Source organism: Pseudopontixanthobacter vadosimaris, from assembly GCF_012979275.1.
GTDB classification, from domain to species: domain Bacteria; phylum Pseudomonadota; class Alphaproteobacteria; order Sphingomonadales; family Sphingomonadaceae; genus Pseudopontixanthobacter; species Pseudopontixanthobacter vadosimaris.
Window position 1 is genome coordinate 54,634 of sequence record NZ_JABASZ010000025.1, and the last position, 230,686, is coordinate 285,319.

Here is a 230,686-nt window from a genome sequence, read left to right on the forward strand (position 1 = left end):
CCAGCCCGCTGTCGCGCAGAATACGGCGGATGTCCCCGGCCGCGCCAGCCCCGTGTTCCGAAATCCAGAACACATCCACGCCTTGCGCCCGCAAGGAGGCAAGCGTCTGCGGCAGTCCCCGAACGGCAGTGTCAGCCGTGAGGTTCAGCACTCCGCCATCGGGGTCGAGATCGATCAGGACCGCCGGTGAACCTTCGGTACAGGGTGCGGTCCTTGCCGACATTCCGCCCGGTTCCGCCAGCAGCGCCGAATCGCGCGGCGCATCGGGTCCCGCGCGCAAATAGGCCATGGCGGCGTCGTGGAATGCCGCATGGCTTCCGAAGCCTTCATCCGTGGCGGCAGATTCAGGTGCGGGAAGAACGGCCGTTGGAAGAAACTCCACCGCGGTGCCATGGCCGGCCACATCAGCTTCGGGCGATGAATGTGGCATTCGCGATGCCACCGCTGTTGGCGATGGTGCAGTGGCTACCGGCGCTCTTTCGTCATCGCTATTGGCCCGTTCCGAAGCCGCCAAAGCACCGCCCGCAGCAAGCGGGACGAGCGCAGCGACACAGCCGCTCAGGCATGTGGTCGCGGCAACTAGCAGGGCGAGATGGAACGGGCGGCCAGGGCGCATTGTAGATCAGTCGATCATCAGCTCAGTTCTGCGATGAACCTGCGGGAGAAGGCATGAGGCCGCAGAAAATGCGGCCGTCTTGTGCAGCCTTCATGATTTCGGCCTGTCTTGCAGCCTGATCGACCTGTTTCAGATCCGTATCCGGCGTGACCTCCGACAGTGTCGCGAGAAGATCTACGCCTGTAGACTTCAATAGCGGTGCGGCTTCAGCCTGCATTTGCCCGCCAACGATCTCGGCATAAGGCGCCAGCGTCAGGGCAGCGGCCTGCGGATCCTGGTTCATGGCCTGAGCCAACACATCGTTAGGCACATTGTCACGATATGCTGCTCGCAGCTTCGCGGACCATTCCGGCAGGTTGTTGCTGACTGTCGTCTCGAAGATTGGGACAAAACGTTCGCAATGGGCGGAAACACCGCTGACGGCTAAAGACTGTCCAACCGTGTTGGTCCGCAAAGCGACCATCAGCAGCATGCCCTCGAGCTGTTCCCGGGGCAGGGTGATTGCGTCCAGCGCCTCGTCGGTGACGACAGAAGCTGCCTCTTGAGCGAGAGCAGCAGTTTGTCCGGCCATTCCCCCAGCGACCAGGGCGAGCGCTGCAGCGATCCGTGTCGCGCGCATCATGCCGCTTCCCCTTGACGTGTCGTGACGAACTCGATCTGCTTGTCGTAAGGCGCGCCGACGATCATTCGCTGCACATAGACGCCGGGCAGGTGGATGCAGTCGGGGTCAAGATCGCCATTCGCGACTACTTCTTCCACTTCCACCACGCAGACCTTGCCGCAGGTCGCGGCGGGCATGTTGAAATTGCGCGCCGTCTTGCGAAACACCAGGTTCCCGCTTTCATCCGCTTTCCAGGCCTTGACGATGGCGAGATCGGCGAAGATGCCCTGCTCCAGCAGGTAATCCTCGCCGCCGAAATTCTTGATTTCCTTGCCCTCTGCAACGCTCGTTCCGACGCCGGTTTTGGTGTAGAAGCCCGGAATACCCGCGCCGCCGGCGCGCATCCGTTCCGCCAGGGTGCCCTGCGGGCAGAATTCGACCTCCAGCTCTCCGGCGAGATATTGCCTTTCGAATTCCTTGTTCTCGCCGACATAGGACGAGATCATCTTCCCGACCTGCCGGGTCCGCAGCAGCTTGCCGATACCTTCATTGTCGATCCCGGCATTGTTGCTGGCGAACGTCAGATTCTTCACGCCGCTGTCGCGGATCGCGTCCAGCAGGCGTTCGGGGATACCGCAAAGGCCGAAGCCCCCCGCAGCGATCAGCATGTCGTCGGTAAGCAGGCCGTCCAGCGCGGCGGCGGCATCGGGATAGAGCTTGTTCATCGCAGTCTCCGCAGGAATTTGCCGCATCCTCTAAGCGGTGCTGACGCCGCTGTCACCCTTGGCGGCACGGGAGGGATGCACGGCGTCCGGACCGCTGAATGCTGCGCCGCATCATTCCTGCTTGCAAGCAGAGGCGCGTCCCTGTCAATCGCGCTCGCACACGAGCGTAAATCAAGGGAAAATCTGCGCCTTGCGTCTTTTGCAACCTGGCGTGAGTATTTCGCACTTGCGAGATAGAGGCGGTGGCTGCATATGGGACGGGCCTTTTCAGGCATCCTCTCCCAAGACTTACAAGGCCCGGCCGGTTTGACCTGCCGGGCTTTTTTTCGCCTCTACCCCGTCCGGCTTCTGCCGAAAAAGCGCGGTCCGCACGAGCCATTCCCAGGCACTATATGCCGGTTGCGCCTTCATTAATCGCCCCTGTTGCTGTCGGGCCGGGCACTCCCCCCGCTCTCGACCATTTGCAACTAGACGCAGCGCTTACTAGCTAGGCCTGTGCGATCGAACACTCACGACGATGAAGGGCTTGCGGATGGCTGATGCGGATATAGGGGCGGACAGGAAGACGGCACGGCTGCAGGTGGCAGCCGCCCGGCAGGAGGAAAGCGGGCAGGGCATCGCCCGCATGCCGCGATCGGCATTCCAGTCGCTAGGCATCACCGAAGGCGACGTGGTCGAAATCACCGGCAAGCGGACCACGGCCGCCATCGCCATGTCCGCCTATGACGAGGATCAGGCGCTGGATGTCATCCGCCTCGACGGGTTGCAGCGCGGCAATGCGGAAACCGGGTCGGGCGAGCATGTCCACGTGGCCGTGGCCGAATCGCGTCCCGCAACGCGCGTCGTCTTCGCGCCCGCACAGCGCGAGATGCGCCTGCAGGGTCCGACCCAGGCGCTGAAGCGCAATTTTTTCCGCAAGCCGCTGGTGGCGGGCGACCTGGTAGCGACGACCGGTCAGCAGCCGGTGCAGAACATGCCGCCCGAAGTGCGCCGCATGTTCAACACGCCGGCCTATTCGCTCACCCAGATTCGCCTGACGGTGGTTTCCACCAGTCCCAAGGGCATCGTCCATATAGACGAGAATACCGAGGTGGAACTGCGCGCGGAATTCGAGGAGCCGCAGGGCGGCCGTGCGATCGTCAATTACGACGATGTCGGCGGCATGTCCGACACCATCCAGCAATTGCGAGAAATGGTGGAATTGCCGCTGCGCTATCCCGAACTGTTCACCCGCCTCGGGGTCGACCCGCCCAAGGGCGTGTTGCTGCACGGCCCGCCAGGAACCGGCAAGACGCGGCTGGCGCAGGCGGTCGCCAATGAAAGCGATGCCGCCTTCTTCATCATCAACGGCCCGGAGATCATGGGATCGGGCTATGGCGAAAGTGAGAAGCGTCTGCGCGAGGTTTTCGAGGAAGCGGCAAAATCCTCGCCCGCCATCGTCTTCATCGACGAGATCGATTCCATCGCGCCCAAGCGCAACCAGGTTCCGGGCGAAGCCGAGAAGCGCCTCGTCGCGCAATTGCTAACCCTGATGGACGGGCTGGAGGCGCGCTCCAACCTGGTGGTCATCGCCGCCACCAACCGTCCCGATGCCATCGACGAGGCCCTGCGCCGGCCGGGCCGCTTTGACCGGGAAATCGTGATCGGCGTGCCGGACGAGACCGGAAGGCGTGAAATTCTGGCGATCCACACCCGCGGCATGCCGCTGGGCGACAAGGTCGATCTGAAGGAGCTATCGCGCACCACGCACGGCTTCGTCGGCGCCGATCTCGCCGCTCTGGCGCGTGAGGCGGCGATCGATGCCGTGCGCCGTATCATGCCGCGCCTCGACCTCGATGAACGGACCATCCCGCCCGAGGTGCTGGAGGATCTGCAGGTGACGCGCGAGGATTTCCTCAGCGCATTGAGGCGGGTGCAGCCATCCGCCATGCGCGAGGTCATGGTGCAGGTGCCCAACGTCGGCTGGGACGATGTCGGCGGGCTGGCAGAGGCAACGGAAAAGCTGAAGGAAGGCATAGAACTGCCTCTGAAGCATCCCGATGCCTTCGAACGGCTGGGCATCCGCCCGGCCAAGGGCTTTCTGCTCTACGGCCCGCCGGGTACCGGCAAGACCCTGCTGGCGAAAGCGGTGGCCAAGGAGGCCGAAGCCAATTTCATTTCGATGAAGAGCAGCGATCTCTTGTCGAAATGGTATGGCGAGAGCGAACAACAGATCGCCCGCATGTTCGCCCGCGCCCGATCGGTCAGCCCCTGCGTCGTCTTTATCGACGAAATCGACAGCCTGGTGCCTGCCCGCGGCTCCGGTGCGGGCGATTCGCAGGTCACGGGCCGCGTGGTGAACACCATCCTTGCCGAAATGGACGGGCTGGAGGAATTGCAGTCGGTCATCGTCATCGGCGCCACCAACCGCCCCACGCTGGTCGATCCTGCGCTGCTGCGTCCGGGCCGCTTCGATGAACTGATCTATGTCGGAACGCCCGATCGCGGCGGCCGTGAGCGTATCCTGAAGATTCATGCGGCGAACATGCCGCTGGCGGATGATGTCGACCTGTCGCGGATCGCCGGAGAAACCGAGCGGTTCACGGGCGCCGATCTGGAGGATGTGGTCCGCCGCGCCGGCCTGAACGCCCTGCGCCGTGCGGGGAACGAGGTGCAGCAGGTGACCGACGCCGACTTTACCGAGGCGCTTGGCGATTCGCGTGCGACCGTTACCGAAAGGATGGAGCAGGAATACAAGAAGATGCGCGGCGAGCTGAAGAAGCGCGCTGCCGAGGCGATGCCCATCGGCTTCCTGCACGAAGGCATGGTCGAATCGACACGTGACCGTAAGCACGGCGGTTCATGACGCTATCTGATTGGAGGGCGGGGCTGCGGCTCCGCCCTTCTCTCCGGCCTGCTCAATCCGCCAGCGGGAAAATGATCGTGACCCTGACGCCCTCTTTCGTGAACTGACGATCGATGGTCCCGCGCAGCTGCCGCGCGGCACTGGTCATCAGCATGCTGCCAAAACCCTGCCTTGCGGGTTCCTCATCCTCACCGGCGCAGTATTCCCGCCATTCGAGGACGAGATCCTGCCCCTGACCCGACCAGAGCACCTCCAGATGGCCGCCACGAGACCAACAGCCATATTTGACGGCGTTGGTCGTCAATTCATGCAGCACGAGTCCAAGCGGTGTCACCTGCTGAGCAGCCAGGGTGATTTCCGGCCCTTCAAGGCGGGCGGGATGCCGGGTAGAACGATACGGGGCCAGCGTCGTTTCGATCAGCGCCTCCAGCGACGCCACGGGCCTTTCAAGCGTTCCCTGCGTCACCTCATGCGCTTTGAGCAGGGCACGAACGCGTTCGCCGATCCGTTCGACGACCTCCTTCGCTTCGGGCCGGTCGCGACCGCTCATCTGCACGATGGCCAGGATCACCGCGAACAGGTTCTTGACCCGGTGATTCAGTTCCTTCGCCAGCAAATCCGCCCGATCGCGCGCCTGGCCCAGCGCGGCGGCCTGCGCGGCCTCCGTTTCGGCGCGTATGTTGCGGGTGATGAGCATATAGCCGAAAGCAATGGCGACGACCATCACGACCAGCAGCGCAGCCAGCATCTGCAGTACGCGGCCCTCGAAGCGGGCAGTTTCGGTGATCGCCTCCGCCAGGAGGTAGTTCTCGATATCCTCGATTTCGCGGAACGAGCTGCGAAGGCGGCTCATCGCCTCCTGCCCTTCATCCGAAAGAACGCGTCTCCGAGCCTCCATCAGGTCTCGCTGCTTCAGTAGCTGAACCACGTCCTCCAGTTCAGCGAAACGGGTTTCGGAAAGGCTTTCTATCTCGTCCATCAGCGCCATCTGGCGCGGCGTTGCATCCGTGCTGATCCTGGCCCGCAGGCGTTCGAGCGATGGCCGATACCGCTCCCGTCCGGAATAATAGGGCTGAAGGTAACGTTCATCGAGCGTGATCATATATCCGCGCTGCCCGGTTTCGGCGTTCAGGACAGCCCGGTTGAGGATGTTGAGCTCGGTCAGGACGCTTGCCGTATCGCGCACCTGCTGCCGTTCCCTGCGTTCGGCATCGATGGTCTGGAAAACGAAATAAAGGCTGACAAGCAGGGATGCCGCAATGATGGCAAACAGCGCGATATTGACGGTGCGCGCCCGGTTCAGCAGCCGTCCCGTCGCCGGGGGCGTATCGGCGATCGCGCCGTCACCGGAGGCGCCGGCTGCGGCCCGCTCTGCGCTCAGTGTGCCTCCCCCCAGCTCGTGCCCGTACCGATGTCGATGCCGAGCGGCACGTCGAGTGTAATGGCGGGCAGGGCGGCTTCGGCCATCACTCGTTCGATGACCGGCCGCGCTGCTTCGGCGTCGCCTTCCGGCACCTCGAACACCAGTTCGTCGTGAACCTGCAACAGCATCCTGATGCCGCCATCCTTCCGCGCCAGCCCGGCATCGCGCAAGGCGGGCATCATCCGCACCATCGCGCGCTTGATGATATCGGCACTGGTGCCCTGGATCGGGGCATTGACTGCGGCCCGTTCCGACCCGGCACGCTCGTTCGGATTCTTGGACGAGATGCGCGGAAACCACGTCTTCCGGCCGAACAGCGTTTCGGAATAGCCTGTCTCGCGCACCTGTTCGAGCGTGCGGACGATATAGCGCTGTATTCCCGGAAAGCGTTCGAAATAGCGGTCGATCATCGCCTGCGCCTCGTCCGGCTCCACCTCCAGCCGGCCCGCCAGCCCCCACCTTGAAATGCCGTAAAGTATGGCGAAATTGATCGTCTTCGCCTGTGCCCTTGTGTCGCGGGTGACTTCGCCGAACATCTCTTCGGCCGTGCGGGCATGGATGTCCTGCCCGCTGGCGAAGGCTTCCTTCAGTGCGGGAACATCGGCCATATGCGCCGCGAGCCGCAGTTCGATCTGCGAATAATCCGCCGCCAGCAGGATATGCCCGGGTTCGGCGACGAAGGCATCGCGGATCTGCCGTCCGATTTCGGTGCGGATAGGAATGTTCTGCAAATTGGGGTCCGTCGAGGACAGGCGGCCGGTCTGCGCGCCGACCAGCGAATACGAGGTATGGACACGCCCCGTCTGCGGGTTGATCGCGGCCTGCAGCGCATCGGTATAAGTTGATTTCAACTTTGCGAGCTGCCGCCATTCGAGCACCTTTCCCGGCATTTCGGCGCCCTGCGCCGCCAGCTTTTCCAGCATCGCCTGATCGGTGGAATACTGGCCGCTCTTGCCTTTCCGCCCGCCCTTGTAGCCCAATTTGTCGAACAGGATCTCGCCCAGTTGCTTGGGGCTGCCGATGGTGAATTCCTGGCCTGCGATCTCGTGGATCTGCTTCTCCAGCTTCGCCAGTTCGGCTGCAAATTCTTCGGACAGCCCGGCCAGCCGCGCGCGATCGACCTTGATGCCCTCGCGCTCCATCCCGGCGACCACGGGGATCAGCGGGCGGTCGATTCTTTCATAGATGCGCGTTCCGCCCTCGGTCGCCAGACGCGGTTTCAGGGTGCGATACAGGCGTAGCGTGACATCGGCATCCTCCGCGGCATATTCGGTGGCCTTGTCCAGCGGCACTTCGCCGAAGGGGATCGCTTTCTTGCCGCTGCCGCAGATATCCTTGAAGGTAAGCGTTGTATGGCCAAGGTGGCGCTGCGCCAGTTCGTCCATGCCGTGCCCGCCGCCGATCCCGTCGAGCGAGCGACCGGCATCGAGAGCAAAACTTGCGATCATCGTATCCTCGACCGGACCAATGACAATGCCGTTCCGGGCAAGGATGTTGATGTCATATTTGATGTTCTGGCCGATCTTCAGCACCGCATCGCCGGTCAGCAGCGGTTCGAGCGCAGCCAGCGCCGCGGCCTTGTCGATCTGCTGCGGACGGTCGGACAGGAGATCCGTGCCGCCATGGCCGAGCGGTATGTAGCAGGCATCGTTCGGCCCCAGCGCCATGCTGATTCCGGTAAGTTCGGCCTCCATCGCATTCAGCGCACTGGTTTCGGTATCGATCGCCACTTCCCGAGCGGCGAAGGCGCGCGCAATCCAGTCTTGCAGCGCCTCCATATCCTGCACGCAGACATAGGCAGACCGGTCGACCGCCGGCATTTCCGGCATTGGCTGGCTGGCACCTGCCTCGCTACCTTTGATTTTCGTGGTGCGTTTCGCCGGATCGAGATCGGTTCGCCTGCCGGGGCTGCCCGACCCTGCATCGAGGCGTTTCAGCAGGCTGAAGAAGCCGTGCGTTTCGAGGAATTCCGCCAGCGGACCGCGCGGAACGCCATCGAGCGCAAATTCCTCCAGCGGGACGGGCAGGTCGCAATCTTCCTTCAGCGTGACGAGAACCCGGCTCAATTCCGCCATGTCGCGGCCTTCCAGCAGGCGCTCCTTCAGCTTCGAAGGCTTCATGCCCGGTGCGGCATCGAGCGCGCCTGTCAGATTGCCATGTTCCTGAATCAGCCTGGTCGCCGTTTTCGGGCCGATCCCGAAAATGCCGGGTACGTTGTCGACCGAATCGCCCATCAGAGCGAGCACGTCGCCGACCAGTTCGGGCACGACACCGAATTTTTCCTCGACCTCTTCCGGGCCGATGCGCTGGTTCTTCATCGTGTCGAGCATGTCGATGCAACCGCCGCCACTGCCGCATTTGCCGACCAACTGCATCAGGTCCTTGTCCGAGGACACGATGGTAACGTCCCATCCCTGCCGCGTCGCTTCGCGAGCGTAGGAGGCGATGATATCGTCGGCTTCGAGGCCGTCTTCCTCGATACAGGCGAGGCTGAAGGCGCGGGTCGCATCGCGGATCGCCGGAAATTGCGGCACCAGATCTTCCGGCGGCGGCGGCCGGTGCGCCTTGTAATCGGGATAGATGTCGTTGCGGAACGACGTGCTGCCCTTGTCGAGGATAACCGCCAGATGGGTCGGTCCCGAAGCCTTGTCGAGATCTTCGGCCAGCTTCCACAGCATCGTGGTGTAGCCATATACCGCACCGACGGGCGTGCCATGCGGATTGGTCAGCGGCGGCAGCCGGTGATATGCGCGAAAGATATAGGCCGACCCGTCGACCAGATAGAGATGCTGCTTGTCCGCCATTCCAGCACTTCTAGCAGGGGCAGGGCCGCAATCCAGCGGCATTTGCGCGGTTCACGTGGGGCGTCACGGAGCTTGAAACGCAAATTAAGGCGAAATGTGACAGGATACAAGATTTGCCCTTGCGCTGCCACAAACTCGCCATTATTTGAACATTACGAGGCCTGCTTTCGGGTTTCGCCAGCGCCGCTCCAGTGAGTGGCTCTTGCTATCAAGGACTTTTTCTATGCGTAAGATCATCCTCGCCGCTGCTGCTGCCGGTGCCGCTCTGTCGCTCTCCGCTTGTTCGGAAGGCACGGAAGAATCCGCTGAACTGACAGCTGAAAATGCAATGGCCGACACTGAAGCCAATGTCGAAGCTCTGGGCAATGAAACCGAAGCTCTCGGCAATGAAGCTGTCATGGAAACCGAAGACGCTGCTGCGGACCTCGACACCGCCGCTGCTGAAGTCGAAGGCGACCTGCAGAACGAAACCACTGCCGAAGCGCAGATGGACTGATCGTTCGAACTCGTCTGAAAATACGAAGGGGCGGTGCCATCAGCACCGCCCCTTTTATTATGCCCCGCATTCGCCGCGCCTGCGCGCGCGGCGAAAGACATAATTGATTCTCAATATGTTGCGCTTGCCCAGTTCCGCCCGTCCGAGGTGGCATAGCCGTCGTAAAGCGCCCGCGCGATCTGTGCAATCTTGCTTTCGCGTGCAGGACGCGATCCCTGGCCGGTAACATAGATGGCAAGTGCGATGGCCCGCCCGTCAGGCGTGTGGATGATGCCGATATCGCTGGACGTGTTGTTCAGCGATCCGGTCTTGTGCTTTACCTGCGCCGAAGCCGGGAGCAGTGCCGGAATGCGGCGCTTGCCCGTGCGGCAACGCTCCATCGCACCCAGAATGACGCGGCGGCTGGATGCGTTGAGCCAGCGGCCCTGATATAGTCCCGCCAGCAATCTGGTCATCGTCGCCGGTGTCGCGCTGTCGCGAATGTCGACAGCCTTGGCCGGATCGATTTCGCCATCGTCACGCACCAGCGTGGCAATATCACGGGTAAGGTTGAAGCCTTCGAGCCCGGCCCTGCGCGCCCAGTCGTTGACCTTTTCCGGCCCGCCAACCGCCGCCAGAAGGGCATCGGTTGCCGGATTGCTGCTGCGCGTAATCATGATCTCGATCAATTCCGAAGCCGCCATGCTTTGCCCGCGAGTCACCGGGGCGACGCGGCTGGAGAATGCAGGCGAGCGCACCGGTATCATCAGCGGGAAGCGGCTGCTTAAAGACCAGCGGCCTTGCTCCACCCCTTCCATGAAGGTGGCCGCAATCGCGATCTTGCTGGTGCTGGCCATCGGAAAGCTCTGATCGCCCAGGATCGAGATCTGCTGGCCCGACGCCAGATCGAGAGCGGCCACGCCGATTCGGCCGTTTTGCCCATCGGCGATCGTCGCGATTCGCCGCGCAAAGGGCGAATCATACCCCGCCGTGAAATCCTGCGGGGCGCGCTGTTCCGTGCCCAGCGTGTTATCGAACATCGCCTCCAGGTTCATCGAGGCGGCGCGTTCCTGCGCATGTGCCGCCGAAACCCCGGTCAGGGAGGCAGCGCCCAGGGCCACCGCGCCGAGAATGTTGCTGAATATGTTCATTTTCATGTGCTTGCCCTAACGCCCTCATGCTTTGCATTTCCTTAACAGCTGCAAATGCTACCCCGGCAATGTGGCACGCACAGGGCTGGCGCGGCAGAATGTTCCCTCCTCGGGATGAAATTTCTGCCTGCGCCAGCCAGCCGCGATCCTGCGGTTGCAGAACGATTATTCGGCGCTGATCGCCTTCTCGATACGATCCGTGGTTTCACCGGTCATGGTCTTGGCGATTTCTCCGCGCAGCCGGTTCTTCAGTTCGACATGATAATGCCGGCGCATTTCACCCAGGGTCTTGGGGTCCGCAATCACGAGAAGATCGTCGATATCGCCGGCGATTGCCCTGGCATTCAGCCATTCGGCTGCTGCCGCACCATGCGCCAGCTCGTTCAGATCGGTTGCTCCGGTCTGCTGGCTCGATTCGTCCTGATGTTTGACGCCGGCGCTGAAATTGGTGACTTCGAGCGAGGGTTTGGCTTCCTGCTGCAATTTGGGTTCGAAGGGTTGTCCGTGATTGCGCATCACGATGAAACGTTCGCCATCGACGATTGCGACATGGGCCTTGTGCGGCAATTTCATAAATTCGGATCTCCGTTTCGATTGATGTTGCGATTCTAACAAACGGCCCGGCAATAGGTGCCGGAACGGCGGCGGGTCAGGCGGCGCCCCTGGCGAATTGGGGGAGGGCGGTTTCGGGTGGCGGGCGGGTCAGGTCGGTACCTGCGACTTCGTCGGTATGCACCTCGAAGCGGACGAGCCGGGCCGAGCCGAATGCCGTCGTCAGGGCAGTGTCCGTGGCGTCCCGCCCCCGCGCCATGACGATCCGTGCGATGCGCGGCGTATTGTGCCGCGCATCGAAAGTGTACCAGCGGCCATCCAGCCACGCTTCGAACCAGGCGGAGAAATCCATCGGCGCATCGATGGGGTCGATACCGATATCGCCCAGATAGCCGGTGCAGTAGCGCGCCGGGATATTCGCCGCGCGGCACAGAGTGATCGCCAGATGCGCGAAATCGCGGCAGACTCCGAAGCCTTCGTCATAGGCCGACCGGGCGGTATGATCGGTGCTGGCTTTTAAATAGTCGAACTGGATGCGCTCGTGCGCCGCGTCCACCAGGGCCTGGACGCGGGCCCAGCCGGGTTCGGCCTGCCCTGCTATGGCCCATGCCTCGTCCGCCAGCTTCGTGACTTCGCAATAGCGGCTTGCCAGCAGGAACGGCAGAACCGCGTCCGGGAGATCCTCGATATTCTGCTGCTTCGCTGCGGGGTTGACGATGTCGGGTGTGCCGGGATCCTCTATCACGAAATCGCTGCGCAGGGTCACACCGCCCTGGGGTACGACGAGGCGCGTGGCGACATTGCCGAAATGGTCGATGAAATTGCGGTGCGGAACCGGCGGGTCGGTCTGAAGCACTTCGGGCGTGCGCAGATCCTTCTGCCGTTCGGGCCGGACATGCAGCAGGGCAAGCATCGGTACAGGAGAATCGGTTTCAAACCGGATGTCGAAGCCGGTGCGTATCAGCATGGAGCGGTCTTTCTGGCAGTCTGGCCTCCGATTTCGGCGGCAGGGTCGTTTTGCGATGCCGCGGGAAGGTGCTGGATCTCCACCTCGACATCCATGTCGATCTGGCTGCCGCGAACGCCGCGCCAGGTGCCCGACAGGGGCGTGGCCTGCACGGGGTCGCGCGCCACGGCAACGCGGACCAGCCCCTGGTTGCCGACGATGCCGTTGGTCGGATCGAATTCGATCCAGCCGGAGCCGGGCAGGAAGACGCGCAGCCATGCATGGGTGGAATGGCCGCCGATCCGCGCGTCCGCCTTGCTCGGTTGGTAGAGGTAACCTGACACGAAACGCGCGGCAAAGCCCAGCGCCCGCACTGCCTCCATCATCAGGACGGCGTAGTCGCGGCAGGTCCCGCTGCGTGTCTTGAGAGTGGTCAGCGGCGGCTGAATGCCCTTGTCCTCCCGCCGGTTATAATCGAAATCGGCCCTGATGCTGCGGGTCATACGCGTCAGCAGGTCCAGCGTATCGGCCCCGAGATCTGCCGAGATGAACGACCGTGCCCAACTGTCGAGCACGCGGTCCTGATCGGGATATTTGCGTTCGATGGACCGCAGCAGATCGGGCATGTCCTCCGCAGAATAGGTGAAGGGATAATGCGCGGCATAGGGTTCCACCGCAATGGCGGCAGGAGCGGTCGGCCGGTGATCGACCTCCGCATGACCGCGTATCTCCAGCGCGGCGGCGCGCCGGTCGAAACAAGCGATCGCCACGGCATTGCCGAAGACGTCCTGCAGCCAGCGCAGGGAAGAAGGGGCCGGGTCGATATCCAGCGAAGCGCTGAGCAATCGCTGGTCGTAACTTTCGCGCGGGCGCACCAGGATCCGGTGTTCGCCGAAAGCGACATCGCGGCGATAGCGATAGCGGGTCACATGGTCGATCGAGACGGTCGGCATCGGCTGGGCAAGGTCCTCCGCCCAATCAACCCCTGCGGAGGGTAAAAGGTCCGAAGATGCCAATTCATTGCTGCAGCACGAAAAGGGCCCGGTGGATCGCTCCACCGGGCCCATATTGCTGGTCGTGATCGGAAGGGTCGAGCTTAGAAGCCCATTCCTCCGCCCATGCCGCCCATGCCGCCCATGTCGGGCATGCCGCCGCCGCCGCCGGAATTCTTGTCTTCCGGTGCATCGCTGATGGCTGCTTCGGTGGTGATCAGCAGGCCAGCGACCGAGGCCGCGTCCTGCAGGGCGGTGCGAACGACCTTCGTGGGGTCGATCACGCCGGCCTTGACCAGGTTTTCATAGGTGTCGGTCGCGGCGTTGAAGCCCTGCGTCTCGTCATTTTCGCGCAGGAGATTGCCCGAAATGACGGCACCGTCGTGACCCGCATTTTCCGCGATCTGGCGGATCGGCGACAGGATCGCACGGCGAACGATATCGATACCGCGGGTCTGGTCGTCATTGTCGCCCTTCATGCCGTCCAGAACCTTGGAGGCATATAGCAGCGCGGTACCGCCGCCGGGGACGATGCCTTCCTCGACTGCGGCGCGGGTTGCGTGGAGCGCATCGTCGACGCGGTCCTTGCGTTCCTTGACCTCGACTTCGGAAGCACCGCCGACCTTGATGACGGCGACGCCGCCGGCAAGCTTCGCCAGGCGTTCCTGCAGCTTTTCCTTGTCGTAATCGCTGCTGGTCGCATCGATCTGGGCACGGATTTCATTCACGCGCGACTTGATGTCGTCGGCCGGACCGGCGCCATCCACGATCGTGGTGTTGTCCTTGTCGATGGTGACGCGCTTGGCTTCGCCGAGCATGCCGAGCGTGACGTTTTCGAGCTTGATGCCGAGATCTTCGGAAATCATCTCGCCCTGCGTCAGGATCGCGATGTCCTGCAGCATGGCCTTGCGGCGATCGCCGAAACCGGGCGCCTTGACGGCCGCGACCTTCAGGCCGCCGCGCAGCTTGTTGACGACCAGGGTCGCCAGCGCTTCGCCTTCGATGTCTTCGGCAATGATCAGCAGCGGACGGCCGCTCTGCACGGCTGCTTCCAGCACGGGCAGCATGGCCTGCAGGTTCGACAGCTTCTTCTCGTGGATCAGGATGTAGGGATTTTCCAGTTCCACCGTCATCTTGTCGGGATTGGTGATGAAGTAAGGCGACAGATAGCCGCGGTCGAACTGCATGCCCTCGACGACATCGAGTTCGAATTCGAGACCCTTGGCCTCTTCCACGGTGATGACGCCTTCCTTGCCGACCTTTTCCATGGCTTCGGCGATCTTTTCGCCGACTTCACGATCGCCATTGGCGGAAATGACGCCGACCTGCGAAATCTCGCTGGAACCGGCAACATCCTTGGAGCGGTTCTTGAGGTCTTCGACGACGCGGGTCACCGCCTGGTCGATGCCGCGCTTCAGATCCATCGGGTTCATGCCGGCGGCGACCGACTTCATGCCTTCGCGCACGATGGCCTGAGCCAGAACCGTGGCGGTGGTGGTGCCGTCACCTGCAAGATCGTTGGTCTTGCTGGCGACTTCGCGCAGCATCTGCGCGCCCATGTTCTCGAACTTGTCCTTCAGTTCGATTTCCTTGGCGACGGTGACGCCGTCCTTGGTGATGCGGGGTGCGCCGAAGCTCTTGTCGATGACGACATTACGCCCCTTGGGGCCGAGCGTTACCTTGACGGCATTGGCGAGCGTGTCGACGCCCTTGAGGATGCCCTCGCGCGCTTCGCGCGAGAATTTCACGTCCTTGGCAGCCATGATTGTTTCTCCTGAAATTGAATAAGTCTGGGGAAGTGCAGTCAGCGGATGATGAGCTTCAGCCCATGATCCCCATGATGTCGCTTTCCTTCATGATCAGCAGGTCTTCGCCGTCCAGCTTGACCTCGGTGCCCGACCATTTGCCGAACAGGACACGGTCGCCCGCCTTCACGTCCAGCGGCGTGACCGTGCCGTCTTCGGCCTTCGCGCCCGAACCGACGGAGACGATTTCGCCTTCGCTGGGCTTTTCCTTGGCGCTGTCGGGGATGATGATGCCACCGGCGGTCTTTTCGTCAGCTTCGATGCGACGGACCAGAACCCGGTCGTGCAGAGGGCGAAATGCCATATCGTTGACCTTCCTTGCTTGATTGGATGATAAGGGACTTTGGCACTCCCGCATGGAGAGTGCCAACAGGGCGCATATGGTTGCGACCTACATGGGCGTCAACAGGGCAGGGCCAAGATTTTTAGCGCCGGGCCATTTCAGTCCTGCGGCAGCAGCCCCAGTGCCTTGCGGCGGCTCCACCGCAGGGTCAGGAACACGGCCGCGATGGCCAGGCCGGTGGCCAGGCCGATCCAGACGCCGGTGCCCTCCAGCGGGGTGGACAGGCCCAGCCAGATCGCGACCGAATAGCCCGCCGCCCAATAGCTGAGCACGGCGATGACCATCGGCACCCGGGTATCCTGCAAACCGCGCAGATTGCCCGCTGCCACCGCCTGCGCCGCGTCGACCAGCTGGAAAATCGCCGCCCACAGCAGATATTGCACCGCGAAACCCACCAGCGCGGCGTTCCTGGGCAACCCGGGATCGACATAGAGCGACAGGACGAAATGGGGCGCGAACAGCATGATCGAGGCGGTCACGCCGCTGAACACGACGGCGATACCCATCGCCACCCATCCGGCCCGGCGGATACCGCCGGCATCACGCGCGCCGAAATGATAACCGACGCGAATGGTCGCGGCCTGGCCGATGCCAAAGGGTATCTGGAAGGCCAGGCTGGCGATCTGCAGTGCGATCGTGTGGCCTGCCAGTTCCGATGGACCGATCCGCCCCATCAGGAAGGCAGCGCCGGAAAACAGCCCGGCTTCCGCCAGAATGGTGAGCGCGATGGGTGTGCCGATCCGCGCAATCTCGCGCAGGCGGCTCCATTCGTGGCGCCACCAGTTTCCGAAGATCCGGTACCGGGATAGGCGCCGGTCCATGTGGATCGCCATGATATAGGACAGCAGGATGAAGACCGAGGTCACCACGCTGGCGAGGGCGGAACCCTCCAGCCCCAGCGCGGGTGCGCCCAGATTGCCGAAGACGAAAGCGTAATTGGCGATGACGCTGACGCCGATGGCGACCGCGATGATGAGCGTGGCAAAGATCGGCCGGTCGAGCGTGGAGACGAAAATCCGCAGCACGTTGGACACGATCATCGGCAGCATGGCCCACATGATGATGTCCATGAACGATCCTGCCATTGCCGAGATCACGGGATCCTGCCCCGTCCACAGCATCAGCCGTTCGGCCTGCGAACACGCCGCCATGCCGAGCAGGCCCGCACCCATCGCCAGCCACAGTCCCATGCGCACGCTGCGGCGGACCTCGCGCACGGCATGGCGGCGCCGCCCCAGTTCCGCGGCGATCAGCGGCGCGACGGCGCCCGTCAGGCCGGACAATGCCCAGAGCAGAAGACCGAAGATGGCGATGGCGAGGCTGCTTGCGGCGAGTGCCTGTTCGCCGAGCCGCGCGACGAAGATGACATCCACGGCATGGACCAGCACCTGCAGCAGGTTCGCGGCGGCAAGCGGCCACGCCAGCCGCAAGGTCGCGCGAAATTCGCGGCGCCACGGGCCGGGCGCCGGTCTGGTCGCACGGGTGGGTGTCATGAATGCGGTTTCGTTCATCGCCAGCGCGCGATAGGGTGACTGCCGCGCGGGGGCAATCGCCTCGGCTTGCGGTGACCTGCACCGCGTTTCATAAGGCATTGCCATAAACGCCTGCCATTCTCCGGAGTATCTGCCGTGTTGCGACCTATCCGAACCTCCGGCCTGCGCTCTTTCGCGGTGATCGCGATTTCTGGATCGTTCATCCCTGCGGTGCCCGCTGCTGCCGGCGAGGTCTACGGCGGGGTCTATGCCCATGCTGTCGAAACGCCGTTCACCTTCGATACGGAGGAAGGAGGCGTCGATCTTCAGGCCGGATACCGCTTCGACAGGCTGGAGACCCTGCATTTCATCGGCAGGCCGCAGCCCTATGTCTTCGCTTCGCTGAACAGCGACGGCGACACGAATTTCGCAGGTGGCGGCCTCAGCTGGAAGATCGCGGCTGGCCCGGTCTATGTCCGGCCGGGCATCGGCGTCGTCATCCACGATGCGCCCGGCTTCCGTGTCGATCGCAACAATGAATTCCGCACGGATCTCGGCAGCCGCATCCTGTTCGAGCCCGAGATTGCCGTGGGAACGGCCCTGTCCGGTCGCTGGAGCGTGGAGGCGAGCTGGGTGCATATCAGCAACGCGCAATTGTTCAATTCGCAGCAGAATCCCGGCATCGACACTATCGGTATCCGCCTGAACTACGCGCTCTGAATATGGCAGTAGCTTTCCTGCCTATGCTCCGGCGTGCGGCGGTTCTATCGGTCACCCCTGCAATGCCAATGAAAAGGGACCGGCGCGATGGAACATGAAGGCGCCGGATTCCTGCGGGACGGAGTATTGATGCTCGGTTTCGCGCTGGGCTTCGTGCTCGTTTTCCGCCGCTTGGGGCTCGGAGCCACGCTGGGCTACCTGCTGGCCGGCGCAGTAGTGGGGCCGCATGGGCTCGGCCTGGTCGGCAATGCCGAATCCATGATCGGGTTTGCCGAGATCGGGATCATCCTGCTGCTGTTCATCGTCGGGCTGGAACTTGACCCGGCGCGACTGTGGCGGATGAGGACGGCGATCTTCGGCATCGGGTTTGCACAGGTCGCGGCCTGCGGCCTTGCGGTGACCGCCTTCATATATCTGGCGACGGATTTCCCCCTGTTCGCCGCGCTGGCGCTCGGCCTGCCGCTGGGCCTGTCCTCCACGGCACAGGTTCTGCCGATGCTGCAATCGTCCGGACGGTTGCGAACGCCATTCGGCGAACGCGCCTTTGCCATCCTGCTGTTCCAGGATCTTTCCATCATCGTGCTTATTACGATCGTCGCCGCGCTCAGCCTGAATCCGGCCGATGCGGATGCGGCGCCCGGCTGGCAGCTTGCGCTGATGTCGCTGGTCGCGGTGGGTGCGCTGATCGCCGCCGGGCGTTTCCTGCTGCGGCCGCTGTTCCGCCTGATCGGCAATCTGGGCGAGCGCGAGATGTTCGTGGTGGCGGGATTGTTCACCGTGATCGCCGCAGCCGCACTGATGGAATGGCTCGGCCTGTCGACTGCCTTGGGAGCCTTCGTCGCCGGCGTGATGCTGGCCAACACGCCATACCGCTTGGAACTGGAAGCGGATATCGAGCCCTTCCGCTCAATCCTTCTGGGCCTGTTCTTCCTCGCCGTCGGCATGATGCTGGACCTTGGCGCCATTGCCGAAAATCCGCTGTTCGTTATCGGTATGGCTGTCGGGCTGATTGCCATAAAAGCAGCGATCATTTTCGTGATTGGACGTCTGGCGGGAATGGAATGGCGGCCCGCACTGGCACTTGGCCTGCTGCTCAGCCAGGGCGGCGAATTCGCCTTCGTCCTGTTCGCTCAGGCGCAGCAGGGATTGCTGATCGCCCCGGAAATCGCCAGCCTGTTCGGGGCCATCGTCACACTCTCGATGGCGACGACGCCGTTCCTGATGATGGCAACCGCCTTTATCCGCAAGCCGCGCCAGGGCAGCGAACAACGCGATGCACCGGACGGAAGCTCCGCCAGGGCCATCGTGGTCGGCTACGGCCGCTTCGGCCAGACCGTCGCGCAGATGCTGCAGGGGCATGGCGCCACGATCACGCTTGTGGATCGCGACGTACCCCAGATCGATCTTGCGGATGATTTCGGATCGAAGGTTTTCTTCGGCGATGGCACCCGCATCGATTTCTTACGCCAGGCGGGCGCGGGCGAGGCGGACCTGATCCTGTTCTGCATGGACGGCGACCAGGTGGACGCGGCGATGCTGCACGCCGTCCGTGCCGCCTTCCCGCAGGCCAGCATCATGGTGCGGACTTTCGACCGCCGTTCGATGCTGCGGATCAAGACTGCACCGGTGCAATTCATCGTGCGCGAGGTGCGGGAATCGGCCATCGCCATGGGCCGTGCGGCGCTCAGCGAACTGGGCCTTGGAACCGGCGCAGTCACTGCGGTGGAGACCCGTTTCAGGGCAATCGACATGGAACGGCTGGAGCGGCAGCATATGACCGGCGATCTGAAGGCGGGCAGCGATCTGCCACATGACATGAAGGCCGAAGGCCCTGCATCGACTGATCCGGGGTGACGTCGGCCACACCGTGCAGCAGGCGCCCGTAACAAAAGGGCGGCGCCTTCCGGCACCACCCTCCTGGTGATCGCATCATGCGCAATCGAAAGTTAAGCGCGGTGGCACCCGTCGCCGGGGCCGCCAAGCTTACTTCAGTTCGACGGTACCGCCGGCTGCTTCGATCTTGGCCTTGATCTCTTCGGCTTCCGCCTTGTTCACGCCTTCCTTGACGGGCTTGGGCGCGCCTTCGACGAGGCCCTTGGCTTCAGTCAGGCCGAGACCCGTGATCGCACGGACTTCCTTGATGACCTGGATCTTCTTGCCACCGTCGCCGGTCAGGATGACGTCGAATTCGTCCTTTTCTTCGGCTGCGGCTTCACCGCCGCCGGCGGCGGGGCCGGCAACGGCGACCGCAGCAGCGGCGGAAACGCCCCACTCTTCTTCCAGTGCCTTGGCGAGTTCTGCCGCCTCGAGGACGGTCAGCTTCGAAAGTTCTTCAACAAGCTTGGCTACATCGGCCATGATATTGTGCTCCAATTAAATGACTGGCCGGGCAAGGTGCATCAGCGCGCCCCGTCCGGTATTCGCGAAAGAAAAACCGCTTACGCCGCTTCCTTGGCACCATAGGCGCCGAAGACGCGGGCGAGCTTTGCTGCCGGTTCGTTGACCACGCGCGCGATCTTGGTCGCGGGCGCGTTGATGAGACCGATAAGCGTACCCCGCAGCTCGTCGAGCGAGGGCAAGGACGCGAGCGCCCGTACCCTGTCCACGTCGAGCATCTCGCCGCCCATGGAACCGCCGACGATTTCGAGTGCGTCGTTGGTCTTGGCGAAGTCCACCACGGCTTTCGCGGCTGCGACCGGATCTGCGCTATAGGCAAGAGCGGTCGGGCCGGTGAGGAAAGCCCCCATGCCGGAATAGTCGGTGTCTTCGATGGCGAGCCTGGCGAGGCGGTTCTTCGCAACCTTGTAAGTCGCGCCAACGTCGCGCATCTTCTGCCGCAGGTCGGTGGATTGCGCCACCGAAAGGCCGAGATTGCGGGTGACGACCACCACGCCTGCCTCGTTGAAGATTGCGTTCAGTTCGGCGACCGATTCGGATTTCTGCGAACGATCCATGCCGTACTCCTTCACATATGATCGCTGCGTGCCGCGCCTTCACGAAAGGCGGACGCACCGCGACCGGCTTCATTGTCCGCACCGCTGCTGCGGCACGGGCGAGTCCGTTTTTGGGGAAGGAGGTGCGCTGCCATCCGGATGATCGGTTCGGCAGGCGCGATGCGGAGCCTTGCGAGCCGCGCGAAAGAAACTCGTTTCCCCGCCTAGGCCGGCAATTAAGGAAACGGCTGTTTCCACCGGCTGTCTCGGACGGATGACCGACCGCCCCTTGCGGTGGATGCCGGTACGCCCCGCGCTCTAGCTCATTATCCGCTGCCGTCAAGCCGTATGCACGCCCAAGGGCTGTCATGCATGCAAAAGGGGTCCACCATCGCTGGCGAACCCCTCATCATCCTGATTGCACCGCGAAAGGTGCAGGAGGAATGCTTATTCCACGACCACGGTGTCGTCGGCGACAACGGCATCGTCGGCCATCATGGCATCGTCGGCCATCATGGCGTTGTCACCGAGTTCATCGGCGCGCTCGTCCATCATTTCGCCCATTTCTTCGGCCGGGCCTTCGGTCAGGATGCCGTCGGCATTGTTGATATCGTCGATGTCTTCGCCGGCTTCTTCGCGCGGGCCGTCGCAGGCCGTAAGCGCGAATGCGGCGGTGAGGGCGACGAGAGCAATTTTCTTCATAATGACTATTCCCTGATTACCTTGGAATTCATGCACCCCCGAGGATACATCGGCGGCTTCTAGCGCGGCTGGTGACGCTTGTAACCTATTTTCGCCACAATTCGCCAAAGTGCAGGGAATCGCTATGCAAATCGTGTTCCCTTGGGCCAGCAGGAGCTTCCCTCCCGGTTCCGCCGCCCAAGGCACCGTCTGTGCTGCAGGGCGGGTAATTGACAGCGGCGGGCCGGATGCCTATAGATGATCTCTGTCGCAAGGCTTCGAGCAAGGCATCCCATGCGCGGGGATGGCCCGGGAAGGAAGCAGCGACTTACCATCGCCGCAACGCCAGCGCCGCAGCAGCGCCCTTCAGCAGGGCGTTAAAAGCTGCGGCTTTCCTGCGTTTGCTGCCATGGCACCCAAGGCGTGCATTGCGAATTCTATCGCCGGCGGCGCTTCGTGGCCGGCCCTATCTGACAGGCGAATCACCTCATGGCGACCAAGGCGAAAGCTCCCCGCTCCTCCGGCAAGTTTGCGAAAACCGCGCATGGCAGCGCGAAGAAGCGCATCCGCAAGATTTTCGGCGATGTTCACGAAGTGGTGGAGATGCCGAACCTGATCGAGGTGCAGCGCGAAAGCTACGAGCAATTCCTGCGCTCCGACCCGTCGATCAATTATGTGTCCGGCCTCGAAAAGACGCTCCGCTCGGTCTTTCCCATCCGCGATTTCGCCGGCACCGCCGAGCTGGACTTCGTTCATTACGAACTGGAGCCTCCCAAGTTCGACACGACCGAATGCCGCCAGCGCGGGATAACCTATGCGGCCCCGATGAAGGTGACGCTGCGCCTGATCGTGTTCGAAGTCGACCAGGAAACCGAAACCCGCTCCGTTCTCGATATCAAGGAGCAGGACGTCTATATGGGCGACATGCCCCTGATGACGGGCAACGGCACCTTCATCATCAACGGAACCGAGCGCGTCATCGTCAGCCAGATGCACCGTTCGCCGGGCGTTCTGTTCGACCATGACCGCGGGAAAACGCATGCCTCGGGCAAGCTGTTGTTCGCTGCCCGCGTCATTCCCTATCGCGGGTCGTGGCTCGATTTCGAATTCGATGCCAAGGACATCGTCAACGTGCGTATCGACCGCAAGCGCAAGCTGCCGGTCACCTCGCTGCTGTTCGGCCTGGGTCTCGATGCCGAGGAAATCCTGAACACCTTTTACGACAAGGTGACATGGGAGCGCGTATCGGGGTCTGCTGGCGAAGGCTGGAAGATGCCCTATGTTCCCGAGCAATGGCGCGGCCAGAAGCCGGGCTTCGCTCTCGTCGATGCCAAGACGGGCGAGGAAGTGTTTCCCGCCGGCCAGAAGATCAGCCCCCGCGCCGCCAACAAGGCTGCCAAGGACGGACTGGACACGCTGCTGATCCCAACTGAGGAAATCTTTGCGCGCTATGCCGCGCGGGACATGATCGACGAAAGCACGGGCCGCATCCATATCGAGGCGGGCGACGAGGTATCGCCCGACAACCTGGAAGCATTGGACAAGGCCGGCGTGGAGCGGATCGAACTGCTCGACATCGACGAGGTCAACACCGGCCCCTGGATTCGCAATACGCTGCAGGCCGACAAGGCCGAGAACCGCGACGAGGGCCTGGAGGCGATCTACAAGGTCATGCGCCCCGGCGAACCGCCGACGAAGGAAACCGCCGAAGCCCTGTTCGAAGGCCTGTTCTTCGACGCCGACCGCTATGACCTTTCTGCCGTGGGCCGGGTGAAGCTGAACATGCGTCTCGGCCTCGATGCCGAGGATACCGTGACCACCCTGCGGAAGGAAGACATCCTCGCCGTGGTCAAGGAAATGGTCGATCTGAAGGACGGCAAGGGCGAGGTCGACGATATCGACAATCTCGGCAACCGCCGTGTCCGTTCAGTCGGTGAATTGCTGGAGAACCAGTACCGCGTCGGCCTGCTCCGCATGGAGCGTGCGGTGAAGGAGCGGATGAGCAGCGTGGACGTGTCCACGGTCATGCCCAACGACCTTATCAATGCGAAACCGGCCGTTGCCGCCGTGCGCGAGTTCTTCGGTTCCTCGCAGCTGTCGCAATTCATGGATCAGACCAACCCGCTTTCGGAAGTGACGCACAAACGCCGCGTTTCGGCGCTCGGGCCGGGCGGTCTCACGCGTGAACGAGCCGGTTTCGAAGTTCGCGACGTGCACCCGACCCATTATGGCCGGATCTGCCCGATCGAAACGCCGGAAGGTCCGAACATCGGCCTGATCAACAGCCTCGCCAGCTTCAGCCGGGTGAACAAATATGGCTTCATCGAAACGCCCTACCGCAAGGTCGAAGGCGGCAAGGTGACCAGCGACGTCGTCTATCTCTCGGCGATGGAAGAACAGAAGCACGCGGTTGCGCAGGCTTCTGCGGCCCTCAATGAAGACGGAACCTTCGTGGAAGAGTTCGTCTCGGCGCGCGAAAGCGGCGAATTCGTCATGCTGCCCAATGAGCAGATCACGCTGATGGACGTTTCGCCCAAGCAGCTGGTTTCGGTCGCCGCATCGCTCATCCCCTTCCTGGAAAACGATGACGCCAACCGTGCGCTGATGGGTTCCAACATGCAGCGCCAGGCCGTGCCGCTGGTGAAGGCGGAAGCGCCTTTCGTCGGCACCGGCATGGAAGAAACCGTGGCCCGCGATTCGGGCGCCGCGATTTCCGCCACGCGCGGCGGTATCGTCGACCAGGTGGATGCGACCCGTATTGTCATCCGCGCGCAGGGCGATGTGGAGGCCGGCCAGTCCGGCGTCGATATTTACACCCTGCAGAAGTTCCAGCGGTCGAACCAGGATACCTGCATCAACCAGCGCCCGCTGGTGAAAGTGGGCGACGTGGTCGAGCAGGGCGACATCCTTGCCGATGGTCCCTCGACCGATCTCGGCGAACTGGCTCTGGGGCGTAACAGCCTCGTCGCTTTCATGCCCTGGAACGGCTATAATTACGAAGATTCCATCCTGATCAGCGAACGTATCGTGAAGGACGATGTCTTCACCTCGATCCATATCGAGGAATTCGAGGTCATGGCCCGCGATACCAAGCTCGGGCCGGAAGACATCACCCGCGATATCCCCAATGTGGGCGAGGAAGCGCTGCGCAACCTCGACGAAGCGGGCATCGTCTATATCGGTGCGGAGGTGCATCCGGGCGACATTCTGGCGGGCAAGATCACGCCCAAGGGCGAAAGCCCGATGACGCCGGAGGAAAAGCTGCTGCGGGCGATCTTCGGTGAAAAGGCCAGCGATGTGCGCGACACTTCGCTCCGCCTGCCGCCCGGCGTTGCCGGTACCGTGGTCGAGGTGCGTGTCTTCAACCGTCACGGTATCGAGATCGACGACCGTACCCGCGCTATCCAGAACGAGGAAATCGAACGCCTGCGCAAGGACAGCCAGGACGAACGCGCCATCCTCAACCGGGCGACCTACAACCGCCTGCGGGACATGCTCGTCGGCCAGACCGCTTCCGCTGCGCCCAAGGGCGTGAAGAAGGGTTCGGAAATCACCGGCGACATGCTCGACAATATCGAACGGCACGAATGGTTCAAATTCGCCGTCGCCGATGATGGCAAGCAGAGCCAGATCGAAGCCGTGAAGACGCAATATGACGAAGCGGTGAAGCGCATCGACGACAAGTTCGAGGATCGCCGCGAGAAGCTGGAGCGCGGGGACGAACTCGCGCCCGGCGTGCTCAAGATGGTCAAGGTCTTCGTCGCGGTGAAGCGCAAGCTGCAGCCCGGCGACAAGATGGCCGGCCGTCACGGCAACAAGGGTGTCATCAGCCGCATTCTGCCCGCGGAAGACATGCCGTTCCTGGAAGATGGCACGCCTGTCGATGTCGTGCTCAACCCGCTCGGCGTGCCGAGCCGCATGAACGTGGGTCAGATCTTCGAGACCCATCTCGGCATGGCGGCGCGCGGTCTGGGCCAGCAGGTCACGGCGGCGCTGGAGGAATGGCGTGAAGCCAATCCGAATGCCGAGGCGGATATGGCGAATGCCAGGCCGCCGCAGGTGGTGATCGACAAGCTGAAGGACATCTATGGCGAACAGTATCACGAGGATATCGACAGCCGTACGCCGCAGGATGTGATCGAACTGGCCGGCAACCTCGTCAACGGTGTTCCCATGGGCACGCCGGTGTTCGATGGCGCGCGTGAGAGCGACGTTACCGCCATGCTGGAGAAGGCAGGCCTGCCGGGGTCCGGCCAGGTCACCCTGTTCGACGGGCGCACGGGCGATGCTTTCGACCGCAAGGTCACGGTCGGCTACATCTACATGCTGAAGCTGCATCACCTTGTGGACGACAAGATCCACGCCCGTTCCATCGGCCCCTACAGCCTCGTCACCCAGCAGCCGCTGGGCGGCAAGGCCCAGTTCGGCGGCCAGCGCTTCGGCGAGATGGAGGTGTGGGCGCTGCAGGCCTATGGCGCGGCCTACACGCTGCAGGAGATGCTGACGGTCAAGTCCGATGACGTGATTGGGCGCACCAAGGTCTATGAGGCGATCGTCAAGGGTGACGACACCTTCGAGGCCGGCGTGCCGGAAAGCTTCAACGTGCTGGTCAAGGAAATGCGCAGCCTGGGCCTCAACATCGAACTGTCCTCGCTCGACGATGGCGAGGATGACGACGGGCTCGCCATCGCGGCTGAATAAGGGAACGGGGCGGCTGCAAACAGCAGCCGCCCATTCCATTCGCCTGCACCGGATTTTCCCCCGAGGGATTTGAAAAATGAACGAACTTACCAAATTCACCAACCAGATTTCCAAGCCGGAAACCTTCGACCAGATCCAGATCGGCATCGCGTCGCCCGAACGCATCCGTTCGTGGTCCTTCGGCGAGATCAAGAAGCCGGAAACCATCAATTACCGTACGTTCAAGCCTGAACGTGACGGGTTGTTCTGCGCCCGCATCTTCGGTCCGGTGAAGGATTACGAATGCCTGTGCGGCAAGTACAAGCGCATGAAATACAAGGGCGTCGTCTGCGAAAAATGCGGCGTCGAAGTCACGGTGACCAAGGTCCGCCGCGAGCGGATGGGCCATATCGAACTGGCCGCTCCGGTCGCGCATATCTGGTTCCTGAAATCGCTGCCCAGCCGTATCGGCCTCCTGCTCGACATGCAGCTGAAGCAGCTCGAGCGCGTGCTGTATTTCGAAAGCTACATCGTCACCGAACCCGGCCTGACGCCGATGGAGAAGTTCCAGCTGCTGACCGAGGATGAACTCCTCGAGGCGCAGGACGAATATGGCGAAGACGCCTTCACCGCCGACATCGGTGCCGCCGCGGTCAAGACCATGCTCATGGATCTCGATCTTGAGCAGGAGCGCGACGATCTGATGGAGGAGCTGGCGACGACCAAGTCGAAGCTGAAGCCCGCCAAGATCATCAAGCGCCTGAAGGTGGTCGAAAGCTTCATCGATTCCGGCAACCGTCCGGAATGGATGATCCTCGAAGTCGTGCCGGTCATTCCGCCCGAACTGCGCCCGCTGGTGCCGCTCGACGGTGGCCGCTTTGCAACGTCCGACCTCAACGACCTCTATCGCCGCGTCATCAACCGCAACAACCGGTTGAAGCGCCTGATCGAATTGCGCGCACCGGACATCATCGTCCGCAATGAAAAGCGCATGCTGCAGGAAGCTGTCGACGCCCTGTTCGATAACGGCCGCCGCGGCCGCGTCATCACGGGTGCCAACAAGCGTCCGCTGAAGTCGCTGTCCGACATGCTGAAGGGCAAGCAGGGCCGCTTCCGCCAGAATTTGCTCGGCAAGCGCGTCGATTATTCGGGCCGTTCGGTCATCGTGACCGGCCCCGAACTCAAGCTGCACCAATGCGGCCTGCCCAAGAAGATGGCGCTCGAACTGTTCAAGCCGTTCATCTATGCGCGCCTCGACGCCAAGGGTCTGTCCATGACGCTGAAGCAGGCGAAGAAATGGGTGGAGAAGGAACGCAAGGAAGTCTGGGACATCCTGGATGAAGTCATCCGCGAACATCCGGTCCTGCTGAACCGCGCGCCGACGCTTCACCGCCTCGGCATCCAGGCGTTCGAACCCGTGCTGATCGAAGGCAAGGCGATCCAGCTTCACCCGCTCGTCTGCTCTGCCTTCAACGCCGATTTCGACGGCGACCAGATGGCCGTGCACGTCCCGCTGAGCCTCGAGGCACAGCTGGAAGCGCGCGTGCTGATGATGTCGACCAACAACATCCTCAGCCCCGCCAATGGCAAGCCCATCATCGTGCCCTCGCAGGACATGGTCCTGGGCATCTATTACCTGTCCATGGAACGGCAGGAAAAGACGCCCGAATATCTCGACGGCGAAAATGGCGAAAAGATCGAGAAGCTGCCCCGCTTCGGCGACATGGCCGAGGTGCATCAGGCCCTGCATGTCGGCGCGGTTTCGCTGCACAGCAAGATCATCACCCGCGTTCCGCAGGCGGATGAGAACGGCAAGATCGAACTCAAGCGCTTCATCACGACGCCGGGCCGGATGCTGATCGGCGAATGCCTGCCGACCAATCACAAGGTGCCCTTCGACATCGTCAACCGCCTTCTGACCAAGAAGGATATCGGCGACGTCATCGACGAAGTCTATCGCCACACCGGCCAGAAGGACACGGTGCTGTTTGCCGACGCCATCATGACGCTGGGCTTCCGCCACGCGTTCAAGGCCGGCATTTCCTTCGGCAAGGATGACATGATCATCCCCGACAGCAAGGAAGGCATGATCGAGAAGGCCAAGGGCCTGGTCGCCGATTACGAACAGCAATACCAGGACGGCCTGATCACCCAGCAGGAAAAGTACAACAAGGTGATCGACGCCTGGAGCCGGACCGGCGACCAGGTTGCCGATGCCATGATGGACGAGATCAAGTCGCGCCCGATCGATGCCGATGGCAAGGAAGCGCAGATCAATTCGATCTACATGATGAGCCATTCCGGCGCGCGTGGTTCGCCGGCACAGATGAAGCAGCTGGCGGGTATGCGCGGGCTGATGGCCAAGCCTTCCGGCGAGATCATCGAGACTCCGATCATCTCGAACTTCAAGGAAGGCCTGACCGTTCTTGAATATTTCAACTCCACTCACGGCGCGCGTAAGGGTCTTGCCGATACGGCACTGAAGACGGCGAACTCGGGCTATCTGACCCGCCGCCTGGTCGACGTGTCGCAGGATTGCGTCATCGTTTCGGAAGATTGCAAGACCGACAACATGCTGGAAATGCGTGCCATCGTGCAGGGCGGCAGCGTGATTGCCTCGCTGGGTGAGCGTATCCTTGGCCGCACCACGGCCGAGGATATCAAGAACGCGGCCACGGACGAGGTGATCGTGAAGGCCGGCACCCTGGTCGACGAACCGATGGTCAAGGCGATCGAGGAAGCCGAAGTGCAGTCCGCCAAGATTCGTTCGCCGCTCGTCTGCGAAGCGGAGCAGGGCGTTTGCGGCAAATGCTACGGGCGCGATCTCGCCCGCGGTACGCCGGTGAACATCGGTGAAGCTGTCGGCGTGATCGCCGCACAGTCCATCGGTGAGCCGGGCACTCAGCTGACGATGCGGACCTTCCACATCGGCGGCGCGGCACAGCTGAACGAAACCAGCCATCTCGAATCCATTTCGGACGGCAAGATCCTGTACCGGGACATGCCGACCATCGTGGACAAGAAGGGTCGCATCCTGTCCATGGCGCGGAACGGCGAACTCGCCGTCATCGACGCCCAGGGTCGTGAGCGCGAGATCCACAAGGTGCCCTACGGTACGGTTCTCATGTTCAAGGATGGCGACAAGGTTTCCGAAGGCGACCGCCTGGCCGAATGGGATCCGTTCACCCTGCCGATCATCACCGAACAGTCGGGTACGGTCCGCTTCCAGGACCTGATCGACGGCAAGACCATGGAAGAGCGCGTTGACGATGCAACGGGCATCGCCCAGCGCGTCGTCACCGAAAACCGTTCGACCGGCCGTGCCAAGAAGGAGGAACTGCGCCCTCGCCTGACCCTGCTCGGCGAAGGCGAGAAGCTGTCGGATGATGGCGAGACGGATGCCCAGCGATACATGCTGGCACCGGGCACCTCGCTTTCCGTCGATGACGGTCAGCAGGTGGAAGCGGGCGACATCCTCGCCCGTGCCAGCCGCGAAGCTGCCAAGACGCGCGACATCACCGGCGGTCTGCCGCGTGTTGCCGAATTGTTCGAGGCCCGCATTCCCAAGGACAATGCGATCATCGCCAAGATTTCCGGCAAGATTGAATTCGTCCGCGAATACAAGGCCAAGCGCAAGATCGCCATCGTGCCCGAAGAAGGGGAAGCGGTGGAATATCTGGTCCCCAAGACCAAGGTCATCGACGTGCAGGAAGGCGATTTCGTCAAGAAGGGTGACACGCTGATTTCGGGCAGCCCGAATCCGCATGACATCCTCGACGTGATGGGCGTGGAAGCGCTGGCCGAATATCTGGTCAACGAAATCCAGGAAGTCTACCGTCTGCAAGGCGTGAAGATCAACGACAAGCACATCGAGACGATCGTTCGCCAGATGCTGCAGAAGGTCGAGATCACCGATGGCGGGGACACAACCCTGCTGCCGGGCGAACAGGTCGACCGGACCGAGATGGACGAGGTGAACGGCAAGCTCGGCCGCAACAAGAAGCATGCCGAGGGCAAGCCGGTCCTGCTCGGCATCACCAAGGCAAGCTTGCAGACCCGCAGCTTCATCTCGGCGGCATCCTTCCAGGAAACGACTCGCGTGCTCACGCAGGCGTCGGTCGAAGGAAAGAAGGATTCGCTGATCGGGCTGAAGGAAAACGTGATCGTCGGCCGCCTTATCCCGGCCGGTACGGGCGCGGGCATGAACCGGATGCGGATCGCGGCAAGCGGGCGCGACGCGGCCATTAAGGCGCAGTGGAAGAAGGCCCAGGAAGCCATCATCGCGGCGCAGGATGCCGAGGCGGAGCACGAAGCGGAACTGGCGCAGGGCGCGGAGGCGGCAACCGGAGACGCCAGCTTCGCCGCCATGGAAGGGGAAACCCACGGCACCGATGCCGATGCGGGCGATTACCTGCGCGAAGATCAGTCCGAACGGCCCGATCCGATCGAAAAAGAGGAAGCGGATGAGGGCACGTCGCACGCCTGATCGGCTGATCTGACGGAGCCGTTGCGGCTTACGGAAAAGGCCCCGCCGGATGCGATGTCCGGCGGGGCTTTTTCATGGCATCAGGCATATATTCTGCAAAAGAAGGAGGCGTGTCCGTGAAACTTGCCGCCGCGATTCTGGCCCTTACACTGCTGGCCGCAGGAGCATGCGAACGGCGCAATAATCCTGTGACGGACGAGCGCCGCGAAGCCGCCGCAGACCCCGACGCAGACGATCGCACGACCATCACGGCGGAGAGTCCCACAAAGGATCAATCGCCTTTGCCGCCTGGCGAATATCGGCTGGCGGGTGTCGATGGCACGAGTGTGGACCTGCCGCATGCGATCACAGTCTCCATCAGCGAGGACACAATCGCGCTTGCCTCCCAATGCATCAGCCCCCGCTGGACCTACGCCTATGCGGGCCAGCGCCTGACCACGCGCTCGATCCCGGGCCCGATCTGCGAACGCGGGCGCTATCCGGCGGAGGAAGCGGCCATCGCCGTCTTGGATTCGCCGGACACGATCAGACAGACGCCCGCAAACGGCTGGCATCTGACCGGCGGCGGCCACGGCATCACGCTGTTCTCGCAATAGGCCCTGCGCTGGGCTATCGGCGGCGGCATGAATATCACCCGCTTCGCCCCTTCGCCGACCGGCCATCTGCATGTCGGCAACATCCGCACCGCCCTGCATAATTTCCTGCTGGCCCGAAAGGCGGGCGGGCGCTTCCTGCTGCGAATCGACGATACGGACGCTGCCCGCAGCGAGGAACGCTTCGTCGAGGGCATTCGCCGCGATCTCGAATGGCTGGGCATGGTTCCCGACGGAGAGGAACGGCAATCCGCGCGTCAGGATCTGTACGAGCAGGCTTTCGCCCGGCTTGTTGCGGATGGCCGCATCTATCGGGCCTACGAAACCGCGCAGGAGCTTGAACTCAAGCGCAAGATACAGCTCGGCCGCGGGCGCCCGCCGATTTACGACCGGGCAGCGCTCGCCCTGACCGAGGCCGATCATGCTGCCCGGCTTGCCGAGGGGGTGCATCCGCATTGGCGCTTCCGCCTGGATCATGAAACCCCGATCGAATGGAACGACGCCATCCGCGGCCCGGTGCGCTTCGATCCGGCGCTGCTGTCCGATCCGGTCGTCAGAAGGGCGGACGACAGCTGGCTCTATATGCTTCCCAGCGCGGTGGACGATATCGAGATGGGCATCACCGACGTCCTGCGGGGCGAGGATCACGTCTCCAACACGGCCGTCCAGATCCAGATGTTCGAGGCCTTGGGCGCGGGCCCGCCTGCGTTCGCGCATGAGGCCCTGCTGGTCGGCAGCGAAGGCAAGCTGTCCAAGCGGCTCGGCTCGCTGGGGGTCGAGGAACTGCGCGCCTCTGGCATAGAACCGATGGCCGTGCTGTCGCTGCTGGCGCGGCTCGGTTCGTCGCAGCCGGTCGAACCGGTTGGATCGCAGCAGGTGCTGATCGACAGCTTCGATCTTGCCAGCTTCGGCCGGGCGCCGGCGCGTTTCGACGAAGCCGATCTGGCCCGGCTGAACGCACAGATCCTGCACGCACAGGATTATGCAGCGGTGCAGGATCGGCTGCCCGAAGGGATGGACGAAGCCGGATGGCTCGCGATCCGTCCGAATGTCGAAAAGCTCACCGATGCCGCCGAATGGTGGCAGATCGTGACGGGGCCGGTCGCCAGCCCCGTTTTCGAGGCGGACGACCGGGTGTATCTGACAGAGGCGCTGGGGCTGCTCGAATGGTCGGAAGACCCCTGGCGCGACTGGACTGGCCGCGTGAAGGAAGCGACGGGCCGCAAGGGCAAGACCCTCTTCCTGCCGCTGCGCCTGGCGCTGACCGGGCGCACATCGGGGCCGGACATGGCGCAGATCCTGCCGCTGATCGGTGAGGAAGCCGCTCGCGAACGGCTGGAACGCGCCGCCGCGGCCTAGCTTGTGTGACGCTTCAACTCGTCCCCGATCAGGGTGACGACATGCAGCAGATTGGTCGCGCCCGGGGTTCCGAAAGGCACCCCCGCCAGCGCGACCAGCTTGCTGCCGGCCTTGCCGAAACCGTGGCGCAGCGCCATTCGCTTGCCCTTGGCGATCATCTCCTCGAAACTGCCGATATCGCGCGTGGTCACCGCGTGGGCACCCCATAGCAGCGCTACGCGGCGGGCGGTCTTGATCGACGGCGTCAGTACCAGCATGGGCACGCTGGGCCGTTCGCGCGCCACGCGGCGGGCGGTCGAACCTGACCCGGTGAACACGACGATGGCGGCGATCGGTACCGTATCGGCGATGGTCATGCAGCTATGCGCCAGCGCATCCGCCGTCGTCGCATCGGGCGGCGTGTCGAGAAAGCGGACGCGCGACAGATAGGCATCGTCATGCTCCACCTGGGCGGCGATGCGGTGCATGATGCTGACCGCTTCTTCGGGCCATTCACCGGCGGCGGTTTCCGCCGACAGCATCACCGCATCCGCACCGTCATAGACGGCATTCGCCACGTCGGACACTTCGGCGCGAGTCGGGGTGGGGCTTTCGATCATGCTTTCCAGCATCTGTGTCGCCACGATGACCGGCTTGCCCGCCTTGCGCGTTTCATTGACGATGCGCTTCTGCAGCGGCGGCACCTCTTCGGGGTGCAGTTCCACGCCCAAATCGCCGCGCGCCACCATCACCGCATCGGACAAGAGGATGATCTCGGACAGGCGGCGCACCGCCATCGGCTTCTCGATCTTCGCGCAGAGCGACCCGTGCCCGCCCATCAGGCGGCGAGCCTCGGCCAGATCCTCGCCGCGCTGGACGAAGCTGAGGCCGATCCAGTCCGCGCCATGCTGCATGGCGAAGGCCAGATCCTTCCGGTCCTTTTCGGTCAGGGCGGGAATGGGAATCTCGGCATCGGGCACATTCACGCCCTTGCGGTCGGAAATGACGCCGCCGACTTCGGCCGAGCAGAGGATCTCGTCCTCACCGGCGCGGATCACGCGAAGCCGGATCTTGCCATCGTTGATCAGCAGGCGCTGGCCTTTTTCCAGCAGGCCGAACAATTCGGGATGCGGCAGTTCGACGCGGGTTTCGTCGCCCGGTTCCGGGTTGCGGTCGAGCGTGAAATGGCCCGAATGCCGAATCACCGCCTTGCCGCCCGCGAAGCTGCCGACCCGCAGTTTCGGTCCCTGCAAATCGCAGAATATGGCGATGGGGTGGTGGCATTCCGCCTCGATCTCGCGAATTGCGTGGATCGTTTCGGCATGGGTCTGGTGATCGCCGTGGCTCATGTTCACCCGGAAGGCATCGGCGCCTGCCCGCACCAGTTTCCGCAGCATGTCGGGTGATCGGCTGGCCGGCCCCACCGTCGTGAGGATCTTGACCTTGCGGCCGCGGGGTTGAAAGCGTTTCGCTGCGGGCTTTTCCATTCCCCGCGCCTATGCCAATGCGGCGTGTCAAAACAAGGATGAAACCGCTATGGAAGCCATGAACAGCAACGCGGCAGACCCGCTCGACACCCTCGACGATGCCGTGGCGGCGGCGGCATTCCGCCGGCTGGTGCGCCACCTGCGCCATCGCAGCGATGCCCAGAATATCGATCTGATGGGGCTGTCGGGCTTCTGCCGCAATTGCCTGGCGGACTGGATCCGCGATGCAGGGTTTGACGGTGACAAGGCCGCCGCGCGCCAGGTGATCCACGGCATGCCGATGGCGGAATGGAAGGAGCGGCACCAGCAGCCCGCCACGCCCGAACAGCTGGCCCGCATGGAGGCAAGCGTGGCGAAGAACGCCTGATCGCTGCAGCGGACGGGCGGCGGGGCGAATTATCCCGCATCGCGCGGCCACGCGGCCTTCACCCCGGCGGGGCGGCACGCTAAGGCTCGCCGCCAACCGATTCTGACCCCATCATCCGGAGATACAAGATGGCCGAAGCCACCGATGACCGCCTGCGCCTGCTGATCGAACGCATCGAGCGGCTGGAAGAGGAAAAGAAGGGTATTTCCGACGACATTCGCGATGTCTATGCCGAATCCAAGGCGGTGGGTTACGACCCCAAGATCATGCGCCAGATCGTGCGCCTGCGGAAGATGAAGCCTGACGACCGCAGCGAGATGGAAACCATTCTCGATACCTACAAGGCCGCGCTCGGCCTGGGTTGAGCGGGCGAACCGTCAAGTGGTGAAAGGCGGCGGCTGCGGCTGCCGTCCTTTTTGCTCCGGCGATCCCGATAAGAGGGATTACCCGCCAAAAATCAGGATGAGGCCGATGGCGGTGCCATTGTGCAGCACATGCAGCAGGATGGCGGACCACAGACCGTAAGTGACGCGTGCATAGCCAAAGATCATCCCGGCGATGAATTGCGGTATCACCAGCGGCAGCGCGTAGGCGAGGCTGGTACCTTCGTAATTGAACAGATGCACCAGCGCGAAGCTGAGGCTGGCAATGGCGAAGAACACCGGAAACGCTGCGCGGAACCAGGGATAAGGCGGCCGGCCCTGCTGCATGGCGGACAGCACCGTCGCCGCGATCAGCACCGCAAAGACGATGCCGAATCCGGCAAGGTGGGGCGGGACCATTCCGCCGGCCAGCGCACCATAGGAGGCCGCAACCAGCAGGAACGGCACGAGATGCGCGGGCCTGCCCGAAAGCCATCCGCGGAACACCGCTTCTTCCAGTGCCGGCACCAGCAGCACCACGAACAGGATTTCCAGCGGCCCGAAATCCAGATCTTCCAGCGCATTGTCGGGAAAGGTCAGCCCCAGCGTCTCGGCGGCGAAGGCGATGAGAATGAGCGGCACCATCAGCGCCAGATCGAGCAGATAGAGCATACCTGTTCGCCGCAGGGTCTCCGCATTCATGCCTGTCGCTGCATCGGGCAATTCCGGGCGGCGGAGGAAAGCGGTAAAGCGCTGGAAGGTGGCGGGCAGACCGAAATCGCCCGCAGGTCTTGAGACTTGGTCGCTCATGCGGCTAATGCAGGCCCCTGAATCTGATTGCAGATACGCTTTTCAATCCGGACACTGGACGATTACCGACATGGCAGGCCATTCCAAATTCAAGAACATCATGCATCGCAAGGGCGCGCAGGACAAGAAGCGCTCGGCGATGTTCTCCAAGCTCAGCCGCGAAATCACCGTCGCGGCCAAGATGGGCATGCCCGACCCGGACATGAACCCGCGCCTGAGGCTGGCGGTGAACGCAGCCAAGAGCCAGTCGATGCCCAAGGACAATATCCAGCGCGCCATCGACAAGGCCAGTGCCAATGAAGGCGACGATTACGAGGAAATCCGCTATGAAGGCTATGGCCCCGGCGGGTCGGCCATCATCGTCGAGGCGCTGACCGACAATCGCAATCGTACCGCCACCAACATCCGCACCGCGTTTTCGAAGAATGGCGGCAATCTGGGCGCTTCGGGATCGGTCGCGCATGGTTTCGAACGGCTCGGCCTGATCGTCTATCCCGCCAGCATCGGCGGCGAGGACAAGGTGCTGGAAGCCGCGCTGGAAGCCGGCGCGCAGGATATCCAGTCGGGCGCTGAGGAGCATGAGATATGGACCGCCGCCGACGATCTGCATGAAGTTGCGAATGCGCTGGAAAAGGCGCTGGGCGAGGCCGAAACCGTCAAGCTGGCGTGGAAGCCCAATCTGACCGTCGACATGGATGAAAAGGACGCGGGCACCCTGTTCAAGCTGGTCGACGCGCTGGACGATGATGACGACGTGCAGACGGTGTGGGGCAATTACGAGGTCAGCGACGAGATCATGGAGCGGCTGGAGGCCGAATGAGCCTGCCCGCCAGGGGCGCGCCGGTTCGCATCCTGGGTCTCGACCCGTCGCTTTCCTGCACCGGCTGGGGCATCGTCGAATCGCAGGGTGCGCGGCTGGTGCATGTTGCCAACGGCCAGCTCCCCAGCGATGCGAAACTTTCGATGGCTTTGCGCCTCGCGACGCTACAGACGGAGCTGGCGCAGATTATCGCGGAATTCCGGCCTGACCGCGCCGCGGCGGAGGAAGTCTTCGTCAACAAGAACCCGCAGTCGACGCTGAAGCTGGCGCAGGCGCGGGGCGCGATCCTCGCCGCATGCGGGGCGGCCGGACTTGCCGTCAACGAACACGCCACAAGGCTGGTGAAGAAGGCCGTGACCGGCACCGGCGCCGCCGAGAAGCGTCAGGTGCAGGCGATGATAAAGATATTGCTGCCCGCAGCGCAAGTCGCCGGTCCCGATGCCGCCGACGCGCTCGCGGTCGCGATCGCCGATGCTCACCTGGGTTCAGGCGTGCAGGGGAGGATCTGACCGCAGCGGACCTAAGCCGGGCTTGTCGCTCGCCCGCGCTGTTCGGCCAGGATCGTCCAGCCTGCGAGGAACAGCCCCGCGACCACCGGGCCGATGACGATACCGCTGAGGCCGAATACCGCGATTCCGCCAAGGGTGGTCACCAGCACGATCCAGTCAGGGATGCCGGTGTCGCGCCCGACCAGGATGGGCCGCAGCAGATTGTCGGCCAGGCCGATGACCAGAACGCCCGATGCGATCACCACCGCGCCCTGCCAGATCGCGCCCGTCACCAGCAGATAGATCGCGACGGGCAGCCAGACGATGGCGGGGCCGAGCGCAGGCAGCAGTGAAAAGATCGCCATGAGCAGTCCGAACAGCAGCGCGGCGGGCACGCCGACGATCCAGAAGGTGATGGCACCCAGGGCGCCCTGCACCAGCCCCACGACGACCGATCCCTTGATGGTCGCGCGAACGATTGTGACAAAGGCAATCGCCAGCCGGTCAGCGACGCCATGGTCCAGCGGCAGCCCGTCGGTGATCGTCCGACCCAACCGTTTGCCGTCCCGCAGCAGGAAATAGGTGACGTAAAGGCCGACTGCGAAGGACAGGAAGAAGGAAAAGGCACCGCCCCCGATGGCGAGCGCCTGCGCGGCAATTGCGCCGACGCTTGCCTGGATCAGTTCCGAAATCCTTGCCTGCGTCGCGCTGAAATCGCCGTAGCCGGAATCGTCCAGCATGATCCGCAGGCGTTCGGGCAGGGCGTCGTAATAGCGGGCGAAATATTCCGCGGCGTCGATCTGCTGCGCCTCGATGGCGTAATAGACCGCCGTGGCCTGATCGACGATAAGGCTGCCGATCACCACCGCCGGTATGACCACCGCGACAAGGATGGTGAGCAAGGCGAGCAGCGCGGCGCGGTTTTCATGGCCGCGCAACTGGTGCAGGACGCGCTGGTAAAGCGGCTGGAACATGATGGCAGCGATGGTCGCCCACAGGATAGCGGACATGAAGGGCCAGGCCACCGCGCCCAGGAACAGGGTAATGGCGGCAAGGAACAGGACCAGCCCGCCCTGCTCGAGTCGCGTGCGTCCTGACTGATCGAAACTGTTCACCGACTGGCCCTTTATCCCGCTTTCATGGTGCCTCTAGCGGATGAGGGGCGGTGGCGAAACGAAGATTGCGGATGCGCTTGCATTCCGGCCCTTGATCGGCTGGCCCACCGGGGGCAGAGTGGCCCTGCCCCGATCATCCTGAGCGCAACCATCGCACGGAGCTGGGGCATCGCATGTAGAAGCTGGCCCTCGGCCGCAACCATTTTGGCGCAGCAAGGATCATCAGGCATGGCCGAACACAAGGATCTTCCCCATTCCAGCGGCCCTGCCGGCGGCTGGGGGTCGATGAAGGGCATCACCCGCATCTTCGGCGAAACCTGGGCGGAGGCAGGCGCGCTCGACACCCTCGGGCGGCAGAACAAGACCAAGGGGCACATGTGTTCGTCCTGCGCCTGGCCGAAGCCTGCCAATTACAAGCCCTTCGAGTTCTGCGAGAATGGCGCCAAGGCGACCTTGTGGGAAAGCACCAGCGCTCGCTGCACGCCGGAATTCTTTGCGCAGGCAGGCCACAAGGTGACCGAACTGCGCGACTGGCGCGACCATGACCTCGAGATGCAGGGACGGTTGACTCACCCGCTGCGTTATGACGCGCAAAGCGATCGCTATGTCGCCGTGTCGTGGGACGAAGCCTTCGCCGCGATCGGCGAACGGCTGCGCGAACTTCCCGTGGAAAGCGTTGTCTTCTACGCTTCGGGCCATGCCGGGCTGGAAGCCTCCTATCTTTATGCGCTGCTCGCCCGCGCCTATGGCAACAACAATCTGCCGCAGAGCAGCAACATGTGCCACGAGACGACCTCGGTGGGCCTGAAGAAAGTTCTCGGCACGCCGGTCGGCACCGTCACCTGGGACGATCTGGACAAGACCGATGCCTATTTCTTCTTCGGCCAGAATCCCGGAACCAACAGCCCGCGATTCCTGCATCCGCTGAAGGAGGCGAAGGATCGCGGCGCGAAGATCGTCACTTTCAATCCGGTGATCGAACAGGGGCTGGTCAGCTTCGTCGATCCGCAGAACCCGGTTGATATGGTCACCGGGCGCGAAACGAAGATTTCCGACCAGTATCACCAGCTTCGCGCCGGGGGCGACGTCGCCGCCATTCTGGGCATGTGCAAAATCGTGGTCGAAGCCGACGATGCGGCACGAGCAAAGGGCGAGGCCGAAGTGATCGACCATGCCTTCATCGCCGAACACACGGTCGGCTTCGATGAATATGTCGATTACTGCCGCGCCGCCGATTGGGCGGAGATCGAGCGGGAGAGCGGATTGACCGAAAGTGCGCTGCGCGATGCCGCTGGCATCTACATGCGGGCCGAAAAGGTCATCGGCGTCTATGGCATGGGCCTGACGCAGCACCGCCATGGAGCGCTGAACCTGGCCATGTTCGCCAATTTCCTGCTGCTGCGCGGCAATATCGGCCGCGAAGGTGCAGGCGCCTGTCCGGTGCGCGGGCACAGCAATGTGCAGGGGCAGCGGACCGTGGGCATTGCCGAGAAGGCGAAACTGATCCCGATGGACCGCCTGAAGGCGCTGTTCGGCTTCGACCCGCCGACGAAGGACGGGATGCATATCGTCGATGCGGTGAACGGGTTGATCGAAGGTGAGGTGAAAGGCTTCATCTCTCTGGGCGGCAATCTGCTGCGCGCGGTGCCGGATCAGGAACGGATGGAGGAAGGCTGGGCGAAGCAGGATCTCACCGTGATGATCTCCACCAAGCTCAACCGCAGCCACCTGTTTCCCGGCAAACACGCCTATATCTTACCCTGCCTCGCCCGTAGCGAGATCGACATGCAGGCGAGCGGCAACCAGGCCATCACCATCGAGGACAGCTTCTCGATGATCCACGGTTCGCTCGGCCGCCGTCAGCCGGCAGCCGATACGCTGAAGAGCGAAATGGATATCGTCTGTTCCATCGCGGAGGCGGCGCTTGCCCCCAATCCGCAGCTGAAATGGCGCGACTGGGTGGGCGATTACGCGCTTGTCCGCGATCTGATCGCGCAGACCTATCCCGACGATTTTCACGATTTCAACGCGCGGATGTGGGAGCCGGGCGGCTTCTATCGCGGCAATCCGGCCCGCGAGCGCATCTGGAAGACGGAGGTGGGCAAGGCGATCATCACCACGCCCGAACGGCTGAACGTGACCGGTTTCAAGGACAGGCCGGGCCGCTACCGGCTGCTGACGATGCGGTCGAACGATCAGTTCAACACGACGATCTATGGCTATAGCGACCGGTTTCGCGGGATCGAGGGCACGCGCGACGTGGTGCTGATGAACCCCGACGACATTGCCGACGCAGGGCTGCGCGACGGGCAGTCGGTGCGGCTGGTGGGCGATGCGGATGATGGGGTGGACCGGAACCTGGGGGGGCTGAAACTGGTGGCTTATGCCCTGCCGCGAGGGACGATCGCGTCTTATTACCCGGAATGCAACGTGCTGATCTCGATCGACAATCACGATGAATTATCGAAAACGCCGGGTTCCAAATCGATACCAGTGCGGATCGAGGCAGCCTGAGCGCTTCCATGCCACAGGTGCCGGACGGCACGGGCGACCTGCTGGGAGTCGTGCTCGCCGGTGGCGCGTCGCGCCGGTTTGGCACCGACAAGGCACAGGCTTTCCTCGAAGGGCGGACGCTCCTCGCCCATGCGATCCGCAGCCTTGGCCGCATGGTCCCCGCCGTGATTGTCGCAGGCGAGGGGCGGGGCGTGGCAGACTCGCTGCCGCGCAGCGGGGTTCCGCAGGGCGTGACGACGGTACCGGATTGGCCGCAGCCCGGCATGGGGCCGCTGGGCGGTATGGCAGGAGCGCTCCTGCACGCGCGGGAACGCAATTACGCTGCCATTCTGACCATAGGTGTGGACACGCCCGGTCTTCCGGACGACCTGCCTCGCCGGCTGTCGCCCGGCCCGGCCTGTTTCGCGGCCCAGCCCATCGTCGGCCTCTGGCCCGTTGTTACTCTCGCTGCGCTTCAGGCGCTGCTGCGATCCAGCGCCAGTCATGCGGTGCGGGCCTTTGCCGATGCCGTGGATGCGCGCCGTATTCCGGGCGGCGAGGCCTTCGCCAATATCAACACGCCGCAGGATCTTGCCCGGCTGCTGAACGAAGATCCGGGCAGCGATGGTTGAACCTCCGCTACAGATTTCGGCCGATGGACAGGTCCAGCCCATGCCTCGGCAATGGGTGCCGGAGGTGCCCGTGGCGATGGAATATAACGGTCTCTCCTATGCCGTGATGATGGCCACTCCGGCGGATTTGCAGGATTTCGCCCTGGGCTTCGCCGTGGCGGAAGGGCTGGCGAAAGGCGCATCGGACCTCACGCATTTTTCAGCAGCGGAAGTCGAGGCAGGCTGGATATTGCGCGCCACCCTGGCCGGAGTGGAGCCGGCGAAATTGCAGGAGCGGGTGCGTAACCGCGTGGCTGAATCGAGTTGCGGCCTTTGCGGCATCGAAAATCTCGCCGCTCTTGCCGTGCCGCTGCCGCACGTTCGGCCGCATGCCGCCATCGCGCCTGACGCAATCTTTCGTGCCCTTGCCGACCTGCGCGGATTGCAACCCCTCGGCAGTGCCACCCGCGCCGCCCATGCCGCCGCGCTCGCCGCATCCGACGGACGAATAGGGATCGTGCGTGAGGATGTGGGCCGCCACAATGCGATGGACAAGCTGGTCGGCGGAGCGCTGGTTGCAGGTGCCGATCCTTGCGACGGCTTTATCCTGTCCACGGCGCGATGTTCCTACGAAATCGTCGAAAAGGCGGTGCGGGCGGGCGCGACCACGCTGGTGACCATATCCCTGCCCACCACCATGGCGATCAGCCGCGCGCATGATGCCGGGCTGACGCTCTATTGTCTGGCGCGCGATGACAGCGTGCTGCTGGTGAGCAGGGGGCAGTCATCCTGATACCGGTTTCCGCGCTTTCGCCGCATGCAAGCATCCTGCACATGGGCGATCTCGAAAAAGTGGGTGCGAAACAGGGGCATTGGGGTCTAAGGCGTAATTGCTATGAACGGGTCGATCCATGAATTCACGCGTATCCCGGCACCGGGCAGTGACATGCCGCATGGCAGGGCGCTTGCCAGGGGCGATGTTCGCAACAGGATGCGGGCGACGAGCGACCCCTGTATCGGAGTGATCTTCAATCCTCGCAGCCACCGCAATCGTGGTGGCGGACGGGCCGAATTGCCGGGCGTGATGATCGCCGAACCCGCGGATCGGGACAGGTTGCCGGCAGTGCTTGCCGATTTCGCGGCAAGGGGCGTCGACTACCTCATCATCGATGGGGGCGATGGCACGGTGCGCGACATTCTCACCAGCGGGCAGGCGGTGTTCGGCGATGACTGGCCCGCCCTTGCCGTGCTGCCCAAGGGCAAGACCAACGCCCTGAACATCGATCTGGGCGCGCCTGGCGACTGGTCTTTGGCCGATGCCATCGCCGCTCATCACAGCGGCAGGCGCGTCCTTCGCAGGCCCTTGCAGATAATCGCCGACGAACCGGGCCTTGATAGGGGTCATGGCGCAGATGAGGGCGGAACGGGCATCCTGCAGGGCTTCATTCTGGGGGCAGGAGCCTTTACCACCGGCATCCAGGCGGGGCAGGATGCCCACCGGATGGGCGCCTTCAACAGCCTGGCGGTGGGCGTGACAGTCATCTGGGCGGTGATACAGGCCCTGTTCGGATCGCCGACGAACAAGTGGCGGCGCGGTGTGCCCATGGACATTCGCCTGGGGCCGGAGCGCCGGTCCATGCGGCACAGCGGATATGGAGCGTCCGATCGCCGCGACGTGCTGGTGGCGACGACGCTGGAACGGCTGCCGGCCGGTATCAAGCTGTTCGGCAAACGGCAGCGCGGCCTGAAGTTGTTCGTGATGGACAAGATGCGGCGCACCTTGATGGCGAGTCTGCCGGCGACCCTGTTCGGCTACGATCCGCCATGGCTTTCCGGTGCGGGCTTCCACCGGATCGAGGCGGCGGAGTTCGCCATCGCGCTCGGCGGTCAGTTCATCCTGGATGGAGAGGCTTTCCCGGCGGGCCAGTATATCGTCAGGGAAGGGCCGGAACTGTCCTTCGTGGTGCCATGACCACGTCACCGGAGGCTGGATCGCAGGAGGTCGGGCCGCTGGAAACGCGCGTGGCACAGCGGCTGGCGCGGGTTGTCGATCCGGCTGTCTCACGCTTCGCAGAACGTCTGGCGCATGAGGCGGGGGCGCTGGCGGTGATCTTCTACGGGTCGAATCTGCGGACCGGCGACCTGGAAGGGGTACTCGATTTCTACGTCCTGATGCCGGGGGCGGAACAGGGGCGGATATGGCCCCGCATCAGCTATCGCGAATGCGCGGAAGGTGGCGATCTGTTGCGGGCGAAGATCGCGACCATGGCGCTCTCCACCTTCGAGCGCGCGGCAGCGGGCCGGTCACGCGACACGACAATCTGGACGCGGTTCGTGCAGCCTGCGGCACTCGTCTGGAGTCGGGATGACGATGCGGGCGCCAGGGTCAGGGCCGCCGTGGCCGATGCGGCGAAAACCGCCGCTCTGGTCGCGGTCGCGCTCGGACCTGCGACCGGAACCGCGCGGGATTACTGGCGAGGCCTGTTCCGGGCCACTTACAGGGCCGAGCTGCGGGTCGAAAAACCGGGGCGGGAGGAAAGCATCCTCGCAAAGGATCCTGCCCATTTCGAAGGGTTGCTGCGCGCTGCGTTGACGGCTCGCCGCATCGGTTTCACGCAAGACGGCGAAAGGATCACGCCTGGCCTGCCCCCGGACCTGCGCCGGCGGGTCAGGCGATGGTGGGCCGTCCGGCAGTCGCTGGGCAAGCCCTTCAACATTGCCCGCCTGATGAAGGCGACGACCACTTTCGACGGCGCGGCACGCTATGGTGCATGGAAGGTCGAACGCCATACAGGCGTCAGCGTCAGGCTGACTCCGTGGCGCGAGAAGCACCCCATTCTTGCCGCGCCGGGAGTGCTGTGGAACGTCTGGCGCGAAAGGAGGCGCTAGGCCGCCTTCACATGTAGCGCATCTTTACCCTGATCGACGTGACGCCCGGCCCCGCACCGAAGGCCACCTTGCGGTAGCTCGGTTTGCCGAGGTTGAAGATGTTGATGGTAGGATTGTTCGACATCGCGCCGCCATCTTCCGAAAGGTCGGTCTTGCCATTGCCATTCGCATCATGCCGCACGGCCACGCCGTAAGTGCCGGCGGCAGACACCGGCAGGCAGAACTGCATGGTACCGGCTTTTGCCGCAGTTTCCGTGCGCGTCAGCCAGCGCCCGGAGGACAGCCAGTCACTCGCAGTGGCGTTGTAGACTTCCGCGCGCATTCTGCCGCGCGACGATTCGATGCCGTCCACCGTCACCAATATGGCAGGCCCGGCACCGCGATGGCATTTGGAGATGTCGTTGCTGACGTTACGCCCATAGCGGGACTGGGCCTGGGCCGGTACGAAGGCGGACAAGGCGAGGCCCGCGGCGGCCAGCGCCGCCGCCAGATTGCGGCTGTTCTTCATTTCAATCATGCTTCCTCGTCGCCCTGCGGCAACGGTTCGAGAATCCTGCACAAGGAGGGCCAGCGACCGTTCTCCCGATGTATCTTGAGGTGCAGCATGGCGGCGAAGCTCTGAATTGGCGCTGAATTGCGCTGCAGATGCCGGAGCAGCGGGATAGCGAGGTTCAGGCGCCGCCCCCCTGGCGGGCGATATATTGCGATCATGGCTGCGTTGCCCGAACCGGAGAGGTGGTTGTCGCATAATGGGACCGTTCGGCAGATCTGCGATGCGTCATGTGGAAAAAGACGCCCGCCCGGCTTGAGACTGGCGGCTGGCAGGGGTAATCGTCACGCGCCCGGCTTTCCTGCCGGCCAGATCCCATGCCCGGCCGCGGCTTTTCGCCCGATCGACGGCCCGGCCAACAGCAAAGCGCATGCGCATGGCTTCCCCGCTGATTTCCCCCTCGATCCTTTCGGCGGATTTCGCGCGCCTTGGCGAGGAAATTCGCGCCATCGATGCAGCGGGTGCGGACTGGATCCATGTCGATGTGATGGATGGGCATTTCGTCCCCAACATCACTATCGGCGCCGCCGTGGTCAAGGCCCTGCGCCCGCACACGGACAAGCCCTTCGACGTTCATCTGATGGTGGCGCCGGTGGATGCCTATCTCGCCGAATTTGCCGAAGCCGGGGCGGATATCATCACTGTCCATCCCGAGGCCGGCCCCCATGTCCATCGCACGGTGCAGGCGATCAAGGGTCTGGGCAAGCAGGCGGGGATATCGCTGAACCCGGCAACGCCTGCCAAGATGCTGGATTACCTGATCGACGATATCGATCTCGTCCTGGTGATGAGCGTCAATCCCGGTTTCGGCGGGCAGAGCTTTATCCATTCGCAATTGAAGAAGGTGGAGGCCGTGCGCCGGATGATCGACAAGTCCGGGCGCGACATCCGCCTGGAAGTCGATGGCGGCGTGAATGCCGAGACGGCGCGGCTCTCTGTCGATGCGGGGGCCGACGTGCTGGTCGCAGGGTCCGCCACCTTCAAGGGCGGGCCGGATTGCTATGCCGCCAACATCGCCGCGCTCAGACAGGCCGGGAATGCAGCTTGAACGATGGTCCGGCAGCAGCGGAATCGAAAGCGGGCCGATCAGCGGGGCGCTGTGCTCCGGACGCGGCCGAGGCGGCTGAGATGGCGCTTCCCCTGAAATCGGGCGACCCGGCAGAGGCCGGGCTGGCCGAGACTGCACCTCCTGCCTTGGAAGAGGGCCGGACGGCGGAGGCGGCAGGGAAGGACCGGGATCGTCAGGCCTCCCGCGGCGGACCCGCCGGCGAGGTGCTGGAGCCCGGCCGGTCGCTGGTCCATGCCGATTATCGTGCGCCGCCGCTGGGCGCGGCAGACCGGCTGGTGCGTCTTGCCTATCGGCTGGGCGTGCCCGGACAGACCCTTTCCGCGCCGTTTCGCAAGCCGTCCCGCCCCCGGCTGCTGGCAACGGTCGACAGCCCGCTTGCGGGGGAGCGCGCTGCAGGCGTCGCGCTGCGGGCGGGGCATTTCCTCGTCCATGGCGTCAAGGCGCCGATCGCGCAGGTCGATTTTGCGCCCGCAGCGCGGCTGACTCCGGTATTCGAACGGGTCGTGCATGGCTTCACCTGGCTGCGCGATCTTGCCTCCTGCGCCCCGCGCGAACAATGCACATCGGCGGCGGAACGCGTGCTGGCGGCATGGCTGGCCGCCAATCCGAAACCACACAAAGGCCCGGCCTGGCAGGTCGACAATACCGGGCACCGCCTGCTCAACTGGCTGGTACATGCCCCGCTGGCCATGGGCGGCCAGAACGGCGCTCTGCGCGGCCAGGTGCTTGCTGCTGCGGCGGATACCGCGCGCTGGCTCGACCGTCATGTAACCCGCGCACCCGACCGGCTGGGCGCAATTGCCGGATGGAGTGCGATCACCGCCGCCGGTCTGCTGCTGCCTGACGGGCGTCCGCGCCGCCTGTTCGGCGAGGCGGGGCTGATCCGCGCACTGGGCGAACTGGTCGCCGATGACGGCGGCGTGCTGTCGCGCAGCCCCATCGACCAGATGGAAGCGATTGCCCTGCTGGTGGAATTGCGCGCCTGTTACCGGGCGGTCGATCAGGAGCAGCCCGCCGCGTTGGACGCGCTGCTGGCGCTGCTGGTGCCGCCGCTTCTCGCCCTGGTGCATTCGGACGGGGCGCTGGGCAGCTGGCAGGGAGCGGGCGCCGTTTCGCACGATCGCATCGCCGGTCTGGTGGAGGCGAGCGGCATCCGCACGCGGCCGCTGAAGGATGTGCGCCAATGGGGCTATCAGCGCGTCGCGGCAGGGCGATCCGTGCTGCTGTTCGACGCCGCACCGCCGCCGCTCAGTCGCCATGCGCGCCACGGCTGCGCGTCGACCCTGGCCTTCGAATTGTCGTCGGGTGCCCATCGCCTGATCGTCAATTGCGGCGGGGCGGCTTTTGCGGGTGGGCAGGTTCCGGTGCGGATCGAGCAGGGATTGCGCGCCACGGCGGCTCATTCGACGCTGGTGCTCGACGATGCGAATTCCACTGCCGTCCTCATCAATGGCAAGCTGGGCGGCGGCGTGGGCGAGGTCGAGGTCGATCGCCGCACGCTTAAGACGAACCAGGGCACTGCCACGAAGATCGAGGCGAGCCATGACGGATATGCCGCGCGATATGGTCTGCTGCATCGCCGCATCCTGATCCTGCGCGACGATGGGACCGAACTGCGCGGCGAAGATTTGCTGATCCCCGCAGGCAAGCCCGGCAAACGCGGCAAGATCGGTTTCGCCCTGCGTTTCCACGTCGGCCCCGGCGCCGATTTGCGGCTGTCCGACGACAGGCGCGGCGCCAGCCTCGGCCTCCCGGACGGTTCGACCTGGCAGTTCCGCACCGGCACCAATAATGAATCGGACGATCTCGGCGGCGAAGTGTCCGTCGAGGAAAGCCTGTGGGTCGATGCGCTCGGCAGGCCGCAGCCGGTGCAGCAGATGGTGATCCAGGGCCTTACCTCGCGCGGGGGCGGCAGTTTCACCTGGCTCCTGAAGAAAATGGGATAGAACATTGAACGACGTGACGATCAGGCGGGCGCTGCTGTCCGTTTCCGACAAGACCGGCCTTGCGGACCTTGGCAGGGAACTGGCGCAGCGCGGGGTGGAACTGGTGTCGACCGGCGGCACGGCGAAAGCCTTGCGCGAGGCGGGCCTGGAGGTCCGCGACGTGGCGGATGTGACCGGCTTTCCCGAAATGATGGACGGACGGGTCAAGACGTTGCACCCCATGGTGCATGGCGGATTGCTGGCGGTGCGCGACGATGCCGATCATGCCGCCGCGATGCAGCAGCACGGGATCGGCGCGATCGATCTCGTGATCGTCAATCTCTATCCGTTCCAGGAAACCGTCGCCAGCGGCGCGGAGCGGAACGCGATCATCGAGAACATCGACATCGGCGGCCCAAGCATGGTGCGCTCTGCGGCCAAGAATCATCGCTATGTCACCATCGTCACCGATCCTGCCGATTACCCGATGCTGATCGCGGAACTGGATGCGGCGGACGGGGCGACGACCCGGTCGCTGAGAACCCGAATGGCCGCCAAGGCCTTTGCCGCCACCGCCGCCTATGATTCCGCGATTGCCGGCTGGTTCGCGAGCGAGGAGGGGCAAGATGCGGAAGGCGCTGCTTCGGCAGGCGGCCAGTTCCCCGCTGAACTGTCGCTGCGCTATCGGCGCGCGGACATCCTGCGTTACGGCGAAAACCCGCATCAGGACGCGGCGCTCTATCTCGATGCTTCGGAAATGGCGAGCGGCGTAGGCGCAGCCGAGCAGGTGCAGGGCAAGGCGCTCAGCTACAACAATTACAACGATGCCGATGCGGCGCTTGAGCTGGTGGCCGAATTCGCCGGCGGGCCGCCAACGGTGGTCATCGTCAAGCATGCCAATCCGTGCGGGGTCGCATCGGGTGACACGCTCCTCGAGGCCTATGAAGCAGCTCTGCGCTGCGACAGCGTTTCGGCATTCGGCGGCATCATCGCCTGCAACCGCCCGCTGGACGGGGCGACCGCCGAAGCGATCACCGACATCTTCACCGAAGTCGTCATCGCGCCCGGTGCCGATGAAGCCGCACGCGCGGCATTTGCGACCAAGAAGAACCTGCGCCTGCTCCTCACCTGCGATATGCTGGATGCGAAACGCGCAGGGCATACTGTGAAGACCATTGCCGGCGGGCTGCTGATGCAGAGCCGCGACAGCGCCAGCATCGCGCCTGCCGATCTCAAGGTCGTGACGAAGCGCCAGCCGACGGAGCGTGAACTGGCCGACTGCATGATGGCCTGGACCGTGGCGAAACATGTGAAGTCCAACGCCATCGTCTATGTAAAGGACGGGGTGACTGCCGGCATTGGTGCCGGCCAGATGAACCGCCGCGACAGCGCGCGCATCGCCGCGATGAAAGCGGCCGAGGCGGCGGAGCGATATAATTGGGCCGAGCCCCGCACCGCCGGCAGTGCGGTGGCATCCGACGCTTTCTTTCCCTTTGCCGACGGGCTTGTCGCCGCGGCCGAAGCCGGCGCGACCGCCATCATCCAGCCCGGCGGGTCGATCCGCGATGACGAGGTGATTGCAGCCGCCGACAAGGTGGGGCTGGCGATGGTGTGCACCGGAATTCGTCACTTCCGGCACTGATCGCGTCAGAACCCCGTGTCGCCAGATTCGCGCCGGCTTGAAGCTGGCGCGCGTGTTCCCACGTATGAACCACAGGCAATTTGCATATTCAGGGCGAGGTCAGCGACAGTGCCTTATCGCGATGCCAACAAGAACAAAAACAGCGGAAATTCCCATGCGTATCTTCAAATCCGACCTTTACCGCAATTTCGCCATCGGCTTCGTCGGCGGTGCGCTGGCGCTTTCGGTGCAGGCGGGTGGAGCGCTCTGGGACACCGTGCCGCATACGCTGGCAGCGATTTTCTGATTGGCGGGTTACGGACTGGAACCGAACATATGATGAAATCCTTTCTCCCCCTGCTTGCCGCAGCCGGACTCGCCGTGGCCGGATGCAATCAGGTGGCCAGCGCCGCGGAACCTGTCGTGGCGGCGCCTGCCGCTTTGAAAAAGAGCAAGGAATCCGGCCTCAAGACAGCGATTTTCGCAGGCGGCTGTTTCTGGGGCGTGGAGGGCGTCTTTTCACGGGTCAAAGGCGTGAGAAGCGCAGTGTCCGGCTATCATGGCGGGAACGAGGCCACGGCCACTTACGACCGGGTCAACAGCGGCGTGACCGGCCATGCCGAAGCGGTGCGCGTCACTTACGATCCGTCGCAGATCCGCTACGATCAATTGCTGCGCATCTTCTTTTCCGTCGTTGCCGACCCGACGCTGAAGAACCGCCAGGGTCCGGACCGCGGCAGCCAGTACCGCGCCGCGCTCGTCCCGATGAGTGACGACCAGCGCGCCGTCGCTGCCGCTTATCTGAAACAGATGGGAAGATCGGGCAAATGGAATGCGCCGATCGTGACGCAGCTGGAAACGTACAAGAAGTTTTACCCCGCCGAAGCCTATCATCAGGATTTCATGGAGAAGAATCCACGCCATTCCTACATCACCCGCTGGGATGCCCCCAAGGTGCGCGCATTGGCGCAGATGTATCCTGCGGTCCACCGCGCGACATTCGTCAAGGATTGACCGCCACTTTCACGCCCGGTGGTGGTGAAAGATCGTCAATCGCGATATAGTCGGCCCATGATCGAAACAGCCGCACCCACACTTTCCTCCGTTTCTGCCGAATCCGGCAGATCGATGCACGGACACCGGGAACATTCGGGCGAGAAGCTGATTGCGGCGGCGCGCGATGCGCTGACCGCATCCGGCGAGCAATGGACCGCCATGCGGGCCGACATCTTCAACGAACTCGCCTGCCAGGACAGGCCGGCCAGCGCCTATGACATTGCCGACAGCCTCTCCGCCCGGCGGGGCAAGCGTGTCGCGCCGAACAGCGTGTACCGTATTCTCGACCTGTTCGTGGCGAATAATCTGGCCAACCGGATCGAGAGCGCGAATGCCTATCTGGTGAACACCCATCCCGGCTGCCGCCACGATTGCATCTTCGTCATCTGCGACGATTGCGGTTCCGCCCGCCACCTCGACGATGACCGGGTGACCGGGGCGCTGCGGCAGGCGGGGCAGGGCGCGGGTTTCGCCAATATCCGACCGGTCGTCGAACTGCGCGGCTTATGCGGCGATTGCGCCGCCTGAACCGGCATCCGAAGCACTGGCGGGTGCCAGACGCCGGGGGCGGCCTGAGGGCCTTCGTCCGGCAAGCACCGGTCGACAGGGCGCGCGCTTGCGGCTAATCCCGGCGGAACACAGGAAAAGATGATGCCGCAGACCCCCCTTCTCGATAAAACGCCCACGCCGCACGATCTGCGCAAGCTCGACCCGAAGCAATTACGGCAATTGTCGGATGAATTGCGCGACGAGATGATCGATACGGTCGGACAGACCGGCGGCCACCTGGGCAGCGGGTTGGGCGTGGTCGAACTGACCGTGGCGATCCACTATGTGTTCAACACGCCGGAAGACCGTCTGATCTGGGATGTCGGGCACCAGGCCTATCCGCACAAGATCCTGACCGGTCGGCGCGACCGCATCCGTACCCTGCGCCAGGGCGGCGGCCTGTCCGGCTTCACCAAGCGCAGCGAAAGCGAATACGATCCCTTCGGTGCGGCGCATTCCAGCACGTCGATTTCGGCAGGGCTCGGCTTCGCCGTGGCGAACAAGCTGGCCGGAAAACCCGGCAAGGCCATAGCCGTGATCGGCGATGGTGCGATGAGCGCGGGCATGGCCTATGAGGCGATGAACAATGCCGAACAGGCGGGCAACCGGCTGATCGTGATCCTGAACGACAATGACATGTCGATCGCGCCGCCCGTGGGCGGGTTGTCCGGCTATCTGGCGCGCATGGTGTCGAGCAGCGAATATCTGGGCCTGCGCAGCCTGGCCTCGCGCATGGCGAACAAATTGTCGCGCCGGGTCCACCGTTCGCTGGGCAAGGCGGAGGAATTCACCCGTGGCATGGTGACGGGCGGCACCCTGTTCGAGGAACTGGGCTTCTATTACGTCGGCCCCATCGACGGGCATAATCTCGACCATCTCGTTCCCGTGCTGGAAAATGTGCGCGATGCGGAGGAGGGACCGGTCCTGATCCATGTCGTGACGCAGAAGGGCAAGGGCTATGCCCCTGCCGAGGATGCGTCGGACAAATATCACGGTGTCGCCAAATTCGACGTCGTCACCGGTAAGCAGGCGAAATCGAGCGGCGGACCGCCCAGCTATCAGAACGTGTTCGGCGAAACGCTGGCGCAGCTTGCCGAGACGGACGAGCGGATCTGCGCCATCACCGCCGCCATGCCGAGCGGCACCGGCGTCGACAAATTCGCCGCGGCCCACCCGACGCGCAGCTTCGATGTAGGCATCGCCGAACAGCACGGCGTGACCTTCGCCGCCGGCCTTGCGGCGCAGGGCATGAAGCCGTTCTGCGCCATCTATTCCACCTTCCTGCAACGCGCCTTCGATCAGGTCGTGCATGATGTGGCGATCCAGAACCTGCCCGTCCGCTTCGCCATCGACCGCGCCGGTCTGGTAGGCGCCGATGGGGCGACCCATGCCGGCAGTTTTGACGTGACCTATCTTTCCACCCTGCCTAATTTCGTGGTGATGGCCGCGGCGGATGAAGCGGAACTGGTCCACATGACTTACACTGCCGCCTGCCATGACAGCGGACCGATCGCCTTCCGCTATCCGCGCGGCGCGGGCACGGGTGTGGCGCTGCCCGCCACGCCCGAACGCCTGCCCATCGGCAAGGGAAGGGTGGTGAAGGAGGGTACGAAGGTCGCGCTGCTGAGCCTCGGCACGCGGCTGGCCGAAGCCATGAAGGCGGCGGAGCAGCTGGAGGCGAAGGGCCTGTCTACGACGGTGGCCGATCTGCGCTTTGCCAAACCGCTCGACACCGAACTGATCGAACGGCTGATGCGCAGCCACGAGGTGGTGGTGACGGTGGAAGAAGCCGCCATCGGCGGCCTTGGCGCGCATGTCCTGACTTTCGCCAGCGACAATGGCCTGACCGATGGCGGCCTGACCGATAGCGGTCTGAAAATCCGCACGATGCGGCTGCCCGACATCTTCCAGGATCATGACGCGCCGGAAAAGCAATATGACGAAGCGGGGCTGAATGCTCCGCAGATCGTCGACACGGTGCTGAAGGCGCTGCGACACAACAGCGCAGGCGTGGAAGAGGCGCGCGCCTGACCTCAAGCAACCCGGAGCGCCCGGCACCGGATAGTTGCCGGTCATCAGGCGCACCAGCCTGTGGTCCTGCGAGCGGGCACTCACGGAGCGAAACCCCATACCATGGTGATGGGTAAGGCAGGACAAGCCTGCCGGTCGGCATCCCGTGAACAGCACGGCACCGGCAGCATGCTGGCGACCGCCGGCTCGTGTGGTAGAAGCCCGGCTCGAAAAGGGTTATCTGTTCCCAGATCTGTCCCGATTACCCTTCGCCGGGGGGAAGAATGAATCGCGCCTATTCGATGCCGAGTAATTGTATCGTGAAGAGCAGCGTTGCGCCGCCGGGAATCGGCCCCTTGTCGCGAGGGCCGTAGGCAGTTACGGAGGGCGCGGCGATCTCTATCGTATCGCCGATGCCCATCTGCGGTATTGCAGCCTGCCATGCGGGAATCAGCCGTCCAAGCGGGAAAGTCGCCGGTTCACCTCTATCGAAGGAACTGTCGAATGTCGTCCCGTCGACCAGCGTGCCGGCATAATGCACCGTCACGCCGTCGCTGACCCGGGGATGCCCGCCGCTGCCATCGCCTGCGATCCGCCGCCATAGCAAGCCGTCTTCCAGCGACTGCCATTCGCCGCTGGCGGCACGGCTGGCAAGCGCCGCCTGCTGTCTGTTGTGCCATGCGGCATCCTGCGAAAGATCTGCGGCGGCAGGGCTGCTGCCCTGCGCCAGCGCCGTCAGCGTCACGGCGAAGCAGGCGCCAAGCGCCAGGGCCGCGCTGCCCATCGGGGTAAACAGGTGTTTCACCAGTCATAAGCCTTCGGAAGATCGCTCTCATCGAGATCGCGGTAGCGGTCCCGCAGCCGTGTCTGGTGATTTTCCAGCGGCTGCGGCACCCCGTCGATATAGACGGCGACAGGGGCGGAGGTAACTTCCAGCGGATCACCATCCCAGATCACCACGTCGCCTGCCGCCCCGGCGGTGAGAGTGCCGTAGCGTCCGGCCATCCCGCTGATCTCGGCAGGAACCGAGGTGATTGCGGCAAAGGCCTGGCCCCAGTTCAGCCCGGCGGCGCCCGGCATACGCGACAGGGCGACCAGATTACCGGCATATTGCGGCAGGTAGCGGGGCTGTTCCATGGAGGCGGCATTGATCGCGACCTTGACGCCTGCGCGCACCATGCGGCCGATGTTGCTCTGCGTCGCGGCCAATTGCTCGAACCGTTCGGGCAGATCGTCCAGACCATCCGCAATCACCGGCACGCCGGCAGCGGCAATGGCATCGGCAACCAGCCAGCCCTCGCTTGCGCCCACCAGCACGAGGTCGAGGCGCGGGAATTCTTCACGCAGGGCGAGAACGGCCCGGATATCGGCTGCGCGCTCCACCTCGACATACAGCGGCTGGCTGCCGTTCACCACCGGGGCCAGCGCCGCAGCATCGAAGCGGGAGAGCAACACGTCATCGCCGCGCTCGGTCCGATTGTCCGCAAGGCGCGGATCGACCGGCAGATCGTCGCCGGTGCGCCGCTCGGCGGGGCGCGAGGCGGTGCCGCTGATCGCCGCGCCGCCTTGTGCGAAATTGCGGGCTTCGAGCAGCGCATTGCGGAACAGGGCATGCGCCGATACGCGGCTGCCGCCGGACAGCCTGCCGCCGCCTTCGCCCAGCGAAACCAACTGGAACGCGCGCGGGCGAGTCACCGCATCCGCATCCGCGCCGAGGTCGATCAGTGCGCCTTGCCCACCGAAGATCGAACTGCTCGGCCGCGAGACGGTTGCCGCGCGGGTGATTCCGGCTGCGCGGCTGACCAGCACATGCTGGGACGACGGGTTGATGGCAGGCGCGACGTCCAGTGCGGCGCTGAAGGGCGAATTGCCCGAACGGATGTCATTGCTTTCCTGCACCGCGCCGACATCCCACAGGCCGAGGTCGGTAACGGTGGCGACGATCCCCGGCGTGACCCAGCGGCCGCTGCCGTCCACGATTTGCATGCCAGCGGGCGCGGCGATACCGCTGCCCGCGGCGACGATCCTCCCGCCGCGCACCACCACGGTGGCGTTCTGCACGGGATCGCTGCCGTCGCCGGTCGCCACCGTAGCATTGGTGATGGCGAAATCCTGCGCCATGGCAGGCGCCGAAAAGGCCAGTGCGGCACCGATCATCAATCTGTTCAGCGCCTTCATTTCACGTCTCCTTCGCCGGGCTGGCCAAGTTCGAAATCGCTGACCGGCCTGCGTTTCGGGTCCATCGCGTCGAACATCATGGCACCGTCGATCCAGACCTTTTCGGGGCGGGAATAGACGCTGAGCGGATTGCCGTTCCACAGCACCAGATCGGCCATCTTGCCCTGCCGCAAACTGCCGGTCACATCGGCGATGCCCATGGCGCGGGCGGCGTTCAGCGTGAACCAGCTCACCACCTGCTCGTCGGGAATGTCGATGCCCATGCGGCGCCCGTCGGCCTGCGCCTTGGCAGCCTCCTGGTTCAGCCGCTGGATACCATTCTCGTCATCGGAATGAATGATGACGCAGGCACCCGCATTCTGGACGAGCGCGGCGTTTTCGGGGATGCCGTCATAGGCTTCCATCTTGAAGCCGTACCAATCGGCCCAGATGGCGGAACAGGTGCCTGCCTCCCGCAGCAGGTCGGCAATCTTGTAGCTTTCCACGGCATGGTGGAACGCGGTGACCTTGTAGCCGAATTCCTTCGCCATATCGAGCACCAGCGCCATCTCGTCCGCGCGGTAGCAATGGTTGTGGATCAGGATGTCGCCATCCAGCACACCGGCAAGCGTTTCCTTTGCCAGATCGCGATCCTTGCGGTCGCCATCGGCATATTCCTGGGCATCGAGCCACATCTGCCGGTTGACCGCGAAATTGCCCATGCGGGTGGAAGGCGCGCGGCCCCTGCCGCCATAGACCCGCTTGGGATTTTCGCCGCAGGCCATCTTCATGCCGTAAGGCGCGCCGGGAAATTTCATGCCCTGCACGGTGCGGCTGGGGACATTCTTGAGCGTGACGGAACGTCCGCCTGTCAGATTGGCGCTGCCCGGCAGGATCTGCAGCGCGGTGACGCCGCCGTTAGCGAGCGCGCGGCTAAAGCCGGGATCCTGCGGCCAGACCGAATGTTCCGCCCAGACTTCGGGCGTGGTGGGGTCGGTCGCTTCATTGCCGTCGGAATGGGCATCGACGGACGGCGTCGGATAATCCCCGAGATGCGAATGGATGTCGATGACGCCCGGCGTAACGAATTTGCCTGTCCCGTCGATGCGGGTGTACCCTGCCGGAATGGCGAGGCCTGCCGGGACTGTGCCCACGATCCTGCCATCCGCGAACAGCACCGTGCCATTGTCGATTCGTCCGCCTTCGCCGTCGAAGATCGTCGCGCCGACCAGGGCGGTCGGCTGACCCGGATAGGCACTATAGGTGGAGGCATAGGGCACCGTGCTCGCCACGCGCGTGCTGCGCGCCTGTTCGTCAGTGCTGGAGGCGCAGGCACCGAGCAAAGTCACGGCTAGCGCCGCCGTTATGCTGCCCGCGAGCGGACTGCGGAAGAAGGATTGGTTCATGAAAGCCCCGTGGAAGGATATCGAAAGATGAAAGGGGCGCGAATTTTGCCGCGCCCCCTTTTTTGCTCTGTCTGCCTATTGCGGGCGGGTCGCCGGGTGCATGCCGGCTTCCTGCGCCTCGATCCCGGCTTGCGCCTGACCGTCGAGATCGTCGCCGACATCGTCGTCCTTCAGCGTGTCGAGATGCATCAGCTTCTTCACCAGCGGGCTGACTACCATCACGCCGACGCCCACCGCAACGGCGGTCCAGCCCACGGTCGAATAGACATCGAGCACGGTGGATTTGGTGGCCGCTTCGCCCTCCAGGCTTTCCGCACCCGTGGCTGCCGCGATAAGGCCGGCGGCGAAATTGCCGGTGGCCGAAGCGAAGAACCAGGTGCCCATGATCAGCGATGCCATGTGCGCCGGCGCAAGCCGGTTCATCGCCGACAGGCCGACCGGCGACAGGCAAAGCTCGCCCGTGGTGTGCAGCAGGTAGATCAGGAAGATGAAGATCACCGGCGTCGGAACATCCACCCCGACCGAATTCGCGCCCCAGACCAGCACCAGGAAACCGAGGCCCACTTGCACGATGCCGAGGCCGAATTTCAGCGGCGTGGATGGTTCCGCACGGCGTTTGCCGAGAAACTGCCACATCGCCGCGAAGACCGGTGCCAGCAGGATGATGTAGATGGCGTTCACCGACTGGAACATGGATGCCTCCACGCCCTGCCGGTCGACATGGCGATCGGTGAAGAGGTTGAGGCTGGAACCGGCCTGCTCGAACAGTGCCCAGAAGATGATGGACGTGAGGATCAGGAACAGCGCTGCAAAGATGCGGTCGCGTTCTTCCGAAGGCAGCTTCGCCACTGCGATGTAGAGCACGTAGAGCACGAGCGCGCCGCCGAAGAGGCCAAGCACGCCGCCGACCAGTTCTTGATACTGCACCGCCAGCCAGCACAGGGCAACCATCAGCAGGCCAAGGCCATAAATGCTCCATTCGCGCGGCAGGCCGGCGAATTTTTCCTTTAGAACAGCCGGGTTCTTCGGCTCACCCCGGCCGCGCAGCAGCGGCTTACCCAGCACGAAGAAGATGAGGCCGATCAGCATTCCGAAACCGGCGAGCCCGAAACCGTACTGCCAGCCATAGGTCTGGCCGAGATAGCCGCAGATGATCGAAGCGGTGGCCGCGCCGACGTTGATGCCCATGTAGAAGATGGTGTAACCGGCATCGCGGCGAATGTCGGTGCGGGGGTAAAGTTGCCCGACGATGACCGATATATTGGCCTTCAGGAAGCCGGAGCCGACGATGATCAGCGCCAGCGCCATCCAGAAGATGTTGATGACCGGGTCGGCCTGTCCACCATCGCCTTCGAACGCCATGAAGAAGTGGCCCAGCGTCAGCAGGATCGCCCCGAACAGCACGGCCTTGCGCTGACCCAGATATTTATCTGCCAGATAGCCGCCGACGACCGGCGTGATATAGACCAGCGCGGTATAGGCGCCGTAGATGACGGATGCCTCGGCATCGGAAAACAGCCAGTGCTGCACCAGGTAGAAGATCAGGAGGGCGCGCATGCCGTAATAGGAGAACCGCTCCCACATCTCGGCGAGGAAGAGGACGAAAAGCCCCTTGGGATGGCCGAAGGCTTCTTCGCCCTTGGTGGTGGTGATGACGACTCCGCCGAGCAGGAACGCGCCAAGCACGATCACAGCCCCCCAGAACAGAATGAGTTCGAACGTCATGGGGCTATGGCCCTCCCTCGTATCAAGATAATCCTGCGCGGGTTCTCGGCCCGCGTTCAAGGGGGCGACACTAACGCCAAAATCTTTCGTGTGAAGCGCTAGTTTCAACTGACACGATCCGGCTTCCCGATCCTCGGCAAGAAGGCACCGGGCTTGACGCGATGCGCTGTATTATGGCAGTGAGGCACCTTGCTTGCGGGTGCGCGCTGTCGATGCGGCGGCATTGACACCGCCGGACAGGCCTCCTGCGGCAGGTCCGAAGTTGGAGACAAGCGCCAAGCCGGAGTCTGGATGCCCAACCGCCCCGTATATCTGAAACTGCGCGATATCATCGCCGCCGCCATTATCGATGGCGATTATGCGGAAGGGGCCATGCTGCCGTCGGTGCGTGCCTTTGCCGCGGAACAGGGTGCCAACCCGCTGACGGTCGCAAAGGCCTATCAGCAGTTCCAGGCCGACGGTATCGTAAGGGTGCAGCGCGGCGTCGGGATGTTCGTCGCGCCCGGTGCGGCGGAAGCGCTGCTTTCCATGATGCGCGCAGATTTTCTCGACAGGGAATGGCCGGAAATCCAGGCCCGGATCAATTGCCTGGGGTTGAGCGCCCGGTGCCTGCTCGACGAACAGGATTCTACGGTTGCGCCGGCCTAGGTATTTAACTTATGTCTAGCTTTGGAACCAACTGCCTGATCGTATCCTGCAACATTGCATTTTCGCGCGGTCGGAACATCACAAGTTTCAGAGCCGCCGGTCGTTCTGCGGCCAACCGCAGGTGAAACAATCCCCGGCCCGTCTCAAGGTTTGGGGAGACGAGCAGCAAAAGCGCATCGCGACAGGAGCCATGAATGATCAGGTCCGAACTCTTGCAGGCAATGGCCGGGGACAATCCCGACCTGAATGCAGAAGAAATCGAGCAGGTCGTGGACATTTTCTTCGAAGAGATTGCCGGCCGGCTTGCTGCCGGCGGCCGCGTGGAACTCCGCGGCTTCGGCGCGTTTTCGACGCGCGAGCGCCAGGCGCGGACCGGCCGCAATCCGCGAACCGGCGAATCGGTGGAGGTGCCGGCCAAGCGGGTGCCCTATTTCAAACCGGGCAAGGAGATGCGCGAGCGGCTCAAGGTCAAGTGACGTTCCGGCGTCGGGCCGCGCAGAACGATTGAACGGTTCGTTCGATTCCGCTACTCGCCGGCGCCGATGCGGGTGTGGTGAAACTGGTAGACGCGCGGGACTTAAAATCCCGTATCCTTTGGATGTGCGGGTTCGATTCCCGCCACCCGCACCATTTTCGTCCCGCCCCGCCGCACCATCTTACAATATCGGCCTGACCACATCGGGCCGACAACATCGGGCTGGCAACATCGGGCTGGCCACATCGAGCGGTGCCCGAGGTAAGATATTCTGCCTAGGCTGATCCTCACCCAGGATTGACGCTGTTAGCGCCATCTCGGCGGCAGCGGATCAGGCGGGTCGACTGCTTACCCGCTGCGATAAAAGCATGGGGGGGGCGGCGGGGCTATGGGTTTCGGTGGGATGGGCAGCGATGGATTGCAACTGATCGCTAACGGGATCGCAGGATCAGGTTGTGAACAGAACGTTTTGCGCGATGCAGCACTTGCCGTGATGGGCCAAACCCATCGGCAGGGCGATCCGGCAATCAGCGCGCTGCCTCGAGTTCAGTCGAATGCGCCGCACGACAAGCGCGCCGCGCCGCGTTATTCCCTGCTCATCCGCCCGGCGAAGCTGATCTTTTCGCGCGGCGAGTTCCTGTGCGTGCTGCGCGACATTTCGGAAACAGGGGTGAGCCTGCGATGTTTTCATCGCCTGCCTTCGGGAAGCCGCATGGAACTCGAGATGCAGAATGGTGACCGCCACCCCGTTGCGCGCATCTGGCAGGAGGGCAATCATGCCGGGTTCCGCTTTCTGGACCCGCTGGACGTGGATCGCGCCATTGCGGGGCAGGGCGACTTTCCCAAGCGTCCGCTGCGAATCGGCATCCACTTGCCCGTCGAGGTGGTGTCGCCGCTCGCATCGGGCGAAGGACTCATCGGAAACCTGTCCCAGCAGGGTGCCCGCATGCAGACAACCCTGCCCCTGGCGATCGACCAGCCGGTCAGATTACGGGCACGTCACCTGCCCGATATTCGCGCGAAGGTCCGCTGGCGCAAGGGCGAGGAGCACGGGCTGGTATTCGAGACCACTTTCGCGCTGCCCGAATTCGCATTGCTGGCGGCGACGCTGCAATGCCCTGCCCTGATCGCTTGCTGATGCTGGCATGTCGGCCCGATCGTCAGCCGGGATCAACGCCAGCCCCGGGCCAGCCACCCCGATCAGGCAGCCCCGATCAGCCGGGCCGAAAATGCATGGCTGCGCCGTTCATGCAGTAACGCTTGCCCGTGGGTTGCGGCCCGTCGTCGAAGACATGGCCGAGATGCCCGCCGCAATCGGCGCAGAGCACTTCGGTGCGCGGATAGCCGATCTTGTAATCGGTGGCAGTCACGATAGCGCCGGGCAGCGGTTTCCAGAAACTCGGCCATCCGGTGCCGCTCTCGAACTTGGTCCTGAAAGCGTATAGCGCATTGTCGCAACCGGCACAGATGTAGGTTCCCGCGCGCTTTTCCTTGTTCAGCGGGCTGGAATAGGGCCGTTCCGTGCCCGCCTTGCGCAGAATCGCGAATTCCTGTTTCGTCAGCTTGCTGCGCCACTGCGCCTCGGTGAGAGAAACACGGTAGCTGCGCGCTTCGGCGCGGCTCCCGCAAGCACCGAGCATGGGCACCGCGGCACCGATGCCGAGCCACGACAGCGCCTTCCGGCGGGAGAGTTGATCTGTTGTCATATCAGGCTGTTAGCAGGGCCTGCCACAACCTTTGCTGAACGCGTCAGAACCGGCTCATCCGAACGGGCATCTTGCGGAAGCCATGCACGAAATTGGCGCGCACCCGTTCCACTTCCCCGACGACATCGATCCGCATCCGGCGCTCGTGCATTTCCTCCAGCAGGATACGCAGCTGCAATTCGGCCAGGCGCGCGCCGACGCAGCGATGGATGCCATAGCCGAAGGCGATGTGCCGGCGGGCATTCTCGCGCGTGATGTCGAGCCTGTCCGGATTTTCGAACACCGTCTCGTCGCGATTGGCGGAAAGATACCAGAGGACGATCTTGTCGCCCTTCTTCACCTGCTCGCCGAACAGTTCCGCATCCTCGCTGGCCGTGCGCCGCATGTGTGCGAGCGGGGTCTGATACCGCAGGCATTCCTGCACTGCGTTGGGGATGAGCGAAGGATCGCTTTCGAACAACTCCCGCTGGTCGGGGAAGCTGTGCAGGGCGTGGATGATGCCCGACATCGTGTTACGGGTCGTGTCGTTGCCGCCGACGATCAGCAGGACCAGATTGCCCATGAATTCCCTGGGGCTCATATTGTTCATGGCGTCCGAATGGATCATCATCGAAATCAGGTCGGGGCGCGGTTCCTGCCCCGCGCGTTCTGCCCACAGCGCCTGGAAATACTGGCCCATCTCCAGCAATATGCCCTGCCGATATTCGTCGAGGTCGCGGACCAGGGCGATCTCGGTATCGCCCGCCCAATCCGACCAGAAGGTCAGCAGGCGGCGGTCGTCCCACGGAAAATCGAACAGGATCGCCAGCATCTGCGTGGTCAGTTCGATCGACACCTTGTCGACCCAGTCGAAGGTTTCGCCTTCGGGGATGCGGTCGAGCACCTCGCCCGTCCGCTGGCGGATATCGGCTTCCATCCGCTTCATCTCGGCAGGCGTGAAGGCAGGCGCCACGGTGCGGCGCTGACCGGTGTGCTGCGGCCGGTCCATGGCGATGAACATCGGCAGTTCGAAACGTTCCTCGGGAGGAATGTCGTCGCGCCGGCTCAGGATGGTGATGCCGCCATGCTCCCACGAACTGGAATAAAGCTCGGGCAGCGATTCGACATGCTGGATCGCCTTGTGTTGCACCACGTTCCAGTGCGGGCCGAACGGGCTGTCATCCACGTAATGAATCGGCCCGCGCGCGCGCAGATCGGCGAAAATCGGCTGCCAGCGGTCTTCGGCATAGATGTCGCTGCGGCTGACATCGCCGGGATGCGGATGATGCCACTTCTGCTGCGGGTTCTCGCGCAGATGTTTTTCCAGCGCATCGACCGCAGTGGGCGCGGTGCGGTAGGTGGGTGGGCTTGCGAGTTGCGTGGCCATGACTGTCTCTCCGTCGGTGCTGCCTCGTTCGCCGGGCAGCTTTCTGATGCGGAGTGTGAACCTGCTGACACAAGTGTCAATAGGCTGCGTGCCTCAGCCTGCCGGTTTGCCCCGCAAACGCGCCAGCAGGCCGCCGCGGCCGTTCTGCGGCCCCGATTTCATCACCCGGCTGCGGAACAGGCGCGCACCCGTTTTCACGAAAATGACGACCCAGAACGCCTGCCAGGCCAGCATCAGCAGATGCGGCCACAGAACCGGCACCTGCGCCCCCCGTGCCACCATGGCATAGGGCGAGCTGAGCGGGAACAGCACGGCGAAAAGCTCTACCGGCGAACCCACGTCGGTCATCGCATAGGTGGCGAGGAAGAATACGCCCAGTTGCAGAATGGTCGCGGGCATCGAGATCGTCTGCACGTCGCGCACCGTCGGCGCCATGGACCCCACGGCCAGAAAGATCGACCCGATCAGCAGATAGGCCATGGCGAAATAGACGAGGAACAGCGCCATGAACAGCGGCCAGCCGACCGCCGGTTCGGGCAGGGGAGGAATGGCGGCACCGCCCAGCATGAGCACTGCCGCGGCAACGCTGCCCCATACCGCGATGCCGACGAAACTGATGCCGAGCATGGCGAATAATTTGCCCATGAACAGGGCATCCATGGGGATCGAGGCGGCAAGGATCTCGATGATCTTGTTACCCTTTTCCTCCACCAAATTCGACAGCACCATGCCCGCCAGCAGCATGGTGAGCAGGAACAGCAGCGTCAGCGCCGCCGTGGCGGTCGCGGCATTGGCGGTGCGCTGGCTGGCAGCGCTGCTCTGGGTGGGCGCCAGGGTGATGTCCGGCACCGCCCCGCCTGCGCCCGCTGCATCGCGGGCCACCAGCGCGATCTCGCCTCGCCAGCGTTCCAGCCGGTCGGCCGTGCCGGTCAAGGTGGGCTGCGCCAGTGACCCGGTGAGCACCGCCGCCACATTGGCATCGTCATCGGCCAGCAGTGCCTGCATGTCGGCTGCGCGTTCCGGCGCAACTACCTCCATGCGGGGAAGCGTCACGAGTTCCGCCAGCCGTTCCCATGATTCGGCAAAGCGGGTGCTGTCATCCGTGTTCAAGGCAACGGCCAGGCGCGGCTCGTCGGCGCTGTCAGCTGCCTTCGCACCGAGGAAGCCTGCACCGACGCTGATGGCGATGAAAAACAGCGGTCCGATCAGGAAGAACAGGAACGCCTTGCTGAAAAGGATGGCGGTGAAGTCGCGGCGCGCTATCACATAGGCCGCCTGCCAGGTCGACAGGCGTTCTATGTGACCGTGCGCGATGTGTTCGCGGGGTGCTGCTGTCTTGCGCCCGGTCATCGGCCGTTCTCCGCTGCGTTGCGGTCCAGTTCGGCGGCGGCCGCTTCGCCTGCAATATGCACGAAGGCGTCGTGAAGCCCGGCCCTCTCAATGGAGAGGGAAAGTATACCGGCCTCGCCCTCGATCAGCGCGCGGAGCAGCGGTTCGATTCCCGTTTCCGGCAGGGAAAAGAACCAGAAGTCGCCTTCCTGCCGGGCGTCGGAGGGCAGAGCTGCGCGCCATGTGCCGCCCTGCGCCTTGGTTTCCAGCCTGACCTGTGCGGGGATGCGGTCGCGCGCTTCGTCGACCAGCCCGGTGAACGGCACCTTGCCACCCGCGATGATGGCGATGCCTTCGCACAATCGTTCGGCATGGGCGATGACGTGGGTGGAAAAGATTACCGTGGTGCCTTCGTCGGCCAGGCCGCGGATCAGGCGCTCCAGCTTGCCCTGGTTGATCGCGTCGAGGCCGGAAAAGGGTTCGTCCAGCACGACGAGGCGCGGGCGGTGGACCAGCGTGCCGAGCAATTGCACCGTCTGCGCCATGCCCTTGGACAATTGCCTGATCTGCTTGTCGATGGCGTGGCCCAGCCCGTGTTCTTCCATCAGGGCGCGGCCCCTTTCGCGGCCTTCGGGCAGGGGGAGGCCGCGCAAAGCGCCCATGAAAGCGATGGCATCCTGTGCTTTCATCGAGGGATAGAGCCCGCGCTCCTCGGGCAGATAGCCGATCAGCCGCGCGATATCGTGCGGCCGGTCATGGCCCAGCACCCGGCGTACGCCTTCGTCGGGGTCGATGATGCCCAGCAGCATCCGCAGCGTCGTCGTCTTGCCCGCGCCGTTAGGGCCCAGAATGCCGTAGATTGCGCCCTGCGGCACTTCGATATCGACGCCGTCGACGGCCAGAACGCCGTCGAACCGCTTGACCAGCCCGCGCGCTTCCAGCGCCAGCGGGCGATCGCCCTGTTCGCCAGCGGCACCCCTTGCCGCAGCATCCTCAAGACCGAAGCCGTGCCGATCTGCGTTGCCCGTCACCGGCCGATCCCCTACCATTGTCATGCCGGGCAGATACAGCGCGCCAGTCGACAGGAGCAACCCCCATAGCGGAAGCAATCGCCCGAATGGCGACGAAAATCGCTGAAATGCAGGCGGATCTGCGGAAGGAAGCGGGACGGCTGGGCTTCGCCACCATCGGCTTCGCTCCGGCGACCGACGATCCGCTGCGAACCCGCCGCCTGCAGGAATGGCTTGCTGCGGGGCATCATGGGTCGATGGAGTGGATGGAAGCCCGCGCCGATGTGCGCTGCGGGCCGCAATCCATGTGGCCGGGTGCGGCCAGCGTCCTGGCGCTGGGCATGAGTTATGCTCCGAAGGGCGACCCGCTCGCTCTGGCGGAGGAGGGGCAGATCGCGCGCATTTCCACCTATGCGCAAGGCGGCGACTACCACGACACCGTAAAGAAAGCGCTGAAGGCGCTCGCCCGCTGGCTGGTGGCGGAGGCTGCGCGGCGCGGCTTGCCGGATGCCGAGCTGAAGGTCTTCGTCGATACCGCGCCGGTCATGGAAAAACCGCTGGGCGAAGCTGCGGGCATCGGCTGGCAGGGCAAACATACCAATCTGGTCAGCCGCACCCATGGCAGCTGGCTGTTTTTGGGGGCGATCTATTGCACGGTGCCCTTCACGCCCGATACGCACCATCCGGACCGTTGCGGGTCTTGCCGCGCCTGTCAGGACGCCTGCCCCACCGATGCCTTCCCGCAGCCCTACCGGCTGGATGCGCGGCGGTGCATCTCTTACCTCACCATCGAGCACAAGGGCCCGATACCGCTGGAATTCCGCGAGGCCATGGGTAACCGCATCTATGGCTGCGACGATTGCCTGGCCGTCTGCCCATGGAACAAATTCGCCGATCTCGCGGCGCGCCATAAAGCCTTTCTTCCCCGAGCGGAACTGGCGGCCCCGGCGCTGGCCGATTTGCTCGAACTAGACGATGCGGGATTTCGGCAATTGTTCTCCGGATCGCCCATCAAGCGCATCGGCAGGGATCGCTTCGTGCGGAATTGCCTGATCGCTGCCGGGAACAGCGGCGATGTGTCGCTGCTGGCGCGCGTCAGCACCCTGATGGCGGATGCGGATTCGGTCGTCGCGGAGGCCGCAAGCTGGGCGGCAGAGCGGCTTACAGCAGCGATTTGAGCGGGATTTCCGGGTCGGCCAGCACGCCCCGGTCGGGCGAAATGCGGGCTTCCACCAGTTTCCGCCCCTGCGCGTAATCCTTCACATTGTTCACGCAATCGAGCGCGATGACCCGGCCTTCCTTGAGGTAGATGACGGAGAACTTGCGAGTCGCGGGATCGCCGCGCAGCACTGTCTCGTCATGGTCGAGCGACAGGCCCGCGGTCTGCAGGCGCAGATCATACTGGTTCGACCAGAACCAGGGGAAGGCGGCATAGGGTTGCTTGTCGCCCATGATCGCCTTTGCCGCCACGCTGGCCATGTCATGCGCGTTCTGCACGGATTCCAGCCGGATTACGGCATTGTCGGCGAAGGGATTGGCATGCGCCGCGCAATCGCCGATGGCGTAAATGTCGTCCAGCGTAGTGCGGCAATATTCGTCCACGTCCACGCCGTTCGCACCGGCGGCCCCGGCGACGATCAGCGGGCCAATGGATGGCACGATGCCGATGCCGACCACCACCATGTCGCAGGGGACCGTGCTGCCATCGTGCAGCTTGACGCCTTTCACGCGCTGGCGGTCCGATCCGTCTGCACTTTTCGTCCCTTCGATGCAGTCGACCGTTGTCTCCAGGCGTATATCAACGCCATTCGCGCGGTGTTCCGCCAGGTAGAACCGGCTGAGATCCTCGCCTGCAACGCGCGCCAACAGGCGCGGCATGGCTTCCAGCAGCACGACATCACAGCCCAGCTTGCGCAGGACAGCGGCAGCCTCCAGCCCGATATAGCCGCCGCCGACGACGACAACCCGCTTCGCGCCCGCGCTGAGTTCGGCCTTCATCCGGTCGACATCCGCTCGGTTGCGGACCGAATGGACCCCGTCCAGATCCGCGCCCGTGCAGGACAGGCGGCGCGGGTCGCCCCCGGCGGCCCAGATCAGTTTGCGATAGCCGATGCGCGAACCGTTGGACAGGGTGACGCGGTGGTCCATCCAGTCCACCTCGGTCACGGCAATTTCAAGGCGCAGCGCGATGTTCCGCTCGGCCCAGAAGGCGGGCGGGCGGATGTAGATGCGTTCGAACGGCTTGTCGCCGCTGAGGTAATCCTTGGACAGGGGCGGGCGTTCGTAGGGCGGATCGCTCTCGCGTCCGATCATCATGATCGAACCGTCGTGGCCTGCCTGCCGCAGGGCTATGGCTGCCTGCGCGCCGCCGTGACCGGTACCCACGATTATGACATCTGCAAATTCCATGCGATCCGGACTGGCGCAGATGGAGGTGACGCGTCAAGCCGCAGTGCCACCGTTGGTTGAAGATCCTGCGTGTCGCGGCGGATCTTCTCGGCCCCCTCCGCGACACGCATCGAAGCATCTACCGGCCGAGCAGATTACGCGCCTGACTGGCGATCTGCGCCAGCATCGATGGCGCGACAGGTGCCTGCTTCTGCGCTCTTGCGATGACGGAGCGGAACTGGTCGATCGCCTCGGCATGTTCGCTGGCCCACCGCTTCACCATGCCAACCGGGTCCATGTCGTCGCGTTCGGCTTCTTCAGGGTAGCCGCCGATGGCCAGGCGGCGCAGGAACTCGAGCCGCATCTGCTGGAAATCACGGGCCAGGCCTGACACCAGCAGCCGTTCCCAGACATCGGAAGGGGTCATCAGCGTCGCGGTGACCTGCGCCCAGTCCAGCCCCAGCCGGCCGCCGAGATCGGTAAAGGCCTGCGTCAGGCGCCGCACGTCGATCCCGGTATCGCGGGCCAGGCTAACGAGGCCAACGGCACCGTCCATGTCGAACATATGCGCGACCCGCGCTGCCAATGGCTCCGGGGCACCATGCTGCACCAGTTCCGCCCGCATCCTGGCCGATTGCTGGCGCGATTCGGCAGCCAGCAGGGTCGAAGTGCCTTCCGCAAGCTGTTCGATCCCGGCATCGAGGGCTGCCACGACTTGCGAGGGCGGTGCGATTCCCGCTCCTGCGCGCAGCAGATCGGCCATCTGGCTGCGCATCGCGGTCGCGACCCGGTCGAACAGCATCAGCCGGGCAGTTTCGGGCATCTCCGTGTCATCCAGCGCCCGCCAGATGTCCGAGATCGAGAACAGCCGTTCCGCGCAGACGAAGGCCGACGCGACCTGCGCCAGCGTCGCGCCCTCTTCCTCGGCCAGTTCGAAGGGATGGACCAGGCCGAGGCGGTTGATCATCCGGTTCGCAAGATCGGTCGCGATGATTTCGGTCCGCAGCCGATGCCCCTCGATCTGCGGGCGATAGGCCTCGCGCATCGGTTCAGGGAAGCTGCGCAGCAGATTGCCTTCGAGGAAGGCATCCTGCGACAGATCGCTCTGTTCGATCGCGTCCTGCAGGACGAGCTTGGTGGAGGACAGCAGCACCGCCAGTTCCGGGCGGGTAAGACCGCTCCCGTCCGCCGCGCGGCGGGTGAGGGTTTCATTGTCGGCCAGCCCTTCGGTCCGCCGGTCCAGCGCGCCGCGATCCTCCAGCGTTTCGATCAGGCGCAGATGCGCGGCCGTGGATTGCGCGCCGCCGATCCGGGCGATGGAGAGCGCCAGCGCCTGCAGGCGATTGTCCTCCAGCACGAGGGCGGCAACCTCGTCCGTCATGCTGACGAGCAGCTGGTTGCGATCTTCCAGATCGAGTTCGCCCGACCGGCAGGCAGCGGCCAGCGCGATCTTGATGTTCACCTCGTTATCGGAACAGTCGACACCGGCGGAATTGTCGATGAAATCGGTGTTGATGCGCCCAGCTTCGGCACCGCCGGACAGGGCGAATTCGATCCGCCCGGCCTGCGTGACACCAAGATTGGCTCCTTCGCCGATGACCCGCGTGCGCAATTCGCGCCCGTCGACCCGCAGGGCATCGTTGGCAGGATCGCCGACATCGACGTTATTTTCGGTGGAAGCCTTGATGTAAGTGCCGATGCCGCCGAACCAGAGAAGGTCGACAGGTGCCTTGAGAATGGCGGAAATCAGCGATTCGGGATCGATCTCGCTCTGCTCCACGCCCAGCACGCGGCGCGCTTCTTCCGGCAGTTCGATCGTCTTGCGCTTGCGCGAAAAGACGCCGCCGCCCCTGGAAATCAGGCTTTCGTCATAATCTTCCCAGCTTGATCGGGGCAGGTTGAACAGGCGGCTGCGTTCCTGCCAGCTTCTGGCGGGATCGGGGTCGGGATCGATGAAGATGTGGCGATGGTCGAATGCCGCGACCAGCTTCAGCGTCTTCGACAGCAGCATGCCATTGCCGAACACGTCACCCGACATGTCGCCGCAGCCAACCACGCGGATGACATCGTTCTGCACGTCCACGCCCATTTCGCGGAAGTGCCGCTGCACGGACATCCACGCCCCGCGAGCCGTAATGCCCATCGCCTTGTGATCGTATCCTTGCGATCCGCCGCTGGCGAAGGCATCGTCCAGCCAGAAATCGCGTCCTTCTGCAATGGCGTTGGCGATGTCGGAAAAGCGTGCGGTGCCCTTGTCTGCCGCAACGACGAAATAGGGATCTTTTCCATCGTGGATCACCACGTCGCGAGGATGAACGACTTCATCGTCCACGATATTGTCGGTAATCGACAGCAAGGTGCGGATGAACACTTCGTAAGCAGCCTGCCCCTCTGCCGCCCAACCTTCGCGGTCGCGTCCGGGGTCGGGAAGCTGCTTGGGATAGAACCCGCCCTTGGCGCCGGTGGGCACGATAACGGCATTCTTTACCCGCTGCGCCTTCAACAGGCCGAGGACTTCTGTGCGAAAATCGTCGCGGCGGTCCGACCAGCGGATGCCGCCGCGCGCCACGGCCCCGGCGCGCAAATGAATACCCTCCACCCGGCGCGAATAGACGAAGATCTCGCGCCATGGCACCGGCTTGGGCAGGATCGGCAACATGGCGGAATCGATCTTTAATCCGAGCGCTTCCTCCGCTGCCGGGGCGAAGGCATTGGTCCGCAGGATGGCGTCGATCAATGCATTATACAGGCGCAGCAGGCGGTCGTCATTGATCGCGGTCACATCGATCAGGCCGCGGCGGATCGCTTCGCGGTGGCGTTCGGACGCTTCTTCCCGATCTCCGGCAAAAGCCGGATCGTGACGGGCGACGAACAGGTCGATCAGCGCCCGGGTGATCTTCGGCGCAAGGCGCAGCGCATCCACCACCGTATAGATGGTGAAGCTCATGCCTGCCTGCCGCAAGTAACGATAGAAGGCACGCATCCATTCCGCCTCGGCTGCAGACAGGCCGGTGCCCACTACCAGCCGGTTGAAACTGTCATCCTCCGCATTGCCGTTCAGCACTGCGGCGATGGCTTCCTCGATGGCGCTCGAGCGTTCGAGAATGGGGCCGACCTCGACTCCTTCCGGCAGTTCCACCATGAAATCGTGGATCGTTCCCAGCGTGCCGCCGTCCAGCACGGTCGGTATTTCGCCCAGGACGCGGAAGCCGAAGTTCTCCAGCGCCGGGACCGCATCGCTCAGCGGCAGGCTGCCTTCATATTCGTAGATTTTCAGCCGCAGACGGTCATGCGGATCGGTGTCGAGGCTGTAGAGGCGCGTATCGCGGCGCGGCGTATGGGCCTCTTCTGTTTCCAGGAGGCTGAGGCGGCGCAAGCGTTCGATGTCGCGCGCGGCTTCTGCCGCGCCATATTCCACCCGGTAACTTTGCGGGAAAGCTTCGGCGAAACGGCCGGCAATCGCGGCGGCGCGGCCAGCCTCGCCCGCTGCCGCCAATTCGCCCTCCACAGCCTCGCCCCAGCCGCGCAGCATCGCCTGCAGCCGTTCTTCCAGCGCATCTTCATCAGGCGGCGTATCGCCATCGCGAATGTCGAGTACGAAGCGGAGCATGGCGAGATTGCCGCCCTCGACCTGCAGGCTCCAGTCCAGCAATTCGGCTTCCGCGCCTTCTTCCAGTAATTGCAGGATCTGCAAGCGCACCTGCGTCGACAGCATGTCGCGCGGCAGCCAGACGAAGGCGAAAAGATGGCGCGAGAGCGGCGCTTCGACCAGAGCGAGGCGGGGGCGCGGGCGATCCACCAGGCTCATCATAGTGGTCGCGACCCGTTCGATGTCGCTGTCCGAGAAACCGATGACCAGATCGTGCGGCAGGGAGGTCAGCGCATGGATCAGCGATTTGCCCGCATGACCCGCGGTGGAGAATCCCAGGTCGCTGAGCAGGCCCTGCAACTGGTCGCGCATGCGCGGCACCTGCGACGGCGCAGCGGCAAGCCCGGCACTGGTCCATACGCCCGCGTGAATGGACAGGGCGGTGACCTTTCCATTCGCACCGTCGCCGCGGATGGGCACGATGAACAGATCCAGCGGCACGCGGCGATGCACCTTGCTGACCCGGTTGGCCTTCACGATCAGGGGGAGGCGGGCCGAGGCATTCGCCGGATTGTCGAACCAGGCGAAGGCGCGGTCGTAGGATTGGTCGGCCAAGATCTGCGACACGCTTTTGCGGCAGATGCCCATGGCATCGGCGGCGGTGCCGTCGCGGAACCGCGTCAGATGGCCGAGCAGGGTTATCATCCCGCTTTCCAGCCATTCCAGCAGCGCCGCGCCTTCCGCATCGGCAGCGGCGATATGACGCGCATCGTCCAGCATCCGGGCGCGCATGTCGCTCCAGTCGCCAACCGCTGCGCGCACGTCGGCAAGCGTCACCTGAAGCGCCGCCTCCAGTTCGCGCCGCTGGCGGGCATCCACGCGCGGCGTTTCGATATAGATCATCGATTCGCGTGGGCGGTCGTCAGCCGCGCTTGATTGCTCCGACCCGATGCCGATCAGCTGGCCGCCGGCATCGCGCTCTACCGGCACGACGGGATGAACCAGCCGGTCGATGGCAAGTCCCTGCGCCGCGATGGCGGCGGCGACGGAATCGACGAGGAAAGGCATATCGTCATTGACGACGGCGATCCGCATGAAGCGGCGGTCGTCGCTTGCGGTCGCCAGGCACAGCGCAGGTTCGCCGGCCTTGCGCGTCAGGGCCGTGTCGATGATGAAACGGGCCGCTTCCTCAACCCGCTCGCGTGCAAATGGCGTATCGCCGGAGAGAAGGGAATCGCAGATTCGCTCCGTCAGTCCGTCGACGAGAATATCGGTTGCGGCATCATGCGACTTGTTGGCACCCACGGGTCTCTCCGGTGGCCCGGCGGCGGGCCATGTTATAATCTTGCCGCACTATGCAGCAATATTCGCAGCCCGGAATAGGACGATGCCGCACGCCTCGCAACCACTCGGGCCGACAATTTCTGAACCGCATGACGTTACGGTTCGGGGCCGCGCTCAGGCGGCGAGCGCATCCATGGCAAGCTCCAGCGAGCGCGTGCGCGCGGCGGGATCGAAGGTTGCGCCGGAGAAGACGATCTCGTCCGCCCTGGTGCGCCGGATGAAGGCATGCACCTTGTCGCGCACCATATCCGGCGTGCCGATGGCGCTGGCCTGCGACAGGTGATCCAGCATCATCTGCGCCTGCATCGGCAGGCTGGCACGGTAATCCGCAATCGGCGGCGGCAACTGGCCCGGATTTCCCGTGCGCAGCCGGACGAAGCTCTGCTGCTGGGACGACGCCAGCAGTTCCGCTTCCTCCTCGGTCGGCGCGGCGAACAGGGTCATCGCCGCCATTGCATGCGGTTTCTCGCAGGCTTCGGAAGGGCGGAAATTGCGGCGGTAGAGTTCAAGCGCCGCATCGAGGTGATCGGGCGCGAAGTGGCTGGCAAAGGCGTAGGGCATGCCCAGCTGCGCCGCCAGTTGCGCGCCGAACAGGCTGGAGCCCAGCATCCACATCTCGACATTGGCGCCATGGCCGGGCGTGGGGCGGATGGGCAGGGCGCTGTCACCTGCGAACAGGCTCCGCAGTTCCACTACATCCTGCGGGAAGTTTTCGGCAGCGGCACGGGGATCCTTGCGCAGGGCGTGGGCGATGCGGCCATCGGCACCCGGTGCGCGGCCCAGCCCACAATCAACCCGGCCGGGGAACAGGGCATCCAGAGTGCCGAATTGTTCGGCTATCACGAAAGGGTTGTGATTGGGCAGCATGATCCCGCCCGAACCGATGCGGATGGTGCTGGTGGCATGGCCGATATGCGCCAGCACCACCGCCGTCGCCCCGCCCGCGATGCCGTTCATGCCGTGATGTTCGGCCACCCAGAAGCGTTTGCAGCCGGCCCTTTCCGCCGCCTGCGCGAAATCCGCCGCTTCGCTGAAGGCGGCGCCCAAGGTGCCGCCTTCGCGCACCGGCACGAGGTCGAGAACGGAAAATTCGGTCATGGCGTATCCTGTGTCGAAATATCGGAAGCGGGCGCGAGCTGCGCAAGATAGGTGCGGGCTGTCTCCGCCTCCTCGCTTTGGGGGGCAAGATCGATGGCGGATTGCCAGCTCTTGCGCGCGGCATCCTCTCGCCCCGAAAGGATGGCGATGGTGCCGGCCTCCAGCGCGGTGGCAGGGTCGCGGGGCATCAGGGCGGCGGCGCGTTCGATCTGTATCTGCGCCCGTTCCAGATCGTTCATCCGGCGCGAGAGGGTGGCCGACAGCAGCCAGGCTTGTCCATCCTCCGCATTGGTTTCGCGCGCATATTGCAGCGCCGATGCAGCTTCCGCCTTGCGTCCTGCGGCAAGCAGGGCAACAGCGCGGTCGATGGCGATCTCGGCGGCCATGTCGGGGCGCTGGGCGGCGAGTGCGTCCGCCTCGGCGCCCGAGAGCAGGGCGAGAGCGGCGTCGGTGTCGCCAGCCGCCAGCGCGCTGTTGCCGGCAAGAGCACCATAGCGGGCGAGCGCGGCGGCGTTGGTCGGTTCGGCTGAAGATCGTGCCGCCTCGAAGGCCCGGCGCGCGGCCGGGTAATCGCCGGACTGGCTAAGCGCGACACCCAGACAATGCCGGGCCTCAGCAAGGCCGGGTTCCTGCGCGGCCCACGCCCGAGACTGGCCAAGCCCTTCGGCGATATCGCCGCTGGCGATCGTGGCAAGGCACGTCGCCAGCCGCCGCGATGCGGCGTCTTCGGTGGGTTGCGCGATTTGCTCCGTGCGATCCCGCCGGGGGATCGGCAGAGGCTGGATGGGCAGTTCGAAGGGGGCGGCCTGCATCGTCAGAATGGCGAGTGGCGACAGCAGCATCAGGGACATGGCGGACCTTTCGTCGATTGCGCGGAAGGGTCGAGGTCGTCGATCACGCGCAGGAGCAGCGCGATATCCTCGTCTCTCGACATGCGGTGGTCCGCCTGTTTGACCAGCGTAACCTGTATGTCGTCCGAACCCAGCGCATCGGCAAGGCGGAGGCTGATCTGCCACGGCACGTCGGCATCACGCTGACCGTGCAGCAGGCGGACGGGGCAATCCAGCGGGATCGTGCTGCCGAGCAATTCGTGACCCACTGCATCCTGCCAGAACGCGGCGTGAGTGGGCGTCGGTTCGGGGCCGTAGGGATTGTCCTCCAGCACGGTCTCGCTCCTGCGAAGCTGCGCTTTTTGATCGGCGTCGAAGCCCCAGTCGGAGAAATCCGGCGCGGCGGCGATGCCTACCATCCCGGCAAGGCGGTTACCTCCTGACCGCAGGCCGCGCGCAACCAGCAGCATCAGCCAACCGCCCATGCTGGAGCCGACGAGAGTAACGCCTCCGCTCACCCGCGCAGCAATCAGCGTCAGCACCTCGTCCTGCCACCGGGTGAGCGTGCCATCGGCAAAGTCGCCGTCGCTGCTGCCGCACCCTGAATAATCGAGCAGCAGGCAACCGCGCCCCTGCGCCTTCGCATGAGCGAACAGCGCCGTCGCCTTGCCGCCGTCCATGTCCGACATATAGCCGGGCAGGAACACCAGCGTCGGCCGCATGTCGCCCATGGCGGGCGGTGTGTGGCGATAGGCAATGCGGCGCCCATCGGGCATGGCGAATTGGGCAATGTCCTGCATGATGTGCGAGATGGGCCTGCGGCTGGCGGCTTGCAAGGCTGTGCGCCCATGCAGCCTTTCGCATGGCTGGCATCTCCTGCTTTGCATGATTATAGCCTGTACCCGGCCTTCCGGCCTGCTGCCGCCTGTGCCATTAGGCCGGGCTGCGGACCGGTCGATCCGGCGAATGAGAGAAATTGCCATGACGGAACTACTGAAAATCAGCCTGCCCGACGGTTCGGTGCGCGAAGTGGAGCCGGGCAGCACGCCTGCCGATATTGCCGCCGCAATCGGACCGGGCCTTGCCAAGGCCGCCATCGCCGCCCGCGTCGATGGCGAGGTGCGCGACATCATGCGCCCCTTCGAAGGCGACGCGCAGCTGGCGCTGCTCACCACGCGTGACGAGGCGGAAGCGCTGGAGCTTGCCCGCCACGATTACGCGCATGTACTGGCCGAAGCGGTGCAGCAATTATGGCCCGATACGCAGATCACTTTCGGCCCCGCGACCGACGACGGCTTCTATTACGATTTCGCGCCCTCCGCCGAACGCGGCCCTTTCACCGAAGAGGATCTGCCGGTGATCGAGGAGCGGATGCGCGCGATCATCGCTGCCGACAAGCCGCTGATCCGCGAGGAATGGGACCGCGACCGGCTGATTGCCTGGTTCCGCGAACAGGGCGAAAGCTTCAAGGCCGAATGGGCCGCCGAACTGCCCGAAGGCGAACCGCTGACTGTCTATCACTCCGGCCCGATCGGCGCGGAGGATACCTGGCTCGACCTCTGCCGCGGACCGCATCTCGCCAGCACCGGCAAGCTCGATCCGCAGGCCTTCGCCCTGACGCGCGTTTCCGGCGCTTACTGGCGCGGCGACCAGTCGAACGCGATGCTCAGCCGCATCTATGGCACGGGCTGGCTGAACAGGAAGCAGCTCGCCCAGCACATGGAGCGGCTGGAGGAAGCGGCCAAGCGCGACCACCGCAAGCTGGGCCGCGAGATGGACCTGTTTCACCTTCAGGAAGAAGCGCATGGCAGCGTCTTCTGGCATCCCAACGGCTACAAGATCTGGCGCGAGCTGGAGGCTTACATGCGGCGGGCGATGGATGGCGGCGGCTATCAGGAGATCAAGACGCCGCAGGTCATGGATGCGCGCCAGTGGGAGCAATCCGGCCATTGGGGCAAATATCGCGAGAACATGTTCGTCATCCCGGACGAGGTGCCGAATAGCACGGATGAGGGCGCGCTGGTGTCTGACGACGCGCAATGGATGGCGCTGAAGCCGATGAACTGCCCGGCCCATGTGCTGGTCTTCAAACAGGGCATCACCTCCTATCGCGACCTGCCGATCCGGCTGGGCGAGATGGGCTGCTGCCACCGTAACGAACCCCACGGCGCGCTGCACGGGCTGATGCGGGTGCGCCAGTTCACGCAGGACGATGCGCATATCTTCTGCACGGAAGATCAGGTCGTGGCCGAGGTTCGCAAATTCTGCGAACTGGCCGACCGAATCTATCGCGAACTCGGCTTTGCAGGCTATTCGATCAAGCTGGCGACCCGGCCCGAACAGCGCTTCGGCTCCGATGCCGATTGGGACAAGGCGGAAGAGGAGCTTCGCAACGCCGTGCGCGAGGCAGGCATGGCGACGGAGGAATATGGCTGGGAGGAACTACCGGGCGAAGGCGCGTTTTATGCGCCGAAGCTGGAGTGGCACCTGACCGACGCCATCGGCCGCACCTGGCAGGTCGGCACCATCCAGTCGGACCGGGTGCTGCCCGAACGGCTGGACGCGACTTATGTGGGCGAGGATGGGGGCAAGCACCGCCCGGTCATGCTGCACCGGGCGATCTTCGGCAGTTACGAACGCTTCATCGGCATCCTGATCGAACATTACGCCGGCAAGCTGCCGCTGTGGCTCGCCCCGGTGCAGGCGGTGGTGGCGACGATCGTGTCCGATGCCGACGATTATGCCGGTGAGGTCATGGACCGGCTGGTCGCCGCCGGGCTGCGCGTGGAAAGCGATCTTCGTAACGAGAAAATCAACTACAAGGTCCGCGAACACAGCCTCGCCAAGGTTCCGCATCTGCTCGTCATCGGCAAGCGCGAGGCCGAGGAAGGCACCGTCGCCATCCGCACGCTGGGCGAAAAGAACCAGCGGGTCATGTCACTGGACGACGCCGTCGCCATGCTGACCGAAGGAGCAGCGCCGCCGGACCGGCGCAGGCAGGCAAACGCCTAGCTGGCGGAGGCCGGCATCTGCTGGCTGGCGCAGTGGAAACCGCCGCCGCCGGCCAGCACGGCATCGGCGGGCAGGCCGATGGTGGCGCGGTCGGGGAACAATTCGCCAATTGCGGCGATGCCGTCAGCATCGTGCTGGCTGCCGAAGGTCGGCACCACGACCAGCTTGCTGGTGATGGCGAAATTGGCGTAACTTGCGGGCTCCACCATGTCGCCGCGCGTAATCAGGCCCGGCGACGGTATCTCGCGCAGCTTGACCCCGAATGCCTCGGCACGTTCCCTTGCATCGGCATAGATCGCAGCATTCGGATCGTCCGGCCCGGCCGCGCGCGGCAGGCACAGCGTATTGGCGGCGACGAAGCGGGCGAGATTGTCGACATGCCCGTCGGTATGGTCGTTGATCAGCCCGTCGCCCAGCCAGAGGACACGGTTGAAGCCGAGGTCGCGCGCCAGCCGCGCCTCGATGTCCGCGCGGCTGAGCGAAGGGTTGCGATTGGGGTTCAGCAGGCATTGTTCGGTCGTGACGACCAGGCCGGTGCCGTCCCCGTCCACCGCGCCCCCTTCCAGAATCCAGTCGGCTGTCGCCAGCGGCAATCCGGCGTCGCTCGCCAGTTCTGCGCCGATCGTTTCATCGCCCGGCATCCGGTATTTCTCGCCCCAGCCGTTGAAGCCGAAACGCCGCGCCTGCCGCGTGTCGCCCGATTGCACCACCAGCGGACCAGTATCGCGCAGCCAGATATCGCCGAATTCCCGCCGCTCCAGCGTAACCCCGCCGGTTACCAGAGTGCGGGCATGCGCCTCGTTCGCGGCATCGCGGACCAGCAGGCGAACCTGCTGGCCGCTTTCCGCAACCGCATTGGCGAAGGCAGCGATCTGTTCCTGCGCGCGGGAGAGATGACCGGGCCATTCTTCCGCCGCATGCGGGAAACCGATCCACAGCCAGTCCTGCGGTGCCCATTCGGGCGGCATGGTCACACGCATCGGATCGATTCGCCGCCGCTTCGGCACGTCATCCGCTTGTCGCCATCAGCAGCCCCATCAGCAGCCCATGCCGTTGGCGCAGCTGACGTCGCGGGCTTCCTTGAACTCGTCACCCGCAACCCAGTTGGGCCATGCCTCGCTCATCGCCATCATCCGCCCCAGCCGGTAGAACAGTTGCAGATCGTTCAGCGCACCCGACCAGTCCCAATTGGGATCATATTCGTCATTGGGGCCGTGATAGGCGTTTTCGGTGTAAGCCCTGGCCACGGCAGCACCGGCCTCGACACCGCCTTTCACCAGATCTTCCCCGCCATCGACATAGAGCATGGGCACGCCGCGCTTGGCGAAGCTGAAATGGTCGGACCGGTAGTAATAGCCTTTCTCCGGCGTCGGTTCGGGCGTCGCGCGGCGGCCTTCGGCCAGCAGCGCCTTGTCCAGAAACGCGTCGAGTTCGCTCTTGCCGCCACCGACGACGGTGACGTCGTGTGACGGACCGGCGATGAACAGCGCATCCATATTCACGCCGCCGACCGTCTGCGACAGGGGAAAGACGGAGTTGGCGGCATAATATTCGCTGCCGAGCAGGCCCTGTTCCTCGGCCGTGACGGCCAGGAACACGAGGCTGCGTTCGGCCGGCCCGGCATCGGCATGAGCCTCTGCCAGCGCGACCAGCGCGGCGGTGCCGGTCGCATTGTCGATGGCACCGTTGCAGATATCGTCACCGCTCGCATCGGGAGTGCAGCGACCGAGGTGGTCCCAATGCGCGGTGTGCATGACATATTCGTCGGGCCGCTCGCTACCCGGCAATATGCCGATCACGTTCTTCGACTGGAACTTGCGAATCGCATTGTCGAAACTGGTCGAGGCGGTCAGCCCCAGCGGCACGGCGCGGAAGCCGCGCTGCTTCGCCCTTGCGCTCAAGGTGGCGAGATCCTGCCCCGCCGCCTGCAGGATGCGTTCGGCGACCGGCTTCTGAATCCAGCCGTTCATCATGGTTTCGTCCATATTGCCATTGGCGGTCTGGGCGAAGCTCTGCGGTCCGGTCCAGCTGGATTCCACCACGTTCCAGCCATAGGCGGCCGGATAGGTATCATGGACGATCAGCGCGCCGGCGGCTCCCTGCGCGGCGGCTTCTTCGTATTTATAGGTCCAGCGGCCGTAATAGGTCATGGCGCGGCCGTTGAAATCACCGCCGAGCGTCTGCTGTTCGTAATCGGGATCGTTCACCAGGATGACGGCGATCTTGCCCTTCATGTCGACGCCGGCATAATCGTTCCAGCCCTTTTCGGGGGCGTTGATGCCATAGCCGACGAAGACCAGTTCGCTGTCCTCCAGAACGGTGCGCTCGTTCTCGCGGTAGGTGACGCCGACCCAGTCTTCGGCGAAGTCGAAGCGCATGGCCTCGCCATTGCCGGTCACCGTCAGCGGCGCGAAATTGCTGCCGGTAATCTCCACCAGCGGGACTTCCTGCACCCACGATCCCCTGTTGCCGGGCTGCAGGCCGGCCTTGGTGAAACGGTCGATCAGCAGGGCGACGGTCTTTTCCTCGCCCGCCGTGCCGGGCGCGCGGCCTTCGAATTCGTCGGAGGACAGGATGCGCGTCACATTCTTCATCGTCGACAGTTCGATATCGCCGGGGGCGACATCGGGTATCGCCGCATTGCCCGGCGCGCTCGCGGGGCGGGCGTTGTCATATTGCGCGGTGCTGCAGGCCGCCAGCGCCAGGGCCGAAGTGGCCAGCGCGGCAGTGGTGAGTATGTTGCGGATCATGTTAAGCCCCTTGGCTCTCGAAATTGTCTGATGCGGATCGTATTACAGACCGGTTCGTGAGGGGCAAGATATGGTTGCCCCGCCATTGCTGCTGGGGCAGGGCAGTTGCCATGGCGGATGCGGATCAGGCAGCGGACTGGGAGGGCGCATTGAACCGCGCGCGCGCGCATGCGCCGTTCCTCGCCCGCGGGCTGGAGCGACTGCCCGACATTGCCGCCCTGCTGGACGAAGGGCGCGGCGAGGAAGCCCTGATGCTGGCCAAGCAGGCCGGAGAGGGCGTGACCGACACGGCGATAGCCCTTCGCCGCGAGAAGCTGGCGCTGGCCGTCACGCTGGCAGTCGGCGACCTGGCCGGTGCATTCACTCTCGACCGCGTTATGCATGAACTGTCCGCCTTTGCCGACCGGGCACTGGACCGGGCGATCACTGCCGCCATCCTGCGGCGCGTACCCGATGCGCAGCCTGCCGGCTTTTTCGCGCTGGCGCTTGGCAAGCACGGCGCGCGCGAACTCAACTACAGCTCCGACATCGATCCGATCCTGCTCTATGACGCAGAGACCTTGCCACGCCGCTCCCGGGACGAACCCGGCGAAGCGGCGCAACGCTATGCCCGCGATATCGTGCAGATGCTGTCGCAGAACACGGCGGAAGGCTACGTCTTCCGCGTCGATCTGCGGCTCCGCCCGGCGAGCGAGGTCAGCCCGCTGGCAATCTCCACCGCAGCGGCGCTGGTGCATTACGAATCCAGCGCGCTTGCCTGGGAACGTGCCGCCTTCATCCGTGCCCGTTCCTGTGCCGGTGAGATTGCGGCAGGCCGTGACTTCCTGTCAGCCATCGATGGCTTCATCTGGCGGCGCAGCCTCGATTTCGGGGCGATCGATGCAATCCGCCGTCTGACGCTGCGGATCAGGGCGGGGCATGACGGCCCGCGCGTCCCCGGACCGAGCTATAGCGTCAAGCACGGGCGCGGCGGTATACGGGAGGTCGAATTCTTTGCCCAGACGCATCAGCTGGTGCATGGCGGGCGCGATCCGACCCTGCGGCTGCGCGGCACGCGGCCCGCTCTCGATGCGCTGGCGGCTGCCGGGCGCATTGCTGCGGAGGAAGCAGGGGCCCTGGGCGAGGCCTACGACCGGCTGCGGACCGTCGAACATCGCCTGCAGATGGTCGAGGATCAGCAGACGCATGAATTGCCGGGCGGCGCGGCGCTGGACAATGTCGCCCGGTTGGACGGGCTGGCGGACGGCGAGGCGCTGGTGGCCGGACTGACGCAGACGACGGAACAGGTGGGGCTGCGCTTCGACGCCCTGATCGAAGAGGATACGCCCGCCGCATCGAGCGTGGCTGGCAGCGCGGGCGCGCTGGCGGTGCGGCTCGGCGCCCTGGGCTTCGACGAACCCGCTGCGCTTGCCAGCCGCATCGAAGGGTGGAGCGATGGCCGCTACCGCGCGCTTCGCAGCGAAGAAGCCCGGCAGGCTTTCGACGATGTGCTGCCGGATCTCCTGGCGGCGCTGGCCGAGGCGCCGGAGCCGGACCGCGCTATCCTGCGGTGGGAGAAGGTGCTTGCCGCCGTGCCTTCGGCCATCAATCTCTTTCGCCTGCTGGGTGCCCGGCCTGCCCTGCTTTCGCAACTGATCGCGATCCTGTCGCTCGCGCCCCCGCTGGCGGACGTGCTGGGCCGCCGCCCCGAACTGCTCGACACGCTGATCGACCGTTCGGCCTTCGACCTGCCCGGCGGGGTCGGCGCGCTGGCCGCGCGCATGGCGGCGCGCCCCATGGCGCTCGGTTCGGATTACGAGGATGTGCTCGACCGAATTCGCGTGGTCACGGGCGAAACGCGTTTCATGCTGGGCGTGCAACTGATCGAAGCGGCGCATGACCCGTTGAAGATCGCGGCGGCGCTGTCCCATACGGCCGAGGCCGCGATTCGCGTGGCGGTGTCTGCTGCCGAAACGGTGTTCATCCAGAAGCACGGCACCGTTCCCGGCGCCGAACTGGTGGTGCTCGGCCTAGGCCGGCTGGGAGGGGGGTATCTTACTCACGCCAGCGATCTCGATATCGTCTATCTGTTCTCCGGCTCGCATTCGGGTGAATCGGACGGGCCGAGACCGCTGGGAGCGACTTTGTATTTCAACCGGCTGGCGCAGCGGGTTTCCGCCGCGCTCAGCGTACCCACGGCACAGGGCGCGCTTTACGAGGTGGACACGCGGCTCCGGCCGCAAGGCAACCAGGGGCCGCTGGCGGTCAGCATGGAAAGCTTCGCCCGCTATCAGCGCGAGCAGGCATGGACATGGGAACATATGGCGCTGACCCGCGCCCGCCCGCTTGCCGGATCGCGCGAGGCGCGGCGCAATCTGAAGTCGCTGATCGGCGAAATCCTTTCCGCTCCGCGTAAAGAGGCCGATCTGAAGGATGCGGTGCTGGCAATGCGGGCGGACATGGCCGCGCACAAGAAGCCGCAGGGCATCCTCGATACCAAGCTGCTGCGGGGCGGATTGGTCGATCTGGAATTCATCGTCCACTTCCTGCAATTGCGTGAACAGACGGCGTTCACGCCACATCTGCCGCAGGCCATCGCGCAGCTCGCCGCTGCCGGCCTCCCGACCGGCGCGCTGGCGGATGCGGAGGGCTTCATGACCCGGCTGCTGGTGGCGGCCCGGCTGGTCGCGCCCGATCTCTCCTGCCCACCGGGCGCCGCGCAAGCCGTGCTTGCCAGGGCCTGCGGCAGCGCGGATTTCGCCGCCCTGCTGAAGGAGTTTGCGGCAATGCGCCGGATCGTGGCCGATTGCTGGCGGGCTGTTTTCGATGTCGAACTGGAGGTGGAAGAATGATGCCGGAACCCGGAAACCCGCTGCCCGATATCGGGCTGGAAACCGCCGAGGGCGGTCAGGTCACTCCTGCGCGGCACCACGCCGAACATCCCGGCCGCCGGCTGGTGCTGTTCTTCTATCCACGGGATAATACGCCCGGCTGCACCGCCGAAGCGCAGGATTTCTCAGCGCTGCACGACCGCTTCGCCGCGGCTGGCACCGATCTGCTGGGCATCAGCAAGGATACCCCGCGCAAGCATCGCAATTTCATCGCCCGACATGGCCTTACCGTACCGCTGGCGACCGATGCCCAAGAGGGCGGCCTGTCGGACGCACTCGGGCTGTGGAGGGAGAAGCAGATGTACGGGAAGACCTACATGGGCATGGTCCGCACCACCATCCTGCTGGATGGCGCGGGTAATGTCCTGCGGATATGGCCCAAGGTGCGGGTTAAAGGCCATGCGCAAGAGGTCCTCGCGACGGTCGAGGGGCGGTGATGACGGGCGAACAAGTGGCGCTGGCTGAGACCGTTCGCAATTCGGGCGGATCAGGACTCGGGCGCACAGCCAGTGTATCTTCCGCGATTGCCGCCGCCCTGATGACGGCCGACCCGCAGGCCAAAGTCATGGCAACCCGCGGGATCGCACGCGATTGGCGCCTGGGCCGCCTCTCCTTCACTTTCGCCAGATCCATGCCTGTCCGGCCCGCCCGGCCAGCAGAGCCCGTGCTGTTGCCGCCCGCGCAGATGCCGCGCCGGGGCAAGGGCGGGTCGGAGCGCAACCGGATCGCGATGTGGCACAGCCTTGCCCATATCGAATATGTGGCCATCGATCTCGCCCTCGATATGGCGGGCCGCTTCGGTGCCGCCATGGGCGAGGAGTTCGTGTCGGATTTCCTGTCCGTCGCGGCGGACGAGGCCATGCATTTCGCCCTGCTGGACCGCAAATTGCGCCTGATGGGCAGCCATTACGGCGCTCTGCCCGCCCATTCAGGCCTGTGGGAAACGGCCGAGCGCACTGCCCATGACGTCGCCGCGCGGCTCGCCATCGTGCCCATGGTGCTGGAAGCGCGGGGGCTGGACGTCACCCCACCGATGATCGCGCGGGTCAGATCCCAGGGCGACGAGAATGGCGCACGAATCCTCACCCGCATTCTGGACGATGAAATCCGGCATGTCGGCTTTGGCACGAAGCATTTCGTCGCCAGATGCCGCGACGAACGGATTTCACCGCAAAAACGGTGGAAATCCTTACTGAAAACTTACTTCAGGGGCGGATTGAAGGGTCCGTTCAACGACTCGGCGCGTCTCGCCGCCGGTCTGTCGCAGGACTTCTATGCCGGTCTTGCCTCGTAAAGCTTTGACTGGCTAACCCGATAATTAACGAGGCGGGGCACGGTTCCCACTTTCGAGAAAATAGTTTCCACCCCGATCCTGGATCGTCGGGGCGCAGGAAACGGGGTCATGCGGTGCCTTCGCGGTGCCGGAGAAAAAGGACGGGAACTTTGGTCGCAATCATCTCCAAGCACGGTATTTCGGATCGCAGGATTTCAGGTAAGGCGGCAGCGGCAGGGATGGCCTTCTGCATGGCCATGATGGCCCATCCGGCACTCGCCAACAGCGCCGCTGCCGACATTACCGCCCCGGTGCGCGATGCCCAAGCTTCCCCGCTCGGCGGCGGCGACGAACAGTTCCGCCAGCTTTTCGCCAGCTGGGAATCGCTCGACAATGGCGGCGTGCAGACGGTCCAGCCCACTGCGGTTGCGGTTCCTTCGCGGATGCCGGTCGATGGCGTGCGGCTTTCCAGCGATTACGGCATGCGCAACCACCCGGTCATCGGCGGCCGCCGCGCGCACAAGGGTGTCGACCTTGCCGGCCCCACCGGCACGCCCATCTACGCCACGGCGGACGGCCTGGTCGAAACCGCGAAGAATTTCTCCAGCTACGGCCTCTATGTCCGCATCGAACATGGCGCACGGCTGGAAACGCGTTACGCTCACATGTCGCGCCTGGCGGTTGCCGCTGGCGAGCGGGTGAAGAAGGGCGACATCATCGGCTATATCGGCAGCACCGGCCGTTCGACCGGCCCGCATCTGCATTACGAAGTCCGCATCGACGGCGAAGCGGTCAATCCCATTCCCTACATGGTCGAAAGCGAAGCGCAGCAGGCCTTCGCACTCGCGACCGGTCAGGGCGGCATGGGCGGCGGTGACTGATAATCCAGGCATTTGCCCTGCCCAGGGGCTGCTGAAAAGGCGGTGCGGAGCGATCCGGCCGCCTTTTTGCTTGCCCGCTGCCCGCCTGCGGCTAGTCTGCCGGGTGGAGAGGACGAGAATATGCACCCGATAATACATGCGCAGGGCCGACCGGATCGGCCCGCCATCATCATGGCGGAAAGCGGCGAGACGGTCAGCTACGCCGAACTGGACGCCCGCGCCAATCGTGCCGCGCATCTGCTGCGGGATCGCGGGTTGCAACCGGGCGATGCCTTCGCAGTGCTGATGGAAAATCATTCCCGTTTTTTCGACCTGGTGTGGGGGTCGCAGCGCGCAGGCACGATGATGGTGCCGATCTCGACCCGCCTGACCGCCAGCGAAATCGCCTATATGATCGAAGACAGCGGCAGCAAATTGCTGATCGCCTCCATCGCCTATGCAGAAGTTCTGGACGGGATTCGCGAACGGTGCCCGCAATTGCCGGTGCTGGTGCTGGGCGGCGCCGAGCCCGGCGAATCCCTGGTGGCGGCTCTTGACCGGCAACCCGGCACGCCCATAGCGGACCCTGCGCCCGGCATAACGATGCTGTACAGTTCCGGCACGACCGGGCGACCCAAGGGCATCCGTCCGGCCCCGCCCGAATCGGAGGATGTGACGGAAGCCGTGCCGCTGGTCGGCCTGGCCGTCATGGGTGCAGGCTGGCCCGCCGATGGTGACATGGTCTATCTGTCGCCCGCGCCGCTTTACCATGCTGCCCCGCTGGGGTGGTGCACCACCGTCCATCGGCTGGGCGGCACCGTCGTCGTGATGGAGAAATTCGACCCCGAGAAGGCGCTCGCCGCAATCGAGAATTACTCGGTTACGGACAGCCAGTGGGTGCCGACCCATTTCATCCGCATGCTGAAGCTGCCCGAAGAGATCCGGCAGCGATACGATCTGTCCAGCCACCGCAGCGCGATACACGCCGCTGCGCCTTGCCCGGTGCCGGTAAAGCGCCTGATGATCGAATGGTGGGGGCCGATCGTGACCGAATATTATGCCGGTTCGGAGGGGATCGGCATGACCCTCATCAAGAGCGAAGAGTGGCTGGAGCATCCTGGCTCCGTGGGCCGGGCGATCTACGGCACCCTCCACATCTGCGGGCCGGATGGGGAGGAAGTGCCCGCAGGCACCGACGGACTGGTCTATTTCGAGAACGCGCGCCTGCCAGCCTATCACAACGATGCGGAAAAGACCGCCGATGCGATGCACCCGGCGGGCTGGATGACGCTGGGCGACATCGGCCATGTCGATGATGACGGTTTTCTCACGCTGACTGACCGCAAAAGCCACATGATCATCTCGGGCGGCGTGAACATCTATCCGCAGGAGATCGAAAACCTGCTCGTCACTCACCCGAAGGTGATGGACGCCGCAGTGATCGGTGCGCCGCATGATGATCTTGGAGAAGAGGTGGTCGCGGTAATCCAGCCGATGAACATAAATGATGCGGGCGAGGCGCTGGAAGCGGAACTGCGCGAATACCTTGCCGCCGATCTTTCCCGGATCAAGATGCCGCGGCGGATCGACTTCCGCCCCCATCTGCCGCGTGAGGCGAACGGCAAGCTTTATAAACGGGAATTGCGCGACGAATATGCCGCACAGGGATAGGGTTATGCTTCGACGGTGCCTTGAAGGCGGAACGAAGACCGGGGTCTGACCGTTTGGATCCGACTTGGCACGAAGGTGGCGTGGCGAGAACACGCTGTTGGAGAGCTTCGATGAAAATTACGATTCTACCTGTACTCGCGGCTGGAACGATGCTGCTCGGCGGATGCGCGGCTGGCTTAGGCGGTGGCGGCCTTTTCGGCGATATCCTCGGCGGCAATGTGCGGAACGACAAAGACCGGTTCGAAAGGGCCGCTGCCAATGCCTGTGGACGTGAGGCGTCCCGTTATGGCCGCGTCGCTATTTCCGAGGTCAGGCAGACCAGCCGCGAAATCGTCCGTGTCGATGGCCGGGTCCAGACGCGCGATCGTTACGAGCGGCGCTTCAGTTGCATCTTTCGCAGCGATGGCCGGATCGTCGATTTCCGGATCGACTGATCAGGCAGAGCTGCTTGCTCCCGACGCAGGCGGCTGCGGAAACCTGAATTATTGCCCCAGCAGCCGCTCTGCGACTTGCCTGACTTCCGCTCCGATGTCGCTGCGTTCGAGTGAAAGGGCCAGGGTGGCCTCGACATAGCCGGCCTTGTTGCCGCAGTCATAGCGCGCTCCGGCGAAAGTCACGGCGTTGAACGGCTGGCTGCCGATCATCCTGGCCATGGCGTCGGTCAACTGGATTTCGCCGCCCGCCCCTTTTTCGTGGCTCTGCAGGGTTTTCATCACTTCGGGCTGGAGAATATACCGGCCGGACACGATCTTGTTTGAAGGAGCATTCTCGATGGCGGGTTTCTCGACCAGCCCGCGCACCTCGGTCAGCGCTCCGTCCTCTGCGCCGGGATCGATCACCCCGTAATTCGGCACCTCGTCATCGGGAACTTCGATGACGCTGATCAGATTGCCTCCGGTGCGGGCATAGGCATCGACCATCTGCCTCATGCATCCCGGGGCACCCCACATCAATTCGTCGGGCAGCAGGACCGCGAAGGGTTCGTCGCCGACGATATCCCGCGCGCACCAGACGGCATGGCCCAGGCCCAGCGGCTCCTGCTGCCTGACATAGGCGCAATTGCCCGGCATCAGCCGCGTTCCTTCCAGCAGCGACATGTCCTTGCCCCGTTCCGCCATCGTCGCTTCCAGCTCATAGGCGATATCGAAATGATCCTCGATCGAGGATTTGCCGCGCCCGGTCACGAAGATCATCTGTTCGATGCCGGCTTCGCGTGCCTCGTCCACCGCATATTGGATCAGCGGGCGGTCGATGATCGGCATCATCTCCTTCGGGATGGCCTTGGTCGCGGGGAGGAAGCGGGTGCCGAGTCCGGCAACGGGGAAGACGGCTTTCTTGATCGGTCGATGCTGGGTCATGGGGCGTGGGTGATAGGGAAGTTGCGCGGCACGTCAATCGGCGTGGGTTGAAGGTGGCAGGTTTTTTGCCTCCGCCGCTTGCCCCTTGCAGCATACAGTCTACACGGTGGCGCGATGGACAAGATCATCATTCGTGGCGGCAAGAGGCTGTCCGGCACCATCCCCATCTCCGGCGCCAAGAACGCCGCGCTGACGCTGATTCCCTGCGCCTTGCTGACGGAGGAACCGCTGACCCTGCGAAACCTGCCGCGCCTCGCCGATATCGACGGCTTCCAGCATCTGATGACGCAATTCGGTGCGTCCACCACGGTGGCGGGCAAACGGCCGGAGGATTTCGGCCGCGTCGTCACGATGGAGGCGCCGCGGCTTACCTCCACCGTCGCGCCTTACGATCTGGTGCGCAAGATGCGCGCATCCATCCTGGTGCTCGGCCCCCTGCTGGCGCGCGCGGGCGAGGCGACCGTGTCGCTGCCCGGCGGCTGCGCCATCGGCAACCGCCCCATCGACCTGCATCTAAAGGTGCTGGAAGCGCTCGGCGCCGACATCGAACTGGCGCAGGGCTATGTCAGGGCCGCCGCGCCCGATGGCGGCCTGCCGGGCGGCGATTTCACCTTTCCGGTTGTTTCGGTCGGGGCGACGGAGAACGCCCTCATGACGGCGGTATTGGCGAATGGCACGAGCCGCCTGTCCAACGCCGCCCGCGAACCCGAGATCGTCGATCTGTGCAACCTGCTGGTCGCCATGGGTGCCGAGATCGAGGACATTGGTTCCGGCGATCTGACCGTTCACGGCGTCAAGCGGCTGTTCGGCACGACCTACAAGGTCATGCCCGACCGGATCGAGGCCGGTTCCTACGCCTGCGCCGCAGCGATCACCGGCGGCGACGTGCTGCTCGACGGCGCGAAGGAGAGCGACATGGCGGCAACCCTGCACGCGTTGCGGAACATCGGCGTTGCCTGCGAGGTGGAGAAAACCGGCATTCGCGTTACAGCCGATGGGCCGTTGAAGCCCGTGAACCTGTCCACCGCGCCCTATCCCGGGCTTGCCACCGACATGCAGGCGCAATTGATGGCGCTGCTCTGCCGTGCGGAAGGCACCAGCGTGCTGACTGAAACCATATTCGAAAACCGTTACATGCATGTGCCCGAACTGGCGCGCATGGGCGCGCATATCGAGACGTCGGGGCGAACGGCCATCGTGCATGGCGTGGACCGGATGACCGGTGCCGAGGTCATGGCCACCGATCTGCGCGCATCGATGAGCCTGATCATTGCCGGACTGGCGGCCGACGGAGAAACGCAGGTGCGGCGCATTTACCATCTCGACCGCGGTTACGAGCGGCTGGAGGAAAAGCTGGCGCAGGCAGGCGCGGATATCGAACGGATCGGCGACGAATAAGGCATTTTGCCGAACTACCCGGACCCTTTGCCCGCTTGCTGCGTTTTATTGGCAAGAAAGGCAGGTATATCATGGGACTGTTGAAAATGGCCGCGCTGGGAACCCTCGGCTATGCGGGATATAAATATTATACGAAAAACAAGAATCCGGACAATGCGGCGTTTGCCGCCGGTCAGCCGGGCAACACCAATGTGTCGCAGGTGCGGGACGCCGGGCCAGGGGCCATGCGTGACGGGGCCGCCACGAATTGGACGCGTACGGACGAAGCGAGCGATGAGAGCTTCCCCGCAAGCGACCCGCCGGCGACTTACTGACCCGGTCGAAATTGACGAAAAAGGGGCGCTTCATCATTTGGTGGAGCGCCCCTTTTCTCGTGTGCTGTCCAGAGATCCGGCAACGCAATATGCTAATCATACGATCAGCAGGGGCTTACGTAAAAATTTGCCAGATAACGGTGCCTGCTAATCGCGATCGGGTCCTAGCATGGCTTCCGGCCTGACGATCCGGTCGTAATCTTCTCCCGAAACGTCCCCGCTGGCGGTTGCGGCGTCTCGCAGCGTCTGCCCCTTTTCATGTGCCGATTTGGCAATTGCCGCCGCCTTGTCGTAACCGATGGAGGGGGCGAGGGCCGTGACCAGCATCAGCGAATTCTCTACGCCGCGGGCGATGTTTTCGGTCCTCGGCTCCAGACCGGCCATCAGATTGGCGGTGAAACTTGCCACCGCATCGGCCAGCAGGCGAGTGCTTTGCAGGAAATTATATCCGATGACGGGGCGATAGACGTTCAGTTCGAACTGCCCCTGGCTATCGGCGAAAGTGATCGCGGCTTGATTGCCGAAGACCTGCGTACAGACCTGGGTCAGCGCCTCGACCTGCGTCGGATTGACCTTGCCCGGCATGATGGAGGACCCAGGCTCGTTCGCGGGCAGGGACAACTCGCCAAGGCCCGACCGGGGGCCGGAGCCCAGCAGACGGATATCGTTGGCGATCTTGTAAAGCCCGGCTGCCAGCGTGTTCAGGGTGCCATGCGCGAATAGCAACGCATCCTGTGAAGCAAGCGCGGCGAATTTGTTGGGCGCGGTGACGAAGGGCAGGTCGGTATCTTCCGCAATTGCGGCGGCGAATTCGCCGGCGAACCCCTTGGGCGCATTCAGCCCCGTGCCTACCGCAGTTCCGCCTTGCGCCAGTCGATACAGCCCCGGCAGGCCAGCCTCAATCCGCTCGATCCCTGCAGAAATCTGCGCCGCATAGCCGGAAAACTCCTGGCCCAGCGTCAGCGGGGTCGCATCCTGCGTATGGGTGCGGCCGATCTTGACGATGTGATCCCATTCTTTCGCCTTTGCCGCCAGATCGGCGTGGAGCACTTGCAGGGCGGGGAGCAGATCGCGCGTCAGGCCCAGCACCGCCGCGATATGAATTGCCGTCGGGAAAGTGTCGTTGGACGATTGGCTCATGTTGACATGATCGTTGGGGTGGATGGGGCTCTTCGTACCCGCCTCGCGCCCGAGTGCGATATTCGCCCGATTGGCGATCACCTCATTCGCATTCATGTTGCTCTGGGTGCCGGACCCCGTCTGCCAGACGACAAGCGGGAAATGCTGGTCGAGCGTTCCATCCGCAACCTCGCCCGCTGCGTGGACGATCGCCTGCGCCAGCCTGTTGTCCAGCAGCCCCAGATGGTTGTTGGTGCGCGCTGCCGCCCGTTTGACGCGGCCGAGCGCATGGACGATGCCGCGCGGCATGGTTTCGTCGCCGATCCTGAAATTCTCGAGGCTGCGCTGTGTCTGTGCGCCCCAAAGGCGGTCGGCAGGGACCTGCACCTCGCCCATCGTGTCGGTTTCGCTGCGCGTTTCGGCCATATTGCGTCTCGTAGATGATGAACGGATGTCTGGCTAAACGGGTGAGGTGTGGCCGATGTTCCGTCAATTCTCCCGGCGCGTGACAAGCCAGATACGTAGCGCCCCGGCTAGCCCCGGAGGGGTTTCGGCGTTCAGCCGTTCGGCATCGATCCGGGCGACGAGCGCATTCAACGGGATCTGCGATTCGGATGCTGCCTGGCGGAGCATGTCCCAGAAAATCGGTTCAAGGCTGATGGAGGTCTTGTGGCCCGCGATCTCGACCGAGCGTTTGACGGGCGGGTGATAATGTCTGCTCACCGGACCTGACTGGTTAGGCGTGAAGGGCGCGCCGCTGCCGGCGCGCCCTTGCAAATCGTCTTATTCGAAATCCGACATTTCGATCCGGACCCGGCGATTGAGCGGTTCCCTCACCCCGTCTCCGGTTTCCACCAGCGGGGGCGTCTCCCCTTCTGCCTCGACGTCGACCTGTGCCGAATTCACGCCATTGGCGACGAGATACTGCCGCGCCTGCTCGGCACGCTGTTCGGACAACTGGCGGTTGTAGGGCACCGGACCTGCGCGATCGGCGAAGCCGGTAAGGGTAAAGCCTTCGGCCACGGCTTCAGGACGATTCGCGATCAGATAGTCGAGAATGGCCTGCGCTCCGCTGGTCAATTCAGCCGAATCAAAGGCATAATACACTCGCGGCGTCGCATCAGGATTGGCCTGCAGCCGTTCGAGCATGCGCTGGTTCGCCTGTTCGACCGTCTCGGCAGTCAGGGCCATGCCGGTTCCTGCCGCTTCCGCAGTGTCCGTATCGGTTACGATCGCGGTTTCCTCGGTCGCGGTTCCGACCAGAACCTCGTCCTCGACATCATCGTCGCTGCCGAGAATCCACCAGAGCAACAGCGCCAGCAGCAGCAGCGCGAGCAAGATCCAGAGCCATCCGAAACTCGATTTCTTTTCTACGGGTATTTCTGCCATGTGTTGTTCCCTGTTCCTTGTTTCGTCCAATCGCCTGCGACGGTTCGCAGCAACGGCTCGCTCGGTCATACGATTTTGCCAGTCGATAGGCAATGACTTGCGTCCGGCGATCGGGTCACGGGGGCAGAATGACAGTTCGCCGCCATGGTTCCCGGTGCGTGGAGCCGGCATTAATACATGTGCTGACCGCCATTGATGCTGAGTGTGGAACCGGTGATGAAGCCCGCTTCTTCCGCACACAGGAAGGCCACGCTGCGGGCGACTTCGTTCCGGCTAGGTGCATGCCGTAACGTCATCGATCAGGTGAAAGCAGCATGAGGGGTGGGAACCGGAGCGGCCAGTCCCGATCTGTCCCTATTCGTTTCCGGTCGCTCAGAACCTGAACTGGGTACCCACGTAAACCGCCTTGTCGTCTTCCACCCCGTCGGTAAGCGGCGCGATCCGGTCGCGATCCTGCGACAAGCGGACACCCGCGGTCACGTTCAGATTGGGTGCGAGGCGATAGGCCCCGCCAAGATTGACGCTCTGTTCGCCAAGCCCTTCCAATGTCCGGGGCGCACGGCCGGCGGCGGCATCGTCGCTTTCCAAGGCGATGCGCGTCTGGAAGCGGCCCGGCTTGTCCTGCGTGTTCCTGTCGGTCCGGAACGAGGAAAGGTCGGGCATGCGCGATTCACGAACGCCCGTGGGCAGTTCGATCGGCTTCGCAAAGGTCTGGTAACCGCGCGCCACGCCTAGATTGTAGCGCATGGGCGCGACCGCCAGCGTGGCTCCGGCCGATTTCGCGCCGAGACCTGCAGCCCCGCGTGCGGACCGGATGGCGGTACGTATCGAAATGGCGCGAGCGGTACGATCGTCCACCCGGACGGCGACCGTTACGGCCCGATCGGGCGTATCCAGCGACCCTGCGGGCGTGAACCGCATCGCCTGCCCCTTGTCATTCAGGCTTTGCGCCACGCGGGCGGCAAGTGCGGGATCGACATTTGCCGGCGTGAAAGGCGCAAATTCCGACCCCCCTCGATCCACGAGGCTGACGGAAGGATTGCCGCCGGGCAGCGCAAGGCTGGCGACAGGGATCGTGGCGGCAAGGCCCGCAGCCACGAACAGCACCGGCGCGAAAGCACCGAAACTTTTCGAGGGACGGGAATTTGCCATCATTTTCGCTTGCGGCCCTTCATGTCGAAATTGCGCGGGATGCGCCAATCGTCAGACAACGGAATCGCTGAACGGTTCCTTAAACCTGTCCCGCCTGTCCCACGACTCCGCAGAAACCCGTCGTTCTTGTGCAAAGATTAGGCGCTCGCCTGCCCCGATGCCACAAAATACGAACCGGCTGTCTGCGAATGCCACGAACTGTTGCGATCTGTCCACAAATCGTCCCGCCCCGCCGCCGGTCCGCGCTCGCACGGCCTGCAGGCAGTTTCGCGATTAAGCCGCCATTCAGTGCCCGAAGCTGCAATCTGGCAGCCCCAATCTCTTGCCCGTATGCACCTTCTGGCCGCGCGCCTAGGTGCGAAGGCTTGCCGGGTGCGCCACGCAGTCTATAGAAGCCCGCAACCGGCGAAGCCCTGCGCGGGCACCACTTTGCAATCAGGATCGTCATGAACGCCAATTCCACCTTCCGTTCGATTTCCCGAGGCCCGCTGGTGCGGGCTGCCGTCGCCGCATCGCTGGCCGTCAGCCTTGCCGCCTGCGGCGGTAACGACCGGCCGCGGGCGGACCTTGCCGCGGCGCAGGTGTCCACCATCGGGGTGAACTCCTACCTCTGGCGCGCGGCGCTGGAGGCGGTGAGCTTCGCGCCCCTGCTCCAGGCCGACAGCGCGGGCGGGGTGATCGTGACCGACTGGTATGCCAATCCCGGCAATCCGGGCGAGCGGGTGAAGATGACGGTGTCGATCCTCGACCGCGACCTGCGCGCCGATGCCGTACGTGTCGCCGCCAGCCGCCAGGTGGCACAGGGCGGCGGCTGGGTGGATGCGCCGGTGCAGGCCGCCACCGTGCAGAAGCTGGAGGATATCATTCTGACCAAGGCGCGAACGCTGCGCCGCCAGGCCATCGCCGACTGACATATTGCCGACTGATATCCTGATACGCCCGCTGCGGGCGAGACTTACCCCGGGGGCAACCATGACCGATACGCGTTTCGATCCGTCGCAGGCCGACGGGCGCTGGCAGCGCGCGTGGGACGAGGCGGGCACCTTCACCGCCGATTCCGGCAGTGCGAAGCCGAAAAGCTACGTGCTGGAAATGTTCCCCTATCCTTCGGGGCGCATCCACATCGGCCATGTCCGCAATTACACGATGGGCGACGTGCTGGCCCGCTACAAACGCATGACCGGTCACGAGGTCTTGCATCCGATGGGCTGGGACGCTTTCGGGATGCCGGCGGAAAACGCCGCGATGGAAAAGAACGTCCATCCCGGCGGCTGGACGCGCGAGAATATCGCCAACATGAAGGCGCAACTGAAGCGCATCGGCTTCGCGCTGGACTGGACGCGCGAATTCGCCACCTGCGATCCCGAATATTACGGTCACGAACAGGCGCTGTTCCTCGATCTGCATGCAGCGGGCCTCGTCTATCGCAAGCAGGCGCAGGTGAACTGGGACCCGGTCGACATGACCGTGCTGGCCAATGAACAGGTGATCGACGGCAAGGGCTGGCGGTCGGGTGCCGAGGTCGAGAAGCGCAAGCTGAACCAGTGGTTCCTCAAGATCACCGATTTCGCCGACGACCTGCTGAACGGCCTGGGCGATCTGGAGAACTGGCCCGACAAGGTGCGGCTGATGCAGGAAAACTGGATCGGCAAGAGCCGCGGGCTGGAATTCTCCTTCGATCTTGCGAATGGCGAGCACCTGCCGGTTTATTCGACCCGGCCCGACACGATCTTCGGTGCCAGCTTCGTGGCGGTGGCGGCCGATCATCCATTGGCTCGGCGCGTGGCAGAAGATAATCCCGAGGCGCAGGTTTTCGTCGATCTGTGCAAGCGTGGCGGCACCACGGCAGCGGAGATCGAGGCCGGCGAAAAGCTGGGATACGATACCGGCGTCACTGCGATTCACCCGATGGACAAGTCGCGCCGCCTGCCAGTCTACATCGCCAATTTCGTGCTGATGGATTACGGCACCGGCGCGGTGATGGGCGTGCCCGGCCACGATCAGCGCGATTTCGAATTCGCGACGAAATATGATCTGCCGATCCTGCGCGTCGTCGCGCCCGAGGACACCGATGCCGATGCGCCTTTCGCCGGTGAAGCCGAAGCGGGGGACGGCCGTATTGTGAACTCCGGCAAGCTCGACGGGATGAGCGTCGATGACGCGATCCGCAGCGTGATCGAACAGGCCGAGGCCGAGGGTTGGGGCGAGGGCAAGACCGTATGGCGCCTGCGCGACTGGGGCGTATCGCGCCAGCGTTACTGGGGCACGCCGATACCGTTCATCCATTGCGGCGACGGCGGCGAGGGCACTTGCGGCGTGGTGCCGGTGCCGAAGGATCAACTGCCGATCATCCTGCCCGAGGATGTCGATTTCTCCGTCCCCGGCAATCCGCTGGAACGCCATGGCACCTGGAAGCACGTCGCCTGCCCGCAATGCGGCGGCGAAGCGCTGCGCGAGACCGATACGCTCGACACTTTCGTCGATTCCTCATGGTATTTCCTCCGCTTCGCCAGCCAGCCCGCCGACCGGCCCTTCGACCCGGCGGAAGTCGCGCAATGGCTGCCGGTGGAGCAATATATCGGCGGCGTCGAACATGCGATCCTGCACCTGCTCTATGCCCGTTTCTGGACGCGCGCGCTGAACCGCATTGGCATGATCGACGTGAAGGAACCCTTCGCCTCGCTGTTCACGCAAGGCATGGTGACGCATGAGACCTACAGCCGCAACGGAGGCGGCAAGACCGTCTATTACGCGCCCGATGAGATCAGCCGCGAGGCGAACCGCGCTTTGCTGTCGGCCGATGGCGGCGAGGTCGAGATCGGCCGCGTCATCAAGATGTCGAAATCGAAGAAGAACGTCGTCGACCCTGATGCCATCGTCGCCCGTTATGGCGCCGATGCGGTGCGCTGGTTCATGCTGTCGGACAGCCCGCCCGAACGCGATTTACCATGGTCGGAGGCAGGCATCGAGGGCTGCTGGCGCTTCGTGCAGCGCGCATGGCGGCTTTTCGGGCAGGTGGACGATGATGCGACGGGCGAGGACAAGGCGCTCGACCGCAAGACCCATCAGGCCACTGCCGCGATCGCCGAGGATATCGAGGCGCTGTCCTTCAACAAGGCGGTCGCGCGGCTCTATGAACTGGCCGGCGCGATCGAGAAGGCTGCGCCGTCCGCCAGCCGGACCCAGGCGATCCGCACCATGATCCGCCTGGTTGCGCCGATGATGCCGCATCTGGCCGAAGAGGCATGGGCGATGCATGGCGGCGAAGGGCTGATCGCCGATGCCGCCTGGCCCGAAGTCGATCCCACCATGCTGGTGGAGGACGAGGTCACCGTCGCCGTGCAGGTGAAGGGCAAGCTGCGCGACACGTTAACCGTCGCCAGGGGCATGGCGAAAGAGGAACTGGAGGCACTTGCCCTGGCGAGCGAGAAAGTCCAGCGTAGCCTGAGCGGAGCAGAGGTGAGGAAAGTGATCGTCGTGCCCGACCGGCTGGTGAACATCGTCGCATGACGGTCTCGCGCCGCCATCTGCCGTTTCGGCGCCTGCTGCTGTGCCTCCTTCCGCTCGCCCTTGCCGGATGCGGCCTGCAGCCGATGTATGCGGGCGGGGCCAGCGGCGTGACCGCGCAGGTGCTGCAATCCATCAGCGTGTCGCCAATTCCCGGTCGGGCCGGATATCTGATGCAGGGCGCATTGAACGACAGACTCGGTATTGCCGGTTCGCAGGGCGCCGGTCCGCAGACCGGCACACGCTACAGGCTCGACGTCATTCTGGACGACAATCTCGAAGCCCTAGGCGTGTTGAGCAACGACACGGTCGGGCGCGAAAGACGCAGTCTGCGCGCCCGTTATCGCCTGGTGGATCTGGCTGAAGGCATGGTACTGCTCGACGCGACGGCGGGCAGCGATGCCGGGATCGATGTCGTTTCAAGCGAATATGCGACCATCGCAGCGGAACAGACGGCGCTTGAGAACCTGACACGCGACGTGGCCGACCGGATCGTGACGCGCCTCGCCCTCGTTATCAACCGGCCCGCCGACGCCAGCCGATGAGAGCGCGGAGGCTGCCTGTCCGCGTCCGAACTCCCGCATGAAAGCGACCCAGAGCAATTTTGCCGCCACGGCGCCGCGTGCGGTGGCGCAATGCGGCGTGTTCTTCTTCTGCGGGCCGGACGAGGCAGGTGCCGCCGCCGCCGCGCAGAAGATCGCTTCCCTGCTTCCCGATCCCGGCGAGAGGATCGAATTGTCCGGTGCCGATCTGAAGCGCGAACCCGTGCTGCTGGGTGACGAGGCGCGCTCACGCTCCCTGTTCGGCGGCAACCGCCACATCTACATCCGCAGCAGCGGCGACGAAGCGTATGATGCCGTCGCCAATCTGATCGACGGAACGGGGGATGCCTGCCCCGTCCTGATCGTGGCGACATCGGCCACCGACAAATCGCGTACGGCCAAGCTGCTGGACAAGCGCGGCGATGCGTTGGTGGCCATGTTCTATCCCCCCGATCTGCGATCCCTGACCGCGTCGGTGCGCGAGATCGCCGATAGAGCGGGGCTGCGCCTGAACGGCGACATCGCCGGGGCAATTGCGCGCGGCGCAGGCATGGACGTTCGCCTGGCACGGTCCGAAGTGGAGAAGCTTGCACTGTATCTCGATGCTTCCCCCGCCGCTCCGAAGCAGGCCGATGCAGAAGCATTGCTCGCGATTGGTGCGAAGACGGAAGAGGACGGTTTCATGCCGATCGTCAATGCGGCCCTTTCGGGCGATACTTCGCGCCTGCCGGGTGAACTGCACCGGATGCGGGAGCTCTCCCTCAATCCTGTCGGAGTGCTGCTGGCGGTTGAAAGACGTGCTGCCCAGCTGGCGCAGATCTCCGTGCGGATGGGTGCCGGCGGGTCGATTGCCGCCGCTCTCGAGAGCGAAAGCGCGGCGCGGCGAATCTTCTGGAAGGACAAGGGTGACATCTCCCGCCAGATGACCGCTTGGCACGGCCCGCAGATGGGGAGGCTGGTAAGCCGCCTAGTGGAGCTGCACCGTTCCTTGCTTGCCAACAGCGCATCGGGTGAAATGCTGCTGGCGCAGGGGCTAACCACCATTGCAAGGGCAGCCGCGGCCCAGTCGCGCCGGCGGTGAAGGGCGCGGCCGTCGGGCTGCGTGGCCGAGACGCGCAGAAGCTGTGCCGAACGGGCCAGACGGAAAACTCGCGTTCTGACACAATGACTTGCGGGGCATCCACCCTTGCTTTAGGCAATTTCACCCAGCGTTTCGTGTCGAGTGTCCAATGGCGTCAGGATCATGGGCTTGGTCCGGCGCCGCCAAAAGAAGTCGCAGCCTCGAAGAGAAACCCTATGCATGCCCCGCCAGAGAAGGCGACGACGCCCTCGCTCGTCGTGCGGCCTCTTGCGCCCTCGCTCGAACGTTTCCGCCTGCGCGCTTACCTCTTCATGATGGTCGGCGATATGGCTTGCCTGGTGGCCAGTTTCTTCATGGCGGGAGGCCTCTATCTCGGGAACTGGCCTGATGATTTTGCAAAGCTGCAGGCACAATTGCTTTTGCCTGTGTTCCTGACCATCGCGCTTTATCAGGGTGCCTATTCGATCAAGGCCCTGTCCGATCTCCAACATGCAATCATGCGGCTGCTGCTGGCCCTATCGTGGCGGCGGCCCTGCTCATCTTCATAATTTTCTACGCCAAGTCGACTGCGTTTTTCTCGCGGGCAGTCTTCACGATTGGCCTGTGCTTTTCGGCCATGGCGATGATTGGCTTGCGAGCAGGGCTGGTCCGCTGGATCCATGGACAGTGGGGCCCTTCTGTCCTGAACACGATGCTCATCATGGATGGCGGGCCGCGGATCGATCTGCCCGGCAGTTTCATCATCGATGCGGTCGAACACGGTCTCGATCCTGCAAGGTCCGATCCCGAGATCATGAACCGGCTCGGCCGCTACCATTTCACGCGCGAGTTCGCGGGCGGATGTCTCGTGGCTCCACCCCAGCTTCTCACGCGCCTTGCTTGGGTCGCCGATCAGCAGATCGACTTCGGTAGGTCGGAAATAGGCCGGATCGACTGCGATCAGCACGCGGCCATCATCGAGAGCATGGCCTTTCTCATCGACGCCTTCGCCCCTGAATTCTACAGGGATGCCTGCATCCTCGAATGCCCAGCGGACGAATTCGCGCACCTCAACGGTCTCGCCGGTGGCCAGCACGTAATCGTCCGGTTCGTCCTGCTGCATCATCAGCCACATGCCGCGCACATATTCGCGCGCATGGCCCCAGTCGCGTTTGGCATCCAGATTGCCCAGATAGAGCCTGTCCTGCATTCCGGCGGCAATGGCGGTGGCGGCGCGCGTTACCTTGCGGGTGACGAAGGTCTCCCCGCGCAGGGGGCTTTCATGGTTGAACAGAATGCCGTTGGAAGCATGCATGCCATAGGCTTCGCGGTAATTGACCGTGATCCAGTAGGCATACAGCTTGGCGACCCCATAGGGCGAGCGCGGATAGAAGGGTGTCGTCTCGCTCTGCGGCACTCCCTGCACCAGCCCGTACATCTCGCTGGTCGACGCCTGATAGAAGCGGGTTGCCTTTTCCAGCCCCAGGATCCGAATCGCCTCCAGCAGGCGCAGCGTGCCGACGGCATCGGCATTGGCGGTATATTCGGGAGTTTCGAAAGAGACCGCGACGTGGCTCTGGGCGGCGAGGTTGTAGATTTCGGTCGGGCGGACTTCCTGCATGATGCGGATGAGATTCGTGGCATCGGTCAGATCGCCGTAATGCAGGATGAAATTGCGATTCACCTCATGCGGATCCTGCTAGATATCCTCGATCCTGCCGGTATTGAACGAGGACGAACGCCGCTTGATGCCATGCACCTCGTAGCCCTTGTCCAGCAGCAGGCGCGTGAGATAGGCGCCGTCCTGTCCGGTCACGCCTGTGACAAGCGCGCGCCTGCCTTCTGAAGATCTGGTGCCGCCGGGCATTCCGGTCGCTTCCTTGTGCTGAATAAGCGCATCTCCCTGCACTGTTACAGGAAATTTGCAATTTTTCGCTGTTACGCCAGCATCATACATCCCAGGAATGGTTGGTGACCGCCACGCCCTGACGCGCGAGCGCCGAAGCGATCAGGCGAAATCGGGGTGCCGCGCCCGCAAAGACGGAAACGTCGGGAGTGATTTGTTCGCTGTGAACAGAAGCGGCTCGTCCCGCTGTCAGATCGCAGCCGATCAGGCCGATTCGCTCCGCGCCCTGCATCGCGGCGAACAGAACCGCGGTGAATGCGGACGTGTCGTCGAGTACGGGCATGCTGCGAGAAGGGCCGCCCAGCGTGAAACCTGCCCAATCTGGCTGTACCGGATGATAATGCAGCACCAGCGGCAGCCTGAACGGCCCGATGCGGGTCGGCTGTGTTCGCCATGCGTAGGCATCGGCACGCAACCAGGTGAACAGATCCCGGCCGGCAGGCGTGAAGAAACCCCATTGATCGGGAAAGATCGGTGCAAAGAGCGAGCGCTCCGTACCGAGATCGCGAAACGGCTTCGGCCCGTCGGCCGCGATCAGTTCCCCGATGGGACCGCCATCGGTCGAAAAGAAATAATCCGTGGCATGACCCAGCCTGCGCCGAAGGGCGAAATTGATATAAAGGATCGTGTCGAACGGAGCGAAGAAGTCCGGCGCGACGCGATCGAGGCTGGGGCCGCTGCCGACGACGAGGATGTGTTTGCCCGCGAAATCTCTTCTCCACCTGTCCGGAACCGAACGGCCCACATGCCGCGCGATGGCATCGGCCCCGACGCGGGTTCGCCGGGGGCTGGTGGCCAGCCATCGCAGGTAATTGATGACAGAATGGTTCGGGTGCGGGCCGGGGCGCACGAATTGCCGGGCCAGTGCACCCTGCCGGTTCTCAGGTGGTATGGGCACCGATTATCCGTTCTTTTCCAGCGCATCGGCTGATTTCCCGCTTGTGCGGCAAATTCGCCTGATGATTGTTACATGCTTCAGATCACGGAGATGAGTTCTTAGCTTCACGAGGGATGCAGGCCGGGATGGTTCCGACGCAGTGGTTAAGCCGCATTCGTGCCCTGCACTAGGGGCGGTGCAGAGGGCAAGGGCCAAGAGGACAAGGCGGAATGAAACCCGATACAGAAGCCTGCCAGGTGCCGGTAATCTGCATCGTCAAGGAAGCGGGACAGGAGTTGCTGCACAGGCCCAACCCCGCTTTTCCGGTTATCAGAACTATGCCACCGGATCGCCGCACCGGGCGGCTGACCGGTCAGTCCTGCGGCACCGCGAAGGTGCCGGAAACCCGGCCGCTCCCGGTCTGCTCCACATTGCCGGTCACGCTGGACGACCCCTGTGCATTGCCGTCGATGCTGGAAATGCCGGTCCGCAAATCGATCACCAGCCGACCGCCGTTCAGCGTATCGCTGCCCCGGCGCAGGCGCACGTCGCCGGCCAGCGTGATGATCCGGCGGTTGAAATCATAGACCGCGACATTGCCGCGCGCCGATTCATCGGCACGGGTAATCGTCACGCCCCCCGTCGCAGTGATGCGCTGGATGCTGAGCGATCCGGCATCGCTGTAATTCACCAGCGTGCGTGCGGCACGCAAGTTCAGCCCGGCCTGGCTGATCCGCACGTCGCCCGACAGGATCACGCGGTCCTGCCGGTCCTGCAATTCGATACGGTCGGCGGCAAAATCGACCGGCGCGTTGCTGTCATGCCCGCCGATCCCCTGCGCGCTGGCGTGAATGCCGCCCATGGCGAGCAGCGTCAGGGCGAAGGCCGCGCCGCCATTGCGGAAGGCGCGCGGCAACGCGCCAAGCGGCCGATGAATGGCGGGATGGTTTCCAGTCTTTCTCATCGTCACATCCTCAGCCTTCCGGGGTCCAGAGTCAGGCGGGCATTGCCTTCGAGAACGACAGTGCGCGCCTCGAGATCGGCTCTGATGGAATCGCCCGAGAAACTGCCCGCCGGCACCGCGCCTTCGACGCCGCCGGTGCCGGTCAGGCGCTTGCCGCGCAAGTCGATCGACACGCCGCGCGCCTCCATCCGGTAACCGTCCGCCGCCTCCAGCCGCACCGGGCCGGTGGCATCGACCACGTCGGTGGAGAGATCATAGGCACCGCCGCTGGTCGCCAGCCGGGCCGGGCCTTCGGGCAGCAGGATGCGGGCGACGAGTTCGCGCAGGCGCACGATGCCTTCCGCGCTGGAGCGCTGCACCGCTTCGCCTGCCATCAGGCTGAAGGGGCGGCCCGAATTATCCTTGCCCCGGTACATCGCATCGTCGACGCTGAAACGTTCGTCGATCATCGCCACCTTGGTGCGGTCGAGCAGGAAGCTGACCTCGCCCCGGGGCGAAAGCGGGGTGATGACCATCAGCGCGACCAGCACGCCCACGCCCATCGGCAGGACCGCGCCGAGCAGCCCGATCAGCCGGTCGTGCGTGCCTCCGGGCGCAGCGAATTGCTGCCGCGCACCGCGCAGCCGCTTCGCTTCCTGCGTTTCAATCCGTGCCGTGTGTTCCATCATTATTCCATACGCACGAATGTCCTATTCGTGGCTGAATATGTCCTTGTCGGCCCAGCCCGCGATGTCGAGCAGGGCGCGCGCGGGCAGGAAATCGAAACAGGCCTGGGCCAGGTCCATGCGCCCCTCGCGCTCCAGCCGTTCGACCAGCACGTCGCGCATGGCGTGAAGATACCGCACGTCGGAGGCGGCATATTCGCGCTGCGCCTCGCTGAGTTCGGGCGCGCCCCAGTCGCTCGACTGCTGCTGCTTGGAAATATCCGCCCCGATCAACTCGCTGGCGAGGTTCTTCAATCCGTGCCGGTCGGTATAGGTCCGCACCAGCTTGCTGGCGATCTTCGTGCAGAAGACGGGCGCGGCCAGCACGCCCATGTAATACTGGATCGCGGCGATGTCGAAGCGGCCGAAATGATACAGTTTCACCCGCGCAGGATCGGCCAGCACCGCCTTCAGATTGGGTGCGCTGTAGGAACTGCCGGGGGCGAAGCGCACCAGGTGTTCGTCGCCCTTGCCATCGCTGATCTGCAAGACGCAGAGCCGGTCGCGCGGGGTGACGAGGCCCATGGTTTCGGTGTCGACGGCGACATCGCCGGGGGCCAGCACGTCGGCGGGCAGGTCTTCTTCGTGGAAATGGACTGTCATGCGGCGGCCTTAAGCCGACTCGGCGTCGAGGGGAAGGGCAGAACGGCTGGCTCTGGTGCTGGCTCCGGTGAAGCGTCTTCGCTAGGGCAGCGCCGATGGACGACGATTTTCCCGAACGCTGCCCCAATAGCTGGCGCGCTGCGCTCGAACCGGTGCTGACTTCCGCAGAAGGGCTGCGCCTGCAGGATTGGCTGCGCGGGCAGGAAGCGGCGGGCGTCACCATCCATCCGCCGCGAGAGCACCGGCTGCGCGCCTTCGCGCTGACGCCGCTGGAGGCGGTGAAGGCCGTGATCCTGGGGCAGGACCCCTATCACGGGCCGGGTCAGGCGAACGGCCTCGCCTTTTCCGTGGGGGAGGGGATCAGGATCCCGCCGAGCCTGCGGAACATTCACCGCGAGCTGGCAAGCGATTTGGGCCTCGCGCCGCCCGATCACGGCAATCTGGAACCTTGGGCGCGGAGCGGCGTGCTGCTGCTCAATGCTGCGCTCAGCGTGGAGGAAGGCGCTGCGGGCAGCCATGCGGGCAAGGGGTGGGAGGCGGTTGCCGACGCCGCTCTGGCCGCGCTGGCCCGGCGCGATGTGCCGACCGCCTTCATCTTGTGGGGCAGCCATGCACAGGCCCGCGCGGCGCGCGTTACCACCTTGCGCGAAGCCTTGGCAGAGGGGCGTCACCACGCGATCACCAGCCCGCATCCCAGCCCGCTGTCTGCCTATCGCGGCTTCTTCGGCAGCCGCCCCTTCAGCCGCACGAATGCCTTTCTGGAAGCGAGCGGGCGAGAGCCGGTGGACTGGCGGCTGTAGGCGCCGCGCAAAGTGCGCCAGCGCGGGCGATGGAACACATGGAACACGGTCCTTGTGGCGAAATTTCGGGGGGCCGGAAGGCGAGTGCATCCACCCCGCCTGCCATGAAGCCGGAATGTAGGAAAGTTGCGGCTGTCCGGGCAGTCAAATCGGAGAAGCGCCTGCACGGAAGGGACTTACGCGGCCCTTTCGTCAGCCCCTGCCTTACCTGATAACGGGCCTGCGACCCCAGCCGCAACACAATGGTCGATGAGGCGAATCCCGCCGCCCGGCTGACCGGCCGCTATTGCTGCTATTGCGAAAAAAGCGGCTGGGCAGCTAACGACCCACTTGTGCACGCTCTGCTAACGTTACAGAATGTGAGTAAGGTAGTGTCGCGGGAGGCCTCTAGTGCGGAAAGAAATACTGACTTTTGCGTTCGGTTTGATGATGTTGCCCTCGCAAGGAGTTGCGCAAACCGGCAGCGACCTGATCCCGGCTCTCGAGCAGCTTGCGGCAAAGAATAATGCAGAAGCAATCTACCACTTGGGCATGGCCTATCACACAGGCGCCGGCCTGCCGAGGAACCCGGCAAAAGCTCTCGAGATGTTCCGTCAAGCGGCAGCGCAGGGCGACGTGTTGGCATCCTATAAGCTTGGATGCTTCTATGATGGACAGGGCGGAACGCTCGTCCAGCAGGATGCCGAGACAGCGTTGAGGCACAAGTTGGTAGCGGCTGAGGCCGGCTATGCACTGGCGCAGCAAGACGTGGCGGCACTATATGCCGCTCAAAGAGACTGGGCTTCTGCAGTTCAGTGGCTGGAGAAGGCGATGCTCCAAGGCTGGCCCGATGCTCTTTCAGCATATGCCTCAGTTCATAATAGTGCTGAGGGTGTTAAGCCCAACCCGGTCAAAACCGCGGCTTACTTTCGCATTTTCCTCGACCGAACAGAGGGAAGCGAAAGACAACGTGAATGGCTTTCGACATTTGAGGAACAGATGACGGCGGAGCAGCGCCAAGAGGTAGATGAAATCGTTCGATCCTACCGTCCGGCTCCTACAGCGCTCACGATCAAAGCCTTGTCAGGCCAGCGGGCCGCGACGGAACTGGTCTCCTGATCAAATTCCACTTTCCACCCCTCGCTCAAACATTCTCGATTCCACAGACAGCGCCTGAAAGCGGACAGGCGGCTTCGCCACACTCCGGTAAGAAAAGCGGACAGGCAGCTAACGACCCAATTGCGGTCATTCGATTAGAAAGCGGGAGGTTAGTTGCCGGTCTGGTAAATGGCAGTCGCCAACACCTGCACCCTGTCCAGTCGCTCACCCGATTTGTCCGCTCGGCTGATGGTTATTGACAAGGCGGGGTCTTCCCGACTGCGAAACACCGTGGTCGCCATCTCACCTTTCCCTGCCGAATTCTCGGACTGCCACCTCTGGTTGAAGTCAGGCGAGGAAAGGACGCTCTCAACGCTCGGTTGGAGGTCTACCCCGCCGCCGCCAGTGATGTGACACATCGGTAACTGGTCTGACACAACAAGGACATAGCCTGCATTTGGTGTCGAATTGATTCGCCAATAGTGATTGGCCCTCCGGAGCTGGGCCGGTGGAAGGTTCACCTCCTCCACTCGATCGACGAGGCCCATCTGCGACCCGAGGCCGACAGCCTCAATGAACGGGCCGGTTCCCTCCGCCCAGCTTGCAGGGTTCAGCAATTATTCCTCGCACCCGCGCAGTGCGCCATCGAACCCTTTCTCAAGGTCCGGCTCGGCGTGAGCAGGTGAGGCAAGAGCGAAGAAGACGAGGGTGGCGGGAAGCAAGTATTGCATTGTATGAGTGCTACAGCCGAAAGCGTCCGCATTCCACCCCAATGTCAGACATACGTCGATATCACGCGACAGCCTTAAAGCTGCCGTGACCGTTTGAGGCAAGTTGCCGCTGAAATGCGCATCGCCTCTTTCGTGCGGGTTTGGTGGGTGGCGAACACGGAACTCCCGCTACGAGTGCTCGGTCAAGCCGACCAAACGATGCCAGCATCGCACATCCCGGCACCGTAGCCGCGTATGAGAAAAGCGAGGAGGGGCGGGAAACCCCCAATCAGCGCGGCAGGTCGGTCGTGCCCATCAGGGCCTCGTCCACGCTGGCGGCACATTGGCGGCCTTCGCGGATGGCCCAGACCACCAGGCTCTGGCCCCGGCGCATGTCGCCGCAGGCGAAGACATTGCCCTCGCTGGTCCGGTAATCCTGCACATTGGCCGCCACGCTGCCGCGTTCGTTCAGCCGCACCCCGGACTGGTCGAGCATTCCGGTGCGGAGCGAGCCGGTGAAGCCCATGGCCAGCAGGATGAGATCGGCCTTCAGGGTGAAGGCGCTGCCCTCCACCTCGCGCATGGTTCCGTCCTGCCATTCGGCCCGCACGCATTCCAGCGCCGCAACCTGCCCGTCTTCCGCCAGCACGCGCTTGGCCAGCACGGCCCAGTCGCGCGCCGCGCCTTCCTCGTGGCTGGACGAGGTCCGCATCTTCAGCGGCCAGTCGGGCCAGGTCAGCAGCTTGTCTTCCTTCACAGGCGGCTGCGGCATGATCTCCAGCTGGGTGACGCTGGCCGCGCCCTGCCGGTTGGATGTGCCGACGCAATCGCTGCCGGTGTCGCCGCCGCCGATGACGATGACATGCTTGCCGGTCGCGGTCAGGCTGCCGCGCGGTGCGGCGCGCACCTCGTCATCGCCCGCATTGCGCTTGTTCTGCTGGGTCAGGAATTCCATTGCCAGCCGCACGCCGGGCAGTTCGGAACCCGGTATCTCCAGCCGCCGCGCCTGTTCCGCGCCGCCGGACAGCACCACCGCATCGAAATTGTCCTGCAGGCTGCGGAAGGACACATCCACGCCGACCTCGCGCGATGTCTTGAAGGTCACGCCTTCGGATTCCATCTGCACCGCACGGCGGTTGATCAGGTGCTTTTCCATCTTGAAGTCGGGAATGCCATAGCGCAGCAATCCGCCGATCCGGTCGTTCTTCTCGAACACGACAGCGCTGTGCCCCGCGCGGGCGAGCTGCTGCGCGCAGGCGAGGCCCGCCGGGCCGGACCCGATCACCGCCACCCGTCGCCCGGTCGCCCGGCGCGGCTTCACCGGCGTGATCCAGCCTTCCTGCCAGCCGCGGTCGACGATGGCGCATTCGATGCTCTTGATCGTGACCGGCTGGTCGGTGATGTTGAGCGTGCAGGCCGCCTCGCAAGGGGCAGGGCAGATGCGTCCGGTGAATTCGGGGAAATTGTTGGTGGAATGCAGCACGTCGAGCGCATTGCGCCAGTCATCCTCATAGACCAGGTGGTTCCAGTCGGGGATGATGTTGTTCACCGGGCAGCCGGTGTGGCAGAAGGGGATGCCGCAATTCATGCAGCGCGCCGCCTGCAGTTTCAGCTTTTCCGCATCATGCGGGCGGGTGAACTCCTTGTAATGCTTCAGGCGTTCTTCGGGCGGGTCGTAGCTCCGCTCCTGCCGCTCGATCTCGAGAAATCCGGTTTCCTTGCCCATGGCCTCTACTCCGCCGCCCCCATCTGTTCGAAGCCCGCCTGTTCCGCTTCCGCTTCCAGCAATTCCAGCGCCCTTGCATAATCGCGCGGCATGATCTTGACGAACTGTCCCAGCGCCTTGTCCCAATCCGCCAGCAATTCCGCCGCCCGTGCCGATCCGGTGTGCATCCGGTGCCTCTCGACCAGGATCTTCAGCCTTGCGGCATCATGGCGGAGCATGTCGCCCATGCCGAAATCCGTCACGCTGCGCGGGCGCTGGGCAGGGCGGCCCGCCGCGCCCATCGGTCCCTCGTAATCCGCGTCGCCGGATATGGGCGAGAGATCGACCATGGCGTGATTGCACAATTTGCTGAACCTGCCGTGCGGATCATAGACATAGGCCAGCCCGCCCGACATGCCGGCCGCGAAATTGCGCCCGGTCTCGCCCAGCACCACCACGACGCCGCCGGTCATATATTCGCAGGCGTGATCGCCTGTCCCCTCGACCACCGCGATGGCGCCGGAATTGCGCACCGCGAAGCGTTCGCCCGCCACGCCGCCGAAATAGGCCTCCCCCGCGATCGCGCCATACAGCACGGTGTTGCCGACGATGATGTTCTGCGTCGGGTCGCGGTCCACATCGGGCTGGCGCACCACGATGCGCCCGCCGGACAGCCCCTTGCCGACATAATCGTTGCAATCGCCGGTCAGATCGAGCGTGACGCCATGCGCGGCCCATGCGCCGAAGCTCTGCCCCGCGACGCCGGTAAAGCTGATGCGGATCGTCTCGGGCGGGAGGCCGGCATGGCCATGCGCGCGCGCGATTTCGCCCGACAGCATCGCCCCCACGGTGCGGTGCACATTGCGGATCTCGCGCGTCAGATGCACCGGCTCGCCATGTTTCAGCGCGCCTTCGCAGGCGGCGATCAGCTCATTGTCCATCGCGCCGTCCATGCCGTGGTCCTGCTCCATCGTCTGGCGCAGGGGGCTGACATGGTGCGTTTCCACCTGGTGCAGCAGCCGCGACAGGTCGACACCATCCGCCTTCCAGTGGCGTACCGCCCGGCTGCTATCCAGGCGATCGACCCGGCCCACCATGTCGTCGACGGTGCGAAAGCCCATCTCGGCCATGATGCCGCGCAGTTCCTCGGCCATGAAGAAGAAGTAATTGATGACATGTTCGGGCGTGCCGGTGAATTTCCGGCGTAATTCGGGGTTCTGGGTGGCGACGCCGACGGGGCAGGTGTTCAGATGGCATTTGCGCATCATGATGCATCCCGCCGCGATCAGCGGAGCGGTTGCGAAGCCGAATTCATCCGCGCCGAGCAGCGCGCCGATGGCGACGTCGCGCCCGGTGCGCAGGCCGCCATCGACCTGCACCGCGATCCGGCTGCGCAGATCGTTCAGCATCAGCGTCTGCTGCGTTTCGGCAAGGCCGATTTCCCACGGGCTGCCGGCATGGGTCAGGCTGGTGAGCGGGCTGGCCCCGGTGCCGCCTTCATAGCCCGACACGGTCAGGTGGTCCGCCCGCGCCTTGGACACGCCGGCGGCCACGGTGCCGATGCCCACTTCCGACACCAGCTTCACTGAAATGCGCGCCTCGCGGTTCACATTCTTCAGATCGTGGATCAGCTGGGCCAGATCCTCGATCGAATAGATGTCGTGATGCGGCGGGGGCGAGATCAGCCCGACGCCGGGGGTGGAATGGCGCACGGCGGCAATGGCCTTGTCCACCTTGTGCCCCGGCAATTGCCCGCCTTCGCCGGGCTTCGCGCCCTGCGCCATCTTGATCTGGATATCGTCGGAATTGACGAGATATTCCGTCGTCACGCCGAAGCGGCCCGAAGCGACCTGCTTGATCCGGCTGCGGCGGGAATCGCCATTGGCCATCGGCTGGAACCGGTCGACCTCCTCGCCCCCTTCGCCGGTATTGGACCGCCCGCCGATGCGGTTCATGGCGATGGCGAGCGTACTATGCGCCTCGATACTGATGGAGCCATAGCTCATCGCCCCGGTCGAGAATCGCTTCACGATGTCCTCTGCCGGTTCGACATCCTCCAGCGGAATCGCCTGGTCCGCCTTGCGGAATTCCATCAGCCCGCGAATGGTCAGCAGGCGTTCGGACTGTTCGTTGATCGCCTTGGCATATTCGGCGTAATTGGCCGGATTGTTGCCGCGCACCGCATGCTGCAGATTGGCGACCGTGGTCGGAGTCCAGGCGTGATCCTCGCCCCGCAGGCGGTATTGATAGATGCCGCCGGTATCCAGCATCCCGCGATAGAGCGGATTGTCGCCATGGGCGAGGCTGTGCCGCCGCACCGTCTCCTCCGCCACCTGGTGCAGGCCGATGCCCTCGATGCTGGTGGCGGTGCCGGTGAAATAGGCGTCCACGAAGGGCGTGGACAGCCCGACCGCGTCGAAGATCTGCGCGCCGCAATAGGATTGATAGGTCGATATGCCCATCTTGGACATGACCTTCAGGATGCCCTTGCCGATAGCCTTGACGTAATTCGCCTCGACCTCGGCGGCGGACAGATGCGGGACTTTCGAAGCGCGCAGATCTTCCAGCGTTTCGAACGCGAGATAGGGATTGACCGCTTCCGCGCCGTAACCCGCCAGCGCGCAGAAATGATGCACCTCGCGCGCCTCGCCCGTCTCGATGACCAGCCCGGTCTGCATCCGCAGGCCCTGCCGCACCAGATGGTGATGCACGGCGGAGGTCGCGAGCAGGGCGGGCATCGGCACGCGGTTCTCGCCCTGCGCCCGGTCGGACAGGATCAATATATTGTGGTCGAGCAGCACGGCATCGGTCGCCGCCCAGCACATTTCCTTGATCGCCATCTCCAGCCCGTCCGCGCCGGTGGCCGCATCCCAGGTGATGTCGATGGTGGCGCAGCGAAACGCGCCGTCGAGGCTGCTTTCGACCGAGCGGATCTTGGCGAGATCGAGATTGGTCAGGATCGGCTGCGATACCTCCAGCCGCTTGTGCGACCCGGCATCCTGCCCCAGCAGATTGGGGCGCGGGCCGATCATCGACAGCAGGCTCATCACCAGTTCCTCGCGGATCGGGTCGATCGGCGGATTGGTCACCTGCGCGAAATTCTGCTTGAAGTAATCGTAGAGCAGCCGCCCCCGGTCGGACAGTACCGCGATGGGGGTATCGGTGCCCATGGAGCCAATGGGATCGTCGCCATTCACCGCCATGGGTTCGAGGAAGCGGGTGATATCCTCCTGCGTATAGCCGAAGGCCTGCTGGCGCTGCAGCAGGCTGGCGCGGTCCTCCGGAACCTCGGACAGTTCAGGCTCGATATGGCTGAGATCTTCCAGCTTGTATTGCGCGCTGGCAAGCCATTCCTCGTAAGGCGCGGCGGCGGCCAGACCGGCCTTCAGCTCGGCATCCTCGATAATCCGGCCCTGCTCGAGGTCGATCAGCAGCATCTTGCCCGGCTGCAGCCGCCATTTGCGCGTGATGTCTTCCTCCGCGAACGGCAGCACGCCGCTTTCGGAAGCGAGGCAGACGAGATCGTCCTTCGTCACGCAGAAACGCGCCGGGCGCAGGCCGTTGCGGTCCAGCGTCGCGCCGATCTGGCGGCCATCGGTGAAGGCGACCGCCGCCGGCCCGTCCCAGGGTTCCATCAGCGCGGCGTGATATTCGTAGAAGGCGCGGCGGGCGGGGTCCATCAGCGGGTTCCTGGCCCAGGCCTCCGGCATCAGCACCATCATCGCATGGGCGAGGCTGTAACCGCCGGCGACCAGCAGTTCGAGCGCATTGTCGAGGCTGGCCGTGTCGGACTGGCCATGCGGGATCAGCGGCCACATCTTGTCGAGATCGGCGCCCAGCAGCGGGCTTTCCATCGTCCGGCGGCGGGCGTTCATCCAGTTCACATTGCCGCGCACCGTGTTGATCTCGCCATTATGGGCGACGAAGCGGAACGGATGCGCCAGCCGCCAGCTGGGGAAGGTGTTGGTGGAGAATCGCTGGTGAACGAGGCCCAGTGCCGAAATGCAGTCGGGGTCGCGCAGATCGTCGTAGAACGAACCGACCTGCGTCGCCAGCAGCAGCCCCTTATAGACGATGGTGCGGCTGGAGAAGCTGGGGATGTAGAGTTCCGTCAGGCCGGGCAGATCGTGCTTTTCCGCCAGTTTCGCCAGCGGGTTCTGCGTTTGCTTGCGGATCACCACCAGCTTGCGTTCGAAGGCATCCTGATCGGCGCAATTCTCGCCGCGCGCGACCACGCATTGGCGGATGACCGGCATGGAGGCGACGACCGCATCGCCGAGGCCGTCCTGCGTCACCGGAACATCGCGCCAGCCGACGATCCGCTGGCCTTCCTTGGTGACGAATTTCTCCAGCTGCTCGGTCACGAATTCACGCGACGCGCAATCCTGCGGCATGAAGCACATGGCGACGGCGTAATGGCCGACCGGCGGCAGATCGTGCCCGTTTTCGTCCGCCCATTTGCGGAACAGCGGGTCGGGGATCTGCAGCAGGATGCCCGCGCCATCGCCCAGCAGCGGATCGGACCCGACCGCGCCGCGATGGTCGAGATTGGCGAGGATTTCCAGCGCGCTGGTGACGATGGCGTGGCTCTGCACACCCTTGATATTAGCGATCAGGCCGACGCCGCAGGCATCATGCTCGTTGCGCGGATCATACAGCCCCTGCGCAGCCGGTTGCCCCCCGTCCTGTGCGCCCGTTGCAATTGCCTGTTCCATCACTTCCATCCTGCCAAACCCCGCCCGCTCTCCGGCTCGCCAGACCCCGGCGACGGCCGGGAGCGAAGCCAGTGGAACGAAGCGCACGTAATTGCGCTGCCGGAAGCAGCAAAAATATCGCGAAGAGGTTTATTGAAGAAAGAATCGTTTTTTTGCAACTGCGAGACGCAGCAATTCACCTTGGGCCGCCGATAGAATTTCCCAAAGCGGGCGTGCAGGGGGCGCAGGTGTCTGCGCCTGCCAAACGGCTGAAAGTCAGGCTGCGCCGCTCATCCGCTGCAGCCTGTCCAAGGCTTCGCGCAGGGCCTGCTCGCTGGCGGCAGGATCGCGGCGGCGAGGGGCCGATGCGGGGAAGGGCACCACGGGTTCGGCAGACAAATCGCCACCGGATGCCGGTTCATCCTCGCTCCAGACGGTTTGCCGGTCATTGCCGGGTGAACGCCTCATCGCCAGCAAAGAGCTGAACCCGTCATCATCCTGGTCATCGGCCGGATCGTCATCGCCATCTTCCGCCTCACCCATTTCGTCCATGATTTCGGGCGGGCGCAAGGCGGCGGGGGCGGCGTTGGTGGCAGCGGAAGCGTCCTGTTCACTGCCGATTTCCCGAGGCCGAGCATCGGCATCGGCGGAACTGCCGGAATCGCTGCCGGGCCGATCGCCTTCGCATCCGGAAACCGGCGATGCCAGCCAATCCGCGGGCAAGGCCGCGCGCAACAGGGTGGTATCGCCTGCCGGTTCGGGCCGCTCACGGCCTTGCAGCGACCTGGCGAAGCGATCCACCAACTCGGCAAGGCTCATATGCTCGAACGGCCTGGCATCCCGAACGGCCGCCGCCGCCTGCACCGGATCCGGCAAGGCCGGCATTGGGGTCGGGAATGGCTCATGCGGTCCTGCGAAGATCCCGAGGTCCAGTGCCTCGTCACCCCTTGTCTCGCCGCTTTCCGCAGCGCGGGCGTTCACACCTATCGCGACTTCTTCGCTATCGCCGCGCCCCGGCTGATCGCCGCGCATGATATCTCCGCCCGACGGGCTGCCATCGGCGTCCAGGGGATCGTCGAATCGCCGGGAACCCAGTTCCGCATGGGCGAGGATCGGGCGTTTGGACGGCGCGTCGGGGTGGCGGTCGACCGGCCGCAGGAGCGGGGCGAGCGGATCGCGGTCCTGCCTCGCCTCGACCGCCTGCAGGCTCCTGATCCGGCGGGCGATCAGCAGGCCCAGCATGAGGCCGATGATCGCTGCCAGAACCATTATGGCGATCCGCGCTTTGTCGCCGAAAGGCGGCGCAGCGGCCGGAACGATCGAGCCTATATCGGCCGAACGGCTGAGAGATTCGAACAGCGAGATGGGCAGGATGAGGCTGCCAAGCCCCAGCAGCGCCGCGAACCAGAGGGCGACGATGGCAGGGAAGGCGGAATGGGAACTGATCGGTGCCTTCGCCCGGCGCGATCGTCCGCTTCTGTTGTCTGGCTCGCCCGTCATATGTTCGCCCGATCCGTTTTGCGTATCTGTCGCCGCGCGGCCGGTCATGCGGCTGCGCGCTTCTGCTCTTTGGAATCGGCTAGCAAAGTTTGGTAAACGGATTGATAATGATGCACGTTCTTCGCCCAGTCGTGCCGGGCCGCGACATGCGCCTGCGCCTTTGCGCGGATATCGTCCCACCCGGCGCGGTCTGCCCAGCAGCGCGCCAGCGCCTCGGCACATGCGGCCGGATCGTCGGGCGGGAACAATATGCCGGTCTCGCCATCACGCATCAATTCGCGGTGGCCACCGACGTCGGAGGCAGCGACGATGCGCCCCTGCGCCATCGCTTCCAGCGGCTTGAGCGGAGTCACCAGTTCGGTGAGGCGGCTGGCCTTGCGCGGATAGGCGAGGATATCGATGAGGGAATAATACCGCTCCACGAGGTCATGCGGCACCCGGCCGGTAAAGATCACCGCATCGTCCAGTCCCAGCGCCGCCGCCTGCGCCTTCAGCGCAGCCTCGCGCGGGCCGCCGCCGACCAGCAGCAGGCGTGCTCCGGGCGCTTCTTGGCGCAGCAGCGGCATGGCGGCGACGAGATCGTCCAGCCCCTCGTAATCGTAGAAGCTGCCGATGAAGCCGACGACCGGGCCGGAAGCGGCCTCGCCCAGCCCAAGCTGCGCGGCGAGATCCCGGTCCCGCACAGGCGGTTCGCCGAACAGCGACAGGTCGACGCCGTTCGGCGCGATGCCGAGTTTTCCCGCCGGAAAGCCCCGCGCGATCAGATCGTCCCGCAATCCGTGGCAGATGGTGAAGACGGCATCCGCGCCCGCCACGACGCGGTTCTCGAACTGGCGGGTCATGCGGTACTTCAGCGATCCGGCGCGGCCCGTGCCGTTGCCGACGGCGGCATCCTCCCAGAAGGCGCGGATTTCATAGACGAGCGGCAGATCGAACTTCCGCGCCACCCTGAGCCCCGCCATGCCGCAGAGGAAGGGCGAATGGGCGTGCAATATGTCGGGCTTCCAGTCGCGGACGATGCGCTCCGCCGCTTCGGCGAAACGCGCGACCTCCCGCCATTCGCGGATGGCGGGCGGGCCGTTGGCAGTTCCATTCGTGCGATGAAAGGTGAGGCCGTCGCATTGCTCCACCGGCGACAGGGTGATCGATTCGCCGGTTTCGTGGCGCAACCCGGTCAACCCGCGTACCTCCAGCCCGGCGGCCGCCTGCGCCTTCAAAATCGCGCGCGTGCGGAAGGAATATCCGCTATGCAGCGGCAGGGAATGATCGAGCAGGTGAAGGACGCGGGTCATGCCGGGCTTATGACATGACAGACTTAACGCCGCGTCAACCGCATTCTGCTAGCCGCACGGTCCACTTCCATCGCAGATCTTCTCTGGAGAACGGATTTCCTTGATCGACTATCTCGCCCTTGGCCTGACGCATCTGCTGATCGCGATCGCCGCGATCCGGCTGCTGTCGCGCGGCGGCCTGGATAGGGAGGAGGATACAGGGATAGCCGGACCGGACAAATCCCCTCCGCCCCGGCGGGGAAGGCCGCGCTAGGCCATGCTCGATCTCGCCCTGTTCGCCTTTGTCATGGGGTTGCTCGCCCTCGGCGTGAAGCGCCCGTTCCTGTGGGTGCTGGCCTATATCTATATCGACATACTCGCCCCGCAGAAGATCGGCTGGTCGATCACGGCGGCGCTGCCCCTGTCGCTGATCGCCTTCTGCGCCGCCTTTGCCGGCTGGCTGCTGGCCGACAGCAAACGCGGAAGCCGCTTCACCTATCGCCAGTTCCTGATGCTGCTGCTGCTGATCTACAGCGGCTGGACGACCCTGAACGCCGATTTTCCCGAACCCGCGCTGGAAAAATGGGGCTGGGTCTGGAAGGCGCTGGTCTTCGCCATTTTCCTGCCGCTGACGCTGACCACCCGCCTCAGGATCGAGGCGGCGGCGCTGGTCATGCTGCTGACGGCGGGGGCGATCATCATATCGGGCGGGATAAAGACGGCGCTGGGCGGCGGCGGCTATGGCGGGCTGCACCTGTTCGTCAACGACAATAGCGGCGTTTACGAAAGCTCCACCCTCGCCACCATCGCCGTGGCGATCATCCCGCTGGCGCTGTGGTTCACCCGCCACGGCACGATCTTTCCACCGGACTGGCGAGTGAAGGCCTTTGCCTATGCGCTGATCTTCGCCTGCCTGCTGATCCCCGTGGGGACCGAGGCGCGCACCGGACTGCTGTGCATCGCCGTGCTGGCCGTGCTGCTGCTGCGCGATGCCCGGCGGCGGCTGGCCTATATTGCCGGCGGCGCGGCCCTTGCGCTAGTGGCGCTGCCGTTCCTGCCGCAAAGCTATTACGAACGCATGGCGACCATTGGCGAGCACGAGGGCGATGAGTCCGCCTCGACCCGCGTCGCCGTCTGGGACTGGACGCTGGATTACGTGCAGGAGAACCCACTGGGCGGGGGCTTCGATGCCTATCGCGGCAACAGCTTCACCTATGACATTCCGGTCGTCACGGGGGAGGGGAACAACCGCGCCATCCGTTCCGAAGCAGTGACGGACGAGGCGCGGGCCTATCATTCCGCTTTTTTCGAAGTGCTGGGCGAACAGGGCTGGCCGGGGTTCCTGGTCTGGATGGCCCTGCAGGCGAGCGGGCTGTGGCAGATGGAACGGCTGCGGCGGCGCTGGCGGGTTCCGGATCCTCCTTCGCCGGGGAAGGGCGATGCCGAGCCGCCCGAAGCTGCAAGCATCGACATCTGGCAGGCGCCGCTGGCCAGCGCGTTGCAACTGGCGCAGATCGTCTATCTGGTCGGCGCGCTGTTCCAGGGCATTGCCTATCAGCCCTTCATCCTGATGCTAATCGGCCTGCAGATCGGCCTGTGGTCCTATTGCCGTCGGCGCGATTCGGCACGGGTCCAGCGGGAGACTCGTGAACGCCGCACGGCACCGCTCGCCTCGGACGCGGACCGGACTGGCCTGACGCCTTCCGCCTTGCCGTAACGGCAGCGCCGCGCGCGTTGCGCTCCGCCCGATGATGCGCCATGAAAGCGCAGGAATTCACAGGATAAGAGGAGCCAAACCATGAGCCCGCAGGACATCCAGGCAAAGACCGGCGAGAATATCGGCACCAGCGAATGGACCGTGATGAGCCAGGAACGCATCAACCAGTTCGCCGAGGCGACCGGCGATCACCAGTTCATCCATGTGGACGAGGAAAAGGCGAAGATGACGCCGTTCGGCGGCACCATCGCCCACGGCTTCCTGACCCTGTCGATGATCCCCTACCTGACCGCGAACAGCGATGTGCCGCGCGTCGACGGGATCAAGATGGCGGTGAATTACGGCGGCAACAAGACGCGGTTCATCTCGCCCGTCCGTTCGGGCAAGCGCATCCGCGGCCATTGGAAGCTGCTGGAAATGAACGAAAAGCGTCCCGGCCAATGGCAGCAGACGGTGGAAATCACCATCGAGATCGAAGGCGAGGACAAGCCGGCGCTCATCTGCGAATGGATGACGCAGTTCTTCCTCTGATCGCTTCCCTATTCTTCCCTTCAGACCCATTTATCCGACGAAAGAGGTAAACCATGACCCGCGACGCAGTGATCGTATCGACCGCCCGCACCCCCATCGGCCGCGCCTACAAGGGCGCGTTCAACGCCACGCCGGGCGCGACGCTCGGCTCCTTTTCCCTGAAAGCCGCCGTGGAGCGCGCCGGGATCGAGGGCAAGCAGGTGGACGATGTCGTCTGGGGCAGCGCGCTGCAACAGGGCGCGCAGGCCGGTAATCTCGGTCGCCAGGTGGCGCTGCGTTCGGGCCTTCCGATTTCCGTCTCCGGCATGACCATCGACCGGCAGTGCTCGTCTGGCCTGATGAGCATCGCGACCGCCGCCAAGCAGGTCATCACCGACCGCATGGACATCGTCGCCGCCGGCGGGCAGGAATCGATCAGCCTGGTGCAGACCAAGGAAATGCGCGTCATGCCCGACCCGCAGCTTCTGCAGATGCACGGTGCCATCTACATGCCGATGCTGCAGACGGCGGAAACCGTCGCCGACCGCTACGGCATCAGCCGCCAGCGCCAGGACGAATATGCGCTGTCGAGCCAGCAGCGCACCGCCGCCGCGCAGGAAGCGGGCAAGTTCGACGACGAGATCGTGGAAGTGACCACCACGATGAAGGTGCAGGACAAGGAAAGCGGCGAGATCTCCGATAAGGAAATCACTCTCTCCAAGGACGAAGGCAATCGCCCGTCCACCACCATCGAGGGCCTGCAGAAGCTGAATCCGGTGCTGCCGAACGGGTCGATCACGGCCGGCAACGCCAGCCAGCTTTCCGACGGATCGAGCGCCAGCATCGTCATGGAAGCGAAAGTGGCCGAGAAGATGGGGCTGGAACCGCTGGGCCGCTATGTCGGCATGGCCGTGCACGGGACCGAACCCGATGAAATGGGCATCGGCCCGATCTTCGCGATTCCGCGCCTGCTCGAACGTTTCGACCTCAAGGTGTCGGATATCGGGTTGTGGGAACTCAACGAAGCCTTCGCCGTGCAGGTGCTCTATTGCCAGGACAAGCTGGGCATCGACGGCGATATTCTGAACGTCAACGGCGGCTCCATTTCCATCGGCCATCCCTATGGCATGACGGGCGCACGCTGCACCGGCCACGCCCTGATCGAAGGCAAGCGGCGCGGCGCGAAATATGTCGTCGTGACGATGTGCGTCGGCGGCGGCATGGGCGCAGCGGGCCTGTTCGAAGTGTTCTGACCATCGCTGCGGATCGCGCGCTGAAATGAGAAAGGGCGGCCCCGGAAGCGGGTGCCGCCCTTTTCTTGTCTGATCCGCCGGAGTCCGGCGCAGCCCTGATGTTTCAGGCGTGTTCGGACATGAAGGCTTCGACGGTCGGCGCCACCTTCCCGCGCCACTTGCTGCCGTTGAAGATGCCGTAGTGACCGGCCCCTTCGGCGAGGTGATATCTCTTCTTCGCCTCATCCAGTCCGGTGGCGAGGCCGAGCGCCGCCCTGGTCTGGCCGATGCCGGAAATATCGTCGCGCTCGCCCTCCACTGCCAAAATGGCCGTCCTGTCGATGGCACCGAGATCGACCACTTCGCCGCGATGGGTAAAGGTGCCTTCGGGCAGGGAATGGGTCTGGAACACCTCCTCCACCGTCTGCAGGTAGAATTCCGCCGTCATGTCGGCGACGCTGCGATATTCGTCGTAGAAATCCTTCGACACTTGCGCGCTTTCATCGTCGCCTGCGGTCAGGTGCTTGAACATCTCGTAATGACTCAGCATGTGATTGCCGAGGTTCATGCTCATGAAGCTGGCGAGCTGCAGGAAGCCGGGATAGACGCGCCGACCGGCACCGGGGTAGTTCATCGGCACGGTGGCGATGACATTCTGGCGGAACCAGCTGAGCGGGCGTTCCATCGCCAGATCGTTCACCGTGGTCGGCGATTTCCGGGTGTCGATGGGTCCGCCCATCATGGTCAGCGTGGCGGGCGTGGCGGCATGATCGTTGGCATTCATGATCGCCGTGGCAGCCAGCGCCGGGACCGAAGGCTGGCACACCGCCATCATGTGCGGCGCGCGGCCCTGATCGTCTTCAGCGATGTGACCGAGGAATTCGATCAGATAATCGATGTAATCGTCGAGGTCGAACTGCCCCTCGCTCAGCGGCACCAGCTTCGCATCGTGCCAGTCGGTGATATAGACGACCGCATTTTCGACCATGCGTTCGACCGTCCCGCGCAGCAAAGTGGCGAAATGGCCGCTCATCGGGGCGACGATCAGCAGGCGGGGCGCATCCTCTGGCAGATCTTCGCGCGTGAAGCGGAGCAGATCGCCGAACGCCTTGTGCATGACGACGGACTGCGTGACTGCCCTCGCTTTTCCGCCGATCCTGACGCTCTCGATATCGAATTCGGGCTTGCCGCGGGTCTGTGCTGCATGGGCGAACACTTCCAGCGCGCTGGCGGCCATGGGCCCAAACCCGGTGTAGCCCAGCGGCAGGCGCGGGTTGGACAGCAGTTCGGCGCTGATGGAGGCCATGGCGCTGGCGCTGGAAAGCCAGGCGCGTTGCAATTCATAGGCGTGATAGAGCATTTGGCGGCCCCCAATGTTCAAAAATCATTATTGTGCAACGCAATATGAGCATCAGAGGCGCCAATTGCAACGCGCCTTGCGGTTTTGACAGCAATCGCGCAGCGCCCGGTCTCTGGATTTCGGGGCGGCAGGGGTCTAGGGCCACCGGCGATGGACCATTCCGAAACCGATCGATCCTTCAGCGACGATAATTTCCGCTCCCGCAGCGAAGGGCAGTCAAACTTCGCACCCGGCGGTCTCCCCGCGCAGAACGCGGCGGCAGAGCCGACCGGCACCGGCGACCGTGATCGCGATGGCGTGGCGGACACGAAAGAACCCGCAGCCAGGGCGAAATCGCTCGGCCCGTTGCGGATGGTATGGGACCATGCCCGCCAATATCCGCGCCAGCTTGCCTTTGCCTGGGCTGCCCTGCTCGTCAGCGCATTGGCGACGCTGGGCATACCCGCCGGTCTGCGCCTGGTGGTCGATCGCGGGTTCGCCGAAGGGGGCGACCCTGCCGATATCGCCCGCTGGTTCCGCTATCTGCTGATGATCGTCATCGTGCTCGGCATCGCCACGGCCTTTCGGTTCTATTTCGTCAGCTGGATGGGCGAACGCGTGGTGGCGGACATTCGCAGCGCGGTGCACCGGAACCTGATGCGGCTCGCGCCCGCTTTCTTCGAGGAGAATTCGCCGAAGGAGATATCCTCGCGCATGACGTCGGATACGGCGATCATCGAACAGGTGGTCGGCACCACCGTCTCTGTCGCGCTGCGCAACGCCATCATGGCATTGCTGGGCACCGCCTATCTGTTCTGGCTGGCCCCCGAACTCAGCGTCACCCTGTTCATCGCCATCCCGGTCATCATCATTCCCATCTTCCTGTTCGGGCGGCGGCTGCGCGATGTCAGCCGGTCGAGCCAGGACCGCGTGGCCGATGTCGGCGCGATGGTGTCCGAGGTGCTCGGCGCGATGAAGGTGGTGCAGGCCTTCGGGCAGGAGAGCCGCGAAGGCGCGCGCTTCGGCAAGGCGGTGGAGGCGACCTTCGACACGGCGAAGAAGCGCATCCTCATCCGCGCGGTGATGACCGCCATCATCATCACGCTGGTGTTCGGCGCGCTGACGCTGGTCATGTGGCGCGGGGCGTTGATGGTGGTCAGTGGCGATCTGAGCGGCGGCACCATCGTTGCCTTCGTCATCGCGGGCATCATCGTGGCCGGGGCGTTCGGCGCCCTCACCGAAGTTTACGGCGACCTGCTGCGCGGGGCAGGTGCCGCCAGCCGCCTGGACGAATTGCTGCGCGAGACACCCAGCATCGCCCCGCCTGCCCGGCCGCTCGCCCTGCCTGTCCCGCCGCGCGGCAGCCTGTCGTTCCGCAATGTCACCTTCCGCTATCCGACCCGACCCGAAAGTGCCGCGCTGGTCGATTTCTCGCTGGAAGTGGAGCCGGGCGAGACGGTGGCCATCGTCGGCCCCTCGGGCGCGGGCAAGAGCACCATTTTCCAGCTGGCCGAACGCTTCTACGATCCACAGGCAGGCTCCATCCGGCTGGACGGCGTGCCGCTCACGGCCGTCGATCCCGCCGCGATCCGCGAGCGTTTCGCCTTTGTCCCGCAGGACGGTGTGCTGTTCTCCGCCAATGCCCGCGACAATCTGCGCTATGGCGCATGGGATGCCTCGGAAGATGCGATAGATGAGGCTGCGCGGGCGGCGAATGCGCTGAATTTCCTGCGGGAATTGCCGCAGGGCCTCGACACCTATCTGGGCGAGAGCGGAACCCGCCTGTCGGGGGGACAGCAGCAACGCATCGCCATAGCGCGCGCATTGCTGCGCGATGCCCCTATCCTGCTGCTGGACGAAGCGACCAGCGCGCTGGATGCCGAAAGCGAACGGGCAGTGCAGCAGGCGCTCGACCGGCTGATGCGCGACCGGACCACCCTGGTCATCGCGCACCGCCTCGCCACCGTCCGCAAGGCCGACCGCATCGTGGTGATGGAGGCGGGGCGGATCGTGGAGCAGGGCACCCATGCGCAGCTGTCGCAGGCGGGCGGCCTCTATGCGCGGCTGGCATCGCTGCAATTCGCCGATGTGAGCGCCGGGTGACACCACGGGCGGGGCAGGGCAATCGACGAACGGCTGTCATCACTCGACAAGCAGGCAAGCGGCAGACGCAACCCGCTTCGCTTCCTGCTATGGTCCGCCGCATCTCAGCTTCGGTTCAGCAAGGCCCTGTTACCAAGTTGCGGAATTCAAACGAAAGATTGGGGAAAGATATGTTCAGATCGATACTCGCGGCAGGCGTCTGCGCCGCCGCGCTCGCCACTGCCGGCCCGGCACTGGCGCAGGATGATGCCAATGCCCTGCCGACGGTCGATTACGGCACCTGGGGCGTCAATCCCGCCAGCCTCGACCCGGCAGTCGATCCCGGCGACGATTTCTTCGAATATGTGAATGGCAAATGGGTCGCCGAAAACGCGATCCCCGCCGATAAATCCCGCTACGGCGCCTTCGATGCGCTGAACGAGAAATCGCGCGTGGACGTGAAGACGCTCGTCGATGAACTGGTCGCGTCCAATCCCGCGCCGGGCACGCAGGAACGGCGCATCGTCGACGCCTATAATGCCTTTGTCGACACGCAGGCTATCGACGCTGCCGGACTGGCCCCCGCGCAGCCTTACCTGCAGAAGATCTACGGCGCCAATTCGCTGAACGAACTCGCCATGCTGTTCGAACAGCCGGGCTTCCCCTCGATCATCGGCGGCGGGGTCACGGTCGATCGGAAAGATCCCGACTCCTATATCCCGACGGTGGGCTTTTCCGTGATGGGCCTGCCCGATCGTGATTATTACCTGGTCGATAATGAGCGGAACGAAACCATTCGCGCCGCCTACAAGGATTACCTCGCCTTCCTGCTCGGCAAGGCCGGTTATCAGGATCCCGCAGCATCCGCCGAAGCGGTCTATGAATTCGAACGGCAGGGCGCTTTGCGCGAATGGGACCGCGTGGCGCTGCGCAACAGCGACCTCACTTACAACAAGGTCGGCCGTGCCGAACTGGCGCAGATGGCGGGTGAATTCCCGCTCTCCACCGTGCTGTCGCAGATCGGCCTCGATGACGAGCCGTATTTCTCCGTCTCGCAGATTCCGCCGAGCGCGGAAGAAGCCGAGCGGCTGGGCCTGACACCCGAAACGCTCGCCGGCATCGGCGGCGGTCTTCCGGGCATGATGGAATTGCTGACGCAGACGCCGCTGGCGACGATCAAGGCCTATATGGCGGCGCAGTTCCTGTCGTCCAACGCCGCCGTCCTGCCGAGCGAGATCGACGATGCGCGCTTCGCCTTTTACGGCAAGACGCTGTCGGGTACGGAACAGCAGGAACCGCGCTGGAAGCGGGCCATCTCCAACACCCAGAGCCAGCTCGGCGAAGTGTTGGGCAAGGCCTATGTCGACCGCTATTTCCCCGCCGAAAGCAAGGCCCAGATGGACGAGCTGGTGAAGAACCTGCGGCTCGCCATGGCCGAAAGCCTGAAGGAAAACGCCTTCATGGGCGCGGAAACCCGCGAACAGGCGATGGCGAAGCTCGCATCCTTCAATCCCAAGATCGGCTATCCCGACGAATTCGAAACCTATGAAGGGCTGAGGATCGCGGGCGACGATCCGCTGGGCAATCGCCTTGCGGCCATGAAGTGGCAGCAGGACGACAATCTGGCGAAGCTGGGCACCACGGTCGACAAGACCGAGTGGTTCATGCTGCCCCAGACGGTGAACGCCTATTACAACCCGACCTTCAACGAGATCGTGTTTCCGGCGGCCATTCTGCAGCAGCCCTTCTTCGGCCCGAATGTCGATCCGGCGGTGAATTATGGCGCGATCGGCGGCGTGATCGGCCATGAGATGGGCCATGGCTTCGACGATCAGGGCGCGAAATACGATGCCTCGGGCAAATTGCAGAACTGGTGGGCGGAAGAGGATCTCAGCCGCTTCCAGACGCTGACCAGTGCGCTCGCCGCGCAATATGATGCCTATTGCCCCTATGACGAGGGCGAGACCTGCGTGAATGGCAAGTTCACGCTGGGCGAGAATATCGGCGATGTCGGCGGGCTGTCGATGGCCTATCGTGCCTATCGCATGTCGCTGGACGGCAAGGAGGCGCCGGTGATCGACGGCCTGACCGGCGACCAGCGTTTCTTCCTCGCCTGGGCGCAGGTCTGGCGTTCGATGCAGCGGGAGGAAATGGGACGTCAGCGCCTGCAGACCGACCCGCATTCGCCGGAAACCTACCGCGTCAACGGCGCGGTGCGGAACCTGGATGCGTGGTACAAGGCGTTCAACGTCACGCCCGACGACGATCTGTACCTGCCACCGGAAAAACGCGTGCGTATCTGGTAAGGCACAGAAAAACGAATAATCGCGGGGCGGTGCGGGTCAGCTTGACTTGTGCCGCCCTTTCCTTTTGACGCATCGCCCATGAACCTGACCGTCACCGCACTCCTGCTCGGCCTGCTCGAAGGAGTGGCAGAGTTCCTGCCGATCTCCTCGACCGGGCATCTGATCCTGGCGCAGACCTTCTTCGGCTATGATCCGGGGCAATGGCGGCAGTTCAACATCGTTATCCAGTTGGGCGCCATCCTGGCCGTGGTTGTCACCTATTGGTCGCTGTTCTGGGACATGGGCACCGGCCTGCTGCGGCGCGAGACGAAGGCGCTGCTGTTCACCCGCAACATCTTGCTCGCCTTCATGCCGGCCGCCGTGATCGGCCTGCTGGCGGAAGATGCCATCGACGCCATGCTGGAAAGCCCGCTGACCGTGTCGATCGCGCTGGTGCTGGGCGGCATCGCGATCCTGGTGCTGGAAAGGATCATCACCCCCAACGAGGATGTCGGCGTCGAGGGCCTGTCCTGGCGCATGGCGATCGGCGTCGGGTTCGTCCAGTGCCTGGCGATGATCCCCGGCACCAGCCGTTCGGGTGCGACCATCATGGGAGCCCTCGCGATGGGCGTCGGGCGCAAGACGGCGGCGGAGTTTTCCTTCTTCCTGGCCGTTCCGACCATGCTGGGCGCGGCTACGGTGAAGGTGGTGGGCGACCCTGAATTGATGGCGGGGAATGCCGTCATCGGCTGGGACGAGATCGCGATTGGCTTTACCGCCGCCTTCGTCGCCGCCATGATCGTGATCCGCGCCTTCGTGGCCTATGTGTCGAAACACGGGTTCAAGCCCTTTGCCTGGTACCGGATCGTGGTCGGCGGCGCTTCGCTGGCGTGGCTGCTGCTGGCCTGACGCGCTGCGGACGCCGGGCCTCGGAACTGTAGCAATCCTGCAACATTCCACGGTTTTTGGCGCGTTGTACGGAAACAAGCAGCTTTCCAGCCGTTATCCTTACAAGTTGATAAAGGATAGAAAATGGCGCTCTTGCTGCTGATAGCCGTCGGTGCGATTCTGGGATGGCTCGCTTCTATCATCCTGCAGCTGGACGAATTTCAGGAACTTGCTCTCAACATGGCCGCAGGCATCGGCGGTGCGCTGGTGTTCGGCGTGATGGCGAACCGGGAATCGATCCTGCACGGCATCAGCGGCACGGCCCTGCTGCTCTCGACTCTGGGAGCCATCGCCTCGCTGATCGCAGTCAATTCATTGCGAAACATGCTCGCGCAATAATCGCGGCAATTACCGCCTCGGCGCCGGTCCGGACATGCGCTGCCCACTCCGCAATCCATGCAATGGAAAGCCAGTTCAGATGAACCCGGCCAGGTACAACCCGATCAGACCGGGTCCGCACCGCTCCCGCGCCCGCCGCGCAGAAGATATTCCTGGCTTCCGCGCTGCACCACATTGTCGACATCGATCACCGCCGAATTGGCATAGGTGAAGGCCGGCGGCAGATTGCGGTAGAGCCGGTCGAAATCCCTCTCCACCGTCTGGCGGTAGAGATCCTCGAAACTTTCAATGACGAAATAGGTCGGCTGCAGGTCGCTGATGACGTAATCGGTCCGCATCACCCGGTCGACATTCAGCATGATCCTGTTGGGCGAGGCTGCCTCGACGGCGAATTTCACTTCCGTGGGGCCGGACAGAATGCCCGCGCCATAGGCGCGCAATTCGCCTTCTTCCAGCATCAGGCCGAATTCGACCGTGTACCAGTAGAGCGCACCCAGCGCCTTCAGCCGGTTGTAGCGCATCGCCTTCCAGCCGGCCCTGCCATATTCCTGCATGTAATCGGCATAGACCGGGTCGGTCAGCATCGGCACATGGCCGAACACGTCGTGGAAGACGTCGGGTTCCTGAATATAGTCGAAGGTTTCGCGGGTGCGGATGAAATTGCCCGCCGGGAACCGCCGGTTCGCCAGGTGCCAGAAGAAGACGTGATCCGGGATCAGCATCGGCACCGGCACCACGCTCCACCCGGTCAGCGAATCCAGTTCTTCCGAAAGGCGGGCGAATTCCGGCACGCCGCCGCGCCCGAGGTCCAGCTTCTCCAGTCCCTGCATGAAGGCCGTGGCCGCGCGCCCCGGCAGAACGCCCATCTGGCGCTTGAACAGATCGTCCCAGATGGCATCGTCGTCGCTGTCATAGGATGCCTGCGACGGCTCCAGCCAGTCGGCGCCGAGATGCTCCGGCTTCTGCAAGGGCGCAGTGAACACATCCCCCGGCATTTCGGGGAGGGCGGAAAAGTCGCTGTCGGGTTGGACGATAGTAGCCATGATGGCTGCGTTTCTAGCACCCCTGCGCCGGGCTGACAAATGCGGTAGCGGGTGAGTCCCGTCAGGCAGCGCGCTCGATGATCGCGGCCAGACCCTGTCCGCCGCCGATGCACATGGTCTCCAGCCCGTAGCGCACTTTCCGGCGCTGCATTTCGTGAGTCATGTCCGCCAGAATGCGGAGGCCGGTCGCGCCGATCGGATGGCCGAGCGAAATGCCCGAACCATTGACGTTCAGCATGTTTATGCGGGGATCGTCATCCGACCAGTCCCAGCCCTTCAGAACGGCGAGGACCTGCGGCGCAAAGGCTTCGTTCAGTTCCACCAGGCCGATATCGTCCCAACCCATGCCGGTCTGGCGGAACAGCCGCTCCACCGCGGGCACGGGGCCGATGCCCATGCGTGACGGGTCGCAGCCCGCGCCGGCCCAGCCGGTGAACCAGGCGATCGGTTCGACGCCCATTTCCTCCAGCATATCCTCGCCCACCACCAGGCAGGCGGCGGCGGCATCGTTCTGCTGGCTGGCGTTGCCGGCGGTGACGATGGCGTCGGGGTTGGTCCTGCCTTCCAGGGCGCGCAATTTCCCCAGCGATTCCATGCTGGCGTCGGGCCGCACGCCCTCGTCACGGTCGAAGATGATGGGATCGCCCCGGCGCTGCGGGACGCTGATTGGCACGAGGTAATCGTCGAATTTCCCCGCCTCCCACGCGGCGGCGGCATTGTGCTGCGACCGTACGGCAAAGGCGTCTGCTTGCTCGCGCGTGATGCCGTAATCCTTCGCCAGATTTTCGGCGGTTTCGATCATGCCGGTAATCACGCCGAAGCGTTCGATGGGCTGGCTCATCACCCGTCCGCGCGTCAGCCGGTCGTGCAGAGTGATATTGCCCGCGCGCACGCCGTCGCGCAGATCGGTGGTGTAATGTTCGACATTCGACATGCTTTCGACGCCGCCCACCGCCACCATGTCGGCATTGCCGGTCTGCACCATCATCGCCGCATTTGCGAGCGCCTGCAGACCCGAACCGCAGCGGCGGTCGAGCTGATAGCCGGGCACTTCCAGCGGCAGATCGGCAGCCAGCCAAGACCAGTGGCCGATGCAGGGTGCCTCGCCGCTGCCGTACCCCTGGCTGAAGATGACATCATCCACGCGCGCCGCGTCGATCCCGGTGCGCTCCACCAGTGCCTTCAGGATGATGGCCCCCAATTCGCCTGCTTCCAGCGGGGCCAGCGCGCCGCCGAACTTGCCGACCGCGGTGCGGATCGGGCTGACGATGGCGGCACGGCGAAGGGGGCGGTCGGTCATGTCGGTTCCTTTGTCTGCGAGGCATCATGGGCGATGTTGCGGTCGATGAGATCGCCGATGGCGCCCGAAGACAGGCCCAGCCTTTCGGCGAGCACCTGTTCGGTATGCTGGCCGTTGCGCGGGGAAGCGGCTGGCGGCCTGCGCGATTCGCCGGCCTGATGGGCAAAGGCGCCATTGGCGGGATAGTCGAAGCCGCTGGGATTGGGCGGCGATTGGCCGAACAGCGGATTGGCGGTAACCAGCTGCGGGTCGCAGGCAGCCTCGTAGGGGGTACGGTAACGGCTGAAGGTCGCGCCCGCCGCTTCCAGCGCAGCCAGCACATCGGCCGAGGTGCGAGCGGCGATGCGGGGCTCCACCAGCGCGAACAATTCGTCGCGGTGGACATAGCGATTGTGGTCGCTGGGCGCGAATTCCACCCCGTGTTTCGCCTCGATCTCCGCAACCTCGGCGGCGATATCCAGCACCGAGACGACGGCGTTCCACTGCTTGGACGTCAGCGCGGCCAGCATGATGCGTTCGCCGTCGCTGGTGATGAAATCGCGGCCCCAGGCGCCCCAGATGTCGTTACCCTGCCGGCTCCGGTCGCCCCCTTGATACAGCACCTCGGCAATGCCGCCGATCATGCCGACCGTGCCGATGGCCACATCGCCCAGCGGCACGCGGATCTCGCCGCCGCCGCCGCCAGCCTCACGCTTGCGAATGGCGGCGAGCAGCGCGAAGGCGGAATAGGCGCCGGTCAGCAGATCCCAGGCAGGCAGGGCATGGTTGATCGGGTGTTCGCGCCCGTCCTGATCCTTCTTGCCCGTGAGGTAGGGAAAACCCACGGCGGCGTTGACGGTGAAATCCATTGCCTGCGCGCCATCCGCCCAGCCCATGATTCGCACGGTGATCATTTCTGAATCGCCCTGCGCCACTGCATCATGCGACAGGAAGCTGTTCTGCGGAAAATTCGTGATCAACTGCCCGGTCTTGCGGGCAAGTTCCACCAGCAGTTCGCGCCCTTCGCCGCTGCGCAGATCCAGCGCCACGCTGCGCTTGCCCCGATTGAGGTTCTCCCAGGCCAGCGAATGGCCATTGTCCGTCATGTGATAGCGGGTGAAATCCGGCCCCCCGCCGATCTGGTCGACGCGCACGACATCCGCGCCAAGCTGCGCGCAATACAGCCCGGCGGTGGGCGAGGCGACGAAGCTGGACGCCTCGATGATCGAAAGGTTTGAAAGCATGTCCTGCATGATGTGCGTTTCCTGTTCTGCCCCGCAGCCTTAGCCCTGCGCCCCGGCGGCGAAATCGCGCAGCATGTTCTTGGCGATGACCAGTTGCAGGATCTGCGTGGTGCCTTCGTAGATCGTGTAGATGCGGCTGTCGCGGTAGAAGCGTTCCGCCTCATATTCCGCCAGGTAGCCCGCGCCGCCATGCACCTGCACGCAGCGATCGGCGATGCGGTTGCACATTTCGGAACAGAACATCTTGGCCGAGGCGGCCTCGATGATGCTCTTTTCCCTCGCATCCACCCGCGCCGCCGCATCGCGCAGCATGCATTCGCCGGCATAAAGCTCCGCCCGGCTGTCGGCCAGCATCGCCTGGATCAGCTGGAACTGCGCGATCGGTTCGCCAAAGGCCTGCCGTTCGGTGGAATAGCGCAGCGCGGTATCGAGGATGCGCTTGCCATATCCGCAACTTGCCGCCGCGATGGACAGCCGGCCATTGTCGAGGCTCTGCATGGCGAATCGAAAGCCCTGCCCTTCCTCACCGCCCAGCAGGGCGTCCGCCGGCAGGCGCACCTCGTCGAGCATGACATCGGCGATATGGCTGCCAGCCTGCCCCATCTTCCTGTCCGGCTTGCCGACCGATACGCCATCCGTGTCCATCGGCACCAGAAAGGCGCTGACATGGGCGTTCTTGGGCTGGTTCTCCTTCGACGTGCGCGCCATGATGAGGCCCAGCTTCGCATGCGGCGCATTGGTGATGTACCGCTTGGTGCCGTTCAGCACCCATTCGTTGCCGTCCATATGCGCGGTGGTCTGCATCGCGGCGGAATCCGATCCCGATCCCGGTTCCGTCAGGCCGAAACAGGCGATCTCGCCGGCGGCGAGGCGGGGCAGCCATTCCTGTTTCTGCGCCTCGGTCCCGCCGTTCTTCAGCGCGGAACAGACCATGCCGATATTGATCGAGATGATCGAGCGGTAGGCGGGAAGGGCATAGGACAGCACGCGGATCGTCTCGACATATTGCGCCGTGTTCATCGCCGCGCCGCCATATTCTTCCGGCATGGTCAGGCCGAACAGGCCCATGTCGCGCATCTCGTCGAGAATATCCTCGGGAATGCGGTCGGTGGCGATGATGTCGTCCTCCGCCGGGATCAGCCGTTCGCGGACGTAGCGTTCAAGTTGTTCGATGAACTGTCCGAATATTTCCTGGTCCATTCCGTTCTCGGCCATGGGTAATCCTCTCTCGAAGTGGTTTCAGGGGGTCGCTGTATCGGCAGTTTCGGCACCGGCGGCGGAATTGTCCGGCCGTTCTTCCAGCATGGCGGCAGCTTCTTCCAGCGCGCGGGTCTCGGCGGGACCGGCACTGTCGAAGCTGGCCTCGGCGGTAGCAGTATCTTCCGCCGCAGGGGCGCACCCGCCGGCAAGCGACAGGAGCGCGGCAGGGGCGGCGAGAAAGACGAAGCGCAGCATCGCGCCCCACCATAGCGCCCGATAGGCAAAGGAAAAGCGGGGGAATCGCTGCTGCGACGCCCCCGCCCGTCATTCCGTCCTGCCGACGCTACGGCATTGCCGCCCGCCGCCGGCACACAGCCGGGCAAATAAACCCGGTTCAATCCATCCGGTCTTCGGCCGTGGCGGTCGCGGCTTCGGCGGCGGCGGCCTGCGCGCGGGCGGCGACATCCGCTGCGTTGTCGGCAGCGGTTTCGGCGCGGACCTGCTCGCTTTCGTTCACGGCAGCCGGGTTCTCGGTCGTTTCCCTCACGATGACCGGCTCGTTGATGGCAGTGTCGGCCACGGGGGCTTCCACGATCGGCGCCATGGCGTCGTCTGCGGGGATCTCGACATTGTCGGCCACCGCTTCTTCACTGGCATCGTCGGCGGAACCGCAGGCGGCGAGGGCAAGCAGCGTGGCCGAAGCCAGGGCGGCGCGGGCGAGTTTCTTCATGGGGACAGTCTCCGTAGCGGTAGATGAAAGTGTCGCGCCGGTGTGTCGCACATCGCCGCAACCCGGCAGCCCTTGTAGCGGGGCGAAAAGCCGCTGGAAATGTAAAAAACTCATTCTTCCGCCATTCACCCCGGCGCGCCGATCTGCCACAGGCGGCAGATGGATTCCCCCAAGTCCGAAGTCGCTCCCACGCCATCCGGCGCCGCCGCCGCGCGCGAAGCGTTGCGCCGAATCTTCGGCTTCGACGACTTTCGCGGCGTGCAGCCTCAGGTGGTGGAACGCGTACTGGCCGGGCAATCCACGCTCGCGGTGATGCCGACGGGCGCGGGCAAATCGCTGACCTATCAACTGCCTGCCACGATGCTGCCGGGCACCTGCCTCGTCATCAGCCCGCTGATCGCGCTGATGCACGACCAGCTGCGCTCGGCCCGCGAAAACGGCATTCGCGCCGCCACGCTGACCAGCGCCGATGCCGACTGGCGCGAGACGCAGGATGCGTTCCGGGCAGGCGAGCTGGACTTGCTCTATGTCGCGCCCGAACGCGCCAGCCAGCCGGGGTTCCGCGACATGCTCGCTGCCGCGCCGCTGGCCCTGTTCGCCATCGACGAGGCGCATTGCGTGTCCGAATGGGGCCATGATTTCCGGCCCGATTACCGCCAGTTGCGCCCGCTGATGGATGCGTTTCCCGATGTGCCGCGTCTCGCACTGACGGCAACGGCGGATGCCCATACCCGCGCCGATATCCTGGCGCAGCTGGGCATTCCGGATACAGGTCTGATCGTCGCCGGGTTCGACCGGCCCAACATCGCCTATGCCATTCGCCCGCGCGACAGTTTGCAGCGGCAATTGGCGCAGGTAATGGCGGACCATCCCGGCCCCGGCATCATCTACGCCCCCACCCGGCGCAAGGTGGAGGATCTGGCCAGCAGCCTCGCCGCCGCCACGCAGCGCGAGGTGCTGCCCTATCACGCCGGCCTTCCGCCGGAACGCCGCGCGGCGAACCAGGCGGCTTTCGTCGCCAGCGAGGACATGGTGATGGTGGCCACCATCGCTTTCGGCATGGGCATCGACAAGCCCGACGTGCGCTTCGTCGCCCATGCGGGCATCCCCAAGAGCATCGAGGCCTATTACCAGGAAACCGGCCGCGCGGGGCGCGACGGCGATCCGGCGCAGGCGGTGATGCTGTGGGGCGCGGGCGATTTCGTGCAGGCGCGCAGCCGCTTGCAGGAACTGGATACGGCGCGGCAGGCGGGTGAGCGCACGCGGCTGGATGCGCTGGCGGGGCTGGTCGAGGCGCCGGGCTGCCGCCGCGCCATATTGCTCCGCCATTTCGGCGAAGACCCGCCGCCACGCTGCGGCAATTGCGATAATTGCCTGAACCCGCCCGCGATGGTGGATGCCAGCGAAATGGCGCGCAAGCTGCTGTCGGCGGCCTATCGCACGGGGCAGAGCTTCGGTTTCGGCCATTTGCAGAAAGTGCTGACCGGCGCGTCGGACGAACGCATCGAACAGCGCGGGCACGACCGCCTGAGCGTGTTCGGCATCGTCGATGCTGCCGAGGCACCGCTGCTGCGTCCGCTGGCCCGCGCCCTGCAGGCGCGCGGGGCGCTGGTGGCCACCGATCATGGCGGCCTGGCGCTGGGCGGCGATGCGCGGGCCATATTGAAGGGTGAACAGGCGGTGGAGATGGTCCTGCCGCCGAAGCAGGATCGGCGCGGGGGCAGGGGGCGGGGCGGCACGCGCGACAATGCCGCGAACCCGGTCGGAGACCCGCTGTTCGACGCCTTGCGCGAATTGCGGCGTGAGCTGGCGCAGGAAGCGCAGGTGCCCCCCTATGTCATTTTTCACGATTCGACGCTGCGCGAAATGGCTGCACAGCGACCGGCAAGCCGGGATGCCCTGTCGCGCATCGCCGGGGTGGGGGCGAAGAAGCTGGAAGCCTATGGCGATGCCTTCGTGGCGGCGATCCGCAATGCCAGTTAGACCCGGCGCAAATTATCTTGACACTCCGTTAACCAATGTCGTTCAGATTGCAGTCCATGGATAAGCCCGCCCGCACCCCGTCAGAACGCCAACCCGCAGAGCGCATCTCGCTCGCCTGGCCGCTGGCGCTCGCGGCCCTTGCGGTCGCGGCTATCCCGATAGGGGCGCTGATGGCGCAGGAAAGCACGGCGGCGTTCACCGTCACCGAAACCGGGCGCGGCTTCGCCAGGCTTCAGGATGCCGTCGATTCCATCGGCGATGCGACCGGCACCATCGCCATTGCCCCCGGCACCTATCGCCAATGCGCGGTGCAGCAGGCGGGGCGGGTGTCCTATTTCGCCACCGGACCCGGCGCGGCGGTTTTCGACGGCACGACCTGCGAAGGCAAGGCGGCGCTGGTGCTGCGCGGGCGCGAGGCCAGTGTCGTCGGCCTCACCTTTCGCGGCATGGCCGTGCCCGACATGAACGGCGCGGGCATCCGGCTGAAACGCGGCGATCTGACGGTGGCGCAAAGCCGCTTCGAGGATAGCCAGCAGGGGATCCTGACCGCCGACGATCCGGCCTCGGCCATCATCATCGACAAAAGCACCTTCAGCGGGCTCGGCACCTGCGAAGGTGCGGGCGGCTGCGCCCATTCCATCTATGTCGGCGATTACGGCATGCTCCGTATCACGCGCAGCCGTTTCGAGGCGGGAACCGGCGGCCATTATGTGAAGGCGCGGGCGGGCAAGGTCGAGATCGCGGGCAACAGTTTCGACGATTCGCGGGGGCGCGGCACCAATTACATGATCGACCTGCCCGCGGGCGCTTCCGGTTCGATCACCGACAACTGGTTCGTGCAGGGCCGCGACAAGGAAAATTACTCCGCTTTCATCGCCATCGCTGCCGAACAGCAAAACCACAGCGCCGACGGCCTGCGGATCGCCGGCAATGATGCGCGGCTCGTGCCCGACCTGGCGCGCAATACTATCTTCGTCGCGGACTGGTCGGGCGACCGGCTGGAGATCGGGGAAAACCGCCTCGGCACCGGCCTGCAGGCGTTCGAACGCCGCTGACCTCGCGGAACCGCGCCTGCTCCCCGGCCGTTGAGGGCAAAAGGAGCATTACATGGCAGGCGGGTGGACGCGCGATGGCGCGGTTCAGGACCAGATCGACGATACGGTAAGCGACGCGGTTGCCGCGGCAAGGGCGCGCATGGCTGCGGCCAGTGCGTCCGGTTCGGGCGCGGAATATTGCGACGATTGCGGTGAAGCGATACCGGAGAAGCGCCGTATTGCGCTGCCCGGAACTCGCACCTGCGTGAATTGCCAGGGCACGCGCGACGGACAGGTGCGGCATAGCGCGATGAACCGCCGCGGCAGCAAGGACAGCCAGCTGCGATGAGTGTCTTGAGCAAACCCTTCATCTGGTTGCAACATGCCTTGCCGCATCACGGCCTCTCCCGCTTCGCCGGACGCTTCGCCGCGAGCGAGAACCCGTGGATCAAGGATCTGCTGATCCGCCGCTTCATCCTCGCCTATAATGTCGACATGGGCGAAGCCGAACGGCCGGAACGCGATTACAGGAGCTTCAACGATTTCTTCACCCGCACCCTGAAAGCCGGCGCCCGGCCCATCGCCGATGCCTCGCGACACGTGGTCAGCCCGGCGGACGGCGCGATCAGCCAGCTTGGCCGCATCACCGGCGGGCGCATCGTGCAGGCCAAGGGGCGCGATTATTCGGTGCGCGAATTGCTGGGCGGCGATGCCGATCTGGCCCGGCGGTTCGAAGGCGGCCATTTCGCCACGATCTATCTGTCGCCGCGCGATTATCACCGCGTCCACATGCCGGTGTCGGGAACGCTCGCTGCCACGATCTATGTTCCGGGGCAGCTGTTTTCGGTCAATGCCGCCACGGCGCAAGGGGTCGAGGGGCTGTTCGCCCGAAACGAACGGCTTGCCTGCATCTTCGACACCGGGATTGGCACGGTGGCCAGCGTGATGGTCGGCGCGATGATCGTGGCGGGTATCGAGACGGCCTGGTCCGGCCCGGTGGAACCGCATGGCAAGGCGCTGATCCGCTCCGTGCTGGCCGAAGCCGAGGGCGATGAAGCGCCGTCCTACGAAGCAGGGGACGAGATGGGCAAGTTCCTGCTCGGCTCCACCGTCGTGCTGTTGTTCGAGGAAGGCCGTATCGAATGGCTGGCCGATTTCCGCGCCGGCGACAAGGTCCGCATGGGACAGGCCATCGCCCGCCGCCTCGACGCGGAGTAGATCAGCGCAGCAAATGTCCGGCGCGGTCGCGCTTGGTATCGAGATAGCGCGCATTGTGCGGATTGGCCGGAAGCTGGTGCGCCACTCTCTCGACGATATGCGTGCCCGCCTGTTCCAGCGCGGTGACCTTCGCCGGGTTGTTCGTCATCAGGCGTATTTCCCGGATGTTCAGCAGGTCGAGCATGCGCGCCGCGACGGGGAAATCGCGCGCCTCCTCGGGCAGGCCGAGGCGGCGATTGGCATCCACCGTGTCGAACCCCTGGTCCTGCAACCTGTAGGCGCGCATCTTGTTTAAGAGGCCGATGCCGCGCCCTTCCTGCCGCAGATACAGCAGCACGCCCCAGCCGCCCCTGGCCGCTTCTTCCGCCATGGCGGCAAGCGCGGCATCGAGCTGCGGGCCGCAATCGCATTTCAAACTGCCGAGAATATCGCCCGTCAGACATTCGGAATGCAGGCGGACCAGCGGCACGCGGTCGCCATTCTGCTGGCCGATGATCAGGGCAACATGTTCGCGCAGATCGTCGGGGCTGCGGAAGGCGACGATCTCCGTGTCCTCCGCCGCCGCCACCGGCAGCCGCGCGCGGGTGGCGATGGCGAGCCGGGCCGGGTCGGCAAAGGCGTCGAGATCGGCGGGCGACACGTCTTGCGCTTCCCCCGCCCCGGTTGGATCGACCATGAAGGCGGGAAGGATGCCCGCGATCCGCGCCAGTTCCAGCGCTGCGACCGCCGCTTCGTGCCACGGCAGCGGGGCGGCGCGGAACGGGCCCTTCATGGGCGAGGCAAGGTCGAGAGCGGGGTCGGCCACCGGCAAGGCGGCGGAAAGGTCGAAGGGCTCCACGCCCGCCATCAGCACCGGCGCATGAGGCGCAGCGGCAGCGCGCTGATTGCCGAGCTTCAGCGTCGCCGCGCGCGCCGCCGAGATCAGCAGGAACTCGGCTCTCGCGCCCGGAGCGATGGCAGTCTCCACCGGCAACAGGATACGCGTTTCGGCCACGCCGCCGCCCTGCGCCGCACATTCCACCGCGATCGGCCAGCCGTGGCGCAAGGCGTCGACCGCCAGCGCCACCCGGCGCGACGGGGAGGGGCGGGAGGCGCTGCCGGTCCCGTTCAGAGATCGAACTCCGTCACCAGCGGCACGTGATCGGAAGGTTTCTCCCAGTCGCGGGCGCGTTCATGCACGCCATGCGCCACGGCCTGCCGGGCAAGCTGGGGGCTGGCCCACATGTGATCCAGCCTGCGGCCCCGGTCGTTTCCCTTCCAGTCCTTCGAACGATAGCTCCACCAGCTGAAATAGCGTTCCGGGTCGCGGATATGTTCGCGGCCGATATCGCTCCAGCCGTGGGCATCGCGGAAGCGGTCCAGTGTCTCGATCTCTATTGGCGTATGGCTGACGACCTTCAGCAATTGCCTGTGGTTCCAGACGTCGCTTTCCAGCGGGGCGATGTTGAAATCGCCGACGATCAGGGTGGGGCGATCGACCTTTTCCGCCCAGCGCGTCATCCGATCGAGAAAATCCAGTTTCTGGCCGAATTTCGCGTTCTGCTCGCGGTCGGGAATGTCGCCGCCGGCCGGTATATAGACATTCTCCACGATAACGCCCTGCCCGGCGCCGCCAAGCTCCACGCCGACATGGCGCGCCTCGCCATTGTCCTGCCAGTCGTGGCGGGAATGTTCCTTCAGCGGGATACGGCTGACGGTCGCCACGCCGTGATAGCCTTTCTGCCCGTGCACCGCCGTGTGGGTGTAGCCCAGCCTGGCGAAGGCTTCGAAAGGAAAGGTCTGCTCCACCGTCTTGATCTCCTGCAGGCACAGGACATCGGGCGATTCCTCGGCGATGAAGCGTTCGACGATGGGCATCCGCAGACGGACGGAATTGATGTTCCACGAGGCAATTTTGACCATGGCGCGGCGATAGGGCGGCAGGCGCTGCATGTCTATCGGAGAGCGGCGCGGTTCCTTAGCGGCGCTGAAGCCGGGCGGGTGCAGGACGCAAAAAACCCTCGCGCCGGGGGCAGTGGCACGAGGGTTCATTGTCAGCGTTCGTCACGCTTTGACGAAACGGCGTTGATGGAGGTCAGGGCAACAGGGGGGAAACCCGACTCCGACCGCTTCGTCATGAACTTTCTAGGCCCGCCCGGCTTGCCATGCCATGAACGATGCTGGCGGTGCGACGCGTATCCCGGGCATAATGCCGTCCAGCGGTTCAGCGCGGGCGACGGGACGATTTACGCGGATCGCGATAGGTGAAGGCATTGTCGGCGACCGCCACCCCGTAGCGATGGTTTTTCAGGCGAACCGTGGTGCGCTGATTCTGCGCGTCCAGCGTGACCCAATTGGTCAGCTCCAGCCCGCCCGGCGCGGCGGCATTCCTGGTGAAGATCATCGTCATCACGCCGAATTCCGGCTTGTTCGGGTCGCGCACCTCGACGCTGACCACGTCGGGATTGCCGGTGGGCAGCAGCTTGCCGTATTTCTTCACGTCGCGCGACGGGTCGAGCAGGGCGCCCAGCGGCGAATTGGCGATGGGCCAGCGCTGGACCTGGTTCACCTCGTAATCCACCAGCGTCAGCGACTTGCCGTTCGAAACCACCAGCATGGGCACGCCCTTCTGGTATTCGAACCGGATCTTGCCCGGACGTTTCAGCGTCATCACGCCGTTCACGGCCTGCCCGTTGCGGTCGGTCTGCGTGAAACTGGCGCGCATGGTGGAAATGCCGCGCAATGCGGCAACGGCGCGGTCGAGATCCCCGGCAGCGGCAAGCGCCGGGGTGACCGGCAGCATCATGGCGGCAGAAGGGATGCCGATCGCAACGGCCGCCGCCAGCGCGATGCGCAGCGGCTTTCTGGCGATCATGTGCAGCATAGGCGAATGCAGGATGCGTGTGTGCAAGATAGGAATGCTCCGTGTCATTGACTGCCATTCATGGCGACGAAGCGTTGAACCGTCACTGAACCCCGCCGGTTCCGCAGGTTCATCATTCGGCCCCGGCCCGCCCGCCGACAGACCGGGTCCGGGACATGACGCCCGCCGGTCAGGCGGGCGCTCGCATCACTTGATCTTGGCTTCCTTGAACTCGACATGCTTGCGCACGACGGGATCATATTTGCGGAAAGTCATCTTTTCCGTGATGTTGCGCGGGTTCTTGGTGGTCGTGTAATAGAAGCCGGTGTCGGCGGTGGAGACCAGCTTGATCTTGACGGTTGCGGGTTTCGCCATGGCGCTATCCTGATGCTTTCGAAAAGCCGGTCGGGCTATGCCGCCAGCGAAGAGATAGGGTAAACAACATCGGGCGACGCATCGCGCCGCCCCTCATAGGCCCAGCGCCTTGGCCGAGGCCCGCGCATAAGTCAAGGCGGAGGTCGCTCGCCGTCGGTGCGGAAACGCAGGTTCGGCCAGGGGCCGCGTCAATAATCCACCTTGCCGCGCGCGGCCTTGACGGCTCCGCGGTTCTTCTTGCCGCGAATCCGCTTTTCCTTGTTGATGCGGTTGAGGCGGCTCTTCTTGCGCTGGCGCGGCTGGACATGGGCCTGCCGCAGCAACTGGGCCATCCGCTCGCGCGCCTCGGTCCGATTCGCGTCCTGCGTGCGGTGGCTGCGGGCGGTCAGGACGATGTCGCCCCGTGCGGTCATCCGGGTTCCGGCCAGTCCCTTCAAGCGGCGAAATACCTGCGGCTGCAGGCGCAGGGCGAAGACATTCAGCCGCAACTGGACCGCAGTCGCCACCTTGTTGACATTCTGCCCGCCCGGTCCGGACGAGGCGATGAAGCTTTCCTCGGCCTCTGCCAATGCCTGTTCGAGCCAGGCTTCGTCCACCGGGCCGCCGTCAGCCATCGGCGGCGCCCGGCCCTGCAAAACCCAAATCCGCAAATTCGCGCGGCAGCGGCGCGGTGGCGGCGATGGCGTCCTTGCCCTCGCGCGGAATGGCGAGGTCTGCCGCATGCAGCATCATACGCGCATAGGGTTGCCGTGCCCCGTAAAGCGGATCGCCCAGCAGCGGTGCGCCGAGGCCCGATGCCGCATGAACGCGAATCTGGTGTGTCCGCCCGGTTTCGGGACTAAATTCCAGCAGGCTGTTGCCATTCGCGACCGCCAGACGCCGCCAATGGGTGACGGATGGCTTGCCCGCGCGCGCCGGGATCATGCGCCAGCCCTGCTTCTCGCTGCTGATCTTCGACAGGGCGAGCGTGATCGTGCCGCCCTCATCCGCGACTTCGCCAGCGATTATTCCCAGATACCGTTTCGTCACCTGGCGGTCCTCGAATGCCTTGTTGAACCGCTTCAAGGCCTTCGGGTTACGGGCGAGCAGCAGGCAGCCCGACGTATCGGTGTCGAGCCGGTGCACGATGGCGGGCGGGCGGTGAAACCCCAGCTTCAGCGTTTCGAAATGGTCGCTGAGCGCCGGGCCGCCGCGGCGCGGGGTTTCCAGCGGCAGGCCGGCAGGCTTGTCGATGACGAGCGCCTCGCCGTCCTCGAACAGGATGGGTATGTTCATGCAAGTTCCGCCTTCATCAATCCGCGCAGGGCGTTGCCGATCCAGAATCCGCCCTCCAGATCCTCCAGCCGCAATTCGCTTTCCACCGCCCGGCCCGATTCGATGAGGGCGCGGCGCTGCACGCCCGGCAGCAGGCCGAGATGCGCGGGCGGGGTGTGCAAGGTGCCGCCGCGTTCGACGAAAAGGGAGGTGAAGCTGCCTTCGGTCAGCAACCCGTCGTCGCGGATCATCAGTGCCTCTGCCGCATCGTTGGCGCGTGCCACGGCCAGCGCATCTTCCCAGAAATGGCGGTCGGTGGTCTTGTGCCGCAGCCGGAAATCGCCACTGTCCACCGGCAGGGGAAGGACGATGCAGCGGGCAGGACCGGCGAGAGGTTCGGGCAAGCCGGAGGCTTCCAGCGAAGTTGCCCCGCTCCGCGCCAGCATCAGCCGCAGGCGGGCGGGGTTTTCGAGTTCGAAGCACAATGCCTGGATTGCGTTGCGGGCCGCATGGCGATCGAATGCGAAGCTCAGCGCATCGGCGCTGTCCTTCATCCGTTCGAGATGCAAATCGAGGAGGGCGATGCCTTCGTCGGGGTCGAAGCGCATCGTCTCCAGCAGGTCGAACCCCGGTGCAGCGCGGCGCGCGAAATCGCCTTTCAGCAGCGCCTCGCGCCATTCGGGCAAGGCTTCGCTGTCGGCCACGATGGCGGATCCGACACCCAGCACCACGTTGCCTTGCGCGTTCTCGACGGGCGTCAGGCGCAGGGTGCGGATCGCGACATTGAACGCCGCTTCGTCGCCGCTGCCGTCCGCTGCCCCGCCGATGCGGCCGATGGCGCCGCAATAGACGCCTCGCGCGTCGCGTTCCGTGGCGGTGATCAGTTCCATGGCGCGGATTTTTGGCGCGCCGGTGATCGAACCGCAGGGGAACATCGCCCGAAGCAGTTCCATGACGGTGGCATCGGGGCGCAGTTTCGCTTCCACGGTGGACACCAGCTGGTGCAAGGTCGGATAGGTTTCGACCGTGAATGGCTGTTCCACCCGCACGCTGCCCGGCATGGCGACGCGCGACAAATCGTTGCGCATCAGATCGACGATCATCAGATTTTCGGCCCGGTCCTTTACCGATGCCCGCAGATCGTCGGCCAGGGCTTCGTCCTGCTGCGGTGTTTCGCCGCGAGCGCGCGTACCCTTCATCGGCCTCGCGCGGGCGATTTCGCCCTTCACCGACACGAAAAGTTCGGGCGACAGGCTGAGCAGCCAGTCGGAGCCATCGAAGATCACCCCGCCATATCCGGCCTGCGATTCGGCGCGCAAGGCGGCATAGATCGTCAGCGGGTCGCCGCGCCAGCTGCCGGCGAGCGGGAAGGTCAGATTGGCCTGATAGATGTCGCCATGGCGAATGGCTTGCTGCAGCCGTTCGAACCGCGCGGCATATTCGCCATGCGAAATCTGCGGGTCGAGCGGGCCGAGGCTGCTGATGCCTTGCGTTGTAACCTGCCGTTCCAGCCATTCCGGCACGGCGTCGGGCGCAAAGGTTTGCCATCCATCGAACAGGCCGAGCCAGACCAGCGGCCCGCCCGCCCCGATGCTTGTGTCGGCCATATCCCGAAGGCGCGGTTCGAGGGCGAGGCCCGCCTCGTAGGAAAGATAACCCGCCAGCGTGTGGCCGGTTTCGCGCCGCGCGGCTTCCGCCGCCGCCAGTGCCTTTTCCACCTCATCCGCCCGGCGCGCGACGAAAATCTGCGAAGGGCTGCTGTAAAGCCGCGCTTCCGCCGCATTTTCGCGCCTTGCATCGTCGAGCAGGACAAAGGGAGCCGCAACCGCCATCAAGGCCCATTTACCGGCTTCGCAGCCCAAGTCGAGGGCCGGTGCGCGCTTCGCGCTGTCAGGGTAGGCGGATTTCCGCCCGCAAGCCGCCTTCGGTCCGATTGGTCAGAACGAGCTTTCCGCCGAGCGCTTCGGCAATGGCGCGGGCGATGGCGAGGCCGAGGCCCGAACCGCCGGTGGCGCGGTTGCGCGATGCCTCGCCGCGAACGAAAGGCTCCATCATCGCGTCGATGCGCGCTTCGGATATGCCCGGCCCGGAATCCTCCACCCGCAAGATGGCCGCGCCGCCGTCTTCTGCCACCGATACCACCGCCACCTCGCCATAGCGCAGCGCGTTCGACACCAGATTGCGGAGCGCGCGGCGAAGCAGGGTGACCTGCACCGGCCGCACGATACGCAGCATCGGGCCCAGTTCGACCGCAGCGCCCACATCCTCGAATTCCTCGACCACCGCCGTCACCAGGGTCGACAGTTCGGCTTTTTCGGGCGGTTGGTCGGAACGGCCGATCCGGGCGAGCGACAGGATGTCGTCTAGCGTCTGCGAGAGATCATCGATCCCGGCGGCCATCTTCTGCCTCTCGGCTTCGTCGCCCACGCTCTCTATCCGCACGCGAAGGGCGGCGAGCGGGGTCTTGAGATCGTGGCCGATAGCCCCCAGCATCACGTCCTTTTCGTTCAGCATGGCGGCGATGCGGCGCTCCATGGCAAGCTGTGCGGCGACGAGCCTCCGCACGTCCTCCGGCCCGCGCGGGGAGTCCGGCAGGCCGTTCGGAAGATCGCCCGGAATCTGCCCGGCAGGCGCGCGGCCGAATTCCTCCACCCGCCGGGTCAGATCGGCGAGAGGGCGGGTGGTGCGCCGCAGCAGCAGGGCCAGCCCGCCGACGAGCACGAGATAGATGATCGCCGTCTGCAAGGCGATTCCGCGCCACACGCGCGGTTCGCGGCGACGTTCGATCTGGCGCGATACCAGCCAGGTGCCATCGCTGCGCCGAATGGCGGCCAGCATCACCTGGCGATTGCGCGCATCCGGCCCCGTTTCCCTGCCTCTGCGGTCAAGCCAGGCGAGGGACGCGGCATCGTCGCTCACGGCGATCCGGCCCACAGCAATCTCCGCATAGCCGATGTTCTGAATGTCGAGGATTGCGCCTAACGCGTCCTCCTGTGCGGGCCGGCGCTGTCCGTTCAGCGCATCGGGCAAGCTGGCAGTCGCCTGCACCGGGGGACCGCGCCGCGCATGGCGTTCGTGTCCCTGGCTCTGCCTGCCTGGCGGCGTGGAATGTTCCGTCTGATGCGCGATGAAACGGAAGGCCGCGGCGTTCAGCATCTCCGCCGCGCGCCGGTCCTCCGCCGCGCGATACAGCAGGACGGCGGAGATACCCTGCGCCGCCAGCAGCGCCAGCGCCGTCCACAGCAGCACCTGCCCCAGCAGGCTGCGCGGCCAGAGACGGATCACGGCGCTTCGGTGCCTGCGCGCCGGACATCGGCGGCGAAGCGGTATCCGCCCCCGCGCACGGTCTGGATGAATTCGGGGTTGCGGCTGTCGGCTTCGATCTTGCGGCGCAGGCGGCTGACCTGATTGTCCACCGCGCGGTCGAACAGATGCGCTTCGCGGCCCTGCACCATGTCGAGCAGGCGGTCCCGGTCGAGCACCTGGCGGGGATGGTCGAGGAATGCGCGCAGCAGCCGGTATTCTGCCGTGGAGATCGAGATCATCGCGCCATCGGGGTCGGTCAGGCGGTGCTTCAGCACGTCCAGCCGCCACCCTTCGAACAGGTAATCGCGATCCTCGCCCGCCGGTGCCTGCTCCGCCGCATCGGGAATCCGGTTCGCCCGGCGCAGGACCGAACGGATGCGCGCCACCAGCTCGCGCGGTTCGAAAGGTTTGACCAGATAATCGTCGGCACCGATTTCCAGTCCGATGATCCGGTCGGTCGCCTCTCCCCGCGCGGTCAGGAGAATGGTCGGGATATTCCTCGCCTCCACCAGATGGCGGCAGAGCGACAGCCCGTCCTCACCCGGCATCATTATATCGAGGAGGACGAGATCGGGAGTGCCGTCCACCAGCACGCTGCGTGCAGCGGCGGCGCTGGCAGCTTCCGTCACGGCGAAGCCCTGGCGCCTGAGATAGGCGGCCAGGGGTTCGCGCAGCATCTCCTCGTCATCGACGAGCAGGATGGCGGTCGCGCTTTCGGTCACCGCGTCACCTGGCAAGGCGGATCGGTCCGGGCCAGGATCAGTTTGCCCGCGCCGCGCGGGCGGATTTGCGGGCCTGCCGACGTTCCGCGGCAGTAACCGTGCCGTCATTGTCGGAATCGGCGGCAGCGAAGCGGGTCATCGCCTGTGCGATGAATTCCGCCTGCGTGACCGAACCATCACCATTGGCATCCATTTTCTGCATCATATCGCGCCCGCCCATGCCGCCCATGCGGCCCTTGCCTGCGCCACGCCTGCCACGGCGATCCTGACGGGCTTCGCCGCTTCGTTCGGACCTGTCGGCCCGTTCGCCCCGCATCCCATGCATCGCGGCGAATTCGGTGCGGCTCAGGCTGCCGTTGCCATCGGTGTCGAGGCGGTCGAAACGGGCGTTCCGGCGCGCCGTGCGGTCGGCCTGATCCAGCCGGCCGTCATTATTGACATCCATCCGGTCGAACGCGGCACTGGCGCGGGTCTGCGCCTCGGCGCGCGTAAGGGAGCCGCCAGCTGTCTGGGTGCCACTGGTTTGGGTGCCATTGGTTTGGGTGCCATTGGTTTGGGCAAGGGCGATACTGCCGGTCGCCGCCAGCGACAGCAGGGCTGCGGAAAGGGCGATTGTCTGCTTGCGCATGGGAATGATCCTCTTGAAGTCTGGTCTGGAGAGCTGCGACGGGTCGTTCAGGGGGGGGCGTTCAGGGAGGGAGAAAACCCGCCGCAGCTCATGACACCCTTCTAGGCGGCAAATGTCGCACGCTTATGCCGCGATCCGCGAGATTTGTCGCAGAATGTCGCGGCGACACGCCCCCGTTCATCGGCCTGCAATGGCGCGAGGGCCGCAGCCGCTCAGAGCGGCTTGCAGGCATCCTCCATCCAGGCCAGCACCTCGCCCGACAGCTGCGGCGCGAGGATCTCGCGGCAGCGCGCGTGATAATCGTTCCACCACGCCTTTTCGTCTTCCGTGAGCAGGTCCGCATCCACCATGTCGCGGGCGATGGGCACGAAGGTGAGCGTATCGAAGCCGAGGAAGCGCCCCCCATCGGTCCCGAAGCCTGCCCCATCCACTTCGCGCGCGACGGTCAGGATCAGGTTTTCGATACGAATGCCGTATTCGCCGCCCTTGTAATAGCCGGGTTCGTTGGACAGGATCATGCCTTCGTGCAGTTCCTGCCCCGTGCCCGGATAGGAACCCGTCAGCTTGGCGATACGCTGCGGCCCCTCGTGAACGCCGAGGAAGCTGCCGACGCCGTGGCCGGTGCCGTGGCCGTAATCCAGCCCGACCTGCCACAGGAACTGGCGGGCGAACCCGTCCAGTTCCCCCCCGGCGGTGCCCTGCGGAAAGACCGCGCGATCGATGGCGATGTGGCCCTTCAGCACACGGGTGAAACGGTCGCGCACTTCGGCGGTCGGCATGGCTTTCTCACCAGCGCCGGAAATCCACACCGTGCGGGTGATGTCGGTCGTTCCGTCGAGATATTGCCCGCCCGAATCGCACAGGAAAACGCTGCCCGGCTCGATGGTCAGGCTGCTTTCCTCGTCCACGCGGTAATGCGGGATCGCGGCATGGGGGCCGGCAGCGGAGATCGTGTCGAAGCTCTGGTCCCGAAGCAGGCCCGTTTCATCGCGGAACGCGCGCAGCTTCGCCGCAGCGGTCAGCTCGGTTTCCCTGCCGCCGGGCGCTTCGGTGGCCAGCCAGTGCAGGAATTTCGTCACCGCCGCCCCGTCGCGCGCCTGCGCGTCGCGGTGGCCCTGTACCTCGACCGGGTTCTTGATCGCCTTGGGCAGGATGGTGGGATCGCGGTCGGCCACCGGCTTCGCGCCCGCGGCTTCCAGCGCCTGATGGATGCCCGCGACGCCGTAATCGGGATCGACCGAGACGATCTTGCCCTTCATGTCGGCCAGCGCCCCCTCGAAAGCATCGCGCTGTCTGACGGTGACCGCATTGCCGAGATGCTGCGTCAGTTCGGGCGTGATCTTTTCGGGCGCGACGAACAATTCCGCCGTGCCGTCGGCATGGGCGATGACATAGGACAGGGCGACCGGCGTGCGCTCCACATCCGTGCCGCGAATGTTCAGCAGCCAGGCGATGGAATCGAGCGCCGGGATGACCGCCGCGTCATAGCCTTCCTCTTTCAGCCAATTGGCGACCTCGGTGCGCTTGTCCGCGCTGGAACGGCCCGAATGTTCATCGGCATGGATCGTGGCGGGTGCTGCCGAGGGTTCCGGCTGGTCTTCCCACACCGCGTCCACCGGGTTCTGCTCGACCGGGACAAGGCTCATGCCCTTCTTCGCCAGCGCCTTTCCGGTCCTTTCGGCCCAGCCCTTGGTGTGCAGCCACGCATCGTAACCGATCTTCGCGCCGGACCCTGCGTTCTCCGCGATCCACTTGCCCATCTCGACATCGGGCACGAGGCAATAGTCATACAGCCGTTCGTCCACCTGGTCGCGCACCTGGATGGTGTAGCGCCCGTCGATGAACATGGCCGCACCCTTGCCGCCCTTGCCGCTGTCTTTTCGCAGCACCACCGCGCTGCCCGCCGATCCGCCGAAGCCGGTCAGCCAGGACAGGCGCTGGGCATAGCTGCCGATATATTCCGACATGTGTTCATCCGAAATCGGGATGACGAAACCGTCCAGCCCCTGGCGCTCCAGTTCTCGGCGGAGGGAATCGAGGCGGGCTTCATGGGTCTGCATCAGCATGGCGGTCTGTCCTTGGTCTTGTTCTTTTGTCTCCATCTAACATAGGGGATCGGAATGAGTGATACCACACCTGCAGGCCCGCCCGTCGCGGCCAGAAAACCGTCCAGCCTCAGCCACCATGGCATTACCGTGCCGGACCATTATGCCTGGCTGCGCGATCCCGCCTATCCGGAAGTGAAGGATGCCGCGATCCTGCGGCATCTGGAGGCGGAGAACGCCTGGTTCGAACATCGCATGGCCCCGCATCGCGCATTGGTGGACACGCTGTTTGCCGAAATGCGCGGGCGCATCAAGGAAGCGGACAGATCGGTGCCGCAGAAGGATGGCCGCTGGCTGTACTGGATCGAATATGAGGAAGGGGCCGAATACAAGAAATGGTGGCGTTGCCCGGTGGGCGCGGAGCCGGGCGGGGCGCGTGACGAACTGATCCTGGACGAGATCGCGCTGGCGGAGGGCTGCGACTATTTCCGCCTCGGCGCCATCGCGGTCAGCGCAGACGGATCGAAACTCGCCTTCAGCGTCGATGACAATGGTTCGGAACGCTTCACCGCGCGGTTCCGCGACCTGTCCAGCGGCGAGATGCTGGCGGACGAGATTCCGGGCACGCTGTCCTCTTTGGTCTGGGTCGGGAATGATCGCGGCGTGGTCTACAGCCTCGCCAACGAACAATGGCGCACCGACAATGCGCGGCTGCACTGGCTGGGCGAGCCGCTGGAGAGCGATGTCGAACTGTATCACGAGGATGACGAGGGTTTCCGCGTCGGGTCGAGCCTGTCGGCGAATGAGAAATGGCTCGTCATCGGCACGTCGGACCATGAAACCAGCGAGGTGCGGCTGGTCCCGGCGGACGATCCGCTGGCGGCGCCGATCCTCGTCAGGGAGCGGCGCAAGGGCGTCGAATATGAGGCTGACGAGCGCGATGGCAAATTGTATATCCTCGCCAACGACACCCATGACAATTTCCGCCTCGCCACCGCTTCGCTGGACGATCCCGGCAATTGGGAAACCCTGATCGCGGGCAGCGACGAGGTCTATCTGACCGGCTTCGACCTGTTCCGCGATTTCTATGCGCTGGAATCGCGCGTCGGCGGGCTGGATACGATCGAGATCCGTTTCTACGACGATCCCGCCCGCACCGAGCCGATCGCCTTTCCGGCGGCGAGCTATACCGCATCGCTGGGCGACAATCCCGAATGGGCGATGGAGCGGCTGCGCGTGTCCTACGAAAGCATGGACACGCCCGCGACCACCTATGATTACGTTGTGGCCGAGCGGCGGCTGGAAGTGCTGAAGGTGCAGGAGATTCCCTCCGGCTACGATGCGACGCTGTATGAAACGCAGCGGCTGGAGATCGCGGCGCGGGACGGGACGATGATCCCTGTCAGCTTGCTCTACCGCAAGGATCGCGCGCCTGCGGGTCCGCTGCATCTGTATGGCTATGGTGCCTATGGCATCGCCATTCCGCCGGGCTTTTCGGTCACGCGCCTCAGCCTGGTGGATCGCGGCTTCGCTTATGCCATCGCGCATGTGCGGGGCGGTGACGACCTGGGGCGCGCCTGGTACAAATTCGGCAAGCTGGAGCGGCGGATCAATACTTTCACCGATTTCGTCGACGTGGCGAAAGGGCTGGTGGAGCGCGGCTATACCACTGCCGGGCGGATCAGCATTTCCGGCGGATCGGCGGGCGGCGAGCTGATGGGCGCGGTGATCAATTCCGACCCTGAACTATGGGGCGCGGTGGTCGCGCATGTGCCCTTCGTCGATGTACTGGCCACGATGCTCGATGCCTCGCTGCCGCTGACGCCGGGCGAATGGGGCGAATGGGGCAATCCGATCGAGGACAGGGCCGCCTTCGACCTGATCCGCAGCTACAGCCCCTATGACAATGTGACGGCGCAGGATTACCCGCCCCTGCTGGTGACGGCGGGGCTGAACGACCCGCGCGTCACCTATTGGGAGCCGGCGAAATGGGTCGCCCGGCTGCGCGAGAAGAAGACCGATACCAATGAACTGCTGCTCAAGACCAATATGGGCGCGGGCCATGGCGGCAAATCGGGGCGCTTCCAGTCGCTGACGGAAACGGCGGAGGAATTCGCCTTCATCCTGTGGCAGATGGGCCTTGCGGACAGAGCGGAATGAGCGCCCGCTTCACGCGCCGCTTCGATGCCCGGCCCGAACATATCGACGAGCTTGGCCATGTGAACAATGTCGTCTGGCTCGGCTGGGCGCAGGACATCGCCACCAGCCACTGGCAGGCGCGGGCGGACCCGGCGCATGTCGAGGCCTATTTCTGGGTCGTGACCCGGCACGAGGTGGATTACCGCGGCAATATCGGCGCAGGCGAATCCGTCACGGCGGAGACCTGGATTCCCGATGCGCCGCGCGGGGCGCGTTTCGACCGCTGCGTCAGCTTCACGGATGATGCCGGCAAGGTGCTGGTATCGGTGCGCTCGACCTGGGCCATGCTGGAGAAGGCGAGCGGCCGGCTCGTCCGCATCAGGCCCGAAGTCGCCGGCGCGTTCTACGCGGAGAATTGAACCGACAGGGGCAGGCCGCGTGCCTGCCCGCCGATTGCCTCGTCAGGCCAGCAGATCCGCCACCGCGTGATAGTCATAGCCCAGTTCCTCGGCCACGGCGCGGTAGGTCAGCTTGCCATCATGCACGTTCAGCCCTTCCGCCAGATGCGGATTGGCGCGCATCGCATCCATCCACCCCATCCGCGCGATCCGCAGGGCATGAGGCAGGGTGACGTTGTTCAGCGCATAGGTGCTGGTGCGGGCGACCGCGCCCGGCATGTTGGCGACGCAATAATGCACGATGTCATCGACGATATAGGTCGGTTCGGCATGGGTCGTCGCATGGCTGGTTTCGAAACAGCCGCCCTGGTCGATGGCGACATCGACCAGCACCGCGCCCGGCTTCATCAGGCCGAGCATCTCACGCGTCACCAGCTTGGGCGCAGCGGCACCGGGGATCAGCACCGCGCCGATCACCAGATCGGCTTCGGCCACCGCATCTTCCAGGTTCGCCTTGTTGGAAAAGCGCGTGCTGGCCCGGTTTTCGAAGAAGGTGCCGACCTTGTCCAGAACCTCGGGGTCGCGGTCCATGATGGTGACCTGCCCGCCGAGGCCGACCGCCATCTGCGCCGCGTTGAAGCCGACGACGCCGCCGCCGATCACGACGACCTTGCCCGGCATCACCCCCGGAACCCCGCCCAGCAGCACGCCGCGCCCGCCATGCGCCTTCTCCAGCGCATTGGCCCCGGCCTGGATGCTCATGCGGCCCGCCACCTGGCTCATCGGTTTCAGCAGCGGCAGCTGGCCATTGGGGCCGGTGACGGTTTCATAGGCGATGGCGGTCACGCCGGAATCGATCAGGTCGCGCGTCTGGTCCGGGTCGGGGGCAAGGTGCAGATAGGTGTAGAGGATCTGGCCGCGGCGCAATTTGCTGCGTTCCTCCGCCTGCGGTTCCTTCACCTTCACCACCATCTCGCATTCGGCGAAGATCGGGTCCGGGCCATCGACGATCTTCGCGCCCGCGGTGACATATTGCGCGTCGGTCGCGCCGATGCCGAGGCCCGCGCCGCTCTCGATCCAGACCTCGTGGTCGTGATGCACCATTTCCGTCACGCTTTCAGGAGTCAGCCCGACGCGATATTCGTGATTCTTGATTTCCTTGGGGCAACCGATGCGCATCGCGACTCTCTCCTGCGGGACCGGGCGGCCCGGTTTTGCGGGCTTCGTTACAAGTGAAACCGGCTGCCTTCAACCCACCGGGCGCGGATAACACGGCATCTGCCGCCTCGATCCGCGAACCGTCATACGCCGGTCACACAAGGGACGCAAAAGAACCCCGGACCCATCATAAGCAAGAGGTTGCGACACCGTGAAACTGGCATCTTCCATAGCATTGCTCGCCCTCACCGCCGCAGGGGCGCAACCCGCCACCGCGCAGGAGACTGCCACAAAGGCGGAAGCCGGTGATTCGAATGGCTGGAGCATCGAGCCACGCGGCCGCATCCAGCTCGATGCCGGGTTCATCCATGCCCCGGACGGATCGGGCCTGCCGGACGGTTGGGGCGAGGAAGTGCGGCGCGCCCGCCTCGGGGTGAGCGGAACCGTTCCCGGCGATTTCGGCTACAGGGTCGAGCTGGAATTCGGCAGCGGCACCGTCGAATTTGCCGATGCGCTCATCACCTACCGAACCGGCGATGTCGAACTGACCGCCGGACAGCACAATAATTTCCAATCGCTCGAAGAAGTGACCAGCAGCCTGCATACTTCGTTCCTGGAACGCGCCGCATTCACCGATGCCTTCGGTTTCCAGCGGCGCCTCGGCCTGTCGGCGCAGTATCACGAATCGGATATCCTGTTGCAGGCCGGTGTCTTCGGCGAACCGATCGATTCCGACGGGGACCGCGACTGGAGCCTCGATGCAAGGGCGGTCTATATGCCCCGGATAGGCGACATGCAGCTGCACCTTGGCGGATCGGCGCATTACGCCCGGCTGGTCGATGGTCAGACGCTGCGTTTCCGTCAGCGCCCCGGCTTCCACTTCACCGACGAACGCTACATCGACACCGGCCGTTTCGATGCCGATGCGGAAAATGGTTTCGGGCTGGAAGCCGCCGCGATCGCCGGGCCGTTCCATGTCGCGGCCGAAGGTTTCCGGCAAAGCGTCGATCGCCCCATTCTGCACGATGCCGATTTTGTCGGGGGCTATGTCGAGGCCGGATATTTCCTCACGAAGGGTGACCGCCGCGGCTACAGGAAAGGCAGGTTCGACCGCATCCGTCCCGAACGCCCGGTCACGAAGGGCGGCCCGGGCGCTGTCCAGTTGAACGTCCGCTATGATTATCTCGATCTGGTGGACGAGGATATCGTCGGCGGCAAACAGAACGCCGTGGGCCTTGCGCTCGTCTGGGTGCCGACTGCCAGCACGCGGATCATGGCGAATTACGAACGCCTGTATTATGACTCCGCCGAGCCGACGCTGGCGGGTGACACCTCCTACAGGGTCGATGCCTTCGGCATGCGGGCGCAGTTCGATTTCTGACAAGTCCGGCGCTGTTCCGGCAGTTTGCCAAGCCTGCCGGCCGTTGTAGCCAAACTGTCATGCAATGATCCTATCAAGCCGCCACCAACCTGATTCATTCCGGGAAATATCATGCGCCTCAAGCTCTCCATAGGTCTCGCCGCCCTTTCCGCCCTGGCCCTTTCCGCCTGCGGCACCGAAGGCGGCGCGACGCGCGATTCGGTTCGCGCGGTCGGCTCCTCCACCGTCTATCCCTTCGCCAAGCTGATTTCGGAAAGCTTTGCCCGCTCCAATCCCGGCATGAACAGCCCGCTGGTCGAATCGACCGGTTCGGGCGGCGGCATCCAGCTCTTCTGCCAGGGCGTGGGCAGCAACACGCCCGATATCGTGAATGCCTCGCGCCGGATGAAGCCTTCGGAATTTGCCACCTGCAACCAGAACGGCGTGACCGGGATCGTCGAACTGCAGGTCGGGCTGGACGGGATCGCCTTTGCTTCCTCGCAGGGCGGTATCCAGATGAATTTGACACCGGAAATCGTCTACCGCGCCCTCGCTGCCAATCCCTATGGCGAAGCGCAGACGGCGAAGCTCTGGTCCGATGTCGATCCCGGCCTGCCCGCGCAGCCGATCCTGGTCTATGGCCCGCCCTCCACCTCGGGCACACGCGACGCGCTGAAGGAACTGATCCTCGAAGTCGGCTGCGAGGAAGGCCCCGGCATGGCAGCGATCAAGGAAAGCGACGAGGATCGCTACGACCAGATCTGCACCGAGGTCCGCAATGACGGCGCCTATGTCGACCAGGGCGAACAGGACAATCTGATCGTCCAGAAGATCGAGGGCAACAAGCAGGCGGTGGGCATCTTCGGCTATTCCTATCTCGAGGAAAATGCCGACAAGGTGCAGGGCCTGCCGATGAACGGCGTCATGCCCACCTATGACAATATCGCCAGCTTCGACTATCCCGGTGCGCGACCGCTTTATATCTATGTGAAGAAGCAGCATCTGGATGCCGTTCCCGGCCTGCGCGAATATGTCGCCGAATGGGCGAAGAACTGGTCGCGTGACGGATTGCTGACCCGCGCCGGAATGATCGCTTCGCCCGACGATGTGCTGGCCAGGAATGCCGAAGCCGCCAGCAGCTTCACGACGATCATGGCGGACGATCTCGGCTGATCCGAGTCTTGCCGTCACCGCGCCTGACGCGGCAACGGCGCTGGCAAGGTGGAGCACGCTTCGCTAAGGGAGCCGCCATGCGTTATGAATTTTCCGAACTGTCGCCCGCCGAACGTTACAAGCTGCTGGTGAACACCATCACGCCGCGGCCCATCGCCTGGGTGGTCACGCTGGATAATGCCGGTCGCACGAACGCCGCGCCCTATTCCTTCTTCAATGCGATGGGCGCGGATCCGGCGCTGGTGGTGCTGGGCATTGCAGGCGACAATGCACGGGCCGGAGAGGCGCAGAAGGACAGTCTGCGGGTGATCCGCGAAACCGGCGAATTCACCATCGCGCTCGTCACGGAAGCCGATGCCGAGATCATGGTGATGACGGCGATCAATGCGCCTGCCGGCACCAGCGAGCTGGAATTCGCCGGGGTGGAAACCCGCCCGGCCCGGCATGTGAAGCCGCCGGTGATCGCATCATCGCCGGTCACCTTCGAATGCAAGGTCTGGAAGATCGTCGACACGTCGGACAATTCGGCCATCGTCATCGGCGAGGTGATCGCGATGGATATCGTGGACTCCGTCCTCAGCGAGGAGGACGGCAAGCTGCGCATCGACGCACCGGCGCTGAAGCTGCTCGGCCGCGCCCATGGTGCGGGCCATTACTGGCGCGGGACGGACCAGATCGTCATCGACCGCAAGAGCTGGCCCGAGGAGACGGTCTGAACGGGCCCCGGCGCCGGCGGTTTTCTCAGCCTAGAGCGGGTTGCCGTTCTCGTCGCGGTAGATGTCGCGGCGGCCGACATGGTTGGCCGGGCCGACCAGCCCGTCGCCTTCCATCCTCTCGATCCACTTGGCCGCCGTATTGTAGCCGACGCCCATCTGGCGCTGCAGCCAGCTGCCGCTCGCCTTCTGGTTCTCGAACACGATCTGGCAGGCCTGCCGGTATTTCCGCTCGTCCGGATCGTCGCTGGCGGTCAGTTCATCGTCGAAGCCGAAGCCGCCGCCATCTTCGGGTTCTTCCGTCACCGCATCGACATATTCCGGCTTGCCCTGCGCGCGCCAGTGGCTGGCGACCTGCTCCACCTCGTCATCGGAAACGAAGGGACCGTGCACGCGGACCAATGCGCCGGTGCTCGGCTTGAACAGCATGTCGCCCTTGCCCAGCAATTGTTCCGCGCCCTGTTCGCCCAGGATGGTGCGCGAATCGATGCGGCTGGTGACGTTGAAGCTGATGCGGGTGGGCAGGTTCGCCTTGATGACGCCGGTGATGACATCGACGCTGGGACGCTGCGTGGCCATGATCAGGTGAATACCGGCGGCGCGGCTTTTCTGCGACAGGCGCTGAATCAGAACCTCGATCTCCTTGCCCACCGTCACCATCAGATCGGCCAGTTCGTCGACGATCAGCACGATCTTGGGCAGCGCCTGGTAATCGAGCTGCTCTTCCTCGTAGAGTTCCTCGCCCGTTTCGGGATCGAAGCCGGTCTGGACACGGCGACCCAGTGGCTTGCCCCGCGCGGCGGCGGATTTCACCTTTTCGTTGAAGCCATCGATATTGCGCGCCCCGATGCTGCTCATCTGCCGGTAGCGGCGCTCCATTTCCTCGACCGCCCATTTCAGCGCTCGCACCGATTTATGCGGTTCGGTGACGACGGGTGAAAGGAGATGCGGAATATCGTCGTAGCTTTTCAGCTCCAGAACCTTGGGATCGATCAGGATCAGGCGGCATTCGGCGGGTGTGAAGCGGTAGAGCAGCGACAGCAGGATGCAGTTCAGCCCCACCGACTTACCCGAACCCGTCGTGCCGGCCACCAGCAGATGCGGCATGGCGGCAAGATCGGCCACGATCGGATCGCCGGCGATGTCCTTGCCCAGGATGATCGGCAGGCCATCGTCGCTGTCGGCGAAGGCGGCGCTGGCGGCCAGTTCCTTCAGCACCACCATCTGGCGGTCGGCATTGGGCAATTCGATGCCCATCACCGTCTTGCCGGGAATGGGCGAGACGCGGGCGGAAATGGCGCTCATGTTGCGGGCGATATCCTCCGCCAGGCCGATGACGCGGCTGGCCTTGATGCCGGGGGCGGGCTCCAGTTCGTACATGGTGACCACGGGACCGGTGCGGACGGCGGTGATCTCGCCCTTGACGTTGAAATCGTCGAGCACGTTTTCCAGCAGGCGGGCGTTCCGCTCCAGCGCCATCCGGTCCAGCTTGGGCGCGGCGTGGACGGGCGGTTCCTCCAGCAGGTCGAGGCTGGGGAGCTGGTAATCGGCGGTGAACATGTCCGTCTGGCGAGGCTTCGGCGCACGCGCCTCGGCCGGGCGCACGGGCGCGGACGGGTCGGATATTTCGGGCGACCGGCGCGGCATGTCGGCAGCCTGTTCCGGGCGCGGTTCGCCGCGCGGTTCGGCTCTCGAAGCCTTGCGAGGCTTTTCGGGCGCGCTGCTTTCCTCGGCATTCTCCGGATCGTCTGCGGCCATTCGGCGGCGGGCGAGGGGTATGGCCTTGAGGAAACCCGGCAGCGTCAGCAGCGCCGCCCAGTCGAGCGCGAATACCCGCGTGACGATGGTGACGCCGCCCGCCAGCGCGGCCAGCGCGGCCAGCAGGATCACCCAGCCCTGCAAGGCTTCCGGCAAGCGCGATGCCAATGCCTCCACGGCGCCTGCGCCCAGCAGCCCGACAAGCCCGCCCATCGACGCGGGCAGGGTGCCGCCCGGCCCCTCGAAAGCGAGCGAGAGCACACAGGCCAGCAGGGCCATGCCCAGCAGCAGCAGGCCGGTGGGACGCCACCAGCGGGTCTCGGTGTCGCGGTCCTCCTCCTCCACATCGCGCCACAATTTGCGGGCGAAGACATAGAGCAGCGGCAGCAGCAGCACCGAAGCAAGGCCGAAGATGAAAAGCGCGCGTTCCGCCGCCCATGCGCCGGTGAGGCCCATCCAGTTGCGGATGTCGTCACCCGAAGCGGCGGTGGAAGGGCTGGCGTCGGTCTGCGTATAGCTGACGAGCGCCAGCGCAAGGAACAGTGCGGCGCATAACAGCACGAGAGCGCCGACCATCTGCCCCGCGCGGCGCAACGAGCGCCGGAAGGCTGCGCGCCAGTCCGTCGCCGCCTGCTTGCCGCTGCTGCGAAGGCCCCGGTCCCCGATTGCGCGTGTCGCCATTATCCGTCTTCCGCTGTTCGGTGCCGCGGCCAGTGCCGCGTCCCCCACCTCGTCTTCAGTCATGGCCCCTGACCCGCCCCGCCGTCAAGAATCCTCGGGCATTCCGCGCTTGTCGGCCAGCTGCGATCCCGCCCAACCGAACGCCCCGTCCACGGCAGCCCAGCGGGTGCAGCCGAGTTCCGCCGCACGTTCGCAATTCATCCCGCCCAATGCGATCACCGGCATTGCAGCCTGTTCGGCCAGACGCTCGAACCCCGCCCTGCCCAGGACCGCCGCACCGGCATGGGACCGGGTTTCATACACGGGCGAGACGAAGGCAGCGTCGGCGCAAAGCGCGTTGGCGGCCCGCATCTCGGCGGCATCGTGAACCGTCGCCAGGCGAAGAAGACTTTCGCATTCAGCAGAAGTGCCGATCAGTGCGCCGGGCGAGGCATAGATGCCATCTGCACCCCACAGCCGCGCCATCCTGCCATCGCCGGACAGGATCATCAGATGGCCCTGCTGTTTCGCCAGCGTCAGCAGGAGGTCGAAACGCTTGCGCCGCGCGTCCGCAGTGCAATGGTAATGCCTGAAAACGAAACCCGACCCCGCAGGCAAAGCGCGCAGGGCATCCTCCAGCACGGCATCGTTGCGCGCATCGCTGATCAGCCAGCGGATCGGGAGCGGGGTCTGGCGCGGCGGCATCGAGGCGTTATAGGCTGGGTCCATGGATCATGCAGCCCCCGATACCGGTCCCCACACCGGCCCCAATACCGGCCCCGACGCAGTCACCCGGCTGGAGAATGTCCAAACCCGCATAATGCGCGCCGCCCGCATCGCCGGGCGCGCAGCGGAGGACATCACGCTGGTCGCGATCAGCAAGACTCACGAAGCGGCGGCCATCCAGCCGCTGCTTGCCGCCGGTCACCGCGTCTTCGGCGAAAACCGGGTGCAGGAAGCGCAGGCGAAATGGCCGGCCCTGCGCGAGCAATTCGATGGAGTGGAACTGCATCTGGTTGGGCAGTTGCAGTCGAACAAGGCGGAAGATGCCGCGGCGCTGTTCGACTGCATCCATTCGCTGGATCGCGACAGTCTGCTGAAGGCCCTGGCCAGGTCTTTTGATAAACAGGGCCGGCAGGTGCCCTGTTTCGTGCAGGTCGATATCGGTGACGAACCGCAGAAAGGCGGCTGCCCGATCCCCGAACTCCCGGCTTTCTTGAGCAGGGTGCGGTCGGCCGAGATCCCGTTGGCGGGTCTGATGTGCGTGCCGCCGCAGGGGATCGAACCGGCCCCGTTCTTCGCACTCCTCGACAAGCTGGCGCGCGACAACGGTCTGGATTCCGGCGAGGGCATGGCCCAGAGCAGGGGCCTGAGCATGGGCATGAGCGGCGATTTTGAAACGGCGGTGAAACTGGGCGCGACGCATGTACGGGTCGGCAGCGCTCTGTTCGGCACCCGTTCGCCACAGGATCGTTCGCCACGGGAGCTTCAAGCACAGGGCTGACCTGCGGCGAAAAGCCGGGTCAGGCCTGTTCCAGTTCTGCCTGCTCCAGTTCCGCCTGGCGCTCGTCGCTCACGGCGGCCAGCAACTCGCGCTCAAGCTTGCCCAGCCGATCTTTCGCCACGATGCGATTGCCGGTGAGGTCGGTGACGTAGAATGTATCGGCCGCGCGTTCGCCGAAATTGGTGATATGCGCCGAACGCACCACCAGCCGGTTTTCGAACAGGGTGCGCGCCACGCGGTTCAGCAAGGCGGAACGGTCGCGGGCATGCACCTCGATCACCGTGAAACGGTTGGATGCCTTGTTGTCGAACACCACCTGCGGTTCGACATCGAAGGCCTTGGCCCGGCTGTGGGGCAGCGGCCTTTGCGCCAGCCGGGGCACCAGCGCGATCCGCCCCGCCAGCGCGTCGGTGATCGATTCCTCGATTCGCTTTAGCTGGCCGGGATCGTTGAAGGCTGCGCCATGCGGATCCTGCACGATGAAATTATCGACGGCCCAGCCATTGCGCGTGGTGTGGATGCGCGCATCGATGATGCTGGCACCGGCCAGGTGGATGCCGCCGGCGATGCGGTAGAACAGGCCGGGATGATCCGAAGCGATGACGCTGACCATCGTCGCCCCGCGGTCGGAACAATATTGAGTGTTGATCGACAGTTCCTGATCCATCCGCCGGGCCGCGTCATATTGCACGATATTCATGGCGGCGATGTCGTCCGGCTCCGCGATCCAGTAGGCATCGTCGAACAATCCGCCATGCCTGTCCATCAAGGCGGCATTATCCTTCAGCGCGGCGTGAACGGCCTCCTTCTTTGCCGCGACGCGCTGGCTGCGGCCGTGGCGCATGTGCCCCAGCCGCAGGCGTTCATGCGCCGTGTCGAACAATTCGCCCAGGAGCTGCCCCTTCCAGCTGTTCCAGACTCCGGGACCGACGGCGCGGATATCGACGGCGGTCAGGATGGCCAGGTGACGCAGGCGTTCGATGCTCTGCACCCGGCCGACGAAATCCTCGATGGTCTTGGGGTCGGTCAGATCGCGCTTGAAGGCGGTCGCGCTCATCAGCAGGTGCTGGCGGACCAGCCAGGCGACCAGCTGCGTCTCGCCATCGTCAAGTCCGAAGCGGGGGCACAGATCGAGGGCTATTTCGGCACCGAGTTCGGAATGATCGCCGCCGCGGCCCTTGGCGATGTCGTGCAGCAGCACGGCGACATATTGCGCCCGGCGGCTGCGGACCTTGTGGATGAGCCGGGTGGCGCGGGGGTGATCGTCGGCCAGCAGCCCGCGTTCTATTTTCGAGACCAGGCCGATGGCGCGGATCGTATGTTCGTCCACCGTATAATGATGGTACATGTCGAATTGCATCTGGGCGTTGACCCGGCCGAAATCGGGCACGAAGCGCCCGAAAACGCCGGCTTCGTTCATCCAGCGCAAGGCGGTTTCAGGGTCGCGCCGTCCCGCCAGCAATTGCAGGAACAGGGCATTGGCGCGGGGGTCTTCGCGCACCTCCGCCTGGATCAGACCGGAATCGCGATCGGCCTGCCGCATCGCCGAAGGGTGGATCTCCAACCCCATTTCCTCGGCCATGCGGAAAATCTCGATCAGGCGCACGGGATCTTTCCGGAACCAGTCGTCGGACGGGGCGGCGATGGTGCCGCCGAATATGCGGTATCCCTTCACGATGCGCGGCTTGGCCCTGAAGCCTGCCAGCAGCCCGCGGCGCACCCGTTTCTGCGCGAATTCCTCGTCAATATGGGCGAGGAACACGCGAGTCAGCGACCCCACTCTCTTCGCCTGCAGGAAATAGAACTGCATGAAACGTTCGACGCTGCTCTTGCCCGTGCGGTCGGCGAAATTCATCGCGCTCGCCACCTGGCGCTGCAGATCGAAGGTCAGCCGGTCCTCCGCGCGGCCGGTGATCGTGTGCAGATGGGCACGTACCGACAGCAGGAAGCTTTCCGCCTTTCGGAAGCTGCGATATTCCGCCGGGGTGAACAGGCCCTTGTCCACCAGTTCCGCGGCGCCGCGCACCCGGTGGATGAACTTGCCGATCCAGTACAGCGTCTGCAGGTCGCGCAGGCCGCCCTTGCCGTCCTTCACATTGGGTTCGACGACATAGCGGCTGTCGCCCATGCGCTGGTGGCGGCGGTTGCGCTCCTCCAGCTTCTCGGTCACGAACTGGCGGGCCGTCCCGGCCGCGACCTCGGCCCAGAAGCGCCGCGACACTTCTGCATAGAGCGCCTTGTCGCCCCAGACATAGCGCCCTTCCAGCAGGGCGGTGCGAATGGTCAGATCCGCTTTCGCCATCTCGATCGTCTCGCTCACCGTGCGGCTCGACTGGCCGACTTTCAGGCCGAGATCCCACAGCAGATAGAGGATCGCCTCGACGGCTTTTCCGCACCATTCCGAGCGTTTTCCGCCCGTGATGAAGGCGATGTCGAGGTCGGATCGCGGCGACATTTCCGCCCGTCCGTATCCCCCGACGGCGATGATCGTCAGAACGTCGTCCGGCGAGCGCGACAGATCGGCCAGCAGGTCGCGCGTGACGAAATCATGCACCAGCCGCAGCAGCTGATCCATGAGGAAGGCATGACCGGCGGCATTTTCATGTCCGGCGGATGGCCGTTCCACCAGCCGGCGCGCCAGTTCTTTGCGGCCATCCTCCAGCGCCTGTTTGAGGAGAGCCAGAACCTGCGGCCGTGCAGCCTCTCCGGCCTCGCCTTTACAGACCCCGTCTCTGCTCGCCCCGTCCCTTGCCGCAGTCACCAGTTCCGCAAATTGCCCGGCGATCGCGCGCCGGTCGATGACGGCGCGCTGATCGACGATAGCCGTTCGCGGGGGCAGGTTCGGGCTGGGGGAGCGTTCCGCGTCCTTCGAGGCGTCGGTTGCGGTCAAACGGCTGAAACGCGCCCCTGATAGGCGGCCTTGACGGCGCGCTTGTCGATCTTCTGCGTGCCGAGGCGCGGCAGCGCGCTTTCCGACTGCCACAGGTGCTGCGGAATCTTGAAAGGGGCGATCCGCGCCTCGAGATATTCGCACAGATCGTCGGGCGCCAGACTGCGGCCGTCCTTCACGTGATAGACGGCGGCCGGTACCTCGCCATACCGGTGGTCAGGCAGGCCGAAGACGCTGCATTCCGCGATGTCCGGATGGCCGTAGATCGCTTCTTCCACCTCGATGCAGGCGATGTTCTCGCCGCCGCGGATGATGATGTCCTTCTTGCGGTCGACGATGAACACATAGCCGTCTTCGTCCAGATAGCCGAGATCGCCGGTGCGGAAGTAACGGTCGTCCGTGAACGCGGCGCGGGTCGCTTCCTCGTTCTGCCAATAGCCTTCAAAATTGGCGATGGAGCGGATCGAGATCTCGCCCACCTGTCCCTGCGGCAGGCTGGTTCCGGCATCGTCCAGAATGGCGAGATCGACCAGCGGACGGCTTGGCGTGCCGGTGCTGCCGGGCTTGGCGAGGTAATTCTCGTTGAAATTGCCGCAGCCCACACCGTTGGTTTCCGTCAGCCCGTAACCCAGCAGCGGGAAGCTTTCGGGGAAGGCGTCCTTGATCTCGTTGACATGATCGACCGGGCGCGGCGCACCGCCGGCGGCGAAGCTCTTGCATGCGGACAGATCATAGTTCCCGTGGTCGGGATGGGTGGCCATTTCGTAGCTCATCAGCGGGACGCCGACGAAATAGGTCACGCCTTCCGCTTCCATCAGGCGCATCGCCTCCTTCGCGTCCCACTTCGGCATCAGCACCAGCTTGCGCCCGATGGCGAAGCTTTGCAGGAACAGCGGTATCTCACCCGTGACGTGGAACAACGGCACCGCAACCAGCGCAGATGGCTGGGAAGTCGGCGCTTCGCCCTTCTGGGTCAGATAGCCGAGGCTCATCACCGACTGCGCGACATAGCTGAAGATGCCGTGGACGACGCTGCGATGGTTCGAATAGGCGCCCTTCGACTGTCCGGTCGAACCCGACGTGTAGAGAATGGTGGCGAGATCGTCGGGCGCGAGGTCGGGCAGGGTGACCGTATCCGCTTCCGTCTTCCAGACGGATGCCAGCCCTTCCGAGGCCGGTCCGCCATGCGAGAAGGTGACGACGGTCGCCCCGTGATCCGCCCCTTCCAGCCGGGCGGCGCGCTGCGCATCGGCCAGCACCAGCTTGCATTCGGCGAGGCGGATGCCGCCGGCCATTTCCTCGCCCGTCCAGAACCCGTTCACCAGCGTGGCGGCGCCGCCTGCCATGACCGCGCCCATATAGGCGATGATCCAGTTGGCGGAATTGCGCGCGGCGATGCCCACCCGGTCGCCCTTGGCCACGCCATGATCCGCGACGAGGGCAGCGGCCACCGAACGCGCGGCGGCATAGGTATCCCCGAAGGTCAGCCGCGTTTCCCCGTCGACCAGGAAAAGCGTGTCCTTGTGCTCGTTGCAGAAATGGGCGAAATAATGGGCCAGGCTGGGCGGTGCGTTGACGAAGGCGGGCATGGTGACGCCCTTGTGTTCGACATCCGTCGTTTCGAACAGCTGACCGGGGGCGGTCAGCCCGTCCATGATCTGGTTCAGCGTATTGTCCAGCGCGCTTGGCATGCAATCCATCTCCTTGTCCGGGCCGGTGCGATTCGCTTTTGCGAATTCGCGCATGGGTCGAACCCGGCCGGTATCGTTTCGCCCCTGGTATTCCGTATGGCCATACCGCGCAGATGGGGTTTCAAGCGCGGTGCCGCTATGGCAATAGCACGCCACACGAACATGCGAACAGGCCTTGTGCCCATGCAGATTGTTTAAGGGGTGCAACACGTGCTGTCACTAGTAACCGCTGCCATCGCGGCGCAGGCCGACGCCGGACCGATCGTCTGGTCGCAACTGGGTCTGCGGCCCGGCATCGATCTCGGCGTTTTCACGCTGCGCTATTACTCGCTTGCCTATCTTGCCGGTATCGCGCTCGGCTACTGGCACCTGACGAAGATGGTGAAGGCACCCGGTGCGCCGATGGCGCAGCGCCATGCGGAAGATCTGTTCTTCTATTGCACGCTCGGCATCATCCTCGGCGGGCGGATCGGCTATGCCACCTTCTACGAACCCTCGCTCTGGACCAGTCTCGACATCTTCAAGCTGTGGACCGGCGGGATGAGCTTCCACGGCGGGGTGGCGGGCGTATTGCTGGCGATCGCCTGGGTCTGCCACAAGGGCGGGCTGCGCTTCCTGCGGGTGGCGGATTACATCGCGGTGAACGTGCCCTTCGGCATGATGTTCGGCCGCCTGGCGAATTTCATCAATGGCGAATTGTGGGGCCGCACCACCGATGTGCCCTGGGCCATGGTGTTTCCAGGTGCGGGTCCGCTGGGCCGCCATCCCAGCCAGCTTTACGAAGCGGCCCTGGAAGGCGCGCTGCTGATCGCGGTGCTGCTCTACCTGTTCTGGCGCACCCGCGCCCGTTACCGGCCCGGCCTGCTGGTGGGCGTGTTTACCTTCGGCATCGCGCTGGCCCGCTTCACGGTGGAATTCTACCGCGAACCGGACGCGCAGCTGGCCGAATTCGCTTATCGGACGGGCCTCAGCATGGGGCAGTGGCTGACGATCCCGCTGATCCTGCTCGGCCTGTTCTTCATGGTGCGCGCGCTGCTGCGCCCGCCGCTGGCGAGCGGGGCGACCTACCGCGCGGGCGCGGAAACCGCCCCGGCCTGACGGGTTTCAGGCGTGAGCGCGCAAGGTGAACCGGTGGAGGCACCCCGCCTTCTGGGAACGATTTTCCGCCGGTTGATCCGCGATAGCGGGCCTATGTCGCTGTCGCAGTTCATGGGCGAGAGCAACGCGCGCTATTATGCGGCGAAGAACCCGCTCGGCAGCGCAGGCGATTTCGTCACCGCGCCTGAAATCAGCCAGATGTTCGGCGAATTGATCGGGCTGTGGCTGGCGGATATCCGCGCGCGGGCGGGACGCGGCGGGTCTGTGCATTATGTCGAACTCGGCCCCGGCCGGGGAACCCTGACGCGCGATGCCCTGCGCGCCGCGCGGCATCACGGCCTCGATCCGCAGGTGCATTTCGTCGAGACGAGCCGCGCGCTGAAAGCCATTCAGGCCGAAGCGGTGCCGGCCGCGCAGTGGCATGACGATCTGTCCACCGTCCCGATGGACGCGCCGATGCTGCTGGTCGCGAACGAATTTTTCGATGCATTGCCGGTGCGGCAGCTGGTGCGGGCGGCGCAGGGCTGGCGCGAAAGGCTGGTCGGGCTGGATGAAGACCGCTTCACCTTCGTCGCCGGCGGACAGCCGATGGAGGCCGCCGTGCCTGCCGCCTGGCGCGAGGCGCCCGAGGGCACGATCATCGAAACCAATCCGGGCGCGGCGGCGATGATGCACGAGATCGCGGGGCGGCTCGCAAACCAGGGCGGGGCTGCGCTGATCGTGGATTACGGCCATGCCGAAATGCAGTCCGGTTCGACCCTGCAGGCGGTCCGCGCGCACCGCAAGATCAGCCCCTTCGCCGCACCGGGCGAGGCCGATCTGACCGCGCATGTCGATTTTGCGACGTTGGCCGATATCGCCCGCAGCCGCGGTGTCCGCGTATCGGGGATCACAACGCAGGGCGATTTCCTGCGCGCCATGGGCATTCAAATGCGGACTGAAAGACTGGCCGCCGGGGCACCGCATTGCAAGGCTGAACTGGAAGCGCAGCGCGACCGGCTGATTGCGGATGACCAGATGGGGCGATTGTTCAAGGTAATGGGCCTTTCCGCGCCGGACTGGCCCGACGGTGCCGGCTTCGGCCCGCCCGGATAGGTTCAGCGCAGCGTTTCATCCGCCAGCATCCGGGCCGCTTCCGCCGGGCTGCGCTTGTCCTCCGCCCGGTCCACCGCGTGATTGGCGCGCCGCATGGCGGCAACATCGATCTGCCCCAGCAGCGGGCGCAGCATTCGCAGCAGGTTCTCGTCAGCGGAGCGGCCCGGGGCCAGCATCAGGATCGCGTCATAGGACGGCAGCGCCCCGCGCGGGTCTTCCAGCACCACCAGATCGTCGGCCGCGATCCGCCCGTCCGAAGTATAAGCGGAGATGACATCCGCCTCGCCCGCGGCGAGCGCATCATACATGAAGGTCGCCTGGAAACTGCGCTGACGGGCAAAGTCCAGATCATAGGCTGCCCGTACCGACTGCCATTCAGGACGTTCGAAAAATTCGATATCCCCGCCGATCGTCAGGCGCGGGGCGACGCGGGCGAGATCGCTCAGCGTTTCGATGCCGAGCCGTTCTGCCGCATCGCGCCGCATGGCGAAGGCGTAGGCGTTTTCGAAACCGAGCCTGCCAACGACCTCGATACCCGTCTCTCGCTTCTCCCAGTCGCGGATCGCGGCGAACATCGCATCGCGCGCTACCATGTCCTCGCGCCGCAATTCATTGGTCCAGATCGTGCCCGTGTAATCCACGGCGATGTCGATATTGCCCGATGCCAGTGCCCGGTGAATCACGGCGGAGCCAAGTCCTTCGCGGTAACGCACGGCATAGCCCGCATCCTCCAGCCGCTGCCCGATCAGCCGGGCGAGGACGAATTGTTCCGAGAAGTTCTTCGCGCCGATCACCAGCGCACCTTCGTCGCTGCGCTCGCGCGTCGAAAAGAACGCGGCGGCAAGACCCAGCGCCAGCAGCGCCAGACCGGCGCGTACCATCCAGCGGCTGCGCCTCTCATCATTCGAGCGGAACCCCCGTTCGACCGTGCCGAGCAGGATATCGGCGAGGATGGCGAGGCCCGCGCTGGCGATGCAGCCTGCCAGCACCAGCGCCCAGTTCTGCGTCTGCAATCCGGCGAAGATCGGATCGCCCAGGCTGGGCTGGCCAACGGTGGTCGACAGGGTGGCCGCCCCGATGGTCCAGACGGCGGCGGTGCGGATGCCGGCCATGATGTAGGGCGCGGCCAGCGGGGCCTCGACCCAGCGCAGCTTCTGCGCCGCCGTCATGCCCACGCCATCGGCTGCCTCCAGCACGCCTGCCGCCATGTGTTCGCGGGCCGTGACCGCATTACGCAGGATCGGCAGCAGGGCATAGAGGGCGAGCGCCAGCAGGGCCGGCAGGAAGCCCAGCGTCGGAAGGCCATCGCCGAACACCGCCCGCAGGCTCAGCAGCAAGGGAAAGAACAGCGCCAGCAGCGCCAGTGCGGGGATGGTCTGCACGAGGCTGGCGAAGGTGAGCGCGACCCGCGCCACGCTGGCGGAGCGGCTGGCCCAGACGGCGAGCGGCAGAGCAACGATGATGCCGAGCGCCAGTGCGGACCCCGCCAGCAGCACATGCTGCGCCAGCTTGGGGCCGAGTGTCAGAAGGACGGCGGCGATCTCACCCATCGCCGCGTTCCAGCCCGGCCATTGCCCGTGCCTGCGCGCGGGGCACCGCCACCAATTGCTGCGCTTCTTCGCCGCCCGCGCCGGCGACGAGCGCGGCGGGCGTTTCATCCGCCACGATCCGGCCATGGTCCATGACCAGCACCCGGTCCGCCAGCAGCAGCGCCTCGGCCATGTCATGCGTCACCATCAGACTGGTCAGACCGATCCGGTCGTGCAGGGCGCGGACGCTGCGGCCAAGGGCGTCGCGCGTGACCGGGTCCAGCGCGCCGAAGGGTTCGTCCATCAGCAGCAGCGGCGGTTCCTGCGCCAGCGCGCGCGCGACCCCGATGCGCTGACGCTGCCCGCCGGACAGTTCATCGGGCATCCGCGTGGCGAAAGAGGGATCGAGCTCGACCAGTTCGAGCAGTCCGGCAATCCGCTCGCGCGGCAAGGTCCGAGCGGCGACGCGCCCGCCGATACCGATATTCTCCGCCACGTTCATATGCGGGAACAGGCCGACATCCTGGAAGACATAGCCGATCCGGCGGCGCAGGGCGGGTGCGGGGCCGTCCAGAATGTCGTCACCGCCAAGAAGGATGGTTCCGCCATCGGGTTCGATCAGGCGGTTCACCATCTTAAGCAGGGTGGATTTTCCCGAACCCGACTTGCCGACCAGCGCGCAGAAGCTGCCCGTGGCGAGATCGAGAGAAACCCCGTCCACCGCCGCGATCGCTCCGAATCGCTTTCTCACGCCCCTGATGGAAAGGGCGGGATGCGTGTGCGCCGTGTCTGCCGGAGCGTTAATTGGCGATGGTGGGCAGCGGAAGGTTCAGCCGGACCTCCAGCCCGTCGTCGTGCCAGAAATGGTCCATCCGCCCGTTCAACTGCCCTTCCACCGCCATCTTCACCAGGCGCGAGCCGAACCCTGCATTGCTGCCGTCATCGGCGGGGCGCTGCGGCGCGGGCCCGCCCTGTTCGCGCCAGACGATCTCGGCATCGTCGCCATCGCAGTCGAAGTGGATGCGGACCTTACCTTCATCGACCGACAAAGACCCGTATTTTGCGGAATTGGTGGCCAGTTCATGGAAGATGAGCGCAAGCGGCGTGGCCGATCGCGGCCCGATCGCGCAATCGCCTTCGGACAGGATCACACGGTCGTCCCCGCCGCCGAAATATGGTGCCATCAATTCCTTCAGCAGGCCGCTCAGACTGTCACCCTTCGCGCCTGCGACCGGGCGCACGAAATCATGCGCCCGTCCCAGCGCGCGGATGGTCCCGTTCAGATCGTCGGCGAATTCCTTCATTTCGGGGTAGCGACGCGAACGCATGGCGATCAGGCCGGAAACGACGGCGAAGATGTTCTTGATGCGGTGCGACAGTTCATTCGCGAGCATTTCACGCGATTGGAGATGGCGATGGTGATCGTCGCGGTCCGTCACGGTGCCGAACCAGCGGCGCGGTTCCTCGTCGCCATTTTCCGTCGGCCGCGTGTTCACCTCGACCCAGCGCCAGTTGTCATCCGCCATGTGCAGGCGGAATTCATGGGTCAGCCCCGCACCATCTTTCAGCGCCGCGGCCCATTTCCTCGCCAGAACTTCACGATCATCCTCATGCACCAGCTTCAGCCATTCGTCCCAGGTGCCGGGAGGAGCGACACCGGTTGCTTCGTTGAAGCGGGCATTCAGATAATCGAGCCTGCCATCCGCATCGGTCGCGAAGGCGATATGCGGCAGGCTGTCAATCAGGGTGCGCAACTGCTTTTCGCTCTTGGCGACATTCTGCGCGGAAACCAGCGATTCGCGCCGGTGCCGCAACCGGCGCATGACCGCCGCCGCCAGCACGCGCAGACCTTCGGTCTGCAATGCGCTCAGCCCTCCGGGGCGCGGCTTCGTATCGATGACGCACAGGGATCCGAGCGGTGCGCCTTCGCCTGAAATCAGCGGTGCGCCGGCATAGAAACGGATGTTGGGGTGCCCGGTGACGAGCGGATTGTCGTCGAAGCGGCTGTCCTCGCGCGCGTCGGGCACCACCATGGGCTGGGCCTGCAGCATGGCATGGGCACAGAAAGAGGTAGGGCGGGGCGTCTCCGTCTCGGACAGCCCCTCACGCGCAAGGAAGCGCTGGCGCTCCTTCTCCACCAGCGACACAAGGGCGATGGGCGCATTGCACAGGCGCGCGGCGAAGCCGACGATCTGTCGCAGTTCCTCGTCGTCTTCCAGCGAATCGAGGCCATATTGTGCGATGATGCTCGCACGCGCCTCCTCGCCGCACATGGCCGCCGCTGGCGGGACCCCTTCCGGCCAAGGATGTAGATCGGGAGTTTGCGTCATCTGCCGGCATGCATAGCGGCTATTTGCAACAAGGCCAATATGAACAGGGACATAGTGCCGGATAATCTGCGGTTCACCTGCCGCGCCGGGGCACGGACCGGTAGCGGCGCGGACGGTTTGCGCCTTGCGGCAAGCGTCGCTATGCGCATGAGCCGAAGAGGAGACCGAACTTGCGCGCCACCCCCGATTTCGATTTCGACCTCGGCGAAAATGCCGAAATGCTGCGGGACACCGTGGCCCGCTTCGCTGACGAGCAGGTCGCTCCGCTCGCCGAGAAGACCGACCGGGAAGACTGCTTCCCCCGCGAATTATGGCCGCAGATGGGCGAACTCGGCCTGCACGGCATCACCGTTCCGGAAGCCGATGGCGGGCTGGGCTGGGGATATCTGGAGCATGTGGTGGCGGTGGAGGAAATCAGCCGGGCGAGCGCCAGCGTCGGCCTGTCCTATGGCGCGCATTCCAACCTCTGCGTCAATCAGGTGGCGCGCTGGGCCAATGAAGAACAGAAGGCGAAATATCTGCCGAAGCTGATCAGCGGCGACTATGTCGGCAGCCTGGCGATGAGCGAGGCGAGCGCAGGCTCCGACGTCGTGTCGATGAAGCTGAAGGCGGAAAAGGTGGATGGCGGCTACCGCCTGAACGGCACCAAGTTCTGGATCACCAATGCGCCCTATGCCGATGTGCTGGTGGTCTATGCCAGGACCGGAGCCGAGGACGGCAAGCCCAGCCGGGGCATCACCACCTTCCTGATCGAGAAGGACATGGAAGGGTTCTCCATCGGTCAGAAAATCGCCAAGATGGGGATGCGAGGCAGTCCGACGGCGGAACTGGTGTTCGACGATTGCTTCGTGCCGGACGAGAACGTGATGGGGCCGGAAAACGGCGGGGTCGGCGTGTTGATGAGCGGGCTGGATTACGAGCGCGTGGTGCTGTCGGGCATCCAGCTCGGCATCATGCAGGCCTGCCTCGATACCGTCATCCCCTATATGCGCGAACGCACCCAGTTCGGAAAACCCATCGGATCGTTCCAGCTGATGCAGGCGAAGGTTGCCGACATGTATGTCGCGCTGCAATCGGCCCGCGCCTACACCTATGCCGTGGCGAAGGCCTGCGACAAGGACCAGACCACGCGCTTCGATGCGGCGGGCGTGATCCTGCTGGCGAGTGAGAACGCCTTCCGCGTCGCGGCGGAAAGCGTGCAGGCGCTGGGCGGGGCGGGCTATACGCTCGACTGGCCGGTGGAACGCTATCTGCGCGATGCCAAGCTGCTGGATATCGGCGCGGGTACGAACGAGATCCGCCGGATGCTTATCGGCCGCGAGTTGATCGGGACGGCGGGGTGATGGCCGGATTTGTGGAGGATGAAGACGAATTACGGTCATTTCGGGGCGAGTGCCTGTGCGGCGGCGTGCGGTATGTCCTGCATGGAACCCCGCGCAAGCTGCGCCTGTGCCATTGCCATCAATGCCGCAGCGGCACCGGCGCCGCCTTCAACGTTTCCGTGCCGGTGGAGGAGGATGCGGTGAGTTTCGAAGCCCGCGATACCATTCGCGAATTCGAGAGTTCTCCCGGCAAGTTCCGCGCCTTCTGCGGCACCTGCGGCGCGGCGGTCTATAGCCGCCGCACGTCCCGGCCCGGAAATCTGCGCCTGCGCGGCGGTCTGATCCGCGATCTGCCCCGCGCAGAGGATCTCCGACACATCTTCTGGAAAGATCGCTGGCCGTGGATCGACACGATCGACGATGCGCCCAAATCGCCTGCCGAGGAACCCGCCGCATGAGCGCCCCTGTCCTGACCTCCACTCTCGATGCGTCCAGCCCCACTGCGCAGGCCAATGCGCGCACCAATCGCCAACTGGCGGAAGAATTGCGCCAACGCGTGGCCGAAACCGCGCTGGGCGGCAGCGAGGGCAGCCGCGAACGCCATGTCTCGCGCGGCAAGCTGCTGCCGAGGGAGAGGGTGGAGCGCCTGCTCGACCCCGGTTCGCCTTTCCTTGAAATCGGGCAGCTTGCGGCCAACGGCATGTATGGCGGCGATATCGCCGGGGCGGGCATCATCGCCGGCATCGGCCGCGTTTCGGGCCGCCAGTGCATGATCCTGTGCAACGATGCCACGGTGAAGGGCGGCACCTATTACCCGATGACGGTGAAGAAGCATCTGCGCGCGCAGGAAATCGCGCAGGAAAACCGCCTGCCCTGCATCTATCTGGTCGATAGCGGCGGCGCCAATCTGCCGCATCAGGCGGAGGTCTTTCCCGACCGCGACCATTTCGGGCGCATCTTCTACAACCAGGCGCAGATGTCGTCGCTCGGCATTCCGCAGATCGCCTGCGTCATGGGCAGCTGCACGGCGGGCGGTGCCTATGTGCCCGCCATGTCGGACGAAACGATCATCGTGCGCGAACAGGGCACGATCTTCCTGGCCGGTCCGCCGCTGGTCAAGGCCGCGACGGGCGAGGAGATCAGCGCGGAGGATCTCGGCGGCGGCGATCTCCATGCGAAGAAATCGGGCGTCGTCGATCATCTGGCGGAAAACGACGAACACGCCCTCACCATCGTGCGCGATATCGTCAGCCACCTTGGCCTGCCGCATGCGCCCGACGTGGCGCTGCAAGACCCGCAGGCACCGAAATTCGCTGCCGACGACCTCTATGCCCTGATCCCCGAGGATGTCCGCGCGCCCTATGACGTGCATGAGGTGATCGCGCGGCTGGTCGATCGCAGTGCCTTCCACGAATTCAAGGCGCTTTACGGATCGACGCTGGTCTGCGGTTTCGCCCATATCTGGGGCATGCCCGTGGCCATATTGGCGAATAATGGCGTCCTTTTTTCGGAAAGCGCGCAGAAGGGCGCGCATTTCATCGAACTGGCGGCGCAGCGCGGCATTCCGCTGCTGTTCCTGCAGAACATCTCCGGTTTCATGGTCGGCGGGAAATACGAGGCGGAAGGCATCGCCAAGCATGGTGCCAAGCTGGTGACGGCGGTGGCGACGGCGCAGGTGCCCAAGATCACCGTGGTGATCGGCGGCAGTTTCGGCGCGGGCAATTACGGCATGGCGGGGCGCGCCTACAGCCCGCGTTTCCTGTTCACCTGGCCCAATGCGCGCATCTCGGTCATGGGCGGCGAGCAGGCGGCCAGCGTGCTCGCCACCGTGCATCGTGATGCCGAAAGCTGGTCGGAAGAGGAAGCGGAAGCGTTCAAGGCGCCGATCCGCGAGAAATACGAGACCGAGGGCAATCCCTATTACGCCACTGCCCGCCTGTGGGACGATGGCGTGATCGACCCGGCGCAGACCCGCGACGTGCTGGGCCTTGCCCTGTCGGCGACGCTGGAAGCACCGATAGAGAAACAGCCGCGTTTCGGCGTGTTCCGGATGTGATCCACGCTGAAGCGGCGGATGACGCGCGGCGCCCAGCATGGCCATCGGCACGCCTGACGCTGCTGGTGCGCGCCATGGCGCTGGCCATCATGCTGCACAATGCGGAGGAATGGTGGACCCTGCCGCTTGTGCCGGATTTCCTCGCCGCGACGCGCGACCTTTCAGGCCTGCAAGCATCGCTGCCCTCGGTAGAAACCACTCGCTGGGGCATCATCGCTTTTGCCGCCGTGCCGGTCGCAATCCTGCTGAGAGCGCAGCCGGGCAGGCGCGGGGGCTTCATCATCTGCATGATCGCGGCGATGAGCGCGGGCAATGCGCTGTTTCCGCATATCGCCATGGGGTTTGTCACGGGCGGCTATGTTCCCGGCCTCGTCACCGCCTGCACCGCGACCCTGCCGATCGGTATCCTCCTGATCTGCGAAGCCCGCCGCCTACGGCTGATGTCCGGTAGCGGGATCGCGCTGGCAAGTGCGACTGGCCTGCTGCTGATGCCGGCGGTGGCGACAGGCTTCTGGGCGCTGGGCGCGCTTATCGGCGAAATCACCGGCAGCGCGCGTCTGGCGTGACCGGCCGCATGGGATGCAGCGAAACAAAACCACGCTTTCATTCGTTGCTCTGCCAACCCCGACCCAACCGGAGAAGATTGAATGAACGTCATCAGAACCGCGCTAATCGCCGCCCCGCTCGCATTTGCGCTTGCCGCCTGCGGCGACAACCACACTGCCGAAACCGATCTGGCGGAAGGCCCCTCACCCGCCAATGTGGAACTGCCGGAAGTCCCCGTGACCTATCCCGAAGTGCCGCTGAATGCCCGCAGCACCGTGGATTATCGGGGCACCTATGCGCAGAACACGCCGCAGGGCCGGCGCATGATCACGCTCGGCGACGATGACACCTATGTCATGCGGGACGAAATGGGCACCGAAACGCGCGGCACCTTCAACTGGTATTCCGACAACAGCCGCATCCTCATCCGCGAGGATGGCGAAACGCAGGTCTATGCCATCGCCGATGGCGCGCTTTACCGCCTGGCGGACGAGAACACGCCGACGACCGGTCCGATGAATGCGGAGCAAGCCTATATGCGCGATGATGCCGCGATGAACGGCACCCTGTAGGGATCAGGGCCGCCGCTGGCCGATCGCCATCGCACGATCGACTGTTGGTACGGGCGTGACCTGGTGCAGCGCGAACCACGCCTCGATCGCATCGAGGTCGAGCGGGCCGGTCACCGCTTCCGTCCCTTGCGCGAAGGTGGCGAAACCGTCGCCCCCGCTGGCGAGGAAGCTGTTCATCGTCACGCGATATTCTGCCGCAGGGTCGATGGGCTGCCCGTCCAGCGTCGCGGAAGTTACCCGCTGCCCTGCCGCACGGCCGGTATCGTAAGTGAAGGCGAAACCGGCGGAGGGCGACAGGAGTTCATCCTCGGCACCGGCGAATTGCTGTTCGAGAATTTCGTGCAATTGCGTCCCGGTCAGGCTTTTCGTCAGCAGGACATTGCCGAAAGGCTGCACCGCGTAAATGTCGCCGAAGGTGATCGTTCCGTCATCATCCGGTACAAGCGGGGCGCGGATGCCGCCGCTGTTCATCAGGGCGATCTGTGCGCCGGCCCCGCGCGTGGCGGCAAGCTGCGCATCGGCGATCAGGCGGCCCAGTCCCGCGCCTTTTACCGCCTCCATGGCCAGACGCCCGACGGGCCGTTCGGCAGCCTTGCGCGCGGCATCGACATAGCGTTGAACGTAAGCGGCGATCCCGGCATCCGGAGCGAACCGGGGGAACTCGCCCGCCTGCGTGTCGCTGCCGTGAGCGATAACGACATTCCGGGCCATTTTCGCCACCAGCCTGCCGCCGCGAAATTCAAGCGCTATGTCGGTCAGCATCGCACCGCCGAAAGCCGCACTGGTGACGAGGAAGGGGCGGTCCGCATCGATCAGGCCGTAATCGCAGACATAGGCATTGTGCGTGTGGCCGGACAGGACCACATCTACCCGCGGATCCACCTGCTCCAGAATATCGAGGAGCGGCCCCGCGATGCCGCCGCAACCCAAGTCGTTGTACCCGGCCGTGGTGCCGAGACCCTGGTGGATGGCGACGATGATGGCATCGGCACCCGCAGCCTCCAGCCGGGGCACGAGGGCATTGATCGTGGCAGCCTCGTCGGCTAAGGTCAGGCCATCGACCCCGCTCGGCGTTACGAGAAGCGGCGTGGTCTTCAGCGTAAGGCCGATCACCCCCACCGCCAGTTCGCCCTGGGGCGTCGTGAATGTTCTGATGCCAGTGGCAGGCAGCAGCGTCTCGCCGCCCTCCGTCAGTACATTGGCCGCTAGGAAATCGAACCCCGCCCCTTCGTAGGGGGTTTCAACGGCGCAGGGCACGCGGTTGCCGGTCTGTTCGCAGCCGCCCCGCTGAATCCGCAGCAATTCGCGCCAGCCACGGTCGAATTCATGGTTGCCGACCGCGTTGAAATCCAGCCCGATGCGGTTCATCACGCCAATGGTGGGTTCATCGAGGAACAGGGAGGAGGCCAGCGGACTGGCTCCGATCAGATCGCCCGCCGCGACGACCATCGAATAAGGTGACTGTGCCCGCGTCTGCGCGATGGCGGTGGCGAGGTAAGCCGCGCCCCCCGCCTGCACTTCGCGCGTTTCCCCCTCACTTACCGTCACCAGGACGGGGCGGGGGAGCGGCAGCAGATTGCCATGAAAATCGTTCAGGCCGACCACGCGCACGGTGACCGGAACGCTATCCATTGAAGGTGGAAGCGATGCACAGCCTGCAAGAGGGGCCAGCGCCAGCGCAAGGGCCGTCGTCCCTGTGCGACGGGGGCGGAACCCCGCTCCATTATTCCGACCGGGCCGGGAATCGTCAGGCGTAATCATCATCACCGTCTGGATAGCCGGGATGACGCTGGCATGACAACGCGCCGATAACCTTTCTCATCAAGCATTGTTCCGCCGCAAAATGGCGGAACACCCACATGAACCAGCCGTTTGGCTGCTGTAATACGAGACGAAAATGATATCGATCGAGAGGAAAAATCATGGATGAGACAGCCCTGCTGATCATCGCTTTACTGGTCATCGTGGGCATGCTCGTGCTCTGGCTGCTGCTGCGCCAGCGCCGCACGGGTTCGCTGCGCGAGGAATTCGGCGACGAATATGACCGGACCCTCGAAAGTCGCGGTGGCCGCAGTGCCGCCGAACGCGATCTGGAAGACCGCAAGAAACGCGTGGCCGAACTGAATATCCGCCCGCTGGACAATGACGAGCGCGGCCATTTTCGCAAGGAATGGCTGGAGGTGAAAGCCCTGTTCGTCGATGCCCCGCGCGAGGCTGTCCTGCGCGCCGACCGCATGTTGAAGGACGTGCTTACGAAACGCGGCTTCCCCATGGCCGATTTCGACCGCCGTTACGAGGATCTGACGGTCGATCACCGCGATACCGCACGTCACTACCGCGCCGGGCACACCATCGCCCGGGACGGCGATGCCACGACGGAGGATCTGAGGCAGGCGATGGGCCATTACGAAGCGCTGTTCGATGATATGGTCGCGCCCGAATCCGGCGCGGAGCGATCGAACGAAGCGGGAATGGTGCCTACCGCGGATGTTCGCAACGACGACGATCACCCCTTTGCGGTCACGCGGTCTTCGGACGTGCCCGCCACCGCGCCCGTCGGCGGTCATTCCCGGCGGCGCGACTGATTGATCATCGTGCAATGGAGAGGGCGCCACCGTCACCGGGTGCCGCCCTTTTCCCGTTTTCCGATTGTGACTATCAGGTGTCTAGATTGGCGACGTTCAGCGCATTGTCCTGGATGAATTCGCGGCGCGGTTCGACGATATCGCCCATCAGCCGGGTGAAGATCTCGTCGGTGACGTCCGCATCCTCTACCTTGACCTGCAGCAGGGCCCGGTTGTCGGGATCAAGCGTGGTTTCCCACAATTGCTCGGCGTTCATCTCGCCCAGACCCTTGTAGCGCTGCACGGACAGCCCCTTGCGCCCGGCGACGAGCACCGCATCGAGCAGTTCGGTCGGGCGGGTGATCGCATCTTCATCGGTGAAGGCGGGGCTGTCGGCATCGGTCTCATCGGCAGATTCGCCGTCCGGACTGACCGCATCATGGGTTCCGGCCTTCACGAACCGTCCGGTCCCTTCATAAACGTCGGCCTGCTCGCCGGCCACGCGGTGCAGCTTGCGCGCTTCCGCACTGCCGAGGAACGCGGCTTCGATATCGTGAACGTCGGTCACGCCGCGCCATATGCGGGCGAAATGCACCGAACCGTCGCCGCGCATCGTCGCCGTCCATTCCGCTTCCTGATCGCCAAGCTGCATCCGTGCCGCCGCCGCATCCAGCGCCGCCGAACGGTCGGAAAGATCGGGGTCCAGCGCGCCAGCCAGCGCCATGGCCTCGACCAGGGCGGGATCGTAGCGGCGCGGAACGAAAGCGATAAGGTTCCGCATCCGCAGCGCATGGTCGACAAGGCCGCGCAATTCCTCGCTGCCGCGCGCGCCGCCGCTGGTTTCCAGCACCCGGCCCGACAGCCCGGCATCCACCAGGTAGCGGTCGAGCGCCGGCTGGTCCTTCAGATAGACTTCGCTGCGGCCCTTGCTGACCTTGAACAGCGGCGGCTGGGCGATGTAGAGATGGCCTGAACGGATGATCTCGGGCATCTGCCGGTGGAAGAAGGTGAGCAGCAGCGTGCGGATATGCGCGCCGTCGACATCGGCATCGGTCATGATGACGATCTTGTGATAGCGCAGCTTGTCCAGCGTGAATTCGTCGCGAAGGCCCGTACCCATGGCCTGGATCAGCGTGCCGACCTCCTTGGAGGAGATGATCCGGTCGAAACGGGCGCGTTCGACATTCAGGATTTTGCCCTTCAGCGGCAGGATCGCCTGCGTCTTGCGGTCGCGCCCCTGTTTCGCGCTGCCGCCGGCGGAATCGCCTTCCACCAGGAACAGTTCGGATTTCGCCGGGTCGCGTTCCTGGCAATCGGCCAGCTTGCCGGGCAGGCTGGCGATATCCATCGCGCCCTTGCGCCGCGTCAATTCACGGGCGCGCTTGGCCGCTTCGCGCGCGGCGGCGGCATCGATGACCTTCTGGATAATGTCCTTCGCATTGGCGGGGTTTTCCTCCAGCCATTCGGTCATCTTGTCGGCCATCAAGCTTTCCAGCGGCTGGCGCACTTCGGACGACACCAGCTTGTCCTTGGTCTGGCTGGAGAACTTCGGATCGGGCAGTTTGACCGACACGATGGCGGTCAGCCCTTCGCGCATGTCCTCGCCCGACAGCGTCACCTTCTCCTTCTTCATCATGCCCGAAGCCGCGGCGTAGGAATTCAGCGTACGGGTCAGCGCGGCGCGGAAGGCGGCGAGATGCGTGCCGCCGTCGCGCTGCGGAATGTTGTTGGTGAAGCAGAGCACGTTTTCATAATAGGAATCGTTCCATTCCAGCGCGACATCGATGCCGATGGCGTCGCGCTCCGCAGAAATGGCGATGGGCTCGGGGATCAGCGGCTGCTTGTTGCGATCGAGATATTTCACGAAAGCCGCGATGCCGCCTTCGTAGAACAAATCGTGCTCGGCCAGTTCCTCGTGCCTTTTGTCGCGCAGCTTGATGTGAACGCCCGAATTCAGGAAGGCGAGTTCGCGGTAGCGATGCTCCAGCTTCTCGAAATCGAATTCGGTGACGTTCTTGAACGTATCGGTGCTGGGCAGGAAGGTGACCCGCGTACCCTTGCGCTTGCCGCCATCGTCGGCGGGCGGCGCGTCGCCCTTTACCACCAGCGGGGCTACGGTGTCGCCATGCTCGAAGCGCATCCAGTGTTCCTTGCCCTCGCGCCAGATGGTCAGCTCCAGCCATTCGGACAGGGCGTTGACGACGGACACGCCCACGCCGTGAAGCCCGCCCGAAACCTTGTAGGCATTGTCGTCGCTGGTATTCTCGAACTTCCCGCCCGCATGAAGCTGGGTCATGATGACCTCGGCGGCGGAAACCCCTTCGCCCTTGTGCATGTCGACGGGAATGCCGCGGCCATTATCCTCCACCGAGACGCTGCCGTCCGGGTTCAGCTCGATCAGCACCAGGTCGCAATGGCCGGCCAGCGCCTCGTCGATGGCATTGTCCGACACCTCGAACACCATGTGGTGCAGGCCGGACCCATCATCCGTATCGCCGATATACATGCCCGGCCGCTTGCGGACGGCGTCCAGCCCCTTCAGCACCTTGATGGAGTCGGCGCCATAGCCGTTCTGGTTCACCACGCGGGCGGGCGGTGCGTCCGGTGCCTGCGGCTGGAGCGGGTTTTCGGAGGTTTCGTCGATCGGGTTATTGGCCATGCCCTTCATATAGGCATTATGAAGGGCGCAGGGAAGCGCAGCGTGCCGCCTTCCACAGCCTTTCGCGGGTTTGGGAAGGCAGCGCAGTGCATGGAGATCTGGAACAATGATGACGATGGTGATCGTGGTGGCGGTGGTGTCGGGCGCATTGCTGGTGGGCGCGATTTGGGGGCTTTACGGAAAGCTGGGTCGCCGCACCGAAAGCTTTCTGGTTGCCATGGCGGGTGGCGCCTTGCTGCTTTCCGTGAGCAGCGAACTGATCGAACCTGCGCTTGCCGACGGATCGGTGCTGATCGCGGCGATCGGGGTGCTGGCAGGGGCTGTTACCTTCGCATTGGCGGACAGCATGATCGACCGCAGGGTCGGGCCGGATTCGGGTGGCGGTCTGCTGGTCGCCATCACGCTGGATGGTATTCCGGAGAACCTAGCCCTAGGGGTGGCGCTGATCGGATCGACCCCGATGGAAGTCGCGGCGCTTGCCGGGTCGATCCTGCTCTCCAACCTGCCCGAAGCGGCGGGCGGAGCAAGGGATATGGCGGGAAAGAGTCACTCGCGGGGCAAGATTCTCGCCTTGTGGGGGGCGACTGCACTACTGCTGGCCGGAGCGGCCATCGGAGGCCGCTTGTTCCTGGACGAAATCAGCGGTGAATGGCTCGCCGCCATCCGCTGCTTTGCCGCAGGAGCCGTGATCGCCAGCCTCGCCATGGAGGTTTTTCCGAAAGCCTATCGCGAGAAATGGCACTGGGTCGGTGTGGCCACCGCACTGGGCGTTATCATGGCGTTGGGCCTTGCAGAGCTTGGCTGATGCCATAGGATGCGCGGCATGACAGATCCTGCCGCCGAACTCTGCGCCGAACTTGACGCCTCCTACGGTGCCTTTCCTGACATCATCGCCGCCAATACGAAGCGTTTTGCGGAGCGATGGGCCCTGCGCGACGAATATCAGGAACTCACCTGGGCCGAAACGGGCACGCGGGTCGAGAGGATCGCCGCCGCCTTGCAGGACAGCGGACTGGAGCCGGGGCAGGCAGTCGCCATCCTCGGCACCAGCAGCGCCGATTATGCGCTCACCTTCCTCGCAGCAGTGCGGGCGGGCGGGGTGGCGGCTCCGCTGACCACAAGCGCCAGCGCTGGACAATTGGCGGCGATGGTGCGCGACAGCGGCGCAAGGCACCTGTTCATCGACCGGGCAAAGCGCGATGAACTGGGCGAGGCGTTTTTCGATGATCTCGGCGAGACAATGCAGATCGTCATGCTGGATGAGGATCTGCGCCCCGGCCCGGACAGCTGGATGGCTGCCGAAGGGCGGGAGGCGCTGCCCTTTTCGCCCGCACCCGGCGACCCGTTCAACATCATCTATTCCAGCGGCACCACCGGCACGCCCAAGGGCATCGTCCATTCCCACGCGATGCGCTGGACGCAATTTGCCACGACCGCGCTCAGCCTCGCCCGTAATTTCGAAGAATCAGGGGGCGGCGTGCAGGCGCTCACATCCACGCCGCTCTATTCCAACACCACGATGGTCGCCTTCCTGCCCACGCTGCTGGCGGGCGGCTGCGTCACCATCATGGGCCGCTTCGATGCGCAAGCCTGGCTTGGGCTGGCGCAGGAGCACGCCATATCGCTGACGATGCTGGTGCCGGTACAATATCGGCGCCTGCTCGACGTGCCGCGGTTCGACGATTTCGACCTGTCGGCCCTGCGCCTCAAATATTGCACCAGTGCGCCTTTCCCGGCCGAATTGAAGCGCCGTGTTCTGGACCGGATGCCCGGCGCGCTGATCGAGATCTACGGCATGACCGAGGGCGGGGTGACATGCCTGCTGCCCGCCCATGAATTCCCTGATAAATTGCACACGGTCGGGCGGCCCGCGCCGGGCCACACACTGAAAGTCATCGGCGAGGGTGACGAAGTTCTGGTTGCGGGGCAGGCGGGTCAGCTGGTCGGCCGTTCCGGTGCGATGATGATCGGCTACCGTAACCGGCCGGAGGCGACGGCGGAAGCCCTGTGGACGGACCCGGAAACGGGCGAGGACTGGATGCGAATGGGCGATATCGGCCGGATCGATGCGGATGGTTTTATCGAACTGGTGGGGCGGGCAAAGGACGTCATCATCTCGGGCGGCTTCAACATCTATCCCGTCGATCTCGAAGCGGCTCTGGAGCAGGAGCCGGAGATTGCCGAAGCGGCCGTGATCGGTGTTCCGAGCGATGCCTGGGGCGAGACGCCGGTCGGCTTCGTCGTGCTGGAAAGCGGCGCGCGAGAGGAGCCGGTCGAAAGATTGCGGGAGCGGGTAAACGGGCGTCTGGGTAAGACGCAGCGCCTGTCCGAACTGCACGAGATTGCCGAAATGCCGCGCAGCCATATCGGCAAACTGCTCAAGACCGAATTGCGCGCCGTCTGGAATACGATGCAGGGCTGACGAGTCGAACGAAAAGGGCGCGCCTTGTTTCTGCTATTGCGAAACAGGCACGCCCTGATTTTCCGTCTTGAGGCTTCCGTCGTCGGTCAGACGAGAGTGTGACCGAGCATGATGCCGCTGAGAGCAGCGGCGCTTGCGAATGCCAGAAGATTTGCTGCGTATCTGCGCATGACATATTCTCCGGAAGGATGAAGTGGCCGGCGGCGGATTGGAGGGGGGAGAGGACGTCCGCCGCCCGGCTCGAAGGGTGAAATAATCTTTCGTGCAGCTTTCCACAAATGAGAAAACTGCTGCCTCCGTTGCGGATTTTGCAACTGGGCTTTTGCGCCGGCATCATCCGACCCGGCAGCCTCTGCCGCTTTACACGGCGCAGGTGGCGGCGTAGCGCGCTTGCCCCATGAACGCATCGCATCTTACCGAGATCGTACAGGGTGATTCCATCCTCATCGTGGACTTCGGCAGCCAGGTCACGCAGCTGATCGCCCGCCGCGTGCGCGAAGCGGGGGTCTATTCCGAAATCGCGCCATTCAACGCCGCGCTGGAGGCTTTCCGCCGGATGCTGCCCAAGGGTGTCATCCTGTCGGGCAGCCCTGCCAGCGTCACCGATCCGGACGGTCCCCGCATCCCGCAGGAGGTGCTCGACAGCGGCTTGCCGATGCTGGGCATCTGTTACGGCCAGCAGGCGCTGACCCTGCAACTCGGCGGCGAGGTCATGGCCGGGGATTCCGGAGAATTCGGGCGCGCCTTCATCACCATCGAAGATGATTGCACCCTGTTCGACGGGCTGTGGCAGACCGGCGAAAAGCACCAGGTGTGGATGAGCCATGGCGACAAGGTGACGCGGCTTGCCCCCGGCTTCCGCCCGGTTGCGGCCAGTGCCGGTGCGCCCTTCGCCGTCATCGCCAATGACGAACGCCGCATCTACGCCATGCAGTTCCACCCCGAAGTGGTGCATACGCCCGACGGTGCCCGCCTGCTGGCCAATTTCGCGCATCGTGTCTGCGGCCTGGCGGGCGACTGGACCATGGCCGAATTCCGCAAGGCCAAGATCGCGGAGATCCGCGAACAGGTCGGCGGTGGCAAGGTCATCTGCGGCCTGTCGGGCGGGGTGGATTCCGCCGTGGCCGCCGTGCTGATCCACGAAGCCATCGGCGAGCAGCTAACCTGCGTCTTCGTCGATCACGGGTTGATGCGGATGAACGAGGCGGAGCAGGTCGTCACCCTGTTCCGCGACCATTACAACATCCCCCTCGTCCACAAGGACGTGGCCGATCTGTTCCTGGGCGGGCTGAAAGGCGTCACCGATCCCGAAGCGAAACGCAAGTTCATCGGCAAGACCTTCATCGACGTGTTCGAAGCCGAGGCGAAAGCCATCGGCGGCGCGGATTTCCTGGCTCAAGGGACACTCTATCCCGATGTGATCGAAAGCGTGTCCTTCACCGGCGGGCCGAGCGTCACCATCAAGAGCCACCACAATGTGGGCGGCCTGCCCGAACGCATGAACATGCAACTGGTCGAACCCTTGCGCGAATTGTTCAAGGACGAGGTGCGCGATCTTGGCCGCGAACTGGGTCTGCCCGATGTTTTCGTGGGGCGGCATCCGTTCCCCGGACCGGGCCTCGCCATCCGCATTCCGGGCGAGGTGACGCAGGAGCGGGCCGATATCCTGCGCAAGGCGGATGCCATCTATCTCGACGAGATACGCAAGGCGGGCCTTTATGACGCGATCTGGCAGGCCTTCGCGGTGCTGCTGCCGGTGAAGACCGTGGGCGTGATGGGCGATGGCCGCACCTATGACAATGTCTGCGCGCTGCGCGCGGTGACCAGCACCGACGGCATGACGGCGGATGTCTATCCTTTCGACGGAGCCTTTCTGGGCCAGGTCGCGACCCGCATCGTGAACGAGGTGAAGGGCATCAACCGGGTGGTCTATGACTATACCTCCAAGCCGCCCGGCACCATCGAATGGGAATAGTAAACAATCTGTGACACTGCCGGTTGCAGGCCTTGTAAAGTTGCGCCAAGCCGCTGAGGCCTGACCGCTGCAAAGGGCGTGTTGCCGAAGCTGGGCAGGGACAAACTTATGGACGGGGGACTTCTGGCGAGGCGCGAAAAGCGTCTGCTGAACAAGGCATTCGGCCTGCTGGACCCGGACCGGGCCGGTATCGCCCTGATCGATATCGGCGCGGCAGGTGCGATGCCCTCTCGTTTCGCGGCGGTTCGCGATCATGTCCATTATGTCGGCTTCGAACCCGACGCGCGTTCGCGCGCGGCTTTGCTCGCAAGGCCTCAACCCTGTCTCAGTTACGAAATTCTTCCCCATGCCATCGGTGCCGCCCAGGGCGAGGTCGCCTTTCACCTTTGCCGCAAGGGCGAGGTGAGTTCGACCTTTCGCCCCGATCGCGAATTTCTCGATCGATTCCCGGACCCCGCCCGGTTCGACATAATGGACACGGCATCCCTGCCGGTCATCTCTCTCGACGACGCCGGCATCGGGCGCTGCGATTTCCTGAAGGCGGACATACAGGGCGGCGAACTGGACGCCCTGCGCGCCGGTGTGCGGCTGCTCGAAAGCTGTTTCGGTCTGGAGCTGGAAGTTGAATTTCAGCCGCTTTATGCTGGGCAGCCGCTGTTCTGCGACGTTGCGAAATTCGCCGCCGCACAAGGTTTCGCTCTGGTCGATTTCGTGGATCTCACCCGCTGGACACGAAAGAGCGACGCCGTGAGCCGAAAGGAACTGGGCACCGAACGCTTCGGCCAGCTGGTGGCAGGCGATGCGCTTTTCCTGAAAATGCCGGAGAAAATACTGGCAGACCGGCACGATCAGGCTGCGTTGCGCCGTTATCTTGCGGTGCTGCTGGTCTACAGGCGGAACGATCTGCTTCTCTGGATGCTCGCACATCTGCCTGAAGAAGAAGCGTTTGCAAGCGACGCCCTCGCCGATTTATGTCGCCAGTTGACGAGGATCGTTCGTCATATCGATCGGACGCAGCGTCTTGCCAAGAGGCTGACGCTTGGAACGGCAGCAGCTTACAGATACCACCTGTTCTACTGAAGGTTGCGATCCATGGGCGTTTTGCCCCGCCGCGTCGCCAGACGGCACCTTTGCGGCCTCGCCCCGTGCAGCCGGGCGGCGCTACCAGCTGAATCCCGAGGCAACCGCGCGCTTCTCCGCCGCCGTGCTCAACCGGCCCAGCACCGGGTTGCGATGTGGAAATCGTCCGAAGCGCGCGATCATCCGGTGGTGGGAGCGGGCGAAATCCATGACGAAGCGCAGCGGCGGACGCGAGAAATAGCGCAGGCTGGCCTGCTGATCGGCGATATTTTCGGAATGCATCAGCGGCATGCCGAGAAATTGCCTTTCGTGGCGGTTCATCGCGGCATCCCAGCCCCTTCCGATCGCCCCTTTAGCGATTTCCTGTGCCAGAGGATCCCAATGGTAAGCCATGGGATCGTCACGAAAGATGTTGCGCGGCACCTGATCGAAGAGCAGAACGGATGCGAGTGCAAGCTGCGGGTCTGTCAGAAAGGTCTCCGCAAGCTGACCGCCAAGCGCAAGAAGGTCGGACCGGAACCGGCGCCGCAGCATGGCATCCACCGCCGGCGCGGGGTTGAACCAGTCGGGCGGATGCAGCCGATGAAACCAGACGTGCAGGATTTCCGCAGCCCACGGCCGCAAGGGCAGGCTCATCAGGCCCCGATCTGCCGGTTGCTGGACCCAAGGCGCGGCATCAATCCGCGCGACGGTACGGGATGAATTCGGTCAAAAACAGATTGCCGGAATACAGATTATTGCTGCGGTTGTGAGTCGTTACATTGTCCAGGCGGCAGAGACGCGTTCCGAATTGCCGTGACAGGACCAGATCGTCGTCGTCGATGGTTTCGGGTATTCTCGTGTAATTGACGTAGATCGTATCGCCAATTTCATAAACCAGCGCGGTGCGGTCGATCGACTCGAAATCGCGGATTCGATTCGAGGGGATGCAATTCTGCGGCGTACCGGCAACGCGCCCGTCGAGCAGCCGGGCGAGTTTCGCCTCGCCTTCGGTCAGGATCGTCTCCTCCGCCGCATGAGCGACCTGTGCGCCGGCCGGCAGGGCCGATATCGTCATCGCACTGGCAATGAACGCAGCCGCCCCGGCGATATTCATCCTGTTCGTCATGATCGGCTCCTTTCCCTCGTAACCCGCCGCCGCAACAGGAGTGCAGGACACGAGACCAGGCCGGACCCGGCCCGCTGTCTGTTCGCCGATCATGGCGGATGGCGAATGAACCAGGTCTGACAGCATGCTATCCTGACCCGCGCCGCGGGTCCGCCCGCCAGAAAGGCGGACAGGTCAAGCAGCGCAGGAATGGGGTAGTGTCTCATTTTGAAATTTGACGCGCATTCCACTCGTTCCCATATTATAGGGAGCTATGGATACATTTGCCAAAATTTTTGCCGATGCAAAGGCATCAAAGGCCGAAGCGTTAAAACAACTCGCGCAGTTGGACGCAGGCACGCTCAAAATCGTCAACGGTATGACCGAAGCTAATGCCCGCGAACTTCTGCGCCTGAGCATTGCTGACTATGACGCCATTATTGCTCGTCTAGGACCACGCGATAATGCCTAAAGGACCACAAGGACAGAAGCGCCCAGCCGATGTGATCGGCGCGGCTATTCGTGTCGCTCGTATCGCTACGGGCGAGGAGGACGACGACACGGAAACGGAGAAGCCTGATAAGACTGTTGGCAGCGAAGGCGGCAAGGCTCGCGCTGACAAGCTTTCCTCTGAACGCCGCAGTGAGATTGCCCGAAAAGCTGCTCAGAAGCGTTGGTCTAAGGACTAATCCTTGTCTCTAAATATGCTCACCACATTCGAATCCTGACGAAACTCGTCTTTGAGGATCGGCGCGGCGCGAGAGTCGGTTTCTTTGGCGAGCGTTCCTGGTTCAAGGTCGGCTAACTCCTCCAAGTCCGCTACTGGAAAAGGTAGTGCTTTCGTAATCTGGCTTGCGGACTGAACGCCCTCTTCCATAAGAAGCTCAAAGCTGCGCCGGATCAGATGCGGCTCCTCCTTTTCCAGCTTGTTGTCGAGCGGCTCGCCCTTACGCCAGCCGCGCCGATTGTAGTTGATCCACAGGCGGCGTGCATCGTCATCATCAATCAGATCAAGATGCTTGGACCGCATAATCATGGCGGCAACAGATGCACCCCATCGCTCTTTGAGAGTCAGAAATCCATCAAGTGAAGGCGCGTAAAGCTCACCTACAAACTCTGCTTCTGGCAACAGTATTGCCGATGCAATTTGGTCCGCCTGCTTTTCGGCTGCCTTGTAGAACGCGCGATCATTCAACCGCTTCTGAGAAATGTTCGCGTGGCAGATGATATGGACCAGTTCGTGCAACACATCGAAGCGCTGGCGACATGCGCTCGCTTTGTCCCGCGATAGCACGACGAACGGCACACCGAAGCGATCAGACCATTGAGAGAAGGCGTCGAGCTTGTCGACCCGGACATGAATCCGGGACATCAAGATGCCGTTCGTCTCTAGTTGCTCAATCGTATCAGGCATTGGGCCGGGCCGGATTTCCCAAAATTCCCGGATTTCGTCGGCCACACGTTCCACGAAATCGAGACTGCCAAAATGATCTTCTGCATGATCAATTTGAGGCACATTGAGGGCCGGAAGATCGAAATAGGACGCCAGATAATCAACGACTTCCTTCATCCATTCGAGACGGACTTCAGCGCGGTCGCGCGCAGTGGGTGGAGCCGACAGGCGACCACGCCAAAAGATCGGCTTCTCATTTCTAGCGGCCATAGGGCGAAAAAAGTAATCGTAGGGAACCTTCAAGATTGAGGCAAAACGATGGACCCCGTCGAGCTTGGGCGTCTGGCGATTGTTCTCATACTTTGAGACGGACTGAACGCTCAAATCCGCCAAGTCGGCAAACACGGTAGCACTAAGCCCGAGCGCCATACGCGCCTCGGCCAGCCGTTCACCGACGAAACCTTGTGCGATAACTGTCATTGTTATTCACCTGCTCCCGACGCCTCACCATCCTTGGGCTTCTTCCAAGGCATAGAACGCTTGGGCACGTCCTTCTTGGGCGCGGCGGGATATGCTTCGAGAATCTCGGTAACGGTGAACTCGGCGGCCCATGCCTTGCAGTCAGAGGCGGGAAGGCAAAACTGGATCATGCCCAACTTCTGCTCTTCCAGCCTGAAGCGGCGACCAATGGGGTTGTGGGCGATCAGGCCATAGAGGGTTGGCATCACGAAAGTGCCTTCCGGCTCATCGCCCAAATCAAGGCGGGGCAATTCCATCGAGTTGGCGAGACGCTCGCGAAACTTTGCGGGCTGCGGCAACATGCCGATTGCCTGCACATAGGATTGCGTCATGGCGACATCGCCGTTGCGGATATAGGCATGGCGGCGGTTGTTCTGGACGATCAGGCTCATGGTATGCGAGAGGCCATGCTTAATGGCGAGATCAACGATGAGCTTCTCCATCTGGAAATGGCGGCGCTGAAGGAGCAGGTCGATTTTTTGGTCCGGCAGCACGTTCTGGTCGGCATCGACATCAGCGTAAGCGATCATCGCAAGCGAACGCAGTTCAGACCAAAAAGACGCCGGAACATCCCGGACGATCATGGTCAGTGCTGTAGCCTTAAGGCGCTCATAGGCATCCATGCGCTCAATCAGCCGCATCGCGGACGTGTCGATTAACACTGTCTCAAAGCTGCTGGTGGAAGCCGGGGAGGCTGCTCTTGCCATCCATGACGAGAACGTGCGCGACGTAAAAGCGGGCCGGGTCCAGTGCGATGAAATCTGGTCGTTCTGCTATGCTAAAGCCAAGAACGTCTCGACCGCGAAAGCCGCTCCTGATGGTGCTGGCGACGTGTGGACGTGGACCGCTATCGACGCGGAAAGCAAGCTCATGGTGTCCTACTTCGTTGACGACCGTGGCGCGGAAAGCGCCATGATCCTGATGGACGATCTACGCGCTCGCCTCGCCAATCGGGTCCAACTCACAACAGACGGACACCGCGCCTATCTTGAGGCCGTGGAAGTCGCTTTCGGCGCGGACGTTGACTATGCCCAGCTCGTGAAGCTCTATGGCGAGCAAGGCGGCAAGGGCAGCGAAGTTCGCTACAGCCCCGCCGAATGCACTGGCATTCGCAATCGCCGTGTCGAAGGCAATCCCGACATCGCCCATGTAAGCACGTCGCACGTCGAGCGCATGAACCTGTCGATCCGTATGCAGAACCGTCGCTTCACGCGGTTGACTAATGCCTTCTCAAAGAAGCTCGACAATCACATTCACGCGCTGGCGCTCTATTTCGCGTTCTACAACTTCTGCCGCATCCACAAATCACTCAAGGTGACGCCCGCTATGGCAGCAGGGATCACCGACCGCCTGTGGTCGCTTGAGGACATTGTGGCTAAGATTGACGAAATGGCTCCGCCGCCAGCGAAACGCGGCCCTTACAAAAAGCGGGGAGAGAAAATTTCAAACTGAGACACTACCAGGAATGGCTTTCCAGGACTGGTCCAGCCCGATTGGCACGATGGCCTCCTACAAGAAGCCCGGAAGCGGTCCGGAAGCATTCTTATGAAGCCGGCGAGCCAAGCACAGGTGTATCTACAGGGTCAGGACGGCGTTGATGCGCCGGTCATTCCGGCCTTGTCGTCCTTCACCAGTTCGACATCGGTGGCATGGTCCGGGTCGGCGGGGCCATGCTTCAGGATGAATCGCCGGTCGCAATAGCCGCAATCGACATATCCAGTCTCGTCAATTGCAAGAAAGACGCGGGGATGACCAAGCGCGGCAGGGCGCACCCGCTTCGTGCCGCGAATCGCGCCCGCACCGTCGCAGCTGGCGCGGCGCGTTTCGACGATCGTTATTTCGGGTGGCGGTGTCCTCATGCACCCCGCGTTAATGCCGCAGGGCAGCAAATTCAACGCTGCAGATTGCGGTCAGTCATATTCGATCCGCACTTCGAAAGGCGCCGCATAGACGCCGGGCAACTGGCCCGGATTGATCGTGATCGTCCCGCCGATACGAAAGGCAAAAGCCCCGCTGGCCGCATCGATCCGGTATTTGACGAATCCCTTGCCCTGCCCGGTACGGCGCATCTCCGGCGTGCCGTCGACCACCATGTTGGTCAGCTGAATGTCGGCACCCGGACCGTTCAGCGTCAGCTTGTTGCCGCCCGGCAGCTTGATCCGCACTTGCCGGCCGCTTTCGCCATAGCCTGCAAATTCGGCATATTGGCAGATGCCGCTATGGCCCAGACGGGCGCTGGGGATGCAGCTGTTGTTCCTCGTCGCCGTCATCCGCACCGTGCCGCCCGCACCATTGGTGAGGACATAGCCGAAATCCATGTCCTTCAGCTTGGTCATGGTCAGTTCTTCGATCACGACTGTCCGGGCCTGCGACAGGGTCACGGTCTGCGCCTTGGCCGGCGCGGCTGCCATGATGGCGGCTATGGCGATGCACACCACACCGCTTCCCACCGCGGAGAGCGCCTGGCGCACCGGAAACGGAAAGAAGCGAATCACCTCGCGTTTGAACGGATGGACGGCCATTGTGCCGCTACAAATAGCGAAAGCCCGTTAATGTATGTTTAGCGCCTGCCGGAGTGGTCCTGCTTGAACGGTATACGATTCTGCGCTCTTTACGAAAGCCGCATGCGCCCCCTAGGGCAGCAGCATGGATCCTGCCCACGCCCCGCCGCCCGCCATCCGCATCCGCGATGTCGTCAAACGCTATGCCGGAACCGGGGGCGGGGAAGGCAAGCTGGCGCTGAAGGGCGTCAGCTTCGACGTACCGCAGGGCGGCATTTTCGGCCTGCTCGGCCCCAATGGCGCGGGCAAGTCCACGCTGATCAACATCCTGGCCGGGCTGGTCACGAAATCGCAAGGGTCGGCCGAGATCTGGGGCTTCGATATCGACCGGAACCGCCGCAATGCCAAGCGGTCGATCGGGATCGTGCCGCAGGAAATTGTCTTCGACCCATTCTTCACGCCTTTCGAGGTTCTGGAGAACCAGGCCGGCTTCTACGGCGTTCCGAAGAAGGAGCGCCGGTCGGAGGAATTGCTGGCCGCCGTCCATCTTTCGGACAAGCGCGACGCCTATGCCCGGACGCTGTCGGGCGGGATGAAGCGCCGCCTGCTGATCGCCAAGGCGATGGTCCATTCCCCGCCCATCCTGGTGCTGGACGAACCCACGGCCGGGGTCGATGTCGAATTGCGGCGGCAATTGTGGGAACTGGTCGGATCGCTCAACGCGGAGGGGGTGACGGTCGTGCTCACCACGCATTACCTGGAAGAAGCGGAACAGCTTTGCGACAATATCGCCATCATCAATCACGGCGAACTCATCGCGAACAAGCCGACCCGCGAGCTGGTCGACATGGCACGGGAAAAGATCGTCGAGGTCACGCTGGATGCTCCGCTGCACGCTGCGCCGCGGGATGCGGAATTCGCCAAGGTCGAACTGCTCGACCCCCGCCGCGTGGCGATCACCTATGACAAGGACCGCATCACCGCCGGCCAGGTGCTGAACCGGTTGCAGGAGCAAGGCATGCGGATCGAGGACGTGATCACGCGCGAGGCGGATCTGGAGGATGTGTTCGTCTCGCTGACCAGCGCAGCCGCAACCGGCACCGACCGGGTGAGCGAGACCGCGCGATGATCCACGACGTCCTCATCATCGGTTCGGGTGCGGCGGGGCTGACGGCGGCGCTGGCGCTGGCGGAAACGCGCAAGGTGCTGGTGCTGGCCAAGGGGTCGCTCACCGGGGGCAGCACCGCGTGGGCGCAGGGTGGGATCGCCGCGGTGCTGGATACCGGCGATACGTTCGAGAACCACATCCGCGACACGATGGTGGCGGGCGCCGGCCTCAATCGCCGCGAAACGGTGGAATATGTGATCGAACAGGCGCCCGGTTCGATCCAGCGGCTGGTCGATCTCGGCGTACCCTTCAACGGGACCGGCAGCGACCTGCATCTGACGCGGGAAGGGGGGCATTCCCACCGCCGGATCGTCCATGTCGACGATGCGACCGGCTGGGCCGTTCAGGAAGCCTTGCTGAACGCCGCCATGGCACATGACAACATCACCCTGCTGCCGGGCCGTGCCTGCATCGATCTGATCACCGGGCGCAATGCGGAACGCTATTCCGGATCGGGCCGCATCTGGGGCGCCTATGCGGCGGATGAGTCCACCGGCAAGGTCGAGGCCCATGTCGCCCGCGCGACGATCCTGGCGGCGGGCGGGGCGGGGCGGTGCTACCGCTTCTCCACCGCACCGCGCGGCGCGACCGGCGATGGCATCGCCATGGCGTGGCGGGCCGGCGCGCGGGTGGCCAACATGGAATTCATGCAGTTCCACCCGACCTGCCTGTATAATCTGGAGGTGAAGAACTTCCTCATCACCGAGGCGGTGCGGGGCGAAGGCGGACATCTGCTGCACCCGGAAACCGGGCGCCGCTTCATGCCCGATTACGATGAACGCGGCGAACTTGCGCCCCGCGACATCGTCGCCCGCGCCATCGACGACCAGATCAAGCGCTACGGCCTCGATTTCGTGAATCTCGATATCAGCCACAGGCCGCCGGAATTCGTGCGCGAACATTTCCCGACGATCCATGACAAGCTGCTGGGCCTCGGCATCGACATGACGCGGCAGCCGATCCCCGTCGTGCCGGCGCAGCATTACACCTGCGGCGGCGTCATCGTCGATCTGGACGCCCGTACCGACCTGCCGGGCCTGTGGGCGGCGGGGGAATGCACCGAAAGCGGTCTGCACGGCGCGAACCGCCTGGCGTCGAACAGCCTGCTCGAATGTTTCGTCTTTGGCGAGGCGGCGGCGCGCGACATCAATTCCTGCTGGACCGATCTGGACGAACCGCCCGCCATCCGCGAATGGGACGAAAGCCGCGTGACCCATTCCGACGAGGAGGTGGTCATCAAGCAGAACTGGACGGAAATCCGCCGCTTCATGTGGAATTATGTCGGCATCGTGCGCAGCACCAAGCGGCTGGAACGCGCCGCGCGCCGGATTGATCTGCTGGGCCGCGAGATCGATGAATATTACGGCGCTTTCCGCGTCACCACCGATCTGATCGAACTTCGCAATCTGCATCAATGCGCCGAACTGATCGTGCGGAGCGCACTCAGCCGCCATGAAAGCCGCGGGTTGCATTTCACGCTGGATTACCCGGAGACGGACCCGGTAGCGCGCGATACCGTGCTGGTGCCTTGATCGCTGCCATCAAACCCGACAGGAATTCTCCGGGCAATGTTCGACATGGACAGAGATAACGGGCGGAGAGGGGAAAGGACTGATGGCGCAGATCAAGGCGAATGACATCACGCTGGAATATGAGGATTACGGTGACGAGCGCGCGCCGCCGATCCTGCTGATCATGGGGCTGGGCGCGCAGCTGACGCTGTGGCCCATGGAACTGGTGGAGGCGCTGACGGAGCGCGGTTTCAGGGTTATCCGCTATGACAATCGCGACATCGGCCTCAGCGAGAAGTTTGATTCCGCGGGCGTGCCTTCCATTCCCCTGACCGTGTTGAAAGCGCGTTTCGGCCTGAAGCCGCGGGTTCCCTATACCCTCTCGGACATGGCGGCGGATGCAGTCGGACTGCTGGACGCGCTGGACATTCGCAAGGCACATATCGTCGGTGCGTCGATGGGCGGGATGATCGCGCAATTGGTGGCGGTGGAACACGCCGAGCGCACCGCCAGCCTGACCTCGATCATGTCCACGACCGGGCACCGCCGCCTGCCGCAAGCCGAGAAGGGGGCGCTGGCGGCGCTGACCGCCAGGCCGAAAAATACCGAGATGCCGAATATCCTCGCCCATGGGAAGCGCCTGTCCAGAGCCATCGGCAGTCCGGCCTATCCCGCTGCCGAGGACAGGCTCGAACAGAATATCCGCGCCAATTTCGAACGCAGCTTCCATCCGCAGGGCCTGCCGCGGCAACTTGCCGCCATCCTTGCCGATGGCGACCGGCGCGAGCGGCTGGCCGATGTGAAGGCCCCGACGCTGGTGCTGCATGGCGAAGCCGACCCGCTGGTGAAGGTGGAGGCAGGTCGCGACACCGCCGCGCATATACCCGGTGCGGAACTGAAGATCATTCCCGGCATGGGCCACGATCTGCCGGTCGAACTGGTGGAGGAGATCGCCGACGCCGTGGCGGCACACGCGCGAAAAGCCGCCTGAGCCATTCCGCATGAATAAGGCAATTGTGCCTTTTTCCGGAACAGCGTAAGCCCCGCGGCGTTGGTCGGATGAATATGGCAGAAAAATGGCGCCGATCAGACGAACGCCTCTCTGCCCGCAAGTCTAGGAAGGACGAGAATTATGAAGAAGATGACATTTGCTGCCCTGCCCGTATTCGCGCTGCTGGCCGCCTGCGGCCCCGATTCGGCTGTCGAGGAACGCGGCGATGCGCTCGAAGAGCAGGCCGATATCGTCGAGGAACGCTCCGACATGCGGGCTGATCAGCTTGAAGATGCAGCCGATAACGCCATGACCGAAGCTGGCGAAGCGACGCTGGACGCCCGTGCGGATGCTGTCGAGGAAGCTGGCGAAGTCCGTGCCGACGCAATCAACGAGCGCGCCGACACGATGGAATGATCGCCGCGAACCGGGCTGGGGCTACGCTCCGGACCGTTCATGCACGTGAAGGGGCTTCGCCGCGGCGAGGCCCCTTTTTGTTTGCGCTGCCCGGCTCCGCCCTGCCGGATTATTTTTCCCCGATGCGATTTTCCGCTTGCGCTGCCTGCGACCCAAGGATGATCCACGCGCCGCGCTGGATGGCGAGAACAAATTACCAACAAAAATTTGCGCTGCCCGACTTTTGTGGTGCTTGCAGCACGTCAAATTGGCACATAAGGTATGTAGTTAAGGAGCGCACCACCATATCTAGTGGGCAGCGAATGGAGGGTAAAAATGATTGCTCGAAAGAAGCCAGTTGAAGTCGCGGGCTATGTAAACCGACATTTATGTGTTGTGGATAACTTGACTGGCGCCATCAAATTTGAATGGTGGTCAGTCCGCAATGACGACGCCGATGATGACGATTTTCTGGAGTGGAACGGCGACTCTTCGGTCAACACTTGCCCATTTTAGATGGCTCACAGCCTTCAACTTAGCTGACCAAGAGCCTGCGAGTGAGTCGGGTATAATCCATGACAGGAGGCATTCTTCCGCGTCTTGACAGGTGATATTATTCCGCGCAATTATACCATCCATAGCAGCGAGCAACGGGCCGATGCCCCATCATCTTGTGGTGCTCACTGCATAGCAATTGAGAATCAAAGTTACGCACCGTCTGTCACTCGACAGGTGAATGCTGGCTTACGCTCTCAAAATGGAGGGTATGTACATGGCGTTCCACGAAGGTTTCGACGAGGAGGTCATGCTGGAAAGGAGCCAGAGTATAGATCCCATAAACAGTAAAAATATGGGCCGTGGCGCAGTAGCAGTTACGGATAACAATATGAGTAACTTGGAAAGACGCGATAGCGGATCGGATGACCTGGTGGACGAAAAAGCCGCCGAGGTTCTGACCGATGCCCTGGCCGGCACCCTTGCCGAGGCAGCGCGCGCCAATGTCGCGACGAATGGCAAGGGCGTCGATGACAGCAAGAAGATCAACGATCGCCGATTTACCGTGGTGACCGATGATTCTCGTGACGATCTCCTGACCGATTTCGGCAAGGAGACGCTGATCGACCGCTATCTGCTGCCGAATGAGAGCTTTCAGGATCTGTTCGCCCGCGTGGCCGATGCCTATGCCGACGATCAGGACCATGCCCAGCGGCTGTATGATTACATCTCGCGCCTGTGGTTCATGCCCGCGACGCCCGTCCTGTCCAACGGCGGCACCCATCGCGGCCTGCCGATCTCCTGCTATCTCAATTCCGTCGAGGACAGCCTGGAAGGCATCGTCGGCACCTGGAATGAAAATGTGTGGCTTGCCAGCAAGGGCGGCGGCATCGGCACCTATTGGGGCCATGTGCGCGGCATTGGCGAGCCTGTGGGCCTCAACGGCAAGACCAGCGGCATCATCCCCTTCGTGCGGGTGATGGACAGCCTGACGCTGGCGATCAGCCAGGGATCGCTGCGGCGCGGATCGGCCGCCTGCTACCTCGACGTATCGCACCCTGAAATCGAGGAATTCCTCGAAATCCGTAAACCCTCGGGCGATTTCAACCGCAAGGCGCTGAACCTGCATCACGGCGTGTTGCTGACCGACGCCTTCATGGAAGCGGTGCGCGCGGGCGAGAAATTCGACCTCACATCGCCCAAGACGGGCGAAGTTCGCGCCACGGTGGATGCGCGCAGCCTGTTCCAGAAGCTGGTGGAAACGCGCCTCGCCACGGGCGAACCCTATATCGTCTTTTCCGACACCGTGAACCGGATGATGCCCAAGCATCACCGCGATCTCGGCCTCAAGGTGTCGACCTCCAATTTGTGCAGCGAAATCACGCTGCCAACGGGCCGCGACCATCTGGGCAACGACAGAACGGCGGTCTGCTGCCTGTCCTCGCTCAACCTGGAAAAATGGGACGAATGGCACAGCGACAAGCGCTTCATCGAGGATGTGATGCGCTTCCTAGACAATGTGCTGCAGGATTACATCGACCGGGCGCCGGACGAAATGGCGCGGGCGAAATATTCCGCCAGCCGCGAACGCAGCGTGGGGCTGGGCGTGATGGGCTATCACTCCTTCCTGCAGGCCAAGAACATCCCGCTGGAAAGCGCGATGGCCAAGGTCTGGAACCTCAAGATGTTCAAGCACATCTCGGCCGGGGCGGACGAGGCATCCATGATGCTGGCGCATGAGCGCGGACCGTGCCCCGATGCCGAGGATATGGGCGCGATGGAGCGCTTCTCCTGCAAGATGGCGATCGCGCCCACCGCGTCTATCAGCATCATCTGCGGCGGCACCAGCGCGTGTATCGAGCCGATCCCGGCCAATATCTACACCCACAAGACGCTGTCGGGCAGCTTCGTGGTGAAGAACCCCTATCTGGAGAAATTGCTGCGCGAAAAGTCGAAGGATTCGACCAATGTGTGGAACTCGATCCTGGAGAAAGCCGGTTCCGTCGCGCATCTCGACTTCCTGACGGCGGAGGAGAAGGCGACCTTCAAGACCAGCTTCGAGATCGATCAGCGCTACCTGCTGGAATTCGCCGCAGACCGCGCGCCCTTCATCGACCAGGCGCAGAGCCTCAATCTGTTTATCCCCGCCGATGTCGACAAATGGGATCTGGCGATGCTGCATTTCCAGGCGTGGGAGAAGGGCATCAAGTCGCTCTATTACCTGCGGTCGAAGAGCGTCCAGCGCGCAGGATTCGCCGGCGGTGTCGAGGCCGACAATACGACCGAGGCGACGAAGTTCGAACTCGCCGCGGGCGAGCAGACCGATTACGAGGAATGCCTGAGCTGCCAATGACGGCAGGCATGCGGCGACGCGTTCTGCCGAAAGGCAGCGCAGCGCATCGATTGCCGTGAACCTTGTTTGCAGGAAACAGCAGCATGACAGTCATGATTATTGCATTGTTGCTGGTCGCGCTGCTGGTTCTGCGACGATCGCGGCGGACCGAGGATGCGGGCAAGGCGAAGATGTTGCGCCGCACGGCGCTGGCGCTGGCGGTACTCGCGCTGATTGTCGCGATCGTGGATGCAGCCGACATGGCGCTCGATCATGCGGATGAAGAGGTTCCGACGCTGACGGGCGACCGCCTGCCGTGATCCCCCTGCAATCGGCTGCCGGCAGCACCGCTGCATCGCGCTCCGCCGACAAGCTGCGTTCACGCGCGGCATGATCATGACCATCATCTTCTATCTGCTGGGCCTCGCCCTGCTTCTGGTGATGGCCTATGTCCTGTGGAGCGGCGTGGGGCGGCGGCGGCCTGCCATCGCGCGGGCATTCGCACTGGTGGTGCTGGCGGTCGCTGGCTGGATCGTCTGGCAGCTCTTCGAAATTCTGTTCTGACCCGGACGCAAAAGGGCGGAGAACGAGATTTCGGCGCAGAAATTGGAACCCCCAACCTCACCGTCGTGAGGCTGGGGGCCCTTTTGCTACCGGCCTTGCGACACGGTAGAAACTCTATGTCCTGCAGATGCTCAGGACTCTAATTCTCAAGACGATGCCTTGTTCCCAAGGCCGTCTGGAATTCGCGCGCCGGCCTTTAGATAGACGCGGTTGTCGTCGATGCGATCGACGGCGTCCATGGGGATGAAGTGGTGCATGGAATCGGCGGCGTCCGTCTTGGTCAGCTTGATGTTGTCGCCTTCCACCTCGTCGACGGTGCCGACGTGCTGGCCGGACGAATCGGCGATTTCCATGTGTTCCTTGATGCGGATCTTCTCGAACATGCAGGTTTCCTCGTTTGTATTGGTTCTCATGAAAATGAACGGCACAGGATCGGCGGAGTTCCATCACCGCGCTGTTCAGTCCCGGCGGCAGGCTCCTGATGGGCGATCTAGCTGTCCGGTCCTTCATAGAGGGCACGGTTGCCGTCTGCACGGGCCACCCCGTCTGGCGTATCGGTCAGCCCCGGCTTGCCCTTGTCATGCGCCTCTACGCCGTCCTCGTCCGCGGATTCGTCCTCTCCGTCTCCCTTTGCTGCGGCGTCTTTCTCGCTCTCGCCATCCTCGTTGCGGCTGTTGCCATAGCCGGTCTGGGCCTTGCCATCGGACTGCTGTTCCGCCTGTGCACGGCGGCGATCCGTGTCGCCGGGCTGCTCCTGTTCGGCGGGAGTGGAGATGTCGGGGGCCTGTTCGGGTGCGGCATCCGCAATCGTGCCGCCCACCTGCTGCCGCGGCGCGGCAGAGTCATTATGCCCGATGTTGGAGGGCTGGTTCACCTCATATTGATCGTAATGCGGGCGGGGGTCGCCGGGCGTTCCCGATGCACCCTGTGGCTGGTTACCGGCGAGGGGGGACCCTTCAGGTTGCTTCGAGTTGATCTCCCGCGTTCCACCAGGTTTCTTTTCGGTGCCCTGCGATTGCGACTGGCCATTCTGTGACTGCGATTGCTGCGCCTTCTGCTGCTGCTGCGGCAGCCTCTTGCCGTCGCCGGGGGCCGGTACCGCCTCATTGGTCGCGGCGGGCTTCCTGTCCTTGTGCTCGGCGTCCTCGGCACGGGCGCGCGCTTCGCCTTCGCGCGGGCCGGTGCGCGGCGGTTCGCCGGGCGTGTCGCCGGGGTTGAGAGTGACCTTGCGGCTGTCGTCGGGTTCATATTCGCCCATGGGAATCGTCCTTTTCGCTATGCTGGTTGCGGCGCGGACGCCGCCTTTACCCAGACAACGGGCGGGCTGGTGCTTGAGTTCCGCGACCGGGGCCGATGGGAAAGCGCGGCGGGCTGCGGGATACGCCGATTGCAACCCCGGAAATGAAAAGATCGGGCCGGACTTATCCCCGCCGAAAGGATAGGGTCAGCCTTCGAATCGCCGCCATGATTCCCTATATGTACCAGAATCGTTTTTCCCACGGAGACACCACATGTCGTTGCTCGAAGCCCGCAAGACCTACAAGCCCTTCGAATATCCGTGGGCTTACGATTTCTGGAAACGCCAGCAGCAGATCCACTGGATGCCCGAAGAAGTGCCGCTGGGAGAGGATTGCCGCGACTGGGCGCAGAACCTGTCCGCGCATGAACGCAACCTGCTGACGCAGATCTTCCGTTTCTTCACCCAGGCCGATGTCGAGGTGCAGGATTGCTACCACGAAAAATACGGCCGGGTGTTCAAGCCCACGGAAGTGAAGATGATGCTGGCGGCGTTCAGCAACATGGAAACGGTGCATATCGCCGCCTATTCCCACCTTCTCGACACCATCGGCATGCCGGAAAGCGAATATGGCATGTTCCTCGAATATGAGGAGATGAAGGACAAGCACGATTATCTGCAGCAGTTCGGCGTCGACAATGACGAGGATATCGCCCGCACGCTGGCGATGTTCGGCGGCTTCACCGAAGGGCTGCAACTGTTCGCCAGCTTTGCGATGCTGATGAACTTCCCGCGCTTCAACAAGATGAAGGGCATGGGGCAGATCGTCAGCTGGTCGGTGCGCGATGAAAGCCTGCATTGCGAAGGCATCACCCGCCTGTTCCACGCCTTCTGCCAGGAACGCGACTGCCTGACCAAATCGGTGAAGCAGGACATCATGGACACCTGCCAGACGACCGTGCGGCTGGAGGATGCCTTCATCGACCTCGCTTTCGAGGACGGCCCGGTTCCCGGCATGACGCCGAAGGAAATCAAGAAATACATCCGCTACATCGCCGACTGGCGCCTGTCGCAGCTGGGCCTGCCGGCGATCTACATGGTGGAAGACCACCCGCTGCCGTGGCTGACCCCGCTGCTGAACGGCGTGGAACATGCCAATTTCTTCGAAACGCGCGCGACCGAATATTCCAAGGGCGCAACCACCGGCAATTGGCAGGACGTGTGGAGCAGCTTCGACAAGCGCCGCAAGGCAAAGGGCGGCGAAGCGAACGACACGGAGGAAAGCGCCGACCAGGGACCGGGCCTGTTCGGCGACAGCATCACGGTGGCGGCGGAGTGAACAGTTTTGCGGGAGGATGGCTTGACACGTGACAAGAACGGTTAGAAGATCTTGTTATGTTCTGTGATGAAAAACTCGTGTCACCCGGTCTTGATCTTGTTCGTGCCGCGGCAGGAACAAAGTTCGGGACAGTTCTGGCCGATCCGCCCTGGCAGTTCCAGAACCGCACTGGCAAGGTAGCTCCCGAGCACAAGCGCCTTAACCGTTATGGTACCATGAAGCTGGAAGAGATCTGTGCCTTGCCGGTTCAGGACATTACATCTGATCCGGCTCATCTCTACATGTGGGTTCCCAATGCGCTGCTTCCCGATGGATTGCGAGTCATGGAAGCTTGGGGGTTCCGCTACATTTCGAACATCGTGTGGCACAAGATCCGCAAGGACGGAGGCTCGGACGGACGGGGCGTCGGATTCTATTTCCGAAACGTGACCGAGATTCTACTTTTTGGAGTGAGGGGCAAAAACGCGAGAACGCTCGCTCCCGGGCGCAGCCAGGTGAATATGATACAGAGTCGCAAGCGTGAGCATAGCCGAAAGCCAGACGAACAATATGACATCATAGAAGAATGCAGTTGGGGGCCGCGTATCGAATTATTCAGTCGCGGCAAACGTGACGGCTGGACGGTTTGGGGTAATCAGGCTGACGATGAATACAGGCCGACGTGGGATACATACAGGTATAACAGCGCCGCGCTTCCCGCAGAATAATCTGGTTCAGTCCTCCACATAGAGTGCGGGTCTGATCGCGAATGTCAGAACCGGGCAGCCGCCTCCGCCTCCCCCTTCAAGTCGTGGCCATAACTTGCTGTGATGAGTGGTCGAAGCACCATAGCTTGCGCCCTTTCCCAACGCTTTGAATATGGTCTGTAACTCGGTAGATCGGGTGATTATGACGCCCACATCCATGACTCTGAGATCAAACAACAAGCGAAAATTGTTGAGATCACGGTCGTAGAATGGATCTTTATTGTTCCATTCGACTTCGACACCCACCCTGCCTTTGAAGCAGTCGACGCTGTGCGTCGGTGTCTCGTACGAATTATCATCAACTTCTATCTTCGTTTCAAATTTCCGCTCAACCCAACCTTTGTCGTAGAAAGCCTTGTCAATCCTCCCCGCAATTGGGGACTTGGCTCCACCAGCCGTGGTAACTTCTGATCTGAGCAGTCTGAAATTGCGGAGTATCTGAACGATTTCTGCCCATTCTTCGGGTGCTGCCGTCTGCAAGACCCCAGTCGCGTTCCGCCACTCTTTAACGTGGTAAAGCTGTCGCAGATCTTCAGGAACAAGGTGCTCGGTTGACATTCTCCGCCGTTACCAGAAATTGTCAAAGCCCCAAGCGATTTAGCGTCGCATCACCCGCACCAGTCGATTGAACTCGGCCAGCGGTCGGACAGGCCTTCGGCGATCAGCACTTCGCCCAAATCCTGTCCATCGCGGCTGACGCGGCGGAGGAGGCGGCCGTAGCGGTCGCGGTTTTCGTCGCCGGGGTTCAGGGTCAGCGCGAAGGGCCCCTCGTTCAGCAATTCCTGCATCCGCACCGTGGCCGCTTCGCCCAGTTCGGCTTCGCGGGCGCAGCCGGGGCTGCTGATTTCAGGCGTGTCGATAGCGGCGAAGCGGATTTTCTCTCCGCCGAACCAGATCGTGTCGCCGTCCACGACGCAGTTCACCCTTTTCCCGCTGCCGCAGCGGGTGAAATTTGCCGAATGAATGTCGGCAGGCGAAGCCCCTGCAAAACCGCCTGCACCCGGCTGCTGCGCCTCGAGCCCGGCAGAAGGAGACGACCGGCTGAGCGCCGTTTCCTCCTGCGGGGGCGGAGCGCCCGGCGGCTGCGGCAGGGTGTCGGGGTCGCGCGCGCCCTGCCAGATCGTCCAGGCAATTATCGCCGCCACCAGCAGCAGCAGCGGCAGGATGCGGCGAAGCAGTCCGCCTCCCTTCCTGCCCGACTGGCCGAAGCGCGGGGTTTTCGCCGCGCCATAGTCGCGCGCAGTCGTCCAGCGCCCCTTGCGGCGGCGTTTCTTCGGAAACTTGACGATCCTGCTCATCGCGGCATCCATACAGCGCGGCGGATGCTTGGCAATTCGCTATCCGCGCCTTCAGCGGAAACCCCGCGATCAATAGACGGTGGACATCTCGGCGATAGTCGCGATCACCTCGCCCCGCATGGCCCAGCCCTTGCGGGGGCCGGTATCCACCCTCGGCGCCAGCCGCCGGGGCAGCGGATCACGCTCGACATTCTCGTGCCCTCTACGGGTTAGCGGCAGGCCGACAGCACACCGACAGCACACTGGCAGCGGAACCGCAACTTCACGCGGCCGTTCAAGGTGCGATTGAAATTGGGGAGGCCGATGGATGACCGATAAAGAGGATCCCGTAGCGTCGCGCGCCAAATGGATTTGGGTCGTATTGCTCGTGTTGCTGGCAATCGCGCTGGTCGCATGGTTTCTGAACCCGAATCCTGGCGCTGACGATATCGTGCCGGCCGATGCTCCCGTCACGATGCAGGAACCACTCACCGACCCATCTACCCCCGATACCGGTCCTGCCGCAGAAACGGGAGCGGTCATGCTGGGGCAGGTGGACCGGATGATCGGCCGGACGATCGAACTGCCCGGTGTCGCCGTCAACCGCGTGGTGGGGGACGAGGCCTTCACCATCGGCACCGGCACAGCGGAAACGCTGGTGATGTTCGATGAAACGCGCACACCCGCCATGGCGCGCGAAGGGATGAAGGACATCGCTCCCGGCAGCCGCGTGACCGTGACCGGCACCGTGCGCTCGCTCGACGGGATGGAACTGCCCGACAGCATAAGCAACGACCTCGCCACCGGCGAACAGGTCTATATCGCGGCCGGCAATGTCGCGACGATGAAGTGAAGCAGCTTCCCGTAAGGCGCAGCAACCGCTAGGCGGCAGGGCGGCGGGCAGTCCTGCCCGGAACGAGGCTGGCGAAGGGGCGGCAATGGCGAATTCGGAAGATCGCAGATTTCTTGCCAAGGCGGAAACGCTGATCGAGGCGCTGCCCTATTTCCAGCGCTATGCCGGGCGGACGTTCGTCGTGAAATATGGCGGTCATGCCATGGGCGACGAGGGCGCCGCGCGCGATTTCGCCGAAGATATCGTGCTGCTGAAGGCGGTCGGCATCAACCCCGTCGTCGTGCATGGCGGCGGGCCGCAGATCGGGGCCATGCTGAAGAAGCTGGGCGTCGAATCCCGCTTCGTCGACGGGTTGCGCGTCACCGACCGGCAGACGGCGGAGATTGCCGAGATGGTCCTGTCGGGCGCGATCAACAAGCAATTGGTCGGCTGGATCGCCAATGCGGGCGGCACCGCCATCGGCATCAGCGGCAAGGACGGCAATCTGGTTACCGCGACCCGGATCGAGCGCAAGACGCGTGACCCCGACAGCAATATCGAGAAGGCGGTCGACCTCGGCTTCGTGGGCGAACCGACCCGCATCGACACGACGATCATCGACACCGTGAGTGCGGCGGGCATGATCCCCGTCATCGCGCCGATCGGTTCGGGCGACGATGGCGAAACGTACAATATCAACGCCGATACCATGGCGGGCGCGGTCGCCGCAGCCCTGGGCGCGGCCCGCCTGTTCCTGCTGACCGATGTGGCGGGGGTGCTGGACGCAGAAGGCGAGCTGATCACGGACCTCACGCCCTCTGCCATCGCGGCCCTGAGCGAGCGCGGCACGATCAGCGGCGGCATGATCCCCAAGCTGGAAACCTGTGTCGCCGCCGTGGAATCGGGCTGCGATGCGGCGGTGGTCCTCGACGGCAGGGTATCCCACGCCATGCTGCTGGAATTCTTTACCTCGCGCGGGGCGGGAACCTTGATAAGGGCGGATTGAAACGATGCGAGTGCTGTCACCTTTAGCCCTTGTCCTCCTGGCCGCTCTTCCGGCCTGCGGAGCGTCGGATGCGCCTGCCGCACCAGCGGATCGCGAGATGTTCGCTGCCGGCGAGGGCGATCTGAACAGCCGCGATTGCGGCGACGTGCTGGCCTATTATGCCGCGGCCATAGACGCGAAGCGGTTCGACCGGGCGGCGCGGGTATGGGGCAGCAGCCGGGGCGTGAGTGCCGGTCAGCTCAGGAAACTTCACGAGGGCTGGGGCCACCCGATACTCGAAGTGGGCGATCTGCGGATGGAAGGGGCGGCGGGCACTACCTATTGCGAGGCGCGGGTCACCTTGCTGTTCGAGGGAGCAACTGCCGACAAGGATGTCGTCAGCGCCCCGCGGCGCGGAACGATCACGCTGGTGCGCGCCGATGACGTACCGGGCGCAACGCCCGAACAATTGCGCTGGACCATCCGCGAAAGCACCCTGCTCGAACCCATGGAGCGCGTCGGCGAGAACAGCCCGGCCTGATAGCGGATTATGCGGTTGATAGCGGGGCGCGGCCTCCTGTAGAAGGCGGCCCGAACCTGCCCGCCCTTTCCATTCTCGCATCAAGGTATCCGCCCCGTGTTTCTGATTACCCTGCTCCAGATCGTCGAATTGCTGACCAGCGTCCTGTTGATGCTGATCATCGTCCAGTTCGTCATCGGCCTGCTGTTCGCCTTCAATGTCGTGAACCAGTCAAACCAGTTCGCCGCCACGGTCTATAATTCGATCAACACGCTGCTGGAGCCGGTGCTGGCGCCGATCCGGCGTATCCTGCCGCGAACGGGGGCCATCGATTTCAGCCCGCTGGTTCTCATCATCATCCTGCAACTGGTGGAAATCGTCCTGCGCAATGTCGCCGTGGCGGCGGCATGACCGCGCAGATCATCGACGGTAAGGCATTCGCTGGAAAGCTGCGGGACAAAATCGGCAGGGTCGCCGCGGAGTTTGAAAGCGAGGCGGGGCGAAAGGCGGGTCTCGCGGTCGTTCTGGTCGGCTCCGATGCGGCGAGCGAGGTTTACGTGCGCGCCAAGGGGCGGGCGACCGTCGCGGCGAACATGGCGAGTTTCCAGCATCGACTGCCCGCCGATATCGCCCAGGCCGATCTGCTGGCGCTGCTGGAGCGGCTGAACGGCGACCCGGCCGTCGACGGCATCCTCGTGCAATTGCCCTTGCCGGGAGAGCTGGACGAACAGGCGATCATCGCCGCGATTTCGCCAGACAAGGACGTGGACGGGTTCCATGTCACCAATGCCGGGCGTCTCGCCGTCGGACAGGAAGGGTTCGTTCCCTGCACGCCGCTCGGCTGCATGATGATGCTGACCGACCGGATGGGCGATCTGTCGGGCAAGAGTGCCGTAGTCGTCGGACGGTCCAACATCGTCGGCAAGCCGATGGCGCAATTGCTGCTCGACGCCAATGCGACTGTGACCATAGCGCATAGTCGCACGAAGGATCTGGCGGATGTGGTGCGCGGGGCGGATATAGTGGTGGCAGCGGTGGGCCGGCCCGAAATGATCAGGGGCGACTGGATCAAGCCCGGCGCTACGATCATCGATGTCGGGATCAATCGCCTGCCGCCTGAAAATGGTGCGGAGAAGGGCCGGCTGGTCGGTGATGTCGCCTTCGCTGAAGCGGCGGAACACGCGGCTGCCATCACCCCCGTTCCGGGCGGGGTGGGCCCGATGACGATAGCGGTGCTGCTGCGGAACACGCTGGTGGCCGCCTATCGCAACGAGGGTTTGACCCTTCCCGAAAACGCGCTGTGAGGCGGGGCGATATCACTCGTCGCGCCATTCTAGCATCGGCGGGGGCGATGCTGGCGACGCTTGCACTCAGCGCCTGCGCTGCGGGCGGCGATCCGCGCGACCGTTTGCGTGCCGTGGCCAAGCCCGGTGAAGTGGTGGCGGCGGAACTGGCCATGGCCCGCGCCATGCGCGAGGATGGGTCGCTGGAAGGTGCGACGGATTTCGCGGCTTCGGGCGTCGCAGCGGCGCAAATCGCGGCAAACGCGCCGCGCGTCGCCAGATCGCAGCCGCGCCTGATCCTGGCAAGCTGCGACGGAACGCTGTCCGTCGCGAAAGGCGAATGGCAGGGCGCAGACGGCGGTTCCGGCACCTACGACACGGTGTGGCAGCGCCAGTCGAATGGCAATTATCGCTGGGTCATGCGTCTCTTCCAAATTGGAATCCCGTTTGCCGAGCCGGACGATTTCATCGCCACGCGCGTCGCCTCCTGCGACAATCTCGCCGCGATACCGTCTCGCATTGCAGGAGCGGGTGCGGGCGCATCGAGCGACGGAACCCTGCGCTGGCGCTCGTCCGCTACTGCCGATGGAACCGCGAAGATCTCGGTCGAAATGTGGGATGGTGCGACATTCGAGAAAGCGGAGCAGCCCTGATGATCGAATTGTTCATTTCGGCTTTCGTTACGCTGTTCGTCGTCATCGACCCGCCCGGCTGCGCGCCGATCTATGCGGGCCTGACCGCCGATGCGACGACGCAGCAGCGCCGCAACATGGCGACCCGCGCCGTCGGCATCGCCGCGATCATCCTCGTCCTTTTCGCGCTGTTCGGCGAGGAATTGCTGAACGCCTTGCATATCGAGCTCGATTCCTTCCGCATCGCAGGCGGGATCATGCTGTTCGTCATTGCGCTGGAGATGGTGTTCGAAAAACGCACGCAGCGGCGCGAGGAGCGGGCGGAACAGGTGCTGGCGGACGAGGTGGAGGACGTCTCCGTCTTCCCCATGGCGATGCCGATGCTGGCCGGGCCCGGCGCGATCGCCACCATCATGCTGCTGACCAGTTCCGACAGCGATCCGCTGGCGACGGTAGTCGTGCTGGGTGCGCTTGCGCTGGTGCTGGTGCTGACGCTGGCGGCGTTGATCGCGGCAGGGCCGTTGATGCGGCTGCTGGGCGACAAGGTGGAAGCGGCGATCACTCGCCTGCTGGGCGTCCTGCTGGCCGCATTGGCCGCACAATATGTGATCGACGGGTTGCGGGCCAGCTTCGATATCTGACCGCGTAATGCGGGCGGTTCTTACTGCAGGGTCACCCGGTCGCTGTCGCCATCGCGGCGGGCGAAGAACTGCATCAGCTGCACCAGCAACTCGCAGCGCTGCGACAGGTCATCCGCTTCCAGCAAGGCCTGCTTGGCGGCGGCATCGAAGGGGGCGATCTGCGAAACACCGTTGATCAGCGAAGCATCGTCCAGCCGCTCGACCGAATCCCAGTCCACGCTGTAACCCTGCGCATCGGCGAAGCGGCGGGCCTCCTGCTCGAAACCCGCACGTTCCACGCTGCTCAGCGTTTCCTCTCCGCTGTCCTCGATCAATTCCGCCTCGACCTGGCGGAACGCTGTCGTCACCTCCAACTCGCGGATCAGGCGAAATCGTTGTTCGCCCTCCAGCACCACATTGAAGCGGCCATCGTCCAGCGCCTCGACATCTCCGATCCGGCCGACGCAGCCGATGTCGAACAGCCGGGCATTGTCGCCGCCGCCACGCGGCTGGATCATGGCGATCCGCCGGTCGCGCGCCAGGGCGTCGCTGACCAGCGCACGGTAGCGCGGCTCGAAGATATGCAGCGGCATCTGCAGATCGGGGAACAGGATCGCGCCCGTCAGCGGGAAGATGGAGAGGCGGCGGGCCAATATCCTATCCGAACAGCAGGCGCGACAGCCTGCGCCGGGTTGCGACCGCCCAAGGGTCTTCAAGCCCGGTTGCTTCGAAGAACTGCAACAGCTTGGCGCGCGCTGCGCCCTCGTTCCATTCGGGGTCACGCTCGACCACACCGAGGAGCGCATCGGCCGCATCGTCGCGGTCTCCCGCAGCGAAGGCGGCTTCTGCAAAGGCCATCTGCGCATCATTGTCGGCGGGCCGTTCCGCTGCGGCCTGTCGCAGCGCCTGCAACTCCCCGTCATCCACCTGCGTGCCCGCCAGCGAGAGCGCTGTCCGCGCCTGCGCGATCAGCGGGTCGTCGGACAGGGTGTCGGGCACGGCGGCGATGGCCAGTTCGGCTTCCGGCACCCGGCCAGCAGCCACCAATGCGCGGACGAGGCCCGCATGGGCGGCGGCATTGTCCGGCGCCATCTGCGTGACCTGCCCGAAGATACCCGCCGCACGTTCCGCGTCGCCGGAGGCCAGCACCTCCTCGCCCATGGTGACGAACTGCGTCACGTCCTGCTGCTGGCCGCCATCCTGCTGCGGCCCGCCGCCTTCGATCGGCAATTGCGCGAGGATCTGGTCGAGCGTCTGCTTCAATTGCGATTCGGTGCGCGCCTGCGTCAGATCGGCAACCGGCTGGCCCTGGAACATCGCATAGACGGTGGGGATCGACTTCACCTGGAACTGGCTGGCGATGAACTGTTCCTCATCGACATTCAGCTTGCGAAGGACGACGCCCTTGTCGGCATATTCGGCCGCGACCTTTTCCAGAACCGGGGTCAGCGCCTTGCACGGCCCGCACCATTCCGCCCAGAAGTCGAGGATCACCAGACTGTTCATCGAGGGATCGACGACGTCCTTCTTGAACCGGTCCACGGCTTTCTGTTCGTCGATATTCAGGCCCATGCTCGCCAAGGCGTACTCCCGTTGCTGCTGCTTCTCAGAAATGTCGTTCGCACGCATGTGGGTATTTGCGCCGGATTGTGAAGAGCAAAGCAGCGTCCGCCACCCATTTGCAGCTTCCTGACAATTCCCCGCAAAATTCGCTTGCCGCATCGCGGAGGCGCTGCTAATCGGCCGCTTCCCCACCGGGCTGCGGCAATCGCCGTGATACCGGGAGCGTCAGTGAGCGGGCGTAGCTCAGGGGTAGAGCACAACCTTGCCAAGGTTGGGGTCGGGCGTTCGAATCGCCTCGCCCGCTCCATTTCCTCCATGTCATCTCGGCCTTTCGGGCTACCACCTGCCCTGTCGGACGGCACGGCTTTGTGCCTGATGCGCCATCTTTGCCTTCCCCTCGCTTAATTGCACCCGGTGGCCGAAATGGTCTTGCAAGGGCCGCCACCTTCTCTAGTGGAGAGATGTGATAAAGTCTCATTCCACGGTTCGACCCGGCATTTCCACGTTCCTTTGTGGCACTGCCCTGTCTCTTGCGTTCATTGTGCCGGCCCATGCGCAGGATGCGGACGACGCCGACGCGCTCACTGTCAGCATGCAAACCACGGTCCCGGACGAATATCCGGCAGACGATCTTCACGACCGGCGCATCGGTCCGGCGAACGAGATCGTCGTGACCGCTGCGGGGATCACGCAGCTCGACGTGCTGGCGGGTACGACGGTGGTCGAAGGCGCCGAATTGCTTCGCAACATGAACGGCCAGCTGGGCGAAGTGCTGGTCAGCATCCCCGGCGTATCTGCCAGCGGCTTCTCCCCCGGTGCCTCGCGCCCCGTGCTGCGCGGATTTTCGGGTGAGCGCGTGAAGGTGCTGGTCGATGGGCTGGGCAATCTCGACGTGTCGAACACCTCCGCCGATCATGCCGTCTCCATCGACCCGCTGACGGCGGAGCGGATCGAGGTGCTGCGCGGTCCGGCGACATTGCTGTATGGCAGCCAGGCCATCGGCGGCGCGGTCAACGTCATCGACAAGCGCATCCCGCTCCGCATGCCGAACGAGGCCGTTCATGTCGATGCGATTGCCGCCCTCGATACGGCGGCTGATCTGCGCCAGGGCGGCGTATCGGTCGATCTCCCCGCAGGCGAGAATTTTGCATTTCATATCGACGGATCGTATAGCCAGACCGACGATCTGGAAGTTCCCGGCTTCACCGTCGCGCCGCAATTGCGGGCGCAGCTGCTGGCAGAGGCTGCCGCCGAACAGGCGGAGGAGCCCGAAGAGGCGGAAGAACTGCGCGAAGCGGCAGCGCAGCGCGGTGTCTTGCCCAGCAGCGCCACCGAAACCTGGAGCGCCAATGCAGGCTTTGCCCTGTTCGCAGGCGGCAGCAATCTCGGCGCGTCGATCGGCATCTATGACACGAATTACGGCGTTCCCGGCAGACCGGGCACCGGCCACGCCCATGGGGAAGAAGAGGCCGATGCGCCCGGGGCCGATGATGGTGAAGGCGAGCAGGTCTCCATCGGTCTGCGCCAGTATCGCGCCGATTTTCGCGGCAGCCTCGATATGGGGGATGGGTTCTTTTCCGAACTGAAGACCCGTGCGGGTTACAGCGATTATTCCCATACGGAGTTCGAAGGCGCCGAGATCGGCACGGTTTTCGAAGTTCAGGGTATCGAAACGCGCGCTGAACTGGTCCAGCGCGCCCGGGACAGTTGGAACGGTTCGCTCGGCTTCCAGTATTATTTCCGCGATTTCGACGCCTTCGGTGCCGAAGCTTATGTTCCGCGCAATCGCACCGACCAATATGCGCTGTTCGGCCTGCAGGAAGTGGCGCTCGGCCCGGTGCAGCTGGAATTTGCCGGTCGCTATGAAAGCACGGATGTCGAATCCGCCCCGCTCGGCATTCAGCGTCACTTCGATGGCCTGTCCGGCGCGGTCGGCGTGGTGCGCGAAACCGATGCGGGCCTGCGCTTCGGTATCAACGCCAGCCGCGCGGAGCGGGCGCCGAGCGCGGAGGAACTGTTCTCGAACGGCCCGCATATTGCGACGCAGGCCTTCGAGATCGGCGATGTGGACCTGTCCACCGAAAGCGCGCTTGGCCTTGAAGGTTTCATGCGCGGGCTGATCGGCGATGCGCAGGTGAGCGTCGCCATTTTCCGCAGCTGGTTCGACGATTACATCTATCTGGCGGACACGGGGCTGGAGGAAGACGATCTGCCCGTATTCCAATATCTGCAACGTGACGCGACCTATTCCGGCATAGAGGGGGAAGTGCAGATCCCGCTGATAGAGCGGGACGGGCTCCAGCTGACGGCCGATCTGCGCGGCGACTACATCCGGGCCGAACTGGATGACGGTTCACCGCTGCCGCGTATTCCACCCTTCAGTCTGCTTGGTGCGCTGGAAGCGAATACCGCGCGTTTCGACGGGCGCGTCGAGGTGCAATATAATGGCGAGCAGAACCGCACCGCAGCGTTCGAGACGCCAACGGACGATTTCACCTTCGTCAACGCCTCGCTGGCCTGGAAGCCGCTGCGGGGCCAGGACAATGTCACCCTGCTGGCGCAGGTGAAGAACATCTTCGATGCTGAGGGCCGCCGCCATGCCAGCTTCACGAAAGATTTCGTTCCGCTGACGGGCCGCAATTTCAGGCTGACGCTGCAGAGCAGCTTCTGACGCCTCAGTCCTCCACGGCGAAGGTCAGTTCGGCATGTTCGCGCAGCCGGGCGACCAGCGCTTCGCCCAGCAGCGATCCCGGCGTGCCGATGCCGCCCGGCGCATCGCTATGTAGCAAGGCAATGCCGGTTTCCGCGATCATCCGGCTGGTCGAACCGTAGCCCGGATCGTAGCGGCCCTTCACGCCATAACGGATGCGCGCGCCATCCGGCATCTCGCCCACGAACAGCACATCGTAATGGCCGTTCATCCGTTCTTCGGCGCTCGGTCCCTCGCCGGGCTTGGGTCCGCCGTCGCCGAAGGGTGCCTTGACCATGCTGGCGAGGCCCTGAGCCGCCTTCCTGCCCATCTCGCCGGGGCTGGTGAGGACCATCTCGTCATAGCGGAAATCCTCGCCATAGGGGTGGCCGCGCAGGAAGTTCGTGCGGTGCACATTCTTGGTGTTGATCGGCGCCATGACGAAGGGGGCGGCCCAGCTTTTCAGCTCATCGTCATATTGCGGGATCATTCCGTTCGGCTGATCGGGGCCGGTGAAACCCGGCGTCAGGCCGAAAGGGCTGGTCATGATCTTCATCAGCGACGGTTCCCTGGCGATCGCCCGCATGGTCGCCTTCATGCTGGCCGCGGTCCCGCCGGAGAAAGTGCCCTTCATTTCCCGCACGCGGCCCTTCACTCGCGGCGCGGGCCGGCCGAAGCGCTTCATCGCTTCTTTCTGCAGCATCAGCACGCCAAGATCGAAGGGGATGGAATCGAAGCCCGAGGAGAAGCAGATGCGCGCGCCGCTCCGCTTTGCCTGCGCCTCGTAGCGGTCGATCATCTGCCGCATCCAGGCCGGTTCGCCCGACAGATCGGCATAATCGGTGCCCGCCGCCACGCAGGCGGCCACCAGAGGTTCGCCATGGAGCGTGTAAGGGCCGACGGTCGTGATGACGACGCGCGTATCTTCGCACATGGCGCGCAGCGAGGCGGTGTCCCCGGCATCGGCGACGACCAGCGGCGTATCCTCCGGCGCCCCGATCAGCGAGCGCACCTCTTCCAGCTTCGCCCTGTTGCGGCCGGCCATGGCCCAGCGGGGCGCATCGCCGCGTCCGGCATAATGCGTGGCCAGATATTCCGCGACCAGCCTGCCGGTATAGCCGGTGGCGCCATAGACCACGATGTCGAATATGCGTGTCTCTGCCATGCTTTGTGCTCCTGTTTCGAGGCAGGATGATGCAGCGGGCGCGGCCTGTCAAAGTGTCGTTCGTGAAGCCCGCTGTTCAGAGCCGGGGCAGGGTCACTCCGCGCTGGCCCATATATTTGCCCGCCCGGTCGGCATAGGTCGTCTCGCAGCGTTCGTTCCCCTTCAGGAACAGGAACTGGCACGCCCCTTCATTGGCATAGATGCGGGCGGGCAGCGGGGTCGTATTGGAAAATTCCAGCGTCACATGGCCTTCCCAGCCGGGTTCCAGGGGGGTCACGTTCACGATGATGCCGCAGCGCGCATAGGTGCTCTTGCCAAGGCAGATGACCAGCACATCGTCGGGCACGCGGAAATATTCGACCGTGCGGGCCAGCGCGAAACTGTTGGGCGGGATGACGCAGACATCGGTGCGCCGGTCGACGAAGCTGTTGGCGGCGAAATCCTTGGGGTCGACGATGGCGGAATCGACATTGGTGAAGATCTTGAAATCCTCCGCCACCCGCGCGTCATAGCCATAGGAACTGAGGCCGTAGGAGATACAGCCCTCGCGCCGCTGCGCTTCCACGAAGGGTTCGATCATCCCGTGCTCCGTGGCCTGGATCCGAATCCATTTGTCGCTGAGAATCGCCATGAAGGTAGTCTCGGCGTCGGCGGGGCGGCGCACAAGGGCGCGGGCGCTCTTATCCCCCTTGCCGAAGCGATATCAGGCCAGAGCTCTCAATCCACCTGTTCAGCGCCGAGCTGGGGATTGAGCGTGGTGATGTGGTTCAGCCATTTCTTCGGTCGGCGCAGCATGTCCTTCGGATAGTCGACCTCCAGCCCGGCGATCTGCGCCATACGGCCCACGAAATGGATGCAGTTGCGCGTGTCGAGATCGTAATATTTGCCCGGCGCATCGCGCCATTTCACCATTTCCGCCACGATCTGGTGATATTGTTCGTCGCTGATCGGTACGGTGAAATGCCGGTTGGTCTTGCGGACATATTTCGGTTCTTCCACCATGACATCGTGATAGACGGGGCCGTTCAGCACCGCGATGCTGGCGCTCTTGGCCGTGAAGCCGTAATTTTCCGACACGGTTTCACCGGTTTCGTCCAGCGTCCCTTCCAGCACCACGAAAGTGTGCGGGTAGCGTCCGAACAGCACCGATCCGTTGAAGCTGTGGAAGCTGAGCAGAACCTCTGCCGCGGCGGGGCCGGACCACAGCAGGACGGACAGGGACGCGAGCAGCGCGAGAAAACGTTTCATGGCAGCGTGTTAATCCCTTCCTGCATGAATGCACGGTGAAAATGGGCTGCGGACCGCGACGTCGTGCCCCGCTCCGGCAAGCACCGATTTTCGCCCCGATCGCAATCGATCAACCCGACAGCAGCGACGCGTTGCCGCCCGCCGCCGTGGTGTCGATGCAGACCACCCGTTCCGTCGCGAAACGGGCGACGTAATTCGGGCCGCCCGCCTTCGGCCCGGTGCCGGACAGCCCCTCGCCGCCGAAAGGCTGGCTTTCGACCACCGCCCCGATCTGGTTCCGGTTGACGTAGAAATTGCCGACTTTCGCGCGCTGTTCGATGAAGCGGCGCGTGGATTCGATCCGGCTGTGCAAGCCCAGCGTCAGGCCATAGCCTGTCGCGTTGATGTCATCGATCACCTTGCCGAGATCGTCGCTTTTGAACCTGGCGACATGCAGCACCGGCCCGAAATTCTCCCGCTTCAGATCGAGGATCGAGCCGATCTCGATGATGGTGGGGGCGACATAGCAGCCGGCGGCGGTGTCGGCCGGCAATTCACGCCGCCACACGGTCCGCCCGGCCTTGCCGCGCCGTGCGACATGCCTCTCCAGCGCCGCCTGCGCGTCCTGGTCGATGACCGGGCCGACATCGGTGGAAAGTTCCGCCGGATTGCCGATGTCCAGAACCTCGAAAGCGCCGCGGATCATTTCAATTACATCATCGGCAATGTCGTCCTGCAGATACAGCATCCGCAGCGCCGAACAGCGCTGGCCCGCGCTCTGGAAAGCGCTGGCGACGATATCGCGTGTCACCTGTTCGGGGAGGGCGGAGCTGTCGACGATCATCGCGTTCTGACCGCCGGTTTCGGCGATGAAGGTGGCGATCGGCCCTTCGCGCGCGGCCAGCACCCGGTTGATGATCCGCGCCGTGTCGGTCGACCCGGTGAAGGCGACGCCCGCCAGACGCGGATCGGCGGTCAGCCATTCGCCCACATCGCCCGCACCCGGCATCAACTGGAAAACCTCCTCCGGAATGCCCGCCTTGTGGCACAGTTCCACCGCCAGAGCGGCGATCAGCGGGGTCTGTTCCGCAGGCTTCGCCACCACCGTATTGCCGGCGGCAAGCGCAGCCGCAGCGGGGCCGATGAAGATGGCGAGCGGGAAATTCCACGGGCTGATGGTGACGAAGACGCCGCGCCCGGCATAGGACAGGCGGTTTTCCTCGCCCGTGGGGCCGGGCAGGGGGAACGATCCGCTGAACAGCCGCCGCGCTTCCACGGCATAATAGCGCAGGAAATCGACCGCCTCGCGCAGTTCCAGCACGGCGTCGGCCAGCGTCTTGCCGGCCTCGCGCTGGCACAGCGACAGGAATTCGTCCGCATGGGCCTCGAATTCATCCGCCGCCGCTTCCAGCAGCAAGGCGCGTTTTTCGCCGCCCAGACGGTTCCAGCCCGGCTGGATCGCCACGGCGCGGGCGATGCCTTCGCTTACCTCCACCTGCAGGGCATCGCGGCGGGTGCCGATCTCGATGCTCAAATCCTGCGGCTTGGTGATCGGCGCGACCTCGCCTTCATCGTCGCTGCGGAAGGTGGGTTCGGCATGCCATTTGCGGCTCCGCAAGGCGTCCAGACGCTGCAGCAGCGGCTCGCGCACCAGCGGGTCGGACAGATCAATGCCGAGGCTGTTGACGCGCCCCGGAAAGATCTCCGCAGGCAGGGGGATGCGCGGATTGCGATAGTCCTCCAGCGCCTGCATGTCGGAAACCGGGTCGCTCGTCAAGTCCGAAACCGGCACATTCGCATCGGCCATCCGGTTGACGAAGGACGAATTTGCGCCGTTTTCCAGCAGGCGGCGAACCAGATAGGCCAGCAGGTCCTTGTGCCCGCCGGTGGGCGCATAGATGCGGACCGGCGTGGCCCGGTGCCCGCGCGCGCGTTCCAGATCGCGCAATTCGGCATAGACTTCCTCGCCCATGCCGTGGAGACGCTGGAATTCGAAATCCTGCCCATGCCCGCCGCTCGCCGCCAAGGCCTTGATCGCAGCGATGGTGTAGGCGTTGTGGGTGGCGAATGCCGGATGAATGGCATCATTCGCGGCCAGCAGCCTTGCGGCGCAGGCGAGGTAGGAAATGTCCGTTCCCAGCTTGCGGGTGAAGACCGGGTAATCGGACAGGCCGCCGACCTGCGCCAGCTTGATCTCCGTATCCCAATAAGCGCCCTTGACCAGCCGGACGAAGAACTTGCGTCCGAACCTGCGGGCCAGCGCAGCGGTCCAGTCGCACAGCGGCACCGCGCGTTTCTGATAGGCCTGAATGGCGAGGCCGAAACCGTTCCAGTCGCTGTCATCGGCGCGGCGGAACAGCGCATCGTCCGTCGCCAGTTCCTCGATGATATCGAGGCTGACTTCCAGCCGCTCGGCCTCCTCCGCATCGATGGTGAAGTGGATATTGGCATCACGCGCCTTCACCGCCAGACCCCGTATCACCGGCACCAGGAAGGCGCGGGCCGCTTCGGCATGGAAGAAATCATATTTGGGATAGAGCGCCGACAGCTTGACCGAGATACCGGGCGACCCCTCCACCGTGCCGTCCGCCTCTGCCGCCAGCCGGTCGAGCGCCTCGGCATAGGAGATGCGATAGCGTTCGGCATCGGCCATGGTCATCGCGCCTTCGCCCAGCATGTCGAAACTGTGGGTCAGCCCGTCGCGGCGTTCGGGCACGGCGCGCTTCAGCGATTCCTGGATGGTGCGGCCATAGACGAATTGCCCGCCGAGGATCCGCATCGCCTGCAATGTCGCCTGCCGGATGACGGGTTCGCCAAGGCGGCCGATGGTCCGCTTCAGCACCTTGCCCATGCCGCGCTGCGTTTCGTCGGGCCGGTCGAGAACCTCGCCCGTCAGCATCAGCGAGAAAGTCGCGGCGTTGACGAAAGTGGAATCGCTGGCACCCACGTGCTCCACCCAGGCGATATCGCCGATCTTGTCCTTGATCAGCGCATCGGCGGTGCGGGCATCGGGCACACGCAGCAGCGCTTCGGCAAGGCACATCAGGGCGATGCCTTCATGGGTGCCGAGGCCATATTGTTGCAGGAAGGCATCGATGCCGCTGGCCTTGCGCCGCCGCGCCCCCTGGATCAGCCGGGCGGCAATGGCCGCGGCATCGTCATGCAGGGCCGTCGCGGGCGCTGCCTGACGCATCCGTTCGGCGACACAGGCGTTCTCTTCCTGCCGGTAGGCCTTGCGGAGCTTCATGCGGTCGAGGTTGCGGGGTGCGGTCATTGTGCCTCATTGTCGGATGGAGTCGCGGTAATCGCAGCGATGTGGACGTCCCGAACGGCGCTTTCAAGCGAAGTCGCGCTATCGGGCGAGAGCGGGGGCCGGATGCGACGAGCGGGCGGCGTACCACTTCGTGATCCGCGCACAGGCGTGGTCATCCAGATGCAGGCCGAGCTTTGAGCGCCGCCACAGAACGTCCTCGCCCGTATCGGCGAATTCCTCGTCCATCAGGTAACGAAGCTCTGCCTCGAAGACGCCGTGACCGAAATGCTCGCCGAGATCGCCATGCGAGCGGGCACCACCCAGCACTTCGTGGATGCGCGTGCCATAGGCCCGGGCAAGCCGCAGCAGCGTTTCGGGGGCGAGGAAAGAATAGCGTTCTCCCAGCGGCCAGAGAAAACCGTCGAAATCGGCGTCAGCGATATCGCCGCCGGGCAGATGGGCATCGCGCGTCCATGCCGGACCCATCGGCAGATGCTTCGCCAGCCGGTCGAGCCCGTGTTCGGCAAGCTTGCGGAAGGTGGTGATCTTCCCGCCGTAAATCGAGAGCAGGGGCGCCGCGTGACGATCCGCAGTGTCTCCCGTATCGAGTTCGAAGACATAGTCGCGGGTCACGGCCGCATTGCTCTTCGCATTGTCTTCGTAAAGCGGGCGGACACCGGCATAGGTTGAAACCACGTCGCCGGGCGTCACATGGCTGCGGAAATATTCGCTGGCGGCACGGCAGAGGTAATCGCGCTCCTGCTCGCTGATTCGCACGTCGTCGCGATTCCCGTCGAACAGCTGGTCCGTGGTTCCGATCAGCGTGTAGTCGCGCTCATATGGTATGGCAAAGACGATGCGTCCGTCGCCATTCTGGAAGATGTAGCAATGCGGGCCATCGTACCAGCGGGGCACGATGATATGGCTGCCCTTCACCAGGCGGACATGAGGCCTGGCTCGCGCGCCCAACCCCATGCGGGCGACGTCGTCGACCCAGGGGCCAGCGGCATTGACCACCGCCCGCGCTTTCACGCTTCGGGTCGCTCCATCGGCGCTGCGCAGGGTCGCCACCCAATGATCCGCCTGCCGCTCCAGCGCCGTGCACATCGTGCGGGTCAGCACCTCGGCACCGCGTTCCCGCGCATCGACAGCGCACAGCACCGTCAGGCGCGAATCCTCCACCCAGCAGTCGGAATATTCGAAGCCGCGCCGCAGCCGGTCCTGCAGGATGGAGCGATGCGGCGCATCCGTGAGGTCCACGCCGTGGCTGGCGGGCAGGGTGCGCGTGCCGCCGAGCCGGTCGTAGAGGAACAGGCCCGCCCGCAGCATCCATGCGGGGCGCAGTCCCCTGTCATGCGGCAGGACGAAGCGCAGCGGCCAGATGATATGCGGCGCGGCTTTCAGCAGCACCTCGCGCTCCGCCAGGGCCTCGCGCACCAGGCGAAATTCGTAATGTTCGAGATAGCGTAGGCCTCCATGCACCAACTTGGTGCTGGCGGACGAGGTGTGCTGTGCCAGATCGTCCTTTTCGCACAGGGTGACGGACAGGCCGCGCCCGGCGGCGTCGCGGGCGATGCCTGTCCCGTTGATCCCCCCGCCGATGATCAGAATATCCTGCATCGTAGCCTCCTATAAGCGGGCGGACCGCGCTTGGCGAGTGAGCTGGCGGCGATGCAGGAGTAAACGGCTCAGTAGATCACGACGCTGCGGATGCTTTCGCCCGAATGCATCAGGTCGAAGGCGCGGTTTATATCCTCCAGCCCCATCGTATGCGTGATCATGGGGTCGATGGCGATCTTCCCGTCCATGTACCAGTCGACGATCTTCGGTACATCGGTCCGGCCCTTCGCCCCACCGAAAGCCGTGCCGCGCCAGTTGCGGCCCGTCACCAGCTGGAACGGGCGGGTGCTGATTTCCTTCCCCGCTTCGGCGACGCCGATGACGATGGAGGTGCCCCAGCCCTTGTGGCAGCATTCCAGCGCGTCGCGCATCACATCGACATTGCCGGTGCAGTCGAAGCTGTAATCCGCGCCGCCATCCAGCATATTGACCAATGTTTCCACCGTATTGCCGACATTCTTCGGGTTCACGAAATCGGTCATGCCGAATTTACGGCCCCATTCTTCCTTGTCACCGTTGATGTCCACGCCGACGATCCGGCCGGCACCGGCCATCCTGGCGCCCTGGATCACGTTGAGACCGATCCCGCCGAGGCCGAAGACGACGACATTGTCACCGGGGCGCACATCGGCGGTATTGACGACCGCGCCCACGCCGGTCGTCACGCCGCAGCCGATGTAGCAGCTGGTTGCAAACGGCGCATCGTCGCGGATCTTCGCCACGGCGATTTCCGGCAGGACGGTAAAGTTCGAGAAGGTCGAACAGCCCATGTAATGATGGAGCATCTGCCCCTTGTAGGAAAAGCGGCTGGTGCCATCGGGCATCACGCCGCGTCCTTGCGTCTCGCGGATGGCGCTGCACAGATTGGTCTTTCCCGACAGGCACATCTTGCACTGGCGGCATTCGGGCGTGTAGAGCGGGATGACGTGATCGCCTGCCGCCACGCTGGTGACGCCCGGCCCGACCTCGCGGATGATCCCTGCGCCCTCATGGCCGAGGATGGAGGGGAACAGCCCCTCGCTGTCCAGCCCGTCCAGCGTATAGGCATCGGTGTGGCAGATGCCGGTCGCCATGATCTCCACCAGCACCTCGCCCGCTTTCGGCCCCTCGACATCGATCTCGACGATCTCCAGCGGTTTTTTCGCTTCGAAGGCGACGGCGGCGCGGCTTTTCATGGGCGGGGGTCTCCGGTGCTTGGCTGATTGCAGAGCAGACAATGGGGAGGCCCGGCACCATGCGCAACCGCCGCCAGCCTGAACACTTGTGTCGGCGCATATCTGCGATAGGTTGCGGTCGGAAACGGACAGGGCGGGGTCATGCAGCAGAATTACGACGAAACAGGCAAGGAGGTGGCGAAGCTGCTCGCATCCGAGGCCAGCTGGGCTGCGGGCGAGGGCGGGGCAGACTTGGCTCGTGACCGGGCGGACAGCGGCGCCATCGCGCGCTATCGCGGCACGTTGGGCATGTCCGATGGTGCAGCGGCGGAAGATGCGCCTGCGCCGCCGGGCTTTCACTGGTGCCTGTGCAATCCGCGCGCATCGCTCAGCGCGACCGGGCCGGACGGGCATCCCCGGCGGGAGGGCGACGATCTTGCGGCGCGCTTGCCGCGCCGCATGTGGGCCGGCAGCAAGCTGATTTTCGGTGCGCCGATCAGGGCGGATGCAGCGGTCGAGCGCAGCACGGATGTCCGGTCGCTGGAGGAGAAGAAAGGACGCAGCGGGTCGCTGGCGTTCATGGTCGAGGATATCACTGTCCGGGCGGGCGGCGCCGTCGCGGTGGAGGAGGAGCGGACCATCGTCTACCGCGAAGCGGCGAGTGGCGCGCTTCCCCTGCCTGCCGGTGAAGGACCGATGCCCGAAGGCTGGCCGATCGCCGAAAGCGTCCGCCCGGATGAGGTGATGCTGTTCCGCTATTCGGCGCTCACCTTCAACAGCCACCGCATCCATTACGATCTGCCCTATGCGCGCGAGGCGGAAGGCTATCCCGCTCTCGTCGTACATGGTCCGCTGATCGCCAGCCTGTTGATGAAAATTGCGTCGTCTCATGGCGAACTCGCCAGCTTTCGCTGTCAGGCGGTGTCCCCGGCCTTTGCGGGGCAGGCGCTGCACCTCGCTCACCGGATGGACGATGAGGGGCCGGCATTGCGGGCGATCGGCGCGGACGGCCGGACCTTGATGGAGGCCAGTGCGATCTTGCGCTGACCTCCTGTGTCCATTCAGCCTGATCCGCTGAAGGGCGAGCTGTTCGGCATCACCGGAATGCCCCTGACAATGACGAAGTCATGCATGCCGAAACCTCCATCTTCGCGGCCAATCCCGAATGCTTGACCCCGCCGAAGGGCAGGTCGGGCACGGCCAGTCCGAAACCGTTGTTGAACACCATGCCGGTATCCAACTGCTCCGCCGGCATCGCGACCGAACGGCTACGCCGCGAGGCAGAGCTGGTTGCGGCCCTCGTTCTTGGCACGGAAGAGCGCATCGTCGGCGGCCTGCAGCAGTTCGGACGCGCTGCTGCCACTGTCATAGGCCGAAAGGCCCATGCTGACCGTCACCCGCCGCAATTCGAGCGGCGACCAGTTCATGTTTGCCACCGCCGCCCGCGCGCGGTCCGCAACGAGGGCGCCGCCTTCGGCACCGACGCCGGGCAGGATCATCAGGAACTCCTCGCCCCCGACGCGCCCGATGAAGTCGCTGTCGCGCAGGGTCGCGCAGCAGGTTTCGACGATCCGCTGCAGCACATTGTCGCCCACCAGGTGACCATGGGAATCGTTGATCGCCTTGAACCGGTCGACATCGAGCATGATGAGGGCGAAAGTGCCCCCTGTCCTGCTGCATCGGGCGACGTGTTCCTCGAGTACCGCCATCGCCTTGCGGCGGTTCGCCACGCCGGTCAGCTGGTCGGTTTCGGCCAGCTTCGAGGCATGGGCCGCTTCCGCCACCGCCTCGCTTCGCGCTTTCTCCAGAGCCAGCCTTGCGGCCACCTGGTCGGAAACATCCTGGATGATGCCGAACAGGGCGACCGCCTTGCCATTCTCGGCCTTTTCCAGTTCCGCACGAACATAGACGTGCCTTTCCGAACCGTCCCTGGCGGCCAGCCGCGCCTCGAACGCGGTCGGCTCGCCGCTGTCCAGCGTCTTCTTGAAATTTCGCATGGCTCGCTGCCTGTCTGCCGGATGATACGCCCGCAGCGCCTCTTTCTGGTCCAGGGGGCCGGAATTCACCATCCCGTGTATCCGGTAGGTCTGGCGTGAAAAATACATGTCGTCCGTCGCTACCCGGTACCGCCAGTGGCCGACCTTGGCCGCCCGTTCCGCCATGCTGAGCAGCCGGTTGCCGCGTTTGGTTTCAGCGAGTTGCCTTTCCCGCCGCGCGAGGAGGGCTGCAAGCGGCAGAGCGGAGGCAAGCAGCGTCAGCAGATAGATCTGGAAGAACAGCACGGCCGTCGCGCGGTCGATCGGGCCCAGATTGATCTGCCCTTCGCTTCGCAAGGTGGCATAGCTGCCGATGACCGCGATGATCAGCACGCTGAGCGAGGCACCGGCAGGTCCGGAGACATAGGCGGCGACGATCACGCCGAGCATGGTCACCCACAGCAGCGGGAAGGCGGTTTGCCAGAATACCGTCCATGATACCGCGGCAATGACGGCCAGCATCGCGGTCGTGCGCAGCACCCGCTTCAGCTTGACACCCTGGCGCAGCAGCAGAATGGCTTCGGCAAGGATGATGGCAGGCGGTACCACCAGCAGGATGCCAAGGCTCACCGTCGTCCACCAGGACTGGAAGAAATGTCCGAAGGCGCTGCCGACGAAGAAGGAGGCGATCAGCCCGCTCAACGCTCCGGCCAGGATAGCCGCAAGGCAGAAGCGGGCAACGAAGCCGGGACGGGTGAAGGAAGCGGAATCGCGCCCGCCACCGCTGATCAATCCGACGGTCACATAGGCTTCGATCAAATTCGCCAGGGTGAAGCCGCCGGATTGCAGGGCGGATATGCCGGCCGCGTAATTGGCGAGGAAACTGGCAATGAGGATAGCGCCATACACAGTCGGTCGCTGCGCCTTGTCCGCCAGCAGCAACGCGGCGACGGCCACGCCACTGGAAGGCCAGATGGTGGCGATCCCCTCCGTACCCCTGGTCAGATCGAGTGCCAGCGCCGCGAGCACGTAATAGACAAGCCCCGCCGCCAGGGGCAGGACGAACCGTTCAAACAGCGATCTTTGCAGCGACATGCGGGCACTATTCACAAAATTGGTTAAATTCTTCCCCATGATGTCCTGTTTCGCTACCCCTGGTTCGCGCCCAGCATCCGGACAGGAACTGTCCATGGATGATAAGGCGGAGATGGCTGCACTTCCGCCTGTCAGCTAAACGCCCGATACCACGTTGCGGATTGCATCTACGTAAAAAAACCGGTTCGGGGCGAACCCGCCGATGCCGGCAGGCAGGGTGAAGCGCCCGGAAGAAAGGCGGGCGTTCGCCGCGCAGCAAGTGGAACCAAGGTCTGCAGCGCTCATTACTCCTTGATGAAGGCTGCTCCGCCCCTTGCGAGCCGGTCTGCTGCCGGGTGGCAGGAACGAGGCAGCAGGCGAACCGGTGCAATCAATCCTTCAGGTCTATGCGGAATTCAAGCTGATGCTCGGGCGGGACTACGGTCTCACCGAAGATCTGCTGCATGTGCATGCGGGCCTCATCATCTTCTTCCTGGCGGCGATCCTCTCGCGGCAGCGCATCCGTTCACCGGTGCCGATCGTCATCGTCTATGCTCTCGCCATCATGAACGAGATGGTCGACCTTCTCACACCGGGAAAGTCGGCGGGCGCGTTCGAGCCGGTCGCCGACATCCTCAACACCGTGGTCTGGCCCAGCCTCCTTTTCCTGCTGGCGCGCAGACGGATCAGCCGGGAACGTACTTCCGGGGGAAATGAGAGTCCGGTTGCCGACCCGCCCCCGGCCTGAGGAAACGAAATGCCATCATTTCGGAACGTTGCAGCGAACGCCGGGTTGATGAACCGTTGCGCCGTTTGCGGTGCCGATGTGACCTCGTGACGATCGCAGGCCACGACGCAGGAGAATTTATATGCATCATGATGCACGATACGAAGATCTCGACGCACTCGACGATTACAAGCTGGAACACGGATCGCAGGACATTCGCGGCCGTCCGCTGGTCGGCCCCGCCGGTGAAAATTACGGCATCATCAAGGATCTGCTGGTCGGCAGGGATCATGGCAGGGTAGAAGCCGTCCGCCTCGACAATGGCAAGGTCTGCGCCGTCGAGCCGCTCGAAATCCATGACGACCGCGTTATCTATGGCGACCGCGCCGTCGCGCATGCGCGCACCGCAGGTTCCGTCAGAAGCTAGGCTGCTCTGAAACGAAGCAGGGCGGGCGCTGCATCCGTCAGGCTGCCTCCCGCTGCCCATACAGGCGATAACCCAGCAGCGCGAGAGCGGTCAGGCAAAGGCACGATCCGCTTACGCAAAGGGCGATGCCGGTCCATCCGAACATTTCGAACAGCGCTGTTCCGGCGAAACTGCCGATGCTTCCGCCCATGAACATCATCACGATGTAGATCGTGGTCAGCCGCGTCCGCAAATCCGGCTCCAGCGACAGGAACGTCATCCGGCTCGTCACGTCGATGGCCGGCCCGACGACATTGCCGACGAAGATCGGCACCATCAGCAGCCACAGACTATTGCCGAACGGCAGCAGCAGGGCCATGCCCGCGGTCTGCGCGATGGCGAAGCCCACCCGCGCCCTGCGCGGACCGATCCGGTCGGCCAGCCGGCCCCAATAGGGCGTGGAAAAGACGCTGATGGCGGCGAAGCCGGCAAGATACCCCACGACATCGGTGCCATAGCCCATTTCCGGCCCGGTCAGATGCAACGCGAGACCCAGCCACAGGGCAATGAACTGGCCGAAGCCGATCGCCTGGATCGCGCCTGAAAGGACGATCTCGCGGTGCGAGCGCAGCAGGCCGAGCAGCGAGAAGACGAGCTGATGATAGCGCAGCCTGCCCGCCTCCCTTTCGCCCGATCCCTTGTCCATGATGCGGGGCAGGACCAGCGTGATCCCGATCATGGCGGCGCTCGCGATCCAGTAGACGGTCCGCCAGTCGGCATATTCGGCCACCACGCCCGCACCGACGCGGGCGACGAGGATGCCGAAGATCACGCCTGCGGTCAGGATTGCCGTGACATGGCCGAGGCGTTCGGGGGGCACCCGCTTCGAGGCATAGGCGGGCAGGAGATAGGGCGCGATGGTGAAGAAGCCGAGCAGCGTCGATCCTGCGGTAAACAGCGCAAAATCCCGCGCCAGCGTCATGACCAGCAGCCCGGCGCACTGACCGATGGTGAAGATGATCGTCAGCGAACGGTTGGAGAACCGGTCGCCAAGCGGCAGCAACAGCAGAATGCCGACTGCAAGCGCCAGCTGGTTCAGAGCCGGAACCAGCCCGATGCGGGCTGCGCCGACCCCGAAGGCATGCGCCACATCGCCGATGATCGGGTGGATGTAATAGGCGTTCGCCGTAAGGATGGCGGCGGCGACAGCGAGCAGATATTCCTGCGTCTTCGAAAGGCCGGCGGGGGTCGAAAGGCGGGTGGAAGCGTTCATGCGCGGCCGCTTTCGGTGCCCTTGCTTCCCTCGTCAAGCGGACTGGATCATGCTCCCGGCCCATAAGGCCCGCCTCATGCCCGCTTTGCAGGAAATTCGCCGCCGGTGGCGATCACCACGCTTTGACCGTGCTTTCGTGACCCGCACCTTGCTGCCCAGTGGCAGCGTTCGGGGGGTGGCGGTCAGTACTACCGGGTCGAACCGTTTGCCGCTGGCCGTCGGGTCACCGACAAGCGCATCACCGATTGACTGGTATCATCCAGCCGAAAATCGGTGCGACGATGGTCTAATTCTGTCGCTACTCAAGCCTTGGTGAAGAAGACGCGAGGCGCTTACTTGCCTCTGGGCGGCATGATGGCATCGAAGAAGGAGCCAAGGCGCCCCCGCGACCAGGCGACCGCCTGATACAGCGTCAGCGCTGCCCTGGCCCACCGCGTGTAGATGATTGGCGCATTCAGCGCACGGGCGACACGCATCATGCGGTGGCTCCACCAGCTTGTGCCAGCCCGCAAACGATAGACCAGCCTGCGCCGCAGCGGCAGCCCGGCAGCATCCGGCTGCACGCGTTTGCGCGGCTGCACCGGGCGGGGCCTCATCCACGACAGGCGATAGGCGAGCCCTTCGCGCCGGTGCCGGAAGCCCGCGGCCTGCGTATCGACAATATATCGCGCGTCCACCGGTGAGAGATCCAGCCGACCTTTCGCAATGCCGTCCTCGATCATCGCATGCAGGTCGCGGCTGCGGACGACCACGACATTGGTTCCGCGTCCGTCGGAGGAATGGGGTTCCACCCAGGCATCACCGAACGCGATATCCGACGTTTCGGCCACCACGTCGTCGCAGAAATTGCACGCCGAATTCTGGAAGAACCCTGCGCCCCAGTCTCCATCGGCCAGGTGCCACCAGTCCTGTGCCGCAGACCCGCCGTCACGCAGCTCCAGCCGGGTACGGTACCAATTGGCGGGGCGGCCGGCATCCTTCACGCGGTAATCGATCGCGCGCACCTGCGACCCCTCCGTGCCCATCTGCCACGCGAAACTGTCGACCATCCTCGCGCTCTTCATATGGCCGCAGAACAGGCCGAGCGTGTGCGTGACGCGTTCGGCAATCACCGGATCGCGGCGGCGGAGCAGATGGATGGCCTTGATGAAGCAGGGGATGCCCACGACCGCGTATCGCCCGGGCGTTTCGCGTATGGCGCGAATAATGTGGGACATCTCAACGGGATAATAACGCGATTTGGCGCCCCGGCCGATATCCTCGACCGAACGGGAAATCTCATATTGGAAGAACCGGTTGTCGCGATCCGGATCGGCGGCTTTCACATGCGCCACGGCATCGACCCTGCCGGTCCGCAGCAGTTCCGCCGCCACCCAGCTGACCATCCCGCCCGAACTTCCGTTCTGCCGCCATTCGCCTTCTGCAACAGCGCCGACATAGGCCGCTTCGAAACTGCCGACCTTCGCATCGCGGTGGCTGGCGGAAGGGAAGCGTTCACCGGCGATCGCGTCCTCATCCGCCGCTGCGGGCGAAAACGGGCATTGCTTCGCGAAACCCGCATCGCGGCGCGCGTACCAGCCTTTTGGCCCCTGCGGCTTCAATTGCCCACAGGCGTCCCACTGCATGGCGGCCTGCGGCTCTGCCGAGGCGCAGCTGCCGCAGCCGATGCAGAGGCCGGATTGCACGATGCCGCGCGGGCTGATCGGCGGGGTGGAAATCCGTGCCATGTCAGGCAAGTGCGCTTCGCAGATAATCGCTCGATTGCTCGCGCAGTTCGGCAATGCGTTCCTGAACGCGGGGCAGGGGCGGCGTGGCCAGCAGGCGGTGGATCTCGGCATGATCGGTTTCCGCATCGACGATTCGGTGCGATGCGCCGATCGCCAGCGCGAGATCGCGAACCTTGTTCATCCGGTATTCGCTGGGCGCGGTGACGAATGGTTTGCCGTTGAGCAGCGCGAAGACGCAGCCGTGGAAAAAATTGGTCATCATGGCGGAAGATTCGGCGACGAGCCGGGCAAATTCGATGGGACCGGCAGATAGCAGCTGCTCGTCGGCAAAACCGTTGCGATAGCCGACGCTGAGCAGCCGAAGCCCCTGCGCATCCGCCCACCGCCTGACCGTATCGCTGAGCCATTCGGGGAAGCCGTGGCCATAGACCAGCGCATAAGGCTCCCTGCCCATGTCGGTGCCGGGTTGGGCCTGCGCGGCTGCGGGAAATTGCAGGCAGGGGTCGAGCACCAGATCCGGTTCGCGCCCGGTCGATCCGCGCACCAGCCAATAGCTGTTCTCGTCCCGCACCGAGATCGCGTCGAAGCCTTTCAATTGCTCCGCCCAATATTCATCGATGCCCCAGTGGCAGGAATAGCTGCCGAAACTGCCCGCATAGGAAATCAGACGCGGCGTTTCCATGCCCACGCCATAGAAGATCGGCTTGCCGCCATACCACGGATGCGCGAGGTTCCAGACCTCGTCGCTGCCGACGATAATGGCATCGTAGCTGCCTGCACGATCGGGCTCGTGCAGCGGAAATCGCGGCGACAGCGGCATGGCCGAGATCGCTTCGACGAAACTTCGCACCTTCTTGCCATAATCCCGCATCTCGCCCCGTGACGACCGCGTGGGCAAGGTCGGCTGAAAGGCGCAGCGCATCTCGGCCCAGGTCGCATCGTCGCAATGATAGTCGAGAAGTTCAGGCTGATAGCCGAGCGATCGCAGGCCTTCGACCATGCAGCGCGACTGCCAGTACGACCCGTAATTGATGCATTTATGGAAGGTAAGAACGCCGATCCTGCCGCGCGCGGCTGCGGATCGCTTTTCGGACGATATGGTCAAAAGCTTCGCTTTCCCGCCTTGAAATTCTGAATGCCGGATCCTGCGGCACGCGCCGGTCCCTTTTCGCGCGACTACGCCGAATCCTCCAGCGTCATCAACCCCTTGGTTGCAGGCAGCCCCTTTGCCGGGTCGATGCCCGCCATAACGGCCCGCCATAATGGCCCGCCATAATGGAACGCCGCGAGTGCGCGAAACGCTTGCCGCGATTCGCTTTGCTGATAATGTGCCGCTTGCAAATTCGCGCAAAGCGGCGTGCGGACGGGCTTCTCGGGAGAAAAACGGCGTGACACCAACCAAGTTGAAACTCGTCCTGTCGGCAGCGACTGCGGCAATGGCTCTCATGGCTCCTGCGGCCGTGCAGGCGCAGCAGACTCCATCTGCCGCATCTGAGGCACAAGCTCCGCGCGTCATCGTGTTCGGCGACAGCCTGTCCGACGGGGGTTTCTTCAACACGGTCCTGCCGCTTCCGCCCGGCGAAGGCAGCTTCACCACCAACCCCGACCCGGTCGCGCCGGAGGTATTTTCGGGCCTGCTCGGCTTCGATCTCAACCCGGTCTATGGGCAGGGGGGCACCAATTACGCGATCGGCGGCGCGCGCGTGACGCAGCGTAACGGGCTGGCGATCCCCATCGTGCAGCAATTCGAGAATTTCCTGGCGGCGGGCGGCAGTTTCGCGCCGGGTGACATCGTCTACGTGCAAGGGGGCGGCAACGATTACTTCTCGTTCCTGGCGGGCGGCGCCGCCGACCCTACGATCCTGACGACGGCTGCGACGGAACTGGCGGCGCTGGTCCAGCGGATCGAGGCGGCGGGTGCCGACCGCATCGTGACGCTCGCCATACAGTCGAATTCGCCGGGGCTGGACCTGTTCAACACCACCTATAAACAAGCGCTGGCCGCCAACAATTCGAATGTGCTGTTCTTCGACACGGCGCAGCTGTTCAACGAGATCGTCGCCAATGCCGGCGCGTTCGGCATTACCAATGTCACCGGCACCGCCTGCACCGGCTCGTCGCTCACCTGCGGACCGGAAGATTACGTCACCCCCAATGCCAACCGCACCTATCTGATGGCCGACGCGGTCCACCCAGCTGGCATCACGCAGGAAATTCAGGGGCAGGCGATCGCCAGCCTGTTTACAGGTTTCACCCTGCCGGGATCGATCGCCCGTTCGGGGCAGCGGGCGATCCGCGATCAGCGCGCGATGTTCGAAACGGTGCAGCGGAACGGCCTCGGCACAGGTGGCGGAGCGGGTCTGTTCGGCAATATCGGCTACAGCTATTCGGCCGAGGACGGGGCCAGCAATTTCGACCAGCGCGCGGTGATCGGTACCTTGGGTCTGGATTACAGCCTTTCGGACGCGGTGGGGATCGGCATTGTCGGGGGCTATTCGGACGGTGACGGCGATTACACATCGAACAATGGCGCGCTGGATCAGGAAAGCTGGACGGTGTCGGCCTATGGCCGCGCCGGGATCGGCCCGTTCGGTATCATCGCCGATGCCACCTATGGGCAGGGCGATGTCGCGATGTCGCGCAGCATCCTGCTCGGCCCAGTGACCCGGGTGCAGGATGCCGATACCGATACCGAATTGTTCGGCGCGCGTGCATCGCTGCATTACACCGTGCCCGTCGGCATGATGTCGGTCGGTCCCGAGATCGGCGTCGCCTATGAACGCGTGGAAGTGGACGGCTTCACCGAAAGCGGCGGTTTCTCGACATCGCTGACCCTGGCCGATGCGGAGCTGGAGAGCCTGACGGGCAGGGCGGGCTTGGTCGCAACGGCTCCGCTCGCCGGCGGCGTCGGCTTTCTGGCCCGCGCGAGCTATGTCCATGAATTCAAGGACGAGGCGAACCGGTTCACCGTGACTGCATCGGGCGCGCCGGTCTCCTACAATTCAAGCTACGCCTTCGGCGATGATGATTATGGCGAGATCGCGCTGGGCGTCGACGGTGCGATGGGTGCGGTGATCCTGCGCGCCGGTGCCTCGGCCGAAATCTTCCGCAACGACGGTCAGGCAGTGACCGCCTATGCGGGACTGGGTCTGCGCTTCTGAGGAACGGCATCCGCGCCGGGCGGGTATCCTTGCCCTGAAACAAGTCATTGCGGGGTGGTTGCCAGGCGATCTGCACCATCCCCAGTCATCCGCCCGGAATCACGCATCCTGCATCATCCGGCAGGAGTGCGAACTCTCACCCGTTCGGTTCGATATAGTGGTCAAGCTCCGCGAAGGAGGTCTGATCCGTCAGCAGCAGGGCGGCAGGCCGCAATTCGCGGAAATGGGCCATGACCATCGTGATCAGCACTGTCATCGGCACCGCCAGGATCGCGCCGACCATGCCCCACAGCAGCGACCAGAACAGCAGGGACAGCAGCACGACCAGCGGCGAGATCGAAAGCCGCTTGCCCATCACCTTGGGGTCGATGAAATTGCCCATGATCTGTTCGATCACCAGCAATCCGCCGGCTACCAGCGCCGCCATTCCGGCGTCTCGGGTGACGAGCACGTAAGCCACGGGCAGCGCCCCTGCGACGATGGAGCCGACCGTGGGAATGAAGTTGAGCAGGACGGCAAGCAGACCCCACAGCACCAGATAATCCACGCCGAAGATTGCCAGCCACACCATGTATAGGGCGGCCGTAAGGGTGCCGAGGATCAGCCGCAGGGTGAAATAAGCGCGAAATTTTTCACCGACGGATCGCCCGATGTCGAGCCAGCGACGATCGCCGCCTTTGGCCGCCACGGCGGTGATCTTGGCATGCCAATCGTCCGCTTCGGTCAGCATCAGCAGGATCAGGAACAGGATGAGCACCATTCCGGCCAGAGTATTTGTCGTGATGCCGAGCGCGGTCATCGCACCCGAAGCGAGCATACCATCGCTCAGCAGCGCATCGGCACTCAATTCCGGCCCCTCGGTCAGTATTTCGGGAAGGGGGAAGTTACCGATCTGCTCCTATAATCGGGGCGCGAGACTGCTCAAGAGGTCGAAAATCTGCGCACCGACGAAGCCGATGCCGAACAGGAAAGCCACCAGGATGGTCAGCACCACCAGCAAGCCGGCAAGCGCACCCACCCACCGCAGCCTTGCAGGCATGGACTCGCGTATGGCATCGGAAAGAGGCCATACGGCGAGGGCGAGCAGCAATGCACATGCCGCCGGCATGATCACCGACGCCGTTTCCCGCAGGAGCCAGAATGCTGCGGCGAAGGCGATGACGATCAGCGGTATCCTGATCCGGCTCGGCATCTGTTGCGCGGGCGCGTCGGGAACTCTTTCAGATAGTGCATCATCTGCCATCCCCGGTGAATGCGCTGGCGGCAGGCTTGTTCCAGCCAGGCGCAGGCCTGCTGCCGTTTACCGACTCTTCGCTCCAGCCCCGCGCTCTGCAAGAGCAGAAGCACTCCACGGCCGGTTTCGCTGCCCCCTGAAATTCGAAACGCCTGCTCCTGTCACACGAAATGCAAACTAGTTCTTGCAATTGCGAGTAGGTCGCAATAGCAGCGGCGCTCGTTAAGAATCATTCGCAAGAAAGCTGAAATTCTATGGGTTCGTTCACGCTCCGCTCTGCTCTCCTCCTGACCGCTGCTGTGTTTCCAGCTGCGGCCTTTGCCAGCGAATCTGCCGACAGCCAGCCGGAGCGCGACTATCTGCCGAGCGAGATCGTCGTGACGGGCGCGCGGGGCGGCTACGGCCTCGACGACGGGTCGACCGCGACGAAGACGCCGACCCCGCTGATCGACGTGCCGCAGGGAATCAGCTTCATCACCGAAGACCAGCTTGAAGATCAGTCGATCCGGCAATTGAACGAAGCCTTGCGCTACGTTCCCGGTGTCAGCCTGGAAACCGGTGAGGGGCACCGGGACGAGGTGTTCATTCGCGGTCAGGAAACGACGGCGGATTTCTACCTCGATGGCCTGCGCGACGACGCGCAATATTACCGCCCGCTCTACAATATCGAGAGGGTGGAGGTGCTGAAGGGCGCGAATGCCCTGATCTTCGGGCGGGGAGCCGGCGGCGGCGCCATCAACCGCGTGTCCAAGACTGCGCGGACGGCCGAGATCTTCACGACCGCGCAGGCTTCGGTCGACACGTTCGGCGCCTTTGCACTGCAGGCCGACGTCAACCAGCCGCTTACCGATACGGTCGCGATCCGGCTGAACGGAACTTACGAGGAATTCGACAATGATCGCGATTTCTACGAAGGTCGCTTCATCGGCCTGTCGCCTACCCTCACCGCCGATCTCGGGCCGGCGACCCGGCTGACGGCGACCTATTCCTATCACGATGACGAGCGGGTCGTGGACCGCGGCGTTCCCTCCTTCCAGGGCGGTCCCTTGCGCGGCTACGACGAAACCTTCTTCGGCGATCCCGACTTCAACAGGTCGCAGGCGGAGGTGCATATCGGGCGCATCCGGCTCGATCATGAATTCGCGCCCGGGCTGAACGCCAATGCCACCGTCCAATATGGCGATTACGACAAGATCTACGGCAACATCCTGCCGACCGGAACCGACCGTTCATCGGTATCACTCGACGGCTATAAGGATAGCACCACGCGCGAGAACCTGATCGGTCAGGCCAATCTGGTCTGGCAGACAGAAGGCACCGGGTTCGGTTCCACATTGCTGCTGGGGCTCGAGGGCAGCCGCCAGGAAACGCAGAATGCGCGGCGCGTGGTCCGCTTCGGCGA

Annotated in this window: 199 protein-coding genes, 2 tRNA genes and 2 pseudogenes (2 of these 203 running past the window's edge); 100 read left to right on the forward strand and 103 right to left on the reverse strand. The window is 64.1% G+C overall.

The window, feature by feature from the left end; all coding sequences use genetic code 11:
• The 3 genes from HG250_RS05460 to HG250_RS05470 form a co-directional block, all read right to left on the reverse strand.
• A protein-coding gene (locus tag HG250_RS05460) for an HAD family hydrolase (protein WP_170003471.1) crosses the window boundary here: on the reverse strand, positions 1–430 show its 5' portion. 224 nt of this gene lie to the left of the window's left edge; 430 of the gene's 654 nt are visible here — the first part of the coding sequence; its start codon is at positions 428–430; its stop codon lies beyond the left edge, outside the window.
• Positions 431–638: 208 nt separating this feature from the next.
• On the reverse strand, positions 639–1,187 hold the full coding sequence (locus tag HG250_RS05465; RefSeq protein ID WP_170003473.1) for a hypothetical protein: 549 nt from the start codon (positions 1,185–1,187) through the stop codon (positions 639–641).
• A gap of 47 nt (positions 1,188–1,234) precedes the next feature.
• The gene (locus HG250_RS05470) at positions 1,235–1,942 is read right to left on the reverse strand and encodes a CoA transferase subunit A (RefSeq protein WP_170003475.1); all 708 of its coding nucleotides are present in this window, start codon (positions 1,940–1,942) and stop codon (positions 1,235–1,237) included.
• Positions 1,943–2,474: 532 nt separating this feature from the next.
• On the opposite strand from HG250_RS05470, the gene HG250_RS05475 reads away from it, so the two are divergent.
• Entirely contained in the window at positions 2,475–4,787 is a 2,313-nt protein-coding gene (locus tag HG250_RS05475) for a CDC48 family AAA ATPase (protein WP_170003476.1), read from the forward strand.
• A gap of 52 nt (positions 4,788–4,839) precedes the next feature.
• On the opposite strand, the gene HG250_RS05480 is transcribed toward HG250_RS05475, so the two are convergent.
• Together HG250_RS05480 and polA are read right to left on the reverse strand one after the other, a co-directional pair.
• Complete coding sequence (locus tag HG250_RS05480; protein WP_170003478.1) at positions 4,840–5,973, reverse strand: CHASE3 domain-containing protein; 1,134 nt, start codon at positions 5,971–5,973, stop codon at positions 4,840–4,842.
• A 191-nt stretch (positions 5,974–6,164) separates the two neighbouring features.
• Positions 6,165–9,014 carry a DNA polymerase I gene (polA, locus tag HG250_RS05485; RefSeq protein ID WP_170003480.1) on the reverse strand — a complete coding sequence of 950 codons (2,850 nt, stop codon included), beginning with the start codon at positions 9,012–9,014 and terminating at the stop codon, positions 6,165–6,167.
• Between the two features lie 223 nt (positions 9,015–9,237).
• Between polA and HG250_RS05490 the strand changes: the two genes are divergently transcribed.
• Complete coding sequence (locus HG250_RS05490; RefSeq protein ID WP_170003482.1) at positions 9,238–9,510, forward strand: hypothetical protein; 273 nt, start codon at positions 9,238–9,240, stop codon at positions 9,508–9,510.
• 110 nt (positions 9,511–9,620) lie between these two features.
• On the opposite strand, the gene HG250_RS05495 is transcribed toward HG250_RS05490, so the two are convergent.
• The 7 genes from HG250_RS05495 to HG250_RS05525 all read right to left on the reverse strand — a co-directional run bounded on the left by HG250_RS05495 (position 9,621) and on the right by HG250_RS05525 (position 16,771).
• On the reverse strand, positions 9,621–10,640 hold the full coding sequence (locus HG250_RS05495) for a serine hydrolase (RefSeq protein WP_420821311.1): 1,020 nt from the start codon (positions 10,638–10,640) through the stop codon (positions 9,621–9,623).
• A 165-nt stretch (positions 10,641–10,805) separates the two neighbouring features.
• A complete protein-coding gene (locus HG250_RS05500; protein WP_170003486.1) occupies positions 10,806–11,213 on the reverse strand; it encodes a baeRF12 domain-containing protein in 408 nt (135 codons plus the stop codon).
• A gap of 76 nt (positions 11,214–11,289) precedes the next feature.
• A complete protein-coding gene (locus HG250_RS05505) occupies positions 11,290–12,159 on the reverse strand; it encodes a transglutaminase-like domain-containing protein (protein WP_170003488.1) in 870 nt (289 codons plus the stop codon).
• Positions 12,153–13,091: a transglutaminase family protein gene (locus HG250_RS05510; RefSeq protein ID WP_170003490.1), complete on the reverse strand. Its 939-nt coding sequence runs from the start codon at positions 13,089–13,091 to the stop codon at positions 12,153–12,155. Before HG250_RS05510 ends, HG250_RS05505 begins: the two co-directional genes overlap by 7 nt.
• A gap of 143 nt (positions 13,092–13,234) precedes the next feature.
• Positions 13,235–14,893, reverse strand: coding sequence for a chaperonin GroEL (gene groL / locus HG250_RS05515; RefSeq protein WP_170003492.1), 1,659 nt, complete (start codon positions 14,891–14,893; stop codon positions 13,235–13,237).
• Between the two features lie 58 nt (positions 14,894–14,951).
• Positions 14,952–15,239: a co-chaperone GroES gene (gene groES, locus HG250_RS05520; RefSeq protein WP_170003494.1), complete on the reverse strand. Its 288-nt coding sequence runs from the start codon at positions 15,237–15,239 to the stop codon at positions 14,952–14,954.
• Between the two features lie 137 nt (positions 15,240–15,376).
• The gene (locus HG250_RS05525; RefSeq protein ID WP_170003932.1) at positions 15,377–16,771 is read right to left on the reverse strand and encodes an MATE family efflux transporter; all 1,395 of its coding nucleotides are present in this window, start codon (positions 16,769–16,771) and stop codon (positions 15,377–15,379) included.
• Positions 16,772–16,906: 135 nt separating this feature from the next.
• Here HG250_RS05525 and HG250_RS05530 point away from each other — a divergent pair, with 135 nt between their 5' ends.
• Positions 16,907–17,470, forward strand: coding sequence for an acyloxyacyl hydrolase (locus tag HG250_RS05530; protein ID WP_170003496.1), 564 nt, complete (start codon positions 16,907–16,909; stop codon positions 17,468–17,470).
• 87 nt (positions 17,471–17,557) lie between these two features.
• Entirely contained in the window at positions 17,558–19,324 is a 1,767-nt protein-coding gene (locus HG250_RS05535; protein ID WP_170003498.1) for a cation:proton antiporter domain-containing protein, read from the forward strand.
• A 129-nt stretch (positions 19,325–19,453) separates the two neighbouring features.
• On the opposite strand, the gene rplL is transcribed toward HG250_RS05535, so the two are convergent.
• From rplL to HG250_RS05550, 3 genes are all read right to left on the reverse strand, one after another.
• A complete protein-coding gene (gene rplL, locus HG250_RS05540) occupies positions 19,454–19,828 on the reverse strand; it encodes a 50S ribosomal protein L7/L12 (protein WP_170003500.1) in 375 nt (124 codons plus the stop codon).
• A gap of 80 nt (positions 19,829–19,908) precedes the next feature.
• On the reverse strand, positions 19,909–20,424 hold the full coding sequence (rplJ, locus tag HG250_RS05545) for a 50S ribosomal protein L10 (RefSeq protein WP_170003502.1): 516 nt from the start codon (positions 20,422–20,424) through the stop codon (positions 19,909–19,911).
• Positions 20,425–20,850: 426 nt separating this feature from the next.
• The gene (locus tag HG250_RS05550; protein ID WP_170003370.1) at positions 20,851–21,105 is read right to left on the reverse strand and encodes a hypothetical protein; all 255 of its coding nucleotides are present in this window, start codon (positions 21,103–21,105) and stop codon (positions 20,851–20,853) included.
• Positions 21,106–21,573: 468 nt separating this feature from the next.
• Here HG250_RS05550 and rpoB point away from each other — a divergent pair, with 468 nt between their 5' ends.
• From rpoB to gltX, 4 genes are all read left to right on the forward strand, one after another.
• Complete coding sequence (gene rpoB, locus HG250_RS05555) at positions 21,574–25,785, forward strand: DNA-directed RNA polymerase subunit beta (protein ID WP_170003504.1); 4,212 nt, start codon at positions 21,574–21,576, stop codon at positions 25,783–25,785.
• Between the two features lie 76 nt (positions 25,786–25,861).
• Positions 25,862–30,250 carry a DNA-directed RNA polymerase subunit beta' gene (rpoC, locus tag HG250_RS05560; protein WP_170003506.1) on the forward strand — a complete coding sequence of 1,463 codons (4,389 nt, stop codon included), beginning with the start codon at positions 25,862–25,864 and terminating at the stop codon, positions 30,248–30,250.
• A 116-nt stretch (positions 30,251–30,366) separates the two neighbouring features.
• On the forward strand, positions 30,367–30,846 hold the full coding sequence (locus tag HG250_RS05565; RefSeq protein WP_170003508.1) for a hypothetical protein: 480 nt from the start codon (positions 30,367–30,369) through the stop codon (positions 30,844–30,846).
• A 27-nt stretch (positions 30,847–30,873) separates the two neighbouring features.
• Entirely contained in the window at positions 30,874–32,202 is a 1,329-nt protein-coding gene (gene gltX / locus HG250_RS05570; RefSeq protein ID WP_170003510.1) for a glutamate--tRNA ligase, read from the forward strand.
• Here gltX and pyk read toward each other — a convergent pair.
• Positions 32,199–33,668, reverse strand: a complete 1,470-nt coding sequence (gene pyk / locus HG250_RS05575) for a pyruvate kinase (protein WP_170003512.1) — start codon at positions 33,666–33,668, stop codon at positions 32,199–32,201. The genes gltX and pyk overlap by 4 nt on opposite strands.
• Before the next feature lie 58 nt (positions 33,669–33,726).
• On the opposite strand from pyk, the gene HG250_RS05580 reads away from it, so the two are divergent.
• Both HG250_RS05580 and HG250_RS05585 read left to right on the forward strand, forming a co-directional pair.
• Positions 33,727–34,035 carry a DUF1244 domain-containing protein gene (locus tag HG250_RS05580; RefSeq protein ID WP_170003934.1) on the forward strand — a complete coding sequence of 103 codons (309 nt, stop codon included), beginning with the start codon at positions 33,727–33,729 and terminating at the stop codon, positions 34,033–34,035.
• 128 nt (positions 34,036–34,163) lie between these two features.
• Positions 34,164–34,400 (forward strand): DUF2312 domain-containing protein, encoded by a 237-nt coding sequence (locus HG250_RS05585; protein WP_170003514.1) that lies wholly within the window; start codon positions 34,164–34,166, stop codon positions 34,398–34,400.
• Between the two features lie 78 nt (positions 34,401–34,478).
• Here HG250_RS05585 and HG250_RS05590 read toward each other — a convergent pair whose 3' ends face one another.
• Positions 34,479–35,207, reverse strand: a complete 729-nt coding sequence (locus HG250_RS05590; RefSeq protein ID WP_170003516.1) for a CPBP family glutamic-type intramembrane protease — start codon at positions 35,205–35,207, stop codon at positions 34,479–34,481.
• Positions 35,208–35,277: 70 nt separating this feature from the next.
• Between HG250_RS05590 and HG250_RS05595 the strand changes: the two genes are divergently transcribed.
• Together HG250_RS05595 and ruvC are read left to right on the forward strand one after the other, a co-directional pair.
• Positions 35,278–36,027: a YebC/PmpR family DNA-binding transcriptional regulator gene (locus tag HG250_RS05595; protein WP_170003518.1), complete on the forward strand. Its 750-nt coding sequence runs from the start codon at positions 35,278–35,280 to the stop codon at positions 36,025–36,027.
• A complete protein-coding gene (gene ruvC, locus HG250_RS05600) occupies positions 36,024–36,536 on the forward strand; it encodes a crossover junction endodeoxyribonuclease RuvC (RefSeq protein ID WP_170003520.1) in 513 nt (170 codons plus the stop codon). The genes HG250_RS05595 and ruvC overlap by 4 nt, the downstream gene beginning before the upstream one ends.
• Positions 36,537–36,547: 11 nt before the next feature.
• Here the strand turns inward: ruvC and HG250_RS05605 are convergent, their stop codons facing one another.
• Positions 36,548–37,630 (reverse strand): AI-2E family transporter, encoded by a 1,083-nt coding sequence (locus HG250_RS05605; RefSeq protein WP_170003522.1) that lies wholly within the window; start codon positions 37,628–37,630, stop codon positions 36,548–36,550.
• Positions 37,631–37,858: 228 nt separating this feature from the next.
• Between HG250_RS05605 and HG250_RS05610 the strand changes: the two genes are divergently transcribed.
• The 5 genes from HG250_RS05610 to HG250_RS05630 all read left to right on the forward strand — a co-directional run bounded on the left by HG250_RS05610 (position 37,859) and on the right by HG250_RS05630 (position 43,623).
• Positions 37,859–40,144 carry an FdhF/YdeP family oxidoreductase gene (locus HG250_RS05610; RefSeq protein ID WP_170003524.1) on the forward strand — a complete coding sequence of 762 codons (2,286 nt, stop codon included), beginning with the start codon at positions 37,859–37,861 and terminating at the stop codon, positions 40,142–40,144.
• An 8-nt stretch (positions 40,145–40,152) separates the two neighbouring features.
• The gene (gene mobA / locus HG250_RS05615; protein ID WP_170003526.1) at positions 40,153–40,755 is read left to right on the forward strand and encodes a molybdenum cofactor guanylyltransferase; all 603 of its coding nucleotides are present in this window, start codon (positions 40,153–40,155) and stop codon (positions 40,753–40,755) included.
• Complete coding sequence (gene fdhD, locus HG250_RS05620) at positions 40,748–41,527, forward strand: formate dehydrogenase accessory sulfurtransferase FdhD (RefSeq protein ID WP_170003528.1); 780 nt, start codon at positions 40,748–40,750, stop codon at positions 41,525–41,527. Before mobA ends, fdhD begins: the two co-directional genes overlap by 8 nt.
• Positions 41,528–41,629: 102 nt before the next feature.
• Positions 41,630–42,706 (forward strand): diacylglycerol kinase family protein, encoded by a 1,077-nt coding sequence (locus tag HG250_RS05625; RefSeq protein WP_170003530.1) that lies wholly within the window; start codon positions 41,630–41,632, stop codon positions 42,704–42,706.
• Entirely contained in the window at positions 42,703–43,623 is a 921-nt protein-coding gene (locus tag HG250_RS05630; protein ID WP_170003532.1) for a hypothetical protein, read from the forward strand. Before HG250_RS05625 ends, HG250_RS05630 begins: the two co-directional genes overlap by 4 nt.
• A gap of 7 nt (positions 43,624–43,630) precedes the next feature.
• On the opposite strand, the gene HG250_RS05635 is transcribed toward HG250_RS05630, so the two are convergent.
• Complete coding sequence (locus tag HG250_RS05635) at positions 43,631–44,140, reverse strand: DUF2141 domain-containing protein (protein ID WP_170003534.1); 510 nt, start codon at positions 44,138–44,140, stop codon at positions 43,631–43,633.
• A gap of 409 nt (positions 44,141–44,549) precedes the next feature.
• On the opposite strand from HG250_RS05635, the gene rpe reads away from it, so the two are divergent.
• The 7 genes from rpe to dxs all read left to right on the forward strand — a co-directional run bounded on the left by rpe (position 44,550) and on the right by dxs (position 52,424).
• Complete coding sequence (gene rpe, locus HG250_RS05640; protein ID WP_170003936.1) at positions 44,550–45,221, forward strand: ribulose-phosphate 3-epimerase; 672 nt, start codon at positions 44,550–44,552, stop codon at positions 45,219–45,221.
• Between the two features lie 80 nt (positions 45,222–45,301).
• Positions 45,302–47,188 carry a heparinase II/III family protein gene (locus HG250_RS05645; RefSeq protein WP_170003536.1) on the forward strand — a complete coding sequence of 629 codons (1,887 nt, stop codon included), beginning with the start codon at positions 45,302–45,304 and terminating at the stop codon, positions 47,186–47,188.
• Positions 47,189–47,192: 4 nt separating this feature from the next.
• Entirely contained in the window at positions 47,193–48,809 is a 1,617-nt protein-coding gene (gene purH, locus HG250_RS05650; RefSeq protein WP_170003538.1) for a bifunctional phosphoribosylaminoimidazolecarboxamide formyltransferase/IMP cyclohydrolase, read from the forward strand.
• A gap of 154 nt (positions 48,810–48,963) precedes the next feature.
• Positions 48,964–49,095, forward strand: coding sequence for a hypothetical protein (locus tag HG250_RS13040; protein ID WP_277348070.1), 132 nt, complete (start codon positions 48,964–48,966; stop codon positions 49,093–49,095).
• 29 nt (positions 49,096–49,124) lie between these two features.
• Positions 49,125–49,802, forward strand: coding sequence for a peptide-methionine (S)-S-oxide reductase MsrA (msrA, locus tag HG250_RS05655; protein WP_170003540.1), 678 nt, complete (start codon positions 49,125–49,127; stop codon positions 49,800–49,802).
• 57 nt (positions 49,803–49,859) lie between these two features.
• Positions 49,860–50,372, forward strand: coding sequence for a Fur family transcriptional regulator (locus tag HG250_RS05660; protein WP_240956929.1), 513 nt, complete (start codon positions 49,860–49,862; stop codon positions 50,370–50,372).
• Positions 50,373–50,492: 120 nt separating this feature from the next.
• Complete coding sequence (gene dxs, locus HG250_RS05665) at positions 50,493–52,424, forward strand: 1-deoxy-D-xylulose-5-phosphate synthase (protein WP_170003542.1); 1,932 nt, start codon at positions 50,493–50,495, stop codon at positions 52,422–52,424.
• Between the two features lie 274 nt (positions 52,425–52,698).
• Here dxs and HG250_RS05670 read toward each other — a convergent pair whose 3' ends face one another.
• The 4 genes from HG250_RS05670 to HG250_RS05685 form a co-directional block, all read right to left on the reverse strand.
• Complete coding sequence (locus tag HG250_RS05670) at positions 52,699–53,208, reverse strand: FKBP-type peptidyl-prolyl cis-trans isomerase (RefSeq protein ID WP_338103868.1); 510 nt, start codon at positions 53,206–53,208, stop codon at positions 52,699–52,701.
• Complete coding sequence (locus tag HG250_RS05675) at positions 53,205–54,581, reverse strand: amidohydrolase family protein (protein ID WP_170003545.1); 1,377 nt, start codon at positions 54,579–54,581, stop codon at positions 53,205–53,207. The genes HG250_RS05670 and HG250_RS05675 overlap by 4 nt, the downstream gene beginning before the upstream one ends.
• Positions 54,578–55,966: an amidohydrolase gene (locus tag HG250_RS05680; RefSeq protein WP_170003548.1), complete on the reverse strand. Its 1,389-nt coding sequence runs from the start codon at positions 55,964–55,966 to the stop codon at positions 54,578–54,580. Before HG250_RS05680 ends, HG250_RS05675 begins: the two co-directional genes overlap by 4 nt.
• Before the next feature lie 75 nt (positions 55,967–56,041).
• Positions 56,042–57,691: a peptide MFS transporter gene (locus HG250_RS05685; RefSeq protein ID WP_170003551.1), complete on the reverse strand. Its 1,650-nt coding sequence runs from the start codon at positions 57,689–57,691 to the stop codon at positions 56,042–56,044.
• A 291-nt stretch (positions 57,692–57,982) separates the two neighbouring features.
• Between HG250_RS05685 and HG250_RS05690 the strand changes: the two genes are divergently transcribed.
• The 4 genes from HG250_RS05690 to HG250_RS05705 all read left to right on the forward strand — a co-directional run bounded on the left by HG250_RS05690 (position 57,983) and on the right by HG250_RS05705 (position 59,952).
• Positions 57,983–58,339, forward strand: coding sequence for a GntR family transcriptional regulator (locus tag HG250_RS05690; protein WP_170003554.1), 357 nt, complete (start codon positions 57,983–57,985; stop codon positions 58,337–58,339).
• Between the two features lie 194 nt (positions 58,340–58,533).
• The gene (locus tag HG250_RS05695) at positions 58,534–58,815 is read left to right on the forward strand and encodes an integration host factor subunit beta (protein ID WP_170003557.1); all 282 of its coding nucleotides are present in this window, start codon (positions 58,534–58,536) and stop codon (positions 58,813–58,815) included.
• A gap of 68 nt (positions 58,816–58,883) precedes the next feature.
• Positions 58,884–58,969: transfer RNA gene (locus tag HG250_RS05700), tRNA-Leu, on the forward strand.
• Between the two features lie 338 nt (positions 58,970–59,307).
• Positions 59,308–59,952: a PilZ domain-containing protein gene (locus tag HG250_RS05705; protein WP_170003560.1), complete on the forward strand. Its 645-nt coding sequence runs from the start codon at positions 59,308–59,310 to the stop codon at positions 59,950–59,952.
• 76 nt (positions 59,953–60,028) lie between these two features.
• Here HG250_RS05705 and msrB read toward each other — a convergent pair whose 3' ends face one another.
• The 4 genes from msrB to HG250_RS05725 all read right to left on the reverse strand — a co-directional run bounded on the left by msrB (position 60,029) and on the right by HG250_RS05725 (position 64,270).
• Entirely contained in the window at positions 60,029–60,520 is a 492-nt protein-coding gene (gene msrB / locus HG250_RS05710) for a peptide-methionine (R)-S-oxide reductase MsrB (RefSeq protein ID WP_170003563.1), read from the reverse strand.
• A gap of 43 nt (positions 60,521–60,563) precedes the next feature.
• The gene (locus HG250_RS05715; protein ID WP_170003565.1) at positions 60,564–61,886 is read right to left on the reverse strand and encodes a cytochrome P450; all 1,323 of its coding nucleotides are present in this window, start codon (positions 61,884–61,886) and stop codon (positions 60,564–60,566) included.
• A 93-nt stretch (positions 61,887–61,979) separates the two neighbouring features.
• Complete coding sequence (locus HG250_RS05720; RefSeq protein ID WP_170003568.1) at positions 61,980–63,236, reverse strand: ABC transporter permease; 1,257 nt, start codon at positions 63,234–63,236, stop codon at positions 61,980–61,982.
• On the reverse strand, positions 63,233–64,270 hold the full coding sequence (locus HG250_RS05725; protein WP_170003571.1) for an ABC transporter ATP-binding protein: 1,038 nt from the start codon (positions 64,268–64,270) through the stop codon (positions 63,233–63,235). Before HG250_RS05725 ends, HG250_RS05720 begins: the two co-directional genes overlap by 4 nt.
• 62 nt (positions 64,271–64,332) lie before the next feature.
• Between HG250_RS05725 and queG the strand changes: the two genes are divergently transcribed.
• On the forward strand, positions 64,333–65,403 hold the full coding sequence (gene queG / locus HG250_RS05730; RefSeq protein ID WP_240956930.1) for a tRNA epoxyqueuosine(34) reductase QueG: 1,071 nt from the start codon (positions 64,333–64,335) through the stop codon (positions 65,401–65,403).
• Here queG and HG250_RS05735 read toward each other — a convergent pair.
• From HG250_RS05735 to HG250_RS05755, 5 genes are all read right to left on the reverse strand, one after another.
• Entirely contained in the window at positions 65,387–66,634 is a 1,248-nt protein-coding gene (locus tag HG250_RS05735; RefSeq protein WP_170003573.1) for an NAD(P)/FAD-dependent oxidoreductase, read from the reverse strand. The two genes, queG and HG250_RS05735, sit on opposite strands and share 17 nt — an antisense overlap.
• A gap of 118 nt (positions 66,635–66,752) precedes the next feature.
• On the reverse strand, positions 66,753–71,507 hold the full coding sequence (locus HG250_RS05740) for an NAD-glutamate dehydrogenase domain-containing protein (protein WP_170003576.1): 4,755 nt from the start codon (positions 71,505–71,507) through the stop codon (positions 66,753–66,755).
• A gap of 153 nt (positions 71,508–71,660) precedes the next feature.
• Positions 71,661–72,644, reverse strand: a complete 984-nt coding sequence (locus tag HG250_RS05745; protein WP_170003579.1) for an LLM class flavin-dependent oxidoreductase — start codon at positions 72,642–72,644, stop codon at positions 71,661–71,663.
• Positions 72,641–73,495, reverse strand: coding sequence for a tetratricopeptide repeat protein (locus HG250_RS05750; RefSeq protein ID WP_170003582.1), 855 nt, complete (start codon positions 73,493–73,495; stop codon positions 72,641–72,643). The genes HG250_RS05745 and HG250_RS05750 overlap by 4 nt, the downstream gene beginning before the upstream one ends.
• The gene (locus HG250_RS05755) at positions 73,486–74,274 is read right to left on the reverse strand and encodes an alpha/beta hydrolase (RefSeq protein ID WP_170003585.1); all 789 of its coding nucleotides are present in this window, start codon (positions 74,272–74,274) and stop codon (positions 73,486–73,488) included. Before HG250_RS05755 ends, HG250_RS05750 begins: the two co-directional genes overlap by 10 nt.
• A gap of 181 nt (positions 74,275–74,455) precedes the next feature.
• On the opposite strand from HG250_RS05755, the gene thrS reads away from it, so the two are divergent.
• On the forward strand, positions 74,456–76,486 hold the full coding sequence (gene thrS, locus HG250_RS05760; protein WP_170003588.1) for a threonine--tRNA ligase: 2,031 nt from the start codon (positions 74,456–74,458) through the stop codon (positions 76,484–76,486).
• Here the strand turns inward: thrS and HG250_RS05765 are convergent.
• Positions 76,483–77,466, reverse strand: a complete 984-nt coding sequence (locus tag HG250_RS05765) for an agmatine deiminase family protein (protein ID WP_170003591.1) — start codon at positions 77,464–77,466, stop codon at positions 76,483–76,485. The two genes, thrS and HG250_RS05765, sit on opposite strands and share 4 nt — an antisense overlap.
• 57 nt (positions 77,467–77,523) lie before the next feature.
• Positions 77,524–79,236: a M28 family metallopeptidase gene (locus HG250_RS05770; RefSeq protein WP_170003594.1), complete on the reverse strand. Its 1,713-nt coding sequence runs from the start codon at positions 79,234–79,236 to the stop codon at positions 77,524–77,526.
• Positions 79,237–79,346: 110 nt separating this feature from the next.
• Between HG250_RS05770 and HG250_RS05775 the strand changes: the two genes are divergently transcribed.
• From HG250_RS05775 to HG250_RS05800, 6 genes are all read left to right on the forward strand, one after another.
• Positions 79,347–82,067 carry a bifunctional [glutamine synthetase] adenylyltransferase/[glutamine synthetase]-adenylyl-L-tyrosine phosphorylase gene (locus HG250_RS05775; RefSeq protein ID WP_170003597.1) on the forward strand — a complete coding sequence of 907 codons (2,721 nt, stop codon included), beginning with the start codon at positions 79,347–79,349 and terminating at the stop codon, positions 82,065–82,067.
• The gene (locus tag HG250_RS05780) at positions 82,064–82,543 is read left to right on the forward strand and encodes a peroxiredoxin (protein WP_170003600.1); all 480 of its coding nucleotides are present in this window, start codon (positions 82,064–82,066) and stop codon (positions 82,541–82,543) included. Before HG250_RS05775 ends, HG250_RS05780 begins: the two co-directional genes overlap by 4 nt.
• A gap of 101 nt (positions 82,544–82,644) precedes the next feature.
• A complete protein-coding gene (locus tag HG250_RS05785; RefSeq protein WP_240956945.1) occupies positions 82,645–83,400 on the forward strand; it encodes a ferritin-like domain-containing protein in 756 nt (251 codons plus the stop codon).
• A gap of 230 nt (positions 83,401–83,630) precedes the next feature.
• On the forward strand, positions 83,631–84,260 hold the full coding sequence (locus HG250_RS05790; RefSeq protein ID WP_338103869.1) for a M23 family metallopeptidase: 630 nt from the start codon (positions 83,631–83,633) through the stop codon (positions 84,258–84,260).
• A gap of 120 nt (positions 84,261–84,380) precedes the next feature.
• On the forward strand, positions 84,381–85,910 hold the full coding sequence (locus tag HG250_RS05795; RefSeq protein ID WP_170003606.1) for an acyl-CoA synthetase: 1,530 nt from the start codon (positions 84,381–84,383) through the stop codon (positions 85,908–85,910).
• A 110-nt stretch (positions 85,911–86,020) separates the two neighbouring features.
• Positions 86,021–86,344 carry a hypothetical protein gene (locus HG250_RS05800; protein ID WP_205763537.1) on the forward strand — a complete coding sequence of 108 codons (324 nt, stop codon included), beginning with the start codon at positions 86,021–86,023 and terminating at the stop codon, positions 86,342–86,344.
• A gap of 48 nt (positions 86,345–86,392) precedes the next feature.
• Here the strand turns inward: HG250_RS05800 and galU are convergent, their stop codons facing one another.
• Positions 86,393–87,268, reverse strand: a complete 876-nt coding sequence (gene galU, locus HG250_RS05805; protein ID WP_170003609.1) for a UTP--glucose-1-phosphate uridylyltransferase GalU — start codon at positions 87,266–87,268, stop codon at positions 86,393–86,395.
• 114 nt (positions 87,269–87,382) lie between these two features.
• On the opposite strand from galU, the gene murA reads away from it, so the two are divergent.
• Complete coding sequence (gene murA, locus HG250_RS05810; protein ID WP_170003611.1) at positions 87,383–88,666, forward strand: UDP-N-acetylglucosamine 1-carboxyvinyltransferase; 1,284 nt, start codon at positions 87,383–87,385, stop codon at positions 88,664–88,666.
• A gap of 71 nt (positions 88,667–88,737) precedes the next feature.
• On the forward strand, positions 88,738–88,980 hold the full coding sequence (locus HG250_RS05815) for a hypothetical protein (RefSeq protein WP_170003614.1): 243 nt from the start codon (positions 88,738–88,740) through the stop codon (positions 88,978–88,980).
• 147 nt (positions 88,981–89,127) lie between these two features.
• Here the strand turns inward: HG250_RS05815 and fumC are convergent, their stop codons facing one another.
• From fumC to HG250_RS05840, 5 genes are all read right to left on the reverse strand, one after another.
• Entirely contained in the window at positions 89,128–90,525 is a 1,398-nt protein-coding gene (gene fumC / locus HG250_RS05820; protein ID WP_170003617.1) for a class II fumarate hydratase, read from the reverse strand.
• A 63-nt stretch (positions 90,526–90,588) separates the two neighbouring features.
• Complete coding sequence (locus HG250_RS05825; RefSeq protein WP_170003619.1) at positions 90,589–90,822, reverse strand: ribbon-helix-helix domain-containing protein; 234 nt, start codon at positions 90,820–90,822, stop codon at positions 90,589–90,591.
• Between the two features lie 60 nt (positions 90,823–90,882).
• Positions 90,883–91,488, reverse strand: coding sequence for an OmpA family protein (locus HG250_RS05830; RefSeq protein ID WP_170003622.1), 606 nt, complete (start codon positions 91,486–91,488; stop codon positions 90,883–90,885).
• A 170-nt stretch (positions 91,489–91,658) separates the two neighbouring features.
• Positions 91,659–91,784, reverse strand: coding sequence for an SDR family oxidoreductase (locus tag HG250_RS05835; RefSeq protein WP_277348071.1), 126 nt, complete (start codon positions 91,782–91,784; stop codon positions 91,659–91,661).
• 76 nt (positions 91,785–91,860) lie between these two features.
• On the reverse strand, positions 91,861–92,643 hold the full coding sequence (locus tag HG250_RS05840) for a hypothetical protein (RefSeq protein ID WP_170003625.1): 783 nt from the start codon (positions 92,641–92,643) through the stop codon (positions 91,861–91,863).
• A 443-nt stretch (positions 92,644–93,086) separates the two neighbouring features.
• Between HG250_RS05840 and HG250_RS05845 the strand changes: the two genes are divergently transcribed.
• From HG250_RS05845 to HG250_RS05865, 5 genes are all read left to right on the forward strand, one after another.
• A complete protein-coding gene (locus HG250_RS05845; protein WP_170003628.1) occupies positions 93,087–93,551 on the forward strand; it encodes a DUF3576 domain-containing protein in 465 nt (154 codons plus the stop codon).
• A 61-nt stretch (positions 93,552–93,612) separates the two neighbouring features.
• A complete protein-coding gene (gene leuS / locus HG250_RS05850) occupies positions 93,613–96,150 on the forward strand; it encodes a leucine--tRNA ligase (protein ID WP_170003630.1) in 2,538 nt (845 codons plus the stop codon).
• A complete protein-coding gene (gene lptE / locus HG250_RS05855) occupies positions 96,147–96,692 on the forward strand; it encodes an LPS assembly lipoprotein LptE (RefSeq protein WP_170003633.1) in 546 nt (181 codons plus the stop codon). Before leuS ends, lptE begins: the two co-directional genes overlap by 4 nt.
• A gap of 37 nt (positions 96,693–96,729) precedes the next feature.
• Positions 96,730–97,770 carry a DNA polymerase III subunit delta gene (gene holA, locus HG250_RS05860; RefSeq protein ID WP_170003636.1) on the forward strand — a complete coding sequence of 347 codons (1,041 nt, stop codon included), beginning with the start codon at positions 96,730–96,732 and terminating at the stop codon, positions 97,768–97,770.
• Positions 97,767–98,318 (forward strand): hypothetical protein, encoded by a 552-nt coding sequence (locus HG250_RS05865; RefSeq protein ID WP_170003639.1) that lies wholly within the window; start codon positions 97,767–97,769, stop codon positions 98,316–98,318. The genes holA and HG250_RS05865 overlap by 4 nt, the downstream gene beginning before the upstream one ends.
• Positions 98,319–98,572: 254 nt before the next feature.
• Here HG250_RS05865 and gmd read toward each other — a convergent pair.
• The 5 genes and pseudogenes from gmd to HG250_RS05890 form a co-directional block, all read right to left on the reverse strand.
• A pseudogene (gene gmd / locus HG250_RS05870) lies at positions 98,573–99,616 on the reverse strand (GDP-mannose 4,6-dehydratase); the annotation flags it as partial.
• Between the two features lie 82 nt (positions 99,617–99,698).
• Positions 99,699–100,553: a hypothetical protein gene (locus tag HG250_RS05875; RefSeq protein WP_170003642.1), complete on the reverse strand. Its 855-nt coding sequence runs from the start codon at positions 100,551–100,553 to the stop codon at positions 99,699–99,701.
• A gap of 352 nt (positions 100,554–100,905) precedes the next feature.
• On the reverse strand, positions 100,906–101,496 hold the full coding sequence (locus tag HG250_RS05880; protein WP_170003645.1) for an LptA/OstA family protein: 591 nt from the start codon (positions 101,494–101,496) through the stop codon (positions 100,906–100,908).
• Between the two features lie 2 nt (positions 101,497–101,498).
• Positions 101,499–102,164, reverse strand: a complete 666-nt coding sequence (locus HG250_RS05885; protein ID WP_170003648.1) for an LPS export ABC transporter periplasmic protein LptC — start codon at positions 102,162–102,164, stop codon at positions 101,499–101,501.
• 21 nt (positions 102,165–102,185) lie between these two features.
• Positions 102,186–102,803: a ribonuclease D gene (locus tag HG250_RS05890; protein ID WP_170003651.1), complete on the reverse strand. Its 618-nt coding sequence runs from the start codon at positions 102,801–102,803 to the stop codon at positions 102,186–102,188.
• A 95-nt stretch (positions 102,804–102,898) separates the two neighbouring features.
• Here HG250_RS05890 and HG250_RS05895 point away from each other — a divergent pair, with 95 nt between their 5' ends.
• A complete protein-coding gene (locus tag HG250_RS05895; protein ID WP_170003654.1) occupies positions 102,899–103,603 on the forward strand; it encodes a uracil-DNA glycosylase in 705 nt (234 codons plus the stop codon).
• A 390-nt stretch (positions 103,604–103,993) separates the two neighbouring features.
• Positions 103,994–104,701 (forward strand): SEL1-like repeat protein, encoded by a 708-nt coding sequence (locus tag HG250_RS05900; protein ID WP_170003657.1) that lies wholly within the window; start codon positions 103,994–103,996, stop codon positions 104,699–104,701.
• Between the two features lie 978 nt (positions 104,702–105,679).
• Here the strand turns inward: HG250_RS05900 and HG250_RS05905 are convergent.
• The 4 genes from HG250_RS05905 to HG250_RS05920 form a co-directional block, all read right to left on the reverse strand.
• Positions 105,680–107,116 carry a glutamate synthase subunit beta gene (locus HG250_RS05905; protein ID WP_170003660.1) on the reverse strand — a complete coding sequence of 479 codons (1,437 nt, stop codon included), beginning with the start codon at positions 107,114–107,116 and terminating at the stop codon, positions 105,680–105,682.
• A gap of 5 nt (positions 107,117–107,121) precedes the next feature.
• Positions 107,122–111,810, reverse strand: a complete 4,689-nt coding sequence (gltB, locus tag HG250_RS05910; protein ID WP_170003663.1) for a glutamate synthase large subunit — start codon at positions 111,808–111,810, stop codon at positions 107,122–107,124.
• A 255-nt stretch (positions 111,811–112,065) separates the two neighbouring features.
• Entirely contained in the window at positions 112,066–113,337 is a 1,272-nt protein-coding gene (locus tag HG250_RS05915; protein ID WP_170003666.1) for a YveK family protein, read from the reverse strand.
• Positions 113,334–114,581, reverse strand: a complete 1,248-nt coding sequence (locus tag HG250_RS05920) for a TIGR04063 family PEP-CTERM/XrtA system glycosyltransferase (protein ID WP_170003668.1) — start codon at positions 114,579–114,581, stop codon at positions 113,334–113,336. Before HG250_RS05920 ends, HG250_RS05915 begins: the two co-directional genes overlap by 4 nt.
• A 100-nt stretch (positions 114,582–114,681) precedes the next feature.
• On the opposite strand from HG250_RS05920, the gene HG250_RS05925 reads away from it, so the two are divergent.
• The 4 genes from HG250_RS05925 to HG250_RS05940 all read left to right on the forward strand — a co-directional run bounded on the left by HG250_RS05925 (position 114,682) and on the right by HG250_RS05940 (position 118,040).
• On the forward strand, positions 114,682–114,834 hold the full coding sequence (locus HG250_RS05925; RefSeq protein WP_170003670.1) for a hypothetical protein: 153 nt from the start codon (positions 114,682–114,684) through the stop codon (positions 114,832–114,834).
• Positions 114,835–114,837: 3 nt separating this feature from the next.
• Positions 114,838–116,277: a DUF5935 domain-containing protein gene (locus HG250_RS05930; protein ID WP_170003673.1), complete on the forward strand. Its 1,440-nt coding sequence runs from the start codon at positions 114,838–114,840 to the stop codon at positions 116,275–116,277.
• Between the two features lie 81 nt (positions 116,278–116,358).
• A complete protein-coding gene (locus tag HG250_RS05935) occupies positions 116,359–116,808 on the forward strand; it encodes a MaoC family dehydratase (protein ID WP_170003676.1) in 450 nt (149 codons plus the stop codon).
• Positions 116,809–116,861: 53 nt separating this feature from the next.
• Positions 116,862–118,040 (forward strand): acetyl-CoA C-acyltransferase, encoded by a 1,179-nt coding sequence (locus HG250_RS05940; RefSeq protein ID WP_170003679.1) that lies wholly within the window; start codon positions 116,862–116,864, stop codon positions 118,038–118,040.
• A gap of 103 nt (positions 118,041–118,143) precedes the next feature.
• Here the strand turns inward: HG250_RS05940 and HG250_RS05945 are convergent, their stop codons facing one another.
• Complete coding sequence (locus tag HG250_RS05945) at positions 118,144–119,379, reverse strand: polyhydroxyalkanoate depolymerase (protein ID WP_170003682.1); 1,236 nt, start codon at positions 119,377–119,379, stop codon at positions 118,144–118,146.
• Positions 119,380–119,730: 351 nt separating this feature from the next.
• On the opposite strand from HG250_RS05945, the gene HG250_RS05950 reads away from it, so the two are divergent.
• The 4 genes from HG250_RS05950 to HG250_RS05965 all read left to right on the forward strand — a co-directional run bounded on the left by HG250_RS05950 (position 119,731) and on the right by HG250_RS05965 (position 125,012).
• Positions 119,731–121,461: an ABC transporter transmembrane domain-containing protein gene (locus tag HG250_RS05950; protein WP_240956948.1), complete on the forward strand. Its 1,731-nt coding sequence runs from the start codon at positions 119,731–119,733 to the stop codon at positions 121,459–121,461.
• A gap of 170 nt (positions 121,462–121,631) precedes the next feature.
• The gene (locus HG250_RS05955; protein ID WP_170003687.1) at positions 121,632–123,746 is read left to right on the forward strand and encodes a M13 family metallopeptidase; all 2,115 of its coding nucleotides are present in this window, start codon (positions 121,632–121,634) and stop codon (positions 123,744–123,746) included.
• 78 nt (positions 123,747–123,824) lie between these two features.
• Positions 123,825–124,634: an undecaprenyl-diphosphate phosphatase gene (locus tag HG250_RS05960; protein WP_170003689.1), complete on the forward strand. Its 810-nt coding sequence runs from the start codon at positions 123,825–123,827 to the stop codon at positions 124,632–124,634.
• A 123-nt stretch (positions 124,635–124,757) separates the two neighbouring features.
• Complete coding sequence (locus tag HG250_RS05965; protein WP_170003691.1) at positions 124,758–125,012, forward strand: GlsB/YeaQ/YmgE family stress response membrane protein; 255 nt, start codon at positions 124,758–124,760, stop codon at positions 125,010–125,012.
• Positions 125,013–125,116: 104 nt separating this feature from the next.
• Here HG250_RS05965 and phhA read toward each other — a convergent pair whose 3' ends face one another.
• The 6 genes from phhA to HG250_RS05995 all read right to left on the reverse strand — a co-directional run bounded on the left by phhA (position 125,117) and on the right by HG250_RS05995 (position 130,508).
• Complete coding sequence (gene phhA, locus HG250_RS05970) at positions 125,117–126,055, reverse strand: phenylalanine 4-monooxygenase (RefSeq protein WP_170003693.1); 939 nt, start codon at positions 126,053–126,055, stop codon at positions 125,117–125,119.
• A gap of 61 nt (positions 126,056–126,116) precedes the next feature.
• Positions 126,117–127,355: an acetyl-CoA C-acetyltransferase gene (locus HG250_RS05975; RefSeq protein ID WP_170003695.1), complete on the reverse strand. Its 1,239-nt coding sequence runs from the start codon at positions 127,353–127,355 to the stop codon at positions 126,117–126,119.
• Positions 127,352–128,587 (reverse strand): CoA transferase, encoded by a 1,236-nt coding sequence (locus tag HG250_RS05980; RefSeq protein WP_170003697.1) that lies wholly within the window; start codon positions 128,585–128,587, stop codon positions 127,352–127,354. Before HG250_RS05980 ends, HG250_RS05975 begins: the two co-directional genes overlap by 4 nt.
• 30 nt (positions 128,588–128,617) lie before the next feature.
• Positions 128,618–129,793 (reverse strand): acyl-CoA dehydrogenase family protein, encoded by a 1,176-nt coding sequence (locus tag HG250_RS05985; protein ID WP_170003699.1) that lies wholly within the window; start codon positions 129,791–129,793, stop codon positions 128,618–128,620.
• Between the two features lie 24 nt (positions 129,794–129,817).
• On the reverse strand, positions 129,818–130,033 hold the full coding sequence (locus HG250_RS05990; RefSeq protein ID WP_170003701.1) for a hypothetical protein: 216 nt from the start codon (positions 130,031–130,033) through the stop codon (positions 129,818–129,820).
• Positions 130,034–130,172: 139 nt separating this feature from the next.
• A complete protein-coding gene (locus tag HG250_RS05995; protein ID WP_170003703.1) occupies positions 130,173–130,508 on the reverse strand; it encodes a hypothetical protein in 336 nt (111 codons plus the stop codon).
• A 159-nt stretch (positions 130,509–130,667) separates the two neighbouring features.
• On the opposite strand from HG250_RS05995, the gene recQ reads away from it, so the two are divergent.
• Genes recQ through asd form a run of 4 tightly spaced genes read left to right on the forward strand, consistent with a single transcriptional unit; the run spans position 130,668 to position 134,743 of the window.
• Positions 130,668–132,491 carry a DNA helicase RecQ gene (recQ, locus tag HG250_RS06000; RefSeq protein WP_170003706.1) on the forward strand — a complete coding sequence of 608 codons (1,824 nt, stop codon included), beginning with the start codon at positions 130,668–130,670 and terminating at the stop codon, positions 132,489–132,491.
• 56 nt (positions 132,492–132,547) lie between these two features.
• Positions 132,548–133,546 carry a right-handed parallel beta-helix repeat-containing protein gene (locus tag HG250_RS06005; RefSeq protein WP_170003709.1) on the forward strand — a complete coding sequence of 333 codons (999 nt, stop codon included), beginning with the start codon at positions 132,548–132,550 and terminating at the stop codon, positions 133,544–133,546.
• Positions 133,547–133,598: 52 nt separating this feature from the next.
• Entirely contained in the window at positions 133,599–133,874 is a 276-nt protein-coding gene (locus tag HG250_RS06010) for a DksA/TraR family C4-type zinc finger protein (protein WP_170003712.1), read from the forward strand.
• On the forward strand, positions 133,871–134,743 hold the full coding sequence (gene asd, locus HG250_RS06015) for an archaetidylserine decarboxylase (protein ID WP_240956931.1): 873 nt from the start codon (positions 133,871–133,873) through the stop codon (positions 134,741–134,743). The genes HG250_RS06010 and asd overlap by 4 nt, the downstream gene beginning before the upstream one ends.
• Position 134,744: 1 nt before the next feature.
• Here the strand turns inward: asd and ribA are convergent, their stop codons facing one another.
• From ribA to HG250_RS06070, 11 genes are all read right to left on the reverse strand, one after another.
• Positions 134,745–135,809, reverse strand: coding sequence for a GTP cyclohydrolase II (gene ribA / locus HG250_RS06020; protein ID WP_170003715.1), 1,065 nt, complete (start codon positions 135,807–135,809; stop codon positions 134,745–134,747).
• 41 nt (positions 135,810–135,850) lie between these two features.
• A complete protein-coding gene (xth, locus tag HG250_RS06025) occupies positions 135,851–136,645 on the reverse strand; it encodes an exodeoxyribonuclease III (RefSeq protein ID WP_170003949.1) in 795 nt (264 codons plus the stop codon).
• A gap of 301 nt (positions 136,646–136,946) precedes the next feature.
• Complete coding sequence (locus tag HG250_RS06030; RefSeq protein WP_240956932.1) at positions 136,947–137,597, reverse strand: LolA family protein; 651 nt, start codon at positions 137,595–137,597, stop codon at positions 136,947–136,949.
• Positions 137,598–137,792: 195 nt separating this feature from the next.
• A complete protein-coding gene (rpmG, locus tag HG250_RS06035) occupies positions 137,793–137,960 on the reverse strand; it encodes a 50S ribosomal protein L33 (RefSeq protein ID WP_160755883.1) in 168 nt (55 codons plus the stop codon).
• A gap of 188 nt (positions 137,961–138,148) precedes the next feature.
• Entirely contained in the window at positions 138,149–138,574 is a 426-nt protein-coding gene (gene arfB, locus HG250_RS06040) for an alternative ribosome rescue aminoacyl-tRNA hydrolase ArfB (protein WP_170003718.1), read from the reverse strand.
• On the reverse strand, positions 138,567–139,235 hold the full coding sequence (locus HG250_RS06045; RefSeq protein WP_170003721.1) for an RluA family pseudouridine synthase: 669 nt from the start codon (positions 139,233–139,235) through the stop codon (positions 138,567–138,569). Before HG250_RS06045 ends, arfB begins: the two co-directional genes overlap by 8 nt.
• Positions 139,232–141,046, reverse strand: coding sequence for an aminodeoxychorismate synthase component I (gene pabB, locus HG250_RS06050; RefSeq protein ID WP_170003724.1), 1,815 nt, complete (start codon positions 141,044–141,046; stop codon positions 139,232–139,234). The genes HG250_RS06045 and pabB overlap by 4 nt, the downstream gene beginning before the upstream one ends.
• 58 nt (positions 141,047–141,104) lie before the next feature.
• Positions 141,105–142,499, reverse strand: a complete 1,395-nt coding sequence (locus HG250_RS06055; protein ID WP_170003727.1) for an ATP-binding protein — start codon at positions 142,497–142,499, stop codon at positions 141,105–141,107.
• The gene (locus HG250_RS06060; RefSeq protein WP_338103870.1) at positions 142,496–143,242 is read right to left on the reverse strand and encodes a response regulator; all 747 of its coding nucleotides are present in this window, start codon (positions 143,240–143,242) and stop codon (positions 142,496–142,498) included. The genes HG250_RS06055 and HG250_RS06060 overlap by 4 nt, the downstream gene beginning before the upstream one ends.
• Before the next feature lie 37 nt (positions 143,243–143,279).
• Positions 143,280–143,870: an EF-hand domain-containing protein gene (locus HG250_RS06065; protein WP_170003733.1), complete on the reverse strand. Its 591-nt coding sequence runs from the start codon at positions 143,868–143,870 to the stop codon at positions 143,280–143,282.
• Between the two features lie 212 nt (positions 143,871–144,082).
• Positions 144,083–145,936, reverse strand: coding sequence for an aminopeptidase P family protein (locus tag HG250_RS06070; RefSeq protein ID WP_170003736.1), 1,854 nt, complete (start codon positions 145,934–145,936; stop codon positions 144,083–144,085).
• Positions 145,937–145,990: 54 nt separating this feature from the next.
• Between HG250_RS06070 and HG250_RS06075 the strand changes: the two genes are divergently transcribed.
• Complete coding sequence (locus HG250_RS06075; protein ID WP_170003738.1) at positions 145,991–148,075, forward strand: S9 family peptidase; 2,085 nt, start codon at positions 145,991–145,993, stop codon at positions 148,073–148,075.
• A complete protein-coding gene (locus tag HG250_RS06080) occupies positions 148,072–148,473 on the forward strand; it encodes an acyl-CoA thioesterase (protein WP_170003741.1) in 402 nt (133 codons plus the stop codon). Before HG250_RS06075 ends, HG250_RS06080 begins: the two co-directional genes overlap by 4 nt.
• Positions 148,474–148,515: 42 nt before the next feature.
• On the opposite strand, the gene ald is transcribed toward HG250_RS06080, so the two are convergent.
• A complete protein-coding gene (gene ald, locus HG250_RS06085) occupies positions 148,516–149,631 on the reverse strand; it encodes an alanine dehydrogenase (RefSeq protein ID WP_170003744.1) in 1,116 nt (371 codons plus the stop codon).
• 190 nt (positions 149,632–149,821) lie between these two features.
• Between ald and HG250_RS06090 the strand changes: the two genes are divergently transcribed.
• The 3 genes from HG250_RS06090 (at position 149,822) to HG250_RS06100 (ending at position 152,859) form a co-directional block, all read left to right on the forward strand.
• Positions 149,822–150,991: a porin gene (locus HG250_RS06090; RefSeq protein ID WP_170003747.1), complete on the forward strand. Its 1,170-nt coding sequence runs from the start codon at positions 149,822–149,824 to the stop codon at positions 150,989–150,991.
• 111 nt (positions 150,992–151,102) lie between these two features.
• Positions 151,103–152,143 carry a substrate-binding domain-containing protein gene (locus HG250_RS06095; RefSeq protein WP_170003750.1) on the forward strand — a complete coding sequence of 347 codons (1,041 nt, stop codon included), beginning with the start codon at positions 151,103–151,105 and terminating at the stop codon, positions 152,141–152,143.
• A 77-nt stretch (positions 152,144–152,220) separates the two neighbouring features.
• Positions 152,221–152,859, forward strand: a complete 639-nt coding sequence (locus HG250_RS06100; RefSeq protein WP_170003753.1) for a flavin reductase family protein — start codon at positions 152,221–152,223, stop codon at positions 152,857–152,859.
• Between the two features lie 30 nt (positions 152,860–152,889).
• Here the strand turns inward: HG250_RS06100 and HG250_RS06105 are convergent, their stop codons facing one another.
• Positions 152,890–155,295: an FtsK/SpoIIIE family DNA translocase gene (locus tag HG250_RS06105; protein ID WP_170003756.1), complete on the reverse strand. Its 2,406-nt coding sequence runs from the start codon at positions 155,293–155,295 to the stop codon at positions 152,890–152,892.
• Between the two features lie 84 nt (positions 155,296–155,379).
• Positions 155,380–156,003 (reverse strand): thiamine phosphate synthase, encoded by a 624-nt coding sequence (locus tag HG250_RS06110; RefSeq protein ID WP_240956933.1) that lies wholly within the window; start codon positions 156,001–156,003, stop codon positions 155,380–155,382.
• Here HG250_RS06110 and HG250_RS06115 point away from each other — a divergent pair.
• Positions 156,002–156,778, forward strand: a complete 777-nt coding sequence (locus HG250_RS06115) for a YggS family pyridoxal phosphate-dependent enzyme (protein ID WP_170003759.1) — start codon at positions 156,002–156,004, stop codon at positions 156,776–156,778. The genes HG250_RS06110 and HG250_RS06115 overlap by 2 nt on opposite strands.
• Before the next feature lie 19 nt (positions 156,779–156,797).
• Here HG250_RS06115 and HG250_RS06120 read toward each other — a convergent pair whose 3' ends face one another.
• Positions 156,798–159,617, reverse strand: a complete 2,820-nt coding sequence (locus HG250_RS06120; RefSeq protein ID WP_205763549.1) for a [protein-PII] uridylyltransferase — start codon at positions 159,615–159,617, stop codon at positions 156,798–156,800.
• A gap of 47 nt (positions 159,618–159,664) precedes the next feature.
• Positions 159,665–161,359, reverse strand: coding sequence for a class I adenylate-forming enzyme family protein (locus tag HG250_RS06125; RefSeq protein WP_170003957.1), 1,695 nt, complete (start codon positions 161,357–161,359; stop codon positions 159,665–159,667).
• 213 nt (positions 161,360–161,572) lie between these two features.
• Here HG250_RS06125 and lgt point away from each other — a divergent pair, with 213 nt between their 5' ends.
• Positions 161,573–162,457, forward strand: a complete 885-nt coding sequence (lgt, locus tag HG250_RS06130) for a prolipoprotein diacylglyceryl transferase (RefSeq protein WP_170003959.1) — start codon at positions 161,573–161,575, stop codon at positions 162,455–162,457.
• 12 nt (positions 162,458–162,469) lie between these two features.
• Positions 162,470–163,552 (forward strand): class I SAM-dependent methyltransferase, encoded by a 1,083-nt coding sequence (locus HG250_RS06135; protein WP_420821312.1) that lies wholly within the window; start codon positions 162,470–162,472, stop codon positions 163,550–163,552.
• A 2-nt stretch (positions 163,553–163,554) separates the two neighbouring features.
• Here the strand turns inward: HG250_RS06135 and HG250_RS06140 are convergent, their stop codons facing one another.
• From HG250_RS06140 to HG250_RS06150, 3 genes are read right to left on the reverse strand one after another with little or no spacing between them, the layout of a single operon-like run.
• The gene (locus tag HG250_RS06140) at positions 163,555–165,102 is read right to left on the reverse strand and encodes an ABC transporter permease/substrate-binding protein (protein ID WP_170003762.1); all 1,548 of its coding nucleotides are present in this window, start codon (positions 165,100–165,102) and stop codon (positions 163,555–163,557) included.
• Entirely contained in the window at positions 165,095–165,832 is a 738-nt protein-coding gene (locus HG250_RS06145; protein WP_338103871.1) for an ATP-binding cassette domain-containing protein, read from the reverse strand. Before HG250_RS06145 ends, HG250_RS06140 begins: the two co-directional genes overlap by 8 nt.
• Before the next feature lie 49 nt (positions 165,833–165,881).
• A complete protein-coding gene (locus tag HG250_RS06150; RefSeq protein ID WP_170003764.1) occupies positions 165,882–167,411 on the reverse strand; it encodes a sensor histidine kinase in 1,530 nt (509 codons plus the stop codon).
• Between the two features lie 170 nt (positions 167,412–167,581).
• On the opposite strand from HG250_RS06150, the gene HG250_RS06155 reads away from it, so the two are divergent.
• From HG250_RS06155 to HG250_RS06175, 5 genes are all read left to right on the forward strand, one after another.
• Positions 167,582–168,754 carry an isovaleryl-CoA dehydrogenase gene (locus HG250_RS06155; protein WP_170003767.1) on the forward strand — a complete coding sequence of 391 codons (1,173 nt, stop codon included), beginning with the start codon at positions 167,582–167,584 and terminating at the stop codon, positions 168,752–168,754.
• Positions 168,754–169,191, forward strand: coding sequence for a GFA family protein (locus tag HG250_RS06160; RefSeq protein WP_170003771.1), 438 nt, complete (start codon positions 168,754–168,756; stop codon positions 169,189–169,191). The genes HG250_RS06155 and HG250_RS06160 overlap by 1 nt, the downstream gene beginning before the upstream one ends.
• Positions 169,188–170,789 carry a carboxyl transferase domain-containing protein gene (locus HG250_RS06165; RefSeq protein ID WP_170003774.1) on the forward strand — a complete coding sequence of 534 codons (1,602 nt, stop codon included), beginning with the start codon at positions 169,188–169,190 and terminating at the stop codon, positions 170,787–170,789. The genes HG250_RS06160 and HG250_RS06165 overlap by 4 nt, the downstream gene beginning before the upstream one ends.
• Entirely contained in the window at positions 170,786–171,355 is a 570-nt protein-coding gene (locus tag HG250_RS06170) for an HXXEE domain-containing protein (protein ID WP_170003777.1), read from the forward strand. The genes HG250_RS06165 and HG250_RS06170 overlap by 4 nt, the downstream gene beginning before the upstream one ends.
• Before the next feature lie 81 nt (positions 171,356–171,436).
• Positions 171,437–171,907 carry a copper resistance protein NlpE N-terminal domain-containing protein gene (locus HG250_RS06175; protein ID WP_170003780.1) on the forward strand — a complete coding sequence of 157 codons (471 nt, stop codon included), beginning with the start codon at positions 171,437–171,439 and terminating at the stop codon, positions 171,905–171,907.
• Positions 171,908–171,910: 3 nt separating this feature from the next.
• Here the strand turns inward: HG250_RS06175 and HG250_RS06180 are convergent, their stop codons facing one another.
• Together HG250_RS06180 and HG250_RS06185 are read right to left on the reverse strand one after the other, a co-directional pair.
• Entirely contained in the window at positions 171,911–173,539 is a 1,629-nt protein-coding gene (locus tag HG250_RS06180) for a bifunctional metallophosphatase/5'-nucleotidase (protein WP_240956934.1), read from the reverse strand.
• Between the two features lie 115 nt (positions 173,540–173,654).
• Positions 173,655–173,831, reverse strand: coding sequence for a hypothetical protein (locus tag HG250_RS06185; RefSeq protein ID WP_170003783.1), 177 nt, complete (start codon positions 173,829–173,831; stop codon positions 173,655–173,657).
• On the opposite strand from HG250_RS06185, the gene HG250_RS06190 reads away from it, so the two are divergent.
• On the forward strand, positions 173,830–174,492 hold the full coding sequence (locus HG250_RS06190; RefSeq protein ID WP_170003785.1) for a hypothetical protein: 663 nt from the start codon (positions 173,830–173,832) through the stop codon (positions 174,490–174,492). The genes HG250_RS06185 and HG250_RS06190 overlap by 2 nt on opposite strands.
• A gap of 73 nt (positions 174,493–174,565) precedes the next feature.
• On the opposite strand, the gene gyrB is transcribed toward HG250_RS06190, so the two are convergent.
• Positions 174,566–177,130, reverse strand: a complete 2,565-nt coding sequence (gene gyrB, locus HG250_RS06195; RefSeq protein ID WP_170003788.1) for a DNA topoisomerase (ATP-hydrolyzing) subunit B — start codon at positions 177,128–177,130, stop codon at positions 174,566–174,568.
• A 106-nt stretch (positions 177,131–177,236) separates the two neighbouring features.
• On the opposite strand from gyrB, the gene HG250_RS06200 reads away from it, so the two are divergent.
• From HG250_RS06200 to HG250_RS06215, 4 genes are all read left to right on the forward strand, one after another.
• The gene (locus HG250_RS06200) at positions 177,237–177,935 is read left to right on the forward strand and encodes a ZIP family metal transporter (RefSeq protein ID WP_170003791.1); all 699 of its coding nucleotides are present in this window, start codon (positions 177,237–177,239) and stop codon (positions 177,933–177,935) included.
• Positions 177,936–177,953: 18 nt separating this feature from the next.
• A complete protein-coding gene (locus HG250_RS06205) occupies positions 177,954–179,552 on the forward strand; it encodes a class I adenylate-forming enzyme family protein (RefSeq protein WP_170003793.1) in 1,599 nt (532 codons plus the stop codon).
• A 397-nt stretch (positions 179,553–179,949) separates the two neighbouring features.
• The gene (gene guaA / locus HG250_RS06210) at positions 179,950–181,527 is read left to right on the forward strand and encodes a glutamine-hydrolyzing GMP synthase (RefSeq protein WP_170003796.1); all 1,578 of its coding nucleotides are present in this window, start codon (positions 179,950–179,952) and stop codon (positions 181,525–181,527) included.
• A 108-nt stretch (positions 181,528–181,635) separates the two neighbouring features.
• Positions 181,636–182,607, forward strand: a complete 972-nt coding sequence (locus tag HG250_RS06215) for an FkbM family methyltransferase (protein WP_170003798.1) — start codon at positions 181,636–181,638, stop codon at positions 182,605–182,607.
• Between the two features lie 81 nt (positions 182,608–182,688).
• Here the strand turns inward: HG250_RS06215 and HG250_RS06220 are convergent, their stop codons facing one another.
• Both HG250_RS06220 and HG250_RS06225 read right to left on the reverse strand, forming a co-directional pair.
• Positions 182,689–183,243 carry a DUF924 family protein gene (locus tag HG250_RS06220; protein ID WP_170003800.1) on the reverse strand — a complete coding sequence of 185 codons (555 nt, stop codon included), beginning with the start codon at positions 183,241–183,243 and terminating at the stop codon, positions 182,689–182,691.
• Between the two features lie 40 nt (positions 183,244–183,283).
• Entirely contained in the window at positions 183,284–183,715 is a 432-nt protein-coding gene (locus tag HG250_RS06225; RefSeq protein WP_240956935.1) for a hypothetical protein, read from the reverse strand.
• Positions 183,716–183,968: 253 nt separating this feature from the next.
• Between HG250_RS06225 and HG250_RS06230 the strand changes: the two genes are divergently transcribed.
• The gene (locus HG250_RS06230; RefSeq protein WP_170003802.1) at positions 183,969–184,166 is read left to right on the forward strand and encodes a hypothetical protein; all 198 of its coding nucleotides are present in this window, start codon (positions 183,969–183,971) and stop codon (positions 184,164–184,166) included.
• Between the two features lie 213 nt (positions 184,167–184,379).
• On the opposite strand, the gene HG250_RS06235 is transcribed toward HG250_RS06230, so the two are convergent.
• Positions 184,380–185,567 (reverse strand): helix-turn-helix domain-containing protein, encoded by a 1,188-nt coding sequence (locus HG250_RS06235; protein WP_170003804.1) that lies wholly within the window; start codon positions 185,565–185,567, stop codon positions 184,380–184,382.
• A gap of 2 nt (positions 185,568–185,569) precedes the next feature.
• Positions 185,570–186,247, reverse strand: coding sequence for a hypothetical protein (locus tag HG250_RS06240; RefSeq protein WP_240956936.1), 678 nt, complete (start codon positions 186,245–186,247; stop codon positions 185,570–185,572).
• Between HG250_RS06240 and HG250_RS06245 the strand changes: the two are divergent.
• A pseudogene (locus HG250_RS06245) lies at positions 186,225–187,058 on the forward strand (IS1 family transposase); the annotation flags it as partial. The gene HG250_RS06240 and the pseudogene HG250_RS06245 overlap by 23 nt on opposite strands.
• A 131-nt stretch (positions 187,059–187,189) precedes the next feature.
• Here HG250_RS06245 and HG250_RS06250 read toward each other — a convergent pair.
• Together HG250_RS06250 and HG250_RS06255 are read right to left on the reverse strand one after the other, a co-directional pair.
• A complete protein-coding gene (locus HG250_RS06250) occupies positions 187,190–187,465 on the reverse strand; it encodes a zinc-finger domain-containing protein (RefSeq protein ID WP_170003806.1) in 276 nt (91 codons plus the stop codon).
• 51 nt (positions 187,466–187,516) lie between these two features.
• Positions 187,517–188,128, reverse strand: coding sequence for a DUF4402 domain-containing protein (locus HG250_RS06255; protein WP_170003808.1), 612 nt, complete (start codon positions 188,126–188,128; stop codon positions 187,517–187,519).
• Positions 188,129–188,252: 124 nt separating this feature from the next.
• On the opposite strand from HG250_RS06255, the gene HG250_RS06260 reads away from it, so the two are divergent.
• The 7 genes from HG250_RS06260 to HG250_RS06290 all read left to right on the forward strand — a co-directional run bounded on the left by HG250_RS06260 (position 188,253) and on the right by HG250_RS06290 (position 195,564).
• On the forward strand, positions 188,253–189,236 hold the full coding sequence (locus HG250_RS06260; protein ID WP_170003810.1) for an ABC transporter ATP-binding protein: 984 nt from the start codon (positions 188,253–188,255) through the stop codon (positions 189,234–189,236).
• Entirely contained in the window at positions 189,233–190,807 is a 1,575-nt protein-coding gene (gene nadB / locus HG250_RS06265) for an L-aspartate oxidase (protein ID WP_170003812.1), read from the forward strand. Before HG250_RS06260 ends, nadB begins: the two co-directional genes overlap by 4 nt.
• Before the next feature lie 82 nt (positions 190,808–190,889).
• Positions 190,890–191,777: an alpha/beta fold hydrolase gene (locus HG250_RS06270; protein WP_170003814.1), complete on the forward strand. Its 888-nt coding sequence runs from the start codon at positions 190,890–190,892 to the stop codon at positions 191,775–191,777.
• 141 nt (positions 191,778–191,918) lie between these two features.
• Positions 191,919–192,194, forward strand: coding sequence for a hypothetical protein (locus tag HG250_RS06275; RefSeq protein ID WP_170003816.1), 276 nt, complete (start codon positions 191,919–191,921; stop codon positions 192,192–192,194).
• An 865-nt stretch (positions 192,195–193,059) separates the two neighbouring features.
• Entirely contained in the window at positions 193,060–195,021 is a 1,962-nt protein-coding gene (locus tag HG250_RS06280; protein ID WP_240956937.1) for a ribonucleoside-diphosphate reductase subunit alpha, read from the forward strand.
• An 83-nt stretch (positions 195,022–195,104) separates the two neighbouring features.
• A complete protein-coding gene (locus HG250_RS06285; protein ID WP_170003818.1) occupies positions 195,105–195,320 on the forward strand; it encodes a hypothetical protein in 216 nt (71 codons plus the stop codon).
• Positions 195,321–195,390: 70 nt separating this feature from the next.
• On the forward strand, positions 195,391–195,564 hold the full coding sequence (locus HG250_RS06290; protein WP_170003820.1) for a hypothetical protein: 174 nt from the start codon (positions 195,391–195,393) through the stop codon (positions 195,562–195,564).
• 146 nt (positions 195,565–195,710) lie between these two features.
• Here HG250_RS06290 and HG250_RS06295 read toward each other — a convergent pair whose 3' ends face one another.
• Positions 195,711–195,947 (reverse strand): DUF2171 domain-containing protein, encoded by a 237-nt coding sequence (locus tag HG250_RS06295; protein ID WP_170003822.1) that lies wholly within the window; start codon positions 195,945–195,947, stop codon positions 195,711–195,713.
• Between the two features lie 107 nt (positions 195,948–196,054).
• Positions 196,055–196,822, reverse strand: coding sequence for a hypothetical protein (locus tag HG250_RS06300; protein WP_170003824.1), 768 nt, complete (start codon positions 196,820–196,822; stop codon positions 196,055–196,057).
• A gap of 253 nt (positions 196,823–197,075) precedes the next feature.
• On the opposite strand from HG250_RS06300, the gene HG250_RS06305 reads away from it, so the two are divergent.
• Positions 197,076–198,140, forward strand: a complete 1,065-nt coding sequence (locus tag HG250_RS06305; RefSeq protein ID WP_170003826.1) for a ribonucleotide-diphosphate reductase subunit beta — start codon at positions 197,076–197,078, stop codon at positions 198,138–198,140.
• 56 nt (positions 198,141–198,196) lie between these two features.
• The gene (locus HG250_RS06310) at positions 198,197–198,847 is read left to right on the forward strand and encodes an MT-A70 family methyltransferase (protein WP_170003828.1); all 651 of its coding nucleotides are present in this window, start codon (positions 198,197–198,199) and stop codon (positions 198,845–198,847) included.
• Between the two features lie 6 nt (positions 198,848–198,853).
• On the opposite strand, the gene HG250_RS06315 is transcribed toward HG250_RS06310, so the two are convergent.
• From HG250_RS06315 to HG250_RS06325, 3 genes are all read right to left on the reverse strand, one after another.
• Positions 198,854–199,444 (reverse strand): BglII/BstYI family type II restriction endonuclease, encoded by a 591-nt coding sequence (locus tag HG250_RS06315; RefSeq protein WP_170003830.1) that lies wholly within the window; start codon positions 199,442–199,444, stop codon positions 198,854–198,856.
• A gap of 50 nt (positions 199,445–199,494) precedes the next feature.
• Complete coding sequence (locus HG250_RS06320) at positions 199,495–200,184, reverse strand: thermonuclease family protein (RefSeq protein WP_170003832.1); 690 nt, start codon at positions 200,182–200,184, stop codon at positions 199,495–199,497.
• 69 nt (positions 200,185–200,253) lie between these two features.
• A complete protein-coding gene (locus HG250_RS06325; RefSeq protein ID WP_170003834.1) occupies positions 200,254–200,427 on the reverse strand; it encodes a hypothetical protein in 174 nt (57 codons plus the stop codon).
• A 64-nt stretch (positions 200,428–200,491) separates the two neighbouring features.
• Here HG250_RS06325 and HG250_RS06330 point away from each other — a divergent pair, with 64 nt between their 5' ends.
• The 7 genes from HG250_RS06330 to HG250_RS06360 all read left to right on the forward strand — a co-directional run bounded on the left by HG250_RS06330 (position 200,492) and on the right by HG250_RS06360 (position 205,056).
• Positions 200,492–201,016, forward strand: a complete 525-nt coding sequence (locus HG250_RS06330) for a hypothetical protein (RefSeq protein WP_170003836.1) — start codon at positions 200,492–200,494, stop codon at positions 201,014–201,016.
• A gap of 85 nt (positions 201,017–201,101) precedes the next feature.
• Complete coding sequence (gene argB / locus HG250_RS06335) at positions 201,102–202,001, forward strand: acetylglutamate kinase (protein WP_170003838.1); 900 nt, start codon at positions 201,102–201,104, stop codon at positions 201,999–202,001.
• A gap of 10 nt (positions 202,002–202,011) precedes the next feature.
• The gene (locus HG250_RS06340; RefSeq protein ID WP_170003840.1) at positions 202,012–202,521 is read left to right on the forward strand and encodes a hypothetical protein; all 510 of its coding nucleotides are present in this window, start codon (positions 202,012–202,014) and stop codon (positions 202,519–202,521) included.
• Positions 202,522–202,617: 96 nt separating this feature from the next.
• Entirely contained in the window at positions 202,618–202,911 is a 294-nt protein-coding gene (locus HG250_RS06345) for a YggT family protein (protein WP_170003842.1), read from the forward strand.
• On the forward strand, positions 202,908–203,804 hold the full coding sequence (gene folD, locus HG250_RS06350; RefSeq protein WP_170003844.1) for a bifunctional methylenetetrahydrofolate dehydrogenase/methenyltetrahydrofolate cyclohydrolase FolD: 897 nt from the start codon (positions 202,908–202,910) through the stop codon (positions 203,802–203,804). Before HG250_RS06345 ends, folD begins: the two co-directional genes overlap by 4 nt.
• A complete protein-coding gene (locus HG250_RS06355; protein ID WP_170003846.1) occupies positions 203,801–204,436 on the forward strand; it encodes a hypothetical protein in 636 nt (211 codons plus the stop codon). Before folD ends, HG250_RS06355 begins: the two co-directional genes overlap by 4 nt.
• Complete coding sequence (locus HG250_RS06360) at positions 204,436–205,056, forward strand: MarC family protein (RefSeq protein WP_170003848.1); 621 nt, start codon at positions 204,436–204,438, stop codon at positions 205,054–205,056. The genes HG250_RS06355 and HG250_RS06360 overlap by 1 nt, the downstream gene beginning before the upstream one ends.
• Before the next feature lie 20 nt (positions 205,057–205,076).
• Here the strand turns inward: HG250_RS06360 and HG250_RS06365 are convergent, their stop codons facing one another.
• Entirely contained in the window at positions 205,077–205,691 is a 615-nt protein-coding gene (locus HG250_RS06365) for an LON peptidase substrate-binding domain-containing protein (RefSeq protein ID WP_420821313.1), read from the reverse strand.
• A 1-nt stretch (position 205,692) separates the two neighbouring features.
• Complete coding sequence (locus HG250_RS06370; protein ID WP_170003973.1) at positions 205,693–206,607, reverse strand: tetratricopeptide repeat protein; 915 nt, start codon at positions 206,605–206,607, stop codon at positions 205,693–205,695.
• A 223-nt stretch (positions 206,608–206,830) separates the two neighbouring features.
• Between HG250_RS06370 and HG250_RS06375 the strand changes: the two genes are divergently transcribed.
• Both HG250_RS06375 and HG250_RS06380 read left to right on the forward strand, forming a co-directional pair.
• Positions 206,831–206,905: transfer RNA gene (locus tag HG250_RS06375), tRNA-Gly, on the forward strand.
• A gap of 285 nt (positions 206,906–207,190) precedes the next feature.
• Entirely contained in the window at positions 207,191–209,269 is a 2,079-nt protein-coding gene (locus HG250_RS06380; protein ID WP_170003852.1) for a TonB-dependent receptor, read from the forward strand.
• A 4-nt stretch (positions 209,270–209,273) separates the two neighbouring features.
• Here HG250_RS06380 and HG250_RS06385 read toward each other — a convergent pair whose 3' ends face one another.
• The 6 genes from HG250_RS06385 to HG250_RS06410 form a co-directional block, all read right to left on the reverse strand.
• A complete protein-coding gene (locus HG250_RS06385) occupies positions 209,274–210,452 on the reverse strand; it encodes a saccharopine dehydrogenase family protein (protein ID WP_170003854.1) in 1,179 nt (392 codons plus the stop codon).
• 76 nt (positions 210,453–210,528) lie between these two features.
• On the reverse strand, positions 210,529–211,083 hold the full coding sequence (gene dcd, locus HG250_RS06390; RefSeq protein ID WP_170003856.1) for a dCTP deaminase: 555 nt from the start codon (positions 211,081–211,083) through the stop codon (positions 210,529–210,531).
• Positions 211,084–211,169: 86 nt separating this feature from the next.
• Positions 211,170–211,700 (reverse strand): hypothetical protein, encoded by a 531-nt coding sequence (locus tag HG250_RS06395; RefSeq protein WP_170003858.1) that lies wholly within the window; start codon positions 211,698–211,700, stop codon positions 211,170–211,172.
• A 109-nt stretch (positions 211,701–211,809) separates the two neighbouring features.
• A complete protein-coding gene (putA, locus tag HG250_RS06400; RefSeq protein WP_170003860.1) occupies positions 211,810–214,953 on the reverse strand; it encodes a bifunctional proline dehydrogenase/L-glutamate gamma-semialdehyde dehydrogenase PutA in 3,144 nt (1,047 codons plus the stop codon).
• Positions 214,954–215,031: 78 nt separating this feature from the next.
• Entirely contained in the window at positions 215,032–216,552 is a 1,521-nt protein-coding gene (glpD, locus tag HG250_RS06405; protein WP_170003862.1) for a glycerol-3-phosphate dehydrogenase, read from the reverse strand.
• A gap of 68 nt (positions 216,553–216,620) precedes the next feature.
• A complete protein-coding gene (locus tag HG250_RS06410) occupies positions 216,621–217,727 on the reverse strand; it encodes an S-(hydroxymethyl)glutathione dehydrogenase/class III alcohol dehydrogenase (RefSeq protein ID WP_170003864.1) in 1,107 nt (368 codons plus the stop codon).
• A 141-nt stretch (positions 217,728–217,868) separates the two neighbouring features.
• On the opposite strand from HG250_RS06410, the gene HG250_RS06415 reads away from it, so the two are divergent.
• Positions 217,869–218,753, forward strand: coding sequence for an HTD2 family dehydratase (locus tag HG250_RS06415; protein ID WP_170003866.1), 885 nt, complete (start codon positions 217,869–217,871; stop codon positions 218,751–218,753).
• A 221-nt stretch (positions 218,754–218,974) separates the two neighbouring features.
• On the opposite strand, the gene HG250_RS06420 is transcribed toward HG250_RS06415, so the two are convergent.
• Positions 218,975–220,777, reverse strand: a complete 1,803-nt coding sequence (locus tag HG250_RS06420) for a sensor domain-containing diguanylate cyclase (RefSeq protein ID WP_170003868.1) — start codon at positions 220,775–220,777, stop codon at positions 218,975–218,977.
• 364 nt (positions 220,778–221,141) lie between these two features.
• Between HG250_RS06420 and HG250_RS06425 the strand changes: the two genes are divergently transcribed.
• Positions 221,142–221,504: a hypothetical protein gene (locus HG250_RS06425; protein ID WP_170003870.1), complete on the forward strand. Its 363-nt coding sequence runs from the start codon at positions 221,142–221,144 to the stop codon at positions 221,502–221,504.
• Between the two features lie 121 nt (positions 221,505–221,625).
• Positions 221,626–221,910 carry a PRC-barrel domain-containing protein gene (locus HG250_RS06430; RefSeq protein WP_170003872.1) on the forward strand — a complete coding sequence of 95 codons (285 nt, stop codon included), beginning with the start codon at positions 221,626–221,628 and terminating at the stop codon, positions 221,908–221,910.
• 37 nt (positions 221,911–221,947) lie between these two features.
• Here the strand turns inward: HG250_RS06430 and HG250_RS06435 are convergent, their stop codons facing one another.
• The 3 genes from HG250_RS06435 to HG250_RS06445 all read right to left on the reverse strand — a co-directional run bounded on the left by HG250_RS06435 (position 221,948) and on the right by HG250_RS06445 (position 225,994).
• Positions 221,948–223,162: an MFS transporter gene (locus tag HG250_RS06435; RefSeq protein ID WP_170003874.1), complete on the reverse strand. Its 1,215-nt coding sequence runs from the start codon at positions 223,160–223,162 to the stop codon at positions 221,948–221,950.
• A 332-nt stretch (positions 223,163–223,494) separates the two neighbouring features.
• The gene (locus HG250_RS06440) at positions 223,495–224,889 is read right to left on the reverse strand and encodes a Coenzyme F420 hydrogenase/dehydrogenase, beta subunit C-terminal domain (protein WP_170003876.1); all 1,395 of its coding nucleotides are present in this window, start codon (positions 224,887–224,889) and stop codon (positions 223,495–223,497) included.
• A gap of 1 nt (position 224,890) precedes the next feature.
• The gene (locus tag HG250_RS06445; protein WP_240956938.1) at positions 224,891–225,994 is read right to left on the reverse strand and encodes a polysaccharide pyruvyl transferase family protein; all 1,104 of its coding nucleotides are present in this window, start codon (positions 225,992–225,994) and stop codon (positions 224,891–224,893) included.
• 283 nt (positions 225,995–226,277) lie between these two features.
• Between HG250_RS06445 and HG250_RS06450 the strand changes: the two genes are divergently transcribed.
• Positions 226,278–228,050, forward strand: coding sequence for an autotransporter domain-containing protein (locus HG250_RS06450; RefSeq protein ID WP_170003880.1), 1,773 nt, complete (start codon positions 226,278–226,280; stop codon positions 228,048–228,050).
• A gap of 136 nt (positions 228,051–228,186) precedes the next feature.
• Here HG250_RS06450 and HG250_RS06455 read toward each other — a convergent pair whose 3' ends face one another.
• Both HG250_RS06455 and HG250_RS06460 read right to left on the reverse strand, forming a co-directional pair.
• Positions 228,187–228,897: an AI-2E family transporter gene (locus HG250_RS06455; protein ID WP_170003882.1), complete on the reverse strand. Its 711-nt coding sequence runs from the start codon at positions 228,895–228,897 to the stop codon at positions 228,187–228,189.
• A gap of 51 nt (positions 228,898–228,948) precedes the next feature.
• On the reverse strand, positions 228,949–229,293 hold the full coding sequence (locus tag HG250_RS06460; protein WP_170003884.1) for a hypothetical protein: 345 nt from the start codon (positions 229,291–229,293) through the stop codon (positions 228,949–228,951).
• A gap of 245 nt (positions 229,294–229,538) precedes the next feature.
• On the opposite strand from HG250_RS06460, the gene HG250_RS06465 reads away from it, so the two are divergent.
• Positions 229,539–230,686 carry the 5' portion of a TonB-dependent receptor gene (locus HG250_RS06465; protein ID WP_170003886.1) on the forward strand. The gene runs 952 nt beyond the window's last position, so the window shows 1,148 of its 2,100 coding nt (coding positions 1–1,148); its start codon is at positions 229,539–229,541; its stop codon lies off the right edge, out of view.

Coding starts and splice junctions, on each gene's coding strand:
- nadB (WP_170003812.1), top strand. CDS start 189,233: ATGATCCACGACGTCCTCATCATCGGTTCGGGTGCGGCGGGGCTGACG.
- HG250_RS06225 (WP_240956935.1), bottom strand. CDS start 183,715: ATGACGAACAGGATGAATATCGCCGGGGCGGCTGCGTTCATTGCCAGT.
- HG250_RS05785 (WP_240956945.1), top strand. CDS start 82,645: ATGACGGCCGACCCGCAGGCCAAAGTCATGGCAACCCGCGGGATCGCA.
- HG250_RS06080 (WP_170003741.1), top strand. CDS start 148,072: ATGAGCGCCCGCTTCACGCGCCGCTTCGATGCCCGGCCCGAACATATC.
- HG250_RS06125 (WP_170003957.1), bottom strand. CDS start 161,359: ATGCCAAGCGCGCTGGACAATACGCTGAACCAGATCATGGACGGGCTG.
- HG250_RS06095 (WP_170003750.1), top strand. CDS start 151,103: ATGCGCCTCAAGCTCTCCATAGGTCTCGCCGCCCTTTCCGCCCTGGCC.
- groES (WP_170003494.1), bottom strand. CDS start 15,239: ATGGCATTTCGCCCTCTGCACGACCGGGTTCTGGTCCGTCGCATCGAA.
- HG250_RS05955 (WP_170003687.1), top strand. CDS start 121,632: ATGTTCAGATCGATACTCGCGGCAGGCGTCTGCGCCGCCGCGCTCGCC.
- recQ (WP_170003706.1), top strand. CDS start 130,668: ATGGATTCCCCCAAGTCCGAAGTCGCTCCCACGCCATCCGGCGCCGCC.
- gltX (WP_170003510.1), top strand. CDS start 30,874: ATGAATATCACCCGCTTCGCCCCTTCGCCGACCGGCCATCTGCATGTC.
- HG250_RS06230 (WP_170003802.1), top strand. CDS start 183,969: ATGGATACATTTGCCAAAATTTTTGCCGATGCAAAGGCATCAAAGGCC.
- HG250_RS05940 (WP_170003679.1), top strand. CDS start 116,862: ATGACCCGCGACGCAGTGATCGTATCGACCGCCCGCACCCCCATCGGC.
- HG250_RS06175 (WP_170003780.1), top strand. CDS start 171,437: ATGAACGTCATCAGAACCGCGCTAATCGCCGCCCCGCTCGCATTTGCG.
- HG250_RS05980 (WP_170003697.1), bottom strand. CDS start 128,587: ATGCAGGACATGCTTTCAAACCTTTCGATCATCGAGGCGTCCAGCTTC.
- HG250_RS05770 (WP_170003594.1), bottom strand. CDS start 79,236: ATGATCCGCAACATACTCACCACTGCCGCGCTGGCCACTTCGGCCCTG.
- HG250_RS05885 (WP_170003648.1), bottom strand. CDS start 102,164: ATGATGGAACACACGGCACGGATTGAAACGCAGGAAGCGAAGCGGCTG.
- HG250_RS06380 (WP_170003852.1), top strand. CDS start 207,191: ATGCAAACCACGGTCCCGGACGAATATCCGGCAGACGATCTTCACGAC.
- groL (WP_170003492.1), bottom strand. CDS start 14,893: ATGGCTGCCAAGGACGTGAAATTCTCGCGCGAAGCGCGCGAGGGCATC.
- glpD (WP_170003862.1), bottom strand. CDS start 216,552: ATGCAGGATATTCTGATCATCGGCGGGGGGATCAACGGGACAGGCATC.
- HG250_RS05735 (WP_170003573.1), bottom strand. CDS start 66,634: ATGGAATTTGCAGATGTCATAATCGTGGGTACCGGTCACGGCGGCGCG.
- HG250_RS05815 (WP_170003614.1), top strand. CDS start 88,738: ATGGGACTGTTGAAAATGGCCGCGCTGGGAACCCTCGGCTATGCGGGA.
- HG250_RS06185 (WP_170003783.1), bottom strand. CDS start 173,831: ATGATTTTTCCTCTCGATCGATATCATTTTCGTCTCGTATTACAGCAG.
- gltB (WP_170003663.1), bottom strand. CDS start 111,810: ATGGAACAGGCAATTGCAACGGGCGCACAGGACGGGGGGCAACCGGCT.
- HG250_RS05645 (WP_170003536.1), top strand. CDS start 45,302: ATGGCGCTTCCCCTGAAATCGGGCGACCCGGCAGAGGCCGGGCTGGCC.
- HG250_RS05680 (WP_170003548.1), bottom strand. CDS start 55,966: ATGAACCAATCCTTCTTCCGCAGTCCGCTCGCGGGCAGCATAACGGCG.
- HG250_RS06100 (WP_170003753.1), top strand. CDS start 152,221: ATGCGTTATGAATTTTCCGAACTGTCGCCCGCCGAACGTTACAAGCTG.
- HG250_RS06215 (WP_170003798.1), top strand. CDS start 181,636: ATGGACGGGGGACTTCTGGCGAGGCGCGAAAAGCGTCTGCTGAACAAG.
- leuS (WP_170003630.1), top strand. CDS start 93,613: ATGACCGATACGCGTTTCGATCCGTCGCAGGCCGACGGGCGCTGGCAG.
- arfB (WP_170003718.1), bottom strand. CDS start 138,574: ATGGCTGACGGCGGCCCGGTGGACGAAGCCTGGCTCGAACAGGCATTG.
- HG250_RS05550 (WP_170003370.1), bottom strand. CDS start 21,105: ATGAAGAAAATTGCTCTCGTCGCCCTCACCGCCGCATTCGCGCTTACG.
- HG250_RS05840 (WP_170003625.1), bottom strand. CDS start 92,643: ATGATGGCAAATTCCCGTCCCTCGAAAAGTTTCGGTGCTTTCGCGCCG.
- HG250_RS05930 (WP_170003673.1), top strand. CDS start 114,838: ATGCTCGATCTCGCCCTGTTCGCCTTTGTCATGGGGTTGCTCGCCCTC.
- HG250_RS06205 (WP_170003793.1), top strand. CDS start 177,954: ATGACAGATCCTGCCGCCGAACTCTGCGCCGAACTTGACGCCTCCTAC.
- HG250_RS06320 (WP_170003832.1), bottom strand. CDS start 200,184: ATGAGCAGGATCGTCAAGTTTCCGAAGAAACGCCGCCGCAAGGGGCGC.
- xth (WP_170003949.1), bottom strand. CDS start 136,645: ATGGTCAAAATTGCCTCGTGGAACATCAATTCCGTCCGTCTGCGGATG.
- HG250_RS05510 (WP_170003490.1), bottom strand. CDS start 13,091: ATGCCGACCGTCTCGATCGACCATGTGACCCGCTATCGCTATCGCCGC.
- HG250_RS05800 (WP_205763537.1), top strand. CDS start 86,021: ATGAAAATTACGATTCTACCTGTACTCGCGGCTGGAACGATGCTGCTC.
- folD (WP_170003844.1), top strand. CDS start 202,908: ATGACCGCGCAGATCATCGACGGTAAGGCATTCGCTGGAAAGCTGCGG.
- HG250_RS06030 (WP_240956932.1), bottom strand. CDS start 137,597: ATGATCGCCAGAAAGCCGCTGCGCATCGCGCTGGCGGCGGCCGTTGCG.
- HG250_RS05475 (WP_170003476.1), top strand. CDS start 2,475: ATGGCTGATGCGGATATAGGGGCGGACAGGAAGACGGCACGGCTGCAG.
- HG250_RS06435 (WP_170003874.1), bottom strand. CDS start 223,162: ATGAACGCTTCCACCCGCCTTTCGACCCCCGCCGGCCTTTCGAAGACG.
- HG250_RS05690 (WP_170003554.1), top strand. CDS start 57,983: ATGCCCAACCGCCCCGTATATCTGAAACTGCGCGATATCATCGCCGCC.
- HG250_RS05830 (WP_170003622.1), bottom strand. CDS start 91,488: ATGGCAGAAATACCCGTAGAAAAGAAATCGAGTTTCGGATGGCTCTGG.
- HG250_RS05745 (WP_170003579.1), bottom strand. CDS start 72,644: ATGACCGAATTTTCCGTTCTCGACCTCGTGCCGGTGCGCGAAGGCGGC.
- HG250_RS05720 (WP_170003568.1), bottom strand. CDS start 63,236: ATGACCGGGCGCAAGACAGCAGCACCCCGCGAACACATCGCGCACGGT.
- ald (WP_170003744.1), bottom strand. CDS start 149,631: ATGCGCATCGGTTGCCCCAAGGAAATCAAGAATCACGAATATCGCGTC.
- HG250_RS05755 (WP_170003585.1), bottom strand. CDS start 74,274: ATGCAGGACATTGCCCAATTCGCCATGCCCGATGGGCGCCGCATTGCC.
- HG250_RS05990 (WP_170003701.1), bottom strand. CDS start 130,033: ATGCTGCGCTTCGTCTTTCTCGCCGCCCCTGCCGCGCTCCTGTCGCTT.
- ruvC (WP_170003520.1), top strand. CDS start 36,024: ATGAGCCTGCCCGCCAGGGGCGCGCCGGTTCGCATCCTGGGTCTCGAC.
- pyk (WP_170003512.1), bottom strand. CDS start 33,668: ATGGAAAAGCCCGCAGCGAAACGCTTTCAACCCCGCGGCCGCAAGGTC.
- HG250_RS05845 (WP_170003628.1), top strand. CDS start 93,087: ATGAACGCCAATTCCACCTTCCGTTCGATTTCCCGAGGCCCGCTGGTG.
- HG250_RS06275 (WP_170003816.1), top strand. CDS start 191,919: ATGAAGAAGATGACATTTGCTGCCCTGCCCGTATTCGCGCTGCTGGCC.
- HG250_RS05685 (WP_170003551.1), bottom strand. CDS start 57,691: ATGACGTTCGAACTCATTCTGTTCTGGGGGGCTGTGATCGTGCTTGGC.
- HG250_RS05890 (WP_170003651.1), bottom strand. CDS start 102,803: ATGACAGTCCATTTCCACGAAGAAGACCTGCCCGCCGACGTGCTGGCC.
- HG250_RS05915 (WP_170003666.1), bottom strand. CDS start 113,337: ATGACCGGCCGCGCGGCGACAGATACGCAAAACGGATCGGGCGAACAT.
- dcd (WP_170003856.1), bottom strand. CDS start 211,083: ATGGCGATTCTCAGCGACAAATGGATTCGGATCCAGGCCACGGAGCAC.
- HG250_RS06305 (WP_170003826.1), top strand. CDS start 197,076: ATGTCGTTGCTCGAAGCCCGCAAGACCTACAAGCCCTTCGAATATCCG.
- fdhD (WP_170003528.1), top strand. CDS start 40,748: ATGGTTGAACCTCCGCTACAGATTTCGGCCGATGGACAGGTCCAGCCC.
- HG250_RS05465 (WP_170003473.1), bottom strand. CDS start 1,187: ATGGCCGGACAAACTGCTGCTCTCGCTCAAGAGGCAGCTTCTGTCGTC.
- pabB (WP_170003724.1), bottom strand. CDS start 141,046: ATGGCGGTTGCGGCTCCCTTTGTCCTGCTCGACGATGCAAGGCGCGAA.
- putA (WP_170003860.1), bottom strand. CDS start 214,953: ATGACCGCACCCCGCAACCTCGACCGCATGAAGCTCCGCAAGGCCTAC.
- HG250_RS05905 (WP_170003660.1), bottom strand. CDS start 107,116: ATGGGCAAGGAAACCGGATTTCTCGAGATCGAGCGGCAGGAGCGGAGC.
- HG250_RS06235 (WP_170003804.1), bottom strand. CDS start 185,567: ATGACAGTTATCGCACAAGGTTTCGTCGGTGAACGGCTGGCCGAGGCG.
- holA (WP_170003636.1), top strand. CDS start 96,730: ATGAAAGCGACCCAGAGCAATTTTGCCGCCACGGCGCCGCGTGCGGTG.
- queG (WP_240956930.1), top strand. CDS start 64,333: ATGGCGACGAAAATCGCTGAAATGCAGGCGGATCTGCGGAAGGAAGCG.
- gyrB (WP_170003788.1), bottom strand. CDS start 177,130: ATGGCCAATAACCCGATCGACGAAACCTCCGAAAACCCGCTCCAGCCG.
- HG250_RS06430 (WP_170003872.1), top strand. CDS start 221,626: ATGCATCATGATGCACGATACGAAGATCTCGACGCACTCGACGATTAC.
- HG250_RS06290 (WP_170003820.1), top strand. CDS start 195,391: ATGATCATGACCATCATCTTCTATCTGCTGGGCCTCGCCCTGCTTCTG.
- HG250_RS06065 (WP_170003733.1), bottom strand. CDS start 143,870: ATGCGCAAGCAGACAATCGCCCTTTCCGCAGCCCTGCTGTCGCTGGCG.
- dxs (WP_170003542.1), top strand. CDS start 50,493: ATGATGCCGCAGACCCCCCTTCTCGATAAAACGCCCACGCCGCACGAT.
- HG250_RS05965 (WP_170003691.1), top strand. CDS start 124,758: ATGGCGCTCTTGCTGCTGATAGCCGTCGGTGCGATTCTGGGATGGCTC.
- argB (WP_170003838.1), top strand. CDS start 201,102: ATGGCGAATTCGGAAGATCGCAGATTTCTTGCCAAGGCGGAAACGCTG.
- HG250_RS06165 (WP_170003774.1), top strand. CDS start 169,188: ATGAGCGCCCCTGTCCTGACCTCCACTCTCGATGCGTCCAGCCCCACT.
- rpe (WP_170003936.1), top strand. CDS start 44,550: ATGGCTTCCCCGCTGATTTCCCCCTCGATCCTTTCGGCGGATTTCGCG.
- HG250_RS06330 (WP_170003836.1), top strand. CDS start 200,492: ATGACCGATAAAGAGGATCCCGTAGCGTCGCGCGCCAAATGGATTTGG.
- HG250_RS06285 (WP_170003818.1), top strand. CDS start 195,105: ATGACAGTCATGATTATTGCATTGTTGCTGGTCGCGCTGCTGGTTCTG.
- HG250_RS06045 (WP_170003721.1), bottom strand. CDS start 139,235: ATGAACATACCCATCCTGTTCGAGGACGGCGAGGCGCTCGTCATCGAC.
- HG250_RS06280 (WP_240956937.1), top strand. CDS start 193,060: ATGAGTAACTTGGAAAGACGCGATAGCGGATCGGATGACCTGGTGGAC.
- HG250_RS05495 (WP_420821311.1), bottom strand. CDS start 10,640: ATGAACATATTCAGCAACATTCTCGGCGCGGTGGCCCTGGGCGCTGCC.
- HG250_RS06070 (WP_170003736.1), bottom strand. CDS start 145,936: ATGCTGATGCAGACCCATGAAGCCCGCCTCGATTCCCTCCGCCGAGAA.
- HG250_RS05535 (WP_170003498.1), top strand. CDS start 17,558: ATGGAACATGAAGGCGCCGGATTCCTGCGGGACGGAGTATTGATGCTC.
- HG250_RS05945 (WP_170003682.1), bottom strand. CDS start 119,379: ATGCTCTATCACGCCTATGAATTGCAACGCGCCTGGCTTTCCAGCGCC.
- rplJ (WP_170003502.1), bottom strand. CDS start 20,424: ATGGATCGTTCGCAGAAATCCGAATCGGTCGCCGAACTGAACGCAATC.
- phhA (WP_170003693.1), bottom strand. CDS start 126,055: ATGGCTACTATCGTCCAACCCGACAGCGACTTTTCCGCCCTCCCCGAA.
- HG250_RS06010 (WP_170003712.1), top strand. CDS start 133,599: ATGGCAGGCGGGTGGACGCGCGATGGCGCGGTTCAGGACCAGATCGAC.
- thrS (WP_170003588.1), top strand. CDS start 74,456: ATGACGGAACTACTGAAAATCAGCCTGCCCGACGGTTCGGTGCGCGAA.
- msrA (WP_170003540.1), top strand. CDS start 49,125: ATGATGAAATCCTTTCTCCCCCTGCTTGCCGCAGCCGGACTCGCCGTG.
- HG250_RS05935 (WP_170003676.1), top strand. CDS start 116,359: ATGAGCCCGCAGGACATCCAGGCAAAGACCGGCGAGAATATCGGCACC.
- HG250_RS06200 (WP_170003791.1), top strand. CDS start 177,237: ATGATGACGATGGTGATCGTGGTGGCGGTGGTGTCGGGCGCATTGCTG.
- HG250_RS05880 (WP_170003645.1), bottom strand. CDS start 101,496: ATGAGAAAGACTGGAAACCATCCCGCCATTCATCGGCCGCTTGGCGCG.
- HG250_RS05580 (WP_170003934.1), top strand. CDS start 33,727: ATGAACAGCAACGCGGCAGACCCGCTCGACACCCTCGACGATGCCGTG.
- HG250_RS06190 (WP_170003785.1), top strand. CDS start 173,830: ATGGATGAGACAGCCCTGCTGATCATCGCTTTACTGGTCATCGTGGGC.
- fumC (WP_170003617.1), bottom strand. CDS start 90,525: ATGGCCGAAACGCGCAGCGAAACCGACACGATGGGCGAGGTGCAGGTC.
- rpoC (WP_170003506.1), top strand. CDS start 25,862: ATGAACGAACTTACCAAATTCACCAACCAGATTTCCAAGCCGGAAACC.
- HG250_RS06360 (WP_170003848.1), top strand. CDS start 204,436: ATGATCGAATTGTTCATTTCGGCTTTCGTTACGCTGTTCGTCGTCATC.
- HG250_RS06255 (WP_170003808.1), bottom strand. CDS start 188,128: ATGGCCGTCCATCCGTTCAAACGCGAGGTGATTCGCTTCTTTCCGTTT.
- HG250_RS05630 (WP_170003532.1), top strand. CDS start 42,703: ATGACCACGTCACCGGAGGCTGGATCGCAGGAGGTCGGGCCGCTGGAA.
- HG250_RS05985 (WP_170003699.1), bottom strand. CDS start 129,793: ATGGCCGAGAACGGAATGGACCAGGAAATATTCGGACAGTTCATCGAA.
- HG250_RS06160 (WP_170003771.1), top strand. CDS start 168,754: ATGGCCGGATTTGTGGAGGATGAAGACGAATTACGGTCATTTCGGGGC.
- HG250_RS06115 (WP_170003759.1), top strand. CDS start 156,002: ATGGATCATGCAGCCCCCGATACCGGTCCCCACACCGGCCCCAATACC.
- HG250_RS06310 (WP_170003828.1), top strand. CDS start 198,197: ATGTTCTGTGATGAAAAACTCGTGTCACCCGGTCTTGATCTTGTTCGT.
- HG250_RS05725 (WP_170003571.1), bottom strand. CDS start 64,270: ATGACAATGGTAGGGGATCGGCCGGTGACGGGCAACGCAGATCGGCAC.
- HG250_RS05635 (WP_170003534.1), bottom strand. CDS start 44,140: ATGATTGAAATGAAGAACAGCCGCAATCTGGCGGCGGCGCTGGCCGCC.
- HG250_RS05590 (WP_170003516.1), bottom strand. CDS start 35,207: ATGAGCGACCAAGTCTCAAGACCTGCGGGCGATTTCGGTCTGCCCGCC.
- HG250_RS05950 (WP_240956948.1), top strand. CDS start 119,731: ATGGTATGGGACCATGCCCGCCAATATCCGCGCCAGCTTGCCTTTGCC.
- HG250_RS05585 (WP_170003514.1), top strand. CDS start 34,164: ATGGCCGAAGCCACCGATGACCGCCTGCGCCTGCTGATCGAACGCATC.
- mobA (WP_170003526.1), top strand. CDS start 40,153: ATGCCACAGGTGCCGGACGGCACGGGCGACCTGCTGGGAGTCGTGCTC.
- HG250_RS05660 (WP_240956929.1), top strand. CDS start 49,860: ATGATCGAAACAGCCGCACCCACACTTTCCTCCGTTTCTGCCGAATCC.
- HG250_RS05610 (WP_170003524.1), top strand. CDS start 37,859: ATGGCCGAACACAAGGATCTTCCCCATTCCAGCGGCCCTGCCGGCGGC.
- HG250_RS06075 (WP_170003738.1), top strand. CDS start 145,991: ATGAGTGATACCACACCTGCAGGCCCGCCCGTCGCGGCCAGAAAACCG.
- HG250_RS05675 (WP_170003545.1), bottom strand. CDS start 54,581: ATGAAGGCGCTGAACAGATTGATGATCGGTGCCGCACTGGCCTTTTCG.
- HG250_RS05625 (WP_170003530.1), top strand. CDS start 41,630: ATGAACGGGTCGATCCATGAATTCACGCGTATCCCGGCACCGGGCAGT.
- polA (WP_170003480.1), bottom strand. CDS start 9,014: ATGGCGGACAAGCAGCATCTCTATCTGGTCGACGGGTCGGCCTATATC.
- HG250_RS06295 (WP_170003822.1), bottom strand. CDS start 195,947: ATGTTCGAGAAGATCCGCATCAAGGAACACATGGAAATCGCCGATTCG.
- HG250_RS06315 (WP_170003830.1), bottom strand. CDS start 199,444: ATGTCAACCGAGCACCTTGTTCCTGAAGATCTGCGACAGCTTTACCAC.
- HG250_RS06240 (WP_240956936.1), bottom strand. CDS start 186,247: ATGCGGCTGATTGAGCGCATGGATGCCTATGAGCGCCTTAAGGCTACA.
- HG250_RS05775 (WP_170003597.1), top strand. CDS start 79,347: ATGGCGGATGCGGATCAGGCAGCGGACTGGGAGGGCGCATTGAACCGC.
- guaA (WP_170003796.1), top strand. CDS start 179,950: ATGAACGCATCGCATCTTACCGAGATCGTACAGGGTGATTCCATCCTC.
- HG250_RS05765 (WP_170003591.1), bottom strand. CDS start 77,466: ATGCGTGTGACCATGCCGCCCGAATGGGCACCGCAGGACTGGCTGTGG.
- HG250_RS06250 (WP_170003806.1), bottom strand. CDS start 187,465: ATGAGGACACCGCCACCCGAAATAACGATCGTCGAAACGCGCCGCGCC.
- HG250_RS05920 (WP_170003668.1), bottom strand. CDS start 114,581: ATGACCCGCGTCCTTCACCTGCTCGATCATTCCCTGCCGCTGCATAGC.
- asd (WP_240956931.1), top strand. CDS start 133,871: ATGAGTGTCTTGAGCAAACCCTTCATCTGGTTGCAACATGCCTTGCCG.
- HG250_RS06300 (WP_170003824.1), bottom strand. CDS start 196,822: ATGGGCGAATATGAACCCGACGACAGCCGCAAGGTCACTCTCAACCCC.
- murA (WP_170003611.1), top strand. CDS start 87,383: ATGGACAAGATCATCATTCGTGGCGGCAAGAGGCTGTCCGGCACCATC.
- HG250_RS06180 (WP_240956934.1), bottom strand. CDS start 173,539: ATGGATAGCGTTCCGGTCACCGTGCGCGTGGTCGGCCTGAACGATTTT.
- HG250_RS06460 (WP_170003884.1), bottom strand. CDS start 229,293: ATGGCAGATGATGCACTATCTGAAAGAGTTCCCGACGCGCCCGCGCAA.
- HG250_RS06415 (WP_170003866.1), top strand. CDS start 217,869: ATGCAGCAGAATTACGACGAAACAGGCAAGGAGGTGGCGAAGCTGCTC.
- HG250_RS05975 (WP_170003695.1), bottom strand. CDS start 127,355: ATGACCGACCGCCCCCTTCGCCGTGCCGCCATCGTCAGCCCGATCCGC.
- HG250_RS05780 (WP_170003600.1), top strand. CDS start 82,064: ATGATGCCGGAACCCGGAAACCCGCTGCCCGATATCGGGCTGGAAACC.
- HG250_RS06395 (WP_170003858.1), bottom strand. CDS start 211,700: ATGAAACGTTTTCTCGCGCTGCTCGCGTCCCTGTCCGTCCTGCTGTGG.
- HG250_RS05525 (WP_170003932.1), bottom strand. CDS start 16,771: ATGACACCCACCCGTGCGACCAGACCGGCGCCCGGCCCGTGGCGCCGC.
- HG250_RS06220 (WP_170003800.1), bottom strand. CDS start 183,243: ATGAGCCTGCCCTTGCGGCCGTGGGCTGCGGAAATCCTGCACGTCTGG.
- rplL (WP_170003500.1), bottom strand. CDS start 19,828: ATGGCCGATGTAGCCAAGCTTGTTGAAGAACTTTCGAAGCTGACCGTC.
- lptE (WP_170003633.1), top strand. CDS start 96,147: ATGACGGTCTCGCGCCGCCATCTGCCGTTTCGGCGCCTGCTGCTGTGC.
- HG250_RS05500 (WP_170003486.1), bottom strand. CDS start 11,213: ATGAAATTGCCGCACAAGGCCCATGTCGCAATCGTCGATGGCGAACGT.
- HG250_RS05995 (WP_170003703.1), bottom strand. CDS start 130,508: ATGAAGAAACTCGCCCGCGCCGCCCTGGCTTCGGCCACGCTGCTTGCC.
- HG250_RS05715 (WP_170003565.1), bottom strand. CDS start 61,886: ATGGCCACGCAACTCGCAAGCCCACCCACCTACCGCACCGCGCCCACT.
- HG250_RS06140 (WP_170003762.1), bottom strand. CDS start 165,102: ATGGGTGAGATCGCCGCCGTCCTTCTGACACTCGGCCCCAAGCTGGCG.
- HG250_RS06440 (WP_170003876.1), bottom strand. CDS start 224,889: ATGGCACGGATTTCCACCCCGCCGATCAGCCCGCGCGGCATCGTGCAA.
- HG250_RS05470 (WP_170003475.1), bottom strand. CDS start 1,942: ATGAACAAGCTCTATCCCGATGCCGCCGCCGCGCTGGACGGCCTGCTT.
- HG250_RS05490 (WP_170003482.1), top strand. CDS start 9,238: ATGCGTAAGATCATCCTCGCCGCTGCTGCTGCCGGTGCCGCTCTGTCG.
- HG250_RS06260 (WP_170003810.1), top strand. CDS start 188,253: ATGGATCCTGCCCACGCCCCGCCGCCCGCCATCCGCATCCGCGATGTC.
- HG250_RS05505 (WP_170003488.1), bottom strand. CDS start 12,159: ATGCTGATACGCACCGGCTTCGACATCCGGTTTGAAACCGATTCTCCT.
- msrB (WP_170003563.1), bottom strand. CDS start 60,520: ATGACAACAGATCAACTCTCCCGCCGGAAGGCGCTGTCGTGGCTCGGC.
- HG250_RS06150 (WP_170003764.1), bottom strand. CDS start 167,411: ATGACGCAAACTCCCGATCTACATCCTTGGCCGGAAGGGGTCCCGCCA.
- HG250_RS05750 (WP_170003582.1), bottom strand. CDS start 73,495: ATGTCCCTGATGCTGCTGTCGCCACTCGCCATTCTGACGATGCAGGCC.
- HG250_RS05960 (WP_170003689.1), top strand. CDS start 123,825: ATGAACCTGACCGTCACCGCACTCCTGCTCGGCCTGCTCGAAGGAGTG.
- HG250_RS06410 (WP_170003864.1), bottom strand. CDS start 217,727: ATGAAAAGCCGCGCCGCCGTCGCCTTCGAAGCGAAAAAACCGCTGGAG.
- HG250_RS06370 (WP_170003973.1), bottom strand. CDS start 206,607: ATGGGCCTGAATATCGACGAACAGAAAGCCGTGGACCGGTTCAAGAAG.
- HG250_RS05835 (WP_277348071.1), bottom strand. CDS start 91,784: ATGACGTTACGGCATGCACCTAGCCGGAACGAAGTCGCCCGCAGCGTG.
- rpoB (WP_170003504.1), top strand. CDS start 21,574: ATGGCGACCAAGGCGAAAGCTCCCCGCTCCTCCGGCAAGTTTGCGAAA.
- HG250_RS05695 (WP_170003557.1), top strand. CDS start 58,534: ATGATCAGGTCCGAACTCTTGCAGGCAATGGCCGGGGACAATCCCGAC.
- rpmG (WP_160755883.1), bottom strand. CDS start 137,960: ATGGCGAAACCCGCAACCGTCAAGATCAAGCTGGTCTCCACCGCCGAC.
- HG250_RS06105 (WP_170003756.1), bottom strand. CDS start 155,295: ATGGCGACACGCGCAATCGGGGACCGGGGCCTTCGCAGCAGCGGCAAG.
- HG250_RS05705 (WP_170003560.1), top strand. CDS start 59,308: ATGGGCCAAACCCATCGGCAGGGCGATCCGGCAATCAGCGCGCTGCCT.
- HG250_RS13040 (WP_277348070.1), top strand. CDS start 48,964: ATGCGTATCTTCAAATCCGACCTTTACCGCAATTTCGCCATCGGCTTC.
- HG250_RS05790 (WP_338103869.1), top strand. CDS start 83,631: ATGGCCATGATGGCCCATCCGGCACTCGCCAACAGCGCCGCTGCCGAC.
- HG250_RS05895 (WP_170003654.1), top strand. CDS start 102,899: ATGGACGACGATTTTCCCGAACGCTGCCCCAATAGCTGGCGCGCTGCG.
- HG250_RS06420 (WP_170003868.1), bottom strand. CDS start 220,777: ATGTCGCTGCAAAGATCGCTGTTTGAACGGTTCGTCCTGCCCCTGGCG.
- HG250_RS06270 (WP_170003814.1), top strand. CDS start 190,890: ATGGCGCAGATCAAGGCGAATGACATCACGCTGGAATATGAGGATTAC.
- HG250_RS06110 (WP_240956933.1), bottom strand. CDS start 156,003: ATGGACCCAGCCTATAACGCCTCGATGCCGCCGCGCCAGACCCCGCTC.
- galU (WP_170003609.1), bottom strand. CDS start 87,268: ATGACCCAGCATCGACCGATCAAGAAAGCCGTCTTCCCCGTTGCCGGA.
- HG250_RS06385 (WP_170003854.1), bottom strand. CDS start 210,452: ATGGCAGAGACACGCATATTCGACATCGTGGTCTATGGCGCCACCGGC.
- HG250_RS06005 (WP_170003709.1), top strand. CDS start 132,548: ATGGATAAGCCCGCCCGCACCCCGTCAGAACGCCAACCCGCAGAGCGC.
- HG250_RS05795 (WP_170003606.1), top strand. CDS start 84,381: ATGCACCCGATAATACATGCGCAGGGCCGACCGGATCGGCCCGCCATC.
- HG250_RS05595 (WP_170003518.1), top strand. CDS start 35,278: ATGGCAGGCCATTCCAAATTCAAGAACATCATGCATCGCAAGGGCGCG.